This window comes from Williamsia sp. Y853, assembly GCF_056786495.1.
Genome location: NZ_JBXCJC010000001.1, coordinates 510,706 through 739,069 on the forward strand (window position 1 = coordinate 510,706; position 228,364 = coordinate 739,069).

Consider the following 228,364-nt stretch of genomic DNA (forward strand, 5'->3'; position numbering starts at 1 on the left):
GTGACCGAGTTCGCCGAGAACGCAGAGGCATTCGGGATCCTTTACATCTCAATGAACTTCGCGGCTTTCCGCGCGGTCTTCGAAGAAGGCGGCACCATCGGTGCCGGCCCAATCATGCGGGCGATGTACGGCGCGCTGACCTTTGCCTCAAAGTATGTGCAGATGGAGTCGCTCTACAAGTCGAACGCCAAGTACCAGCCCGAATGGGTGCCCCGTTTCCTCTGTTTCGAGGACGCCCGCACCGTGCCGCGCGTCGGCCTGGCGGCGGTGGTCAACGAAGGTTTTGTGAAGCTGCCCAAGTTCGACAGGGGCGGCGACTTCACGGGTGGCTCGTCGTCGGTCCCCCCGGGCGTGGACATCGACCGGATCGCCGAACTGATCGAAAGTGAAGGCGAGAGAGAGCATCGCGGTCCGCGACGTCCGGAACAGGTCCGGGTGCGTCTGGCCAAGCTCGAGGCGCTCACGGCCGCCGGAATCGATCCGTACCCGCCTGCCTATCCGCCGACACACACCATCGCCCAGGCCGTGGCCGCACCCCAGGGCACCACCGGCCGCATCGCGGGACGGGTGATCCGGATGCGCGACTTCGGCAAGGTGGTGTTCTGCGATGTGCGCGACTGGAGTGGCGACATGCAGGTACTGGTGGATTCGGCTGCACTCAAACCCGACACGCTTGACCTGGCCGCAACCGTGGATCTCGGCGACCTCATCGAGGTCAGCGGCACCGTCGGACGTAGCCGCAAGGGCGAGTTGTCGCTGCTGGCCAAGGACTGGCGGATGCTCGGCAAGTGCCTGCATCCGTTGCCGGACAAGTGGAGTGGACTCACCGACCCCGAAGCCCGTGTGCGCCAACGGTATGTGGACCTGACCGTCAATCCACGCGCCCGTGAACTGATGCGGGTCCACAGCGCGATCGTGAAGTCGATGCGCGATTTCCTTTCCGGCCGGGATTACCTGGAGGTCGAGACACCGATCCTGCAGCAGATCCACGGTGGCGCCAACGCGGCACCGTTCCGCACCCACATCAACGCCTACGATCTCGATCTCTACCTGCGCATCGCACCCGAGCTCTACCTCAAGCGGCTGTGTGTCGGCGGCATGGAGCGGGTGTTCGAGATGGGCCGCAACTTCCGCAACGAAGGTGTGGACTTCAAGCACAACCCGGAGTTCACCAGCCTCGAAGCCTATGAGGCACACAGTGATTACGACCGGATGCTGCATCTGACCCGGAAGATGATCCAGAACGCCGCGGTCGCCGCACACGGCGAGCAGGTGGTCTACATCGAGGGCAAGGACGGGGAGATCGAGAAGGTCGACATCTCCGGTGAATGGCCGGTGAAGACCCTGCACGGCGCGGTGTCCGAGGCGATCGGCGAAGAGGTCACCCCGTACTCCGAGGTCGAGTACCTCAAAGAGTTGTGCGACAAGCACGAGATCGCCTACCGCAACGACTGGGATGCCGGCCAGGTGGCGCTGGAGATGTACGAGCACCTCGTCGAGGACCAGACCATGTTCCCGACGTTCTACAAGGACTTCCCGACGTCGGTGTCGCCGCTGACCCGTCAGCACCGGACCATTCCGGGTGTCACCGAACGCTGGGACCTGGTGGCCTGGGGTGTCGAATTGGGCACGGCCTACACCGAACTCACCGATCCGGTGGAGCAGCGCAAACGTCTCACCGAGCAGTCGTTGCTAGCGGCAGGCGGTGATCCCGAGGCGATGGAACTCGACGAGGACTTCTTGCAGGCCCTCGAACACGGGATGATGCCGACCGGCGGCCTGGGTATCGGCGTGGACCGGATCGTCATGCTCCTCACCGGGCAGTCGATCCGCGAGACGCTCGCATTCCCACTCGCGAAACCCAAGTAGAGCGGTTCGAACAAGTAGTGAATTGGTTTCACACACATATTGTCGAGACCGGCCGCTCTGCGGCATTGGCGGCCTTGATCGGCTTCATCGTCGCGTATGCGATCACCCGGCGGTTGACGCTGTCGATCAAGGCCCGCAAGAACGACCCGGCCAGCGAGCGCGACTCGGGTCCGGTGAACGACATCTATATCGGTGGTGTCCACATCCACCACCAGGTGTGGGGCATCCTGCTGGTGCTTGTCGCCGCTCTGCTCGAGTTCAGATTCCGGCCGGATGCCCCGTGGCTTGAAGTGCTCGCCACCCTGTTCGGGATCGGGGCGGCGCTGGCCCTCGACGAATTCGCGCTGTGGTTACACCTTGAGGACGTCTATTGGTCCGAGGAGGGCCGCAAGTCCATCGACGCGGTGATGATCGCGGCCGTGGTGGGCCTGGCCATGCTGATCGCCACCTCCCCCATCGGTGAGAACGAACCGCACTCCAATGCCTTGGGCGGCACGCTGGTCGCGTTGGGAGTGCTGGTCCACCTGCTCTATACGGTCATCTGTTTGTTGAAGGGCAAGCTCGCCACCGGCCTGATCGGTTTGCCGGTACCGCTCTTGGGATTCTTCGGCTCGCTGCGCTTGGCCCATCCCGATTCCTATTGGGCCAGACGCTTCTATTCGCCGACGAAGATCGATAGGGCCCGCCTTCGTTACGGGAAATATGTCGATCGCCGTGAACAGATGCGCGATCTTGTAGGCGGCCGCAAGTAGCCTGACCTCGGTATACGCGGCGCCCCGACTACACTGCGGAGGTGCAGCCACCCGGGAGTTTTCTGACCATTGCCGGCCGCAGGACCCATGTGGTGGTCGATGGCCAGGGCCCACCGCTGTTGTATCTGGCGGCATTGGGCGGCAACTGGTTCGACTTCGATCAGGCGACCCAACTGCTCGAGGATCGGTGGACGATCATCCGCTATGACCGTCCGGGTTACGGTTTCTCCGAGCCGTTGCCCGAAGGCGACGTCCCGTCGCTGGCCGCCGAGGGCGAACGCATCGATCAGATCCTCGACGCCCTCGGAATCACTGAGCCGGTTCTCGTGGTCGGGCATTCGCTCGCGTCGCTGTATGCGGAGGCGTATGCGCGCAGCAGACCCGAGCGCGTTGCGGGTGTGATCATGCTCGACGGTTCGTATGTGGTGGTGCCGCTGCAGTTCGTGCCGCCGAGTTGGAGCAATCGGTTCGCGCATGTGGCGGCAAGTTTGATCAACAAGCTGCCGTTACCCCGCTCCGCAGGCGTTGTCGGCCATGCGATCGCCACATATCCCGGAGCGCCGGACGGGTTCGATGATGAACAGAAGACCTGGATCGCAGAGGTTTTCGGCGGGAAGAACTATCCCCGAGCACTGCTGGTGGAGCAGACGGCGTTCGGGGTGCTCAATTCCGAACTGATCGGGTTGCGCCGGACCGCCGAGCTGCTCGCTCCGACACTTGTCGTGTCAGCGGTTTCGGGGCGGCGTACCCCGGTCAGGATCTACTGGGAATGGAAGCAACGCCGGTATGCGGCGCAGCTGGGTGCCGAGTACCGGGCGGTGAACCCGGCGCGACACTATTTCGTGGTCCAGCAGCCGGCGGTCACCGCACGGCTGATCGACGAATTCGCGGGATCGAGTGATCAGAGGTTGAACTGACGAAGATCCGCCGAGGTCGCCAGACGCTCGCCGTCTTCGGGGAACATCCGGGCCAGCCGACGATGGGCGATCAGTCCATTCGACCCGAAGAGGTGTGGAGTCATCCCAAGAATTTGAGTCCGGCGCCGGGTGCGGGAGTTCGCCAGTTTCACGACTGATCACATCCTGTTTTACTACTGCGGAAAATATTCACGGTACTGCAGACGGCTCGCGTGACACTCTTCGGCCCGTCTACGGCATCTGTGTCATGTGTCGTGTTGGCCGATTGCGGCGTTACTCTCCGCAGGTCAGCACCTCAATGCGGTACACAATGTTGCGTAGATCACGTTACGCCGGTGAACTTCCGATTCTACGGAGAACACGCGGGTGAGTCACATCTGCCCCAACAGCCACACGTGTGAACCAGCTGACCTATGCGAGACCCGCGAGGAAGTTCTGCGCCCACTGCAGTGCGCCCACTCCGGGCTGCACCTCGAAGTCGGCATAGCTGCCGTGGGAACCCGACTGCAGGAACTTGTCGAAGGCGACGATCTGCGCTCGGGCCTTTTCGTTGCTCAGTTCATCGACGAGTGCGCCCGGACCGCCCTGGGTGATCAATTCACCGACGATCGCTGCGGCTTCGAGTTGGTACTGGGCAACCTGATCCGGGTTCGGGTCACTGGTTTCCGCGAGGTAGCCGGCGATCCGGGAGACGTAGTAGTCGCGGGGCACATTGCAGTACTGATCGTTCGGCTCGCAGATGGTGAAGGTGCGGTTCTTGACCCAGCCGAATCCACCCTGCCGCGGCCCACCGTTGCCCTCACCGCTGAGCTTCGGACCGATCAGCGCATCCTGCTTCGACCTCCGGGGATCGGAGATGAGTACGGCACCGGCGAACTTGGCCGGTGAGATGACACCTCGTCCGGTCCCGATGTCGGCGGCCACGTCGCCCGCCGCGTCCGCGCCCTGGCTGTAGCCGATCAGCGCGACCTTGGTGCCGGGGCACCGCTTGGTCATCACGACCGCCAGACCCTCGGCGTTGGCCACGGCCTGCGCCTTGGACTCGCCGTAGATGCTGCCGCCGTCTTCCCAGGGGAAGGCGGTGGCGTTGTAGCCGACCAGCTGGGTTTTCGTTTCCGAGCCCAGACCCGTGGTCGGATACGCGAGCATCCCCCGGATCTGAGCGTCGGCCGACTTCTCCCAGGTACCGGGAATCGCCAACACGTAGAGCTCCGGGCAGTCCTCCGGATCAGCCGAGGCAATCGGAATGGACAGCGCCGTCAGCGTTCCCGCTGTCAGTATCCCCGCCGCGAACGCACTGACCCATCGACGCAACCGCATGCCGTTTCCTCCGCTGATCCGAAAACACGAAGCATGGTAACGATCCGATATCGCTCCTCGCCCGTGCACATCCTCTCAGGCCCGGGAGGATTTCGCATCACCTATCGCTGAGGTGCCTGCGTCGGTTCGATCGGCGTCGGCAGCAACGAGGAACCGGTCAGGTACGTGTCGGCGGCAGCTGCTGCCGACCGTCCCTCAGCGATCGCCCAGACGATCAGCGACTGCCCGCGTCCGGCGTCTCCGGCCACGAACACGCCGGGTACGGTCGACTCGAAGTTGTTGTCACGCTTGACGTTTCCGCGTTCGTTGTAGGCAACGCCGAGTTTGTCGAGGAAGTCGCCGCGCTCGGGTCCAACAAAGCCCATGGCCAGCAGGACCAGATCGGCCTCGAGCTCGAACTCGCTGCCCTCGACCTTCTCGAAGCGTCCGGCGTTCATCACGACCTCATGCGCCTTCAACCCGGTGACCCGTCCGTCTTCACCGAGGAACTCCTCGGTGTTCACGGAGAAGACACGCTCGCCGCCTTCTTCGTGCGCCGACGAGACGCGGAACATGAGTGGGTAGGTCGGCCACGGAGTCGACTCCGCACGCTCTTCCGGGGGACGCGGCATGATCTCGAACTGATGCACGATCTCGGCACCCTGACGGAGCGAGGTCCCGAGGCAGTCGGCACCGGTGTCGCCACCGCCGATGATGATGACCTTTTTACCCTTGGCCGTGATCGGCGGCTGGCCATCGGAGTCGAGGACGTCGTCGCCGTGCTGCACCTTGTTGGCCCAGGGCAGGAACTCCATCGCCTGGTGGATGCCGGTGAGCTCGCGCCCGGGGATCGGCAGATCGCGGCCCACGGTGGAGCCGTTGCAGAGGATCACCGAGTCGAAGTCGGATCGCAGCTGGTCGACGGTGAGGTCGACGCCCACGTTGACTCCGGGACGGAATGTGGTGCCCTCGGCCTCCATCTGCTCGAGGCGACGGTCGATGAAGCGCTTCTCCATCTTGAACTCGGGGATGCCGTACCGCAGCAGGCCACCGATCCGGTCGGCCCGCTCGAAGACGGTGACATCGTGGCCGGCGCGGGTGAGCTGCTGTGCCGCGGCCAGGCCCGCCGGGCCCGAACCGACAACCGCAACCGACTTGCCGGTTTTCACCGACGGCAGCACCGGGGTGACCCAGCTCTCGTCGAACGCATTCTCGATGAGCTCGAGCTCGACCTGCTTGATGGTGACGGCCGGCTGGTTGATGCCCAGCACACACGACGCCTCACACGGTGCCGGACACAGGCGTCCGGTGAACTCCGGGAAGTTGTTGGTGGCGTGCAACCGGTCGATGCCGTCGGCCCAGCGATCCTTGTACACCAGGTCATTCCACTCGGGAATGAGGTTGGCCAACGGGCAACCGTTATGGCAGAACGGGATACCGCAGTCCATGCAACGGCTGGCCTGGGTCTTGAGGGTGTTCTTGTCGAAGTCCTCGTAGACCTCTTTCCAGTCCATCAGGCGCAGCGGTACCGGCCGGCGCTGCGGCAGTTCCCGTTTCGGGTGCTTGATGAAACCTCGCTGATCAGCCACGTGCGGCCTCCATAACTGCCTCGTCCACGCTGCGTCCGTCCTTCTCTGCTGCCGCGATGGCCAGCAACACTCGCTTGTAATCACGCGGCATCACCTTGACGAAGTTCTGGGCCTTGTTTGCCCAATCGTCCAGGATCGCCTGTGCGACCGGCGAACCGGTCTCGTTGCGATGTTTGTTCACGATGTTCTCGAGGAACTCGAGGTCGTCTGTTTCGAGCGATTCGGGCTGAACGAGTTCGGTGTTCAGATTCGCCGCCAATTCGCCTGCGGGGTCGTAGACGTAGGCGATACCACCGGACATACCGGCCGCGAAGTTACGCCCGGTCGATCCGAGGACCACCACCCGTCCACCGGTCATGTACTCACAGCCGTGGTCGCCAACACCCTCGACCACCGCGGTGACACCGGAGTTACGTACGCAGAATCGTTCGCCGACCACTCCGCGAAGCAGGATCTCGCCGCCGGTGGCGCCGAATCCGATCACGTTACCCGCGATGATGTTCTCTTCTGCCACAAAGCCTTCGGGGGCATTGTCTGCAGGTGCGACCACGATGCGGCCACCCGACAGGCCCTTGCCGACGAAGTCGTTGGCGTCACCCTTGAGGCGCAGCGTCACACCCTTGGGCACAAACGCGCCGAAGCTGTTGCCCGCCGAACCCGTGAAGTCGATGATCACGGTGCCGTCAGGCAGTCCGTTGGCCCCGTAGTTCTTGGTGATCTCGTGACCGAGCATCGTCCCGACAGTGCGGTTGACGTTGGCGATCTTCGACGTGAAGGCCACCCGCTCACCCTTGTCGATCGCGGGACGGGCCTGGGCGATCAATTGCTGATCGAGGGCCTTGTCCAGCGCGTGGTCCTGGCTGCCGGAGCAGTACAGGTCCTGGTTCATGAACGGTGAATCCGGCTGCACCAGGATCGCCGACAGGTCGAGCTTGCCCGCCTTCGCCGACTTCCAGTGGTCCAGAGCCTTGGCGGTGTCGAGCATCTGCACCTGGCCGACAGCATCCTGCAGGGTGCGGAAGCCCAAGCGTGCCAGCAGTTCCCGGACCTCTTCGGCGATGTACATGAAGAAGTTCTCGACGAACTCGGGCTTGCCGGTGAACCGCTCGCGCAGCAATGGGTTCTGCGTAGCAACACCCACGGGGCAGGTGTCCAGATGGCAGACGCGCATCATCACGCAGCCGGCGACCACCAATGGTGCGGTGGCGAAACCGAACTCCTCGCCACCGAGCAGCGCGGCGACAACCACGTCGCGACCGGTCTTGAGCTGGCCGTCGACCTGCACCACGATGCGGTCACGAAGTCCGTTGAGCAGCAGCGTCTGCTGGGTTTCGGCGAGGCCGAGTTCCCAGGGTCCGCCGGCATGCTTCTCGGATGTCAGTGGCGTGGCACCGGTACCGCCGTCGTGGCCGGAGATCAGCACCACGTCGGCGTGTGCCTTCGACACACCTGCGGCGACCGTTCCGACGCCCACTTCGGACACAAGTTTCACGTGAATCCGAGCTTCCGGATTCGCGTTCTTCAGGTCGTGGATCAGCTGAGCGAGATCCTCGATCGAGTAGATGTCGTGATGCGGCGGCGGCGAGATCAGGCCGACACCGGGAGTCGAACCCCGGACCTCGGCGACCCACGGGTACACCTTGTGCGGCGGAAGCTGTCCACCCTCACCGGGTTTCGCACCCTGGGCCATCTTGATCTGGATGTCGGTGCAGTTGGTCAGGTAGTGCGAGTTGACGCCGAAACGTCCCGACGCGACCTGCTTGATGGCACTGCGACGCCAGTCGCCGTTCTCGTCCGGCTCGAAACGACGAACGTTCTCGCCGCCCTCGCCGGAGTTGGAGCGGCCACCGAGACGGTTCATCGCGATCGCGAGGGTCTCGTGCGCCTCGGCGGAGATGGAGCCGAAGCTCATCGCACCGGTCGAGAAGCGCTTGACGATCTCGCTGGCCGGCTCGACCCGATCGATCGGGATCGGATCACGGTCACCGAAATTGAAGTTGAAAAGACCACGCAGCGAAGCGATCTGCTTGGACTGGTCGTCGACGAGCTTCGTGTACTCCTTGAACACCGAGTACTGGCCGGTGCGGGTGGAGTGCTGCAGCTTGAAGACGGTGTCCGGGTTGAACAGGTGGTATTCGCCTTCGCGACGCCACTGGTACTCGCCGCCGACCTCGAGCTCGCGATGCGCGCGCTCTTCGGGACGGTCGGTGAAGGCCACGGCATGGCGGACGGCAACCTCGGCGGCGATCTCATCGAGACCGATGCCACCGAGATGGGACCGCAGGCCGGTGAAGTACTCGTCGACGGTTTCCTGGTCGATGCCGATGACCTGGAACAGCTGGGCTCCGGTGTACGACGCCAACGTGGAGATGCCCATCTTCGACATCACCTTGAGGACGCCCTTGCCTGCGGCCTTGATGTAGTTCTTCTGGGCGGTCTGGTAATCCATACCGCCGAGAACGCCGCGCAGAGCGAGATCTTCGATGGTCTCCAGCGCCATGTACGGGTTGATCGCGGCGGCACCGAAACCGACGAGTGCAGCCATGTGGTGCACCTCGCGGGCGTCACCGGCCTCCACCAGCAGGCCCACCTGGGTGCGAGTCTTCTCCCGGACCAGGTGATGGTGCACGGCCGAGGTCAGCAGCAGCGACGGAATCGGGGCGAGGGTCTCGTCGGACTCGCGATCCGAGAGGACCACCAGGCGGGCACCGTCGGCGATCGCCGCGGAGACCTGCGTGCGGACATCGTCGATGGCCTTACGCAGTCCGGCGCCACCTTCGGCAACCGGATACAGGCCACGGATCTGCACACTGCGGTAGTCGGCGTACCGCTCGTCCTCGCCCAGACGCACCAGCTTGGCCAGGTTGTCGTTGTCGAGGATCGGCTGCGGAAGCACGATCTGCTTGCACGACTCTGGGCCCGGGTTCAGCAGATCGGCCTCACGCCCGATCGTGCCACCGATGCTGGTGACGACCTCTTCGCGGATCGCGTCCAACGGCGGGTTGGTGACCTGCGCGAACATCTGCTGGAAGTAGTCGAACAGCATCCGCGAACGCTTCGAGAGCACGGCGATGGGCGTGTCGGTGCCCATCGATCCGATCGCCTCGGCGCCCGTGCGGGCCATCGGTTCGACGAGCAGGCTGATGTCCTCGGTGGTGTATCCGAACACCTGCTGACGCAGCTTGACCCGGTCGTGGGCCATGTGGGTGTGCGGCTCACCGGGCAGGTCATCGAGGTGCTTCATGCCCTCGTCGAGCCACTGTTGGTACGGGTGCGCGGCGGCGAGCTCGTCCTTGATCTCGGCATCGTCGACGATGCGGCCGGCGGCGGTGTCCACCAGGAACATCCGGCCGGGCTTCAGGCGCAGCTTCTGCACCACGTCTCCGTGGTCGATGTCGAGGACGCCGACCTCCGAGGCCATGACGACCAGGCCGTCTTTGGTGACCCAGATGCGGCTCGGGCGCAGGCCGTTGCGGTCGAGGACCGCACCGATCAGGGTGCCGTCGGTGAAACAGACCGATGCCGGTCCGTCCCATGCCTCCATGAGGGTCGAGTGGTACTCGTAGAACGCCCGGTGCTCCGGCTTCATCGACTCGTGACGCTCCCAGGCTTCCGGGATCATCATCAGCATCGCGTGCGGCAGGCTGCGCCCACCGAGATGCAGGAGTTCGAGAACCTCGTCGAATCGCGCGGTGTCGGAGGCACCCTCGGTGACCACGGGGAAGATCTTCTCCGCGGTGCCTTCACCGAAGACGCTGGTGTCGATGAGCGCCTCGCGGGCCCGCATCCAGTTCTCGTTGCCGGTTGCGGTGTTGATCTCACCGTTGTGGGCAACGCGCCGGAAGGGGTGGGCAAGCGGCCAGCTCGGGAACGTGTTGGTGGAGAAGCGCGAATGGACCAGGCCCAGTGCGCTTTCGACACGCTCGTCTTGCAGGTCGATGTAGAAACCACGCAGCTGCGGGGTGGTCAGCATGCCCTTGTAGACGAAGGTACGACCGGAAAGGCTTGGGAAGTAGACGGTCTCGCGACCGGGTCCGTCCTGTCCGGCACCCTTGGCGCCGAGTTCGGTCTCGACCCGCTTGCGCACCACGTATGCACGACGCTCGAGGTTGTCGCCGCTCTCTCCCGCGATGAAGATCTGGCGGAAGGTCGGCATGGCGTCACGCGCGAGCGCGCCCAGCGAAGCCTCTTCGATGGGGACATCGCGCCAGCCCAGGACGGTCAGGCCCTCGGACGTCACGATCTTCTCGACACCGTCACACGCGGTCTTGGCGTCGGCCGAACCCTGCGGCAGGAACGCCATGCCAGTGGCATACGAGCCCTCGGCAGGCAGTTCGAAGTCGACAACCGCACGGAAGAAGCGGTCGGGAACCTGGATCATGATCCCGGCACCGTCACCGGTGTTCGGCTCAGCGCCGGCAGCGCCACGATGTTCGAGGTTCACCAGGGCCGAGATCGCCTTGTCGACGATGTCGCGGCTACGCCGACCATGCATGTCGACAACAAAAGCGACACCGCAGGAGTCGTGCTCGTTCTGCGGGTCGTAGAGCCCAATCGGGCCGGGAGCGTGCTTCATACTATTCGCCCTTAAACATCGCGCTCAGTCGGAGCGCACCGCTTCAGCAGTGGTTACACACGTGGGACGTTAACCAGCTAAGGTAAACCTAAACACTCGCTCCACCTGCACTTACGTGCCCGTAGGCCAGTCCCACATGCTCTAGCCAGCGCCGTTGCTGACCACAGATGATCGCTGATCATTGCACGGAGGATCACCCCGGCAACAAACATCGAATTATTTTCTCACGGCACCCACGCCGGATTGAAATCGCGCCCGGCAAAAAGCCACCCCTGCCGCCCTCCTCCGGGCGATTCCCGCAGCTGCCGAACGTTCGTTTGTCGGCTACATCACAAACAGGACCGAGCGCACCTGATCAGAGCCAACCGTGCTGCTGAGCCATCCGCGCGGCCTGGAGCCTGGATCCGGTCCCGGTCTTGCCGATCGCACTGGACAGGTAATTGCGCACGGTTCCCGCCGACAGGTGCACCTGGGCAGCGATCTCGATGACGGGCGCACCTGTCATCGCCAGCCGCAACACGTCCCGCTCCCGTTCTGTCAGTGGGTTGCCTCCGGTGGCCAGGCTCTCGGTCGCGAGGGTGGGGTCGATGACCCGGAGTCCGGCATGGACCCGACGTACCGCATCGGCCAGGTCCGCGGATGGGGTGTCTTTGACAACAAACCCCGAGGCGCCTGCTTCAACGGCTCGGCGCAGGTATCCGGGCCTGCCGAATGTCGTCACGATCAGGGTGCGGACGGACGGCAGTTCACGCCGAAGGGTGCTCGCCACCTCGATTCCGTCCATCCCGGGCATCTCGATATCGAGCAGGCAGACGTCGCAGGCGTGGGTTCGGGCCGCTTCGAGCACTTCGTCGCCTCGACCCACCTGAGCGACAACGGTCAGATCCGACTCCAGGTTCAGCAGCGCGGCCAGCGCGCCGCGCACCAACGCCTGGTCGTCGGCGACCAGCAGCCTGATCTCACTCAAACTGTCTCTCCTTGTTCGACCGAGACCCGGACAGCTGTACCGTCGCTGGTTTCCAGAACCAATAGCCCGCCGACCGCCTCGACGCGCTCCCGCAGACCACGCAGACCGTTCCCGATACCGCCGCCGGCCTGTCCGACGCCGTCGTCGATCACGCAGATCATGCTGGGCGACAGTGTTACTCGGCATGAAGACGCGCTTGAATGCCGGACGACATTTGTGATGGCCTCACGCAGCGCCCAGGCAAACAGGGTGCGATTCTCGACGCGGACGACGGACGTGTCCGAAGGGAGCTCAGGGATAATCTGTGCGGCCGTCAAAGCTGTATGCGCCGAGAGTAATTCGGAATCGAGATCCGGAGAACGCAAGCCGCCCACGGTTGTCCGGACCGCCGCAAGCGCCTCACGAGAGATCCGGTGCAGGTCGGCTATCTCGGCTTTGGCGGCAGCACGGTCGACATCGACCAGCCGGCCTGCGAGTTCGGCCTTGATAGTCAACACGGTCAGCGAATGACCGAGTATGTCGTGTACATCGCGTGCCACCCGTTCCCTCTCACCGATGATGGCGAGTTGTTCGTCGAGTCGACGGGCAGTCGCAGCGGCTTCTCCCCGCAACTCCTCCCTGGTTCGGAGCATCCGTACCGTCAGCAACACCGGCCCGATCACCAACAACATCAACACAATTCCGGTGTCGATCTGCCAATCGTCGACTAGCTCGGGCAAAAGCACGGCGGCACCCATCAGCAGCACACATACCGCGACTGCCACCGGCAACGGAAAGGCGAAGGAGGCCAACGCCATCAGATAGGGCGCCAACGCAAAGACCTCCTCATGGAGGATGGTCGTCATCATGCCTGCGATGGCGGCGAGTAACAGGAACCCGGTAATTGCCCCGCGGCGCCAACTGCCGGTGGCCCGGTCCAGATCGTTGATCAGGTATACGCAAGACAACAGATAGCCCAGCGCAAAGACGCCCAATGCGACGAGGCCAAAAACCCGGACGGAGAAACTCAGAGACGTCGACGTCACCGTCTCCGCGATGGGATAGGCCAGAAACAACAACCACACCGCCGCGAAGGGCCAACGGCCGTCGCGCCAGGCACGGAACCAGTCATCGTCAGTCTCGACATCGGATAGTCCTACCGAGACGACATCGATGTGGTTTGAACGTCTCGGTGCGGGCGGTCAATGAGACCGCCCGCACCGAGACACCAGATCTTGCGCCCAGCGACAGTGTTCAGATATCGCTGTCAGCCTGGTAGACGGTCAGAGCTGGCCGGCCGGCCAGCAGCGGCCCGAGATCGGTGATCGCACCCTCGCCCGCCCGGAACTCCCGGTATTTCGCATCGTGCTCGGCGGATGCCCAGCGTTCAACAGCCAGAAAGTGAGCCGGGTCGGCCTGATCGATCAGCACCTCGACACCTTCGCATCCTTCGAATGCCCTGGTTTCCGCGAGAACCCGCTTCATCACGGTCCTGGCGTCGTCGAGGGATTCAGCCTTGAACTTGAGATCGAGAAGTGCGATCAATGACATGTTGATGTCTCCGCTTTCTGATGGATGTAGTTGTTGCCCACCTGAACTTACCTATTGACGCGTCGTGCTTTTGCGGTAGTAGTGAATTGCGGCGTATCCGAAGATGGCGCCCCACACCACGATGTTGGCGAATACCACGAGCAATGAGATGTGGTCGCCGTCCGCCGTCTCACCTCCGGTGAGCGGATAGTTCGCCAGTGTTCCGATACCGAACATCGGGGTGAACATCGAGAACGTCAGCATTGCACCCTTGAGAGGGACGAACAGGTTGCCCGCGAAGGCCAACAGGGTGAGCACGCCACCGAGCACCTGGGTTGCGGCATCGCTCCGCAAGGCAAAGCCGACGGCCAGACCGAAGGCTGCAAACAACGCCGACCCGAGCCACCCGAGCAGTATCGAGAGGATCCACAGCCCGACCGGCGCTTTGGCACCGGTGAAGACACCGACCACCGAGAGCAACACCAGTGGCATCGCTGCCACCGTGAGGGCAACAACCACCTTCGACAGCACGTAGGACGCCGGGGTCAGCGGAGTCATCAACAGTGTTCGCGTCCAACCGGCCTGCTGTTCGATCGCAACAGATGCAGCTGTGGTTGTGGTGGCCAGGATCGCGCCGTACACCGCCATATGGATCAGCACGTATGCGGCGGTGTTCGCGCTGCCGATCTTGTCACCGCTGTCGCTGGCGTTTGCCCCGAAGATCACATACATCAGGGTCGGAATCGCGATGGTGAAGATCAGCGCACGCCGATTCCGCAGTACCCGCTGCAGATCGAGGCTTATGTAGGTGAGGGAGAAGCCACGCAAGAGCCCGCCTGCGGGGGGAGTAAGGGTGGTCATCGTTTGATCCTCTCGGGGTTCTGCGAGTCTTCACTGGTGAGTGCGACGAAGGCGTCCTCGAGGTTGTGCGAGGTGATCTCGACATCGCGCGCCCCGGTCTCGGTGAGCAGATATCGGGCAAGCTCGTCAGAGTCCTGCGTACGCAGGAAGACTCGGCCCCCACGATCAGTGACGTCTGCCAATTCGGGAAATTTCGTCACTGTGCGGGCCAAATCGTCGCCGCCGAGAACTGCCGAAACGCTGCGGCCGCTGGCCTGTGCCCGAATACTCGCAGCCGAACCGTCGGCAACAATTCGGCCGTGGGCCATCATCACGATACGGTCGGCGAAGTCGTCGGCTTCTTCCAGATAATGAGTCGCAAACACCACGGTCCGGCCGTTTTTGGCGTCGGCTCGCATGGTCGCCCAGAAATTGCGGCGTGATTCGACATCCATTCCGGCGGTCGGCTCATCGAGAACGATCAGATCCGGATCAGGCAACAGCGCCAACGCGAACTTCAACCGCTGCTGCTCACCGCCAGAACATTTCGAGACCTGACGCTCGGCGATGGCGGTGAGTCCCGCCCGTTCCATGACGTGGCCGAATGAGCTGATACCGAAGGACGCGGCAACCACCCGGACCGTTTCGGAGACCGTGAAATCGGGTAGTAGGCCGCCGGTTTGCATCACGGCGGCAATTCGTCCGCTGCCGGCGGCGACGGACGGTTTGAGACCGAAGATGCTGACATCTCCCGACTGAGGTTGGGAGAGTCCGAGGATCATGTCGATGGTGCTCGTCTTACCCGCCCCGTTCGGGCCGAGAAACGCCACCACCTCTCCGGCATTGATCTGCAGATCAACACCATCGACGGCCCGCACCGGCCCGCCGGATGAGGCGAAGGACTTTGTCAGTCCACGCAATTCAATCGCTGTTGTGCTCATGAATTGATCATGCGCTGATTACCGCAGTCATCACACTGTCGATGTCACGAATCCGACATGACAAATGTCATTGTGCGAGAGGCACTCCCGGATCCACATCAATTCATTGTTATTAGCGATTACAAAACAGCGGCCTTTTGGGAGCTCCTCCGGGCAGCTGCGATTTACTATTCCCATGAAGCTATTCAAAACGGTGGCCACTGCTATCGGATTCATCGGTGTGATCGCCGCGGCCTGTGCATGTACCAGCACAGCACCGACTCCGGTGGCCGCGCCATCGTCGACCGCGGAAACGCTCGACGAGATCACCGTTCATCGACTCACATACGACGCCTCCCCCAGCGCCGACCCCGACCAGAACTGGGGCGATCTCTACTTGCCCGCGGGCGAGCAGACCACCGATTCGACGCCGCTCGTCGTCCTGATCCACGGGGGCTCCTGGAAGTCGGCGCTCGATGCCCAGACCATGCGCCCGTACGCGCTGGACCTGGCCAAACGCGGTATGGCCGTCTACAACATCGAGTATCGCCGCGTCGGTTCCGGAGGTGGCTGGCCAACCACCTTCACCGATGTCGCCAACGCCCTCGACTTCGTACCGGAGATCGACAAGCAGTTCCCCCAAATCACCGTCGATGACGAGCTGGTGGTCGGCCACAGCGCAGGCGCCCAGTTGGCCATGTGGGCCGGAACGCGAAATCAGCTGAATGCCAACGAGGTCGGCCACAGTCCCAAATTTCGTCCGACGCGGGTTGTCTCCTTGGCCGGGCCGCTGGACATGGTCTACGCCGCCAATCACGGCAATGACCGCATCGTGACCGTGCTCGGCGGGACACCGCAAGAGGTTCCCGATCGGTACGCCTCCGTCGATCCCATCCAGAACATCGACGTCACCATGCCGGTGATCGCGGTCCACGGCACAGCCGACACCCTGGTGCCACCGAACCTGTCGGAGCGGTACATCAACGAGGTCGACCGTCGCGGCGGCATCGGCGAACTCGTCCTGTTGAAGGGCGAAGACCACGTATCCATCGTCAGTTCCGACTCACCGGAATACGGCAACATCCTCGACATCATCACCGATTCCTCACAGATGACCATCGCCGAACTCAACGAGTCATACGCGGACTAGATCGAGATGGCGCATTGGTGCTGCCGCCCGGCCGCCGGGCGGCAGCACCAATGCTCGTTCACACTGTGGAGTTGTCAAGAGTTCGTGCGCGGTCCCGACGCGTGGTCGGATGCGACTGATGGAGATGGCTCGTCCGCCGCTGCCAATGTCTCGTTGCGGCAGCGGATCCGGGGTGGTCGCCGGTTAGGCGGCGAGAGTCAGGGTTCGCCGGTTGTAGGCCGGTAGCGGTCTTCGTTGCGGGTCGATATCGGCGGGCGGGATCATCCACGGGTGTCCGTCGGATCCCATGATCACGTCCCACCCGGTGTTGTGAACAGCCATATGGCAGGTGCGGCACAGCAAGCACCCGTTGTCGAGGGTGGTGGGGCCGCCGTCGACAAAGTGCACGATGTGGTGGCAGTCCGACCAGCCGGCCTTGGCACCGCATTTCACGCAGCAGGTGTCGCGGATGATGATCGCTTTACGGACCAGTCCGGTGAACAAACGTTTCGGTGGTCTCAGGTTGATCGGGACCTGCTGCCCGTCGAGGGTGATCGAGGTGATTGATGAATCGCACGCCAACGCAGCGGCGGTTGCTTCGGTGATCGGACCCATCCACGGCAGCGAGGCAGCCTCGGGATGATCGGCGGGCACGGTGACCATCACCTCGGTTCGCGGCGCCGACACCAGCGTTTGTCCACCACCACCGCAATCCAACAACTGATGTAGCGCATCGGCTCGGCGTTGGGTGGGGCTTCGACTGTCATCCGAGCCGTCGGGTTCAGGACGGGCTTTGGACCAGAAGTCCAACGCGGAAAACAACTTCTCCCCGATCACCGCATCCACATCGAACGTACCGACACATCGACCCTCACGGACTGCATAGTCCAGACTGTTCAGCGACCGGTCCTCAGCCGGCGGCGGACCACCGGTGTCCCTGGCCACCTCGTTGCCCAGCGCGCGGGCCTCTGCACCGATCTCAGCTGGTGCGGCTCCGGAAATGGTGTGGTTCAGCAGTTTCCGCTCAAATCCGACCTGCTGTTCGGGTGTCACCGGATCCTCGGACCGGCCGACGATATGGGCGACGCCCTTGACCACCGCGTCCACGTGTTCGGAGGACAGGAACCCGTCCCGCGAATACCCGGCGGTACGATCCAGACCCATCAAGCCTGCGCTGATGCGTAACCAGCGGTACGCAGATACTGGTGCAGCACCGTTGGCCTGCAGCAACTTTGCTGTTGTCGAGCCGGCCTTACGGGCGATGCCCGACTCGTCGATCACCGCAGCACACACCGCGAGCTGATGCTCCGTCGCGTTACGCAGGGTGATCAGATCCTTCGCCATACCCAGCGTGGCAGTTGCATCATCGGTTAAGACCAGGTCAACCAATTCGTCGACCATCTCGAGAAGTCGCATAGCACAGCACCTTCCAAGGAGAGAGCAAACCGGGGGCGTCGACCGGAGTGTCTCTGCGGGGAAGGCGTCAGATACGGCGTACTTGTGGTCGACTGACTCCACCGTACCCAATCGAACACACATTCGCAAGGAGTATTTTCCCGGGCTGTACTGAGCATTCCGAACGAGATCCTTTGAGTGCCACACTATTACGGGGCGAGTTTGGCGGCTCAAGCCCCTACGCCACGTTCGAAGGCCCGATCCAGCCCGGAAACTGCACTCCCACAGGAATAACTGGCGCCACAAATCCTGGAGGCTGCTCTTGATACGGCGAATCAGGATCCGGATGCGTCAGTCCCGGAAATCTCTCCGCCCACCAATCTCGGCACTCCTGCGGAACAAAGAGACCGTCGTCCCGCGGCGCCTCTTCGGTACCGCCAAAGATCGGCTTGCCCAATCGAATCATCCATGACCCGAACACATTCCATGACGGCGACCGCTGCAGTTCGGTTCCGTGATCCGGATCGACATCTTCCACACCGGCCGCGCCCGTTGACCCGCCAACGTTCTCCAACACGATTCGATCCACACCGGTCGGCGGATTTACATCGTCCACCCCCGGAATCGAGTGCAGCATGTAACTACAGACCGACGCCGATATCACTGTGTCCGTTTCTGAGTAGTCGGCGATATGCAAGAAGACCGTCTCGTCTATCGGAGCGAGATACTCTGATCGGTCCTCCCAACGAGCGAGTGTGAAGGGTTCCTGCCCAGGAGCCAGAGCGCCCGTGAAACCAGGGAAGTAGTCATCGATCTCTTCGATCGCAGGCCAGTAGAAGCCCGCTTCACTCGCCGCACGCAGCAGTTCTGGCCCGCGCCCGAACACATCGACGCCGGATTCCGCCGACCACACATGTGGCGTGAAGTTGCTGAATGATTCAGGCTCGGCCGACAATCGCTCTACATCCAGTTCTCCACATGCAGCCGCGCCCAGGACTGCGCACGCGGCGAGGGACGCTAACCGCCAAACCCGACTAACCACCATCGGACTCCCCTGGCTCTCGGTTACTGATCACTGGCGAAGCTCACCAGCCAGCCACGATTTCTACCCAACTTCATCCCCCTGAGTTGCCTCCTGCCGAGGAACAATCCCGGGGCCCTCACCAACTACGCCACGTTCGAAGGACCGATCCAGCCCGGAAACTGCACTCCCACCGGCATCACCGGCGCTACAAACCCCGGTGGTTGTGTCTGATAAGGGGATCCGGGTTCCAACGGTGCCAATCCTGGAAACCTCTCCGCCCACCAATCTCGGCACTCCTGCGGAATGAAGAACCCATCTTTGGTCGGAGCCTCCTGAGTCCCACCAAAGAAGACCTGCCCCAGCCTGATCTTCCACGACCCGAAGACATTCCACGATGGTGTCTGCTGTTCCTCTGAACCGTGCGCCGCGTCATGGTCGACCACGCCCGGCGTCCCCTTTGACTCGCCTACGTTCTCCAAAACGATCCGATATGCGCGGCTCGGGGGGTCGACCTCGTTAGATCCCGGCGTCGAGTGAAGCGTGTAGTGGCATACCGTCGCTGCCACCCGCGATTCACTCTCAGAATAGTCCGCAATATGAAGGAACATTGTCTCGTCGAGCGCGTCCAGATACTCCGCTCGAGTCTCCCAACGAGTGCGAGCAAAGTTGCCTTGTTCCGGAACCAAAGCCGAAATGAATCCCGGGTAGTAATCATCAATTTCTTCAATAGCGGGCCAATAGAACCCGGCTTCACTCGCCGCCCGTATCAACTCCGATCCACGACCAAACAAATCGATACCGGATTCCGCCGACCAGATATGTGGCGTGAAGTTTGTAAACCTCTCAGACTTCAACGACGCTGGTGAGGAATCGGCCCCATCACCACACGCCGTCACGGCCAAAACACTGCACGCCGTGAGGATTGCAACCCGCCAAACCCGACTAACCGCCATCGGAGTCCTTGTCGTCACTCTTTGTGTGGTCGCGTATTGCGTCGCTGTATCCGTTCCGGATGTTCTGGACAACGGTCTCACTTTTGTACACTTCCTGGAGCATGCTGTCGTATCCCGCCGCCGCGGAAGTCACAGGCAGTCCACTGTCAACCACCTCGTCCCAGCTCATCAACTTGCCTTGGCCATCGAAGAACTCTCGGTATTTGAGTCTAAATTCGGGAGGCAAGTCGGGAGTCACATTCAGTATGTTGTACGCCTGACGAGAGAAGTTTGGTCCGCTTACGGCCGATTCTCTAGGATCGCCTGGCTCCGCGCCAATAACTGCCTCCTGCAAAATGTCACCCGACGCATCCTTCGCCAGATTTATAAACTCCCCGCCGGGAACCTTGTCCACCCCGAAGGACAGTACTTCCATCAATCCTGTGAATGCACCTTCTTTCCGTGCATATATTTCTTCCTCGTGGGCGGCCTCGTCGTTATACTGATCCTGCATCGCGAGAAGCATGCCTTTATCCGTGAGACCGAGTAGGGCCCCAACCTTCAACAGATTCCCTTCCGCAAGGGGTGACGATGGGTCGGATGCATATCGCCCTTCGGCCGCCAGTTGCTCCCCGATTACGGCTTGCGTAAACGTGGTCCCTGCCACTGCATCCGTGTTCATCAAAGCGAACACATTTGCCGAGCCGAAGAAGTTCAGATTCCCATCAGGGTCTGACCATCCCCCCGGGTCAAAGCCGTCGACAATGTCGCTGCCACCACCCGCCATAATTCCCACGTAGGGGCTCATACTGCTGGCAACTGTTTGCATTAGTTCAGGGTTGAGTTGTCCGGCCGATTGTTGGTCGGCACCTGGAACGTTCCGCAGATACTCCCACGCTTGGTCCGTACTCGACGCACGCGCAACGGCCTCCATGATGTTGCCCGTACGGGTCGCTGTCGCAACATCGTTCGCGTTGGCATGGTCTTCTATCGTCGCGTCGCCTTCGTTGAACTGAAAGAGCGTCGACGCTGCCTTGCCATCGTCAGTCCAGTTGTGCGCAAGCACATCCTTCACAAAATCACCACCATGGCCCGAATCATCCACTGCCGCTGCGACAGCAATCTTGTCGCCGCCCACCGCGCTGAAGATTTCTTCGGTGATCGCCATGTCCTGAGTGCCACGTCCATCCACGGTGAAGTACTCGAACTTGCTGTTCGGACTCTGCTCGTGCGCAACCTGTGCATCCAGGTACTGTCGCCCGACGTCGAGCAGTGCGCTGTCGAGCGCAGTGCCGCTCTGATACCTACCGTCGCCCTTCGCAACGATTCCGGCGATCGCTTTGTTGTCGGCGACGCCATTCAGGGCCACGCTCGGCAGCACGCTGCTCCCGGCTGCCTCAAAACCGATGACCGTCAGATCATCCCGAGTCAGCGATTCCTTCATCCCAGTCGGCAACCAGTCGAGTCCACCGTTGGTCGGAACCTCGACATCGCCGCGCACTGAGGCTGTCACCTTCTCGTTCGACAGAATCTGCAACGAATTCGCCACTGCTGCTTGGTTACCCGGCGACAACTTCGAAAGCAGGTTTTGAATCTCCTGCGGTGACTTGCCGTCCAGCGCCGTACTCAGCTGATTCAGGTACTCCATCTGCGATGCCGGGATGGCAGCGGTTTCGCCGCGAGCGAGTGCGTCGAGTTGCGCGTCAGTCAGGTGCGCGCTTTCTTGGATGCGCCGCAGTTGCTCCGGAGTCAACGCGGAGGGGTCGTTGGCCAGGGCCTGACCGTCAGCCCTACCCTGTCCCCCGCCCGATGTCGCGGCCGAGGTGAACGTCGCCGTGAGTCCTTCTCGCGCGGCATCCAGCTGGCCCTTGACCGACTCGTCCGCGTTGATGGTGGCAGTCACGGCGTCGTTCAACTCACGTACACGTTCGGCGAGCAGGGCGACCCGGTCATCGTCAGGATCGGACTCACTGTCGGTGATCGCCAGAGATTCCGAGACTGTGAAACGGTCGGTCTCTGCGGCCAGAATGGCGGCCCTGGCGCGCTGCAAGGGTGCATCGATCTCGTAGAAGCCCTGCCTTGCCGTCGTCGCCACCGCGTCGAGCGCATCCGAGACCGTCCCGACGGCAGTCTTATCTGCGGTTGCGCGAGCCTGAACGGCTTCAGCGGTCGTACCCTCCCAATAGATTTCGCCCGCTCTTGTGACGCTGGCCTGATACCGCTCGAACAGGGCTTCTGCACTGACACCCAGCGCCGTCCAGGCATCAGCAATGCTGGTCAGCGTCGCCGGGTTGAACGCCGCCAGTTGTGATCTGGTCACCATCAGACAGGTTCCTCCGGGTTCCAGTCACCGGTTGCTGCGGTGAATGTCGACGCGAGATTGGCTGCCGACTGTTCGTCTACGGCTCGGAACTGGCAGGCGACATTGATCATCACGTCCCCGGTCTCGCCAAGGCGCTCGTCCAGGGCAGGCACGAGTGCACCATCGATCAAATCACCCGAAATCGAAGATGCTTCGGCGACCGATGCCAGGATTCCTCCTTGAACGGACGAATACGGACCGGCAGCCGGTCCGACCCGCAAGGCGGCCGCTTCCGCCGCAAGTCCATGTAAGACCCCGCCAAGCCGTACCAACTCGTCGACATCAGCCTGAAAATTGCTCATCTCAGTCTCCCCCACTGCAGGCCAGACCCCCCGGCCACGCGATTCGGATCGAGTATAAGTGTCGACCACACGCGTTTGACCAGCCCAGCTGATCGGTTGGGGAGGACATGGACAAGTTCATCCCGAGAGCGGCCACCAAGGGAACATTTCCCTCCGCGCCGGCTCCCGGGGAAGAAGTTGGCGGACTAAACCAGCCGAAGCAGCATTTCGGTCACTTTTTCGGGTTCGGAGATCATCAAATCGTGGCCGGTGTCGATATCCCACACCCGCCCGTCCGATGCGGCCTGCAACGCTGCCACGTCGCGGAACGGCAGGGTCGCGGTACACACGATGTGTGACTGCGGTATCTCGCGAATGTCGGATTCGTTGTCCAACAACAACTTCTGTTCGAAGCAGGCCCACGGATGCGGGGTGAGTTTCGGCTTCATCCAGGCGATCTGATCGGGGTCTGTCACGCCGTAGTACCCCATCGGATCGGTGCCCGGGAACAGCACGAGTTCGACGCCGTCCACCACTCGCCCGACCGACCGGGATGCCTCCATCAGCAGTCCTGCGACGTCGGCAAGCGATTGACCGTTCTCAGGATTGGCGGCATCGAGATACACCAGATGACCGATCCGCGCGGTGGCACGATCCGCGACCCCGGTGATGATCATCCCGCCGTAGCTGTGGCCCACCAGGATCACGTCGTGCAGATCCTCGAACTCCAAAACGTTGACCACGTCGGTGATCTGGACGTCGAGGTTCACATCCTTGGATACGAGGTGCGATCTCTCGCCCAGACCGGTCAGTGTCGGCGTGTAGACGTCGTGGCCCGCAGACCGAAGCAGTCGCGCGACTGCTTGGTAGCACCAACCGCCATGTCCTCCGCCGTGTACCAGCACAAAGGTAGCCATAGAGATCTCCGACTCTGCTCAGTTGAGGCCCGGCGCGGGCACCCGGACACGTAAGTGGTCAAACGACAACCTATGCACCCAAGAGCAGGCCCGCGGCGTTTTCTCCTCACCCGCGCGTATCGAGATCGTCAGGATGGGCTCGGATTTCGCGCTCAGCTACCGCAGACTTGCGCTGATGCCCGACTAAAGCAGTAGCCTGCAGAATGTCGGCAATTGGTTCGCGCACACCGGTGCAGTCGATCGTCGACAGGTCAGGGGAGGCGGCAACCCAGCCACCTTCGAGTACAGGAGTGCAGTGATGGACAAGAACGTGCTGGTTGTCATCGGGGTCGGCGGAATGGGTCTCGCGGTCGCCCGCAGACAGGGCCCGGGCAAGCACATTCTGCTCGCAGACTTCAACACCGAAACCCTCGCTGCCGCAGCCAAAACCCTCAGCGGCGAAGGCCATACGGTGACGACGCAGCAGGTCGATGTCGGGCTTCCGGAATCGATTGCCACCCTGGCCGACACCGCGGCCTCACTCGGTGCCGTCACCGAGGTCGCCCACACCGCCGGACTGTCTCCGACACAGGCAGATTCGGAATCCATCCTGAAGGTGGACCTCCTCGGAGTCGCCCTGTCGCTCGACGCATTCGGGCAGATCATCGCGCCCGGTGGCGCCGGCGTGGTGATCTCGAGCATGTCGGGATACCTGGGTGCCGGAGGGCTCGACGGCGAGCAGGAGAAGGCCCTTGCCCGCACCCCGACCACTGAGCTGCTGCAACTGCCGTTCCTGCGCACCGACCTCGAGCCCGGCGTCAACTATGCGATTGCCAAGCGCGCCAACGCACTTCGCGTGCAGGCCGCAAGCGGACAGTGGGGCGCACGCGGGGCACGCATCAACTCCGTCAGCCCCGGCGTCATCTCGACCCCGATGGGACAACAGGAACTCGCCGGTGAAAGCGGTGCGGGTATGCGCATGATGGTCGAACGCTCCGCCACGAAGCGGCTCGGTACCCCCGACGACATCGCCGCTGCTGTCGCGTTCCTGCTCGGCCCCGACGCGACCTTCATCAGCGGCATCGACCTCCTCGTCGACGGTGGGGCTATTGCGGCCGTGAAGTCCATGTAGCTGTCGACCCCATCTCGGGTTGACTTCAAGTCCACTTGAAGTCGGAAACTGTGGACAGCAACTCTGCCGACGACGAGATGGGGAACAAGATGACGTTCACAGACGACGAGATCGAATACCTTGCGACGCAGGATCTGGGACGTTTGGCGACGCTCCAGCCAGGAGGAAACCCACAGGTGAATCCTGTTGGTTTCACGTGCAACATCGACCTCGGCACAATCGACATCACCGGGTTCAACATGGCGGCAAGTCAGAAATACAAGAATCTCGCCGCCAACCCCACGGTCGCATTCGTGGTCGATGACATCGCCTCCCGGGACCCCTGGCGGGTGCGTTGCCTCGAGATCCGCGGCACTGCCGAGCAGGTCGAACCACGCAGCGCTGCGGGCCCGATCATCCGCATCCACCCGACGCGGATCATCTCCTTCGGGCTCGCCGAAGAGGATTTCGATGTCGATCCGCACCGCATCCGGCCCAAGAAGCGCAACATCGCGGCCTGACGATCTCGTCGATCAGGCGTCCGCCGATCTCGCCCACTCGGTGACGAAGTCCCGAAATCGAGAAGCCGCCGGACTCATTGCGCTGTCGCGTTTCCAGATCAGCCCCACCTCGCGCGACGTCTCTTCACCCACGAAGGGGATGAGAACCACACCCGGGGGCAGCTGCGGATTGCCCTCGACCGGAAGAATGGACACCCCCAATCCGGCGGCCACCAGGCCTGCAACCGTCCCGAGCTCAGTGGTCTCAAAGGTGATGTTGGGCCGGAAATCGGCGTCGACACAGAGCTCTTCGAGGATCCGCCGCATTCCGTACCCCTGCGCCACAGTGATGAACGACTCCTCGCTCGCCTCGACGACGGTTATCTCGTCGCGCACCGCCAGCGGGTGGTCCGCCGGCACCGCAAGTGCCAACCGCTGGCGCATGATCAGCGACCACCCGACTTCGGTGGTGAGCGGACGCGGCGACACGACGGCCATGTCCGCGGGCCCGGTGAGCACACGCTCGATCACCGGATCGGCGGCGCCCTGCGTAAGCGTGAACGCCACCCTGGACGGCCGTTCGCGGCGGAAGTCGCCAATCAGGCTGGGTACCAGCCAGACTCCGAACGAGTGCAGAAATGCCAGGTCGATCGACCCTTCGACCGGGTCGGCCAACTGGGCGATCTCATACTTCGCGGTATCCATCTCTGCCACCGCACGACGAAGGTGGCGAAGGTAGATCTCGCCGAACGCATTGAGTTGCAGCCGTTTGGCGTGCCGATCGAACAGTGCCACCCCGACCTCGCGCTCGAGGCGACCGAGCATTCGAGACAAAGTCGGCTGGGCCAAATGGAGCCGCCGGGCCGCGGCCGAGACGTTCTGTAGTTCGGCAAGCGTGATGAACCAGTCCGCAGCCATCCTTCCTCCTTATGCACTTTGCGCATTAGCCATCATCATATGATTCATTTCCTATTGGATCGAACACATGGAACCGTAGACACAGTGAGCGCATCCGACACATCCGTCCCACAGTCCGAAGTGCAGCCTGCGGGATATCGTCTCGGTGAGCCGGGCTATCGGCGAGCCTCCTTGGCCCTCTTTTCAGCCGGAACGGCGACCTTCATGACCCTCTACTACGTGCAGGGTCTGCTCCCGATTTTCTCGGAGCACTACGGTGTTTCGCCGGCCACGTCTGCTCTGGCGATCTCGGTCAGTACAGGTCTGCTAGCCATCGCCATCATCCCGGCCAGTGTGTTGTCCGAACGTTTCGGCCGGGTGCGGGTGATGTCGATTTCCGCGGTGAGCGCCGCCCTACTGGGACTTGTGCTGCCCTGGAGTCCGACGTTCGAGATCTTGCTTACCGGCCGGGCAGTCCAGGGTTTGTTGTGCGCAGGGGTTCCCGCAGTCGCGATGGCCTACCTTGCCGAAGAGATCGATGGGCGTGCCCTTGGCACAGCGATGGGAACCTACGTCGCGGGCAACACGATCGGCGGTTTGACCGGGCGGATGATCCCCACCCTGGCGATCGACATCACCGCCTGGCAGTGGGCGCTACAGTTGGCATCTCTCGTGGCACTGGGATTCGCGGTGGCGTTCATCAAACTGGTCCCGGAGTCGAATAACTTCGTCCCCCAACGGGTTTCGCTACGCAAGACGCTTCGCAACCTGGCCGTCCACCTGCGTGACACACCCCTACTGTGTCTGTTCGGTCTGGCGTTTGTCCTGATGGGCGGGTTTGTGACCGTCTACAACTTTCTCGGATATCGGCTGATCGCCAGTCCGTTCAACCTGCCGGTGATCTTGGCCGGACTGGTCTTCACCCTGTATTTGTCCGGAACGATCTCGTCCGCCGTCGCCGGGCGGATGGCCGATTCCTGGGGCAGGCGCCGAGTGCTGGTCATCGCCATCGGCGTCATGATCACCGGCCTGGCATTGAGCCTGCCGGACTGGCTGCCGACGATCCTGATCGGTATATCCCTTTTCACGGCAGGCTTTTTCGCCGCACATTCGGTGGCGAGCGCCTGGGTCGGTGCGCGCGCCACGCAACACCGTGGCGAGGCGTCATCCCTGTACGTGCTCAGCTACTACATCGGGGCTTCCCTGGTTGGGGCGCTGGGCGGTCTTGCCTATACGGCCGGGGGTTGGGCAGCGGTGGCCGGCTACGTCGCGGCATTCCTGATGGTCGGCGTCATCCTCACAGCGGCACTGGTCCGATCAGGGTCTGCCGTGCCAGAGCCGCGATCAAGTCGGTCTGGGTGACGATGCCGACGAGTGCCCTGCCATCGAGGACCGGCACTGCCTCGCAACCACTCTCGGACAGCCACGGCAGCATTGCAGCGACCGGTGTCGTCGGTGACGCGACGGCCGGTTCGACCGCCATGAGGTCGCGCGCCCTGATCACCTCCCCACGGCGATCTGCCCACCGAAGCGTCGGCTTCCCGAATCCTCCGCGCGCTTCCGGATCCTGGAGCCGAACTATCAAGTGAATCTGAAAGACAACCCCGAGGAATCCGCCGCCGTGATCCACCACCGGCAATGACGTGAACCCGTGCAGCCGAAACAGTTCCGCGAGATCATCGAGCGTTGCATCCGGCGGCACGGTCACCAGGTCGCGAGACATGACGTCGTCGGCCTTCAACGGCCCGGTTCGATGACTCGCGGCCTGTAGTTCTGCCGCGCCGATCAACCGGGCAAGGTCGGCGACACCGAGGTTCAGCGTCTGCCGGTAGTGCTGAAGGATTCCGGACAGCTCGTCTTCGCTGAGACCAAGTCTTTCCGCGGGTGGCGGAGCTGCATCGAACTGTCGGAACGGATAGTGCCTTCCGGTCGCGCGTCCATACGCCGCCGCAAGGACCACGAGTAGGACGGTACCGGCGGCGACTGGCGCGAGAGCGAACCGAAATCCCAGGGCATCAACGGCATCCGGGGACAACGCGGCCGTCATCGCGACCGCGCCTGCAGGCGGGTGCACCGCGCGCACCAGGATCATTGCGGCCACCGCCAGCCCGACGGCAAGCGCGATCCGCAACGTCACATCGGGTACCAGCAGGGTCACGGCGACACCGACAACCGCGGAGATCGTATTACCGACAACTGCGGGCCACGGTTGCGCCAGCGGACTACTCGGCGCCGCGAACACCAGAACGGCTGTCGCACCGAACGGCGCGATCATGTACAGCCCGAGCTCTTGATCCACACCCGGCACCAGTAGCAGCAACCCGACCACACCCAGGCCGATCAAGATGCCGAGTCCCGCCCGAAACATCTCGCGCGGTTGACCAGCGGCAGCGGAAGGGCCCAAACCACGCATCACCGAGTGGAACGTGACCGGCCGGAGCGCGGTCACTGCTTATCCTGTATCACTGCTCAACGTTCCTTCCGGGGTGCTGCGGGCAGAATATGCGACCGCCAACGCGCCACTGGAAGGGCCCTTGGTTGTAGCTCCTAGGCTTGCAACGTCGGACGAAGAACGATGTCGCCGATCTCCACCTCTCTCGGTTGCTCGATGGCAAAAGCGATGGCTCGGGCGACTGCCGCCGGGTCGAGACCGAAGTCACTCATACTCCGTCTGATCTGTGCCCGCACTTCGTCGTTGCTGATCGAATCGGCGAGTTCGGTGCTGACCATGCCCGGTGAGATCGATGTTGTCCTCAGTACGCCGTCGGTCGATTCCTGCCGAAGCGCCTCGAGTAGAGTCCGGACCGCATTCTTAGTGCCTGCGTATACCGCCTGATTCGGGACGATCTTCAGACCGGACGTCGACACCGTTGTCACGAGATGGCCTTCTCCCTGGTCCCGAAAGACCGGCAATGCAGCCGCGATTCCGTGCAGCACACCTCGAACGTTCACGTCGATCATTGCTGACCAACCCTCGACATCGAGGTCGGCGACCGGCCCGATCTTGCTGATCCCCGCGTTGCTCACCAGGACATCAAGGCGGCCGTATTCCTCAACCGCCCGAGCGACAAGACGTTTGAGATCGTCCGGCACGGTCACATCCGTTGCGCAGGCAATCGCGCGACCGCCTCGATCATTGATGTCGTCCACAATCCTCGCCAGCCGATCGACACGACGGGCGCCGAGCACAACTGCTGCTCCACGCTCGGCAAGCAGGCGCGCAGTGGACTCCCCTATGCCACTGCTCGCGCCGGTTATTGCAACAACTTTGCCGCGCAGATCTGACATAAAAGAACTCCCTCACTCGTAGCGGACACGTGTCCGCTTAGGTGAGTTCACGGTAGCGGACATGTGTCCGCTTAGCCAGTCGAGTACGGTTGGGACCCGATGACCTCCTCCCGCCGAAGAGCCGACGCAACCGAGAACCGCATGCGCATCATCGATGCCGCGCGGGAGTTCATCGCAACCTCAGATGAGTTACAACTCAACGCAATCGCCAAGCAGGCCGGGGTCGGCCAGGGCACGCTCTATCGACACTTCCCGACCAGAGAAGATCTGCTCACCGAGGTTTACCGCGTCGAGGTCGAACAGCTGGTTGCCGCTGCACCGGCACTCCTGACCGAGAACGAGCCGACCGTGGCCTTGGCACTGTGGTTCGACCGGGTCGCCGACTACGCCCAGATCAAACGGTGGATTTTCGCAGCCGTGGAAGTGGCTGTTTGGCAAGACCTTTCAGCGCACAGCCTCGGACCGATCGGGAAAGCACTGACACAGCTCCTCGACGCCGGTAAGGCCGATGGAAGCATCCGGCCCGACGTGGACGCCCGCGACGTCATACTGCTGATCGGCTACCTCACCCGCCTGGAGGCATCCGAATGGCCGACTCGCGCACGCCATCTACTCACCGTTGTGCTCGACGGCCTGCGCCCGCCTCGTTGAGACATCGTCGAACCGACGCGGTAGGCAGGCGTCGAGCCAGTCCGGCAACTTGATATCCGCTTCGAGCCGATGCCACTTCATAGAAGGAGCTATTCGGCTCCCAACCGTACAGTGATGCAGAACACTTGGGACCTGTTGTGTGGCAGGAAGAACGACAGAATTGACTGTTTGTTTCAATCTCGTTTGCGTAGGTAAGGATCTGGTTAACAGGGGCAATCTCGGCTCCGGCCCGCCCTAGAATCAGCGAGTCCGTCGACCAATCGTCCAAAGGTGTCAAGTGAAGTCTGTCCAACACAAGGTACTGGTACCTGTTCTCGCTGTGGCCCTTTCCAGTACAATTGCGCTCTCCGCATCAATTGCTGCTCCGGCCCTGGCCGACACGTCCAGCACCCCGGGCTGGCTTGGCTCTCTCGGATCCACCGGATCTACCGGATCTACCGGATCTACCGGATCCTCGGCAAACGACTCGTATGTGGCTGTCGCACAGCGGATCAACGCTGCCTTGATCAAGCAAGGCATTCCCGGCGCCCAAGTCATCTATTCGGACCGCGGCTCCGAGCGTGCTTTCAACTACGGGGTGTCGAGCGTTGCCACTGGCAGCCCGGTGACTTCGAATACGGTATTCGAAGCGGCGTCGCTGACGAAGGTGGTGGCCTCGTACGTCGTGCTCCAGCTGGTGGACGAGGGCGTACTCGATCTCGACCGACCGCTGTCGGACTATTTCGACTATCCGCGGATCGCGGCAGACCCGGTCGCCAAACGGATCACCGGGAGAATGGTGATGACACACACCTCCGGTCTGCCGAACTGGGCGACCGGGCCGTCGAGTGCAGAGTTCGAAACCACGCCGGTGAGCACCATTTTCGAGCCCGGAACCCAGTGGTCGTACTCCGGAGAGGGCTTCTACTACCTACAGAAGACCGTAGAGTCGCTGACCGGGACACCCTTCGAACAACTGGTCCGGAAGCGGGTCTTCGACCGGTTCGGGATGAAAGGCAGCGACCTCGTCACCAACCCAGCCTTCGACACGGTCACGTCCGTCGGCCACACCGCGGACGGCACCCCGAAACCCGTCCGAAACTTCCCCCGGGCGAACGTCGCGTACACCCTGCGGACCACGGCGACCGACTACAACAAGTTCATCCGCGGCGCGCTCCTCGAGGGCGAAGGGCTCACACCCGGCACCCGCGACATGATGTTCACCGCGGCGGGCAGCGCCGACCACGGCGGCAGCAACAAGGAAGCGATCGACCACGTCAAGTGGGGGCTCGGTATCGGGCTGCAAACCAACGAACTCGGGGACGCGATCTGGCACTGGGGTGACAACGGCGCATACAAGGCCTTTTTCATCGCGTACCCCGCGACCGGACGCAGCGTGATGATCATGACCAACAGTGAAAACGGCTTGAACGCAGTCGATGACGTCGTCCACGAGTTCTTTGGCCCGAACACGATGTACGCAACGAGATGGATCAAAGAAGCCGAATAGATGGCTAACCTCGTCGTTCAGGTGACGTCGGCGCCCGTGCGCGGTGGGCAGGCGTCGAGCCAGGTGTTCTCGGCTTCGTCGAAGACCCTGGAGCGGGCCAGGAAACGAACGCCTTCGGGTGCCTCGAGGCTGAATCCGGCACCACGTCCGGGCACGACGTCGAGGATGAGCTGGGTGTGTTTCCACAGTTCGTACTGGTCACCCTGGATCCAGACCCGCACCGCAGGCAGCGGTTCCGGGAGTTCGATCTCGCCGAGCAGCACGTCTCTGCTGCCGACACGAAACTCCCCTACCGGGTAACACATGGGCGCGCTGCCGTCACAACATCCACCGGACTGGTGGATCATGAGGCCGCCGTGGAGCTCCGACAACTTGGTCAACAGCTCCACGGCGGATTCAGTCGCGACGACTCGATCAGTAGGAGTCATCACAGATCACTTTCTGACGAAATAGCTTGTCGCGCTTGGTGATGCCTGGTGGATCAGAAGAATCCCTTGGCATCCTGGGCGTAACCCACCAGCAGGTTCTTGGTCTGCTGATAGTGCTCGAGCATCATCAGATGATTCTCGCGGCCGATGCCGGACTGCTTGTAGCCGCCGAAGGCCGCGTGTGCCGGGTAGTCGTGGTAGGTGTTGGTCCACACCCGACCGGCCTGGATCTCGCGTCCTGCGCGGTAGGCGGTGGCACCATCACGCGTCCACACGCCGGCGCCGAGTCCGTACAGCGTGTCGTTGGCGATCGACATCGCGTCGGCGTAGTCGGAGAACTTGGTCACCGACAACACCGGACCGAAGATCTCCTCCTGGAAGATCCGCATCCGGTTGGTTCCGGCGAAGATGGTCGGCTGGATATAGTAGCCATCCGCGAGATCGCCTTCGAGGGTGACGGTTTCGCCGCCGGTCAAGACCTTGGCGCCCTCCTCCTTGCCGATCGCGAGGTATGAGGCGATCTTCTCGAACTGATCGTTCGACGCCTGCGCACCCATCATGGTGTCGGTGTCGAGCGGATTGCCCTGCTTGATCTTCTTCGTCCGCTCCACCGCGAGGTCGATGAAGTCGTCGTAGATCGATTCCTGGATCAGCGCCCGACTCGGGCACGTGCACACCTCGCCCTGGTTGAGGGCGAACATGGTGAAACCCTCCAGTGCGCGGTTCCGGAAACCGTCGTCCTCCGCCATCACATCGGCGAAGAAGATGTTGGGGCTCTTGCCACCGAGCTCCAGGGTCACCGGGATGATGTTCTCCGAGGCGTACTGCATGATCAGGCGTCCGGTGGTGGTCTCGCCGGTGAACGCGATCTTGCGGATGCGGTTGCTCGAGGCCAGCGGCTTGCCCGCCTCCACACCGAATCCGTTGACGATGTTCAGCACACCGGCGGGCAGCAGGTCCTTGATCAGTTCGACGAGGAACAGGATCGAGGCAGGCGTCTGCTCGGCAGGCTTGAGGACCACCGCGTTGCCTGCGGCCAGCGCGGGAGCCAGCTTCCAGACGGCCATGAGGATCGGGAAGTTCCACGGGATGATCTGGCCGACAACGCCCAGCGGCTCGTGGAAGTGATAGGCAACGGTGTCTTCGTCGATCTGGGAGAGCGAACCCTGCTGAGCGCGCAACGCGCCTGCGAAGTAGCGGAAGTGATCGATGGCCAGCGGAATGTCGGCGGCAAGTGTTTCGCGAACGGCCTTGCCGTTGTCCCACGACTCGGCGACAGCGATTTTCTCGAGGTTCTCCTCCATCCGGTCCGCGATGCGGAGCAGGGCCAGCGATCGCTCGGCGACCGAGGTCTTGCCCCACGCGGGAGCAGCCTTGTGGGCCGCATCGAGAGCAAGGTCGATGTCCTCGGACGTCGACCGGGCAACCTCACAGAACGTCTTGCCGTTGACCGGTGACGGGTTCTCGAAGTACTGCCCCTTGACCGGCGGCGTCCACTGGCCACCGATCCAATTCTCGTACCGTGATTCGTAGTTCATCACGGCGCCGGGTGTTCCGGGGTTGGCATAAACGGTCATGCTGAGCTCCTCTTCGCCTGGTTGCCTACGGGTGAGCGACGCGCAGCGTTCGGCCACCCGTGTGACCTACAACACACACTACGAGTGCTTCCGTTGCATCCGGGTTGCAACCACGATCTTCGGTGCTCAGAGCCTCTTTTTCCGCCACACCGGCTAGTCTGATTCACGTGATCCGCCACTCAGCACGCACCGAATGCTGGGGGTTTGCGATCGGGTCGACGCTCTTCGCATTGGGCTCGGCGCCCGGATTTGCCGACTGGGCCGGATCGACGGTGTCCAACAGCTCCTTTTTTGTCGGCTCGTGGTTCTTCACGTTCGCCGCGTTCGTCCAGTTTCAACTCTGCGGACGCTTGCGAGGTGCTGCGCGACCCATTGCGGGGTCGCAGCGGGCCGGACGAGACGTCCACATCTCCGAATGGTTGTCCGCCGCGGTGCAGCTGGTCGGCACCGTTGCCTTCAACATCAGTACCGGCGCGGCCTTGGTTGTGCACACGATCGTCGACCAGGACCAGTTCGTCTGGCGGCCGGACGTCTACGGCTCGATCGCCTTCCTCATCAGCTCGGGACTGGCCGTCTACGCCATACGCCTCTATCGGCGACGCGACGAACCCGACGCACCCGGCTGGTCGGCGACGATCCTGAACACCGTCGGCTCGATCGCGTTCGGCTTCTCTGCGGTCGGCGCATACGTGGACGCCTCGGGCGAGCCGATCGCGCCACTGCTCGACCAGGGCGGCACCTTCATCGGCGCGCTGTGCTTCCTCGCCGCATCCCTCATCTCACTGCCGCGAGGCACATCCTCGACGTCGCGGTGACGCACCGCCGTGCCCACCGCATCATCGCGCACACGTTAGCGTGATCGACGATGAGTGATCTCGATCCGCGCCACAGCCTGCCGCCCCTGTCCGCCGTCCTCGAATCGATGGCGGCTTCCCTCGGTGCCGCCGACCTCGACAACCACCTGAAGATGGTGCCCGCGCAATCCGCGACACTGCTGCTGATCGACGGGCTCGGTGCGGAACTGGTTGCCGCGCACCCACGCGATGCGCCCCATCTCAATGCGGCGGCGATGGACAACTCCACCACCGTGGCGGCCGGATTTCCCGCCACCACCGCGGTCAGCCTCACGAGCCTGTCCACCGGACGCGCGGCGGGCACGCACGGCATCTTCGGGTACACCTTCCGCGCGGGCGGCGGCGGACTCAAACCCGAAGCGCCGATCCTCAACTCGCTGCGCTGGTGCGTCCACGGCCACTACGACCACGGACTAACCAAAACGGTTGTCCCCGAGGAATTTCAACCCACCACAACGATTTTCGAGAAATGCCGGGCACAGGGTTTCACCACGCGGCAGATCGTGCCCGCACTGCATGTCGATTCCGGGTTGTCGCGGGCGGCGCTGCGCGGAGCCGACAAGATGATCGTGGCCGAGCATCTGGACGACCTGCGCGCTGCGATCCTCGCCGAGATGTCGACGTCCGCAACGACACTCGGCTACGCCTACTACGGCGGACTCGATCTGGCCGGACACCTCGACGGCCCGGGCTCACCATCGTGGCGTGAGCAGCTGCGCCAGATCGACACCATGGTCGGTCAACTCGCGGAGCAGTTGCCTGCGGGTCGCACTCTCGTCATCACCGGCGATCACGGCATGGTCAACACAGCGCAGGGGCGTTTCGACATCGACCTGCATCCCGAACTCACCGCGGGCACCACCGCCATCGCCGGAGAAGCCCGGGTACGCCACGTGTACACCGAGGACGGGGCCGCAGGTGACGTCCAGATCGCCTGGCAGAGCATGCTCGCCGACCGGGCGACCGTGCTGAGCCGCGACGACGCGATCGATGCCGGCTGGTTCGGTCCCTCGGTCCGCGGCAATGTTCGCGTCAGGATCGGAGACGTGGTCGCCGCGGCCCGCGGCAATACCGCCATGATCCGCTCGGTCGTCGAACCGTTCGAGTCGATGCTTGTCGGCAACCACGGTTCGTGGGACAGTGCCGAACAACTCGTCCCCGCGATCGTGATCCGCGGCCTCGGCCGATAGACGGAAAGGTGCAGCCCATGGCGACGAAACCGGTGGCCGCACTGCTGGCGGCCGGGCACGTGGTCCCATCGGCAGCGGTGACGCTGCTGACCGCGGCGCTCGGTGTTGCCGTCGGCCTGGATGTGGGCTCGCTTGTCGTGTTGACGGTCGCCCTGTTCAGCGGCCAGCTTCTCATCGGCTGGAGCAACGATCTCATCGACCTCGACCGGGACCGGCAGGTCGGACGGACAGAGAAACCACTGGTGTCCGGAGATCTGAGCCTGGCGACCGCGAGATCGGCCGTCGCGGTGGCAGCTGTCGTTTGCGTGGTGGCCTCGATGGCATGCGGGTTGGCGGCAGGCACGGTGCACCTGGTGTTCGGCGTCGGCTCTGCCCTGGCCTACAACTTCGGGCTCAAGTCGACGGTCATGTCATGGCTCCCCTACTTCGTCGCCTTCGGTTCATTGCCGGTGATCGTCACGTTGACCGCGGACCCGAATGACCTGCCCCCGCTGTGGATGGTCGCGGTCAGTGGACTGCTCGGGGTCGGCGGCCACCTGCTCAACGTCGCACCCGACCTCGGCGACGACGACGCCACCGGCGTTCGGGGACTGCCCCACGTCCTGGGTGCCCGACGCATCCCGTACGTCGCGGCGGTCCTGCTCGTCGGAGCCACTGCCATCGCAGTGGTCGCGAACTCGCAGCTGGCGTGGATGTGGGCGGGACTCGGGGTGGTGGTCATCATCGCGCTCGCGACGATGCGGGGGCCCGGCCGCGCTCCGCTCTACGGTGCCATCGCCATTGCCGCGGTCGATGTCATCATGCTGGTGCTGGCCTGAGGTTTCGCCTCGAACCGCTTGGCAGTCGGGCAGACTCGGGGGATGGAGACCATCGAATACGCGCCGGGCCGCTTGGCAGATGTGTTCGGCGCACCGGATTCGCAAACGGTGTTGCTCTGGCACGGAATGCAAACCGACGCACGGGCTGCGGTGCGGCCGCTCGCCGAACTGGTGGCGGATCGCGGTTTCCATGTCATCGCAGCCGACTGGAACTCACACGCCACGGACAACGGCCGGGCGGATCTGCTCGCCTCGGCGCACTTCGCGGCGGACCGGAACGACGGCCCCGGTGACTCCGACGGCATCGTCCTCGTCGGTTGGTCTCTCGGTGGTCTGGCGGCCGCGAGTCTGACCATCCACGCCGGCGATTTCGATCTCCGGATCCTTCGAACGATCTGCCTGGCCGGTGCCTTCATGGCCACGGACCCGATCACCGGCGAGCACCTGCCGAAAGAACCCCCGCAGTCCGCACAGCGGGTGCCGTTCACCCTGCTACAGGGCGTGCGCGACGACGCCGTACCGCCGGCAGCAAGCCGAAAGTTCGCGGCGACACTCGAAAGGTGGCGGTGGCCGGTCGAATTGGTCGAACTCGATGCCGATCACGGATCCATCGCCGGTGCCGCCTACGACGCCGCAGCCGATCGCTACGTCGCAACCGACGACCCCGGGTCGCTGGCCCTCGCGGCCGAGATCGCTGCGCGCATCGCCCGGTGATGTGAGTACCGCCGAGCATTAGAGGTCGAGCGAGTTGTTCGCCCTGTCCACATCTCCGCCCCGCCTCGGAACCACACCTGGCCGCTTGATGCGAACAGCAGTTCAGACGAAAGTCTGGACACGTGTCCGACGATGCAGGTAGCGTGTCGCCCCATGGGACGCGTGGACGGAAAAGTTGCAATCATCAGTGGCGGCGCTCGCGGGATGGGTGCCTCGCATGCACGCCTCCTCGTCGCCGAAGGCGCAAAGGTCGTGATCGGCGACATCCTGGACGACGAGGGCAAGGCGTTGGCCGACGAGCTCGGCGACGCAGCGCGCTATGTCCACCTCGATGTGTCGCAGTTTGATCAGTGGGAAGCCGCGGTCGGCACTGCTGTCGGCGAGTTCGGCAAGCTGAACGTACTGGTCAACAACGCCGGTATCGCCAACGGCAGTTCCATCCAGGGCTTCAGGCACGACAAGTGGCAGAAGATCATCGACGTCAATCTGACGGGCACGTTCTTCGGGATCCAGGCGTCGACGGATCCGATGATCGCCGCCGGTGGCGGGTCGATGATCAATGTCTCGTCGATCGAGGGCCTCCGCGGAGCACCATGGGCCCACGGTTACGTCGCCACGAAATGGGCCGTCCGTGGGCTCGCGAAATCGGTTGCGCTGGAACTGGCTCCACACAACATCCGGGTCAATTCGTTGCATCCCGGGTTGATTCGGACGCCCATGACGGAGAAGTTCCCAGATGACCTGGTGACCATCCCGCTCGGCCGACCGGGCACGTCAAACGAGATCTCGACGTTCGTCTTGTTCCTTGCGAGCGACGAATCGTCTTATGCGACCGGCACCGAATTCGTCGTGGACGGCGGACTGGTGACGGACGTCCCACACAAAACCCTGTAAGGGATCAGCGGCACGTCTGTGTCGACCATCGTTCGCACCAGGTTACGAGGAAACTTCGATGTCCGTTCGCGTCGCCCACATCGGCACCGGCAATGTTGGTCGCCTGGCTTTGACCCAGCTCATCGAGAGCCCGGACTACGAACTCACCGCGGTGGGTGTCTCCACGGAGTCCAAGGTGGGTAAAGACGCCGGCGAATTGGCCGGTCTCGAGATCACCACCGGCATCACCGCGGTGGGCGACATCGACGCGGTGCTGGCAACGAAGCCCGACTGCGTTGTGTACTGCGCGATGGGCGACACCCGTACCGGCGATGCACTCAGGGACTGCCAGAAGATCCTCGAAGCCGGCGTCGATGTTGTCGGTTCGGCGCCGGTGATCTTGCAGTACCCGTGGCAGCTGCTGCCCGACAAGAACATCGACCGGGTCCAGGCATCGGCGCAACGAGGCAACTCCAGCATTTTCATCACGGGCGTCGATCCCGGCTTCGCCAACGACTTGATCCCACTCGCGCTGGCCGGCACCTGCCAAAGGATCGAGCAGGTCCGCGTCATGGAGATCGCCGACTACGCCACCTACGACGGCGCGATCGTGATGTTCGATGTGATGGGATTCGGAAAACCTCTCGACGAGCTCCCGATCCTCTTTCAGCCCGGCATCCTCGGTTTCACCTGGGGCACAACGATTCGCCAGCTCGCGGCCGGTCTGGGCATCGAGGTCGACGAGATCACCGAGAACTTCGAGCTGGAACCCGCGCCCGAGGCGTTCGACGTTGCCGTCGGACGGATCGAGAAGGGGACGGTCGCCGCCATGCGTTTCGAGATCCACGGCAAGGTCGACGGGCACTCCGCCATCGTCGTCGAACACGTCACCAGACTGCGTGACGACCTTCGTCCCGACTGGGCACGACCCGCGCAGGAGGGCGGTTCCTACCGGGTGGAGATCACCGGCGAGCCCAACTACACCGTGGACATCTGCCCGACCAGCATCAAAGGCGACCACAACCACGCCGCGATTGTTGCTGCTGCCGGCCGCATCGTGAACGCCATCCCCGCCGTAATCGCCGCAGATCCCGGCATCCGCACCACACTGGATCTGCCGCTCGTCACCGGACGCGGACTCTACGTCGGTCAGTCCACCGACATCACCAGATGACGCGATACCGGCGCTTAACCGCCGCAGGTTCTCAGCGGAGCATCAACTTGCCGCCGTCGACGGAGTAGATCTGTCCCGTCATGAAACCCGAACCCGGACCGGCCAGGAAGGCAACCACCGGCACCAGGTCACGATCGATATCGCCGAGCCTGCCGCCCAGCGGAACGGTTTTCGCCATACTCGCGTCGTGCGCCGTCAACTGTTCCGGCGTCATCGATGCGCGGGTCCGGTCATACATGGGCGTCCAGATGGCGGGCGCGATGGCGTTGACCGTGATCCCGTGGGTCGCCCATTCCAGCGCCACCGTTCGCGTCCAGGCGACCACGGCCCCTTTGGATGCCGCATAGGCCGCCTTGCCCGGATACCCGGTGATCCCGGCTGCCGATGCGAAGTTGATGATCCGACCACCACCGGCCTCGATCAACGCCGGTAACACTGCCTGATTCATCAAGAACGTGCCGGTCGCGTTGACCGCCATCGCCAGGTTCCACTGCTCGATGGGCAACTCACCCGCCGGGGCGCCCGGGGCGATACCGGCAGCATGAACCAGCACGTCGAGCCCACCGAGATGTTCAACGGCCGCCGATACCGCAGTGGTCACGTCGGACGGATCACTGACGTCGCAGGCGATGAACCGGACCCCGGCTTCGGACGCAACGGCGCTGCCGTCGTCCGCCGCACTGTCTAGCGACACCACCGACGCACCGAGCGACGGCAGGGCGCGAACGAGTCCCGCACCCATTCCGCTGGCGCCGCCCGTCACGATGATCCGGCGCCCGGCCAGACTTTCCGCCGCGTTTGTCACATGCTCTCCCAACGATCGGTCCTCAGATCTGCCGAGAATAGCATTCTGGATATTGGGAGTTTCATTCTAATTGTGCGTTGATCTGCACAAAGAGCGCCAGGCCCGTCCGAATCATCCGGACGGACCTGGCATATGAGAGGCAAAGTGCGGGCGAGTCGGCCCGACTACTTCGCCTTTGGTGGTGCGTTGAGCAGCTGGATGAACGGCCCGACATTTGCAGCGACGGCCCCGAGCCCGCCGACGGCGGTACCGGCCAGTGAGGCGGCCGAGCCGAGCAGGATCGCGCCGCCGATGCAGCCGGCCAATGGTCCCGCACCGAACAGCAGCACAACAGGCGCCGAAACGACACCTGCAGCAACCGCACCCAGTAGGCAACCGCCCACCAGTCCGGTTGCGGCACCGAGGAATCCGCCGATGGCAGCGGTGAGGGTGATGTTGTCCTTCACACTCGCAACAGCTGCAGGCAGATCCACATTGTGACGGACCGGAGCGAACGTCGCGGCGAACGGATTGGTGTCCACCGACAACCTCGCGGACGCGGGTGTCACCTGCGCATTGACCGGGTGCTGGAAATCATCGATGGCCAGCGTCAGCGGAACCGATTCCACCACGTTGCCCTGATTGTCATGCAGCACGAGCAGATTGCCTTCTTTGGCCAGCGAGCCGTTGTCGGTGGTGACGATCACCGACGATCCTTCACGGGTCGCCTTCCAGTTCGCGCCCTCGGTCGGGGCCGGAGCCGGGTCGGCGTATGCGCCGCCGAACGCAACACTCATCGAGGCGACCACCAGCACCGATACGGCCACCAGCCTGTTCCTGAACTTCATCTACGATTCCCCTCAGTCGGCTCCGGCGCACGCCAGGGCTTGAAACGGACGTGTTGGACTGCGCGCCAACATCTCTGGCGGCAGAACTGGATGCGAGTTGAAGTAAACGCCGATTCCCCCGGCCGCTGCCCAACTCCGCGGGAACAATCGCCGGACGTTGGGTGAACATCGTCTCGGAACCCGACGAAAGGTACAGGAGAATTCAAATATGTTGTTCGGCAATCATTTTCAGTGCACCAAATGCCGGACATTCGGGATCGGCACACCTGCGGCAGCGCCGGTGAGCAGGTGTGTCGATCAGATGCCGAAACGACGGTCGAGCAGGCGAAGCCGGCCTCGGACCAACGCCTCGTCCCGGTGACCGGGGGCCAACATCTGACCCCAGCTGCGCCAGGCCGTCAGATCTTCGCGACCATGCGCCGAAGCGGTCCAGGCCCGCAACAGCCCCGGGTCCCCTGATGTCAATACGACCGAGCGAACATCCTCTTTGAGTTCTTCGAAGACGTCGGCGATCCCGGGCGCCTTTGATACCGCCAGAAGTCCACCACGGCCGAAAGTCGCGATGGCCCGGGTGATTTCACCGGTCCGCAGCATCCGACGCACCTGTCCGAGATCCGAATCGATGGGTGCGGTGAGCCGATATGGCCGGGACTCGACAACATCGGGACCAAGGTCGCGTCGTAACCGGGAGATCTCCGCGCGGACCGTCACCGGGTCGACGCCGTCGTCGGAGAGCATGGTCGCGATCTGTTCGGTGCCCAGTCCGCCGGGATATTCACCGAGCAGTACCAGGATTTCGGCATGCCGACGGGACAGTCGCATCGCCGGCCGGCCAGGAGGCCTCCAGAAATACCGATCGCCGTCGAGCACCGTCAAGCTCGGACCGCCGGACCGCTCCGATCGGGGCTCTTCGCCGGTGAGCGACCGGATCCGCAACTCCCCCTCGACCGCGGCGACCACCGACTTCACCATCGACAACGCGAACGGGGTGGCCACCCGCTCGCCACCGGTCACGTCGATGACACCGATCACCGCGCCCGTCACCGGATCGTGCACGGGCGCTGCCACGCAGTTCCAGTCCTGCACCCGCACCGCAAAATGTTCGGCCCCGAAAATCTGCACCCCGTGGTCGACCTCAAGAGCCAGACCTGGGGCGTTGGTGCCGGCGACCTGCTCCGCCCACAACGCCCCTTCGACAAAGTTGATGTCGCCGGCCTGGTCTCTCGCTTTGTGGTCGCCCTCTACCCACAACAACCGACCCACGTCATCGGTGAGTGCCACCACCACGCCGGAATCGGAAACCTCATCGAGCATGAGCGAACGAACCAGCGGGTACGCGGCGGCCATCGGATGGCCGTTGCGGTACTCGAGGAAGTCGTTCCACGACATGCTGTCGTCATCCGTCATCCCGGAGGGGTTGACGCCACCTTTGGCCGATCGCATCCACGAATCCCGAACAACCGACCGCACCGAGGTGCGGCCGGTTGCCGGGGACATCGTGCCGGTCTGCACAAAGAGTTCATGGGCTCGGCGTACTTGCTCCAGCCGCGCAGCGGGATCCTCACCTGGTTCCAGCGCCGACCAGAAGTCGCGGGGAGGTGTCTGCAACTCACTCACCGCGTCGCCTCCGCTTCTCCTCGAGCCCCGACATCTTCAAGTGTGCACCACGTCACGTCGTAACAGGTGCGACCTCCCGTTTTGGTACCACCGGATCGTTGGTCCGGATGCGCCGAGGCCACCAGGCCCGGTTCCCGAGCAGCACCAGTACCGACGGCAACAGCACCAGCCGCACGATGGTCGCGTCGATGAGGATGGCCACCGCCAGGCCCACGCCCATCTGCTTCATCTCGACCATGCTCTGCGCGGCGAACAAGGCGAACACCGACACCATGACCAGTGCTGCACTGGTCACCACTCCGGCCGTCTGGGTGACGCCTGCGCGCACCGCGACAGTCGGGGGCAGCCCGTTGTTGATGCCCTCGCGGATCCGGCTGAGTACGAACACGTGGTAATCCATCGACAATCCGACGAGTACCGCCAGCAGGAACATCGGAATCCACTCGACAACGGTCCCGTTCGAGGTGAAGTCGAGTAGCCCCTCGGCCCAACTGTGCTGGAACACCAGCGCGAGCACACCGAACGCCGCGCCAACGGACATCAGGTTCAAGGCGGTGGAGACCAATGCGATCACCGGGCTCCGGAACGTCACCACCAGCATCAACATCGTCAGGGTCAGGATCACCGCGACCACGATCGGCAGCCCGTCCGACAGTGCCTTCGTCGAGTCGTATTGTTCGGCGATCTGACCACCCACCGCGAACTCGGCTCCGTCGATGCGGTCCAGTTGTTCGGGCACAACGGTGTTGCGCAAGTCGAGCATGGCGTCATCGGACTTGGTGTCACCCTGTTCGAAGGTGCTGGCAAGCCGCAGTTCGGTGGTGGTCCCCGACGCCGAACTCAGCGGCTCCTGCGAGACGGTCCAGGCCCCACTCTCGGTCGCAGCCTCACCCACATCGGTCAATGCTGCAGTCACAGCGGCCGGATCACCGCCGGAGACAACAACGTTGGCCGACGAACCTTCAGACGGGAACTCGGCATCCAGTTGCTGTGCGACCGCAACCGCGGGGATGTCCTGCGGCAATGTGTCCAGACCGCCGCTGCGCAGGGTCATGGTCAATGCGGGGATCGCCAGTGCCAGCATCACCGCCAGCCCGGCGACCAATGCGATCACCGGCCGCGTCACAACCGGCCCGATGATGCGCGAGCTGATCCCGCCCTCACCGATGCGGTTGTTGAGGCGCCACAGCAATGGCACCCGCGGACGATCGACCCACCGTCCGAACTTGACAAGCAGAGCGGGCAAGACCGTCAGGGAACCGATCACGGCGACCGCAACCACGATGATGGCGGCAGTGGCAAGCGAATTGAACGTTGCGTTGCCGAGAACGTACAAACCCGCCAGTGAAGCGATCACCGCAACACCGGAGACGACAATCGAGTGCCCCGAGGTGGCCGCAGCGATTCCCACAGCGTCGAGCGTGCCGCGCCCTTTACGCCGTTCCTCGCGTTCTCGTTTGAGGTAGAACAACGAATAGTCCACGCCCACAGCCATACCGATCAGCAGCACCATCGACGACGCGGTGGATTCAGAGGGCACGAGGTAGGAAATCGGCGCGTAGATGCCGATGGTCGCGACCACCGAAGTGATGGCCAGCAACACCGGGATGCCGGCCGCGATCAGGGCACCGAAGGCAAAGAGCATGATGCCCAACGTGATCGGGATGCTGATCATCTCGGCCGAGACCAGGTCTTCGCCGACCTGCTCATTGATCGCCTCGTCGAGCGTGACGTCACCGGTCTGCCCGAACTGCAGGTTCGGGTGATCCGCCCGGACCGAAGTAACCGCGGCATCGATGTCGGCGATCGTCGGGTCCTCATCGCCCGGGGGCGCCCGCAGCGAGATCGAGGTCAAAAGTGTCGACCCATCCGGTGATTCCACCGGGACTGCCACCTCCTGCACCTCGGTGGAGCCGGCGAGTTGGTCGCGCAGCTCGGCAGCGGCGACCACCGCATCATCCTGATTACCGGTAATCAGGACGAACTCGGTGTCGGGTGCGGCGAGGCCGGCGTCGTGGATCATCTGGTCCGCGGTCCCGGACTGGCCGACCCGGTAGTCGGCGTCGTCAGTGGTCTGGGTGGGGATCAGTGCACTGAACAACGCTGCAAGCACCACCAATGCCAACCAGAGTCCGATTGCGCGCCAAGGATTGTGCGCACTCCATCGAGCCACCGCCTGTGGTCCTCGGGTCATCTGTCTCATGTGAGCTCCTGATGCTTGAGATGCCCTGGCACCTCAGATGGATTGCCCGGTGGTCACCGGGCCACCTACAACTCTGTTCGTCCGAGCCGACCAGGTCAGGAGCGGTAAACCCCCCGATCGCGGCGAAATAGTCCACCACCGGGGTGGGCCCAGCACTACTGTTTTGTCAGAGGGATCGCGGCACCATGAAGTTCTTGCACCTCAGTTGGAGATGCAGTCCGGCGAGAAGTCGTGACGCGGTCCGGCGTGGTCAGAGAGGAAGCAGTGAACTCCGAGGAAGAACCGACGCTGGTCGTCCGGTGGTTGCGGGCAGCGATGTACGCCCTGTGCACCACTCTGTTGGCGCCGATCGCGTTGGTGCTGTTCATCGTGGCGGTCGTTGCGATACCTCTGATTCTGATCTCCGTGGGAGCACTGGCGCTGTGGGGATTGGTCCCGATCATCGGCGCCCTCTGCGACCTGCACCGACGGATGGGGGCCGCGGTGCTCAACCGTCCGTGGCGCGCCGGCGACTACAAGCCCGCGGGCAACCGCCGCGGGATCTTTCATCTGCTCGCGGTGTGGAGTTCGGATTCGTTGCGCTGGCGGGACCTCGGATGGCTCGCGCTGGCGTCCACCATCGGTTTTGTGATCTCGCTTGTCGGCGTGATCTTCACCGCCACGCTGGTTTTGATCCCGTTTGTCGAGCCGCTGATGAAAGCGCGTGCCGCCATGGACCTGGGTGTCCTGAACCGCAGCCGCGCCGAGGTGTTGGAGGCCCGGGTACATGAGGTGACCGAATCTCGCGCTGCGACAGTCGATTCGGCCGCAGCTGAACTGCGACGCGTCGAACGGGATCTGCACGATGGGGCGCAGGCCCGCCTGGCGGCCCTTGGCATGACCATCGGTTTGGCCGAAAGTCAGATCGACAAAGACCCGGTGGCCGCCAAACAACTGATGGCCGAGGCCAGGGCATCGGCGACCGCGGCGCTCGGCGATCTACGTTCGGTGGTGCGCGGCATACATCCACCGATACTCGCCGACCGTGGAGTGGGGCCGGCCGTCGAGGCGTTGGCACTCGACCTGCCGATTCCGATGACCTTGAATCTCGGTGTCAAAGAACGTCTTCCGGCCGCGATGGAGAATGCCGTGTACTTTGCGGTGGCCGAGGCCCTGGCCAACGTCGGTAAACACGCCCGCGCCAGGAACGCCTGGATCTCCATGGGTATCTTCGAGGGCGTGCTCAGGGTCGAGGTTGGTGACGATGGGATCGGCGGTGCGGTGGCCACCGGATCGGGTTTACACGGTGTCACCCAGCGGCTGAAGGCCATGGACGGATCGCTGTACGTCCACAGTCCCGTCGGTGGCCCGACGATCATCTCCATGGAGGTGCCATGCGCGTCGTGATCGCCGAAGATCACGCCCTGTTGCGCGACGGCCTCTCGCGCATACTGGCCGCCCATCAGATGGATGTGGTCGCTGCGGTCGACAACGCCACCGAACTCGATGCGGCACTATCCGACGACTCCGTCGATCTGGCCGTACTCGATGTCCGGATGCCACCGACCTTCACCGACGAGGGTTTGCAGGCGGCCATCAAGATTCGCCATCAGCGCCCCGGCTTCCCCGTTCTGGTTCTCTCGCAGTATGTGGAGCAGCTCTATGCCCGCGAGTTGCTCGAGAGCGGCGAAGGCGCAGTCGGTTATCTGCTGAAAGACCGCGTGGCCAACGTGGCCGGATTCATCGACGCCGTCCGCCAGGTCTCCGGTGGTGGCACGGTTCTCGACCCCGAGGTGGTGTCGCAACTGTTGACCGGACAGCGATCCAACGGTCCGATAGACCGCCTCTCGGCGCGCGAACGAGAAGTCTTGTCATTGATGGCCGAAGGCCGGTCGAACGCGGCGATCGCCGAGGCGATGTTCGTGACGGAGAAAGCCGTGAGCAAACACTCCAACAGCATCTTCACCAAGCTCGATCTGCCGGTGTCGGCCGACGACAACCGCCGGGTGCTCGCGGTTCTGGCCTACCTCGGCGTGTGAGTCCCGCTCAGCCTCTCGCGACGTTGTACAGCAGCGTGCTGCCTGCCAGGAGCACTCCGGAGATGATTGCGGGCCACAACCAGTCGTTGTTCAGACTGGATCGGACGGCCACGATGATCCATCCCATGATCAGCAGTGCGGTGCTCAGGGTCGTGACCAGGCGGACCATCACAATTCCCGTGACCGCCACCGACCACAGGACCTCTCGCAGGCCGAACCTCATTGCCACGCTCCCGAAAATTCATTCGCCCGAACTGAATTGGACAACTTTGGCACAATGGGTGTGGTGAAGACCATCCTGAACGTCATTTGGCTTGTGCTCTGTGGATTCTGGATGGCGCTGGGGTACATCGCCGCCGGCATCATCTGCTGCATTCTGATCATCACCATCCCCTTCGGTATCGCCTCGTTCCGGATCGCGGCATACGCGCTCTGGCCGTTCGGGCGAACTGTGATCCGTAAACCCACGGCCGGTGTGGGATCGGCGATCGGCAATGTCATCTGGCTGATCTTCGCCGGAATCTGGCTGGCCCTGGGACACATCGTCACCGGTATCGCCATGTGCCTGACCATCATTGGCATCCCGCTGGGTATTGCCAGTTTCAAGATGATCCCGGTGTCACTGCTCCCGCTCGGCGCAGAGATCGTCGACACCGACCGCGGCGCACTCGTCCCGCCGCAGACGGCCCGCTGAGCGGCGCCGAGCGCCTCAGGCCGGCGTCAATGCGACCACCGGGATGACCCGGGTGGTCTTCTTCTCGTAGTCGGCGAAACCGGGCATGACCGATGCCTGCTGCGCGTAGATCCGATCCCGCTCAGCACCGGTGACCTCCGAAGCCGTCACTGCGATGGTGTCGCCACCGACCTCGATGGTGGTGTGGGGATTGGCCTTGACGTTGCGGAACCACTGTGGGTCTTTGTCGCTGCCCGCGGCGCTGGCAAAGACGTACTTGAGGCCCTCACCCGCCTGGAACACCAACGGCGTGACGAAATCTTTGCCGCTCTTGGCACCCTTGTGGTGCAGCAGCAACATCGGCGCACCCTCGAAGTTGCCACCGACCTTGCCGTCGTTGGCGCGGAACTCGGCGATGATGTCGTCGTTGAAACCCATGCGCCGAGTGTATGGCTGATCAGCCCACATCGTCGAGATCAAGGCCGATGGGGTTCGCCGACGGGAATTCCCCGCTGGCCACCACTACCTTGGTCAGTTCCATCAGCGACGTCGTCAGATCATCGACGGCACTGTCGGTCAGCTGCGCGTACGCGGGCGCAGCGAGCCGATCGGTCGTGTTCTCGATTTCGGCCTTGAGTGCGCGGCCCGCCGGTGTGATGGCGCCGGAGAGTTCAAGGAGCCCACGATCTGCCAGCCGTGCCGTCAGCGTCTCCCATTCCTCGTCGGTGTACTGGCGGCCCGCGTCGAGAACCGAGCGTGGGATCGCCGTCGCGATGGCATGCAGGACACCGGCTTCCCGTCCACTGATCCCGGCCGTGGTCAGGGCAGCGACATGGCCGTCGCCCCGGTGTTCGCGCAACAGGGTCGCCGCATGCCACAGGGCACCGACCCGGTCTGTCGGCCAGGGCAGCGCCGCGTTCGCGGCAAACAGTCCCCTCCCACCGAGATCTGCGTTGTCCGCGACCGGATACAGCAACGCGACCACTCGGTCGATGGCGTCGGCGGCGTCGTCGCCGAGCAAGCGGGACAGGGTCTCCACCGCGGCATCCTCCCGGACCCGCAGCGCGGTTTCCGGTGGTGCGAAATCCCAGGCGTCCGGGATGGCCCTGGCCACGTGCGACGGCGCGAAGTTATAGAACAGCGCCGTGACGATCTCGGGTCCCACCGGCCCCAGCGGCGCGGCCCGCGCGGCGAAGTAGCCCATCCAGAACCCCCGGTAACCGGCGGCCGAGAGCGCCTCACGGGTTTCGTCGGAGAAATAGGTGACGGCGTGCAGAGGTTCGAGCAATCGCCACAATCGCCGAGCGGTGGGCAGGTCAACGGCCATGAATCGAGCATGCCACCGCAGTTGCGGAGCGCCTACCCTTTAACGATGACCGACAAAAAGAAGGACTCGAAGCGCACCAAGGACGACGAACCCAAAGGTGGCCGACCCGGCCCTGTCGATGAGGGCGGCACCGGCGGGATGGCCACGCGGGAGGTCGCACCTGAGCTCGTTCACAAGGACGACGACAAAAACAAAGACGACTGAGTCGCCGGTCCGCATCACAGCTCGCGCCGGCGATACCGCCACGGGAAGACAAACCAGAAATTGACGAAGACCAGCATCACCACCCCACCGGCGATCCAGCCTGCCTGTCGTCCGATCACCAGCTCGAACACCATCATCATGACCCCGGTCAGCGCCAAGCCGAGGAAGATCAGCCCACTGAGAGCAAAGCGTTGTGCGGCGAACACCAACTCCCGCAGTCGATGTCGACGAAAGAGGATGCGGTGCATCGCCGCAGGCGCAAGCAGCAGAACAGTTGCGCTGACGGAAGCGGAGACCGTGACCAGGAAGACGCCCTGGAAGACAGCGTCTTGTGTATAGAAAAGGTCCTGAAACGGCACAGTCAAAAGAAACCCGGTGAGTATCTGCACACCGGTCTGAACGACGCGGAGCTCCTGCAGCAAGCTTGACCAGTTGCGGTCGAGACGCTGCATGGGCGTTTCGTGGCGTACTTTGCGATCCCACTCGTCGTCGTCGTCGAGATTCCCAGTCATCGGCTCATCGTGGGCGCACCCGCCCAGCAGGGCAACCCTCGGGCCGGAAGTTGCGTCCCGACAAACAACCGGTTCTCGCTGGTCGATAGGCTTGGCGAATATTTGCGTGGCAAAGGAGTGAGCGATGACGGCCGATACACCCAGCCCGATCACGGAACCGCGTTGGTTCGCCGCTGCACTGGCCGACAAGCCTGAGCACCGTGATGTGGAGATCGACGGCGCCCGTGTGCACCTTCGCTGCTGGGGCGACGAAGGCAGACCCGGGGTGGTGCTGGTCCATGGCGGCTCCGCGCATTCGGGCTGGTGGGACCACATTGCCCCACTCCTCGCGCCGGCACATCGCGTGGTCGCGCTCGACCTGTCGGGGCACGGCGACAGCGAGATCCGCGCGCAGTACCCGATGGACGGCTGGACGAACGAGGTCCTCGAAGCGGCCAAGGCAGGCGGCATCTCCGGCAAGCCGTATGTGGTCGGGCACAGCATGGGTGGCTGGGTTGCCGCGGTGCTCGGTGCCACGCGCACCGACGCGACTGCCGGCCTGGTCATCATCGACTCGCCCCTGTTCGACGAGCCTCCGGAGGAGATCATCATCCGGCAGCTCGCCCGCGTCCCGAAGGCCCATCCGAACAAGGACGAGATCTGCGTCCGGTTCCGGACCGAACCGCGGCAGGACGTCCTGTTGCCCTATGTGGCCAGGCACGTTGCCGAGGAATCGGTGAAGGAGACCGACGCCGGGTGGATGTGGAAGTTCGATCCGGAGATGTTCCGCAAACGGCACGAAGCCGGACGCATGGTGAATCTTCGGGAACTGCTCAGCAAGATCGTGACCCCCTCCCTGTACATCCGGTGCGAGCTGGGGATGGTCAGTCCCGAGATGGCCCAAGAGATCGCCGGGCTGTTCGCCAATCCGGCCACCGTGGTCGACCTCCCGGACGCGGGCCATCACCCGATGATGGATCAACCCCTGCCACTGGTCAGCATTCTACGAACCATCTTGGCGCAGTGGGAATCCGAACGGTGAGACTGCTCGCCGGCCTCGCCCCTCGATGACCGCGAAAGACGCACCTCCGCCGCGATACGGCATCCTGCTGTTCACCCTGGCACTGGTCACCACCATCACGTCCATCGTCAGTAGTCTCGGCGCACCGCTGGTGCCGAAGATCTCGACGGATTACCACGTGGAGATCACCCAGGCCCAATGGACGCTCACCGCGACAATGCTGATGGCAGCCATCGCAACGCCGGTCCTGGGCCGGCTCGGCGGTGGTTCCTGGCGGCGTCCGACGATTCTGGTCGGCCTCGCCGTCGTGACCGCCGGATCCGTACTGTCTGCTCTGCCACTGGGTTTCGAGGCCCTGGTGATCGGCCGGACGATGCAGGGAGTCGGTCTGGCGCTGGTGCCCCTCGCGATGGCGGTCGCCCGCGAGTCATTTGCCCCGCGACAGCTGGCGTCGGCGATCGCGTTACTTTCGGTGACGGGCATTGCCGGGGCCGGCCTGGGCTATCCGATCACCGCAACCGTGGCTCATCTCTGGGGATTACATGCGGCGTACTGGCTGGGCGCAACCCTCAGCCTCATCACGCTGCTGCTGGCCCTCCGGTACATTCCCGGGTCGCGTACATCCACGCGGATGCCGGTGGATTGGACTGGCGCGGTGCTGTTGTCGACCGGCACCGCCACGTTCCTGCTGGCGGTCAGCCACGGCGAGAGCTGGGGATGGCTCTCGCCTGGCACGCTCGGTTTGGCCCTCGGCGGTATCGCCGCGTTCACGCTGTGGATTGTGTGGACGCTGCGCTGCGACCAGCCTCTCGTTGATCTCCGACTCGCGGTCCGACCCGGAGTCGCAGCACCGAATCTTGTTGCCGCAGGCGGTGGTATCGCGATGTACACGCTGATCACGCTTGTCATCGTGCTCGTGCAGAACCCCGACTGGGGGCTGGATCAGTCGCTCGCCGTTGCCGGTTTGATGCTGACACCGTATTCGCTGATGAGTGTCGTCGGCAGCCGTATGTCGTTGGCGGCCGTGAAAAGATTCGGCCCAGACCTGGTGCTGCCGTTGGGCTGCGCGATCTTCATGTGCTCGACGATGGGTGTGGCGCTGTTCCACGACCATGTCGCCTGGGCAGTGCTCTGGATGGCGATCGGCGGGTTGGCCAGCGGATTCAGTTTCTCGTCGCTTGCGGTGCTGATCATTCCGCATATCCCGAGCGAAGAGACCGGCAGCGCAATAGCTTTCAACATGGTGCTGCGGTACCTGGGTTTCTCCGTCGGCAGCGCGGTGAGTGTCGCCCTGATGGCCGTCTACGGCGGTGGCGATCGAGGATTTGCACTGACCCTCATCACTGTCTCCGTGGTTTTTGCTGCGGTGGGCATCGGCGCCTGGCTCCTGAGCAAGCGCGTCCCGCAGCCGGGATAGGCCTTTTCGAGAATGGGGTAGTCCACTACTCGCGCTGCCCGCAGTGAGCGCTACTTAGGCTGTCTGCGCCTGCAAAGGGATCGACTCCCCCACCCTCGGCAAAGGACGGCGATCATGGCGACACTGCGCAACAAGGTAGTTCTCATCACCGGGGCGGCGAGCGGGATCGGAGCAGCAACAGCCCGCGCGCTGGCCGCTCGCGGCGCAAAGGTGATCCTCGTCGACGTCGACGAGAGTTCCCTGCGCCAACTCGCCGACGAACTCGGCCCCAAGACAGCCGTCTCCGCGGTCGCGGACGTAACCGATCTGGCGTCAGTGCAAGCGGCGGTAGAGGTCGGTGTAAGTGCTTTCGGCGGGATCGATGCGGTCGTGGCCTGCGCGGGTATCGCAAGCTACGGATCGGTCCTGCACGTCGATCCGGTGACGTTTCGCCGCGTGATCGACATCAACATCACCGGGGTGTTCCATACCGTGCGGGCGACCCTGCCCTCTCTCCTCGAACGAGGGGGCTACGTGCTGGTGGTGTCGTCGATGGCTGCATATCTCGCAGCGCCCGGGATGGCGTCATACAACGCCAGCAAAGCGGGCGTCGAGCATTTCGCAAACTCACTACGGCTTGAGGTCGCCCATCAGGGTGTTGCGGTCGGCAGTGCGCACATGTCGTGGATCGACACTCCAATGGTGCGAGACGTTCGAAGCGACCTATCGGTGGTTGCCGAATACATCGACTCGCTTCCCGGTCCGCTGAGCAGGACCGCGTCGGTGGACGAGTGTGCAACCGCATTCGTTCGAGGCCTGGTGCGGCGCAAGCGCCACGTCTACGTACCCAGATGGGTCGGCGTCGCAGGCTGGCTGAAACCACTGCTCAATTCAGCATTGGGAGAACGTCGGTCGCTGGCCGACGCGCCGAATCTGCTCACCCAGGTGGATGACCAGACCGCCATACTCGGCCGATCGACCAGTGCACGCAACCTGGCAACGGGCGTCGTGCCACCGGCCTCGGCCGAGGCCGCATCGGAGCCGGCCGACAATTCTTGACGAAATTGTTTCCTGACAATGTTTTGGACATCGCGAACTGGGTAACCACCGGTCTGTTCGGTTGAGTTTGCAGCTGTACCTGCCGAGTCGCCGAACAGGTGACCGACAAGTTTCGTGCATCGCAGGATGCTCGAACCGGACCCCGGGGGGTTGTCCACGTGAGCATGCCATCGAGCAAAGAGTTGTCCACGGCAAAGCGGGGCAGCCGTGGCTGAACGCGGAGCCAAGCCTCAGGTCCCGGCCTTGCGTCGAAAGGCGCTCCGGGCGATCAGCCACCTGTTCAGTCCGTTGCAGCCCGACGATTACCTCGAGATGATCAACCCATTGTGGACCACTCGGGAGTTGCGCGGTCGCATCGAAGAGGTCCGGCAGGAGGGCTCTGACGCCGCCACGGTGTGGATCAGGCCTGGATACGAGTGGCCGGGTCATCTCCCGGGTCAGTACGTGCGCCTCGGCGTGGTGATCGATGGCGTGTTCCATTGGCGGGCCTACTCATTGACGTCCGATCCCGAGCCGAGGGACGGCCTGATCGCAGTCACTCCCAAGCTCGTCGAGAACGGTGTGGTCTCCCCGTATCTCGTGCGAAAGATCCGCCCGGGTGAAATCGTCCGGCTCGGCGAGATCGAAGGTGTGTTCACACTCCCCGACCCGTGTCCCGACAAGCTGCTCTTCATCAGTGCCGGTAGCGGCATCACGCCGATCATGAGCATGTTGCGCAGCCTGGACCACAACGACGCCATGAGGGACGTGGTGGTCATCCACTCGGCCCGCACCGAATCGCAGGTGATGTTCCACCGCGACCTGCGTGAGATGGATCAGCGCCAGGACGGGTTGCACTTGACCATCCGATTCACCGGCGAGGATGGCCGCATCAAACCCGAAGATCTCGACGAGTTGTGCCCGGATTGGCGGGAACGTGAGGCCATGTGCTCGGGACCGGGCGAAATGCTCGATACCCTCGTCGAACACTGGGAAAGCAACGACGCCGCAGAGCGCATCCATTTCGAGCGGTTCCAGCCCATCATCGGCGGTGCCGCCGGTGCCGGAGAGGGTGGCGCGGTGCGGTTCGTCCGCAGCAAGACCGATGCCAAATGCGAACCGGGACAGACAATTCTGGCTGCGGGGGAAGATGCCGGCCTCGAACTCAAGTACGGCTGCAGAATCGGCATCTGCCATACGTGTGTGGGCACGGTGAAGTCGGGAAGTCTACGAGACCTGCGTACCGGTGAAGTCAGCGAGCCGGCCGGTGCCTCGGTGCGGATCTGCGTGAACAGCGCCGAAGGCGACATCGAAATCGACCTGTAGATCGAAGGAGAGTCATGACGATCGACGAAGCCAAGGGTAGAACTCGCCCCGGAGCAACCGGAGCCAGGACCGACAACGAGCAGAGCCCGCTCGCGCATCTGTCCGACGAAACCATAGAGATGCTGGGCAAAGAGTTCGACGCAATCCACGACGAGGTCTACGGAGACCTCGGGGAACGCGACCGGCAGTACATCAAGAACGTGATCGCCACCCAGCGGAATCTGGCCGTCGCCGGCCGGGTGCTCTTGCTGGGATCGAGGTCGAAGGTGTCCTGGGTCGCCGGCACCGCATGCCTGGGAATGGCAAAGATTCTCGAGAACATGGAGATCGGCCACAACGTCATGCACGGACAGTGGGACTGGATGAACGACCCTGACATCCACTCCTCGGTCTGGGATTGGGACACCGCGTCCACGGCCGAAGCATGGAAACACTCGCACAACTACATCCATCACACCTTCACCAACATCCGGGGGAAGGACAAGGATCTGGGCTACGAAATCATGCGGATCGATCCCCGCCAGCCCTGGAACCCGGTGTACCTCGCGCAACCGTTCTACAACGTGCTGCTGACCGCATTCTTCGAGTGGGGTGTCGCGCTGCACGACCTCGACCTCGACGCCATTCGCAAGGGCGAGAAGTCGATGTCGGAACTCTGGCACGACCTCAAGGGCATCGGCGTCAAGATGCGGCGACAGGTGATCAAGGACTACATCGGCTGGCCGACGATCAGTGCAGGCGCCTTCGCCCTGACACAACTCGGGTCGGGCGGGCGCATCGATCAACCCAGGAAGTCGCGGTTGGCGAACCGGCTGCGTCGCGCGCCCGGGTCCGGTAAACGCGCCAAAGTTGCCGCCGAGCTGATGGATCGCACGCTTCCCGGGGTCGAGCAAACGTTCTTGGCGACCCTCGCGGCGAACTTCACCGCCAACATCATCCGCAACGTATGGGCGCACGCGATCATCTTCTGCGGCCACTTTCCCGACCAGACCTACACATTCAGCAAGGAAGAAACGGTAAACGAGACCCGCGGGGGTTGGTACGCCCGGCAGTTGCTCGGTTCGGCGAACATCGAGGGCAGTCCGCTGTTCCACGTCATCAGCGGCAACCTCGGTTTCCAGGTCGAGCACCACCTCTACCCGGACATGCCGAGCACCCGATACTCGGAAGTGGCGCCGAAGGTCAAGGACATCTGCGAGCGCTACGAATTGCCTTACAACTCAGGTCCGTTCGGTAGCCAGTGGGGACAGGTGCATCGGACGATCTTCCGCCTCGCTTTTCCCGGAGGACAGGCGCGACCCAAGCCCGGCCCCTATCATCGGGCACCACACAGTGCCGTCGACACCGAGAGGCCCAGCGAGGCTGCACAATTTCGGAATCGAGTACCCGAGGGACACCCCGACGCCGGCCCCGAACACGAGTCCGGTGGCGTCGAGGTGGCACCGCCTCCCAGGGACTGACATCCGGCTCGGCGGCGGGTCGTCACCGCTCGAGTTGACCGGCGACCCGCTGTTCGAGCTGTTGCGTGGTGGCGGCAGGCAACACGATCAACCCGTCGAGTTCCTTGCGCGCCCTGTCATACGCACTGCGCCGTTCATGCTGCGGTGCCTCATTGTCCTGCGCAAGATGTAGCAGATTCTGTCCGCGGCGCAGTCGCTCTTGCTCGGGCTCGGTAAAACCCGACCGGCGGCGGCGCTTCGCCTCGGTTTCGGCCACGTCGAAGGCGGTGGCGTACTCGTGCACCGCATCGCGGTATTCACGCCTGCGCTCGCTGTCCTTGAGGAGGTCGTCGCCGCTGTCGGGCCGCAACAGATCAGCCTTACGTTTCGCCCGATGGAAGTCGATGGTGAGCGGGTCCCGCAGGTCGATCATCATCGGGAAGTCGAGCAGGGTCGCGGCATCAAGTTCGTAGGCAAACCAGCGCGCATCGGTCTGATTGTGCTCATCGAGGGTCTTCGCGATGTCTCGCCGCACGGCTTCGGCGTCCAACCGCCGTTCACCGGATGCCTCGATCTCCGCAATCTTCGCCTGCTGTTTGAGGCGATACCGCTCCTGCCGGCGTTCTGCGCGACGCTCGTTGGCCGCACCGATCGTCTTCAGGCCACCACCGATCGCTCCGCCGAACACAAACACCAGCCACCAGTAACTGCCCACGAACTCAAAGAACGCATCCACCCCTCAAGCATGCCGGAAGTTCCACCCGCGGGGACTTCAACTCTCACGGTCGCGTCCAAAGGGTCGGTATCCACACCACCGGACCCTCGCTCTGAGCGCATACCCGCCCTACCCGGCATACGCCAGAAGCCCGACTAACTATGAATCGAGTCACATATACCTCCAGTGGGCGGCCCTGAGCTGCGGCAATCCGTCGACTGCCACTGCACCCGGGTATCCATCGGGACGCTTCTGCAATATCGTCTCATTGAAATTGCGAGCCGAAATGAGACATAAATGAGATATGATCGTGACGTTCATTTGCGCCGCCCGTTCCTGCGCCTGGGAGTGGTGACCATTGCCGCCCTCGTGACCCTCTGTGGCGTCGGAGGCGTTGCCCAGGCCGACCCAGCCCCGAGCCTGGACCGCTACCTCGATCTACCGCTGACAAATCGGGACGCATCCCGCGGCCCGGGCGGTGTGAACTCCGCGTTGCCCACCGATCCCGCACAACTGCGGACCCTCCTCGACCAAGCCCGCGCCGGAGCTGTGGCACCAAACCGCTACGCGGCATTGCTCTACCAGTACTGGCTGGTCGAGACCACAACTGCCGCCGGTATCGATCTGCCCACGTGGAATCCCCGACTCGGTGTCGAGGCCAATCGACAGAATCTGATCAAGTCGTACACCTTCTATGAACAACTCCAGTTGAATCACCGCGAGCTCCAGTGGGCCGGGATGGCCGGCCAGGTAGGCGCAGACTTCGGTGGCGGGCTCGTCGATTTCGAACTCGCAACCAATATCTTCGACTGGACCCGGCTGCAAGGTCTGGCCAATACCATTGTCGGGCAGGCAAACCAGATCGCCACCGGTCTCGTCGAGCAACTGCCGCCCGGACTGCGGGCACTCGCACGCGTCGGATCCACGGTGAGCCCCGACGATCTGCATTTCGTCCTCGGGAACATTCTGGTGATGCAGAAGAACATCTTCAGCGACCTCATGCCCATGCACCGCGCGTACGTGGTCGGCGGCCTTGCCCCACTCGAAGAGATGCGGGCGGCAGGCCTGTTCGGCGATGACATCCTCGACGCCTGGCGCGATATCGCGTCACACGACCCCAACCGAATCGCCCAAGGCAATGCTGTTCTGCTGCAACGTGAGCAAGGACAGGTCATCAAACGGCAGTGGGATCAGACCCGTGCCTACAAAGACGATGTCGGAGAAGCGATCACCTACGTGAGCACCGTAGGCGGCTCCCCATCTGTGGCAGGTGTCATCGCCCCGAGGTCATTTCGGCCCATCGAGATCAGCACCCGTCTCGCCGACGGTCGCACCGCAATCCTGACCAGCCCACTGCCCACCTGGAATTGGGCGGAATACGAAGGGCGGTGGGACTACATCACCACCGAGCTGCTGCCGAAGTACAAGATTCTGGTGAACGACGATTGGCCGGCTCTGGAACGGATCTTGCGCACGCCCTATGAAACCCAGCTCGAAACACACCGTCCGATCATGAGCATCCCGGCGCTGCTGGAGTCAGCGGCAGCCGGTACGAAGGTGAGCGTGTCGTGAAAAGCCTTTCAGCAACCCTGTCGATCCTCCTGGCTGCACTGGTGGCAGTGTCTGTGAATATCCCAGCGGTCCAAGCAGAACCGGTGCGTACTCCAGACCTGGGTGAGGTCTTCAACGGCTATGTCATCGGAACGTTCGCCGATGGCCGTGTTGCGAGCCCCGACGAGATCTTCCAGGGCCTGGCCCCAGGCGATCCGTTCTACGACGAGCCGCGACTTCGAGGCGACGAAAAACCGGGAACCATCCTCAAGGCCAAACCGGTTGCGGTGCAGTTCACCGGGTTTCGTCCCGGCAACATCGACGCATATAAGTTGATGTACGTCACCACCGGCCTCGACGGCAGTGCCGAGATCAGTACCGGCATCCTGATGATTCCCCGCGACGGCAAGAAGAATTCAGAACGTGGCGTTGTCGCGTATCAGGAAGCCAACGACAGCGTCGGCGCCTACTGCCATCCCAGCACCCAGTGGACGGGCGGCGCTCCGATGGACGGCTCCTCGTGGTCTGCACTGGGACCGCTGGGTCAGATCTTCGGCAAAGGTCTGGCGGTGATGATCTCCGACGTCGGTAACGATGGTGATCCGTTGCCACACGGCGTCTTTGCCGGAAAGTTCGGCGGCAATGCGAACCTCGACGGGGTGCGGGCCGCGTTGGCCCTGCCCGAGGCAGGCCTGAGCGCTGACGCCCCGATCTCGATCTTCGGGATCGCGGGCGGCGGCGTCGGCGCAGCATTTGCGGCCGAGAATCAAGCCACCTACGCACCCGAACTCAACGTGAAGTCGACCGTGCTCGAAGGCATGGTTGTCAACCAGCGCAACTTCATTCGCACCGCCGACGGGTCTGTGGGTTCGGGTTTCGCGTTTGCCACGCTACTCGGTCTCGAACCGCGCTATCCGGAGATGAAAATCGACGAGAAGCTCACTCCTGCCGGTAGGGCGATGGCAGATGTGTTCCGGACCCAGTGTCAGACACCCGCCTACTTCGGGACACCGTTCCTGCCGCTGCGCACGCTGTTCACCAGCGGCCGGAACCCGGCGGATATCCCAGAGTTCCAGCACGTCTACAACGACAACCTGCTGGGAACCAAGACCCCGAAGTCAAAGGTGCTGATCACGTCCTGCGTGGCCGATGATTCACCGATGTCTTTGGTCCCAGCCCAGGATGCGCGGGACCTGACCGCGACCTATCGGGCCGGAGGAACCGACGTCAGCTATCAGCCAACCGACTGCAGCATGTTCAACGCACTGACCAACCTGTACGGATGGGGCACCGACCTGTTCGGCATGCAAACCGTGGACTGGATGGCCAACACCCTGAAGGAATGACCGGCTCGAAGGAGACTTCCCCGGGGGGTCTCGTTCGATGTTTGCGACCACGCCCCATCGGCTACCCGTGTCACCTACCCGAGCGTCATGAACTGAACGAAGTACGCGCATCGGTGCAGGTGAACACCGCCTCCGAAGGGGAACGAATGAGTACATCCGCAGACTCCACGGTGGAAACGACGGCCAGATCGCTGACGCTTCCCGGTGTGGTGCTTGGCATCGGACTCGGCGGGTTCGTCGACGGAATCCTGCTACATCAGATCTTGCAATGGCACCACATGCTCACCAGCACCAACAGTGACCACATCGGTGTGCGTTATTACCCCTCCGACACCGTTCACGGACTGAAGATCAACACACTGTGGGATGGGTTCTTCCACACGTTCACCTGGCTCGCCGTCCTGATCGGCCTGGCACTGCTCTTCTCCCGGGTGACGAGCTCCAGGCGCCGGTTGTGGACCTCACGCGCCCTGTGGGGATGGGTGCTGGTGGGCTGGGGTTCCTTCAACCTCGTCGAGGGGATCATCGACCATCACATCCTCGCGATTCACCACGTCCGCGGAGGTGAACACCAAACCCTCTGGGACATAGGGTTCCTGATCCTGGGTGCGGCACTCATCGCGGTCGGCTGGTTTCTGCAGCGTTCGGCACGTCCCACCGATGCGGAGGCCCCTACAGCGGAACTCCCGACATGAGCGCCCTGGCTCACGCATCGTCGGCACAGCCCGGTATCGACTGGGACGTGGTCCTCCCCTATACCGCCATGGCCGTTGTCGCCGGCGTGTATCTGATGGCCGCGTTCCTGCGTGCGCGGGAACCTCGCGGCTGGAATCACTGGCGCACAACGAGCTTCATGATCGGCATCGCGATCCTGATCATCGCATTGCGCCCATCGGTGTCTGACAGCTTCGGTGACCACATGCTCGGACATCTGTTGATCGGCATGTTCGCGCCACTCGCACTCGTCCTGGCCGCACCGATGACTCTGGTCTTGAGGTCGGTCCCGCCGCGGTGGGGTCGCTCACTGGTGCATCTGTTGCGGTCGAAACCCGCAAGCCTGATCACCAATCCGGTTGTCCTGCTCACTGCGAATCTCGGCGGGTTGGCGTTGCTGTACTTCACGCCGCTGTTCGTACTCGCCGAGGCCAATCCGTTGGTGCACGGAGCAATTCACGTGCACTTCTTCATCGCCGGATACCTGTTCGCCTGGATGATCGCCGGCCCAGACCCCGGACCCGACCGCCCATCGGTACGCACGCGGCTGGTGGTTCTCGGCGCGGCCATTGCCGGGCACGCCATCATTGCCCAACTCCTGTACGCCGGGATACTCGTGAAAGTTGCTGCACCACCGGAAGAACTCCGAGACGGCGGGACGCTCATGTACTACTGGGGTGACATCGCAGAGATCCTCCTCGCACTGGCCCTGCTGATCACGTGGAGACCCGACCACCGGATGCCGAGAACGGCGGTCAGATCCCACACACTGCAAGGCCAGACCTGAGGCGATCAACTGTCGAATTCGCCGAATACCACCGGGTGCCGACAGGTTGGTTTCCGTTTAGTGAACAGAATCGCAGTACAAGCGTTCACATCGTCGTCCCCGAAAGGGATTAATCCGAAGAAACCTACGACCATGGGTGAACTCCGCTTTTGAGAAACAATTTGGTCTCATTATTTTGGGGCGACCATCACCGAACAGCCTTCAATTAAAGATGCGGTATGTTTCCATTCAACCTTTACTGAGTCATTACATGGGGGAACCGATGGGCCACACAACCCGTACCGCTCATTCAACATTGCGGCGCACCGCGTGCTTGGGCACGGTGGGAGCGGTCGCCGCTGCCGCGACACTCATGTTCAGCGGAGTCTCCGGCGCAGCACCGAGCTTGGGCAGTTCAGGCAGTGGCAGCGTCGGTTCCGGATCGACCGTACCGGGACCGTTCCAGGAGGATCCCGGCCCGCCGCCGGTCCTACGCGACGACATCCTCGTCCCGGCAATCGATAAGACCGGAGAATCCGGAAAGCACGTTCGGTACAAAGTCGAATCACCAGCACTGCGCCGTGCGGTGACACTCGATGTCCTGCTGCCCGCAGACAATTCGGTGAAGCGTCCGACGCTGTACATGCTCGACGGAGTGAGCGCCGGGGACAACGCCAGTGGCTGGATGTACCAGGCAGGTGCCAAGAGCTTCTTCGCAGACAAAAACGTCAATGTCGTGATGCTCAATGGCGGGCGCTCGAGTGTGTACACCGACTGGGAGAAGATCGACCCGGTCCTCGGCCTGAACAGATGGGAAACCTTCACGACGAAAGAGTTGCCGCCACTGATCGACACCGCTTTGAACACCAATGGCGTCAACGCAATCGCCGGAAATTCCATGGGCGCGCAAGGAGCGATGATGCTCGCCCATAGGAATCCGAATCTCTACGACGGCGTAGCGACATTCAGCGGGTGCTATTCGACCAGTGATGCTGTGGGCCGTCTCTCCATCCAGCTCAGTGCTTCACTTCTGGGCGGCGACCCGGGCAACATCTGGGGCGAGTTCGGCAACGAACAATGGAAGGCGCACGATTCCGTCATCAATGCAGGAGCATTGCGCGGTAAACACATCTACATGTCAGTCGGGAACGGCTTGCCAGGCCCGCACGAAGATCCGAATTCAGACAACTACGCGAGAACCGTGATTGTCGGCGGTGCACTTGAGGTCGGCTCGAACCAATGCACCCGAACGATGGAAAATCGCCTGAACGAGCTGGATATTCCGGCGACGGTGACGTACGAGCCGGTCGGGGTGCATGATTGGCCGTATTGGAAGGACCAACTGCCGAAGGCATGGCCGACGCTCGAGAAGGCACTGGGCCTCTAGACGCCTGCGACATGACCACAGAAGCACACGTACCAGTCATAAGCACACGTTCAAACGTGTGCCTATGACTGGAGCGTGTGCTTCTGGGTCTGCAGTCGTCGAAACCGCGTAGGGGTCAGAACTTGGCAAGCAACGAACCGAAGCCGTCGACCTGATCCTTGATCCCATTCACTCGCAACGCATGCCAAAGTGTGGCGAGGTTGATGGCGATCACCGGCTTGCCGAGTTCACGCTCGAGGTCGGCCGCCACCTGCATCGCCTCCAGGTTCGTTCCACACTGGATCAATGCGTCGACGTCAGGGCCGTCGACGGCCAGGAAGCCCGCCCGGATGGCTTCCGGGGTCTCGTCTGCGATCGATGTGGCCGATGCCGACTTCAGGCCGTGCACGCCTGCCACGTCGAAGCCCAGTTCGGTGAAGTACTTACGAACCTGCTCATCACCGACAGGCTGGTAAGGCGTCATCACGCCGATTCGACGCGCCCCGAACGCTTTCAGTGCCTCACCGGCTGCGGTTGCTCCGGTGGACACCCCCAGGCCGGTCAGGCGGCGAACGTTGGCCTCGAACTCAGCGTTGCCGGCCACTCCACCCCAGAAGGTTTCCGCCGACATCCCCATCACGATGTAGTCGGGGTCGGCGGTCATCACCGTCTCCAACGCTGCGGGTAGCGCCTCGTTCAGGTTCTCCCGAAACAACCCGAACGCGTCGGCGGAGTCCAAGGCCACGGCCTTGATCATGATCCGCCCGGTGTGCCAGGACGAGTCCTGCAACCGGATCCGGTGGAACTCGCGCTCCACCGACGTATTCGTCGAGGGAACGATCAGCCCGAACTTCTTGCCCTTGGTGATCACTGATGTACCGGTTCCTGCCATTGTGGGTCCCTCTCGATTGAAGTGGTGCTCTGCGCCAGCTTTGCCTTCGCCCACCGGCCGACCTCGGCGTCAACTGCCAACTCAGCATCCACGCCCAGCGATTCGGTGAGGGCCTGCCAGTCCTGATGTGACTGGCCCGAGGCACCTGTACGACGAATTGATCGGTACGTCTGGGCGACCGCCCCGGCCGCGGCCAACAACGGGCCAACCGGGTAGATCATCAGGGCGACACCGCATTCGGCCAGGACACGCTCCGGCGGGAGCGCGGAATGATCACCGGCCTCGGACAGGTTCACCATCAGCGGCACGCCGGGCACTGCGTCGCGGATGCGACGCAGTTGCGTCTCCGTATATGCGCCCTCGACAAAGATCAGGTCTGCGCCGGCCGCCGCATACGCATGAATCCTCACAAGCGCGGCCTCCTCACCGTCGACCGCGAGCGCGTCGGTGCGTGCGATCACAAGCGCGCTGCGCCTGCTCCGCACCGCCATTGCGACCTTCGCCGTCATCTCTTCGACCGGAATCAGTTCCTTGCCGTCGGAATGTCCACATCGTTTGGGCGCCAACTGATCTTCGAACTGGATGGCTGCAGCACCGGCCCGCTCGAATCGCTCGACGGCCTCGCCGACCTGCAGGACACCGCCATAACCGGTATCTCCGTCGACGATCAACGCCAGGTCGGTGACCGCAGTCATGCGCCGGACCTGTTCCGTCATCTCGGCCAGCCCGAGGTAACCCAGGTCAGGACGGCCAAGCGCGGTCGCCGACACGGCAGCCCCGGATACATAAGCGACACCGAAACCTGCGTCGACGGCGGCGCGCGCCGTCACCCCGTCATAGACCCCAGGAGCAATCACGGGGCCGTAGCAGAGCCTCTCCGACAGGACGCGCCCAGCGGGCCGGGCGGTCTTCGGAACCGCATGCAACTCACGTGCCAAGCGGCCCAGCGTGATCCGCAGCGAGGTGAACATCGCCGAGGCACGCAGGTGCGCCCGCTTGTCGAGCAGCTCGATGTCCATCTCCGAGAGCTCGTCGGCGCGGGCAGCCCGGACCTCGTCGTCGTCGGAGCGCATCGAGTCGTAGTTCTTCTGCGCCTGGGCCTGCACATGGTTGAGTGCGGCATCACGACGCAGTTCGCTGTACAACGTTGCCGCATGGGTGTCGTCGGTGTCGTCCAGTGCTGCGTCGACACAGAGCGCAGCTGCCCACGCATCGTGGATGCCGCTGTTCATACCCATGCCACCGAGCGGGTTGTTGACGTGGGCGGCGTCTCCGACCAGCAGCGTGCGGCCAACCGAGAACGTCGCGGCCGCACGCATGTTCACCTTGTAGATGGATGCGTGCGGGATGTCGTACGCCGTCGGCTGAGCCGCGATACCCTGCAGCCGCGCTTCCAGCGCTGCGGGCTCCAGGGCCTGCTCATCGGACTCGGAGTCCCGGATCGGGAACAGTGCGCGCCAGTGGTTGGGGGTACGCAGCAGCACACCCCAGTCCTCCGGATCGGAGATGTACGAGACGTACGCGAGATCCGCGAAGTCGTCGCGGAACTCGTGGGTCGTCGAGATGACCAGGAAACGCTCGTCGTAGGTCCGTCCTTCGAACGAGACCCCCAGCGACTTGCGGATCGCCGATTGCGCGCCGTCGGCGGCGATCAACCATCGGGTCAGGATCGGACGATCGCGGTCGGTGTCGGGCAAGAAGATCCGGGTGTGGTCGTGTCCCTGCTCAACCCGCACCACCGGACTGGAGAACCGCAACGTCACATTGGGCATCGTGACCAGGACCTTGTGGATGATGCGGGTCAGGTTGTCCTGCTCGCTCTGAATCCGATACGGGTACTTGGTCTCTCCCTTGAGCAGACCCATGTCCATCTCCGAGAGGACCGTGCCGTCGCGTTCGCGGTACTGGAAGACCGGGGCCTCGAGTCCCACCGCAAGCAGGTCGTCGACAACACCGAGCTCTTCGAGCAGTTCGAGAGTCGACGGATGGAAGGTCGAAGCCCGTGATTCGCCGGACAAGCTGTCGCCTGCCTCGAGGACCAGGACCTCGTGACCCAACTGGGCCAGCTTCAGGGCCGCGACCATACCCACCGGCCCCATGCCGGCCACCACAACCGTCTCCATGGTGCGTTCTGTGTTCACAGACATGTTCTGTCTCAGCTCTTCTCGGCAAGCAGTGGTCCGTACAAATGCGGTTGACGGCTACCGACGGGGTCCAGGTGGTACCCCATCATCTTGTTGTGTGATTCCCGCAGATCGAGCCGAACGATCAGCTGTTCTTCAAAGCCGTGCCTGGTCCACTGCGCGGAGGGATAACGCATGAGCGCGATCGGCTGGCCGGGTATGAACGGATCGGCGCGCACGATCTGGCTGCCGACGATTGCCGGGCTGTCGAGCCGGTTCACCGATACGAGATGCACGCGGTTCTCTTCCGTCCGCTCGGTGGCGGCCATCTCGGGCGCCTCCTTTCGGTCCCAGTTCGCCGGATGCACAACAACTTCGGCGCCACGCAAGGTGAGCAGCCGCATCACCTCGGGAACCCATACCTCCGAGCCGATCATCATCCCGATCGCCCCGATCTCGGTGTGGGCCACCTCGATGGCGTCACCGGGACGCGCCCACTGCAGATCTGCGTGGTCGAGATGGGTCTTGCGGTATCGGAAGACCACGGTGCCGCTGTCGTCGATCAGATACGCGGTGCTGTGGTGACCACCGTCAACAGACTCTTCGACGAGGTTGACCACCACCCACAGCGAATGCTCGTTGGCCGCAGCGGAAATGGTTTCGAGCACCCGCGCGGATATCACTGCGGCCGCGGCCGGATCTGCGGCCACCTCGCCGGGTTTGAAGCAGAAGAGCTCCGGCAGCACCCCGAGGGTTGCACCCTGCACTGCGGCGTGGGCGATCTGCCCGACCGCGCGGGTTATCGTCCATTCCTGGTTGTGAAAGTACGAAACCTGCAGCGTTGCAACGTCAAGAAACTGTGATGGTCGCTGCGGATCCACCGGACCGAGCATCGATGCCACGGGCAGCGAGTCGTGCTCGCTGATCAGGTCGCCGTACAGGTCCGGGCGGCGCCAGCCGAATACGTCGGCGAAACCCGGTACGTCCTTGTTGTCGGCCAGGGCAGGAGTGATGTCGGCCCAGATCAGGCCTTCATCTTCCTCACCGGCGCAGGCAAGAGTTTCGCCTGTCGGACTGACGATCTGCGACCCACCCATCCATGGCCAGGCGTCGGCCGGGCCTCCGACAGTGTTCGCCGCGATATGCCAGACGTGATTCTCCATGGCACGCAGGGGCACATGGACCCGCAGTTCGTCGGGCCCGCGAGAGTTGAGAGAGTTGCAGAAGACCTGCGCACCTATGGTTCCCAGTACTCGGGGAACATCCGGAACGATGCCGTCGGCACACATCAGCAGTCCGAGACGGCCGACCTCGGTGTCAAAGACCTCGAGTTCTTTGCTTCCCGGTGTGAAGAGCGTGTACTCGTAGTCCCAGAACACGGTTTTGTGGTGGACGTACAGCAGGTCCCCGGAAGGACCGATCAGCAACGACGCGATGTAGACGTCCGGCGCCGTGGCGCCACGCACGTCCACGCCGACGACCGCATGGATGCCGGCATCACGACAGGCCTGTTTGAGACCGGCGACGAACTCACCTTCGAGTGTCTCGGAGAGTTCGTGGCACTCTTCGCGGCTGCCGTAGTTCCGCAGTCGATTACTGTTCTCTGGCAACACGATCAGCTGCGCACCGACCGCCGCCGCGGCGCGAATGTAGGCGGCGCACAGTTCGGTGTTCGCAGCGACATCGGTTCCGGAGAAGAATTGTGCGGCAGCTACCCGGACCGTGTCCGCGCCGAGAGACTCAAACGAGTCCAAAGTTGTGATTTCCATAATATGGCTATCGCCTTTCCATTATATGGGTAACAGTACCGCTGCTTGCGGCACCATCACCATGCGGGATGCTTCACCGCGCGACGTTCACGACCGTGCGCTGACTGTGCTCGTGTACGCCGAATCCGCCGTAGTCGATACCGATTCCGGATTGGCCGGCAAATGGCATCGGGATCGCGGCGTCGAAAGCGCCATGCTGGTTCACCCAGGCCGAGCCGACATCGAGCCGCGTGGCCACAGCCTCGGCCGCCTCGACATCGCTGCCCCACACCGAACCACCCAATCCGTACTCGCTCGCATTCGCCTGGGCGACAGCATCATCGATCGAATCGAACGCGATGATCGGGAGCACCGGACCGAATTGTTCTTCGACCACGAGCCGGTGATCGGACGGCAGACCCGTGACCACCGTCGGGGCGATGAACAGACCCCGCTCAGGAATCGGGCCACGATGTCCGTGGACCCGACCGCCTGCCGCGCGGGCGGCGGAGTTCAAGCCGAGCACACGTTCATACTGGGGACGATTCTGCATCGGCCCCATCTCGGTCGTGATATCAAACGGATCACCGAGTTGCACTGGCCGTAAACGATTGTCGAAGAGATCGACCATGTCGTCGACCCGACTGCTGTGGACGTAGATCCGCTTCACACCCGCGCAGAACGCACCGCAGTTGAGCAGACCCACCTGTGACGCGGTTTCGACAAATCGGCCGAGATCGGCATCCGCCATCACGATCGCGGCATCGTTGCCGCCGAGCTCGAGGGTGATCCGTTTGAGCTGATCTGCTGCAGCCCTTGCAATCACCTTGCCTGTCGCAGTCGATCCGGTGAACGAGATCTTTGCCACGCCGGGATGGGCGACCATGGCCGCCCCGACCTCGGGTCCACCGTTGAGCACGTTGAGGACGCCCGCCGGAAAGATCTCCCTCGCCAGAATCCCGAACCGCAGACCCGATAGCGGCGTGAACGGTGAACTCTTGAGCACCATCGTATTTCCGGCCATCAAAGCATTCGCGACTTTCACCACCGCGAGCAATACCGGCGAATTCCACGGTGCAATGGCCCCGACGACACCCAGGGGGCGTCCGGTCATCCGGATCGATTTGTCGGGATGGACTATGTCCGTGTCCATCTGACCGGTATCGGCGATCGTTCGGACAAAGCGCGCGGCACTGAGCACCTCGCTGACACACCGCCGCAGCGGGCGGCCCGTCTCGGCAACCAGCAGCATCGACAGCGTGAAGACGTCCTCATCGAGTGCTCCGGCGAACAAGTACAGCGCAGCTCGCCGCTGTGCCCACGAGATCGCCTGCCAGCCCGGAGCTGCCGCCGTCGCCGCGGCAACCGCGGCATCTACGATACCGGCGTCGCCGAACGGGGCCAGCGCGATGACCTCTTCGGTGGCCGGAAAGGGTACCGGCCGTTGCGAAGTCGCGGGCACGCTGATTCCCGCGACGGTCTGAGCGAGATCGAGTCCTTCGATCCACGCCGCGACGTCGTCGGGCACCTGCCCGTACAGCGCGTCGAGGTCGGGAGCGCTGGGTACCTTCTGGTTCATGTCAGTTCCGGATTCTGTGGTTTGGCATGGGCGCCAGGGTTCAGCGCATCGCGGATCGCGTCGCCAACCATGTTGAAAGACAGGACGATCAAGAGCAATGCCACACCGGGGAAGGCAATCGACCACCAGGCCAGGCGCAGCGCGGTCTGGCCGTCACCCAACATAGATCCCAGAGAGAACCCTGGCGCCTGCACGCCCAGACCGAGCAGACTCAATCCGCTCTCGGCCAGAACCGTCACCCCAACGCTGACCGACCACAACACGATGACCGGTCCGATCACGCTCGGAACGATGTGCCGCAGCATGATTCGGGATGTCGACGCGCCAAGCGTGCGCGCTGCGACCACGAAGTCGAGGCGGCGCACCTGCGACACCGAGCGCACGATCGTGCGCGCGTAGATCGTCCAGGACCACACCGACAGCACGACCACGAGGGTGACGATGCCGGGACCGAGGACCGCGGTCAGCGCGATGCCGACCGCGATGAACGGAATCGCGAACTGGATGTCGGCCAGTCGCAGGAGCGCCGGTCCGATGAATCGTTCGAAGTATCCCGCGAGTACGCCGAGGAACAAACCGAGCAACGCGCTGATGGTCGCCGTGACCACGCCGATGGTCAGGCTCAATCGCAACCCATAGAGTACGCGGCTGAACACATCTCGCCCGAGCGAGTCGGTGCCGAGAAAGTAACCGCCCTCTCCCCCCATCCACATCGGGGGAGTGTTGGAATCGGCAAGAATCTGCGTGGTCGGATCGTGCGGCGCGATCAACGGTGCGAACACCGAGAGAATCACCAGCAGACCCAGTAGGCAGAAGCCGATCTTTCCGGCAGGATTCGACCAGGCCTTGCCGAGGATTTCGCGGACCCGGCCCTGCGACCGGCGCGGTGTGGTGGTCGTAGCGCTCATGAGGACGCCTTCGCTCGGAGTCGGGGATCGAGAAGATGCACAACGGCATCCATTGCAATGTTCATCAGAGTGATCAGGACCGCGATGACAAAGACGCACGCCTGCACCGTCGGAAAGTCTCGCGCCGAGACACTACGGACGAGTAGTTGTCCGAGCCCGGCATAGTTGAGCATCGGTTCCAGGATCAACAGGGATCCGATCAACAGCGAGAAGAGGATTCCGAGGAAGGCGACGATCGGCGGAATTGCGAGGGGGAAGGCATGTTTGACCAGAACCGTCCGCGGTGCGAGACCTTTGGACTTCGCCATGATCACCGGCCCCTGGGCCAGCGCGTCGATCAGTTGTCCACGCACGAGCCGCGAGAGCGTCGAGAAGCCCTGAATGGTCAGGACGATGATCGGCAGGACCAATCCGATCGTGCCCCCGGCCCCGGTGGCAGGCAACCAACCGAGGTTGATCGCAAAGACCAGAACGAGCAGCAACGCGGTGATGAAATAGGGGATGCCGTCCAGGACAAAGGCGACCGCCATCAGCAGCCGGCCCCGGGTTTGAGCCTGGTGCAGGGCCGCATATCCACCTACCACTGCGGCCAGCAACACCGACAACAGCAGCGCCGGAATGACGAGCGACAGACTGGGTCCCAACCGAGCCCAGGCTTGCGAGCCGGAATCGAGCTTGGAGACGAACGATGTTCCGAAGTCCATCGTGAAGGCACCACGCAGCGAGTCGAGATACTGCACCAGGACCGGGGCGTCGAGACCGAGCCGGACTCGCGTCGCCTCGACCGTGGCCTCGCTGGCCTCGGGCGGTGACATCAGTTCGGCAGCATCGCCCGACAACCGGACGAGGATGAAGATGAAGGTGGTCACTCCCGCGATCACCGTCGCCAACAGCAGCAGCTTGCGGATCAGGTAGTTCAAGACCTTCATGGCTGGACCGGCCCCAGGGAAGCCCCACTCGCCGCAGCCATCAGCCGCTCGGTGAGCAGGTTGCGCTGTTCGGCAAGAAGGCCGGCGAGATCCGGGTCGCTCACCGGTTGGTCGATCGCAGACAGGTCGATGCCTGCTCCGGCCAAGGTGTGCTCGATGACCGTCAACCGGTCGCGCAGCACCCATGTCTCGGACGCGAGTTCGAGCATCATGCGCATCAGGGCGTCGGTGTCACCGTTCGCGGTGAGGTACGGGGCATCCTCGCGGGCAAATCCGGGCATGGTGTGGGTCCTAACTACTGGTCGCGGTGAGCGCGGACGAAGCCGGACTGCCGGCCGCCGGTGTCTTGCGCATCGACGTGGGGAGTGGTGCCGCGGGAACGGCAGCGTGGGCGCCCTTCTCGGAAAGGGTGAGTTCCCCCGGGAAGTGGCATGCGACCTGCCGATCGGTACGCACGTCATCGGCAGGCGCCAGAGCGGGCCGTTCGACGGCGCAGACGTCACGTGCGATCGGGCACCGCGGATGGAAGGGGCATCCCGACGGCGGATTGCTGGGTGATGGCAGGTCGCCCTGGGGCACGATTCGCTTGTCGGGGGCGAGTTGCATCGAGGCCAGCGATGCCGCGTACGGATGCAGTGGATTGTCGAAAACCTCTGCTGCGGTGCCGACTTCGACGATACGTCCGAGATACATGACCGCGATCCGGTGGCTGAGATGCCGCACAAGGGCCAGGTCGTGGCTGATGAACAGGTAACCGAGGTCACGTTCGGCCTGGATGTCCTGCAACAGATTCACCACCTGGGCCTGCACCGAGACGTCCAGTGACGCGGTGGGCTCGTCGGCGACGATCAGTGCCGGATTCAGCATCAGGGCGCGAGCGATTCCTACCCGCTGCCGTTGTCCTCCGGAGAGTTCGTGTGGGTAGCGCGAACCCATCTCGCCACCGAGTCCCACCAGATCCAGCGTCTCGACCACGCGGCGTCGACGCTCGTCACGGTCTCCGACCCGATGGATGATCAGTGGTTCGGCCAGCGCGTCCTCGATCCGCAGAAACGGGTTCAGCGAGGTCGACGGATTCTGGAAGACCATCGCGCTACGTTGCCGCAACGCCCGGGTCAGTGCCCGTCCCTTGAGTCGGGTGACGTCGGTGCCCTCGAACACGACCTTTCCAGCTGTCGGCGTGTAGAGCCGCAAGGCCGCCCGCCCGACAGTGGTTTTGCCACTGCCGGATTCGCCGACCAGCCCGACGGTCTCACCGCGCCGCACCTGGAGCGACACCCCGTCGACCGCACGGACCGTGGTACCGCCCGGACCCGGGAAGTGCTGCACCAGATCCTGGATGTCCAGCACCGTGCCGTCACCGGAGTCTGTGTTCGATTCGCTCACGATGTCAGGCTCTTTTCGGAGATGGCCGCCGCGGTTGCGTTCTGATCCCCGGACGGGAATTCGTGCTGCACCCGCAGGCAGGCGGTGGAGTGCTCAGGAGATGACGGCAGCGGCAGCAGACGGGGACGAGTACTTTCGCACTCGACGGTCGCGAAGTCGCAACGCTGCGCGAACGCGCACCCGGACGGCAGGTTGTCCAGAGCAGGCGGCCGGCCCTCAATGGTGCGCAACCGTCGGCCCCGGTTGTGTTCGGGTGCCGTCTGCAGCAGCGCCCACGTGTACGGATGCTGCGGTTTGGTCATCAATTCCTCGACCGGTCCCTGCTCGACGACCGCCCCGGCGTACATCACGACCAGCCGGTCCGCGATGCCGGCGATGACGTCGAGGTCATGGCTGGCGATCACGATCGTCAGCCCGGTCTCACGATTGAGGGTCCGGAGCAGCTCGAGGATCTGGGCCTGGGTGGTGACGTCGAGCGCGGTGGTCGGCTCGTCGCAGAAGAGCAGAGTCGGTTTGGCGACCAAGGCCATCGCGATCACCACGCGCTGCAGTTGACCGCCCGACATCTGGTGCGGGTACGTCTTCATCCGCGCCTGGGGATCGGCGATTCCGACCCGCGTCAGGGTCTCCACCGCGAGTTCCTTGGCCGCCGACTTCGACAGTCCGGGTTCACCCGAACGCGCAGATTCGATGAGCTGAGAACCGATCGTGTGCATGGGATGCAAAGAGCTCCAAGGATCCTGGAGCACGACCCGCGCGTGGCGGGCCCGGAACTCCCGCAACTCTCGCTTCGACATCGCGACCACGTCAACGCCCGTCGCCTCGATGTGACCGCCGATCCTGGCACCCCAGGGCAGCAGCCGCAACGCCGACAGCATTGCCGTCGACTTTCCCGACCCGGACTCCCCTGCCAGCGCGACCACCGCTCCGGCAGGAACTTCCAGATCGACTCCGTGCAGGATTTGCAGGTCTGCACTGCCGCTGCGGGGCAGGTGCACGGTGAGCTCGCGCATCGACAGCGCGATGTCGGCGACTGTCTCGTGCTTCGAAATATCCACGGTGGGCGCGGGATTCACGACAGTTGCTCCTGTGGGGGCTTGGTGGCGGTGATGACCCAGGGATAGGCGTCGGCGCCCAGTGCTTGTTGCTGGACATCGACGAATCCGGCGGCACGGGCAGCCGCTTCGAGGTCGAGGGTGGCGGCGGTGCGCCACCACGGCTCATTTCCGTGTTCGGCATCCCAGTCGTCGAGCCACGCCTGGTACGGAGATCGACGATCGTAGGGTGCCACGTCCGAGAAGTGAACGTGCCCACCCGGTTCGAGTAGTCGGAACGCCTCGGTGAACGTATTCCGTGTTGCGTGAGGCGGCAATTCGTGGTGAAGGATGAAGGCCGTCACCAGATCTGCACAACCATCCGGAAGTCCCGTCGCCTCGGCGTTGGCGTGCACGGCCGTGATCGCCGCGCCTGCGTCCTCTGCCCGCCGAAGTGCATAGCGGGCCTGGGTTCGCGACAGATCAACTGCCGTGATCGCGGCCTGCGGATACTCCTGTGCCAACTGCAGCGTGTATTGCCCAGTGCCACAACCGATATCGACGATTCGCTTGTAGTCGTCACGGGGTGCAGCGGCCGCCACCTGCCGACGTTGGGCGAAGAGATCACCCGGATAGATCTTCTTGAGCAGGAAATGATAAATCATCTCGTGATGCACAAAGCCCATGTCCGGGTGACCATCCCAGCCACCCGCCGTGGCGTGGAACTCATAGTCCCAATACCTCGGCGGGTCCTCACCGGTGTCGATCACGACGCCGGCCGGAGCCGCGAGAGGCGCGAGGACCTCGCGGCGACGTTCGAATGCCGCGACCGCCCGAGGAGTCGCCACCTGGCGACTCCACCGGAGGACGGCCCCGACTATCCGATGTTCGGCGTTGTCCGCCAAAACACCGTCCACCCGTTCCCGCAGATCCTCGATACCCACGAATGGGACCTCGAGTGCTCCTGAGTCCTGCACGGTCGCCCGGATCCTGTTGCGCAACGGCGCAAGTCCGACCCGCAATGCCTGCAGGAACTCCAGCTCGGCGCGACCGCGCTGATCGATCAACTCACCGGCGGGAAGGGTGGTGGTGTTCATGAATTAGCCTTCGTTCTCGGGTCAGCTGCAGCTTGTCTGGTCAGCTGCGGCCTGTCGGGTCAGCTGTTCGACGAGGTCGACACGGTGTCGAACTGCAACATGATGCCGGTACCGAAATCGACCCCGGTGGTTCCGGCGACAACGGCTCCGACCGACGGACGTCCGTAGGTGTACAGCACGTAGTTCTTGTCGAACAGGTACTGGCTCGCAGCGATCAGTTTCTGTTCGCGCACATCGCGATCCATCTCGGTCTTGGTGGCCTGGTACAGCTCGGTCCACTTCGGGTCGTTCACCAACGGACGCTCGCCCTGTGAGATGAACGAGAACGGGCGATCTGCATCGAAGACGCCGGTGTACGAGGTGCCACGGAAGAAGATGTTGGCGTCGGTGCCCGAACGGAACTGCTGCAACCACACCGCGGTCTCGTTCGCCTCGATCGTCGGCTTGAACCCGACCTCGGCCAACTGGCCACCGATCGCCTCGAGCAGGGGCCGGTAGAGAGACATCCCGGAGATGGTGATCGGGGTTCCCTCGGCGCCGGCCTGGGTCAGCAGTTTGCGGGCCTCGTCGGGGTTGTAATCCGGACGGGAGATGGTGTCGGTATGGCCGAAGACGCCCTCGATCGGCAACTGGCCGTCTTCGAGTGTGCCTGCCCCATAGGTCAGCGCGTCGACGAGAGCGGGTGCGTCGATGGCGAGGTTGGCTGCGCGACGGACGTTTTCGTTGTCGAAGGGCGCCTTGTTGGTGTTGAACTGGAACATGTTCTGGCTGCCGCTGAACGATGCGGTGACCTCGTACCGGTCATCGCCCTTCAGTGTCTGCAGCGATGCGCCCGGCAGTTCGTGCGCCACCGTCAGCTGTCCGGACTCAAAGGCCGAGGCCAGCGCGCTGGAGTCGGAGAAGTACCGCAGTTCGACCGTATCGGTTGCCGGTGCCTCACCCCAGAAATCGTCGAAAGCCTCGAAGGTGACCGAGTTCTCGATGTCGAAGTCAGTGATCTCGTAAGGTCCGCTGCCGATTGGGTGGGCGGCAAACCCGTCCGCACCACCGGCGGCCTCCCAGGCTGCCTCCGGCACGATGAACACCTGCGCGACGATGTTGAGCAGCAAAGGCTCCGGTGTCTTGGTGACGATCCGCACGGTGGAATCATCCAGTGCGGTGACGCTTTCGATGTTTGCGAGGTTGGACGCCGTCACGAACTTCTCGGCGATGATCTCGTTGAAGGAGAACGCCACATCGCGCGCCGTCAAGGTCGTGCCGTCGTGGAACTTCACGCCATCGCGGATTGTGAAGTCGGTGGTGAGGGCGTCGACGTTGGTCCACTCGGTCGCGATACGAGGCTGCGCCTCTTCGTCATCGGCGAGCCAGCGCACCAACGAATCGAAGGCGTTGTACTGGTACGTCTGGTACGACGAGTTCAGACCGGTCAGTGGGTTGATCGAAGTCGAGGTACCGATCACGATGCTGTCGCTACTCGTAGCGGACGACTCGTCGGGGGCGCAGGCGCTGACCAGTCCGGTCGCGACGATCATGCCGATTCCGACGGTGCCGAGCCGGCGCAGGCGATGGCGGGTGCTCGCGCCCCGCGAGATCCCGGAAAACGAAGATTGCAGGGACATGTGGCTACTCCTGGTGAGTGTGGTGAGTGATGAAGAAAATGGCAGTCCGCACCTACTTCGGGCGGACACGGGAATGCAGTCAGTGATTGCGCAGGGCGGCAGCGGTGCGCTCATCGGATGGCAGCACCGCACCGAGTACCCGTCGGACCAGAGATCGGCGCTGTGCCAACAGATCCGAGGCCAACTGCTCGTCGGGCTGATACGCATCGACCTCGCCGGCAGACAGTACGCCGTGTTCGGACAGTAGGCGCTCGAGGATCACGTTGCGGTCGCGCAGGGCCCAGACCTCAGAAGTCAGCTCCAACAGCATCCGGGCAAGATCGTCGGTCTTGGTGTCACCGAGGTAGTCGGGACGGCCCGCCTGCTCGCCTGCCGGGATGTCAACGGTGCTCATTGGTCGGTTCCGTTCGTCGTCAGGGGCTTTCGCGCTCGGGTGATCCAGGGGTAGATCCCGCCACCGACCCCATAGGCTTCGATGTCGACGAATCCGGCGGCCGCGAGGGCGGCCGGGAGATCCATCGCCATCACCTCACGCCAGTACGGTTCACCCCGGTTTTCGGTCTCCCAGTCGAGCACCACCGCCCGGAACGCCGAATGGTGTTCGTACGGCGCGATTTCGCTGATGACGAGGTCACCACCGGGTTCGAGGACGCGGAAGGCCTCGGCGACGATCTGGCGGTTCACCGATTCGGGGACCTCGTGCATGAGCGTGTAGCTGGTGACGAGATCAGCGCAGCCATCCGGCAATCCACTGTTCTCGGCGGCGGCCTGCACCCAGTCGATGCGGGCGTCGACAACCGCTGCCTGAGCGTAGGCGAACCGCAACGCGGTCTCGGACAACTCAACCGCAGTGATCGCAGCGGATGGGTAAGCACTCCGCAACTTGAATGTGTATCGCCCACCGCTGGCGCCGAATTCGACGATGTGACGATAGCTCTCGCGCGGGGCCTCGGCCGCGACCATGGTGCGCTGATCGTTCAGATTCTCACCGGTTCGCACTGCCCCGACCCCGCCGGGACTGAGTACGTAGACAAAGGCGAGCTCCGAGATGGCCGGGCCCATCAGATCGTGTCCGTCCCAGCCTCCAGGCGTGAGGTGGAAGCCATGTTCCCAGTACGTGGGCGGCACCAGATCTGAATCGAGGGTCAGGGATCCACTCGGGTTCGTCACCTCGAGGAACTGCTCGGCTTCTGGCCGGATCGTTTCGATGGCCGGAAGTGCGCGGACGTAGATCTCCTCGGCGACCCACCGGGTGATCAACCTGTCGAAGGCCCATGCAGAGGAATCCTCAAGCGCCGCATAGACAGATTCACGCTGATCGTCGAGATCCGACGGTGGATTCGGAACGGCCCGCTCGTACTCCTCCGCTGCCCGCTTCTGCAGGGTCCCGCCGGCAAACTCCTGGACAGCGCCGAGGAACTGGAGGCTGGCTCGTGCCTGTTGGCCCAACTCGACGTTCATAAGTTCCTATCGCAATGCGGAAACGCGTCCGCCACATAGTGGATACTGAGGAGATTATGTGGCTGGATTAACAACGTCAATACCCAGAAAGTCGATCAGCACCCACCATGCGGAAATGACTAACCGTATGTTTCGTACGTGTGAACAAGCCGTGGCGGAGCGGACTCGGATCCAGCCCAAATGGTGCCGACGACGACCCTGACCTGGTCTTTCAGTAGCGTTCCGGACTGCGAAACGCCCATAATCGGGCGCGAACGATCCGCACCATGCCTTCTGTAACCTTTACGTAAATCAAGTCTGCGGCGCTGGAATTCGTCGCCTATTCCCACGATATGGAAAGTTCCGACGGGCGGCGTCAGGCCAAATCGTCCAAATACCGGTAGATCTCGTCGAGCGATCGAACCTCACCGCACTTGGTGGCGATGTCCCGCAGATTGGATCGGTGGGCATCGGGGTTCGGGTCGCCGACCGCCTCCCGGACGACCACGGGGATGAATCCATGCTGCATGGCGTCGATGGTGCTTGCCCGAACGCAACCGCTCGTCGACAGTCCCGTGATCAGCAGGGTGTCGATTCCACGGGTATGCAAGGCCGCGGCGAGGTCCGTCCCGAAGAACGCGCTGGGATAGTGCTTGGTGACCACGACCTCGCCGTCGCGCGGCTCGAGGCCGGAGATGTAGTCGCCGAGCGGATTACCCTCCACAAAGCACCGCAGCGACGGGACCTTCTGGTAGAAGCGACCGCCCAGGACCCCCGCCTCGTCGGCGTAGTGGACGCGGGTGAACACGATCGGAATGCCGGCGCTTGCCGCCCGCTCACGCAACGCGATCATTGCATCCACTGCGGTGTCGACACCGGCGAACAGGGGTGACGTCGGTTCGGTGTACGCCCGAGCCGGGTCGATGATGATCAGCGCCGGCCGGTGTCCCAGCGGCAGGCTTCCCCCGAAACCCGCACTGGAACTGTTCGTTTCACCGTCCGCGCCGGTGTTGCCCCCGTCGCGATGCTTTGAGGAAGTTTCCATCAGGAGGTGGCCATGGCCGCTTCGTCGTACTGGACAAAGGCCTTGGACTCCAGTACCGGGGCAATGAAGTCCTTGATCACCGAAACATGCGCGGGATGGACCCGGTAGGCCTGCCACGCCGCGGCGTCGACGAAACTCATCCGAAAGGTCAAGTGCGCGTTACCCTGCGCAAGCCCCGCATCCCGCGCGACCTGGGCGACGGCAACTTCGGGAATCGAGTTCGGGAGGTCGAGCAGTCCGCTGATGATGTCATCGATCTGCGCGGCGGTGACATCACTACGTAGTGTCAGGGTGCCCTGGTGCACGAACATGCCGGTCCCACTTTCTTCTGCGCCAAACCTCGGCGGACTGATTGCCAGAATACGACTGTAGCCCCACCATATTGTAGAAATGTTAAATTGCTGCCTTCACCTCACTTGACGCCTTCGGCATCTGCATAATGTGGGAACTGAGAACCGATGTGGGGGGTTCGTACGAGCCCCCGATCCTTGAGGAGAATGACGCCAGATGGTCAACGGTTCGACAGAGCACCGCGTCTCAGGTGCCGGGAGCAGTCGAAAACTGCTCAACACGTTGTTGTGTTTCACCGCGCAACGCCCGACCTGGACAGTCGCCGAACTATCCAGCGAACTCGAACTATCGGCGACATCTACTTATCGATACGTCGCATTGTTGCGTGAAGTCGGACTACTCGAAGGCGCACCCGACAGCGCATATCGCGTCACAGACATGGTCATCGGCCTCGCTGCGGCCTGCGAAGCCGCCCGTCCACCGTTGATGGACATCGCTTTCCCATACATCACCCGTATCCGCGACGAGATCGACGAGACCGTGCTGATCGCGCGCCGCAGCGGAGACGCCGTCTACTGCGTCGATCGCGTCGAATCCCGTCGCCCCGTTCGACTTCAGTTCGATCGGGGACAGGCGATGTCGCTGCATCGTGGATCGATGGCCCGAGTCTTGTTGGCCTCCATGACCCCTCGGGAACGCGACGAACACCTCGCCAAGGTTTTGCCGACCCTCGATCCGGCGTCGGCCAGCCTCTTGGGCCACGAGTCACTCGACGCGGTCCGCGCGGAGGGTTGGACCGAAAGCTACGAAGAGGTCGACGACGGGATCTGGGGTACCGCGGCAGCCATCACCTCACACGGCAAAGTCGTCGCGTCGATCGGGACGGCGGCACCCATCTTCCGTACCGATGCCCAACGCCGGACGAGGATCATCACGTTGATCCGGGAAGCCGGACAAGAGATATCCGCGGTGCTCACCGGTACCTGATCCGAGAGTGCCACCGGCGTGCGGAACCTCGATGAACGTAGTCGGGGGCGAGCGTCGAATACTGGCGAATCGCTGCGCCGAACCGCGAGTTGATCAAGGCAATCCTCGTGAGTGTCCGCCGTCAGACGACGGCCGAGCGGACCGCGACGGCGAGGTCGCGCAGCGTCGTCGTGGCGGAGCCGCGCGCGTCGGGGCCGGTCAGTGTGCCGATCACCGGATCGAGGACGTCAACGGGCAGGAACTGTCCGACGTTGCCGCGGAACTTCTCGACCACCTCGTCGACGGTCAGCGCCGACCCGGGATTGCCACGTGCGTTGCGGACCTTGGCGGTGAAGTTCCCCGACACGGTCCGGACGGTGACCTGCGACGGGCGGTTGGTCGGCAGCTCGGCGCTGAATGCGGGAACCTCGCGTAGGTGCACACGATTGACCAACATGCCGATGTCGGGCCGGTCGAACTGCTCGGGTAGGAATCCGTCGGCATCCAAGCGTCCGTCGAGCACCACCGAGGCGACGCAGCGCGGAATTGAGAAGCGGGCGTGAAGATCCGACTCGGCACCATCGCTGTCGAGGGACGCCGCGAACGCGAACGTGTCGATGTCGATCGCGACGATGTCCGAGGGCGCCGGACCGCCCGCGGCGGCCAGCGCTATCTGCAGGGCGTCGAGAGTCGGGTGGACCCAACGGGCGCACGCGTACGGCTTCAGGTAGCTGTCGCGCATCCGCCACCGCTCCCCCAGCTGCCCGGTGATCTCGTCGACGTCGGCGTCTGTGGTGACGACCCCGTCGTAGAGCGCCTGGAGCAGACCCTCGTCGACAGTCCCCGACGCAGCGGACGCGGCAGCGAGCGCACCGTAATACGAGCCGAGGCCGGTCCACAGGTTGCGCACGGTCCCGCCGTGCACAGGGACGGCGAGCGTGGCGGCCAGCGGCAGCGAACCGCCCAGTTCGATCGCTCGCGTCGACTGCTCTGCGTCAGCGCCCGCGAGCGCACTCATGGCGACGGCGGCGGCAATCGGACCGTGGATGCCGTGAGGGTGCAGACCCGGACGCAACGACGTTCCGACGCCGAACCGCAGTCCCACCTCACACCCGAGGACGAAGGCTGCGATTGCCGGATCGTCGTCGACGTCTCTGTCGTCAACGCCCCTGCCGGCGAGCGCGTGTAGCAACGCGGGCAGCACGTGAGGCGCGGGATGGGCAGTCGGCACAGGTGGAAGCCGGGCGCCCGCCGGGTGAAACGAGCCGCCGGAGTCGGCGTCGAGCCAGGTGGCCGCCGAGCCGAGCGTCGTCGTCCAGGCGAACGGCACGCCGCCGGCCTCCTCGTCGGCGATCTGCAGGGTCTGGCCCAGCCGCTGAACTGCTGGGTATCGAAGGCCGCCGATCAACGCGCCGAGCGAGTCGAGCAGGAGCAGACGCCCGAACGTCCAGGTCTCCTCGGGGATATCGCAGCGATCGGTGTCGGCGACAAAACGGCCCAGTGCAGCCAGATCGAGCACCAAGTCGGTCATCTCTTCATCTCCTCCCACTGTGGGCCAGGCCGGCGCGCACCGCCGCGACGGTGGCCGCCAGACGGTCTTCGACGCCGGCGGTGCCGCCGGCGAGCACGACACCGTCGACGCCGAGATCGGCAAGTGGACGCAGGCGGGCTGCGATCTCGTCGGCCGAGCCGGTGAGCAGGAAAAGGTCGCGGATCAGCTCCTGCGCCTCCCTGTCCGAGCCCTGCGCCGCGGACGCCTCGACAGTCCCGTGCCGGCGGTAGTCGTGCGCCGCGGCGACCGCCGTTACCCGGTCGACCATGTCGTCGGCGACGCCGTACCACTGCGGCGAACTGACCAGACGGGTCGCGCACGACCCGAGTATCGGCGCAGCGGCCTCGCGCGCCTGCGCGTCGTCCGCGGTCACGACGCCGCGCAGGAACAGCCAGCACGAGGTGTCCGGGCGGGCGGCACGTGCAGTCGCAATCGCACGTGCCACGACGGGCGCCGAAGCACCCACGTCGAGCAGCACACCGCCCACGACCTGAGCGTTCACCTCGATGGTGCGCGGTCCCGACCCAGCACCCAGTATCGGCCCGGTCTGCGGCGCGAGGTAGTCGAGACGGGCTACGAACTCCTTGGCCAGACCCCGGTACGCCCGCAGGGACGGCACCGGGAGCCCTTCGTTGACCAGAGAACTCTCGCCGCGGCCCACGACGGTCAGCACGCGGCCCGGAAACTGGTCGGCGAGCGTTGCGCACGACTGCGCGACGACGCTCGGATGGTGCAGCCCCAAGCCCATGACACACGGCCCCGACAGGGCCGCATCGGTGGAGTTGAGCAGGCTCGCCGCGCTCAGGAACGGGTCCGGGAACAGTCGCGGACTGTCGGCGAACCCGACGCCGTCCGCGCCGGCGCGCACCGCGCGCTGCGCCGCCACCAGCGGGTCCTGCACGCCGCGCGGACGCGCGAGATTGAGCAGGACCTGTGGCCCGCTCATGACAGATGTCCCAGCAGATCGTCGACGGTGCGGGGTACGTCATTGCCTGCCGCCACCGGTCGCCCGGCCGCCGCCGACAGCGTGTGCACCACGCTGCCCGGCATGGGAGTGATCGCGTCGGCGGGCAGCGTCGCGGCCAGCCACCCCGAGGCAGCCGCGTGCCCCGCAGCCCAGCCGACATGACGGGCGCCCGGGGTGAACACCTGCAGACTCGCCGCGAGATCGAGTACCGACGCCAGGTCGGTTCCCTCTGCAGGCCCCACGAGGGACGCGGCCGCCGCCGCGGCGAGCGTCGCGGACGTCAGATACGCGAGCGGTGCGGTTCCCAGCAGGTCGTCGGTCTCGTCGAGCACGCAGAGACCGGCGGCCACCGCCCGCCCGACACACTCGAGTCCGGTACCGGCCGGTGCCGCGGCCAGCGCGGCGAGCAGCGGGGCCCACCGTCGGTCGGGCGCCACAGCCGCCAGACGGGCGCCGTCCCACATCAGCGCCGGATACGTCGGCGCCACGCGCCCGGTCCCGAGCAGCGGGAACCCGGTCGAGGCGGCGATGAGGTCGGCCCAGGACGACTCTGCCGCGGTCGGCTCGCCCAACGCATCGGCCCGCAGCGACCGGGCCAACGCCTCGGCCGTGTCGCCGGAGACGGTGGCCGCCGAGTAGACGGTCATCGCGAGATTCGCGAGGCGATCAGTCACTTCGGGCGCCGGGACGTCGAGCACGACCTTCGACGCATCGAAGGTTGTCACTGGTCGCGCTCCACCACGGTGCTCTCGCCGATCAGATAGAACCTGAAGTCGGTGCGCCCGGCCGGACCACGCTCGGCAGCCAGAGGGTTCTCGTCGAACCACGCCCGGTACGCCTGGTAGGCGTCGTGGTCGGCGAAGTGCATTTCGGCGATCCGGTAGAAACTCTGGCTCGGCGGGATCTGCGCGGTGCCGCCCGACGCCGACGTCACCGGATACAGGATCTTGTTGAAGACGATGCGGTCCACGTGCGGGTTGGCCAGCAAATCGGGTGCGTGGACGTCGAACAGCCAGCGCTCGTAGTCCTCTTCACTGACGCCCTCGACGATGTCGTAACCGAGAAGTGCCTTGATCATCGGTGTGGTCCCTTCACTGCATCTGCGGTCATGGAATGGGGAGAGCGAAGGCCTCTGCGCCCTCGCCGAACCCCTCGACGCGAATCCCGCTCGGGGTCACCCGAACCCCACGCATGGTCTCGTCGATCTCGGCGCGCTCGCGCCGGGGCGCCTTCACGTGGCCCGCGGCGCGCAACCGTTCGGTGTGGTGGTGGTAGATGTCCCACGTCTCGTCGGCATCGAGCAGTTGGGCGGTGCCGCGGACGAACACGACGCGCGGAATGGTCAAGCCGAGGTCGAACGTCCATGGTGAGTCGTTCTCCGAATCGGGCGACGGCGAGCCGACCCAGCTGACGAGCACCCGCGGGTCGCGTTCGATCTGCGCGTTGCGCCGGTGCACGCGGCGCTGGACCATCTCGACGGTCCAGTCGTCGGCGAGGAACGCACTGGTGGTGCGTCCGACGGGTTCTTCGGCCCGACCAAATGTCACCACCTGCGCGAAACCCGCCGCACGCTGCACGAACTCCCGCGCGTCGCGTTCGACGTCGGTGAGATCAGCCATTGGCGACCACGGTCGCCGCGAGGTACGCCAGGCCAAACGCGGGCATCAGACCGTTGCCAGCCAGATAACCGCCGGCACCGTGCCCGGACACCCCGGCCGCCGCGCCGCCGGAGGCGAACAGACCCGGGATCGGATTGTCGTCGGAGTCGACCACACGCGCCTTCTCGTCGACGACGAGGCCGCCCTGCGTGTGAAACAGCGCCGGCACCACGCGGACAGCGGCGTACGGCGCCCCAAGGGGCGCCTCGTACTCACGGCCGAAGCGGTCTTCGATCTCGCCGCGCGCGGCGCGCGCCGATTCTTCGAGCTCGGCGACGACGGCCTCCACCGGCAGACCGGTGACCTCGGCCAGACCCGCGGCGTCGTCGGCCCAGACTTCCGCGCCCGACTCGACGGTCTGCCGGAAGTCGGTGAACGGCTCGCACAGGTCGTGGACTCGGCGGTCGAAGACGACCCAGCCCGTCGCGCCCGGGCGCTGCGCCAGGTACGGACCGAACTCGGAGTAACCACTCGTCTCCTTTGCGAAGCGACGACCGGTGGTGTCAAGCATGATCGCGCCGTGCATGATCGTCGCCCAGCCCAGCAGCGTCGCAGACTTGGCGGCGAGCGCACCGTGGCCCTGGTACGCGTCGAGGTACGCCGACGCCGCACCGAGTTCGGTGCCGATGCGCAGCGCGTCGCCGAGCGAGGTCTCGCTGCCGTGGTAGATGGCCGAGGCGATCTCCGGCATGTGCTCTTCGACCATCGCGTGGTCGGCGCCGAAGCCGTTGGTGGCCAGGAGCACGGCGGGCGTCTCGATGCGTTCGGTGGTGCCGGACGGGTTGGCGACGACGACCGCGCACACCTTTCCGTCGTCGTCGAGCTCGACGTCGGTCAGTCGCGCGGGCACCAGGATGTCGATGTTCGCGTGGTTGCGGGCGGACCGCGCCAGGTGGTCGATCAGCGCGTTGCCGTGCCGTTCGGGGATGGTGTGGCAGCGGTCGACCGAGTGGCCCGGGTAGTGCATGTCGGTCATCAACGAGATCTCCAGACCGACCTCGTCGGCCAGCCATTCGACCATCTCGCCGCTCACCCCGGCCAGGGTGCGCGCCAGACGCTGGTCGCCGGAGCCCTTCGTCTTGCGGTCGACGTCCGCGGCGAAGAGGTCCGCTGAGTCCTCGATGTCCAACTCCCTCTGGAACCGGCTGTCCACGCCCGGGATCATCGCGGTGCACATCGAGGTGTTGTTGCCGCGGGTGAAGTGCTCGCTGGCCTCGACCACCAGGACGTCCAGCCCGAGCTGAGCGGCGCGCAGCGCGGCGATCAGTCCGCCGCCGGCGCCGGCGACGACGAGGTCGGGTCCTTCGGCGGTCACGCTCTGCCTCCTGCCGCGACGAGTTCCAGGGCCCGGATCACCGGGTCGACCACCGGGACGGCGGACGGGTGGTCGGGGTCGACGTCGACAGCCGAGCAGCCGTTGAGCAGCGACCGCACGCCACGCGGAGCGAGCGAGGCGGCCGCCGCGTCGAGTTGTGCCTGCCACTCGGGGCCCTCGCCGACCGCGTCGAACGGCAGATCGAGGATCTCCACGTCGGTCAGCCACTTCGTCCAGCCGTAGACGTCGGCGACGCGCCGCATCTCGGCGGCGATCGCGTCGTTGCGGACGACGCCGCCGGTCGGGGTGCCGAGTGCCGCCGCGTAGGCGAGGTTCATGCGCAGGATGCCGATCACCGGACGGTCGAGCTCGTCCTGCAGGCGCGCGACGGCCGGGTCGAGGACGCAATCGGGCATCACGGCGTCGAACCTGGCGGGCGCACCGGCGAGCGCCGCGTGCACGTACTCGTCCGAACGCGCGATGTCGTCGGCCGAGTCGAGGCTGGTCGGCGCGCCCTCTGGCAGGTCGTGCAGCGTCACGGTGAGGCCCTCCGGCGCGATGGTGTCGTACCGCTGCTGACGGCGCGCGAGTTCGTCGGCGCCGACGTGGAGCGGAGTGGTCGCGAAGATCTTCATGTAGGACTCCTCCGGTCAGGGGTTGATCAGGGTGTGCAGCACCGCGCGGACGCCACGCGCGTCGGGCAGCGACGACGCCGCTTCCAGGACACGGGCCAGGGTGTCGCCGTCGCCGAGCAGATCGCGCAGCAGGGCGACGGTGCGCTCGTGGTCGAACGGCTCCCGGGCCGCGTCACCGATCGGATTGGCCGCCTCTTCCCGCAGCACGCGGCCGTCGGCGAGGGTGATCTCGACGGCGGCGCCGCGAGCATCCGGCAGCCGGTCGTCGAACGTCTGATCGGCGACCACCTCGACGAGGTCGGCCATGGCCAGGAACTCCGGGGTCGACGATGAGTCGAAACCGTCGGGTGCCACGCGGCCGTGCAGGAGCGCGGTCGCCACCACATACGGGATGGAGAACATCGCGGCGAGCCGGTTGTTCCAGCGGGTGCGGTGCAGCTTCGCCGCCGCGGAGTAGGTCGAGACCCGGACGCCGGTGATCTCGTCGACCCCCGCGTCGCCGAGCCGCTCACGCAGCACCAGGGTCGCGTCGGCGGCCGGATGGGTGAACGCACAGGACGCGTGCCGTTTGAAGTAGCCCAGGCCGATGTCCCAGCGTTCCCCCAGCTCCTCGAGCAGAACGGCCGGGTCGAACGTGCCGAGCAGGCGGCCGAGACCGTGGGCGGCGATTCCGGTCGGGTTCGCCATCCCGGCCTTGGCCAGACGGGCCGCGGCGAGGCCGGACATGTTGCAAGCGCCCATCCACTCGTTGCGGACCGGGTTGCCGTCGAGTGCCGCTGAGAACGGTCCGGCGATCGGCATGCCGCTGGCCGCGTCGACGGCCGCTGTGATGCCCGCGGCGTCGAGCCCGAGGAGCTTGGCGCAGCCGGCGGCCGGCCCGGTCAAGCCCCAGTTGCCGTGCGGGTGCAGTCCCGGAACCGCGGTTGACGCGCGGCCGTACCGCGCGCCCACCTCGTACGCCACCAGGAGCGCGGCCGCGGTCGACGGACCGTCGGCGTCGAGCTGCGCGGCGAGCGCGAGGACCGCGGGGAAGCCATGCGCGGCAGGGTGTCCGCCGGCGAACTTGTTGCCCTCGTCCATTTCCAGGCTCACCAACGCGGTCGCATTGAGCCACGCGGCGATCTCCGGCGACGTCGACACACCCACGCCGATCAGCGGGGCGTCGCCGGCGCCCGGCGTCCACGCGTCGACCAGCCCGGCGCGCTCCGGCAGCCGCGCCCCGAGCATGGTGACGCCGAGGGTATCCAACAGCACCAGCCGCAGCCGGTCGCGCACCGGTGCGGGCACCGACCCCCAGGTCAGGTCTGCGGCCCACGTCCCCAGGCTCGTCGCCGCGGCGAGCGCCGCCTGCTGGTCGGCGTCGAGTGTCGTCGTCTGCTCGGTCATAGTCCCAGGTAGGCCTTCCGCACTCGCTCGTCGCCCGCCAATTCCTTACCGGGCCCCTCGAGGACGACGCTGCCGCTCTCCAGGACATACGCCCGGTCGGAGATGGCGAGCGCCTGCGCCGCGTTCTGCTCGACGAGCAGCACGCCGATGCCGGTCTCCCGGATCGCCGCGGCGGCGTTGAGAACGTCCCAGGTGAGCTTGGGCGACAGACCGGTCGACGGCTCGTCGAGCATCAGCAGCTTCGGCTGCGACATCAGGGCGCGGCCGATCGCCACCATCTGCTGCTGACCGCCGGACATGGTCTGCGCGGTCTGCTTGCGCCGTTCCTTGAGGATCGGGAACAGCTCGAAGACCTTTCCCATCTCCTCATCGACCGCACTCTTGTCGCGAGTCCACGCGCCCAGCACCAGGTTCTGCTCCACCGTCATCGGACCGAACAGATCGCGGTCTTCGGACACCTGGATCACCCGGTGCCGCACGACCTGATGCGGCTTGAGCCCGGAGATCTTCGCACCGTCGTACCGGATCTCGCCGGTGCGGGTCTCGATGAGTCCGCTGATGGCGCGGAGCATTGTGGTCTTGCCTGCGCCGTTGGCGCCGACCACCGAGACGAGCTCGCCTGCGTCGACGTGGATGCTCAGATCGTGCAGGATCTGCAGCTTGCCGTATCCGGCAGTGATGTTGTCGATCTCAAGCATCAGCGATCTCCGTTCCCAAGTAGGCCTCTTGGACAGTCGGATCGGCAACGACCGCCTCGGGATTGCCTGAGGCGATCACCCGGCCGCGGTCGAAGACGACGACCGAGTCGGACAGCCGCATGACAGCGGCCATGATGTGCTCGATGAAGACCATGCTCAGGCCCTCGCGTTCCCGAAGTTCGGCGAGGAGTTCGACGACCGGCGTCCGCTCGGACGGGACCAGGCCGGCGAGAACCTCGTCGAGTAGCAGCAGTTTGGGCGAGCGGGCCAGCACGCGCGCCAGCTCCAGTCGCTTGAGCGCGGCGGTGTGCAGTGAGTCGGACACCATGTCGGCCCATTCGGCCATGCCGGTCGCCTCGATGACCTTGTCGGCGCGCTTCTGCGCGACACTGTGCGAGCCGCCTTTGGTCAGCGCCGCGGTGATCACGTTCTCCCGTGCCGTCATCGTCCCGAACGGGCGCATCAGCTGGAAGGTGCGGCCGACGCCGGCGTGGGCGATGCGGTGCGGCGAGAGCCCCGTCGCGTCCTTGCCGAAGATCCGGACGGAGCCGGTGTCGGGGGTGATGGTGCCGGTGATGCAGTTGAAGAAAGTTGTCTTGCCTGCACCGTTCGGGCCGATCACGCCGACGATCGAGCCCTCGGGGACATCGAGCTCGACATCGGCCAGCGCGTGCACGCCCTTGAACGACTTGCTCATGCCCCGTACTTCGAGAACGTTGGTCATCGTTGTCTCCACCAGTTCTTGATCGTCCCGACTATTCCCTTGGGCAGCACCAGCACGATCAGGATGAGCAGGATCGAGTAGACGACCACATCCAGACCGCTGCGGCCGGCGAGGAAGTCCAGGAACCCCGGCGGCGTGCGGCCCAACTCGGCGGTCAGCTCGTTGAGCGGACCGATGATCAGGGCCCCGACGATCGGGCCGGCGATGGTCGCGATGCCGCCGATGACGGCCGGGGTGATGGCCTGCACCGATTGCTCGCTGCCGAACGCGATGTCCGGGTCGACGAAGATGTAGTACTGGGTGTAGAACACTCCGGCGACCGCGGTGATCGCGGCCGAGAGCGCCATCGTCGTCAGCTTGACGCGCATCACGTCGACGCCCAGCGAGTCGGCGGCCTCCTCGTTGTCGCGGATGGCGACGGTGTAGATACCCGGCCGCGAGCGCAGGTACCACATCGTGATCAGCACGCAGATGACCAGCAGGGCCAGGCCGATGTAGAAGTACTGCGGCGCATTCGCGTCGAACTGCAGCATCCACCACGAGTCGTCCGTGAGTAGCGGGACGTGCAGTCCCGCGGTGCCGTTGAGAAAGTCGGTGTTGGTGGCCAGCAGGCGGAGCATCTCGGCGAACGCGAACGTCGCCAAGGCGAAGTACGCAGCGCGCAGCTTGTAGCGGAACGCAACATAGCCGATGATCATCGCGACCAGCGCCGCGAATGCGGCACCGATGAACAGCGAGATCCACGGCGAGATGCCGAAGTGGACGATCAGATAGGCGTCGGTGTACGCGCCGATTCCGAAGAACGCTGCGTGGCCGAAGCTGAACATGCCGCCGTAGCCGCTCATCAGGTTCCAGCCGGTCGCCATCATCGCGATGATGAGGATGTTGATGGCCACGGCCTGACGGGCATCAGGTAGGACCAGCGGGGTGAACGCCGAGACGACCACGACGATCGCCAGGAACACCAGCGGGCGGGTCCAGTTACGCGAGCCGTTCGCGCCGACCGGCGACTTCGGCAGCATGCGGGTGAGCGCGGTTGTCATTTGCTCGAACCTCCGAACAGGCCCTGCGGACGGATCAACAGGATCAGCAGGAACAAGATGAAGACGCCGAGCAGGGGGCTCTGACCGACGATCGCGACACCGCCGAGCTGCTCGACGAGGCCCACGATCAGACCGCCGATGAGGGCGCCCATCACGTTGCCGAGGCCGCCCATGACGACCACGACGAAGGCCAGGATGTTGAACTGCTCGCCCGCGGTCGGGGAGATCGTCGTGAACGGTGCGATGAGCATGCCCGCCGCACCGGCGCACGCCGCGCCCAGACCGAAAGTGACCGCGTAGACCGAACGGACGTTGATCCCGACGAGGCCGGCGCCCTGCGGGCTGGCGGCGACTGCGCGGATCGCGCGACCGTACGAGGTGCGGTTGAGCAGCAGGTACACCAGACCGGCGAGAACCAACGCACCGACGAACGCGATGATGTGTGAGCGGGTGACCACCGCACCGAAGATGTTCACGCCCGGATCGGACGACAGGCTCACCGACAGCGGATCGCCGCGGAAGATCATCAGCAGCACGTTGGCAATGAGCAACGACAGACCGATGGTGATCAGCAGCTGGCTCTCCAGCGACCCCATGGTGCGGTGCAATAGGAGGCTCTGCACTCCCATGCCCAAGATGAACAGTGCCGCGATGGCGATCGGCAGCGCGATGTACGGATTCATCCCGGTCGACTCGACGAACTGGTAGGTGACAAACAGTCCGACCGTCAAGAACGCGCCGTGGGCGAAATTGACGATGTCGAGGACACCGAAGATCATCGTCAGACCCATGGCCAGCAGGCTGTAGACGCCGCCGGTGATGATGCCTGTGATTACCGCCTGCCAGGTGACGGCCATACTGCCGGAGCGGATGAGCGCCCCGCAGAAGAGGACGACGAGGACCACCAGCATCACGGCCGACGGAATCGACGACCTGACGCCGGCGATCGCCCGGGCCCCGATGCTCGAGGTGCCCTCGTCCGAGCTCACCTCCGCACTCGTATGCGGCGCGCTCATCGACCCGGTCCTGCCGGGAACACGATCGGCTTGACCGCATACTGCGGCGGGTACGTGACGAATGGAGCTCCGTCGAGGACCTGCGTGAGAACGGGGAGGGTCGACAGGTTCTCACCGGTCTCGTCGAATCGCACCGGGCCGTCCGACAAGACCACCGGGGTCACGTCGGTCTGGCCGAGAGCATCGCGCACCGCCTTCGGGTCGTCGGAGCCGGCCTTCTCCAGCGCTGCGGCGATCACCATCACCGAGTCGTAGGCCAGAGCCGCTCCGGTACGAGGCGTGTCGTGGAACTGCTCTTCATACGCTTGCACGAAGTCCTGACCTTCCTTGCTCTTGTCGTTGATGTGGTAGTTCACATCGAAGTAGCCATCGCCTGCGGCTCCGGCGTCCTTCGGGAACTGCGGCTGGTCGAACGCGCCGTTTGCCGCGCCGATCACCGCGTCGAGCTGCGGCTTCACGGTGGCGACCGCCTTGGCTGCCAGCACGCCGTCGCGGTAGTAACCGGAGACGACGAGGATGTTGGCGCCGCTGGCCTTGACCCGTGCGATCTGGGTGGTGAGATCAGAGACGCTCGCCGCGGCGTAGGAGATCTCCGGGCCCATCGGCAGACCGATCTCAGCAGCACGCTTCTTGAACGCCGCCGACACGCCGTTGCCGAAGGCAGTGTTCTCATGCAGGTAGGCGACCTTTGTGACCTCGGTGCCGGCCTGATCGGTCACCTCCTTGACGTAGTCGGCGGTGCTCGCGCCGAACCGCGAGTTCGGCGGCTGCATGCGGAAGGTGTACTCGTACCCGTTCTCGAGGATCGAGTTGTCGCCGCAGATGTCCATCAGATAAGGCACCTCGTTGCGCTCGGCGACGACAGCGACGTTGGCGCATACCCCGCTTTGGTAGCTGCCGATCATCGCGACGACGCCATTGCTGACGAGGCGCTGCGCTTCGCTCTGCCCCGTCTTGGCCGAACCCTTGGTGTCGCCGGGGGCGATCACGAGCCTCTTGCCACCCAGCGACTTGATGCCGCCCGCAGCATTGACGGTCTCGACCGCGAGCTTCGCGCCGTTCTCCAGCTGAGCTCCGTCGCCGGCGTTGACCCCGGTGAGCGGGTGCAGGGTCCCGATCGCGATCTCGTCGTCGCCGGCCACCCCGCTGGCGCAGCCTGCTATCAGTACCGCACCGAGTGCGGCGGCGAGTGCCGCCACCAGCCTTCTTCTTCTCATTTCGTCCGCTCCTGACGTGGCGTCCATTCCTACTCGGACTCCGAATCCAACACACCTCGACAAGTGTTCCGCTAGACGGAACGTAACACGCGATGAATCTCAACCTAGCATGTGACGCCACTCACCTCAAATGTGCCGTGCGTTACTCTTAAACCGTGGAAAAGGGTGCGGTAAGGCCATATTTTCACGAAACTCGGCCGATCGGGTGCGACGCATGAGATCGGCGGAGCTCGCAATCGAGCGTTCCGATAGAAGAAACAGTCCGGTGGAATCGGATTGCCACTACGCGGCGCTGAGCTTCGCAATCGCAGCACGTGTGAGGCCCGGGCACATCGAACCGCTGGTCGCCAACCGTGCGGTCGCGATCACACTCGACGTGCCGGCCGCGGCTGTGCCTGGCCTCGCCTACTCCGACGTTGCGGCCAAGCCTGCCAAGCTACTGTCAGTCGGCGGCGCCGACTGGGCCAACGAGGCGATCACCGCCGTGTCGGCGCTCGCCGACGGCAAAAGGGAGGCCTTTGATGGCAGACACAACCCCGATGGGCACCGCCACGTCTGGCGGTACCGAGGCGGCCGACCGCGTGGCCGATGTCCTGCTGCTGTTCGCCCGGTCTGACGCCCCGCTCGGTGTCTCGGCGATCGCGCGAAGCCTGTCGTTGAGCAAGGCGGTGGTGCATCGCATCCTGCGTTCCCTCGTCGCCCGCTCGCTGCTACAGACGGTGCCCGACACCTCCGAGTACATGCTCGGTCCGGCGGCCGCGGCACTGTCGGCGCGTGCGTTCAGCCAAATCGACGTGCGCTCGCTGGCTGCGCCGATCCTGCGCCGACTCCGCGACCAGACACAGGAAACGATCACCCTGTCGGTGCTCACCGGCAAGGAGCGCGTCTACCTCGATCAAGTTGAGTCGCCGCAGGAGGTCAAGATGGTCGTGGAGATCGGCGTCCGGCTGCCACTACACTTCGGCGCGTCCAGCCGTGCGATCCTGGCGTTCTTGCCGGGGTCGTTCATCGACGACGCCGTGCACGACCTCCGGTCGATCAATCCGGACTTCGATGAGGACGGCTACCGGCGGGAACTCGACCAGATCCGCGAGCGCGGATACGCGATCTCGCTCGACGAACGCGGGACCGGCGCGGCCTCGATCGCCGCACCGATCTTCGACGCCGCGGGCAACGTGATGGGCTCGATCAGTTCGTCGGGCCCGGCCTTCCGGTACGACTTCGACTCGCACCAGGCGCACGGCGCCCTCGTCGTCGACGCAGCCAGGGCGATCACCGAGCGCATCCGCTCCTGACGCTTCTTCCTGCCCTCCGTGAAAGGACCCGCTGTGTTCCCCCGGTCGTTCCTCTACGTCCCCGCCAACAAGCCGCCGCTGTTCGGTAAGGCCGTCGCAGGCCTCGCCGACGCCGTCGTCCTCGACCTGGAAGACGCCGTTCCCCTCGCCGACAAGGGCGCCGCCCGCGCCGCGGTACGCGACTTCCTCATCAAGCGTGGATCGAGCAGCGAGGGCGCGCAGACGTGGGTGCGCGTCGACCCGACGTTCGCCGACGCCGACTGCGACGCCGTCGTCTGGCCGGCACTGTCGGGCATCCTGCTGGCCAAGTGCTCGGTGGCCATCCTCGACGCCGTCGGCGAACTCCTGGAGCGGCTGGAGGCCGAACGCGGCGTCGGCAGGCTCCCGGTTGTCGGTCTCGTCGAAGACGCCGCCGCGATCCTCGATCTTCCGGTGCTGGCGCGGCATCCGCGGCTCACCACGTTCGCGGTCGGCGAGGTGGATCTGCTCGGCGATCTCCGCATGGCGCGCAGCGACGCGACCGTCTCCGCCGTGACAGGCCTACGGGCGCAGGTCGTGCTGAACGCGGCCGCTGCCGGGCTGCCGGCGCCGGTGGCACCGACCTCCACCGACTTCAGGGACCTCGACGCATTCGCCCGAAGCACCCGTGAGCTCGTCGAACTCGGTTTCCGGTCGCGCACTGCGATCCACCCGGGCCAGATCCCGGTGATCCACGAGGTGCTGGCACCGAGCGATGCCGCGGTCGCCGCCGCACGCGACATCCTCGACCGCTTTGCCGCCGCCGATGGCGGAGTGACCGTAGACGCCCACGGTCGACTCATCGACGGTGCTGTGATCCGCGCCGCGCAGGAGACCCTGCAGCGCGCGTGACGCGCTCGACACCCCCACCTCGTCGGCGCCCCCACTTCGGTCCCGGATCGCCGCAGACCACGCAGAGGGGCGCGACCGGATTCCGGTCGCGCCCCATCTCGTGGTGTTCAGCCGTGGATCAGGCCTCGACGCCCGAACGACGGACGAACTGGCCGACGGGCTCGCCGACGATCTTCTCGTCGCGGAACACGCCGTTGCCGCGGAGGAAGGTGTCGGTGACCTTGGCGGTCAGGTTGAAGCCCTCGAACGGGGTGTATTCCTGGACCGACAGCGAGTCCGCGGCGCGCACCGTGTAGTCGACGGTGTCGTCGAGCAGGCAGAAATCCGCGTCGTAGCCGACGACGATGTCGCCCTTGTTCGCCATGCCGTAGCGGTCGGCCGGGTTCTTGCAGACGAGCTCGGCGATGCGCGGGTAGCTCAGGCCACGCTTGCGGCCCTCGCTGACCATGCCCGGGAGCAGGTACTCGGCGCCGCCGAACCCCGACTTCTGCAGGAATACGTCCTCGCGGGGCTCACCGAACTTGGCCTCGTCCTTGCAGCACGCGTGGTCGGAGGTGACCCACGAGAAGTTACCCGCCATGACGTGCTCCCACAGAGCCTCGACGTCGTCTCGCGAACGCAGCGGCGGGTTCACCTTGCCTCCCGGGGCAGCGGTGTTGAAGTCCGCGAGCAGGTGGCCGACGGTCACCTCGCGACGGAAATTGATGTGCGGGAACGCCTGCTGCATCGTCATGGCCGCCTCGATCGCCTTACGCGAGGTGAGGTGGAGCAGGTTGATGTTCGGCAGCTCGGTCTCGTGCGCCAGGTAGGACGCGATGGTGATGGCCAGACCCTCCGAGTGCGGCGGACGCGAAGCGCTGTAGGCCTCCAGACCGGTGAGCTTGCCCTCGTCCTCCACCAGCTTGGTGTAGGCGCGCATGATCTCGGCCGTCTCGCAGTGCAGCGACAGCGAGATGTTGTCCTTATCCTTCGCGAAACGCGGGTCGCGGCGGGCCTTCTCGATGCCACGCATGACGAACTCGAAGTGCGCAACGTCGTAGGTTTGGTCCTCCGGCAGCATCAAGAACGACGCCTGGTTGGTCGAGCGGCCGTGCAGGCCGTGCGCGCCGTAGAACATGAAGATCTTGAACGACGGGACGCCGAACTTGCCGATCAGGTCGGGGATCTCGTCGATGTGCTCCTTCATGATCGGAGCGATGTGGAACGCGTAGTCGGTGTACGCGCGACCCTTGGTGGCCTCCAGGACCTCCGGGAAGATCTCCTTGTACGGGCCGGTCTTGTTCAAGTAGTACGCACCGGTGCGCATGTAGGTGATGCCGCTGGTGACACCGCCCTGTGCAGACGCCTTCGACTCGGTGGCAGCGTCCTCGGACAGCGTGTTGTAGATGCCCCAGTGCTGGTGAACGTCGACGACGCCCGGAAACAGGTGCTTGCCGGTGCCGTCGACGACCTCGGCGGCGCGGTCGGCGTCGATGTCCGCCTCGATCGCAGCGAAGGTGCCGCCGGAGACGGCGACGTCGAGCAGCTCTGGTGCCTCACTGCCGGGACGCACCACCTGGGCGCCCTTGATGACCAGATCGAATTCAGCCATTGTTCTCGCTCCTTCAACTTCGGCTATCAGTCTTGGTGGGGCTCGTCAGTGCGAGCCGGGGGTCGGTGCGTCGATACCGGTGAGCGGAGCCAGCAGGCCTCGCAGGTCGGCGCATTCGTCCAGTCGGCGACAGGTGTCGGCCAACTGGTCCGCCTCGTCGGTCGACAGCACCCGCAGGGCGTTGTCCCGGAACTTCGCGGTCAATTCTTCGAAGGACAGCGGCCGTGCCGGCCCGCCCCGTGTCGTGAGCACTTCGGCCACGACCTCCCGGCCGTCGGTCAGCCGCGCGGTCAGGACCGCGGGGAACTGCTCCGGGAAGATCTCTGTGCAGCGGGCGTCGGCGACGACGTCCACCTTGGCCATGATCTCGCGGCGACGCGGATCGACGGCAAGCTCGTCGGTGTAGTCATCCAGGCCCGCCCCCAGTCCGCCACCGCCGAGGAGGCCGATGGCCACCGCGTACGGTCCGCTGAACTGCGCCATGTAGCCGGTCTCCGGCGTGCGCTTGACCTCGATCGGCTCGCCGATGGTGCGCTTGTTCTGCTCGGGGACGCCCAGGATCAGTTCGGCGACGTCGTCGACGCCGATGCCCTGCCCACGCAGTGCGGCGGCGGCGTCGACGGCGGCGTGCGTGAAGTGGTTGGCCGGGTACGGCTTGAAGAAGATGCCCGGGACGGCCCACTCGGTGCCGAGTCCGTCGGTGATCTCCGAGGCGTCGAACGTGCCGTGCAGCCACGCCTGGAAGAAGCCGAAGCGGCCCTCCAGGACGGTCGGCGGGCCTGTCAGTCCGAGGCCGACGAGTTCGGCGGCGCTGATCGCGGCGTGCGCGGCCCACCCGCAGTGGATGCGCTTGACGGTGCCGCCGGTGCGGTTGGCCTCGATGATTCCCGAGGCCATCGACGCGGTGACGCCGAGCGTGTCGACGATGCGCTTCTCGTCGGCGCCGTCGAGTAGGGCGGCGGCGACCGAGGCGCCCATCGCACCGCAGATCGACGTGGCGTGCTGGCCGTGCTCGAAGAACGTCGAGTTGCCTGCCTCACGGTCGTAGCCGGCCATGCCGATGCGCACGCACACCTCGAGTCCGACGGCGATCGCGCGGATCACCGCGCGGCCGTCGGCACCGGCCTGCTCGGCGGCGGCCAGCGCCGCGGGGATCACCGAGGCGCTCGGGTGCAGAACCGACGGGAGGTGGGTGTCGTCGTAGTCGAGGGAGTGCGCGAGCACACCGTTGACGAACGCGGCCTGCGCGGCCGGCAGCGGCTCGGTGACACCGATGCCCGACGTACCGTAGCCGTCCCGGGCCACGCCCTGGCGGCGCGCCCACTCACGGGCGGCGCGGCTGGTCTCCAGCGTGCTGGCGGCGGTCGCGATGCCGAGCGTGTCGAGCACGCGCATCTTGACGCTCTCCACCACGTCGGCGGGCAGTGTCTCGTACGACGTGCCGACCGCGAACTTCGCGAGCTGCTGCGCGAGAGTCAGTTCTGTCATCGGCTGCGCACCGCCAGCGGACGCACCGGCGAGCCGGTGGCGCCGAAGATCGGCATCGGGACGAGGACGAAGGTGAACTCGCCCCAGCCCGCGTCGGCGATCTTCTCCAGGTCGAGGGCCTCGATGATGTAGATCCCGCTCTCCACCAGCAGAACGCGGTGTGCGGGCAGCAGGGCGTGGCCCTCGCCCGGCGCGAGGCGCTCGAAAGCGATGGTGTCGGCGCCGGCCGCGTGGACCTTGCGATCGGCGAGCCAGCGGGCGCCGGCCTCACTCACGCCGGGGACGCCGGTCGGGCCGCCGACATACGGTGCGCCGTCGGGGAACTTGCTGCCCCATCCGCTGCGGATCAGGACGACGTCACCCTCGCCGACGGTGACCTTCGCGGCGGCCTCTGCGGCATCCAGGTCGGCGACGGTGATCTCGGCGCCGCCGTCGAGGCACTCGACGCCCTTGAGTCCGGCGACGTCGAGCAGGACGCCACGGCGGATCATCGGCTCGATGGTGTGCACGCCGAGCTCGACGTACTTGCCGCCGACACCGGCTTGCTTGGCGTCGACGTCGCCGTACATCTTGCCGTCGTGCGAGACGTGAGCGAGCGCGTCGATGTGGGTGCCGACGTGGGTGCCCATGGTGATCATGTCGTTGGCGGCGCTGCCGCCGTCGGCGCGCGTCATGTCACCGTGGCGGCGCGGCAGTGTGTGCCAGAACTGCGGGTGATTCGGCGACTGCGGCATGCCGACGCGCAGCTCGCGTCCCAGGTCTATGACGTCCGTGCCCTGCTGGACGGCGTTGAGCAATGCGTCGGTCATCGGATGACCCCACTCTCCTTCAGTTCGGTGATCTGGTCGGCGCTCACGCCGACCTCCGTCAGTACTTCATCGGTGTCTTCGCCCAGGTCACGGCCGGTGAACCGGATCTCGCCGGGAGACTTGCTCATCCGCCACATGACGTTGTGCTGCAGCATCGGGCCGAGGTCGGCGTCGTCGACCTCGACGAGCATCTGGGTCTCGCGGATGTGCGGGTCCTCGACGATGTCCTTCGCGTCGTACACCGGCCCGATCGCGGCGCCGGCCTGGGTGAACGCGGCAATGACCTCGTCGCGGGTGCGCTGCGCGATCCAGCCGCCGACGTAGTCGTCGAGCATGTCGACGTGCTGGGCGCGGCCACCGCCGGTGGCGAACCACGGCTCGTCGATCACCTCGGGGTGTCCGACGATCTCCATGACGCGCTCGGCGATCCGCTGGGCGCTGGTTGAGACGGCAACCCAGCCGTCGTCGCTGGTGGCGTAGATGTTGCGCGGCGCGTTGTTGGTGGAGCGGTTGCCGTGGCGCTGCCCGATCTCGCCGAGTTGCTGGTAGACGGTCGGGCCGGGGCCGACGGCGGCCATGATCGGCTCGAGCAGACTCATATCGACGACCTGGCCCTCTCCGGTCTTGTCGCGGTGGCGCAGCGCCATGGTGACCGCGCTCGACGCGGCGATGCCGCAGATGCTGTCGGCCAGCCCGAACGCCGGGAGCGTCGGCGGGCCGTCGGCCTGGCCGGTGGCCGCCGCGAAACCGCTCATCGCCTCGACGAGGGTGCCGAATCCGGCGCGCGAGGCGTACGGGCCGGTCTGGCCGAAGCCGGTGAGGCGGACCATCACCAGGCCGGGGTTCTCCTCGAGCAGCACGTCGGGACCGAGCCCCCACCGCTCGAAGGTGCCGGGACGGAAGTTCTCGACGATGACGTCAGCGGTGCGGGCGAGCTTGCGGAAGACCTCGCCGCCACGCGGGTCCTTGAGGTCGAGGGCCACGGTGCGCTTGTTGCGGCTGATCTCCTTCCACCAGATCGGCACGCCGTCTTTGCTGCGGCCGTGGCCGCGCATGTTGTCGCCGTCGCGCGGGTGCTCGATCTTGATGACGTCGGCACCGAAGTCGCCGAGGATCTGGCAGGCGAGCGGGCCGGCCAGGATCGTCGAAACGTCGAGAACTCGCACACCGTCTAGCGGTGCAGAAGAAGCCACATCAACTCCGTTCCTTTGAGAGAAACGCTCTGGCATTACGGATGCGAAAACCGTACCACAGCGTTTTGTGACCGGAAGCACCGTCAACGACTAACTGGCCGCTCAACGTTCCGCCGATTCGGATACTGCCAGGACAATCGGCCTATCCTGATCGTTCCTCTGGAAGGAACAGTCTCCCTATCTTCGCCGTCGACGACAGTGATTGTCTCGATGTTCGCCCGGCCATCACGCCTTGAGCGCGGCGACTTCAAAGCAGACAACTGGCCCTGGCTCGCAACACCGCTCAACCGCAAACGGCTACCTCAGCAGCGGATCCGACATTGTTGAAGCACGTGGTGTGACCACTTAGGAGCCTTGGTTCATCGTTGACGTTCTGTCCGCCACTACGCCGCCGGAGACGAAGAACGACTCCATGGCGGCATTGATCAGACGGGCATTGTCCCGGTTACGCTGTGAGACTGGGCATTTGCGCCATTTAGAACGCTTGGGCCGAGAAGCCGAGCACCCGGCAGGTCACTGCACTCAACCAAAGCGGGGCAGTCCCAGCAGAGTTTGCTGAGAAAGCAAAAGGTCAGGCTGCATTTCTGCAACCTGACCTCTGTACTGCATGTGAGCTGAACTGCTCTCTGTGGGCGAAGGGGGACTTGAACCCCCACGTCCCGAAGGACACTGGCACCTGAAGCCAGCGCGTCTGCCATTCCGCCACTCGCCCGTGGCTGCCCCTTCCGGATCTCTCCGAAAAGAACTATGAGACGTTAACACGATCGGCCACCCGGACAGAAATCCGCTGTTCAGTCCGTCGGTTTGCCGGTCCGGGGCCACACTCCACGCAGTTGTATGGGTACCCTTAGCGAACCATGAAACAGGTATCGGCCCCATCTCGGGTTTGGATCCACAGGTGGTGCTCGACCGGTACACCCGGCTCGCCCAGGTCGGCCCAGCTGCCCGGATCGGCCTCTGGGCGACCTCGGACAACCGGTGGAAGTGCTCGGCCGATGTCGCGGACCGGGTTGTCGTCCTCCCACCCACCGATGACCCCCAGGCCCTGCTCACGTCCTTCCGCGAGCCCGGCATCAAGCGAACCCGAGTCGGGGTCGCCGGCCAGTACCTGCTGATCGACTACAACCACGGTGTCGGCGACATCGCACTGTTGTCCCGGTTCATCGAGGTCATACTCGCCGGCGTCGACCCCCTGAATCCTGACCTGTGGCGACGCACTGCCCTGCCACCGCTCATCACCGCGGCCGTGCGCACCTATGCCGATCCCCGCCGTCTACTCCGGATGGCGGTTTGGTACCGCCGCAACCGCGACCTGACGCCCATCTCGGCGACACGTGAGCCCGCCGATGCCGCCGTCCGACCGGCGGCGGTGACGGCCATCCCGGCAACCGCGATCGCGCGCATACCGGCCGCGAGTCTGGACGGGCTACGAGCGTGGCGTGATGAGCACCAGCCCGGGGTTTCCGTGGTGACGTTGATCGTGCTGGCCCTGCGTGCGGCCTTCGAGAAAGCCGGTATCGAACCAACCGATCGGGTGACGCTTCCCTTCGACGCACGCCTGTATCTACCGAAGAACAAGCACACCCTCGCCAACTTCGCGGCCGGACTCGACTTCGACTACGGCCCCGGTGTCACGCCGCAATCGCTGCAGACTGCGATCACAGAAGCGTTCACCATCGGCCGCCCGGTCGCCAACCTCGTGGTGTCGAGTCTCAAGGTCAGGGTAAGTCGTTGCCGGGCCGGGCGCAGCCGTCCCGTATCCGATTCAGCGAATACCTCCGAATATCGTGTGTCCCTGCTCTATTCGAGCCTGAACACCGTTCCACGCACCGCGACGATCCCCTGGGACGACACTGCCCCGGCTCAGTTCCTGGTCGCCAGCGATCCCGCAGGCAACGCATCGATCACCGTGACGTCGGCGATGGCCGACGGCGACATGACCTTCACGGCAACGTTCTATGACACTGTCCACGAACAGCAATCGGTAGCAGCCGCACTGAACCTTGCCGTCGGCGACACCGTTGCACTGCTCCGAAATCATCCGTAAGCGACGTTTCCACTGCAGAACCCATAAGTGATCTGTGTAACAAAGCGGCCTTCGGCGTCGACAATCCTTTTGATACCGGCAATCCGACGGATCGAAGCGGTGAAGGGAAGAGACACATGGGATCTGCAGCAGACACGATGGCATGGCTCGCCGAGGGTTATCTGGCTGGCGACCCCGTGCGATATCCACTCTTCGTTGCCGCGATGTTCGTGACAATGCCATTTCAGTTGATCGCAGTGTTACTCGGACAGCCCTTCTAGGCTTTCCGATGGCGCGTGTCGGCTAGGGCGAGTACGCCCACACCGAAACCCAGTCCACGAGCAGGTTTCCCGATGCCGGGCCGGTCCCCTTCGTCTCGGTCTGCAACTGCCAGCGCATCGGCTTGTCCGATACGTTCCGCGGACTGTCGAGTACCACCGCGCCATCGAGCAGGAATCGGATACGTCCGGGGCTCCACTCGATCGTGTAGGTGTGCCAGTCGGTGAACCGTGCCGACAGATTGGTCGCGGTCTCCTGGCAGGCCGGGCAGGCCGCCGCCCCGGCATAGTGGTGATAGCCATTCGGAGTCCCGCCCAATTCCCCTTCCGGAAAATCGAACTCTCCGTCCCGAAATTCAGTGCGCCACTCTTCACGCTGAGCACTGCGTCTGACCGGTAAGGCCGGGCGTTGTAGGAGTCGCGATAACACTTTGGATAGGCCCGCCACCGCTGTCCCTGCGCACCGGTGTAGGCGATCTTGTTCGCGTCGCATTCGCTGCCCCAGCTGCCCACCGCAGCATTCTTCGTGAAGTCGTCCCAGAAGATGTTGCGCCACCCCTGCAGGTTTGCCTTCGGAACCGACTGGCCCGATGGAGACGGGCCCGGAGTTGTGGGCGGCGGCGTGGTCGTGGTCGGCGGCGTGGAAGGCGTCGCCTCCACCAGATTCCATTGCTGTGCCTGGGTTCCGGAACAGGCCGCCAGGAGAACCGGATTGTTGTCGACGTTTTGGTTGTTCGCGTTCTCCAAGCAGAACGCACCTACCCGGATGGTCAATCCGTTGCGCTGGTCACAGGAGTTCCTCTCGGTGCGCACCACCCCCGCCACGGTCAGTGTGGTCATCCCGATCTACAACAGTCGCGATTACCTCGCTACCGGTGACCTGATCTGGTTTCTCGACAGTGATGACCGTGCCGACCCCGACTTCATCGAGTTGCCCGCAACGGCCATTGTGAAATACGGCGCCGACTTCGCTTGCACCCGTACGCGCCGAGTCGACGAGAACAACAACGACCTCGGGGTGGACGAACCGCTCTACGGCACCCCCGCAGATGTCCGGGCAGGACTTCGCCCACCTCCTGATCAGGGGTGGCGCAAAGGCGTACGCCTGCAACAAGATTTTTCGGCGGGAGATACTCGGCAGCCGGCCATGGGAAGAAGGCCAGAGCTACGAGGACTTCGCGCCGCTGGTGCGCCTCGGGCTGCGCGCCGATCGTGTGGCCCTCATCGATGAGCCCCTCTATTGGTACCTGTACCGACCGGGTTCGATCTCAACCCACTTCAGCAGTCACACATTTGACCTGTTCAAAGTCGGAGACGACGTACTGGCCGAAGTGGCGGCCCACGATCTCGACACCTCCTGGCAAGCCGACCTCCGGGGCTTCCGGTACCGCGAGATCCTCACCTCGGTCGCACATGTCGCAATGCGAGCCGACCAGTCCTCCACGTCGCGACCGGCCCTGTACACCACCGCAATCGCCCGGGAGCGGACATCGATCCGATTGCCCGATGTGCCGGCACTGCTGCGAACCCGGGTACCGGATCTGCGCCGTCGAGGGCGTGTTCATAAGGCCCTGCCCCGGTTTTCCGGATGCGGGCCGGTCGAGCTGAGCGGTCATCGTTGACGGCCGGCAGTGCGGTAGCGGAAATGACTGCGTACGAACAACACCGGGGGTTTCGCCTCATCGACGATTCGAATTCGGGGATCGGTGAAGTCACTGAGCAATGCAGCGACATCGGATCGACCCGGCCGGTTGTTGACGACCAAGATCTCGGTCTGTTCATGATCCTGATCGAGAAGTGCCTGAACGGTGCGCTGCAGCGACTCCCGTCCAACCGTGGGGATCACCACCGTCACAAGTTCATCGGGCGTCAGCGCAGTGCCCGGATTACTCTGGTGCCCTTCGGGTTCCGACCCGGTCCCACCGATCTTTGCCACCAGTGAGGACGTCAGCGTCGCGGCTGCGGTGACAACCAGACCGACGACCATCATCAGAGCCCGCGTCACACCGTGTAGATCTCCACCGAGCACGGCCCGGACCTGATTCCAGAGCCCCGACGACAACGTCCGCAGCACATAGGACCGTTCGGAGGCCAGTCCGCGTTCGGATCCCACCATCGTGGAGAGCACCGCCTTCGAACGCCCCTCGTGCATGCAGCGGAAACGAAGTAGCGCAACGTGCTTCACTGGGCGGTGACCAGGTGGTCGACGGCCAGGCCCTCGTGTCGGATGATCCGGGCGTCCGGATTCTGCCGTTGGAGTTCGATACCCATCAGCGTCTCTTCGCATCCGGCCGGAACCGAACCGACACGCCCGAGCCGGTTGCTGAATCCACCTGCCGCAGCCAGTTCTGCTCTGCGCACCGCCATCGCCGCGCCGATCGGGTTGCGTATCGATCCGCCATCGGCTGGCAGGCCCCGGTAGTCGCAGCCGACAACCCATCCGAATTCGTCGGGGAACCAGCCGGGCCGGCCCGACTGCCAGTCCGCGACCACCCGGCCACCGATGCACACGACGTCCGGTTCGGCGAAAGCGCGACGGGTGGCGGCCAGTGAACCCGCGCGCAGGTAGGCGTCGTCGTCGAGGAAGACGATCACGTCACCGTCGGCGAGTGCACTGCCGGTATTCCGGGCACCGGACAACCCCTGGGTGCCGGCGTTCCCCACCACTCGGATCACCGAGTCGTATCGCTTGACCAGCTCTGCATGCAGCGCACGGTTGTGATCGACGACCACGATGACCTCGTCGCCCGGGATCAACTGCTCGGTGGCGACCTCGAGCGCCTCCACCAGGCTACGTTTACTTTCCCGCCCAAGTCTGCGGTGACCACGTCACCGTCGATGGCTCGGTGACTGTATGAATCTCGCGCCGCGCGACATCCCCTGTCGATGACTGCAATATTGGAGGGACGGATAGTGGGACGGATATGGGGCATCTGTGGCAGACGGTGCAGATGTTCTCCCTGGAGTGCCCATGAAACAGATGAGTCGCTATCATCAAAAAGCACGATTGGCACGCCGACACGCTGACAATGCGGAGGGAGGTCGTCGGTGATGGGGATTCTGCAAAGAATCGAACGCAAGCTCGAAGGTGCGGTGGATGACGGCTTCGCCCGAGTCTTCGGCGGCAAAGTAGCACCTCAAGAGGTCGAGAACGCGCTTCAGCGCGAGGCCGAAGACCGTCTCGAAGACCTCGGCGACGGCAGCAAACTCGCGCCCAACGCGTACACCCTGGTGGTCAGTTCGACCGACCATCAGGAGATGGCGGCGGAATACGAACTGAATCGCAAAACGTTCTCCAAGCACCTCGAGAATTTCATCCGAGACAACGGGTGGCAGACGTACGGCGAAGTGGTTGTCGAGTTTGCCCAGTCACCCACCCTGCACACGGGTCAGTTCCGGGCTCGAGGTGCAGTTAACCCCGATGCTCGCCCGATGCCCGTACCCTCACCGGGTGACCAACAGGTAGGCCCGCCCGGGCCGCCCCCGCCCCGTCCACAGGCAGGGCCGCAACCCGCAGGACCAAACCGAATCCCACCAGTAGGAGCCGTTCCCATGACCAAGAACTCCGGATATGACCAGCGCGGAGGTTACGAACAGGGCTCCTATCCGCCTCCCGGTCAGCAGCCGTACCAGCCCGAAGACCAGAACGCCGATGCCGCTCCTGCGGCATACAGCCAGCAGGACGGGTACGACCAGCAGGGCTATGACCGGCGCGGCTACGACCAGGGCTACCAGCAGGGCGGCTATGAACAGCAGCCCGCCTACGGCCAGCAGGGCGGCTACGCACAGCCCGGATACGACCAGGGCTACCAGCAGGGCGGCTACAACCAGGGCTATCCCGCCGAGCAGCCGGGCGCAGGCGCACCGGACCAGCAGGGATACGACCAGCGCGGCTACGACCAGGGTTACGCCCAGCAGCCCGGATACGACCAGGGCTACCAGCAGGGCGGCTACGAGCAGCAGCCCGCCTACGGCCAGCAGGGCGGCTACGCACAGCCCGGATACGACCAGGGCTACCAGCAGGGCGGCTACGACCAGGGTTACGGCGACCAGCAGGGTTACACCGGCGACCAGCAGGGTTACGCCGCACCGGATCCGCAGGGTGGCTATGCCGGGCAGGGCTACGCGCCGCCGGCCGGCTACGCGCCCAGCTCCATCACTTTGCTTCTCGAAGACGGCAGCAACCGCACCTTTCAATTGCGTAACGGTTCCAACGTGATCGGTCGCGGACAGGATGCGCAGTTCCGGCTACCGGACACCGGAGTCTCGCGTCGCCACGTGGAAATTCGCTGGGACGGATCGAGCGCATTGCTCAACGACCTGAACTCCACGAACGGCACCACGGTCAACGATGTCCAGGTCAGCAGCTGGGAATTGGCTGACGGCGACCGTATCCGCGTGGGACATTCGGACATCACCGTTCGCTTCCAGTAGACCGCTCACCCGACGGGCGCGGGGGCTCCGGCCACCGACCCCGGCATGACCCGACTCACTTTCTTCGAGCTGGTGACACATCCGAGTAGCTACATAGAGGCCACTGGGCCATAAGATGCACTGGACTTTGATGGCTGGCCCAGGAGGTGAGAAAACGTGCAAGGCATAGTGCTGCAGTTGACGCGTGTCGGTTTCCTGCTGCTCTTGTGGCTGATGATCTGGGCAGTGCTCCGAGTTATCCGCAGCGATGTCTATGCCGCGACGGGCCAACGACCGCCAACCCGGTTCGAACGCCGGACCCAGGGCTCACCGGCCCGGGTCAAAGGCGCTGCCCGATATCTCGTGGTCACCCATGGTGCGCTGGCCAATACCCGCATCACTCTTGGCACCCAGCCTGTCCTTCTCGGGCGGGCCGACGACTCCACCCTCGTCCTCACCGACGAATACGCCTCCGAGCGTCACGCACGCCTGATCCGCCGGGGTGACGACTGGTACGTCGAGGACCTCGGATCCACCAACGGCACCTACCTCGATCGGTCGAAAGTCACCACCGCTGTGCGGGTGCCCATCGCAACTCCGGTACGCGTGGGCAAAACCGTGATTGAGTTGCGCCCGTGACACTGGTGTTGCGCTATATCGCGCGGAGCGACCGTGGCCTGGTCCGCGCCAACAACGAAGACTCGGTCTACGCCGGTGCCCGTCTACTCGCCCTTGCGGACGGCATGGGCGGCCACGCGGCCGGTGAAGTCGCCAGCCAACTGGTCATCCAGGCGCTGCGGCCCCTCGATGACGACGAACCCGGTGGAGACCTCCTCGCCAAACTCGACGCGGCCACCCGGCGCGGCAATCAGGCGATCGCCGATCAGGTCGCCGAGGCTCCCGAGCTCGACGGCATGGGGACCACACTGACCGCGATCCTGTTCGCCGGTTCCAGGCTGGGGCTCTGCCATATCGGCGATTCCCGCGGATATCTGCTGCGCGACGGTCAACTCACCCAGATCACTCGCGACGACACGTTCGTGCAGACCCTCGTCGAAGAAGGCCGGATCACGGCCGAGGAAGCCCACACGCATCCGCAGCGCTCACTGATCATGCGGGCGCTCACCGGTACCGAGGTCGAACCGACGCTGACCGTGCGTGAAGCACGGGCAGGCGATCGCTATCTGCTCTGCAGCGACGGCCTGTCGGACGTGGTCAGTGAAGAGACGATCCGCGACACCATGCTGTCGGTCGAGAACCACCGCGACTGCGCCGACCGGCTCATCGAACTCGCATTGCGTGGCGGTGGTCCGGACAACGTCACCGTGGTCATCGCCGACGTCGTCGATGTCGATTACGGCGAGAGCCGGCCGATCGTCGGTGGTGCTGCCGGTGGCGACGACCAGGAGTACGTCCCCGATCCGAGCACCTCGGCCGGCCGGGCGGCGGCGCTGCGGCCGCCCGCGCAGACCCCGCGTCGCCCGACGATCGGCACACCCGAACCCGAACCCAGGCAGGCACACCCGCGCCGCAAATGGATCCTCGCAGGCGTTGCCGTGGGGATCATCGCCCTGCTGATCGGTGGACTGTTCGTCGGACGCGCGATCGTCCGGTCGAACTACTATGTGGGCCAATCCGATGGCCAGGTCGTGGTCTATCGCGGGCTACCGGGTTCGGTCCTCGGGATGAGCCTGCACGAGCTGAGCAAGATCACCTGCACCAAGGGCATGGACACCGACAACCCCACCGTCACGCTGGTCGACTACGGCAACCGGCCTGCCGACTGCGTGCCGCTGGAGGTCTCCGACCTGACCGGGACCGCGCCTGCCTCCCTCGACGGCCGCGACCCGGTATCGCTCGGAGACGCCGAATCCCAGGTCCGCGACCTGATGGACAACCTGCTGTCGCTGTGCCCGGAAGAGACGTCGGCGCCAACCGAAGCGGTCACGCCGCAACCACAGACACCGGCACCGGCGCCCGGTGATTCGACGACGACGTCAACCGTTGCTCCGCAATCCGGCACGGCCAGCACGATGCCGCCGCTGCCGACGACACCGGTCACACCGCCGGGGAACTGTCGGGGCCGCTGATGTCACAGGCCGCAGTCACCCAGACCCCAGCACCGGGCCCCGCCCGGCCATACACCGGACGCAACCTCGAGCTTGCCCTGCTCGGCCTGTCCACCGTCATCGTCTTCGCCGCGCTGATCCTGGTTCAGTTCGCTCAATCCCAAAGCGTCACTTGGGATATCGCGAAGTACATCGGCGCCTATATGTTGCTCTTCGGGTTTGCCCACATAGTGGTCCGCCGGTTTGCGCCCTATGCCGATCCGGTGATCCTGCCGTTGGTCGCGACCCTGAACGGGCTGGGCCTGGTGCTCATCCACCGTCTCGACCTCGGCACCGGACAGAACGGCGAGACCGCCAGCCCCATCGACCGCACCCATGACGCCGATCAACAGGTGCTGTGGGCGGTCCTGGGCATCGTCGCGTTCGTTGCGGTCCTGATCCTGATCCGCGACCACCGCACGTTGTCGCGGTACAGCTACATCCTCGGTCTCGGCGGCCTGATCTTCCTGGCCATCCCGGCGATCCTGCCGTCGTCGATGTCGGAGATCAACGGCTCGAAGATCTGGATCCGCACGCCGCTGTTCAACATTCAGCCCGGTGAGTTCTCGAAGATCCTGATCATCATCTTCACCGCGTCCCTGCTGGTCTCGAAACGCGACCTGTTCACCACCGCGGGCAAACACTTCCTCGGCATGGACCTGCCCCGGGCCCGCGACCTCGGTCCCCTGCTGGCAGCCTGGGTCATCTCCATCGGCGTCCTGGCGTTCGAGTCGGATCTGGGAACGTCGCTGCTGATCTTCTCCACGATGCTGGTGATGCTCTATGTGGCGACCGAACGGGTCAGCTGGCTCATCATCGGCCTCAGTCTGTTCGCACTCGGGGCGATCCTCGCCTACCAGCTGTTCTCACATCTCCAGGTCCGGGTCAGCATCTGGCAGGACCCGTTCAGCGACTTCTACGGGCAGGGCTATCAGGTCGGGCAGGGGCTGTTCGGACTGGCAACCGGTGGTGTGTTCGGGACCGGTCTGGGATCGGGCCGCCCGAACATCGTGCCGTTCGCCAACACCGACTTCATCATCGCGACGATCGGTGAAGAGCTCGGGCTGGTCGGACTGGCCGCGATCCTGATGCTCTATCTGGTCCTGGTCACCCGCGGACTGCGAACCGGGATCATGGTGCGCGACAGCTTCGGCAAACTGCTCGCCACCGGATTGTCGTTCACCATCGTCATGCAGGTCTTCGTGGTTGTCGGTGGTGTCACCAAGCTCATCCCGCTGACCGGTCTGACCACGCCGTTCATGTCGTACGGTGGTTCCTCGCTGCTGGCCAACTACATCCTGGTGGCGCTGCTGCTCCGCGTGTCCAATGCCGCGCGTGAACCCGACCCGACCAAGAAGAAACCGACTCCGATCGCAGATGCACCCACGCAAATGGTGAAACGCCCATGAACATTCCCATCCGTCGCGTGGTGACGGCAGTCATGGTGATCATCCTCGCGCTGCTGATCAACGCCACCTATGTCCAGGTCTTCAAGGCCGACGACCTCCGGGCCGATCCCCGCAACCAGCGGGTCCTGCTCGACGAGTACTCACGCCAGCGGGGCCAGATCACCGCAGGCAACGACGTCATCGCCCAGTCCGTCCCCACCGACGATCGACTGCAGTACCTGCGCACCTACCCGAACCCGTGGGCAGACGCGTACGCCCCCGTCACCGGCTACTACTCGTTCCAGTACGGGAGTTCCGGCCTCGAACAAGCCGAGGACTCGTTCCTCAACGGCAACGACGACCGCCTGTTCGGGCAGCGGTTTGCCGACATGTTCTCCGGCCGCGACCCGCGCGGCGGCAACGTGATCACCACCATCAACCCGCGGGCGCAACAGGTCGCCTACGAACAGATGACAGCCGGCTGCAACGGGGGTTGCCGCGGGGCGGTGGTTGCGCTCGATCCCAGCACCGGCGCGATCCTGGCGATGGTCTCCACCCCCAGCTACAACCCGAACCTGCTGGCCAGCCACGACGCGACCGTTCGCGAAGACGCATGGGCCGCTTGGAATCCGGCCGATGCCACCGGCTATCAGCCGATGCTGAACCGCGCGCTCAACGAGACCTACCCACCCGGTTCGACGTTCAAGGTGATCACGGCCGCGGCGGCACTGGAAGAGGGACTCGATGAGAACACCCGGCTGACCGCCGACAACAGCATCGTGCTGCCGCAGACGCAGACCTCGCTCACCAACTACGGCAACCAGACCTGCCCCGCCTCCAATGGAGGCAGCGTCACGATGCATCAGGCGCTCGAGTATTCGTGCAACACGGCATTTGTCGACCTGTCCACCTCGAAGCTGCAGAACCCCATCGAGACGATCAAGAATCAGGCCAATGCCTTCGGCGTCGACGCCAAGCTGCCCAACACGCCGCTCCCGGTCGCCGAGTCCACCGTCGGCCCGATCCCAGACCTCGCCGCGCTCGGCCAGAGCTCCATCGGCCAGCGCGACGTCCGCTTCACCCCGATCCAGAACGCGATGATCGCGGCAACGATCGCCAACGGTGGAGTTCGCATGCAGCCCTATCTCGTGGATAAACTCCAGGCTCCCGACCTCAAGACACTGCACACCACCCGACCGAACGCACTCAACGAACCGATCTCCGCGCAGACAGCGGCCACGCTGACCGCGATGATGGTCGATTCCGAGCGCAACACCACGGGTGCCGGCGGACCGGTGCCGATCGCATCGAAGACCGGCACAGCTGAACACTCCGATACCCAGGGCGCCGACGAGACCCCGTTCGCCTGGTACATCGCGTTCGGGCCGTCGAGCAATGCCCAGGTCGCGGTTGCGGTGATCGTCGAGAACGGCGATGGAGGACTACAGGCAACGGGCGGCTCCTCGGCCGCTCCAATCGGGCGCGCGGTCATCAACGCGCTCGTAGGTGAGAGGTGACCGCGTGAGTTTGCAAGGTGGGACGACCATCGCCGGCCGTTATCGGCTGATGCGGTTGATCGCGACCGGCGGCATGGGCCAGGTGTGGGAAACCATGGACACCCGGCTGGGCCGACGTGTCGCCGTGAAGGTGCTCAAGGCCGAGTTCTCCGACGATCCCGAGTTCCTCGAACGCTTCCGCACGGAGGCCCGCACCACCGCCCAGCTGAATCATCCGGGCATCGCCAACGTCTTCGATTACGGCGAAGCGCAGGACCCGGGTGCCGGGTCTGTCGCCTACCTGGTGATGGAACTGGTCAACGGTGAGCCGCTCAACGCGGTGTTGTCCCGGGTCGGACGGCTGTCGTTGCACAATGCGTTGGACATGCTCGAACAGACCGGCCGGGCTCTCAAGGCCGCGCACGATGCCGGTCTGGTCCACCGCGACGTCAAACCCGGCAACATCCTGATCACCCCGACCGGTCAGGTGAAGATCACCGACTTCGGCATCGCCAAGGCAGTCGACGCCGCCCCGGTCACCCAGACCGGCATGGTCATGGGTACCGCGCAGTACATCTCGCCCGAGCAGGCGCTGGGTGAAGACGCGACCGCGGCGTCAGACGTGTACTCGCTCGGAGTCGTCGGCTACGAGGCGATCTCCGGTCGCCGCCCGTTCCTCGGGGACGGCGCCATCACCGTGGCGATGAAACACATCCGCGAAGAAGCGCCGCCGCTGCCTGCGGATCTGCCGACCAATGTTCGTGAACTCATCGAGATCACGATGGCCAAGGACCCCCTTCAGCGCTACGCCGACGGTGGCGAGTTCGCCAACGCCGTCGCAGCTGTGCGCGCCGGTCGTCGTCCGCCGCAACCCGGTTCGGCCGCGGCCGCGTCCCGTCCCGCCACCGCGGCGATGGTTCCGCCTGCCAGCACCAGCGCCGTTCGGGCCACCCCACCTCCGAATGGACCGGCAACGCCTCCGCCGGGGTCGCAGGACGGCTGGTCGGGCGGACAAAAGGCGCTGGCCGCTGTCGCGGTGCTGCTGCTCCTCGGAGCGCTCATCGCCGTCGGCTTCCTGTTGATGTCCTCCAACAACGACCCCGACACCCCGTCGCCGAGTTCGTCGAGGCCCCGGACAACGACGACCACCACGACGGTGCCGCCGACCACCGAGAAAACAACCACAACCACCACCCGCTCCACCACGACGACGACCACAACCGAGGACACCACGACCACCACAACGCCGGAGCCGACCACCACGACCACCACAACGGAGCGCAGCCCGATCTTCACGCTGCCGAGCATCTCGATCCCCGGGTTGCCTGCCCGCGAGGAGAGCGCTTCCGACGCGGCTGATGCCACGACCACGACCACGGGTCCTGATTCCGGGAATGGTGGTTGATGGCTGTCCCCAGGCAGGTTTCAGAACGCTACGAACTGGGTGAGACGCTCGGTTTCGGTGGCATGTCCGAGGTCCATCTGGCCCGCGACCTGCTGCTGCATCGCGACGTCGCGATCAAGGTCCTGCGCGCCGACCTCGCCCGCGACCCCACGTTCTACCTCCGCTTCCGGCGCGAGGCCCAGAATGCGGCGGCACTGAATCACCCGACCATCGTGTCGGTGTTCGACACCGGCGAGGCCGAAACACCCGAGGGGCCATTGCCTTTCATCGTGATGGAGTTCGTCGACGGCGAAACCCTGCGCGACGTGCTGCGGGCCGAAGGTCATGTCAGCCCCCGTCAAGCGATGACCTGGATCGCCGATGTTGCTGCGGCCCTGCACTTTTCGCACCAGAACGGCATCGTCCATCGGGACGTGAAGCCGGCGAACATCATGATCGACAAGTCCGGTGCGGTCAAGGTGATGGACTTCGGCATCGCCCGTGCCATGGCGGACACCGGCAACTCGATGACCCAGACGGCTGCGGTCATCGGCACCGCCCAGTATCTGTCGCCCGAACAAGCCCGTGGAGAGAGCGTCGACGCCCGCAGCGACGTGTACTCGCTGGGTTGTGTGCTCTTCGAACTGCTCACCGGAGAGCCCCCGTTCACCGGTGACTCCCCCGTGGCCGTGGCCTATCAACACGTCCGGGAGGATCCGCCCATCCCGTCGTCGGTGCGTCCGGGTATCCCACCCGAGCTCGACTCGATCGTGCTCAAGGCGATGAGCAAAAACCCGGCGAACCGCTACCAGTCGGCCGCCGAGATGCGTTCGGATCTGATCAAGGTGCTCGCCGGCGGCAAGCCGAGTGCACCGATGGTGATGAGCGACGAGGACCGTACCGCCCTGATCGACACCGGGCCCCGTGCCCGGGTTGCCCGGGTCGGTGGCACGGGCTCACCTGGCCGCGGCGATGACGATCCGCCGCCGAAGCGTCGCAAGGCCTTGAAATATGCGGCCCTGAGCGCACTTGCGGTCCTGGCGGTCGTGGCCGTCACGTTGCTGTTGATCCGGCCGTGGGCTTCGGACGAGACGCCACAGATCTCCATCCCACGAGTCACGGACATGTCCGCGGCCGACGCGCGAGCCGAACTGGAGACGATGGGTTTCCGCGTCAACCAGCGCGATGAACCGAGCGCCACCGTCCCCGAGGGCAATCCGACACGCACCACACCCGGTGAGGGCGTATCGGCCGACAAGGGCTCGACGGTGACGCTGTACGTCTCGGCCGGTCCGCAGCGCCAGCAGGTGCCCGACGTGAGGGGACGCACGCTGGATCTGGCGACCGCCGAACTGAACAATCTCGGATTCGGCAACGTCAGATCGGTCGAGGTCAGTTCCACCGCCGAGCTCAAGGGCAAGGTGGTTGGCACCGACCCGCCGGCACGCAGCACCGAGACCGTCACGACTCTGATCACGATGCAGGTCGGAACCGGGCCCCGCCTGGTCACCGTGCCCGACCTGACCGGCCAGCGACTGCAACAGGCACGGACCAATCTGACGCAGCTACAGCTGGAGATCTCACCGATCGAGGCGGATTCCGAACTGCCGCAGGGCACGGTCATCAGCACCTCACCGAACGCAGGCGAAGAGGTGGACGAAGGCAGCGTCATCCAGGTGACGGTCAGTCGCGGCAACATGTACGTGGTGCCCGATCTGCGTGGGCGCACTGCCGCCCAGGCAGAGACACAACTGGCGACGGCCGGATGGGAACGCGGCACCATCACGACGGTCCCGCGCAACGTCCCGCTCGGTAGTTCCGACGACGGCAAGATTCTCGATCAGACACCGTCACCGGGGACCTTGGCACGCAAGGATGGAGCGATCACGATCACCGTCGGCCGGGCTGCACTGCTGCCGTAGTTCCTGGCAGTTCGGCCCCTCGCCGCGCCGGAAGGTGTGACGAGGTGGTACACCCTTCATGAGTGAGATTTGACGCACACGTACCGAACGAAGGGTCCCCGCACCGATGACTAGCCTGTTCCGCGCACCGAAATCCGACCATACCGCCGTGCAGTTGCTGCTTCGCGCCGCCATCGGCGGGACCATGATCGCCCACGGCATCAAGCACGGCCGCAGCCTCGAAGGCACTGCCGGATGGTTCGGATCGATCGGTTTCCGTCAGCCGAAGCTGCAGGCGCAGGCCTCTGCCGTGGTGGAGGTCGGGGCCGGGGCCGCGATCGTCGCCGGAGCCGGGACCCCCCTCGCCGCGGCCGCGGTCGTCGGCACGATGGCGGTCGCCGCCCGCTCGGTGCATCAGCCCAACGGCTTCTTCATCACCTCGGAGGGCTGGGAGTACGTCGCCAACCTCGCAGCCGCCGCGGTGGCCCTGGCCGCCATCGGACCCGGCCGCTTCAGCGTCGACCGCGCCCTGGGTCTTGACAGCAGGCTCAGTACCAACCAGGGTGCCGCCCTGGCAGCGGGTGTCGGACTGGCGGCAGCCGGCGTCCAGCTCGCTGCCTTCCACCGACCGGTCTCCAAGTAGCCAAGCACCAAAAAATACAGGCCGGCGCCCCTCATCGGGTCGTCGGCCTGTGTTGTGTGAGGTGCGCTCAGCGGGTCACGGGCGCGGTCCACATACCCGCCATGGCATCGATCAGATCGGTTCCGAAGTCGTCCCAGCTCGCAGCGTCAGCCGTGTCATCGGTCGCCAGCTGGAGTTCGCGTTCGGCACACATGTGCGTCATCAGCAGTCGTCCCATCGTGGCGCGTGCGACGCGGACGTCCGATGGCAAGTGCGCAAGCGTCGCCCCGAGGCCCTGCACCATCGGGGTCAACGACGGGGACACCCGTTCGGTCTGCTGATAAGCCAGCAGCCGCAGGGACGGATCGGTCTGCACCTGCGCATTGAAACGCGCGTACCAGCTCGGGGTGCCGAGTTCGGCCATATGCTGCGTCGACGGCCGTACGAGACACGAGATCCACGCGCGGATGTCAGTGGAACCCTCGGTTTCCTCGAGCAGCTTCGCGCGGCACTCCTCGATCTGCAAAGAGTGTTTGTTGACAATCGCCAGGACCAGATCCGTCTTGGTGCCGAAGTGGTATCCGACTGCCGCGTTGTTGCCTTGTCCCGCGGCCTCACTCACCTGGCGATTCGAAATCGCGAAGACGCCCTCTTCGGCAAAGAGTCGTTCGGCAGCGGTGAGGATGAGCTCGCGTGTCGCCACCGCACGCGTCGATTTTGATCCAGCCGTCGCAGTCATCGGTCCACTTCCACCTTGTACTTCAGGCCGGGCCACGAGAGGAATATGGCCCGTTCCTGACGCCATTCAACCTTCATTCGCCCACCTGGTCAATCAGTTGATTTAGCAGCGGGCCGTCAGGTTCCCGAGATTCGAAGCGATGACGTGGATCACCCCCGACCCCTCCCAGTTGACTGAACCACAACCGGGATCTAGTTTTAGGTAAGTCAATTGACTGATTGATGCTCTCGAAAGCGCGCCTGATGGAGTCTGCCGATGTCGACCGCCGAAAACTCAGGCCCTGACCAGCCCATCGATGCCAAACCGGCCGCCATCGTCGCGGTCCTGGCGTTCTCCGGTGTGGTCGCCGCCCTGACCCACACCATGATCATTCCGATCATCCCTCAGTTGCCGGGACTACTGGACGCGTCTGCGTCCAACACCGCCTGGGCGATCACCGCCACCCTGCTCGCGGCCAGTGTCTCCGTCCCGATGATGGGCCGTCTCGGCGACATGTTCGGCAAACGCCGCATATTGCTGGTCTGCTTCTCGCTACTCATCGCCGGTTCGGCGGTCTGCGCACTGGCCTCCGATATCGTCACCCTCATCGTCGGCCGGTCGCTGCAGGGCATGGCGGCCGGTGTCATCCCTCTGGGCATCAGCGTCATGCGCGACATGCTGCCTGCCAAGAAGCTGCCCGGCGCCGTCGCGACCATGAGTTCCTCACTCGGGGTCGGCGGCGCGCTGGGTCTACCCGTTTCCGCCCTGATCGCCGAGTTCTCCAACTGGCACGTTCTGTTCTGGGCGTCGGCCGCAATGGGCATCATCGCCACCGTGCTGGTGATTGTTGTTGTGCCCGAATCGAATATCCGGAGCGGAGGTAGCTTCGACTTCGGTGGGGCACTGTCACTGTCGATCGCGTTGGTCTCGATGCTGCTCGCGATCTCCAAGGGTGCCGACTGGGGCTGGACCTCTTCGACGACAACCGGTCTGGCGATCCTGGCCGCAGCATTCTTCGTCATCTGGGGCTGGTGGGAACTACGGGTGCCGCAACCGCTGATCGACCTGCGGGTCAGTGTCCGACCCCAGGTGCTCTTCACCAACATGGCCTCCATCGTTCTCGGGTTCGCCATGTTCTCGATGAGTCTGGTGTTCCCCCAGGTCTTGCAGTTGCCAACCGCCACCGGGTACGGCCTCGGGCAGTCGATGCTGGTCGCCGGACTCGTGATGGCGCCCTCCGGATTGATGATGATGTTGGTCTCGCCGCTGTCCGCGCACATCACGACAACCCGAGGTCCCAAGACCACGTTGATGTTCGGCGCGATCGCCGTGGCCATCGCATACGGAACCGGCGTGATGTTCATGCACTCGATCTGGCAGATGGTGCTCATCTCGATCATCATCGGCTTCGGCATCGGGTTGGCCTACGGCGCCATGCCCGCCCTGATCATGGGTGCGGTACCGGAGACCGAAACCGGTGCCGCGAACAGTTTCAACACATTGATGCGCTCTGTCGGAACATCTTTCGCCAGTGCCATCGCCGGGGTGATCCTGGCTCAGATGACGATGTCGGTGGGCTCGACGACCGTTCCCACCGAAAGCGCGTTCCGCATCGTCATGGCCTGCGGCGCCGTGGCCTCGCTGCTTTCCTTCGGGATCGCCTGGTTCATCCCCAAGTTCAGCATTTCCGCTGCCCAGCTCGAGGTGAACACGGCAGGCGAGAACAGCGAACCGCTCTCCTCGACTCGTTGAAGGCTGCTCGGCCTTCGACCGAGGACCTGGGCGTCAGGCAGGAGTCCGCCCCGATTTCTCGGCACCCATCCCCGAGAACCCCACCGAGTAGCCACCGTCGGCCGGCATCAGCACACCGGTGATATACGAGGATGCATCGCTGGCGAAAAATAATGCTGCCGAGGCTATTTCGTCGGGCATACCCCAACGATCCATCGGGATGCCCGGCACCCGGGTAGCTCCCGGAGGCGGCTCCGGATACTCCTTGGACATGGCGACCAAACCCGTCCACACCGTCCCCGGGCACACCGCATTGACCCGAATGTTGTTGTCCACGTAGTCGAGGGCCCCGGTTTTGGTCAGCTGATTGACCCCGGCCTTGGCCGCACCGTAGACACCGTGATGTTTGAAGCCGACCATGGCCGTCATCGAGGAGATGTTCACAATGGATCCGCCGCCGGACTCGAGCATCGACAGAACCCCGTATTTCATGCACAGAAAGACCCCGCGCAGATTCACATCGTGAACGCGGTCCCAATCCTCGGTACTCTGCAGATGCAGGGGCATCATGGTGCCGCCGAAGCCGGCATTGTTGACCAGGATGTCGACCCGCCCGAACGATTCTTCCGCGGTCGCGATCATGCGCTGGACATCCTCCTCCTTGCTGATATCCGCTTTGACGCCTACCGCACCCTCGCCGATCTCCTCGGCAACGTCCAGAGCGCGCCCGGTTATGCTCGCGCACACCACATTCGCCCCCTCTGCGGCGAACCTGTGCGCGATCGACTTCCCGATACCGGAGCCGGCCCCGGTGACGACGGCGACCTTGTCTTTCAGTTGCATGTTCAGTTCCTCTGTATGTCGTGACCTCTGGGGATGCCGTGGCTGCTCAGGTGATCGGCTCGGTTCCGGCGAGGGTGGTGCGATGCATCCGACGCGCCTCCGTCCGGTCGAAGGGACAGGCTCGGTGCAGCAGACCGAGGTTGTCCCAGAGGACCATGTCGCCCACCTGCCACTCGTGCCGCAACACCCGATCCGGCGAGGTGGCGCGCTTCTCCAGATCGGCCAACAGCGCGCGGCCCTCATCGAAATCCATCCCCACGACGTGAGAGGCGCTGTGCCCGAAGACCAGTGACCGTCGCCCGGACCGGTGTTCCCACACCAGTGGATGTTCACGTTCAGGCCACGTCGCCCAGTCCTCGAGCTGTTCCGGTGTCGGGTCCGGGTAGCTGCGCCGCTGTATCGCCTCGAACGTATGCAATACCCGCAGGCCCGCATATCGTTCCTTCTCGTCTTCGGTCAGGACGTCGTAGGCCGCATATGTGCTGCTGAACTCCGTCTCGCCGCCGTCGCTCGCGAGCACGTGCGCCGTCAGGGCCACAGCTTTCGCCGGCGTCTCGTCCATTGAACCGTCGAAATGCCAATGGTCGTTACTCGAGAAGTAACGCACATTCGGATTCGACGGCTCGAAACTGATCTCCATCACGTCCGGATTCGGGTAAGCCGGAAATTGCACCACATCACCGAGTTTCCGGCAGAATTCAACCTGCACCTCGTCGTCGATGGGCAGACCTCGTAGCAGCAGAACGCCATGTTCTTCCAGCGCGGACATGCACGCCGCGGGCAATTCGGCATCGTTGCGCAAGCGGTCGACATCGACGTCGACCAGCTCGGCCCCTACGACATCGGTCAGTTTGCGGGTGGTGAGTGTGGCCATCTCGCTCTCCTTTTCATCATTGCGGCAGCAAATCCGCCGGTCATGATTGGATGTGTATGCAATGTAGGTCTTCCTCATAACTATTTCAATCCTTGCTAGGATTGCGACTGAGCGTGTATGCAATAAGGGCACCGATTGCCTTTCGGCAACTCAGGGCCCTACCACTCGAGGGAGATCGCTCATGGCCGATGCGTTGGGTTGGCGACTGAAATTGGGAGTCGTCACGCCCTCGGTGAATACCGTCGTTCAGCCCGAATACGACGACATGCGGCCTCCAGGTGTCACCAACCACATCGGGCGCATTCACATCCCTGACCGGATCACCAGCAACGACAACGATTTCGAACTGTTGGTACGCGACATCGATCGCGGTCTCGACGACGCCGTCGAGCGGGTCCTGACCTGCGAGCCGGACTGCATCGTCCTCGGCGTCTCGATCGAGGCGGTGTACGGCGACCCCAAAGCGGGCGACGGTATCCAGCAACGACTTCGAGCAAAGTTTGGCGAAGAACTGCGGCTCGTCCATGCCGGCGACGCGATACCGGCCGCGCTGCGTGCGCTCGGCGTGAGTGAAGGGCCGATCGCACTGCTCACCCCGTACCAACCTGTCTCCGAGGGACATCTGCGGACCTTCGTCGAGAACTGCGGCTACCAGCTGCACGACGCCATCCACCTGCGCGCCCCCAGCGCAGTGCAGATCGCGCACACCACAAGGGAAACCGTGCAGGAGGGATTCGACCGCCTCGCGAAGACCCGGCCTCGTGCCATCGTCCAGTTCGGGGCCAACATGTGTGCCGGAGCAATCGCGGCCGACGCCGAACAGCGCCTCGGCCTCCCGGTGATCGCGGTCAATACCGCCACCTACTGGCATGCCCTGCGCACCAACGGAATCCCCGACCAGATCGAGGGCTTCGGACAGCTGCTGGCGCAACACTGACCGCACGTTCATCACCCGATGGCCAGGTATTGGAGCCACACATGCCCCACGAATACCCCACATTGTTCTCACCGATCGCCCTCGGGCCGCGCACCGCCCGCAACCGGGTCTGGATGACGGCACATGCCACGGAGTTCTCCACCGACGGCACGTTCGCCGACGCCAGCGCGGACTACTACGCCGAACGTGCTCGCCGGGGCGTCGCCGTGATCACCATGGAGGCCATGGCAGTTCATCCGACCAGCCAGCCGCGCCGCGGTGTAATACTCGCGTACAAAGCGGCGGTGGTCGACAGTTACCGCACCGTGGCGCAGGCCGTCCATCCACACGGGACTTTGCTGCTGGCACAACTGTGGCATCGGGGAAGGCAGACCGACGGGATCATCAGCCGTCTGCCGACCTGGGCACCGAGCGCTGTGCCCGACACCGTCTACCGCGAGATCCCCCACGAGATGACGCTGCCCGAGATCGACGAACTGGTGGCGCACTACGTGCGGGCCGCCGAGTACGCGATCGAGGGCGGGGTCGACGGTATCGAGATCCACGGTTTGGCCCACGGCTACCTGCTCGGTCAATTCCTCTCTCCGGCAACCAATCATCGCACCGACGACTACGGTGGTTCGTTCGAGAATCGGATGCGCATCGTGCGTCGGATCGTCGACGAGGTCCGGCAGGCCGTCCCCACCGGCCGCATCCTGGGAATCCGGCTCAACAGTAGTGACGGAGATTCCGCCGCCGCTCTGACCAACGCCGACTGGGTCCAGATCGCCGTCGAAGTCGAGCACTGGGGCGCCGTCGACTACATCTCCACCAGTCAGGGCACCTATCTGGACCGGATGCAGATCTATGGAACGTCGGCTGCCCGGCCCGCCGGATACGAGGTCGCCGACACCGCCGCGATCACCCGGGCGGTCTCGGTGCCCGTGGTCGCGGTCGGCCGCATCACCACCCCGGAGATGGCCGAGGACATACTCTCAACGGGCAGAGCCCAATTCGTCGGTATGGCGCGTCAGCTCATCGCCGATCCGAGCTGGCCGGAGAAGGCCCAGCGGGGGCGATCCGACACCATTCGGCCCTGCATCGGATCGAACTGGTGTGTCGCCTCGTTCGCACGAGGCCCACTCGCCTGCATACACAATCCGAAGGTCGGCCGCGAACGCATATTCGCCCTCGACGACGTCAGATCTCGTCGGCCACGCACCGTCGCGGTCGTCGGCGGCGGACCAGCGGGACTGCGTGCGGCCCTGACGGCATCCGAACTCGGCCATGAGGTGACGCTCTTCGAGCAGGAATCGACACTCGGTGGACAAGTCGGACTGATCGCAATGGCCGACTCGTACGGTGAGTGGGCGGGCGTTACCGACTGGCTGACAACACAACTCGCGGACAGCAACGTCAAGATCGCGCTCGGGCACCGGGCGAGTGCAGACGATCTCATCGGCCACTACGACGCGGCGGTGATCGCCACCGGATCCACACCGATCCGGCACGGCTGGACATCGCGGCATCCCGACCGCTGGGTGGCCGCCTCGGCGCTACCCGGCTCCGATCAGTGGAACGTCTATACGCCTGCGGAGATCCTCACCGGCCGCACCGAAATACCTCACCGGGTCCTGATCGTCGACGACACCGGTGACCGGCAAGCGTTTGTCACCGCCGAGTATCTTCTCAGTCGACGCCATCCGGTACACATCGTCTCGCAATACCCCCAGCTCGGGCACGCCTTCGCGGATGCTCACGACCTTCCGTTCGCATTCGGTCAACTACGAAGGGCGGGAATGACATTCACTCCCGGAACCGAGGTGACCGCGATCGACGGTGACACTGTCATGCTGAAAGATGTGTACACACAGGAGACTTCGGTCCTCACCGACATCGACGCCATCGTGCTGGTTCTCGGCAACACCGCCGACGATGCGCTGGCCCGTGAGCTCAACGGCAGTGGTGTCGATGTCCAGGTGGTCGGCGATGCCCAGGCGCCGCGGCGAATCTTCAACGCCATCTGGGAAGGCGAGCAGGCCGCCCGAAACCTCTGAGCCCTTGCCGGGGCCGCTGCCGAAACAGTGAGCCTGTCAGCAACGAACATCCGCCGGCGCTGCGCCCGCCCGGCCCCTCGGGACATGATGCGCACGAACTCGCTCGGGCACGCGATACACCCAATACGTCGTGGACCGTGGGCACGGGCCGTAACGTGGGAGTACATCGAGAGAGCGGCGAGCGGGAGCCTGGCCCCGTCATTGCTCCGGCTGTGCCCGTGTTGCTGAGGGGGTTTGCGACCATGGACGGGAAAACCCTGCAGAACACAGCCCAAAGGTGTGCTGAGAGCCTCCCGGCAACTACGCTGGACCCCTTCGAACCCGGCTGGAAGGCCGCCAAGGTTCACGAAAAATGGTTCATGCTGATGACCGTGGTTCCGCAGGATTCCCACATGCGGGACCTGGCCGGCCGGCCGGTCGTGATCGTCAAGTCCGACCCGGCGCCGCAGCCCTTCGTGGGGCATATGCGGACATCACTGCCGGTTACCACATGAACAAGCAGCACTGGATCACGCTGGCTCCCGGCGACTCCATCGACACGAATCTGGTCGAGGAACTGGTGACCGAATCCTACAGACTCGTGGTTGACACGCTGCCCAAATCTCGCCGGCCCATCGACCTGAAGACGGTCGGTGACTGACTGCGGGCGTCCCTTCGTCGGCAAGCTGGACGTCTACCAGGTTGCGGGACAGGTCATCCTGATCGTCACCGACGATCCGGACGAACGGATCATCGCCGTCAAGTCAGAGCAGGTGCGAGCTCTGCAACGTGGGTACGAGTCGATCGTTCCCGGCCGCTACCTCAACGAATCACATTGGATCTCTATCGGAATCCACGCCGCGGGATGCGGCATTTGAAGGAAGAAGTCATGCGAGCAGTTGTGCTCAGAGAACCCGGCAACATCGACAAGCTCCTCCCCTCCACACCGTCCACAACCGAGGCACTGTCTGCTTCACCGGAGCACTGTCGGACCACTGGACGATCCAGGCCTTCAACCCGCTCGCTCAGATCCCGACCGGCGTGCGTCTCACCGCCTATGCCGGCGAGGCCTCGGACCTTCCCGCCGACGTACTCCACCAGCAACTAGAGGCCATCACCGAGGGCCGAATCAAGGTCGCGATCGCGCACGTTTGCCACGGTCTCGAACAGGTCGGCGTAGCGCAGGCAGGCTTGGAGACAGGAAGAATGCCAGGCAAGCCGGTCGTCGTCCTCGACTGACCGGAGTAGCGAGAGCTCCTACCTGACCAGTTCGATGGCCGCCTCCGTCGCTGCGTCATCCGGACTCCCCTCGCGAAGTGCCCGGGCCGAATCTCCCGGACCTCCGGTTCTTCGACGGCACAACGCTCTTGCGCCGACGGGCACCGCGTTCGGAAGCGACAGCCGCCGGGCGGGTTCATCAGATCTCACACGCTGGAACACGCGTAATTTCCGAACCTTGCGGTATTCCTTGACCTGGTCAGCCGCTCACCATCAGCGGAAGGTCAAGGTTTCGAAACCGGCCTCGAATCCCCACGTGCAGAGATCGCTGCGCAGTCGAGTCGGGTACATCGTTTTCGGATGTAGGGCACCTACCCATTTGCTCTTGTAGACGGCCGCCACGAATACGTACTGATCTAACTGGATCGAGGATCCCGCAAAGATCGTTCCATCAATGAACACGGGCGCGGCAAGCAAGTGGTGCGCATTGACTGCGGTGATCCCATTTGTCTGGCGCAGGTGCAGTATCCGAAAGCTGCGGTAGCCCTCAAATCGAATGTGGCGGTGGCTATCGAGTCGGCTGCGGGTGTGATGGTGGGAGTGTGCCATCGAGGTTGTCCTGGATGGCTGTGACCGCGGCTGCCAATGGCGGTGAGGCGGGGTCGAGTGCTTGTTGTTCGGTGATGGTGACGAGTCTTAGAACCTGCGATGGATTCGACCTGTCCGCTGAAGGCGTGGGTCGAGGCCGCTACGAGATTGCGTACGTCGCTGACATCTGTGATGGCGTCGAAGGGTGAAGTCAGAGTTGTTGTCGCGGGCTCGCTATATTTGCCCAACCGGCTGCACCGCCTCGGTTGAGATGTCGTGGTTCCTTCGCCAGAATCGTTCTACTGCAATGAATCTTATTGGTCTGGCACAGGTGAGCAGTATATGAAACCTGCGGTATACCGGTCACAGAATCAGCACCAATGACAACACCCAGCGGCCCTATCTCCAACGCCGAGAACTCCTCGACGATCTGGGCATATCCAGCAAATCGGTTCAAGCTCACCAGTTTTGGACGAACGTTGATGCTCAACAAAAACACCGAGGACGTCATCGGTGGCTGGATCCCTGGCTCCGTCGGCGCTGCCGCCGGCATCGGTTCTCAACAACTCGGAGGCCACAATCCGACCGGTGAACTTGTCTACATCGGCCACGTAAGAACGGGTTTCACCGCGAAAGCGCGTCGAGAGTTACTTGCGCAGCTCTAAGCGATCGAGCACAAGGTCGATTGCGTCGGCGATCGATTGGCGGGCGATGCCCGGAAATTCATGCACCGTCGGCAGACGTTTGGTGGCTATTCGACCTTGAGCGGGCAACCCTGCCCCAGACTCCTAATCGTCGGCGGGTGTTGTCGCGCACAATGACTGGACACCGCGGTCCCTCACGGTCGCGGATGTTCCCAGGCTTTCGAGTAGACGCAGTCCGTCTGCGGTGGGGCTCTCGGGGGTGGCAGTGAGCACGATCAGTTCCATACCGGGCTGGTCGGGTAGCGCGAAGTTCTCTTGATGAAGTTCCAGTAGTCCCACGAGCGGGTGCTGGTATGCCTTGCGTCCGTGTGTGCGGGCGCGTACGTCTGCGCGGGACCAGAGACTGCGGAATCGTTCACTACCGATCGCGAGTTCACCGATGAGCGAAGCCAATCGTGGGTCATCTGGGTATGTTCCGGCGGCCAGGCGCAGATGCCCGACGACGTCGAGGGTGCACGTGTCCCAGTCAGCATAGAGGCCACGTTCGGCTTCGGCGAGGAAGATGTGGCGGGCGGTGTTCAGACCCGGTATCGGTGTCCCGTAGAGGAGGCGGGCGAGCTTGTTTGCGGCGAGCACGTCGAGGCGGTGATTCATGATCAGCGCGGGTGCACTGGCGGCCAGATCGAGAACGCTGAGCAGTTCCGGTCGGAGCTGTCCGTTCGGTGTCTTGGCGGGCCGTCGACGTTGCCGGGCGAGGCGGTGCAGGTGTCCACGTTCGGTGTCGTCGAGTTCGAGGACGCGGGCGAGTGCGTCAAGGACCTGCTCGGAGGGCTGGGTCGCGCGACCCTGCTCCAAGCGTACGTAGTAGTCGACGCTGACTCCGGATAGGTGTGCGACCTCTTCGCGGCGCAGACCTTCGACCCGACGGCGACTGTCGGAGGGAATGCCGACGGCAGCCGGGTCGACCCGGGAACGCCGGGTCCGCAGGAAGCCCGCAAGATCGTCCATGCCCCTCAGTATGGACTCGGTTTGGCCGAGGTAGTGCGGATGAAGGTGGTCCTGCCGATACCAGGAAGTCCCATCCGTTGGTAACAGCGCCCCTGAATGTCCGGCGCCGCGGCACCCAGAATCGAAAGCACCCGACACGAAGGAGTTTCCATGAAGACACTGATCATTTACGCCCACCCGGAGCCCACGTCGCTCAACAGCTCACTCAAGGACCTTGCGGTCTCGACGTTGGAGAGCGCTGGACACGAGGTGCGGGTCAGCGACCTGTACGCGATGAACTGGAAAGCTGTCGTCGACGCCGAGGACTTCGGCCCCCACGCCTCTAGCCCGCTGCAGGTCGCCCGGAACTCGGGTGGGGCTTTCGACGCCGGGACGCTCACACCGGATGTTCTTGCGGAGCAAGAGAAGTTGCTGTGGGCCGATACGATCATCTTCCAGTTCCCGCTGTGGTGGTACACGATGCCCGCGATTCTCAAAGGCTGGGTAGATCGGGTATTCAGCTTCCACTTCGCATACGGCGTCGGCGAACACAGTGACACCAAATACGGCGAACGATTCGGTGAAGGCACTCTCGCAGGCAAGAGAGCATTACTGTCGGTGACAACCGGCGGACCGGAGTCGCATTACACCCCGCGCGGAATCAACGGTCCGATCGAGGACCTGCTGTTCCCGTTCCAGCACGGCATCCTCTATTACCCGGGGATCGAGGTGCTGCCACCGTTCGTGCTGTACGGCACGGACAGGATGAGCGACGAGGACTACCCGGACGTCGCGAAAGCATTCGAGCAGCGCTTGCTCACCTTGCATTCGACGGAGCCAATAGGGTTCCGGCGGCAGAACTTCGGTGACTACGAGATCCCCTCATTGCAACTGAAGGAGGGACTCGAGCCGGCTGGACGCACCGGGTTCGGGTTGCACGTACGCGGCTGAAAGCTGCTCCCCGCTACCGAAGGTGCTCGGCGCGGGGTGTGGGTGATGACAGAGGCAAGGACAGTAAAGACTCGCGGTCCCGCGCGTGACGCGCCCTGTTCTAACCGAGCGTTTTAGCCGAGGGGCCGTCGAAGTGCGGGTAATGACAGGCAGCAAAGTGCCCGGGGCGGATCTCCCGGATCTCCGGTTCTTCGACGGCACAACGCTCTTGCGCCGACGGGCACCGCGTTCGGAAGCGACAGCCGCTGGGTGGGTTCATCGGCGAGGGCAGGTCACCTTGCAGCTGCGCCGTGGACACCGGCACGGTCGGGTCGGGTTCGGGCACCGAGTCGATCAGCGCACGGGTGTACGGGTGTACCGGAACAGAGAACAGCTCGTCGGTGGCCGCGACCTCGCACACCTTCCCGAGGTACATCACGACCACGCGGTCGCTGAGATTCTTGATCACCGCCAGATCGTGCGCGATGAACACCAGCGTGAGCTGGTATCGCTCTCTCATCTCCTTCAAGAGGTTGATGATTTGGGCCTGCACCAGGACATCGAGAGCCGACACCGGTTCATCGCAGATGACGAGCTCAGGATCCAAGACCATGGCCCGTGCGATCGAGATGCGTTGGCATTGGCCACCGGAGAACTCGTGCGGGCGACGGTCAGAAGCGGTATCCGGATCCAGGCCGACCCGTTCGATCATCGCCCTGGTCCGCGCGAGAATCTCCGACTTGCTGAGATTGCCCTGGATGCGCAGACCCTCGGCGACGATGTCCTCGACGCGTCGCAATGGATTGAGCGAGGAGATCGGATCCTGAAAGATCATCTGCAGCTTGCTGCGCTGTGCTGGTGACGGTTCGGCGCGGCAGCATCGGTGGAGCCGAGGTCCACCGCCCCGACGATATTTCTGCCGCCTACCATCTCGAGAAGCGTGGGCAGAAGCCCGCACCCGGCACGGCGAGTACCCCTCTGAACACGCAGCGGAAGGCGCTGTTCACGCCCACCGCCGCCTCGTCGAGGAGATCGCGGCCGGACGGGCCGACGAGGCCGAACGACTGGCCCGAGCCCACCTGGCAGCGACCCAGGCATTTGTACTCGAACGCTTCGGCGATCAGATCGTCAACGCGTCGGCAGCGATGTCGCGCCAGGCAATCCACTCCAGCCGACGCTCGCGGATGTGACGTCACGCCAACCGAACTGACGCGGGCGGTCCTCAGCCCAGCGCTGCGGCGACCTGTGCCTCGAGGGTGTTGACCTGACCATCGGGCACGGCCATGCCACAGACCGTCAGCCAGTTGGCGAGCATCCGATGGCCACCTTCGGTGAGCACGCTCTCCGGGTGGAACTGCACGCCATGGATCGGTAGTTCGCGGTGGCGCATCGCCATCACGATCCCGGTATCGGTCTGGGCGGTGACGACCAATTCGTCGGGGATGGTCTCCGGCAATACCGTCAGTGAGTGATATCTGGTGGCGGTGAACGGGTTGGGCAGACCGGCCAGGACACCCTCGTTGTTGTGGGTCACCAGCGAGGTCTTGCCGTGCAGGAGCTCCGGTGCCCGATCGACGGTTGCACCGAACGCGGCGCCGATGGCCTGGTGGCCAAGACAGACCCCGAGCAACGGGGTACCGGCAGCGGCGGCGGCACCCACCAGTGACATGGTCGCTCCGGCTCGCTGCGGTGTTCCCGGTCCAGGCGAGAGCAACACACCATCGAATTGCGCCACCGCGGCCGCCGGATCGGCCAGCCGCTCGTCGTCGTTGCGCCAGACCTGGGCATGGACTCCGAGTTGTCCGAGATATTGGACAAGGTTGTAGACGAAGCTGTCGTAGTTGTCGACGACCAGGATCTGCACAGGGGGACCAGGGTTCACGTCGACAGGCTACCTGGGTCGATGCCGCGAGCTCACCCCACTTTCCGGGGAGCCGCAGAACTCCGGCACCCGGCGACGGGTGCGTTAGGTTATAGGGAAACGTTTGTACCCGCGAACCGAGGAAGTCATGCCCAAGTCAAAGGTCCGCAAGAAGACCGATTACACGATCAACCCTGCCAGCCGCACACCGGTGAAAGTGAAGGCCGGCCCCTCCGGCGCCGTCTTCGTTTCGGTGATGCTCGGCCTGATGCTGCTGGGCCTGGCCTGGCTCATGGTGTTCTACCTGGTCGCCACGCCCGAGTCCCTCGGCGCTCCCGGCAAGATCCTCAACTGGATGTACGAGCTCGGCTCCTGGAACTTCCTCATCGGATTCGGGTTCATGGTTGCCGGTCTCGTGATGACGATGAAGTGGCGTTGAACTGCACCTTCAATGATTCACAGGCTGTGGAACACCATGTGTGTAATTCATCCCCAGTGTGGATAACCCCTGTGGAGTGAAGTGGCGGTGAACAGCACTTTCATTCATCCACAGCTGTGGAACAACATGTGTGTAATTCATCCTCAATGTGGATAAGGCCTGTGGATAACTCTGTAAACGCACGTTTGGAATGGGCGACACCAGCACCGATGGGTGCACTGATGGTGGTCGGTGGGCTCGCCCTGGGTGGCGCCGGACTTTTCTCCGGCACCGACCCTGCGGGCATGGCACTGATGCTCATCGCCGCGCTGCTGCTCCTGCTGCTCGGCGGGCAGAGTTTGTGGATCCGTCCGAAGCTGGCCGTAGAAGGCCGCGAACTACACGTCCGCACGCTTTTCCGGGGGACGTGTAGTTATTCGTTCGACGACGTGCGCCGGGCACAGGTGCTCACGTACCCGCGGTTCGGCCGCCGGGTACCGCATCTGGAACTTGATCTGGACGATGAGCAGGCCCACGAGGGGGAACGTCTGGTCATCTACGGGCGCTGGGATCTGGGCACCAACCCACTCGATGTGGCCGATGCGCTGCGCGCGGCCGGACTACCGGTGGAAGAGCGCAAATAGCGGGTTCGGTGAACCCGTCAGAACGTCAGCGTCTGGGCCTTCACGATTCCGACGACCAACGCCACCACGATCAGTAGGCCCATCGCCAGGAATCCCACCGCCGTTGCATTGCGGGGATTGCGTGATCGGGTGGGCAGCAGCTCCGGTCCGTAGACGATTCCTGCGGCCGCCGCGGCGCCGAATGCCAGGCCGCCGAAGTGGGCCCAGATCGAGATGTTCGGGATCGTGAACGAGAGCACCACGTTCAGGGCGATGATGCCCAACAGACCGGTGGCCGGGATCTTGGCCTTCAGCACCACGACCAGCGTGGCACCCATCAAACCGAAGATCGCTCCCGAGGCACCGGCATTGATGGCCAGCGAGTCACCGAACAGCATCACCGCGGCGCTGCCACCGAGCAACGAGGTCAGGTAGATCCCGACGAAACGTGCGGTACCAAGGGTCAACTCGACGTCGCGACCCAGGATGTACAGAGAAAACATGTTGATCCCGACGTGGATCAGCGAGAAATGCAAGAAGCCGGCGGTGAGCAACCGCCAGTATTCGCCCGAAGCCATGAACGGCCCCCAGAGCGCGCCATCGGCGAACAGCTGCGACGACGCCGCGACGTCGGTGATGCTCTTCGCCTGGGCGGCGACGATCAAGAACAGGGCGATGTTGATCGCCATCAAGGTGTAGGTGGCCCAGGCGACCTTGGCACCGATGGTGCGGGCCCGGGGAACCTGACGACCGGAAGCCCGGACGCAGTCGACACAGTGTTGGCCGACTGCGGCCGGGGTCAGACAATCGGAGCAGGCCGGACGCCCGCACCGGCTACACGCCAGTCCCGTCGGCCGATCGGGATGCCGAACACACACCTGGGTAGGTGGAGACGGCGATTGAGAAGCCGGCGGCTGGTATGTCACAACAGGTCAGGAAATCGTGACCCGCTCGATGACAACGTCCTCAAGCGGACGGTCCCGACGGTCGGTGGCGACACTGCCGATCGCGTCGACGACCTTCTTCGACTCGTCGTCCTCGACGACACCGAAGATGGTGTGCTTGCGGTTCAGGTGCGGGGTGGGTCCGAGGGTGATGAAGAACTGCGAACCGTTCGTGCCCGGTCCGGCGTTCGCCATCGCCAGCAGGTACGGCTGGCTGAAGGTGAGCTCCGGGTGGAACTCGTCTTCGAACTGGTAGCCGGGGCCACCCGTGCCGGTTCCGGTGGGGTCACCACCCTGGAGCATGAAGCCGGAGATGATCCGATGGAAGACGGCGCCGTCGTAGAACGGTCCACTGTCGCCACCCGAGGCGTTTGCCGTCGAGTAGTCCTTGGAGCCGTCTGCCAGGCCGGTGAAGTTCGCAACGGTCTTGGGTGCGTGGTTACCGAACAGGGCGATCTTGATGTCACCTTTATTGGTGTGCAGGGTCGCGGTTGCGGTTTTCAATGCTGTGGTCACGCCCACCATGGTGCCACTTCGGCTGTGATGCCCCGGACACAACCGCCCAGATCGCATCACCGGTGGCACTAGTGTGGAGTCGATCCAGCTGGTTCTACCCGAGGAGTTTTTTCATGAGCACACTCGAATCTGATCTGAAAGCAGTGCGAGACAAGGCGGTCGCGTTGTCCTCGAGTCAGCGCCTGCGTCTCGGTACCAACCAGAGCCTGGCAGGTCTGACGAATGTGACCCGGGGATCGCTCGGATTGGGTGGCATCGGTATCCGCAAGACGTTCAACTCTGCTGCCCTCGCCACCCGCACCACCGGCGCAGCTGCCTGGTCCGGTGCCAAAAAACTTGGAGCCCAGGCATATTCGAAGGAAGCCGAACTCGCTGCGGACGCCCGCCGACTGACCGACGAATACCGTCACCGCGCCGCTGACACCTTCCCCGTGCAGATCACCAATCCGACCGTGGTGTCCGGCCTGCAACGCACCGGCCTGGCCGACGCACTGCCGGAGCAGGTGGCAACGATCAAGCCTTCGCGACGACGGCTGAAGATTGCGCTCATCACCGCCGGTGCCCTGGCAGCGGGTGCGGCCGTGTTCGCGATTTCCCGTCGCCGCCGTCCGGCACCGCCCTCGGTGGCCGCCGCTCCCCCGCGCCTGACCGATGTCCCGGTGGTCGACGACGTCGAACCGGTCTCCGCACCGTCATCGCCGTCATCTTCGTCGCCGTCATCGAACGGCCAGACGGAAAGCTGACACCGGGCAGACGGGTACCGTGTGATTCGTGAGTGTTGAGAACGGGGACCCAACCCGGCGGCGCAATGCGCCGGTGCCCGCATGGGAGCAGCGAGGACCTACGGGTGCGCCACCTCCCGGCTATCGGCAGCCCCCGCGTCAAGGCGCGGGTCCTGCCCCGCAGGGTGGACGCCCGGGTCCGCCGCCGGTCAATCAGCCGCCGCCGAACCGCGTCCCACCGCCCATGCCGGGATCCGGCCCGCCACCGGGTGCGCCCTACCGGCCGGCCCCCGGCAGGCCGGGACCGGGGCAATCCGGCCCCCAGCAGCCCCCACCGTGGCAATCAACGTCATCCCCGGCCCCGCTGAGCGGTCCCGCCGCAGGCATCGGTTCGCCCGCGGCCGGGCCCGGCAACGCATATTCACAGACCCACGACCCGGCGGATCGTCGCAGTGAGAACTACGACGACTACTCCGCCGCCTATCTCGCCGACCCCGTCGAGGATCACGAAACCGGAGCACAGATGACACCCGCACCCACATCGCGGGCAAACAGGACCAACCGCACCTCGATCGCGGCGTTGGTCTTGTCGGTGATCGGCGTGACGTTCATCGCCGGGATCATCTGCGGCCACATCGCGCGTGCACAGATCCGCCGCAGCGGAGAACAGGGCAGCTCGTTCGCCATCGCCGCGCTCTGGGTCGGCTATCTCTACCTGGCGGCCTCCGTGCTGGTGCTGGGCGGCTACCTCTACATCGTCGGCACCGGCAGCTGACGCACCTCTTCACAATCGGTTCCACTTTCCGCGATCCGCTCCACCTGCAGTGCGCTGCAAGTGGAGCGGATCGTTGTATGTGGAGCGCATCTTCGGGTCAGAGCTGAGGCATGACCTTGTCGGCGATGTAGTCGATGTGAGCCAGATCTGCCATGTCGAGCACCTGCAGATAGATCCTCGATGCGCCGGCCTGCGCGTAGGTCCCGATCTTGTCGACGATCTCCGCCGGGGATCCGGCGAGGCCGTTGGCCTTGAGTTCGTCGACGTCCCGGCCGATCTTTGCCGCCCGTCGAGTCACCTCCGCGTCGTCGGCGCCCGCACACACGACCAGTGCGGCGGAATACACCAGGTCGTCGGGTGAGCGGCCCCGGTCGGTGCAGGCCTGCCGGACGCGACCGAACGTCTCCTGTGCCGTCTGCGCCGAGACAAACGGGACGTTGAACTCACTGGCGTACTGCGCGGCCAACGCCGGCGTCCGCTTCTTGCCCTGGCCACCGAGCAGGATCGGCGGTGTCGGACTCTGAACGGGCTTCGGCAGTCCCGGTGAATCGGTCACTGAGTACTGCTCACCGGTATACGAGAACGTCTGCCCCACCGGTGTCGTCCATAGGCCGGTGATGATCGCCAGCGACTCCTCCAGGCGGTCGAACCGCTTACCGAGCGACGGGAAAGGGATGGCGTACGCATTGTGCTCGGCCTCGAACCAGCCGGCGCCGTAACCGAAGTCCACACGGCCACCCGACATCTCGTCGACCTGCGCGACCGTGATCGCCAGCGGGCCCGGATACCGGAAGGTCGCCGAGGTGACCAACGTGCCGAGGCGAATCGTGGAGGTCTCCCGCGCGATGCCGGCGAGTGTGGTCCAGGCATCCGTCGGTCCGGGCAGCCCCTCGGCGTTCATCGCGAGGTAGTGGTCGGAGCGGAAGAACGCCCCGTACCCCGCTGCCTCTGCGGTCTGGGCCACCGCCAGTTGATCGCTGTAGGTGGCACCCTGCTGTGGTTCGACGAAGACACGTAATTCCATGCCCCTCACTCTTGTCGGAGCGGCCCGCGGACACCAACTCGGACCTGAGGCAGTGCGCGACTTCTCGCGGCCTCAGAACGGCGCTCAGGACGTGTGCGACACCGAATCGGTCATGTTTCCCGTGAAACAATTGCATCTATGTAATTCGCATTCCGGTTGGATTTGCGAAATACCTACCGACACAAAAATGACCACCTCCCCGGATTGGGGAAGGTGGTCATTTTTCTGTGGAGCCTAGGAGATTCGAACTCCTGACATCTGCCTTGCAAAGGCAGCGCTCTACCAACTGAGCTAAGGCCCCGGCGCCAGTTCTCACTGACTTTCGGGCAACCCGTGCCAAATCTCCATCTTGCGACGAGACTCGGCGAGCAGGCTCGCGACTACGAGTGCCAGTGCCGCGGCGGTGATCAAAACGAACTTCATCACGTCCCTTTCGGGTTTTCGTCCGCGGTGTGGACTCATGGTCACAGTGGGCCTAGGAGGACTTGAACCTCCGACCTCTTCGTTATCAGCGAAGCGCTCTAACCGCCTGAGCTATAGGCCCTTGAACCGAAATCAGAGATTACCCGACGTCGGCCCCACACAACAAAACGGCTGGTCAAAGACCCTGTTTAGTCGCGATCCGCGAGAGTGACCTCAAGCCCGCCGACAAGATCGGATGACAGGTTGTAGATGAACGAACCAACCGTCGCCAACGCTGTGAACAACACCACGTTCACGGCTCCGACCAACGCTGCGATTCCGAACACTCCGCCGGCACTGATCTCGAACGACGACTCCGTCTCGGTGTCGCTCGACACCAGGGTTCCGAAGGAGTTGTTGATCTGATCCCAGACGCCCATACCGTCGAGGATGAGATACAACACACCGATCGCGATCATCCAGACGAAGAACGACGCCACCGACAGCACTGCCGACACCTTGAAGGCAGACCACGGGTCGATCCGACGCAGCTGTACCGACGCACGCAGGGCAGCGCCCACAGGACTGTGCGCCGGGACCGCTGAGATCGGCTGTATCGGCGCAGGAGCGGCCTCGGGATGGTGAATGGCATCGAGGTCCGGGAGATCCTCCTGAGCGAGATCCCGGCGATCGATGTTCCGAGTCGGGCCATCGAGCAGTTTCGGCGCCGCGGTACCGGTGATCACCGGACGTTTGACGGTCTGCGGACCACCGGGTTGCCCGGGTGCGCCTGAACCCGAGGACGGACGCCCCGGAGGCGGTCCGGCCGGACCCCGACCCTGCGTCGGGACACCGGGAGGCTGCTGCCCGGCAGCGCCCGGAGGCGGCTGGTTGCCTGCCGGAGGCAGCGGCTTGCCGGGACCACCCGCCGGACCCTGCGGAGGTTGCTGACCCGGACCGGGAGCACCGACCCCGCCCCGCTGCCACGGCGGAACCCCACCCGGACCGGTAGCTGTCGGACGACCCTGTACCGGTCCCGATGGTGGCGGTGTCACCGGATGTGCCTTCGTCTCATCGCCGCCGGTCTGCGCCTTGGCAGGGCCCGTTTCGGGGTCCCGCGGCGGCTGATCCTGCACCGAGACGGCAGGCCTCACCCCGTTGGTCCCGGGAACAGGCGCTTGCGCGCTCGCTCCGTTCGACGAAGCCGGCTTTTGCACTGGCCCAGGGGTCCCGGCCGAGTCGCCTTCGGTGTTGGGTTCCGTGGGCTCATTGGGTGTGCTCATGCGTTCCTTTGCCTTCGGCGTCGTCTCGCGGAGCACCTCGCCTGCTCCGACCGTTCAGTGCTGCTGGTCTCCTGGCTACTTCTTGCCAGCAGGCCCGCTCTGCTCCTCCACCAGTTCATCCGGCTCGTCAGCGTTACGGGCAATAGCCAAGAGCGTAGTTCCTTCGTCGAGGTTCATCAGGCGGACGCCCTTGGTTTGGCGTCCCGCCTTGCGAACCTGGCGGGCCGCGGTGCGGATCACACCGCCACCCGACGTGATGGCGTAGAGCTCGCTGTCGTCATCGACGATCAGTGCGCCGACCAAGGCACCACGCCGCTTGTCGTACTGGATCGTCAACACACCCTTGCCGCCACGACCCTGCACCGGATAGTCGTCCATCGCGGTGCGCTTCGCGTAGCCACCGGACGTAGCCACCAGCAGATAGGTGCCCTCTCGGACCACGTTCAACGACAACAACTGGTCATCGTCGTTGAAACGCATCCCCTGGACACCCGAGGTCTGCCTGCCCATCGGCCGCAACGCGTCATCGGTTGCGGAGAACCGGATGGATTGGCCCTTGGTCGACACCAGCAGTAGGTCGTCCTCGGCACTGCACAACTGCGCACCGACGAGTTCGTCTTCGCCACGCAGGTTGATCGCGAAGATGCCGCCGGAGCGGTTCGAATCGAAATCGACCAGACGTGACTTCTTGACCAGTCCACCGAGAGTGGCCAGTACCAGGTACGGGGCATCCTCATAACTCTTGATCTGGATGACCTGGGCGATGCGCTCTTCGGGCTGGAAGGCCAGAAGGTTGGCGACATGCTGTCCGCGGGCGGTGCGGTTGGCCTCGGGCAGTTCGTATGCCTTGGCGCGGTAGACCCGACCCTTGGTGGTGAAGAACAGGATCCAGTCGTGCGTGGAGCACACGAAGAAGTGCCGGACGATGTCGTCCTGCTTCAGCCCTGCGCCCTGCACGCCCTTGCCGCCGCGCTTCTGGCTGCGGTACAGGTCGGTTTTGGTGCGCTTGGCGTAGCCGGTCTCGGTGATCGTGACCACGACGTCTTCACGGGCGATCAGATCCTCGTCCGAGACATCACCGTCTGCGGCAATGATTTTCGTCCGGCGTTCGTCGGCGAACTTTTCGACGATCTCGGCCAATTCGTCACGCACGATGGCGCGCTGACGCTCTGGCCTGGCCAGGATGTCCTGGTAGTCGGCGATTTCGACTTCGATCTCCGCCAACTCATCGACGATCTTCTGTCGCTCCAGGGCGGCGAGGCGCCGCAACTGCATCGCCAGGATCGCGTCGGCCTGGATCTCGTCGACATCGAGCAGGTCGATCAATCCGGTACGGGCCAGATCAACCGTCTGCGAACGACGGATGAGTGCGATCACTTCATCAAGTGCGTCAAGGGCTTTGACCAGACCACGCAGGATATGGGCGCGCTCTTCGGCCTTGCGCAGCCGATACCTGGTCCGCCGTACGATGACCTCGATCTGGTGGGCCACGTACAGCCGGATCATCCTGTCCAACCGCAGGGTTCGCGGTACACCGTCGACGATCGACAGCATGTTCACGCCGAAGCTGGTCTGCAGCTGACTGTGCTTGTAGAGGTTGTTCAGAACAACCTTGGCCACCGCGTCGCGACGCAGCGTGACCACGATGCGCATACCCACACGATCAGAAGACTCGTCATCAATCTTGCTGATGCCCTTGAGTTTTCCTTCGTTCACCTGCTCGGCGATCGACAGGATCATGTTGTCCGGGTTGACCTGGTACGGCAGCTCGGTGATGACAAGGGTGGTCGCGCCCTTGTTCTCTTCGATCTCCACGACACCGCGCATCTTCACACTGCCGCGACCGGTGGTGTACGCATCCCGGATGCCCTGACCACCAACGATGAGTCCGTAGGTGGGAAAGTCCGGTCCCTTGATGGCTTCCATGCACGCGGCGAGGGTGGTTTCCTCGTCGGCTTCGTAGTTGTCCAGGGCCCAGAAGATGGCATTGGCGACTTCACCGAGGTTGTGCGGCGGGATGTTGGTCGCCATACCGACCGCGATACCACTCGAGCCGTTGATCAGCAGGTTCGGGATACGCGACGGCAATACCGTCGGTTCCTGTGTCTTGCCGTCGTAGTTCGGGATGAAATCGACTGTCTCCTCGGTGATGTCACGCAACATCTCCATGGCAAGCGGGGTCAGCCGGGCTTCGGTGTAACGCATGGCGGCCGCGCCATCGTTGCCACGCGAACCGAAGTTGCCCTGGCCGTCGACCAGCGGGTACCGCATCGACCACGGCTGGGCCAGGCGGACCAGGGCGTCGTAGATCGCGGTATCACCATGGGGGTGGTAGTTACCCATCGTCTCGGCGACCGGCTTGGCCGACTTGACGTAGCTGCGGTCCGGGCGGAAACCGGCGTCGTTCATCGCGTAGAGCAACCGGCGATGCACGGGCTTGAGACCGTCGCGGACCTCGGGCAGGGCGCGGCCCACGATCACGCTCATCGCGTAATCGATGTAGCTGCGCTGCATCTCCTGCTGGATGTCTACCGGTTCGATGCGGTCGCCTTCGCCCCTGTCGGGCGGCAAGGTGGTGTCGGTCATCGTTTCGCTTTCGTTGTATCAGGCTGATGGGTGAGTGACGACGCCGGTCAGACGTCCAGGAAGCGAACGTCTTTCGCGTTGCGCGCGATGAAGCTGCGGCGCGCGACCACGTCCTCACCCATCAACACACTGAACAGCTCATCGGCGGCAGCGGCATCATCAAGCGTCACTTGACGGAGAACTCGGACCGCGGGATCCATGGTCGTTTCCCACAGTTCCTTGGCATTCATCTCGCCCAGACCTTTGTAGCGCTGGATGCCGTCTTCCTTGTTGATCTTCTTGCCGGCCTCGGCGCCCGCCTTCAACAGACCGTCACGTTCCCGGTCGGAATAGGCGAACTCCGGTGCGGCGCCCTTCTGCCACTTGAGCTTGTACAGCGGCGGTTGGGCCAGATAGACGTGGCCGTGCTCGACCAGCGGGCGCATGAAACGGAACAGCAGGGTCATCAGCAGCGTCGAGATGTGTTGTCCGTCAACGTCGGCGTCGGCCATCAGCACGATTTTGTGGTACCGCAGTTTGGCAATGTCGAACTCGTCGTGGATACCGGTGCCGAACGCGGTGATGATCGACTGGACCTCGGTGTTCTTGAGAACCCGGTCGATCCGCGCCTTCTCGACGTTGATGATCTTTCCGCGCAGCGGCAGAATCGCCTGGTACATCGAGTCGCGACCGGATTTGGCGCTACCACCGGCCGAGTCGCCCTCCACGATGTAGACCTCACACTTGCTGGGATCCTTGCTGCGGCAATCGGCGAGCTTGCCCGGCAGACCGCCGATATCGGTGGCGCTCTTGCGGCGCACCAACTCTCGCGCTTTTCGGGCGGCCAAACGGGCCTGCGCAGAATCGAGCGCCTTCTTGATGATGATCTTGGCCTCGGCGGGATTCGCCTCGAACCAATGCGAGAGGTGTTCGTTGCTCACCTTCTGCACAAAGCTCTTGACCTCGGTGTTACCGAGCTTGGTCTTGGTCTGACCCTCGAACTGGGGTTCGGCGACCTTCACCGAGATGACCGCAGCCAAACCCTCACGGATGTCATCACCGGTGAGCTTGCCGTCTTTCTCTTTCACCAGCTTCTTGTCGAGCGCGTAGCGGTTGACGGTGGTGGTCAGCGCCGCGCGGAAACCCTCTTCGTGCGTACCACCCTCATGGGTGTTGATGGTGTTCGCGAAGGTGTGCACCGATTCGGCGTAACCGTTGTTCCACTGCATGGCCACCTCGAGCTCATGGCCGGTGCCCTTGGCGGTGAAGCCGACGATCGATTGGTGGATCGCCTGCTTGGTCCGGTTCAGATGGGCCACAAAATCTTCCAGGCCACCCGGGTAGTGATAGGTGCGAGTGCGGCGCTTCTTGCTGTGAACTTCGGGCTTACCCTCGGCATCGACCGGAACATCTTCGGCGAGCTCGGTGTTCTCCGCCTCTTCGGCGAGTTCGTCTTCGGACTTGGGTGCCTCGGCGATCTCGACGTCGTCGGCATCACCGACCGCAACCGTGGCCGCACGCTCATCTGTCAGAGTGATGGTCAGGCCCTTGTTGAGGAAGGCCATCTCCTGCAGTCGCCGTGCGATGGTGTCGAAGTTGTAGTCGGTGGTCTCGAAAATCGAGTCATCGGCCCAATACCGCACCAGGGTTCCGGTTTTCTTGGACGGCGAACCCTTGACCAGTGGCTCGGGAACTGCCTTCTTGTAGGTCTGGGACCAGTTGAAGCCGTCACGCGCGATCTCGAGTTCGACCTTGGTCGACAGCGCGTTGACCACCGAGATACCGACACCGTGTAGACCGCCGGAGACAGCGTAGGAGTCGGAGTCGAACTTGCCACCGGCATGGAGCTGGGTCATGACGACCTCGACGGTCGGGACGCCGGTCTTGTGCATCTCGACCGGAATTCCACGGCCGTCGTCAACAACCTGAACGGCGCCATCGGCCCGCAGGGTGACATCGACACGCGTGGCGTATCCGGCCATCGCCTCATCGACAGAGTTGTCGACAACTTCCCAGATCAGATGGTGGAGTCCGCGCTCTCCAGTGGATCCGATATACATACCGGGCCGTTTCCGGACCGCCTCGAGACCCTCGAGGATGCTGATCGAGTCCGCACCGTATTCGCTGTTCCCCTTCTTCTTTGCCGGGGCTTTCTTTGCCGGTTCCGGGGTCTTCGCCGGTTCCGAGGCTGCCGGTTGCTGGGGTTCGGTGCTGTCGGCCACGAGTGCGTCCGCTCCTTACATCGCCAATGATTCACCACGCAGCACGCACCCGGCAGTCACAGATCTCTGCTTGTTCCGGGGGTTCTCCACGCGGCGGTCTGCCCCGGTTCGGGGCAACTCACTACATACTACTGGGTGAGGCGACAAGAGATAGCCCTGCCGCACCCCTCACGTCTCTCCTGGCGGATTTTCTCGACAGAGTCCAAGTCTGACCGACAACTCTGGGGTCCGACGTTCGTTGCGACGGTTTTCTCGCCCATTTGCCGACATCGACCCCGGTGATGGTTCTATCCGTAGGTGTCCCGCGGTCCGCGGCCGCGAACATGGCGCTCACCTTTGCGCCAGGACGGAGCCTGTGGACCGGTGATCCGCAGACTGGTCACCACATTGTCGCCCACCACCGCCGCGATCTTCGCGATGATCTGTGACTGGACCAACCGCAATTGGGTGGCCCAGGCCGTCGATTCAGCGGTGACGTGTAAAACTCGTTCCTGCAATGCTTTTGGCTGCGCATGCGACGCGATCTCTTCGCCGACGATGCGGTCCCAGGACCCGAAAACGGTACCTTCGCTGATCTTGTCGCTCCAGCCGCGACGCCCGGCCAGACCGCCCACGAGTCGGCCGAACGGCTGTGGGTCGTACTGATCCGGACCGGCACCGGTCCAGCCGCGTCGGGTGGGTCGACGTGATCCGGGCTTGCGTGCGGCCGGTGACGCCCGGCCCTGTCCGACCGATTTTCCGGCGGCCTTGGCTGCTGCGCGAGCGTCCTCCAGCGCCTTACGGGCCATGTCGTAGCCAGTCGGCGCCGGGTTTTTATTGCCGGATTCACCGCCCTGCGGCGTGTCGGCACCACCGGAAGGTCGATCCGAATCGCTCTCGCTCATCCCTGTACCACCAACTCTGACGTTCGGACACCTTCGGATTCGACGATGTTGACCGCAACGGTGCGGCCACCGATCTGCGCCGGGATGTCGTCGGCAACCGCAGCGGTGACCAACACCTGCTCGGCACCTTCGGCCACCTCGACCAGCTTCTCACGGCGTTTGGCATCGAGTTCGGCGAACACATCGTCGAGCATGAGGACCGGTTCGACGCCGTCGGCACGGGCCAGTTCCACCGAACCCAGTCGCAGCGACAACGCCATCGACCACGATTCTCCATGGCTGGCGAAGCCCTTCGCCGGTTCGTTGCCCAACATCAGATCGATGTCGTCCCGATGGGGTCCGACCAGACAGACACCTCGTTCGATCTCTTTTTTACGCAGCATCGACAGATCGCTCAGCATCACAGCCTCGATGTACTCGAGGTCGGCCTTCTCCCCCTCCGCCGGGATCACATTCTCCGACACCGATGAACGGTAATGCAGCGATGCCGGCCGAGACTGCGGCGCGATCGTCGAATATGCCTGCCGCACATGCGGTCCCAGTTCAGCAACGAGATCGATTCTGGCCGCGGTGACTTGCGCCCCGTACTCGGCGAGCTGAGCATCCCAGACATCGAGCGTGCTGATCACCGAGTCGGCGTCACCGCCACCCCGACGCAGCGCCGCCGAGGCGGTCTTGAGAAGGGCGGCCCGTTGCCGCAGCACCCGATCGTAATCGGCTTTGGCCGCCGCCCATCGTGGGCCACGAGCAGCGGTGAGTTCGTCGGCGAATCGTCGACGCTCCCCCGGGTCGCCGCGCACCAGCGACAGGTCTTCCGGAGCGAACATCACGGTGCGCAGGATCCCCAGGATGTCCCGCGGACGGCGGCGCGGTGCACCGTTGATCGCGGCCTTGTTGGCCTTGGACGCGACGATCAGCAGATCGACTGTCAGTTCCCGGCCGTCGTTTTCCACGGTCGCGGACAACCTGGCCTGCTCCGCACCAGACCTGATCAACGGCTGATCGGTGCTGACGCGATGCGAGCGCAAGCCCGACAAGTAGTACAGGGCCTCGAGTAGATTGGTCTTGCCGAAGCCGTTTCTTCCGACGAAAAGCGTTGTGCCGGGTGTTAATTCGACTGACACATGCTCCCAGGAACGGAAATCATGCAGCGTCAGATTACGGACATACACCTCGCCCCATCAACTCCCGGTCATGTTGTCGACTTCTGGACCACCGAGTGCCCACCGAATTGTTGACGCAGCGCCGACACCGCCTTGAGTGCAGGCGAACCACCTTCTTGACGAGAGCCGAAGCGGGCGAACAAGGCCGCAGAGATCACGTTGGCCGGGACCGAATGCTTGATCGCTTCCTCGACCGTCCATCGTCCTTCACCGGAATCTGTTGTGTAGTCATGTATTTCGGCCAGTCCAGGATCTTCTTGGAGAGCCTTCACCAGAAGTTCGAGAAGCCACGAGCGGACAACGGTGCCGTTGGTCCAGGCACGGAGGGTTCCGGCGACATCTTCGATGAGTGGCTCGGCTTCGAGGATTTCGTAGCCCTCGCCGTAGGCGTGCATCAGTCCGTATTCGATGCCGTTGTGCACCATCTTGGCGTAATGCCCGGCACCGACCTTGCCTGCGTGGACAAATCCATCGGCACGTTCTCCCGGTGGGCGAAGCGCATCGAAGATGGGCATGGCCCGCTCCACATCTTCGTTCGCGCCACCACACATCAATCCGTAGCCGTTCTCCAAACCCCAGACACCACCGGATACACCACAGTCGATGTACTTGATTCCGTTCGCGGCCAACAGTTCTGCATTGACTGCATCATCGGTGTATTTGGAGTTTCCGCCGTCGATGACCAGATCTCCGGGAGACAAGACATCGGCGAGGTCACGCACGGTCGAGCGGGTTGCTTCACCCGCGGGCACCATCACCCACACGATCCGGGGAGCGGGGAGCGCACCGGCGAGTTCGGTGAGCGAGGCAACGTCCGAGACCTCAGGTCTCGGGTCGTAACCCACCACTTCGATGCCCGCGTCCCGGACCCGGGTGCGCATGAAGCCACCCATCTTTCCCAGTCCCACCAAACCCATCTGCATGGTCGTCCCCATCTTCGTACCGATCACGGTGCTCGCGGACAATCTCGGTCGGGCCGACGCTCATCGTCTGACTCGACTCTGGCGGCGCCTCCCTCATTTAGGATCCGGTCCGGTCAGCTGCGCAGGTTTTTCGCCCGAGCACCGTGTCAGCGGGCGACTCAACCGGGCAGACGAACCGGCATCAACAGGTAGGTGTATTCGCTGCTCGGTGCAGCGTAGGCACCGTTGCCGTCAGGGGACGGCTCGCTGTCGGAGCCCGGACGCAGCACGGCCGGCCGCGACGGGGTGGTGAACCCGAAGTCGACCGTCGACGAGTGCAGCGAACTCAGTCCGTCCAGCAGATATCCCGGATTGAAGGCGATGGTGAGCGGCTCGCCGTAAAACTTCACGTCGACCTGCTCCTCGGCGCGGCCGGCGTCATCGCCACCGGCGGTGAGCAGCACCGAATCCTCACCGAACTCCAAACGCACCTGGGCGCCACGCTCGGCGACAAGGGCCACACGCTTGATGGCCTCGGTCAACGGCGCGATCTCGATGGATGCGACGGAGGTGTGGGTCGCGGGCAGTAGCTGACGGAACTTCGGGAACTCGGCATCGAGGAGACGAGTTGTGGTCCGTCGTCCGGAACCGACGATGCCCAGAAGGCCGTCGGCACCGATGCTGCCACCGGAACCGAAGGCCAACCCGACAGCAGAGCTGCCGTCGGCACCTGCGGTTTTTGCGGCTTCGGACAAGGTCTTGGCCGGGACGAGGACCGCGGAGGTCGTGTCGGCGACCTCAGGGGTCCAGGTGAGCTCACGGACAGCGAGCCGGAACCGGTCGGTCGCCGCCAGGACAACCTTGGTGCCGTCGATCTCGAGTCGGATTCCGGTGAGCATCGGCAACGTGTCGTCGCGGCCGGCTGCGATGGCAACCTGGGTGATGGCCTCGGAAAAGACATCCGCCGGGATCGATCCGGTCTTGTCGGGCACGTCCGGGAGCTGGGGGTAGTCCTCGACAGGCATCGTGGGCAGCGAGAACTTGGCACTACCGCAGACGATCGCAACGCGGGTCCCGTCGAGCTGCACATCGACAGGCTTGGCCGGGAGGGCACGGGTGATGTCGGCCAACAACTTGCCCGAGACCAGGACCTGGCCCTCATCAGCGACTTCTGCGGACACGTTGACCTGCGCAGATACCTCAAAATCAAATCCCGATACGGACAAACCCGCATCGGTCACGGTCAGCAGGACTCCACCGAGCACCGGTACCGGTGGTCGGCTGGGCAGACTGCGCGCAACCCACGCGACCGAATCTGCAAACTCGTCACGAGTCACCCGAAACTTCATAGTCTCCAGCTTGCCCTTCTTGATTGAACTTTCCGATGCGCATCAGGTTGCCTGCGGACGCAGAACATCCGACGAGCGCAGGCGTCAGGGTCTCCACTCTAAGGCGGATCCCAAGTATTCGGTGCCGATGGGGGTGCTCAGGGACATCGATGGATGGTTTGTCGGCAGCGGGTGTGGAGCAGTTTGTGCACAGCACTGCTTTTAAAGAGATTTGTTGATGGATAAATTCGTATTCATAGTAGGCACTGTGAATTTGTGGATAGGTACCAAATTTGCCAGGTGAGGGCGGCTGAGGGGTTGGTAGCGAATTCTTGGTGGTTGGGGGACCAACATGACCGGCATGTGCACAGACCTTGGAGTTTGGGGAAACGTGCACCGCTTATCCACAGAAATTCGGAGTTATCCACGGAGTTGTACACAGGCTGGCGACAACGAGTAGAGCGCCGATTTGTGAGATCCCACGGATGACAAGTCTCGACCAGAGGTTGAGGGTGTGGTCGTTCGGACGGGTTCGTGCGACCGTTGACGACCGCTCGCACGGACGCTTTGATGCGGGCGTTCACGGTGCCCCGGAGAGCGGGTTCTCCGGCGCACAAACAGAACAGCGGGCGGCCTGATGGCCGCCCGCTGTGGGGTCTTCTCTGTCGTGCTGTCGTGCTGTCGTCTAACGGCGTGAGCGCTGTTTGATCCGTGCGGTCAGTTCCTGCACCTGGTCGTAGACGCGTCTGCGTTCGGCCATTTCCTTACGGATCTTCTTGTCGGCGTACATGACGGTTGTGTGGTCACGGTCGAAGGTCTCACCGATCTTCGGTAGCGAGAGGTCCGTGAGCTCACGACAGAGGTACATGGCGATCTGACGGGCCTGCGCGATGGACCGGGTCTTACCGGGTCCGCGGAGTTCCTCGAGGCTGATGTCGAAGTACTCGGCGTTGACGGCAAGGATCGTGGCGGCGGTGATCTCCAGGCTTGCCGAGTCCGGTAGCAGGGCTTGGAGCACCACATCGGCCAGCGCGGTGTCGAGTTCGGAGTGATTCAGCGAGGCGAACGCCGTCACGCGGATGAGCGCACCTTCGAGTTCGCGGATGTTCCGCTCGATCTTCGAGGCGATCAGCTCGAGCACATCGTCGGGTACCCGGATCTGATCCATCTGCGCCTTCTTGCGCAAGATGGCGATGCGGGTCTCGAGCTCCGGCGGCTGAACGTCGGTGATCAGACCCCATTCAAAGCGGGTACGGAGTCGATCCTCAAGTGTTGCAAGCTGTTTGGGGGGTCGATCAGACGACACGACGATCTGCTTGTTCGCGTTGTGCAGTGTGTTGAAGGTGTGGAAGAACTCTTCCTGGATACCTTCTTTGCCTTCGAGGAACTGGATGTCGTCGACGAGGAGTACATCCATGTCGCGGTATCGGCGCTTGAAGGCCACCCGGCGGTCATCACGAAGCGAGTTGATGAAGTCGTTGGTGAACTCTTCGGTGGAGACGTACTTCACCCGCATACCGGGGAACAGTCGCTGCGCGTAGTGACCGGCGGCATGGAGCAGGTGGGTTTTACCCAGTCCGGATTCACCCCAGATGAACAGCGGGTTGTATGCACGCGCCGGTGCTTCGGCGATGGCCACAGCCGCGGCGTGGGCAAAACGGTTCGAGGCACCGATGACGAAGGTATCGAAGGTGTACTTCGAGTTCAGGCTCGAGTCACCGCTCGAATCAGACTTCGATGACGCCGCGGAAAAGTAGCCGGACCACTCGGCGGCCCCGGTGCGACCGAGATCACGGTCGCGGGAGGCGAAGGTTTCGGGGGGTAGCGGCGGAACGGACTGCAGGTATCGGTTGTCGCCCTCTTCGGGGCGTGCGCCCGCGGGTTCCGGCGAAACCTGGCCGGGTCCGGCCGAACCCGTCGCGACAGAACCGGAAGCGGCTGCCGGCTGCCCGGCTGGAGCCTTTTTGTTCTCGGCGCGCTCGGATTTCGCGCGATCGGCTTCATACGGATCGAAGAGGGTGTCGGCGGCGGCGATCGGATCGATCCGCACACCGAGGTCGACGGAATAGCCCAGATGCCGACTCAGCGCGGTCACGATCGGTTCGCGTAGTCCGCGTTCGATCTGTTCCTGCACACGTTGGGTCGGAACGGTCAGAAGTGCAAAGCCCTCGGCAAGCGTCAACGGCCGGACCAGCGAGAGCCAGGCCTTCTGTTGTTTCGAGAGTGGAAGTCGGTTTCCGGTGCTGTCATCGTTGAGCTCGGTTACGACTTTGTTCCAGATCACTGTGAAAGAATCGTGATCGGAATCGGCTGGCATGGTCATCCCTCCTGGTGGGTTCGTCACCAATTGTCCACACCGTTATCCACAGGTGTGGAACAACAGCGAGACAACAGCGAACCCCAGATGGGTGATCGCGATTCCGCCCCGGGTGGATAGCTTCGGTGAAGTTAACAGACATTGGTCAGGGGTCACAACCGAAAACCACATCTTGCAGGTAAAGGCAAGAATCCGTTGCCCCGAGGCGTGTCGATCGTCGATTTCGCAGGTCGGGGGTGGTTCGGCACTTTCGGGGCGGTTTGACCCGCCCGCCCGTCATCAGTAGTCTCGAACGGTCGCCGAACGTCGATTCCGGCTGCGGTGAGCACACCGGTACAAAGGTTGCTCGCCCGTCCGATGCTTCGAGGTAGCGAACAGACCACCGATTAACAAGCTGGGCTCAAATTGTGTAAGCGAGCCCATCACCATGAGGAGATTTGGCCGTGGCCAAGGGCAAGCGGACTTTCCAACCAAACAACCGTCGTCGTTCACGCGTGCATGGCTTCCGGCTGCGTATGCGTACTCGCGCTGGACGCGCGATCGTCAATGCACGTCGTGGCAAGGGACGCACGAGCTTGACGGCCTGAGTCGGCACGGAACCGCAGCCCGCGTAGCAGGCCGCAGCAACTCGTGTTGGCTCCGCCCAACCGGATCACCCGGCGATCGGACTTCACCCGCACTCTGAAAAATGGGGTGCGGGTTGGTCGGCGTGATGTGGTTGCGCATGTTTACAGGCCGTCGCACCCGGATTTTGTCACCACTGGCGGACCACGAATCGGATTGATCGTGGGTAAGTCGGTGGGCAATTCCGTGACCCGTCATGCGGTGTCACGCCGGCTGCGTGCGGCCTGCCGGTCGTTGCTCGCCCAGTGTGAGCCGACCACAATGGTGGTTATCCGGGCGTTACCCGGTAGTGCCACCTGTTCGGAGCCAGAGTTGGAACAGCAACTTGTCGGTGCATTGAGTAAGGCTCAACGCCGTATCGAATCGATTGCGTGATGAGCGCGGCAGCGGGTTTTCGTCACCTGGTGGCGATGTGGCCGCGCCGGGCTGTCATCTTCTTGATCGAGCTCTATCGCACGTGGGTCTCCCCGATGCGGCTACCGACCTGCCGTTTTGAACCGAGCTGCAGTACTTACGCCGTCGAGGCATTGACCGAGTTCGGATTCTTCCGAGGCGGTCTGCTGTCCATCGTGCGGCTTGCGAAATGTGGACCCTGGCACAAACCGGGCTATGACCCGATCCCGGAGCGCCGTTGCAGGCACCAAGCTGAACCCGATGATTATGCGACATCGGGCAGCGAGCGGGATCTGGACCGATCTTCTTCGGCTGCAGAGTCGAATTGTGTTGTAACAGTGAGGAACTGACGACGTGCTCGATTTCATTTACTGGCCGGTTTCGGCGATCATGTGGGTATGGCACTGGCTGTTCAGCCAGGTGATGCCAGATACCCCAGGCTGGGACGGTATCGCTTGGGCGTTATCGGTCATCTTCCTGGTCTTCACTTTGCGCGCCATCCTCTACAAGCCTTTTGTGAAGCAGATCCGCACCACGCGGAAAATGCAAGAGATCCAGCCGCAGATGCAGGCGATCCGCAAGAAGTACGGCAAAGACCGGGTCAAGATGACCGAGGAGATGCAGAAGCTCCAGAAGGAGCACGGGTTCAATCCCCTACTCGGCTGCCTCCCGATGCTGGCGCAGATCCCGGTGTTCATCGGTCTGTTCCACGTGTTGCGTTCGTTCAACCGGATGGGTACCGGTTTCGGCCAGCTCGGCATGACGGCCGAAGAGACCCGGAATACCGCCAACTACATCTTCAGTCCTGAACTCGTTCAGAACTTCCTCGACGCCCGTCTGTTCGGCGTGCCACTGTCGGCCGCAATCAGCCAGCCCGAGACCGAATGGGTGGCGTTCAGCGCCAACGGCGTCATCGACTTCACGCGCGCGAACATCATCATCTTGGTGATCCCGCTGGTGATCATCTCGTCCATCGCGACGCACATGAACTCGCGGGCCTCCGTGGCGCGCCAGAGCGAAGCGGCGCTTGAGAACCCGCAGACGCGGATCATGAACAAGCTCGCGCTCTACGTCTTCCCCCTGGGCATCCTGGTGTCCGGTGCCTTCTTCCCCGTCGCGATCCTCCTGTACTGGGTCTCGAACAACCTCTGGACCTACGGACAGCAGCACATCGTCTTCGGTCGGATCGAAGAAGAAGAAGAAGAAGAGAAGGCCGCAAAGCTGGAGAAGCGGTCGCAGAACGCACCCAAGCCCGGCGCCAAGCCGGCTGTGTCCGCCAAGCCGAAGCCGGGAGCAAAGCCCGTCGCCAAGGGTAAGGCGGCAGACACCGCCAAGGCTGATGCTGTCGATCTGTCCAAGGGTGACTCAGAGGCCGACGGTGATGACACCGCCGCCGACGACACAACCCCAGCCAAGGATTCTCCGGGTACCAAGAAGACGCCCGACAAAACCAAGGCCGCCGGCTCCCCCGCTTCGAACAATGCGAAGAAGCCCGCCGGTGGACGCCCGAGCAGCAACCAACCACGACGTAAGAAAAGGCGCTGACACAATGCGAGGTCAGCTCCCCGGAAGAGTACAAAGCGAGGTATTGCGATGAGTGCAGAGACCAAAGACGTCGCTGTCGAAGACGTGAACGAAGAGACTGCTGCCGATGACACTGCCACCGAGGATTCGGCGTCGGATGAGCCGGAGATGTCCGACGAGGAGCGTTTGGTAGAAGAAGGCGAAATCGCCGGCGACTACCTGGAGCAGCTGCTCGACGTCCTCGATTTCGATGGAGACATCGACCTTGATGTCGACGGAGACCGGGCGATCGTCAGCATTGACGGCGGATCCGATCTCGTGAAGCTGGTGGGCAAGAACGGTGAGATCCTCGATGCGCTCCAGGAACTGACACGGCTCGCCGTGCAGCGCACCACCGGTGACCGCAGTCGGCTCATGCTGGACGTGGCGCGGTGGCGTGCGGATCGTCGGGAGCGGTTGGCCAAGCTGGGTACCGAGGTCGCCGAGCGTGTCCTCGAGGCCGGCGAGCGCGAGACCCTCGACCCGATGTCCCCCTTCGAGCGCAAGATCGTCCACGACGCGGTTGCCGCAGTCGAGGGTGTGTACTCCGAGAGCGAAGGCACCGAACCCAACCGCCGTGTTGTAGTGCTCAAGTCCTGATCTCCAAATGTTTGATGCGATGGGCCCCGGCGGTTTCGCCGGGGCCCATTGCGTTATCGATGCTTGGTGCAGCACTTGGTGCAGCACTAGTTACACCGATGTAGTTTGCTCGTCCGCGTTCGGTGCCCGCACCAGACGCGGTGATGTTTCACGTGAAACGGAGGATGACGTTGTCAGCAGAGTTTGATGGTCCCGAGGGTGAGAAGACGTTGGCTGCCGCGCAGGCGGTGTTCGGTGAACGCTTGCCGCTCGCAGAACGATATTGGTCGAGTTTGGCCGGGGCCGGTGTCGAGCGCGGGCTGATCGGACCACGGGAAGTGGACCGGTTGTGGATCCGTCACGTGTTGAATTGCGCCGTGATCGGAGACCTCCTGTCCGACGGCGAGAATGTGGTCGATATCGGTAGTGGCGCCGGCCTGCCGGGCGTGGCCGTGGCTATCGCCAAGCCGTCGGTGCGGATGACGTTGGTCGAGCCACTCTTACGCCGGGCGACCTTCCTGGAGGAAGTCGTCGAGGAGCTCGGACTTGATGTGCAAGTGGTCCGTGGCCGGGCGGAAGAGAAGACGGTCAAGAAGATCGTCGGGGGTGCCGATGTGGTGACCTCCCGAGCGGTTGCCCCGCTGGACCGCTTGGCCAAGTGGTGCGTTCCCCTACTGCGGCCCGGTGGCCGACTGATGGCGATCAAGGGATCGTCGGCTACGGAAGAGATTTCCGAGCATCAGGGAACCTTGGGGCGGATCGGACTGTCCAACCTTCATGTCGAGACGTGTGGTTCTGGGATACTCGAAACGCCGACAACAGTTGTTGTTGCCACTCGAATTGGTGGACGTCGGTGACAGAGCGCAGAATGTTCGGTAGGCGTAGCCGAAGGAGCGAAAGCGTGTCCAATGAACCGTATGTTTCACGTGAAACAGTTTCACGTGAAACCAGCGCGTATGAGGTCAAACCCCAACCCCACTACGACACACCCATTGCTGCTGCGGCAGAACGCGCCAGCCGGGTATTGACACCGGGAGGCTATGGTTCCCTCCCCCGACCCTCACAGACGCGGATCATCACGATCGCGAATCAGAAGGGTGGCGTCGGTAAGACCACCACGACGGTCAACCTCGCGGCGGCACTGGCCGTGCATCAACTCAAGGTCCTGGTGATCGATCTCGATCCTCAGGGCAACGCGAGTACCGCGCTGGGAGTTGATCATCGCTCGGGTGTCCCCTCCGTCTATGAGCTTCTCATCGGCGAGGTGCCTTTCGCCGATACCATCGTTCAGAGCACAAGTTACGAGAGTCTCTTCTGCGTACCTGCCACGCTGGATCTGGCGGGCGCCGAGATCGAGCTCGTGTCGATGGTGGCGCGCGAGAATCGCCTCCGCAATGCGCTCGACCGGGAGACGCTCGAACAGTACGACTTCGACTTCGTCCTCATTGATTGCCCGCCGTCCCTCGGCCTGCTGACCATCAATGCGATGGTCGCCGCTCAGGAGGTGTTGATCCCGATCCAGTGCGAGTACTACGCCCTCGAGGGTGTGAGCCAATTGCTTTCGAACATCAACCTGGTGCGGGCCCATCTGAACCCCGCGTTGCATGTGTCGACCGTTGTCCTGACGATGTATGACGGCCGGACAAAACTGGCGGATCAGGTCGCTGAGAGCGTCCGTGAGCACTTCGGTGACCGTGTCCTCAACACGGTCATTCCGCGCAGCGTGAAGGTCTCTGAGGCCCCCGGATACGGCAACACAATCATCGAGTACGACCCGGGTTCACGTGGAGCGATGAGTTACCTCGACGCCGGTCGTGAGCTTGCATTCCGATCAGAACAAGAACTGGAGGGGCGGCTGTGACCGACGACAAGAAGACTTCGAAGGCGCCGGGCGGGACGAAGCCGGTGAAAGCTCCCCCGCGCGGCAAAGGCGGACTGGGGCGCGGACTCGCGGCCCTGATCCCCACCGGTCCGACTGAGGGTCCGAGGATGGGTTCGGCTGCCACCGATGTGATGTTCGGCAGCGGCCGAGCCGTTGCTGCGGATCCCGGTGACCCGGCAACGCTCGTCAGTAATGCTGGCGGCGCCGGAGGTGGAAATGCAGCTGTTGGTACCGGCGCGACCACCGAAGGAAGCGGGACTGCTTCCGGCACCGGAGATCCCTCCGCTGCAGAGTCCACTGACTCCGCAAGTGCACCGGTACCCACTCCCCCATCCATCACCGATCCGAACGGGATCGATGACGTGGGAGCCATTTATCAAGAGATCGAACCCGGTCGGATTCAGCCCAATCCGCAGCAGCCGCGTACCGCATTTGATGAAGAGGCCCTGGCTGAACTCATCCACTCGATCCGCGAGTTCGGGCTCATGCAGCCGATCGTGGTGCGTCGACTGGCCGAACCCGAAGGCGACGTCGAGTACCAACTCGTCATGGGCGAGCGCCGGTGGCGAGCCAGCCAGGAAGCCGGGCTGGAGAAGATCCCGGCGATCATCCGGGAGACCGCAGACGGCGACATGCTGCGCGACGCGCTGCTGGAGAACATCCACCGCGTGCAGCTGAACCCTCTGGAAGAAGCAGCGGCGTACCAACAGCTGCTCGAAGAGTTCGGTGTCACCCACGATGAACTGGCGAGCCGACTGGGGCGCTCGCGGCCGGTGATCACGAACATGATCCGACTGCTCCGTCTTCCGATTCCGGTTCAGCGCCGGGTTGCCGCGGGCGTACTCTCGGCGGGCCATGCGCGGGCGCTGCTCTCGCTCGAGGCAGGCGCGGACGCACAAGAAGTCCTGGCGGCCCGGATCATCGCGGAGGGCATGTCGGTGCGTGCGACCGAAGAAGCGGTGACATTGGCCAATCGTGAGGACGGCAAGACTCCCCTCCCGCAGAAGCGGAAGCCGATTCAGATGCCCGGCCTACAAGACGTGGCCGAGCGACTTTCGGACAAGCTCGACACCCGGGTGACGGTCGCAATGGGCAAGCGCAAAGGCAAGATCACGGTCGAATTCGGCTCGGTTGGTGATCTCGAGCGACTGGTCGACATCATCGCGCAAGGGTGAAGAATTCAGCGCGAAATCTCGGGTACCGGTGGGTGCGGGTGAAACGTCACAGTGACAACAATGCCGACAATTAGCTCTGATATTGCTGAAAGATGTTTTGTAACAACAGAATTGACGTTCACCCTCGCTCGGCGCGAACCGGATTCCGCCATCGCTTATGCTGAGACGTGTTCTTTGCAGTATTTGGTCCAATGACGTGTTTTCAGGAGGCGGCGGGTCCGTGTCGGTAACGATAACGCCGCTCACCATGGACGGGTTCGAGTCACTTCCCGTGCACGGTCGGCGCTGTGTGTTCTGGGAGATGCAACCGAAGCTGATCCCCGACACGGTGGGCGGAGAACCATTCGCGAGCGAGTTCGACAAAGAAGCGTGGGTCTCGATGATCCTGCTCGAGTGGGGCACGTGCGGACAGGTTGCGATCAATCGCAAGACCGGCAAGGTGGTCGGAGCCGCGTTCTACGGTTCTCCACTCAGTGTCCCCCGCTCGGCCCTCTTCCCCACTTCCCCGGTTTCTGCCGACGCTGTGATCCTGTCCTCGATGTGGGTGGACCCCGGTCATGACAATGCCGCCGAGGATCTGGTGCGGGCTGTCATCGTCGACCTCACCCGTCGTGGAGTGCGCGCGATCGAGGCGTTCGGGATCGTGCGATCCGAGCGAGCCGACCTGAAGGTCGAACAGGGCGACGGAGAGATCGTCGGCGACGAGACCATTTGCCCGCGTTGCATGATCGACGCGGAGTTCCTCAAAGAATCAGGCTTCGACGTGGTGTCAGCACATCACCGATTCCCACGGCTGCGGCTGGAGCTCGACAGTGACCTCGGTTGGAAAGCCGGCGTCGAGAGCGCACTCGAGAAGTTGGTTGTGATGGCCGCTATCGACGTGGCCGGTCGAGAACGTACCGCGGTGACCGTTGGACGCCGAAACATGCTCCGGCGCTGACTCAGCCCTGACTCGCTCGGGTATGGCCGGGGTCGAAAGGTTGTGCCCAGCGCAGAATCTGGACTAGCGGGGAATCTGTTCCGACGCGAGCAATCCGGCGAACGTGTACGTGCCGGTGGGCTGGTCGTCGCGTTCCAACAGGTACAGGCGCTTGACCGCGACAAGAATTGCCTCGGCGATCGTGTCGCGTACTGCTGGATTGCTCAGTTCGGTGGCGTCGTGAAGATTGCTGATGTAGCCGATGTCCAACTGGACCGCGGGCATCCGGCTGCGGCGCAAAATATCCCAGGTACGTTCATGCGAGCGGCAGTCGCGCAGTTCGGTTCTGGCAACGATCTCGCGCTGGATGAAGCCCGAGAGGGAACGGCCGATCGTGGAGGTCGATCCATGCGAGGTTCCGAAGTGGAAGCACGCGACACCACTGGCCAGACTGTTCGGGTAGTGCGCACAGCGCAAGGCGATAAGTAGGTCGCCGCCAATCGAATTCGCGATCTCGGCGCGCTCTTTGTCCGACGGGTTCTGATCCTCGGCACGCGAGAGGAAGGTCTCCATGCCGGCTGCGATCATCCGGCCTTCGAGACGGCGCGCGAGATCCCAGAGGATCTCGGCTTCGATGGCCGATTCGGCGGGATCGGCACCGGGATGGTCACCACCGGAACCGGGATCGATGACAATGCGTTTGCCGGACAGCTGCGGTCCGAGACGACGGACGTGCTCCTCTTCGCGAATCGCGTGGGGAGAACCACCGGTGACGCGGGTTCCGAGCAGTTCCAGAGATCGCAGTGTCGCCGGTCCGCAGATGCCGTCGGCGCTCAGGCCGAACTCGCTCTGGTAGTTGCACAGCGCGGTGTAGGTGTCGCCACCGAAGTGGCCGTCGACCAGACCGGTGTAGTAACCGAGATTCTGCAGCCGGGATTGCAGTGTTGCCACATCGTCGCCATGCATGGGGGCAGACAACTGGTAAAACAGCACCCGGGCGCCGAGGCGGTAAGAAGCCTCATGAAGCGCGCCGAAGGTGGCCGGGCCGACGACTCCGTCGACGAGCAGTCCACGTTGCTGCTGAAATGCGCGAACGGCCTGATCGGTCTCGACATCGAAGACGGCTTCTGGCGGCGCCCAACCGTTTGTGTCGACAACCCGACCCAACAGGGGAACGGTGTCGGCCAGCAAACCCTGATTAGTCAGGATTGCCCGTATTTCGGCGACAGCGGATCCGTGATCCCCCAACCGGAACAACGGCATCGGAGTGGCCTTCCTTCTAGCAATAACACGGACTGACGACAATACGGACCTGATGAGCCGGGACACGAACTCGCTAGTCAGTGTCTCAGCAATCGGATGACAGAGCCAATACGGCCAGGCACCAGTCCGGAACCTTTAAGGTCACGCTTCTGATGTCTGGCCGTTGCCGCCCTGGGGCGATCTTACTTGCCGATTACCCCGTCGAGCTCGCGCAGCAGAGCTGCCTTGCCCTTGGCTCCGACGATGGTCTTGGTGGGCTTACCGTCTTCGAACAGAATCATGGTCGGGATCGACATGATCTGAAAGTCCCTGGCCACGTTGGGGTTCTGGTCCACGTCGAGCTTGGCGACGGTGATCTTCCCGGCATTCTCGCCGGCGATCTCCTCGAGGACCGGGGCGACCATCTTGCACGGTCCGCACCAGGTGGCCCAGAAGTCTACGAGGACCGGCTTGTCGGCTCCGAGTACCTGCTCCTTGAATGTGGCATCGGTGACGACCACGGTATTTGCTCCCATTGTGTTCTCCTTTTCACAGCTGCTTGCAGGCCGTTCAATTGAACGGATCCTGCGGTTGGTGGGTGGTTCAGGCCCCGGCGGCGGCCGATACTGCTCCGACGGCTTCCGGTACTTCGGGTTCGGTCGAATCTGCCTGATCGGCGAGCCAGCGCTCGGCGTCGATGGCCGCGGCGCAACCGGAACCGGCGGCGGTGATGGCCTGCTGATAGGTGTGATCAACCAGATCGCCGGACGCAAAGACTCCGGGCAGCGATGTGTAGGTCGTGCGACCGTCGACCAGGACATAACCGTCGGCATCGAGGTCGACCTGGCCCTTGACCAGTTCACTGCGGGGGTCGTGTCCGATGGCGACGAACATGCCGGTCACGTCGAGTTTCGAGGTCTCACCGGTGACGGTGTCGACCAGCTCGAGTCCGGCCACCGACGTCTCGCCGAGAACGCGCCCGATCGTTGTGTTGGTCACAAAGCGGATCTTGTCGTTCGCGCGGGCCCGGTCGAGCATGATCTTCGACGCTCGGAACTCTTCGCGACGGTGGATCACGGTGACGGAGCGTGCGAACTTGGTGAGGAAGGTGGCCTCCTCCATCGCAGAATCGCCACCGCCGATCACGGCGATGTCTTGGTCGCGGAAGAAGAAGCCGTCACAGGTCGCACAGGCCGAAACGCCACGTCCGAGCAGTTCTTGCTCGCCGGGGACGTCGAGGTAGCGGGCCGCTGCGCCCATGGCGAGGATGACTGCTTTGGCGCGATAGGTCTCGCCGCCGGCGTCGATCTCCTTGATGTCGCCGGTCAGGCGGACCGCGTCGACGTCCTCCATGCGCAGGTCAGCGCCGAAACGGATCGCCTGCTCACGCATTTCTTCCATCAACTCGGGGCCCTGGATGCCCTTCTGGAAGCCCGGGAAGTTCTCTACCTCAGTGGTGGTCATCAACGCGCCGCCGAACTGTGTGCCCTCGAATACAACGGGCGAGAGATCCGCGCGAGCTGCATAAACGGCTGCCGTGTAGCCGGCCGGACCTGATCCGATGATGATCACGTCGTAGACGGTGTCGGTACCTGCTGAGGTCATCGATGCTCCACTTTCTTTCACTGGGTGACAGCTTTATAAACATCAGCCTAAGGGCTTCTGTTCCCGGACACGGTCGTGACGCAGTGCCTGAGAGGACTCACAGGGTTTTGCGGCACCATGGAGCGCATGTATCGGTCGTCGCCACTTCGTGCATCCCGAGGACAGCTGTCGCTGTCGTCGGTGTTGTGGGTCGTATCGCTGACGGCCGCGATCGTCGCCGTCTATCTGGTCGCAGTACACACCGCGGTCGGTCAGCGGGCCGATCAACGGGCCTTCCTGTCCCTACGCGGGACCGGCGCCACCGCTGATCTCCCCCACATTGTCGGTCTGGGTTCGGTCACCGACCTGAGGCTGTGGGTGGTCTCGGCCGCGGCGATCATCGGATTGGGTCTGATGGCCCGTCGTCGGCTGAGTATTGTTGTGCTGCTTGTTCTTCCGGTTGTCGGGATCGTGCTCACACAGTTTCTGCGCGATGATCTGCTGACCCGCCCCGAGTTCGACGGGCTCGGATGGGTGACCAACACCTTCCCCAGTGGGCACGCCGCTGCCGCTGCGGGTTGTGTGGCCGCGATCGTCCGGGCCGCGCCACGTTCGATCGCGCCCGTCGCGGCGATCGCCGGCGTCGGGTGGCTGACCTTGGTATCCCAGGACCTGATGGTCTGGGGTTGGCACCGTCCCAGCGACCTCATCGGCTCGGTACTACTGGCGGCCGCACTCATGCACCTGGTGCCCGGATCGATCGCGCGAGGGCGGGGTCAAGGCGGCAATCGTCTGCTGGTCGGGGCGATCACGGCCCTGGTGGCTGCGGTCGGGCCGCTGGTGTGGGCTGTGGCCACCGGACATCTGGCTGTTGCCCCGGTCGGTCTGGTCGCTGCAGTGGCGATCGCCTCACTTGTCGCCGATGGTGGTGCGGCTGATGGTCGCCGGGTTACCCGTGGTGCAGTCGGTCCCGACAACCAGCGCGTCGAACGTCCCCATCGTGCCGGTGGACAGCAGGATCACCACGGCACGACTGCCGGCGTTGTCGATTGATCCGGACCCCAATATTTGGGTCGACGGTGGGATCTGATTGGCGAGTAGACACCGATCCTGCGCTACCCGGTCCACGAATCCCCCATTCTCGCTGCTGCCGAGGACACTGAGAAGTGTGGCTGTCGCCGGCGTGGTGGGGGTCAGGGTGGCGGTGGCGTCGGGTGCCGTGGCCACCGGTGCCCGGTCGGAGTCGAGGGAATCGGCGGTGAAGGCAAAGGTGGCCGCGACTGCGATCCCGACCACCGCGGCAGCTGCCGCGAGCGACGACGCGACGGCGCCGCGATGGCGCGAGAGCCAGGTGATCTGTGCACCGCCGCGGTCGGCCTCTGCGAGTGTCCTGAGCGTCTGATCGATCCGCTCCTGAGCGAACGGCGGGACCGGGATCGGTGAGGCGGGTAGTTCGGCCAATTGGGCGGTGGTGGCCTCGAGTGCCGCCCAGATGGCACCGGCGTCCGGATCGGCGAGTACCCGGGGTTTCAGCAGTTTCGCGAAGTCTTCGGGGTATACCCCTGCGTGCAGGTCAGCGATCACATCTATGGGGTAGGGCGGGTCGAGCAACTCACTGTGTGGGTGTACTCGGTTGCCGATACCGAACATCGTGCGGACCCCTGCTTCCCTCGTCATCTCGATGGCCAGTCATATCGATACTCAGCTAGGACGTCGTCGCGGCACGGTCGGTTCCCTCTGAATCAGAAGTTCGGTGGACCAGTTGTCATCGGACGATTCCCGCGGCCCTGGCCGGCTCGCGGTAGTCGGCGGCAAGTGAGTCGATGGTGGCATGGGCATTGAGTCCGCTGGGGTTGGGGACCACCCACACCGGGACACCCGCGATCGTGTGTTCCTGAAGGCCTGACGATGCCTTCCGCTCCCCGAATGCGCTGCGGTATGCCGTGATCCCGGCGACTGCAATCACCTTCGGGGACACTGTCCGGACAGTGTCCACCAACTGTTCGCCACCGGTCTGGAGTTCCTCGGGAGTCAGCTCATCCGCGCGGGCCGTTGCTCGACGCACCAGGTTGGTGATACCGATACCACTGTCCAACAACAGTTCCCGGTCTTCTTCGCGATATCCGTTCGATGCGTCGATCACCCGATCGACGATTCCGGCGCGGGCCAACGCGGGATAGAAGCGGTTGCCCGGACGTGCGAAATGCGCGCCGGTCGCAGCTGTCCACAATCCCGGATTGATCCCGACGAACAGCAGTCGGCACCCCGGACCGACGAGGTCGGGAATGACCGCATCTCGATACGACTCGAGTTCGGCGCGCGTGAAACCCATGTCCTCAGTAGACCGCAGCCCGGGCAGTCGCGGCGTCGGTGGGTCGACGGAGCAGGAGGATGGCGGCCAGTGCGGTGAGTACGAGAACGACCGCACCGACCACCGAGGCAACCACCAGACCGTTCACAAACGCGGTACGTGCTGCGGCCGCCAACTCGTCACCGGTTGCCGCAGATGATGTCCGGACTGCGGCGAGGGCACCGCCCAGACTCTCTCGCGCGGAGTTGTCCACGGGGTACGAGTAGTCGAATGTGTTGCGGTACACCATATTCACGACGCTGCCAAGGATCGCAATGCCCAGCGCACCTCCGAGTTCGGTGGTGGTCTCGAGCAGCCCGGCCACGGCACCAGCACGCTCCGCGGGCGCGACCCCGACCACGTAGTCGTAAACCATGGCACTGGTGGCGACCAGACCACCGGCCAGGAATGTCGCTCCGATCAGGCCGGCTATCAACGAGTCGGTTGTTGTGAACGTCGCCAGTATTGCGAAGCCACCACCGGCCACGAGTAGCCCGCCGATCATCACCGGCGGCCGACCGACCCGGGTGGCCAGGACCGCGGTCAATGGTGCGACAAAGGCGATTGCGACCGAGGGCAGCAGACTCCACAGCGCCGCGACCAGCGGTGACTGACCGAGGACCGACTGCAGATACTGCGTCACGATGATGGCGTTGCCGAGGATGCCGAACATGGCGATCATGTTGATCCAGATGGTCGTCGCGAAGCGCCGATCGGAAAATTGGGTCAGGTCGACCAGTGGCTCGGCCAGGTGCTGTTGACGGCGCACGAACATCAGGCCGCCGGCAACTCCCACAACCAGATAGGCGACGCGCACGGGACCCCAACCGTCGGATGCGAGCGTTTTGATGCCCTCGATGATCGGGAGGATGGTGACCAGTGCCAGGAGTGAGCTCATGATGTCGACCCGCCGCGTCCGGTCACCGGTGTCACCCGGGAGAAGGACCGGGGCCACCACGAGCAGCAGCACCATCACCGGAATGTTGATCAGGAACACTGATCCCCACCAGAAGTGTTCCAGCAGTACACCACTGATGATCGGGCCGACCGCAACCCCCCCGGTCATCACGGCGGTCCAGGTGGCGACGGCTTTCGCTCGCTGGGTGTCGTCGATGAAGATGTGCCGGACCAGGGCCAGCGTCGACGGCATCAGTGTGGCGCCGGAGACGGCAAGGAGCGCCCGGGCCCCGATGAGCATCTCGGCGCTGGTCGCATAGGCCGCGAGCAGCGAGGCAATGCTGAAGCCGATTGCCCCGATGAGCAGCAGGCGGCGATGTCCGACCCGGTCGGCAACCGCGCCCATGGTCAGGAGCAGGCCGGCCAGGACGAATCCGTAGATGTCGAAGATCCAGAGTTGTTGAGCCGGCGACGGATCGAGATCTGCGGAGATGAACGGTACAGCGAAGAACAGGACCGATACATCCATCGAGACGATGAGCATCGGGAGGCACAAGGCTGTGAGAGCGAGCCATGGTGAGCGGGTGGTGGGCATCCGGTATCCAAACTGTGTATGAAAGATACTGTTTAGGTGGTACACGGATAGTAGGCAGCTAACTGTGTAGATGGCAAGCAGTTAGTAGGATCACCTCATGACCACCGACGATCGACCGATGCCGCGTCATATGCAGCTCCTCTGGGGACAAGAGGTCCTCGGTCGTCGGGGTCCCAAGCCGTCGCTGTCCATCGGAGACATCGGAGCCGCGGCGGTGGCGCTGGCCGATGAGCGGGGCTGGGACTCGGTCTCGATGAAGGCGGTCGCCGAGACCCTCGGGCTCACCACGATGTCGCTGTACCGCTATGTCGATTCCCGGGAGGAACTGCAGCAGGTGATGCTCGACGTCGCCTACGGCCGCGCCGATCCCGCCTTGACCGCCACCGGAGACTGGCGTACCCGACTCGAGAGGTGGGCGCGCGAGATCGCAACGGTGCTGATATCCCGACCCTGGATCGTGACGGCGCCCATGCACACCGCGCCGATCACCCCAAATCTGTTGAGCTGGACCGAATGTGGACTCCAGGCCTTCGAAGAGACATCGATGTCGGGCCAACAGAAATTGTCGTCCCTTCTGCTCGTCGACGGATTTGTGCGCAATCATGTCCGCCAGTCCATCCAGTTGGGTGCGGTCACGGAGCACGGCGTCACCGCCGACGACGGTTCCTACGAGGAATCGATCGTGAAACTTGCTGCCCCCGAAGACTATCCGCACCTGGTGGCGGCGGTGACAGACGAGGCGAACACGCCCGGCGACTTCTATACCGAAGAACTCACCTTCGGTCTCGAGGTCATCTTTGCCGGCATCGAGGCCCGCATGGACAGTCTATGAGTTGGACTCTTCGGCGGTCTGCCGCAGATGCCCCAGTGTCACAGCAAGTTTGGCGCGTCCCCGCGCACAACGACTCTTGATCGTCCCGGTGGGCACACCCAGGAGCGCCGACGCCTCGGCCACCGAATATCCCTCGATGTCGACGGCCACGATGGCTGCTCGTTGATCCGCGGGCAGGGCGTCGAGAGCCCGGCCGATCGAGACCGACAGGTCGACGTCACCGTGCTGGTCGTGGGGATCTGCGAGCTCGGAGATGTCGAACTCCGGTAGCGGCACCGTCAGGCGCGACTTGTTGTGGCGAATCCGGTCGAGGCATGCGTTGACCACGATGCGGTGCATCCACGAGCTGACCTTGGCATCGGCGCGGAACCCGTGGGCCATCCGGTGCGCTTTGAGCAGCGCGTCTTGCAGAGCATCCGCCGCATCCTCGTCCGAATGCGAGGTCCGGCGCGCAACCGCCCACAAATGACCCTGCAACCGCGTGATCAGTATCCCGAACGCATCGGAGTCCCCCTCCACGTGAGCCGCAAGCAATTCCTCATCAGTCCGTGCATCATCCCCACAGACCTCCCCCCACTCGGCCATGGGTGGAGACTAATGGAGGCAAACGTTCCACGCGATGGCAGACGCAAAATCCGTATCCCCCCGCCGGCAGGCGAAATCTGTCCGTGAGGTTTGCGTTCTACTCCGTTGGAGACACTGAAAGCGGAACGTGTCCAAGAATGTTTGTGATTGTGTGACGAAGGATGAGCAAGTGGTGAGTGAACAGGCTTCCTCTGAACCCGCTTTCGAGCAGCTGGTGGACCAGTTGGATTATCCGATGTTTGTTGTGACGACCCGCGCGTCGGATCGGTTGGCGGGCTGTCTGGTGGGCTTTGCGAGCCAGGCCAGCATCAGTCCGTCTCGGTTTTTCGTTGGTGTGTCCAAGAGCAATCACACCTTTGGGGTGGTCCAGGACGCGGAGTACCTCGCCGTGCACGTCCTTGCCCGTAAGGACATCGACCTCGCGCGTCTGTTCGGTTCGGAGACCGGTGACGAAGTGGATAAGTTCAAACGATGCGATTGGCATGAAGGACCGCATGGCTTGCCCATCCTCGATGACGCCGCTGCGTGGTTCGTGGGCCGAATCATCCGGAGAATCGACGCCGGGGACCACGAAGGACTGCTGGTGGAACCGTTCGACGGTGCGACAACTCCCGCGGCTGCCCAGGAACTGGTGAGTTTCTCCGATGTCCGAGACCTCGAGCCGGGACACGACGCATGAGCGATTCAACGGTGCGGTTGTTGCCCTCCGGTGAGGTGGACACGATGGCGCTGGCCGTCGACTGGTACGGGGATCCGCCGGTGGGCGTCCGGGCGAACATGGTGACGAGCCTCGACGGGGAAGCGGCGTTCGACGGGCGGGTGCGTCAGATCTCGGGTGCCACCGACCAAGCGCTGCTGAAGGCCATGAGAATCTTCGCCGACGTGGTATTGGTCGGTGCCGGCACCGTGCGTGCAGAGAACTACGGGCCGGTGGTCCTGAAAGACGCCTACCAGCGGGCACGTGAACAGCGCGGGGCGATGACCGCACCGCCGATCGCGGTGGTCACCAATACCGGCGTCCTGCCCGAAACCTCACGATTGATAGGTGCCACTCCCCCACCGATCATCGTCACGACCACCCGTGCGCGCACCAGGGCGCAGGATTGCGGCGCCGACGTCATCGCTGTCGGCGACGAGACCGTCGATCTTTCGGAGGCAGTCGCGGCGCTGAAAGACCGTGGGCTGAAACACATTCTGTGCGAGGGCGGTCCGACATTGCTGGACGCACTGGTCGTCGCAGACCTGGTCGACGAATTGTGTTTGACGGTGGCACCGAAGTTCGCCGGGCTCCAAGAAAGCACCGCTCGGGCGCGCCCGGCGAGTCGACTCGTCGAGCCGCGGGGCCTCACCCTCGCGCACGCCCTTGCACATGACGATTTTTTGTTCCTCAGATACGTTCGCTGACCTGGTGGGCCGTCCACGCAATCGGGCATGGAGATCGGCATTCGGGCTGCGGCCGGAGACGATCTACACTGTTGAGATTCCGGGGAACACTCGGCCGTATGCCGTCCCCGGAAGGAATGACATCACTTCATCCCCAGCCCCCCATGAGATCTACCTCGTCCCTCCCGAGCCAGAGATCCCGGAGTCAGTCGTCCGGGAGTCGGCTGCGTCGGTGGCCCGCCTGCGGGAGCAGCCGAATGTCGTGGGCTTCGAAGGCCGGTACGCGCTCGCCATCTCGTCGACCACTCCGCAAGAGGCGATGGTCGAGGATCTGCTGTTCATCCGTGGTGTCCTCGACGCAGCCGAGATCGCATACCTCCTGGTTCGCGGCAATGACGAACGACCGGTGATCGCGATCGCGTGGCCGGAGCGTGCCGCCTTCAAGGCAGCAATGGTCGCAGCCTGCGAGCGAGAACCGTTCTACTCGAAAACCGTTGATGCAGAACGGGGTAAGGCAGTACTGGTGGGCGACGGGAAGCTGTCGCTATCCCCGAAGGCAAGAATCTTCCGGCTCTATCGACCGCGCGTCGAACCGAAGAGTGGGCTGCACTACGGCGCTGCGACGGCCGTGCAGATAGAGCTGTGGTCCTTCGACGACACCGAGATCACCCTGCCGATCGAGAACTCGCTGACCCGGCGGACCATCCCGACGGACGAAGCCGTCCGCGGGACCGTCGAGCGCTACGGTCTGACCTGGCCCACCATCGAGAACATGTTCGCCGGGCATGCCTCCGACGTCAATTTCGACATCGACATCGTCTTCTCCTGGGTCGACGGGTCATCGGCCGAGTTCCAGGCTCAGCGGGCCAAGCGTATGCAGAATTACATTGTCGGAGAAGGGGATGCGTCGGCAGCGCGATACCGGCAGATCGACGAACTGAAGTACGCGTTGCGGTCGATCCACATGTACGCGCCCTGGATTCGCCGCATCTTCGTCGCCACCGACTCCCCGCGTCCGGCGTGGCTTGCCGACGATCCTCGGGTGACCTTCGTTCCGAGCGAGGAGTTCTTCGTCGACACGTCGGTTCTGCCGACGCACAACTCCCAGGCCGTCGAGAGCCAGCTCCACCACATCCCGGGGTTGTCCGAGCATTTCCTGTACTCCAACGACGACATGTTCTTCGGACGTCCGGTCGGACCGCAGGCGTTCTTCTCCTCGGGCGGGGTGAGCATGTTCATCGAGGCGACCACGCGGATCGGACTCGGATACAGCGACGCCGACCGCAGTGGTTTCGAGAACGCCGCCAGGGTCAACCGCCGACTGCTGCAGAACCGATTCGGACTGATGACGACGCGGCACCTCGAACATGCGGCAACTCCGTTGCGCAAGAGCGTGTTACAGGAGATGGAAAAAGAATTCCCCGAGGAGTTCGCCGCCACCGCCGCCAGCGCTTTCCGCACCAGTAGCAACATCTCGGTGACCAATTCGCTGTACCACTACTACGCGCTCATGACCGGTCGCGCGGTGGTACAGAAAGACGCCAAGGTCAAGTACATCGACACGACCGCCGTTGCGGGACTCAAGGCCATGGAGAAGATGCTGCCACGGCGGGCCGTCGACTTCTTCTGTCTCAACGACGGCAGCACCCCCGAGGTCGATCTGGAACTTCGCACCCAGACGGTGATCGGCTTCCTCGACCGCTACTTCCCCATCGCCGCACCGTGGGAGACGGCGGTAGAGGCGGCGTCGGACTAGTGCCCCGAGTCAAAAGTTCTTTTGCAGTCTCCGTCGTTCGATCGGCGCCTGGCAGCGTTGTCGTCGGTCGGTATAGCTCCGCTATGCCTTCCTCCGCCTTGCCAGCCACCCATCGCTCCACCGGATACAAGCAAGAAACTTTCGACTCGCGACACTAGTTCCGGCTGACCGGGCTCCGCCGGCTGCTCTCGGCGATGCGGATATTGGCCGCGGCCAGGCGGCGCGCGGTCTCATCAGGTGAAACATATTCGCCCACAGTCGCATACGTGCCGATGGGTACGGCCGAATGGACCACGGTGGAGTCATAGACGTGGATGAGGTTGTAACCCTGCCCCCCGTCGCGGCCGCGCATCGCCCCGGCCGGCACGTTGAGATCCTGGTTGTAGCAGGTGGCGGCGGCCACGGAGACCGGTATCCCGGCGAAGGTCGCGGTGGTCGAATAGTGCAGGTGCCCGGCGATGATGGATCGGACGTCGCTGCCCTGCAACACATCTGCGAGTCGGTGCTGATCGCGTAGTTCTACGAGTACAGCGAGGTCGAGCACACACGGCACGGGTGGGTGGTGCATCGCAAGAATGGTGCCGTGTTCGGCAGGTGTCGCCAACAGGTCTGTGAGCCAATGGAGTTGAGCGTCGGTCACCTCGCCGTGATGCAGGCCGGGGACGGTCGAGTCCAGGGTGATGATCCGTAGGCCGCCGATATCGTGCACGCTGTCGATGGTGCCGGTGTCCGGTGCCGCGTCGAGCAGCTTCACCCGGAAGGTGGCGCGATCGTCGTGATTGCCCATCGCCCAGATGAGCTCGGCGCCGAGCCGGTCGGCGACGGGTTCGACCATGCCGCGCAGTGTCTCATAGGCGCGTGGATCGCCTTTGTCGGTCAGGTCACCGGTGAAGACCAGCGCGTCGATCTCGACACCGGACCCGGTGAGTTCCACCAAGATCTGGCGTAACCGCGACTTGCTGTCCACACCGCCGTACAGATCGCCGTCACCGTCGATCAGATGGGTGTCGCTGATGTGCACTATGCAGTGATTCGGCCTGGGATATTCGGCCGTTCGAGCCACCATCAACGCACTCGCTTCCGATCGGCCCTGCGCTGCTGCGGTTGTGTCGGGCGGACGCCCGGGCTGACAACCGTCACCAACACACACTAGCGAAACACATTGAGAAACCCCGAACGCGGACATCGGCAGGCCGGCAGATGAACATCTGCGGTGTATTCCGGAGAGGCGTCTGTGGCCGGTGCCTGCCGGCACGGTCGGTTTCCGCGCGGGTGGTTCGCAGCGAGATCCTGGGGCTGAGCTCAGTGCGCCCGCATCGGTTCTGGCAGGCTGGTGAACGCCGGAAGGGGGTGGACGATGGGAGCGACTGGACGTCGTCGACAGGCCGCGAGGATGATCCTGATCGACGAGGCAGGCCGAACCCTCCTGTTCCGCGGTATCGACCCTGGTAACGCCGCCGCCGACCCCTGGTGGTTCACGCCGGGTGGCGGACGTGAGGGTGACGAGTCCGACGAGCAGACCGCCCGGCGGGAGGTTCTGGAGGAAACGGGTCTCTTGGTCGGGGAGATTTCTGGCCCGATCTTCCACCGCGAGTTCGACATCGTCTTCGTCGGCGAGGCCATCCATCAGGTGGAGGTGTACTTCGCCGCGCATGTCCGGTCGTTCGAGCCGCAGTCGGCCGGCTGGACGGATCTCGAGCGTCGTTCGATCCTCGCCCACCGCTGGTGGTTCCCGGCCGACATCGAAGCGAGTGCCGAAACGATCTACCCGACCAACCTCGCCGAACTTGTTCGCGAGCACACGCCCGGGCATCGCCGATGAGTACTGGTCCCCCGTCGATGAGCCGGTCGGAGCGGTGAAACCGGTGCGCCTACAGCGCATTCCCTCTTTCCAGATCCGTGTCGCCGTACAGACGCGTCAGCATCAGAGCGGTTTTCTTGTCGGTGGGCAGGAAGGCTTCGAGTTCGATCTCGTCGAGCGTGACGTCCGTGGTGTTGGCGAATGTCATCCGAGTTGTGACGAGTGAGGCGACGCCTTCGTCCGTGTCGAGCAGCAGCGGCGCAATCGCGCCGCTGAGCCGGTCTGAGCCGGACCCCCGGGGTAGGTACGACCGCAGTTCGGCGGCGAGCTGCCAGAGTTCGGGATCGTCGTGAGCGTGCGCGCGTTGCTCGAATGCCTCCACGACATGAGGTGCCCAGTCGGCAAAATTGCGGATGCGGCGGGCCAGACCATCTGGGTGCAGCGCGAGACGGAAGAGGTTGGCGGGCTCCTCCAGCAGGTGTGATGCGGCTCCATCAGTGAGCAGTTGCAGTGCGTCGTTGCTTGCGACGGCGGTGCCGGGATGGCGGAGTAGGACCGCAGGGTAGGGCAGGTACCCGTCGAGCACGGTGCGAAGTACGCCGAGAATCGGCTCGAGAGCAGGACTGTCGAGTGGCGTGAGGGAATACTCGGGCGCGAAGCCTGCCTTCGCCAGAAGCGCATTGCGTTCACGCAGCCCGAGTTGCAGGGCGTGTGCGAGTCGGGTGGTGATGTCGCGTCCGGGAACTGAGCGGCCGCTTTCGAGGAAGCTGAGGTGCCGCTGTGTTGTGTCGGCCTTGACCGCCAGGTCGAGCTGGCTCAGCCGCCGAGCATTGCGCCACCGTCGAAGCGATGATCCGAAGTCCAGAGCCGTCGTCGTACTGGTCACGCGGTCAAGTGGATCACGCGACGTGATTCCTTGTAGGGAATTGAGTTCATGCCCTGATGAACCGATGGTTGCCTCATGACCATTCCCGAGATCACCAGCCCGCGATCGTCCCGTGTTGTGGAGCGATTCAACAGTGCCTTCACCGACCACGACCCGAGTGCGATCGAGACGCTTGTCCACGATGACTGCGTCATCCACACGACTGGCCCGGCTCCTGAGGGAGACGTCGTCACAGGTGGCGCCGCCTGTCGCGCCTTGTGGGGCAAGCTGATTGCGGACACCGGCATGCAGTTCGAGCCGGAGGCAGTCATCGAAGCGGGCGAGTCGGTGGTCCAGCAGTGGCGCTGTGTAGATCAGTCGGGGACCCTCATCCAACGGGGCGTGAACATCTTCGCCGTCCGGGACGGCAAGATCGTAGCCGCGCACGGGTACCTCAAGGCGGATCGGTGAAGGCGTGGCTCGCCGAATTCGGCGGCGGCCTCGACAGCCTCAGACCGGTGGTACTACCGGTTCCCGAACCCGGACCGCACGAGGTCCTCGTCCGCGTCCACGCTGTCAGTCTCAACAAACGGGAACTCTCGGTGTTGGACGGAAACTATCCGCTTCCCGTGAAACCCACCCTCATTCCCGTGTCAGACGGCGCCGGCGAGATCATCGCGGTCGGCGATGAGGTCAGTGCGGCCAAGATCGGCGACCGGGTCCTGGGCGCGGTATTTCCACAGTGGGCCGACGGGCCGTTCTCACCGGCGGTGAGCGCGCAGTTGGGTGGCTTCCTCGACGGGATGCTCGCCGAATATGTCGTCCTGGACCAATGCGCAGTCGTACCGATTCCAACCGGCATGAGCTACACCACCGCCGCAACACTGCCGTGCGCAGCCGTCACGGCCTGGCATGCGCTACTCACCCCGCAACCTTGGGCACCCGGCACCACGGTGCTGACAACGACGAGCGGCGCGGTGTCGACCTTCGTCGTTCAACTCGCCGCCGCTCGGGGTTGGAAGGTCATCGTGACGTCTTCGGACCCGCTCCGCGCACCGGACTTACATCGATTGGGGGCTTCGCACGTCATATCTTCCGCAACATCAGGACTCGCGGACCGCGTCCGTCCCTTGACCAATGGGAATGGTGCCGACGTGGTTGTTCATACGTACGGCCCGGTCGACGAATCCATCTCGGCCACCAGGGTGGGTGGTCGGCTCAGCCTGGTCAGCACCGAAGCCGCCGGATCGATCGATCCGTTGCTGCCCTTCGGGAGAAACGTCGCGCTGCAGCCGATCGCCCTGGGGTCGGTCAGTCATACTCGGCAACTCGTTGATGCGATCAGCCAACATTGCATCGAGCCGCCGATTGCTGCGCAATTCGAACTTGCGGAGGCGGCCCATGCGTACCGGTATTACGCAGCAGAGCGGGCGTTCGGCAAGGTCGTCATCGTCGTCCACGAGTGAATCGGTATGCGCCGGCGCTCACGCAGGCCAGATGCCGGAACTCCCCCGCCGGAACGAGGTCATCAAATGGGTGTCGACGATCCCGACGGCCTCCATCAGCGCATACATGGTGGTCGGCCCGACGAATCGAAAACCCTTTGCCCGCAATGCCTTGGACATCGCAACCGACTCCGGCGATGTGGTCAGCACCTCGGCCATGGTCTGCGGGCGTGGGGTCGTCGCCGGCTTGTATGACCACAGGAAGTCGACCAAACCGCCTTCGGCGCGCAGGTTCTGGGCAGCCCGTGCGTTGCCGATGGTGGCCTCGATCTTGCCACGGTGCCGGATGATGCGGGCATCGGTCAGCAGCCGGGCGACGTCGACCTCCCCGTAGCCGGCTACGGTGTCGACATCGAAGTCGGCGAAGACTTCCCGGAACGCCGGACGTTTGCGCAGAATGGTCGCCCACGACAGTCCGGCCTGAAACCCCTCCAGCGCAAGACGTTCGAAGTGGGCGTTCTCGCCGGACACCGGCATGCCCCACTCGTTGTCGTAGTAGTCGCGCATCAAACCGGACTGCGCGGCCCAGGCAGGACGGATCAGCCCGTCCTCACAGCGCACCGCACCCACCGGCAGGTCGTCGGTCACAGCGGCGTACTAGCCCGTCATCGACACTTGGCTGATGGCACCCTGGTAGCGCCCACTGTCGTTGCGTGGCAGGGACGTCAGCCATACCAGGATGTACTTGGCCGGCTTGGCGTCGCTGATCGGGATCCGGGTCTCCTGGCCTTCGAGCGTGGCCGCCCCGACCAGTGTGGTGGCCTCGAACGCCGTCTGAAGGGAGTTCGAGGTGCGGATCTCCAGCTGCATGCCCGGTGTCGGTGACCGCACGATGACCTCGGAGAGCGTCGCGTCCCGGTCGAGGGTGAACATCAGGCCCAGACCGGGTTTGAGGTTGCCGAACTTGGCTCCACCGCGATACTCATCGGTCTTCCACGCCGGCGCCTGCCCGCTGATCACGTTGTTCAGGTTGGTCCGGCCGTCGGGTACCTGATCGGAGTAGTCGAGCATCGTGACGGCGGTCAGGCCCACCGGTGCCGCGGGAGCAGGAGCCTGGGCCTGGGGGGCCGCCTCTCCGGACGGACCTGCCGAGGTGGAGAAGATCGAGTCGATGTCCGGGGTGTCGTCGTCGCCGCCGAAAGCGCTGGTGGCCCAGACGACCACCGCGATCACGAGGAAGAGGATGAACAGTCCCGCGCCGGCCAGGATCGCCATGGTGCGCACCGAACGCGGCTTCTTGGTGTCGTCGTCCCCGCCTCCGCCGAGCATTTTCGGCGTCGCGCGCGGCGAGGAACTCACCGGTTTGCCGTCGGCCCCGACCTGGGCGATCAGGTCGGTCTGCTGGTCGAGAACCGTTGCCTGGTCGAGAACATGCTGGACGGTGGCCGCGGTGCGGATCCCGCTGTTGCCCTCGAGAGCCCGGGCGGCGACCGCGGAGATCTCGAACGGGATGTCGGGGCGTTCGGCCCGGGGTTCACGTGGCAGACCGTCGTTGCCGGGTGCGGCAGGCGGCAGACCACCGATCGGTTCGGCTGATCGCCTGCTGGTGGCGAGTTCGATCCCGGTCTCCGCGTCGAGTGGCCAGCGGGCCAACAGGAGTGCATAGAGAACAGCTCCGAGACCACGCACATCCGAAGACTTGTCAGAGTCGGCGAGCGTACCGGGGAACGCCAGAAAAGCGTTGCCCTCCTGGCTGATCCGGACGCGTTCGGGGTGATCGATGGACAGGGCGCCACCGTTGCGGTGTGCTGCTTCGGCGGCGGCAGCGAGTGCGCGGACCGCACGAGCAGCGCCGACCGGAGACGGATTCGACTTCGCGACGTCGGCCAGCGACGAGCTGGGGATCCACTCGGCGACAACGATTCCGCCCGATGACCCGCGGACCACATCCAGGACGCGCGCGATGCCGGGCGAGTTGATCCGGCCGAGCCGTAGGGTGCGCGACAGCACTGCCTGCGGGCCCTCGTCGCGGGGATCGATCCGCACACCGGCTTCCGGTAGCGGAGCGGCCTGTTCGGCATCGACGAAGGTGAGTGCCACATCGCGGTCGAGGTTGATGTCGCGGGCCTGCCAGAACTGCAGACCGCGCGATCCACCGTGATGTTGCAGGAGCCGGTACCGGCCGCCGGCGACGGCAGCTCCCGGAACGAGCCTGGGGCCCCGGCGAACCCGCGGCCGGGCGGGAGCCGGTGGACGGGCCCCTGTCGGCGCTTCGGGTGTGGCCTTGGCGGCTGCTGCCACATCGGCGAGGTTCATCTGCGCGGTCTCGTCGAGACCTGGCGCACCGACGGACGGGCGTGGCGGCGTGGGCACCTCGACCGACTTGCTGTCGGCATCCTGTTTACCCAAAGCGCCCGCTCCTTTCCTTCGATACCGCAGGTCTTGTGGTTGACGGAAGTTGGTTCCGGCAGCGCCGCCGCTTGTGACCGTGTAGGCCTGCCAGCTCGATGTACCCCGATCGAAGCGTCGGATAACTTCGACCTGGCCAGAATACGGAACAGATTCCTCGCCCGAGATCCGAGGGAACTGGATCGTCATCGTGGCTGCGCCCTCGGTCTCGGGCTCGGGTGCCGGTGCGATGGCCGGGATGAAGCGGCCGAGCAGGCGTCGAACCACGACCACGACGGTCAGCACGTCGGGCACGCGCAGCAATGTCAGCACGATGTAGATCAGTGAGATGGTGACGATCCCGACCAGACCGAGGTAGGCGATCGACCCCAGTTTGCCGTGATCGGTGGACAGTCGGTCGAGCCCGGAGATCTCGGCCAGCGCCCACACCAGCGCACTGCATCCGACGGAGACCACCAGGGTCCATGACACGGTTCGGCCGACGTTGGTCATCCGGGCGCCGCCGAGGCGGTTGCGCAACAGAAAGTGTCCGACAACGGCGCCGACCAGATAGCCCAGACCGTTGGACAGGGCGAGCCAGCGGATGATGTCGTCCGGGTCGTCGAACATCACCGGGCCGAGATACGACGCGGCGACCTTGACCGCGGTGATCCCGACAACCATGTAGGTCGGGGTCCAGGCATCCTCGCGGGCATAGAACACACGCAGCTGCACGAGTGTCATCGCGTACGGGATCATCGTGAACGCGCCCCACGACAGCACACTGCCCAACTGGGACGCGGTGTCTGCGTTGAACTTCCCGAAGTTGAAGACGGCCACACCGATGGCGGGGCCGAAGAACGTCATGAACGCGATGACCGGAACCAGCGAGACCATCGTCAGACGGGTCGCGAGTGACAGGTCGTCGATCACCGCGTGGGTGTCGTCGGCGGCGGCGTTGCGGGACAGTCGCGGCATGATCGCGGTCAGGATGGTCACGCCCAGGACGCCGTAGGGCAACTGCAGCAACTGCCACTGGGTGGCGTAGACGCTGACACCGTCCGCGCTCGCTGCCGAGGCGATGCGATAGGTGACGATCAGACCGACCTGCAACACCGCGACGTACAGGACGATCGCCACGGCCATGTTGCCGAACTTGCGGAGTCGGTCGTCCAGACCCCACTGCAGGCGCAGTTTCACACCGCTGCGGCGGATCGCCGGAACGAGGATGAGCGTCTGCGCGACCACACCGAGAGTGGTGCCGATACCGAGGATGAGCAGCTTGGTATCGCCCATCCGGACCGGATCCAGGGAGATCTCACCGGGACTGGCGGCATAGGCGATCAGCGTGATGATCTGCACGATGTTGTTGAGCACCGGTGCCCAGGCGCCCGGCTTGAACAGGCCCTTCATGTTCAGTATCGCGATGAACAAGGCGGACAGGCCGTAGAACAGGATGGCGGGCAACAGCAGGTATGCCAGTCCGGTGGCCAGATCCCGGTTGACCTTGCCGTCACCGAGATTCAGGGCTGTCAGCAGCGGCGCCGCAATGACCGCGATCAGGGTGGCGGCCCCGAGTAAGACGACCGTCAGGGTGAAGACCCGGTTGATGAACCCGGCTCCCCCGTCTGCGTCTTCGCGTTCGGCGCGGACGAGAACCGGGATGACGATCGCGGTCAGGACCGCGCCAAGGACAACCTCGGCGATCATGTTCGGCAGCACGTAGGCGGCCTGGAACGACGACGCGACCGCCGCACCGAGCATGGCCAGCACCAGGACGGTGCGGACGAAACCGGTGATACGTGAGACGAGGGTGGCCAGCGCGATCGAACCGCTGGTCCGCATGACACTGTCGTCCGACGGCTGACGCGGCGTGTTGGCGGTCGGCTCGTCGGACTTGGGGTCGACGGTGATCGGCGCGGGAGCGGCCCGGTTCACCCGTCCGCGGGTCGAGGGCGGCTCACCGGCCGTCGGCCGCACGTCCTGCGGGGGACGTGGCTGGGGTGCCGGACCTCCCTGGGGCGCGGGCCGAAATCCCGGTGGCGGCCCCGACGGTGGCCGCGGACCTGTTCCCGGACCCGGCATGGGACGCGGTGGCGGACGGCGCCGCGGCGGTGGTGGTGGTGGCTGATCGGTCATCGGTCGTCCCCGTCAGGCTGACCGGGGTTGTGCCCTGGCCGCTGCCCGGGCTCCGGCGAAGCCCAGGTACCGATACCCCCGCTGTGGAGGGCGCGACTGTCGGCCATCAGACGCTCATGCTCGTCTGGTTCGGGTCTGTCGAGGTCAGCGGGATCTGGTTCGCCGCGGAATCGGTGCCAGAGCCGTCGGCCTGCGAGGAGTACGAGTAGTACACCGGCACAGATCGTGATGATGAAAAGCGGTTGTCCATATGCGTTGGAATGTACTGACAATTCGATCGGACTACCCAATGGGACACCGCTGGATGTGACCAAACCGATCTGCACGGTCATCGATTTTGAGCGGTCGGCCCGGGTCGGGATCTGGAGTTGCCGCGTTCCCTGCGCCGGTATCTCGATGACGCCGAGGTCGCCGACCGTCATACCGGCCGGGGCGGAGATCGACAGACGGGCACGCATCGCCACCGGGAGGTCGTTGCGGATGACCAGCAGCAGCGGGCTCCGTTCGGAGGCCAGGGTGAAACGGCCACCGGGATCGAGAATGCCGATCCCGCCACGGATTCCCGCGATCGTGATCGCCACCGCGGAGGTCCGCATCTCACCGGTCTCCGTTGCGGCCTGCTGATCCTGCGGTGAGACCGATGCCATCGCGCGGAGCAGGTCTTCACGAAGCGGAGCCATGTACGCCTGCGGCGTGATCGGGACATCGGAACGCGCGACCATCGATTCCTGCAGATCCCAGGTCTGGGTGGTGTCCGATCCGACGGCGGTGATGGTCTGCTCCGGCGGTCCGGTGATGTCGGCGCCTGCCGGTGCGGTCAGTCGGGCCCCGGCCGGTGCGGTTGCGGTGGCGGTCAGGTCGGCGCCCAGGGTCTCGAGCGGACGCGGGACGCCCAGGTTGGACGTGAGCAGCTGGGTCATCGTGGACAACACGGCCTTGGTGTCGTCTGCGGTGGCCGACCACGTCGGCGGCGGCATGAGGACCTGACCCCGTCCGATCGTCCTGGCGATCGGGTCGTCGCTCCGGGCCTGTGCGGAATCGCCGGTGATCGCGGACAACGTCGTCGGCGCGAGTGCCGAGAACATCATTGCTCCGAGCGCGGTCTGTCGCCGGGCCGCCTCGCTGCCCCGCAACCAACCGTCGCGCTGATCGGTGGGGGTGACCTGCGCGGAGCGCGGAGCATCACCCATCGCGGCCAGCGCACTGGACATCGCGGGATCAAAGGTCTGAACGGCAAGGTCGTCGCCGAGCGGGTACTCACCGTTGGTGGAGGTGGGTGTGGTGGTCCGGACCGCGGACGCGGACAGGAGCGTCCCGACCGAGTCGTTTTCTCTCACCACGCCTGCGGCCTTGTCGTCGAGGACGCCGGAGGTGGGAAGGGTGAGTCCGCGCACGCTTTTCACTTTGAGGATGGTGTCGACGATGTCGGCCGGTGTGGCGAGTGCGGCCTTGGAGAGCCCCGAGTCGTCCACCTGCGCGAGCGCGTTCGTGTCCACATGCGCAAACGAGGTCGCCACGACACACATCGTCGGTGCCAGTGCCTGCAACCGGGCCAGCCACGCCTTGGCAACCGCCGATCCGGTGCCCTCGAACGCAGGTCCGGTCGGATCGCCGGGGTCAGTGCTGACCAGGTAGGGGCCGGTCATGGCCTGGACACTGACGAGCAGATCGGGATCGATGGCCAGGCACAGGCTTTGGGTGAGCGGTGTGTTGGCCTCTTGTGCGTGGGTCTCCTCCATCGCGGTCAGGAGCGTGTCGAGTCGGCCACCGGGTTCGAGCGATTGCCGCAATCCGTTGTCCATCAAGCGGACCGTTTCGTCGCCGCCTCCGGTAACACCCGGTGCCAGCGACGCGGGTGCGGCGATCGGCCACAGCAGTGTCAGGCCCATCGGCTGCGAGGTGTCCGGGGCGATGGATCCGTCCGGTGCCACCGGGATGGCCCCGGGCAACGTGGAGTCCGATCCGGCCGAGCCCTGCGTCTGCGCGCGGGTGTCGTCATCGGGTAGCCCCATGACCGGCAACAGCGTCCGGGCATCGTCGAGTCTGGCCGCATCGCCGTATTCGGGCGTGCCGTTGACGTTGATCAGGATGGGATAGACGCCGGGTGTGTCGATGGCGAGGCTGGGCCGGTCTGAATCGTCCGCCGACAAGGGGAGCCGCAGGGTGAACGGCACCGATTCACCGGGCTTGAGTTCTTTGGTCACGTCGACGAAATTGCCGACGATATCGAAACTGTTCGGATCCGCCGACAACGACTCACCCAGACCCGCGCTGCTGGTGATCACGTCGCCGCGCTCCATGCGCATCGCGATGTTGCCGACGGGACGGTCCCCGATGTTGTTCAGCGTTCCGCGCGCGGTGACGGTCCCCGTGCTGGTGGTCGACACCGTCGACGGATCGATGGACTCGAGGGAGATCTGCAGGAACTGATCCGAATCGGTCTGCACATCGCGGGGAGCTGCGAGCGCTGCGGGGGCCAGCGGCACCGCAACCATCAGCGTGGCGCCCAAAACAATCAGGAGTCGCCGGACAACGAGGAACCACCGCAGGTGGCCGATCCCCCGAGCCCGCATCGAACCGCCCTTCACGTGGCTTCTGATGGGCCGGAGTCGCCGGTTGGGCCGTGCGCGGCCGCTCCCCCGCTCTTACCTGCCGAACCCTCGCCGCCGCGACCGGAACCGCGTCTACCGCGCCGACGGCGTCGACGCGGTTTCTGGACTGGGGCAGGTGGTTCGTTGCGTTTCTGGTTGCGCGCGGCGGCGGCCTTCTCGTAGGCGTTGGGTTCGCTGCGTGTGCCAAGGGCCTCGGCTTCGGCCATCCGATCGGGATCGGCGGTCAGATCGGCGATGACGTCCTCGGCCACGCGGGCCAAGCGGCGTTCATCGGAGTACGTGAGGCGACGGGGCAGATCGGCCAGCGGCACCCAGGCGACCTCGGCGACCTCGTAGTCGGCGTCGGACAGCTCTCCGCCGGTGAACCGCATCAGATAGTGGTGCACCGTCTTGTGGATACGTTTGCCCTCGCTGACAAACCAATAATCGATCTTGCCAAGGGGCGCGACGACGTTGCCCTTGATGCCGGTCTCCTCGGCGACCTCACGGATGGCTGTCTGCTCCGCGGTCTCGCCGGTTTCGATATGACCCTTCGGCAGCGACCACATCATGCGGCCACGACGATCCACGCGACCGATCAGTGCGGCACACCGCTCGTTGTCGGGACCGTCGAGGCCGGAGACCATCAAACCGCCGGCAGAGGTCTCCCGGACGGTTCGCAACCGCTGCTTTGCAAGGTTCGCCGGGACCTTCGCGGGAAGTTTCGACCTGCCGACGTCCGATGGCTTGACCTGCGCGGTCCGCCCGTCGGCGGCCTTGGTGCCTGCGACACCGGTCGATTCGCTGCGGGCGGCATCGACCGTGTTGTCGACGGGACGGGACGGTTTGCGTCGCCGGCCGCGACGCGATCGTCGCGATGTTCCGCCTGCGGGCGACTTGTCGGTTGCCGGGTCGTTCGTCGCCGGCGAATCGGACACCGCTGCGGGTGGCCTGGGATCGGTGGTCTGACCAGCGCCGCCCCCGCGGCGATTGCCGCGCCGTCGCCGAGGACGCCGGGTGACGTCCCTACTCGGCTCTGTGGGTTCGGCTGACACTCAATAGATGCTAGTCGTCGGTAACCGGCTGTTTCCGCCAGCGTGGCCGATCAGGCACCGAAGTCACACCCTGTGGTGGCCCGTGAACTCCCCTGCCGGTCCCGCTCGACTAGTCTGGCGTTTCGTGACAACTCCCCCGTCTGCCGCCGATTCCTCTGCCGCCGATTCCGCAGGCGCAGACGAACGACGCACGCGGCTGCTGGCCGCTGCCGCGGTGTCGCTTCAGGAGCTCTCCGACGTCCTCGATCCCCTCGGTGCCAAGTTCGCCGCGGCCGGATTCCAGCTCTACCTGGTCGGTGGTTCCGTGCGGGACGCGGTCCTCGGCCGACTCACCAACGACCTGGACTTCACAACCGACGCCCGCCCGCAGGACGTGCAGGAACTACTGCGTGGCTGGTCCGACGCGATCTGGGACACCGGCATCGACTTCGGGACGATCAGCGCGGTCAAGTCCGGGCATCAGATCGAGATCACGACGTTCCGCGCCGACAGCTACGACCGGGTCGGGCGGAACCCGGAGGTCCGGTTCGGGGACACCCTCGAAGACGATCTGGTGCGGCGTGACTTCTCCATGAATGCGATGGCGGTGAAGATCGGCGCCGACGGCAGCCAGGAGTTCGTCGATCCGCTCGGTGGTCTGGAGGCGTTGCTCGCCGGGGTGATCGACACCCCTGCTGCCCCCGAGGATTCCTTCAACGACGATCCCCTGCGCATGTTGCGGGGTGTGCGGTTCGTCTCGCAGCTGGGCTTCTCCCTCAGTCCGCGGGTGTTCGAGGCCATCAAGGCCATGGCCGACCAGATCGATCGGATCACGGTCGAACGGGTTGCGGTCGAATTGGACAAGCTCATCCTCGGACAGCACGCGGTCGACGGCATCGACATGCTCTGCGAAACGGGTCTGGCGGAGCGGGTGATCCCCGAGATCCCGGCGATGAAGCTCGCGATCGACGAGCATCATCAGCACAAGGACGTCTATACCCACTCGTTGACGGTGCTGGCGCAGGCGATGGACCTCGAGGACGGCGACCCGGATCTGGTGTTGCGGTGGGCGGCCATCCTGCACGACATCGGAAAACCCGATACCCGCCGGCACGAACCCAACGGCGGCGTCAGCTTCCACCATCACGAGGTGGTCGGCGCGAAGATGGTCCGTAGGCGGCTGCGGGCACTGAAGTATCCGAAGGCCGTGATCGAGGACGTCGCGAATCTGGTCTTCCTGCATCTGCGATTCCACGGCTACGGCGACAGTCAGTGGACCGATTCCGCGGTCCGCCGATACGTCACCGACGCCGGTGTCCTACTCCCCCGCCTCAACAAACTGGTCCGCGCCGACTGCACCACCCGCAACAAACGCCGGGCGCGTCGGCTGCAGCAGAACTACGACAATCTCGAAGAGCGGATCGCCCGCATCGCGCAGGACGAGGACCTTGCCCGGGTCCGGCCCGACCTCGACGGCAACGCCATCATGGAGTTGTTGGGGTTGCCGCCCGGACCACAGGTCGGTCAGGCCTGGCGCTACCTCAAAGAACTCCGGCTCGATCGCGGCCCGATGTCGCATGAGGAGGCCGAGCAGGCCTTGCGCGAGTGGTGGGCGCAACAACAGAGTTAGCACCCCGGGCCCGGCCGATCAGGTGATCGAGACCAGGTCCTCGATGTCGTCGGAGGGCAGCTTGCCGTCGACGACTGCGGTCACCGTGGTGTTGTTCAAAGTGATTGCGCCACCATGGTTGTCGAGGAACGCGGTGTCGGCGGCGTCGCGTCCGGTCGAGATGCGGACCAGGGTCTGACGCGGTGCCAGGCAGGTCGCGTCGACGACCCGCCACTGGTCATCGACAAGTGCTTCGGCAACGGCGTGGAAGTCCATCGGGTCACATCCGGGCGCATAGACGGCGACGAGTCGGGCTGGCACATTCAGCGCGCGCAGCGCCGCGACGACCAGGTGCGAGTAGTCCCGGCACACACCGGCTCCGGCGAGCAGGGTGTCGGTGGCGCCGTCGGTGGGACCGCTGGCGCCGGGTGTGTAGTCGAGGTGGTTGCCCACCCAGGCTGCAACGGTTTCGAGGAGCTTGGCCGGTTCGGCGTTCGTATCGAATTGCTTTGCGGCCCAACCGAAGAACTTGTCCGCCTCGGAGTACCGACTGGGTCGCAGATAGAGCGCCCGATCGTATTCGGTGGCCGTCGCGGGTGCGGTCTCCCCCACAATGGTGGCCTTGTATGCGACCTTCAGGTTGCCGGTGCCGGCATGCAGCAGCTGGATTCTGTTGCCGTGGGGTCCGCTGATCTCCCTGGCGTCCAAGGGCTTTCCGTCGAGGGTGAATGAGAGAGTCTCGGTCACCTCGGCACCGGGATGCGGCGCGACGGCGATCTGGAACTCGAGATCCGTCTCGCCGGTGATGTCGACGTCGAGGTGGGCTGATACATCGCGCTTCTGCACGCAGAACTCCTGTATTGATCAATTCGGAACATGGATCGGACAGGAGAACTCTCAAACACCCCCCGGCGCTGCCGACGACAGAAACGATACCGCACCCGGACGGACTTCGATGGTCGCCGGTAGCTCGCCGATCCGGTCCCCGTCGGCGTATATCGGCGTCCTCCTGGAACTGGTGAGCTCGATGCGTCTGCCTCGCAGCTGCTCCACTTCTTTGCGATGAATGTGCTTGCCGCTGTATATGGTTGGGAACAAACCCATCAGCTTCAGGCGTGGCCCGTGGTGCACCAGGATGACGTCGAGTTCCCCGTCGTCGATGACGGCCGACGGAGTGATCTGCATCCCACCGCCGTAGCTTGCGGTGTTCCCCACCGACGCCAGCACCAGATCGCGCTCGATTTGCCGGCCGTCCACGGTGATCTGATACGGAAACGGCTTCATCCGGGCCAGCTCGATCAGAGCTGCAATCGGGTATCGCAGTTGACCTTTCGGCCATGACAGGGTGTTGGCGCGCTCGGTGACCAGGGCGTCGAGGCCGGTGGCGGCGACGGTGCCGAACGCGTGCACGCTGCCATCGGACAGCGAGATGGTGGCGGTGTCGCAGACCCGGCGGGCACCGCCGCGGATGATGGCGGCCGCTGCGGCCGGATCGTCGCGCGGGATGCCCAGTGTCCGCGCCGTGTCGTTACCGGTGCCTGCAGGCATCAGCCCGATGGGTACCGCGTCTGCGCCCGCCTCGTAGGCGGCCTGCAACGCCAGGCGGATGGTGCCGTCGCCTCCGACCACCACCAGGGCGTCGTGCTCGGGCGAGCGGACTCCTCGAGCGAATTCCAGGGCTTCGTCGGCGCTTGAACCAGTCAACGCGGTGACCTCGAGGCCGGTCGACACCAGTGCTTCGACGGCGGCGGCGACTGCGGCGCCTGCGAGGCCGTGACGTGCGGACGGATTGATGAGCGCGGCAACCCGGTGGGTGATCATGGAATGAGTTTGCCCGGATTCAGGATGCCGGTGGGATCGAGCGTGGATTTGACCGCCCGCAATATCTGGGCGCCGACGTCACCGATCTCCGTCGGCAACCAGCGGCGGTGGTCGGTACCGACGGCGTGATGATGGGTGATCGTGCCTCCTGAATCCACAATCGCTTGACCGACAAAGTCTTTCACACCGGACCATTCGGTGATCGGATCGTCGCCGAAACGGTAGACCACCGTGAAATACAGTGAGGCGCCGGTGGGATAGGTGTGGGAGATGTGGCAGAGCACCAGCGCCGGGGAGCCGGATCGTCCGATGGCCTCGGTCAGGGCGCCGGTGACCGCGGTCTTGAGTGCGGTCACGTTCGACCAGGTGGTGGCGGTTTCCAGTGTCTCGCAGCCGACCCCGATGTCCAGGAGCGCATCCCGTAGGTAGGGGGCGTTGAAGCGGCCGTGTTCCCAGGCCTGTGCCCGGGCGGCGCCCAGCGACGTCCCACCCGCGGCGGCCAACAGTTGTCCGGTCAGCTCCTGACGAGACCGGGCGACCGCCTCGGTTCCCTCGAATGTGGTGATGGCCAGGCATCCACCGGAAACGGTGTCGGTGTCGGCACCGATCTTGTCCGGGCTGGCGAGGTTGACACCGGTTTCGGCCTCATCGGACAGTCGCATCACGGTCGGCCCGCCTCCTTGCTGCGCCACCGCTCGCAAAGCCGCTGCACCGGAGTCGAAGTCGGTGAAGTGCCAGGCGTCGTGCAGGGTCACGGGCGCAATGCGGCGCACTCGGAGGGTCACGGCGGTGATCACGCCGAGGGAGCCTTCCGAACCGAGGAAGAGTTGGCGAAGATCGGGTCCGGCTGCGGTCTTCGGCGCCCCACCCAGGTCGATGATCCCGGTGGGTGCGACCACCCGCAAGCCGGTGACCATGTCGTCGAACCGGCCGTATCCGGCGGAGGCCTGACCTGATGATCGGGTGGCCGCGAACCCGCCGATGGTGGCGAACTGGAAGCTCTGCGGGAAATGTCCGAGGGTGAATCCGTGTGGAGCCAAAAGCTTTTCGGCCTGCGGGCCGGTGATGCCTGCACCCAGCACGGCTTCACCGGAGATGGTGTCGATCGACAGAAGCTGATCAAAACGCCGCAGATCCAGGCTGATCACCGCTCGCAAGGCGCCGGCGACCGGGTCGACCCCACCGACCACACTGGTGCCGCCACCGAAGGGAACGATCGCGATCCGGGATCTGGCGCACCAGTCCAGGAGATCTGAGATCTCCTGTTCGGTGGCGGGCTCGACCACACCGTCCGGTGCGTCTTGTCTGCGGGTCTTGCGGCGCAGGAGATCAAGGGTCGATTTACCACCCGACCGGGTCAGTCGATCACCGTCGGACGTCGACACCGCACTGACGATTCCGCGGAGGGCATCCAGGTCGGCGTCCGTGAGCCGGACAGGCGAGAGTTCGACCTCGGTGGCGGCCGGGGCCGGGATCCGATCGCCGGAGACGCCGAGAACTTGGGACAGGAGGGTCCTGATCGGTTCGGAGAGCTCGGTGGCGGCCTCGGGTGATCCCCAGCCGTCCCAACGCATCGGGGGCAGTGGCAGGGAATGCTGTGGAAAATCGACCGTCATGAGTTACAGTTTTACACAACATGTCAATCCGTAACGATAAATCGTCCATGGTTGGAACGTCCCCGCCCGGAAACCGCAATGACGGCACCTCCGACCCGGTGGCCGCTGCGATGGGCGCCAACATCACCGATCGGGTCCTCGATGCGACCCGCGCGGCGCTGATTCGCGCGGCGGGTCGCAAGATCACGTTGGCGGAAGTGGCCCGTGAGGCCGGCGTGAGCAGGCCGACCGTCTACCGGCGCTGGCCGGACGTGCGGACGCTGACCGCCGACCTCGTCACCCGGGAGCTGATCGGCACGATCGCCGACATCCCCGCACGCGGCACGACCCTTGACGACAAGGTTGATCGCCTGGTTGCCGTCGCCGATGCGATCCGCGTCAACAACCTCCTCGAAATGCTGTGGCGCGAGCCGTCAGCCGCTCTTGCCCCCTATGTTTTCGTGAGGCTCGGCCGCAGCCAGAACGCTGCCCTGACGATTCTGCAACGCGCCATCACCGACGGTCAGCATCGCGGCGACGTCCGGGACGGGGCTCCGGATGAGATGGCCGCCATGGTGTTGTTGATCTGTCAGTCGGCGATTCAGTCGCATGCGATCGTGCAACCGATCCTGGCCGATCGATGGACCGTGGAACTGCGGTACGCGTTGCACTCGTACCTACGGGCGGCGCCGTGATCGCCGAACAATTCCCGGCCGGAGCACTGAGCCCGGCGTCACGTCGCGCCGGACTGGATGAATTACGGTCGCGCACTGAGCCGTTGGATGTCCTGGTGATCGGTGGGGGCGTCACCGGAACCGGCGTCGCGTTGGATGCGGCCAGCCGTGGTCTGTCGGTGGCACTGGTGGAGGCCCAGGACCTCGCCTTCGGCACCAGTCGGTGGAGCAGCAAGCTGATCCACGGAGGCCTGAGATATCTCGCAAGCCTCGATGTGTCGATCGCGCAGGAGTCGGCCGTCGAGCGGCACCGGATCATGACGGTGATCGCCCCACACCTGGTGCATTCACTGCCGCAGGTCATCCCGGTTTTCGCCGGTGGTTCGGTGAAGGGGAACCTGGCCGCGCGGTTGGGAATGCTGGCCGGGGATGTGTTGCGCCACAATGCCAAAACGCCGACGGAAGTCCTGGCGCGGTCCCGGAGGGTGTCGGCGTCCGAAGCTGCGGAATTGTGTCCGGCAATCCGTACCGACGGGCTGCGGGGCGCGGTGGTGGCCCACGACGGGCAGCTCATCGACGATGCCAGGTTCGTGGTGACCTTGGCGAGAACCGCTGCCGCACACGGCGCGATCATCAGCACCTACACCCGGGCAACGGATGTGACCGGTACGGGAGCGACCCTGACCGATGTCCGCACCGGTGCCACGTTCGGGATCCGGGCGCGCGCCGTCATCAACGCGACCGGTGTCTGGGCCGGTGAGGTCGACGAGACCGTCAAGCTGCGGCCGAGCCGGGGGACCCACCTCGTGGTCGATTCCGCATCGCTGGGCAACCCGACGGGTGCACTCACAGTTCCCTTGGGCGACAGCATCAGTCGGTACGTGTTCGCATTGCCGCAGCAGCTCGGTCGTACCTATATCGGTCTCACCGACGAGGATGCGCCCGGACCGATCCCGGACGTGCCGACGCCGGCCGATGCCGAGATCACCTTGCTGCTCGACAACATCAACAAGGCGCTGGAACGTCCGCTGTCCACCGACGATGTCCGCGGAGTCTTCTCCGGCCTGCGTCCGTTGGTCGAGGAGATCGGTCCAGGGGTGCCGCTGAGCACGGCTGACCTCTCGCGCAAACACCTTGTGGCAGTGGGAGACAACGGTCTGATCACGGTCGTGGGGGGCAAGCTCACCACATACCGTGCGATGGCCGAGGAGGCGGTCGACGAGGCCGTGAGTCGTTCGGGCCTGCGAGCCGGGCCGTGCCACACCAGTGAACTGCCGCTCATCGGGGCGACGGGGACACCGGACGACTCGGGTTTGCCGAGTTCGTTGATCGCCCGTTTCGGTGCGGAGGCCGCACACGTGCTGGACGTTGCACAGGTGCCGGATGCGGCCGCCCCGATCGCGCCCGGGATCGACGTCACCCGGGCCGAGATCGAGTTCGCCATCACCCACGAAGGTGCTTGCACGGTCGACGACATCCTGGCCCGCCGAACGCGAATTTCCTTGGTACAGAAGGATGCGGACCTTGCCAGGGCCGCCGTCGCCGAGATCGCCGGGATCGTCAACTCGGTGGGGCCCTGACGCCGAACTAGTAGCCCATCCCGCGAAGTTCGCCGGCAAGCAGATCCAGGTGGGACCGCTGGACGTCCAGATGCGGGCTGATCCGCAGGACCGACTGTTCCGAATCCAGTGGCGCACGCCAGGAATCCGCGCAGGTTACGAGAATTCCGATCGATCGCAGTTTGTCGCAAGCGGCCATTACGTCCGACGGACCCCATCCCGGTGGTGGGGCCAGGGTGACGATCGCCGACGGTTCGTCGATCGGTTCGAGGACTTCCCAGCTGCCGATACCGTGTAGGCGCTCACGGGTGAAGCGGCCGATGGCCGCCAGTTCCCGGTTGACCCGTTCGGGCCCGAAGCTCTGCAATTCCTGGATCGCCACACCGAGTCCGAGACGTCCGGCCACGAAGGCTTCCGAACTCTCGATTTCCACCGGGCGCACCGAATCCGCACGCACGGCAAGGAATCCGACACCGCGCGGGCCTGCCAGCCACTTACGGCTGGTGCCGTAGACGACATCGGCGCCGGATGCGCAGTCGCGCTGGCCAAGCGCCTGCGCGACGTCGACCACCACCGGCACACCGGCGACCTTGGCGAGCTCGACGACCTTGCTGACCGGCTGGACCACGCCGCTCTGAGAGCCGATATGGCAGATGTGGATGAAGTCGGGCTGGTCGAACTGCAGCATGTTCTCGAGTGCGTCGGTGTCGACATGCCCGTATACGTCGCCGGAGGGGATGGTGTGGACGGCGTAGCCGCGGCGTTCGAACTCGTCGAGGTTGGGGCCGAACTCGTTCTTGGCCACCCAGACCGTGGCGGATATCGGGAGGTTCCAGTAGGTGAGCAGAGCCCGCAGCGCGGCCTTTGCCGACTCCCGGAATGCCAGCTCGTGGGCCTGATGTCCGACGAGCGCGGCGATATCGCGACGGCAGCGGTCCAGGGCCTCGCTCATCTGTTCCTGTGCGACGTAGGCGCCGCGCTCGGATTCACGCCACAGGTGCGCGGTGATCGTCTCGATGACTTTGGTGGAGGAGCGTGATGCCGCCGCCGAATCGAGATGGATGTTCATCGGCTCGGTGCGACCGCGATGCCACAGATCGCCGAGCTCGCTCACATACATCCGTAGATCCTCCTCGACGCCGGGACATGGTGTGCATCACACGCTACCGTCTTCGGGCGCCCCGGAACCGGCGCACGGGTCCAGTCCGTCCAAGTACCCATGGACCCGGTCATCGAGTACGTCTTCGGAATTGGCGACGGATCGATCACCACATGGACGTCGCAGGCCGACGTGGTGCTCGGCGGAGGTGCGGCAGATGCGGTTCGGCTCGATTTCGACGGTGACGGCAGAGTCGACGACGTGATCTGGGATCGCGATGGCGATGGCCGGGCCGATCTCAGTGGTCTCGACCTCGATGACGATGGTGCGGTCGACAAATGGTTCTCCGATAACGGTTCTGGCGTGTGGGGACATCCGGAGCCGGATCCGCGGGTCAGCGCACCGACCCCGAACCTTCAACTACCGATACCCCCGCCCCCGATACCCCAGCCAACCGACATCCATCTCACGTGGACATCGCTTGATGGCGCGCCGCAGTCCGCGGCGGCAAACGCAGATTCTGAGGGTTCGCGCGCGCAGGTCGATTTTGTCGGCGACGGGGACGCCGCTGATCTGCTCTACGACCGCGACTCGGACGGTCGCGGTGAGATCGTGGTGGTGCGCTCGGGCGGGCGCGTCTACTTCGACACCGACGGCGATCAAGGTTTCGATCAGTTGTTCGTCGACCACGATCTCGACGGGACCGCGGATGCGGTGATGTTGCCGGGCCAACCGGGATTCGGTATCTGAGGGGTCAGACCACACGCGGCGGTCGCCGAGATGAATCGGCAGCCACTCTCAAGAGCCGCGGCGGTGCAGCCCGCGTACGGCACAAATGTCAGGCGGCCCTGTTGTGGTGCCGAAGGCGACGGTCTTCGATCGCGCGTGCATGCCGATAGGTCCGCCCGGTTTGCCAGGCGGAATACGACGCGGTCAGTCCGAGCAGTAGTGCCCCGATCACGCAGAACGCCAGGGCCAGGAATCCGAGAGTCACACTCACCGGACTGTTCTCGGCGATGTCGATGTCGCCGATCCAGATCGTTGCGGTGACGATGATCTTCCAGATCGCCCAGAGCACACCACACAGTCCACCGAACCCGACGGTATAGCGCAGCGGACCGAGTTCGGAACGGACAACGGTCCATCCGAGATAACCGGCCGGAAATCCGATCCAGCTGGCGAATACCACCTGGTACATCGCCACCTGGTACATGTGCCCGTAGTCGGAGAGAAAGTTCGCCGACGGTGCGAGTGCGCTGTGGGCGAGCGCCAGGTTGATCACGGCTATCGAGGCGGCGGCAGCCACCACCAGAAGCACTATCCGCTGGTTGAGGTCGGGATCGTGGTGGAGGTCGGATCCCGGGTTGCTGTTGCCGCGGCGGACCGCCATCAGGGATGCGACCAGGGCGCAACCGGCGATCACCGCTGAGGTGGCACCCCAGATCCGTTCGGAGGTGTTCATCACGTGGCGGACACCGTCGTCTGGAACCAGGGCGGTGTAGGTCTCCCCGGTCAGGCAGTAGAAAGCGACGCACACGCCGAAGGCGGTCGTCGCTGTCTGGCGGTACAGGGCCCCACGGATGGCGAGCGTCGCTCCCAGGGCGACCCCTATCCAGGCGAGAGCGCCCAGAGCTTGGCTCATGCGACTATGCCAACAGCTCCGAACGCTGCAGTCAAAGCGCGATTATTGCGGGGTTCGCTGCCCCGTCCTTCGGCGAGCGTGCCGACGGTCGTGGCAAATGCCTCGGCCTGTGCTTCGCGACGTGCGTTCTGATCACAACCCTCGTGGCCGGCAAGGAGATGCCAGGCCTCGTGGGCTGCGATGTGGATCCGGTGCGCGTCAGAGACATTGGCAGGAGAAACGATGATCGCGGTCCCGCGGCTGGTCCGCAATGCGGCTCCGGTGATCTCGCCGGAGTTGAACGACTCCGACGTGATGCACCGGACGTCGCATTCGAGTTGCTCGCCGAGCCGGGACTCGAAATCGTCCCAGTCCCATCCGCTCATCGGTGTGATGGCCGCGGCAAGGCGAAACATCTTCTGCCGGGTCATCACTGTCCGACGCTCTTCTCGGCTTCGAGGACCCGACTCACCTCTCGCAGTAGGGAGGCGAGTTCAGCCCGCCCGGTCGACGACAGCTGATCGGCGCGGAGGCCGGCTACTTGAAGTCCTGTTTCCTCGATAGCAGCCTGCACCTCTTGGCCGAGTGTGCGGGGGCTGAACGAGAAATGCTCTTTCGAGACTCCAAAAAATGAACAGATGGCGTCGCGAACTGCGCCGTCCACCTTCATTACGCGGCCCTTACGGATCCGCCATACAAATTGCCGATCGATGTTTCGGCCTGTTTCGGCCGTCACCCAGTCAGCAATCTCTGCATTTGCAGTGCGCGACCCACCTGGCCAGCGAGTAGCACAGAGCTTATTGAGTTCAATGGCGAACTCAGACACCTCGTCACGATTGCGCATTCGCCAATAGTGCCAGGTGATTCCCTGTTTTGTCGCCTTGATGTGAGGAAATTGCCGATATTTTCTGTCACGGTATCGGCGATGTTTGTGCCGGCGTATGGATGCTCGAGCGCTCGTCATCGCGCTGAACTGCACAAACACTCGAATTAGGCCCTTGTTTCACGGTTCTTTCGCAAAGGTTACGATCAATTTTCGCAAATCGGAGTTCGGATGGAAAATATGCCGCTGACCACCGCAGATACCCCATTTATGGGGTAGTCGGCGTGGGTGGACCGAGCGGAGCGGTGGCCGGCGCGGGATTCTGAGCGGTCGGGGTGGAAACAATTGGGGCCCCGTTGCGGGACTCTGCGAGCGAAACGTTTTCTAGACGGCGCTCGAAGGTGGCCCGGCATTGATCCGTCCGAGTTGGTAGGCGATGGGATCGTCGGGTGTTGCACCCCAATCCGAGTCCAACCACCAGGTGATGCCGGCGTCGGCCATTGCCGCGGCCCGCTCGCGTTCCCCGGCGGGGTCGGTCAGGTCGGTGGTGCCCTCATAGACGACGTCATAGTGCCCGCTGTAGCCGAGTTCCTCGCGAAGCTCTCGGATGTCGCGGGCCACACTGGCCCACCGCTCGAACGGTTGCGGTTCCGGGCCCTGCGCACCGGCGAAGTTGGGGATCAATCCGTCGCACCGGGCCGCCCGCGACATCGATTTGCGAGAACCCTCCAATCCCACACACCACGTGGTGATTCTGGGCTGTTGGACCGGCGGATCGGGCAATTCGAAATCGGTGGGCCGTACTTGGTAGTGCTTGCCGTCGTAGGTGAAGGGCTGACCACCCCAGAGCCCGAACAAGACGTCGAGACCTTCATCGAGGAGCTCGGCACGCACCTTGCGTCCCTGATCGGCCTCGAATGCCAGCCAGCCCGGATGCAGTGCACCCAATCCGACGCTCAGGATCACGCGACCACCGCTCAGCCGATCCAGGGTGGCGGTGGTCGATGCCAGGTCCCACGGTTTGCGCCGGGGCAGGGGCGTGAGCATGGTCCCGAGCTTGATACGACTGGTTCGCATGGCCGCGGCGGTCAGGGAGATCCAGGGGTCGACGCCCCATAGCGCTTCCCAGCCGAACACCGCGTCCCAGCCCGCTTCCTCGGCGGCCACTGCCATCTCGGCAAAATCTGCACTGTCACCTTTGGGGAAAACGATTCCGTACTGCACCGTGCCTCCTGTGAAGTCACCTGATCGCGCGGTGGGTACGGATCAGGCGGTTGTCGCCAGTGGCGCCGATGGTGGTGAGCAGGCCGGGACGGGTCGATGGTGGATCAGGGTGACCGAAACGATGGCGAGTGCGTAGAGCACGCAACCGGCCACGACCAGGACCGCGGACTTGCCGTCGGTGGGGATGGCAATCGCGGCGGCGGTGACCGCAGCGACGAACGCGACGTTGAACAGGGCGTCCTGGAATGAGAATGCCTGTCCGCGGCGGGCGTCGTCGACGTCCATCTGCATGGCGGCATCGCCGCACAGCTTGCACACCTGGCCGATCAGCCCCAGGACCACCGCGGCGAAGCAGATGACCACACCGTTGAAACTCAGCAACGAGAGCTGGGCGACCGTTCCGATGGCCAGCGCCGACACCACAGCGCGCTGCCGCCCGAATCGGGCGACCGCAAAGGGGGTGATCACCGCGGCGAGCAGCATGCCCACCGCGGTCAGACCCGCGACGAGCCCGAAGCCGGTCAATCCACCGCCCAGCGCCGACTGTTTGGTGAGGACGAGCAGCAGGAGCGTGTTCATGCCGAACACGATGCGATGGGCGCCCACACCGGACAGGGCTGCCGCGGCAGGTGGCGAGCTCCAGACCGCACGGGCGCCATGGCCCAGACCAACCGCGACCGCGCGCATGGCGGTGCCTTCCGGATGCCCGGGCATCGGAGGACCGACGAAGTCGGGATGATCCGGGCCCAGCTGCAGTGGTTTGAATCGATGGGCGACACCTGCGGTGATCAGCGCCATCACGACTGGGCCGAGCAGGGTCAGGGCGCTGCCGGTGTTGTCGGACCCGAAGATCTCGCGCAGGGCGAAGGTGGCACCGGCACCGAGGGCCAGAACTCCGGAACCGGCGGTGGTGAAGAACGAATTCATGCCGACCAGCAGGTCGCGAGAGACGACGTGGGGCAGCGACGCGGACAGCCCCGATGCGACGAACCGGCTTGCACCGGTCACCGCCAGCGCGGCGATCAGCACACCGGTGTCGCCGGCTCCGGTGGCAATCACCACCGACACGATCGCGACCAGGATCGCGCGCAGCACATTGGCCCAGACGAGAACCAACCGTCGATCCCAGTGGTCCAGGAGCGCGCCGGCAAACGGACCGATCAGGGAATAGGGCAGAAGCAGGACCGCCATCCCGGCCGCGATCGCCATCGGATCGGCGTGGCGTTCGGGGTTGAAGAGGATCGCGCCGCCAAGCGCGGCCTGGAAGAGGCCATCGGTGAACTGACTGCCGAACCGAACGGACAGAAGCCGGGACAGGCCGGGCGATTCCCGAAACGACCGCGTGAAATCACGCAACGCCAACCGCTCATGGCTGGTGCGGACATGCGGCTCTGGGTCCGCGACGGGCTGTTCGGCGTTCATCGTGTCCAGCCTACAAACGAATTCACGATCGGGTATTCCGGCGAAAAAAGATCGGGTGGTTCCGACTGTTCGCCGTAGCCTGTTGGGGCCATCGGCGTGGCATCATGTGCGGGTGTCATCTGGTACCGAGGCGATATCCGCCGGCAGTTTGTTGATGGCGTCCACCGATCTCGCCGAGCCGACTTTCCGGCGCACGGTCGTCTACGTCATCGAGCACAACGACGCCGGCAGTCTGGGTGTTGTCCTGAACCGGATGAGTCAGACGGCAGTGCACAACCTGTTGCCGGCATGGACCGATACCGCGGCCCGGCCGAAGGCTGTCTATGTGGGTGGTCCGGTCAAACAGGACTCGGCGCTGTGCCTCGGGGTGGTCAGACCCGGTGTCGAGATCGACGATGTAACTGCCCTGCGACAGGTCGACGGCCGCGTGGTCCTGGTCGATCTCGATGCCGACGCAGACGAACTCGGTCACTTCCTGATCGGTGTCCGGATCTTCGCCGGCTATGCCGGGTGGGGTATCGGACAGCTCGGTGATGAATTGCGCAGCGGCAGCTGGATCGTGGCCCCGTCGCTGCCCACCGATGTGATCGCCCCCGCCGAGGTCGATCTCTGGTCGCAGGTCCTGCGGCGTCAGCCGTGGCCGCTTCCCATGCTGTCGACACACCCGATCGAGCTCGAACGTAACTGATCTCTGATTGTCGATTGGATTTCGATAACCTGTTATTGTTCATCCCTGATGTGAGCGGCGTCTCAGCAGACGCTTGCTCGGGGGTCGGGGAATGCGGAGGGGTCCGATGGTTTTGTGGGGTCGATGTGCTGGTGTGATCGCCGGTCTCGTTTCAGTCACTCTGATTGCAGGATTCGCGAATCCTGTTGCAGCGCTGGCTGATCCGACGGGTGGAACGGATGGTGAGCGGTGGACCGCGCAACACGATGGTCCGTTGCAATATCCCGGCATCAACGTCCAATGGGACGTCCCGATCACCATGAGCGATGGCACCGTCCTCAAGGCCAACATCTACCGGCCGGCCGACGCCGCGACGAGGCCGGTTGCCACGAAGACGCCGGTGATCGTGAACATGACGCCGTACACGAAGCTGGTGAGCGCTGTTGCCGATGCGGCGTTGTCGAATCCGGTGCTGGCGCCGCTGGCCCTGCAACTGGCCGACCTGCTGAACTTCTCGGGAACCCCGATCGACGGCCTGTCCGATTTGGTGCAGACCCTCAAAGGCGGCTTTGCCCAGACCTTCAGCGTCGACCCCGCACTGGTTCGCTCCGGCTATACGCAGGTGGTCGTGGATGTGCGCGGGACCGGTTTCTCGCAGGGTGTCTGGGACGTCTTTCAGGCCCGCGAACAGCAGGACACCGTCGAGGTCATCAACTGGGCCGCCGACCAGAGCTGGTCCGATGGCAAGGTCGGCATGAGTGGGGCGTCCTACTCGGGTATCAATCAGATCCAGGCGGCGAACAAGAATCCGGAGCCGCTCAAGGCGATCTTCCCGGTCGAACCCGGTGGCGACCTGATCCGCGACATCGTTGCCCCCGGCGGTGCGCTGGGTGTGGGCTTCCTGCCTGCTTGGCTGGCGCTCGTGAACGGACTCAAGTTCGTGCCCGATGTGGCGTCGATGTTCAACGGCACATTCGACTGGAAGTGGTTGGGGTCCAGGCTTTCTGACCCAGCTGTTTTCGCCCCACAACTACTGGATGCGCTCACCGCACCCACCATCGACGCGGTGCCACCACGTACGCAGAGCCTGCTCGACGACACCTCCTCCGAACGCACCAACTGGCAGGCCTTCGCCGAGAAGATCACCACGCCGACGATGATCTACGGCGGCTGGTACGACCTGTTCACCAACAGTGAGTGGCGGATGTTCGACGAGATCCCGCTCGACAACGGCCGCAAACAGCTGATCATGGGCCCGACCTATCACGTCACCGGCGGTTCTCGTTTCGGTGATCCCGGCTATCCGCCACGGCTCGACGTCCTGCAACGTGCGTGGTTCGACAAGTGGCTCAAGGGCATCGACAACGGTATCGACAACTACGGACCGGCCACCCTGTACCAGCAGGGCAACGGCTGGACCACCGCCGAGGACTTCCCGCGCCAGGGCATGAACCACCAGCGGCTCTACCTCTCCGACCGTACGAGCGGTACGGCGCCGCACGCCGTGCGTGACGGCTCGCTGTCCGCCGCACCATCCGACAGCCGTGGCAGGCTCACGGTCGCACCGGCTTTGGCCACGTTGTGTTCGCGTGATGCCGCGCAGCAGACGGCAGGCATCCTCGCGGTGTTCTCGTTCTGCGCGGAGGATTCAAGGACCGCCGAATCCAGCGCGTTGACGTTCACCACGACCCCGTTTGCCGAGTCGACCAGCCTCAGCGGTCCGATCAATCTGCATCTGAACACCGTCATGGATGCGACTGACGGATACTGGACGGCAACCCTGAATGATGTTGCCCCCGACGGCACCTCGACGGTACTCACGTCGGGCCAGCTGGTGGCCTCGCTGCGGGCGCTCGACGAAGATGCAACCGGGTACGGTCCGGACGGTGACGTGGTGGATCCGGTGCAGACCCTGACCCTGGCAACGCGTCAGCCGGTGGTACCGGGCCAGGCCGTGCAACTCGACGTGGGCCTGCTGGCCACCGATGCGCTGATCAAACCCGGACATCGGTTGCGGATCGATGTGTTCGCGGCGAACTTCCCGAGAGGTGTTCCGTTGCGGCCGTTGCTGAACGATTCGCAGCTCAAGCCCGAACACATCCAGCTCGATCCGAATGCGCCGAGCTACGTCAACGTTCCGGTGTCGCGGCCGGTGCGCTGACCAACCCGAGTTCGCGCGGACTTCGGGCTAGACCTCGGACTGGCGGCTGTAGCGCGCGGCGAGCCAGGCGCAGATCATCAGCTGAACCTGGTGGAAGATCATCAGCGGCAGGACGATCAGGCCGATGGTGCGACCCTCGAACAGGACAGCGGCCATCGGCAGACCGGTGGTCAGTGATTTCTTGGTGCCGCAGAACTGGATTGCGATGGAATCGGCCCGGTCGAATCCGAGGCGCCGCGATCCGGCACCGGTCAGCCACAGCATCACGGCCACCAAGACCACGGCGAGCACGACGAGGATCACCACCTGCCACCAGCTGACCTGGCTCCAGATGCCGTCCCGCACACCGTCACCGAACGCGGCGTACACGACGAGCACGATGATGCCGCGGTCGAAGAACTTCGTGAGGCTCTTGTGCGCCGCGATCCGTCGGCCCACCAGCGGCCTGAGCAACTGTCCGGCGATGAACGGCACCAATAGTTGCAGGACGATCGTCACCACCGACGAGGCCGAGAACGAGATGTCGCCGGACGAGTTCATCAGGAGCACCACGAGCATCGGGGTGAGGAACACACCCAGCAGGTTCGACGCCGAGGCGCTGACGATGGCGCCCGCGATGTTGCCGCGGGCGATCGAGGTGAAGTTGATCGAGGACTGGACCGTGGACGGGACCAGACAGAGGTAGAGCACGCCGGTGGCCAGATCGTCGCCGACAAGATGCGGGAGCAGCGGCCAGAGCGCCAGGCCGAGCAGTGGGAACACCACGAAGGTGAATCCCAGGATTGTCAGGTGCAGGCGCCAGTGGGTCAGACCCGTGAGGGCATCACGCGGATGTAGTCGGGTGCCGTAGAGGAAGAAGAGCAGCCCGACGCCGATCTTGACAACCCAGTCGAGGATGTCGTCGGCGACGCCGCGGGCGGGGAAGATCGTCGCGACGACCACCGCGCCGATGATGGCCACCATGAAGCCATCGATGTTGAAGCGGTGAAGGAAGGCCAGCGGTGAGCGCGCCACGCCTTTAGTCGGAGGGCGCTGCGCCACCGGCGGCGCTGTCGGTGGTGCACATGCTCTGCAGAGAACAGCTGGTGCAACCACCGCTGACACCGCAGTCAGAGGCGGGATCGGGCAGTGCTGCGGCCGCTCGGACGCCCAGTGAGCCGATGACCCCGGCCAGGCCGATACCGACCGCGATGGCCGCGATGGCGATGATCACGCCTGCGGTGCCACCGAGGAGGATCGCCAGGACGGCACCCATCACCAGGACCACACCTGCGCAGATCAGACCGGGTCCGGCGACGCGGTTGGCCAGCTGGAACTTCTCGTCGCTGCCCATGGTCTCGGCGGAACGCACGCCGAGCCAACGGTTGCGGGGCAGGCGCCTCACGGTGCCCAGGACCCCGGATACTCCGAAGACCAGCGCCAGCGCCAGAGCGATGACGGCGAGGATGTTTGCTGCGACGGTCACGCCCATACAATACGAGGCCACGGAAAATCAATGGTCACCCAGGCCTGCCTGCAGCTCAGATCAGTCAGGCTTTACGCTGGTCAAGTGACTGGCCCGACGACTTCAGCCCCCGACGAATCCCCGCAGCACCGCTACACGGCAGAGCTGGCCGGGCAGATCGAGGCGCGATGGCAGCAGAACTGGACCGAGCGGCGCACTTTCGAGGCGCCCAACCCGGTGGGTGACCTGGCAGGTGATCTGTCGGTGTTCGACGGTCCCGACGCCAAGCTCTTCGTCCAGGACATGTTCCCGTACCCCTCGGGCGCCGGACTCCACGTGGGGCATCCTCTCGGCTTCATCGCCACCGATGTCTATGCGCGGTTCCACCGGATGAACGGGCGCAACGTTCTGCACACGATGGGCTTCGATTCGTTCGGACTCCCGGCCGAGCAGTACGCGGTGCAGACCGGAACGCATCCCCGCACGACCACCGAGGCCAACATCGAGCGGTACCTCGAACAGATCCGCCGGTTGGGCCTGGGCCACGACGAGCGTCGCCGGGTGGCCACCACCGACGTCGACTTCTACCACTGGACCCAGTGGATCTTCCTGCAGATCTACAACGCCTGGTTCGACGGCGATGCGGGCAAGGCCCGCCGCATCCCCGAGTTGATCGCCGAATTCGATTCCGGAGCAAGGACTCTCGCCGACGGCCGGGATTGGTCGGACCTGGACGAGGCTGCCAAGGCCGAGGTGATCGACGACTACCGGCTCGTCTACCAGAGTGATTCGCTGGTCAACTGGTGCCCCGGACTGGGTACCGTACTGGCCAACGAAGAGGTCACCGCCGACGGCCGCAGCGACCGCGGCAACTTCCCGGTGTTCCGTAAACACCTGCGGCAGTGGATGATGCGCATCACCGCGTACAGCGACCGCCTGCTCGACGATCTGGAACTGCTGGACTGGCCCGAGAAGGTCAAGTCCATGCAACGCAACTGGATCGGCCGCTCCCGCGGCGCGCAGGTCGCATTCAGCGTCCCATCTGGTCGAGCTCCGGCTTCGCCTTCGTCTCCTGTGCGGGACTGTAAAATTGAGGTGTTCACCACCCGCCCCGACACCCTTTTCGGTGCGACGTACATGGTGCTCGCCCCGGAACACGAGCTCGTCGATCAGCTGATCGCGGCGCAGTGGCCCGCCGATGTCAATGCACTGTGGACCAATGGTGCGGCGACCCCGGCGGAAGCTGTTGCGGCCTACCGCAAGACGATCGCGGCGAAGTCGGATCTCGAACGGCAGGAGAACAAGGAGAAGACCGGCGTCTTCACCGGCTCCTACGCCGTCAATCCGCTCAACGGCGCGCAGGTCCCGGTGTTCATCGCCGATTACGTGCTGCTCGGTTACGGAACCGGTGCCATCATGGCGGTCCCGGCCCACGACGGCCGCGACTACGAGTTCGCCACCGCATTCGAGCTGCCGATCATCGAGGTCATTGGTTCGGAGCAGGGTGTGGCCGACGAAGCCTTCACCGGCGACGGACCGCTGGTCAACTCGGGCTTCCTCGACGGTATGCGGGTCGACGAGGCCAAGTCGGCCACCATCGAGCGTCTCGAAGCCGACGGCACCGGCAGCGGCACCGTCCAGTACAAGCTGCGCGACTGGCTCTTTGCGCGTCAGCGCTACTGGGGCGAACCCTTCCCCATCGTCTACGACGAGTCCGGTGCGCCGCACGCGATCCCGGATTCGATGCTGCCGGTGGCACTTCCGGATGTGATCGACTACGCGCCGATCTCGTTCGATCCCGACGACCCGAACAGCGAACCCTCCCCGCCGCTGGCCAAGGCCATCGACTGGGTGAACGTCGACCTCGACCTCGGCGACGGTCTCAAGCACTACACCCGCGACACCAACGTGATGCCGCAGTGGGCCGGTAGCTCCTGGTACCAGCTGCGCTACATCGACCCGACCAACCCGGATGAGTTGTGCGCCAAGGAGAACGAGGCGTACTGGATGGGACCGCGGCCGGACCTGCACGGCGAGAACGATCCCGGCGGGCTCGACCTCTACGTCGGTGGCGTCGAGCACGCGGTGCTACACCTGCTGTACTCGCGTTTCTGGCACAAGGTGCTGTTCGACCTCGGGCACGTCAGCTCGGCCGAGCCGTACCGGCGTCTCTACAACCAGGGCATGATCCAGGCGTACGCGTATACCGATTCCCGCGGCGTCTACGTCCCGGCCGAAGAGGTCGTCGAAGAAGACGGCAAGTTCTTCTACGAGGGCAAAGAGGTCAACCGGGAATACGGCAAGATGGGCAAGTCCCTGAAGAACTCCGTTGCGCCGGACGACATCTGCCGCGATTACGGTGCCGACACCCTGCGTGTCTACGAGATGTCGATGGGACCGCTGGACACCTCGCGGGCCTGGGCGACCAAGGACGTCGTCGGTGCGCAGCGATTCCTGCAGCGCGCCTGGCGTCTGGTGGTCGACGAGATGACCGGCAAGACCCGGGTCGTCGACGTGGACCTGGCCGATGACACCAATCGCCTGCTGCACAAGACGATCGACGGTGTGCGCGAGGACTATTCGAACCTGCGCGACAACACCGCAGTGGCGAAGTTGATCGAGCTGACCAACCATCTGACCAAGCAGTATCCCGACGGTGCACCGCGCGACGCGGTCACCCCGCTGGTACTCATGCTGGCGCCGGTGGCACCTCACGCAGCCGAAGAACTGTGGGAGCGCCTGGGCAACAACGGCTCTCTGGCACACGGGCCGTTCCCGGAGGCGCAGGAGCAGTGGCTGGTCGACGACACCATCGAGGTCCCGATCCAGGTCAAGGGCAAAGTGCGCAGCCGGATGACCGTTGCGGCCGACGCAGACGAGGCGACGTTGCGTGCGACGGCGCTTGCGGACGAGAAGATCATCCCGTTGCTCGACGGTGAACCCCGCAAGGTCATCGTGGTGCCCGGCCGAATGGTCAACATCATCCCCTGACCCCGGAATTGGTGGGTTTTGGCGAGTAAACGCGCAGGTCGCGTTCCCCAGAACCCACCAAGATGGGGAGGTCAGGATCGTTTCAGCCGCAGTCGGCTGTAGATGTACACGGTCAAGACCACGGCCATCGCGCCGAGGATTGCGTAGCTGGTACCCAGGGTGGTCATGTTGTGTTGCCAGAGCGGTTCGTCCTCGGTGGCCGATCCAGGTGTCGTCCACTGCACCTCGACGGTGGAAGCCGCTGCGGCATAACCCCATCGGGAGGGGATCAGCCAGGCGATCTGTTCCAATCCGACCCGATCGTGCAGGGCGAAGAGGCCCCCGCAGAACACGAGCTGGATCATCACCACGACCACCAGCGGTGGCATGGTCTGTTCAGGAGTACGAACGGACGCCGAGATGGCGAGGCCGATGAGGGCGCCGATGCAGGTCAGCAAGGCGAGGTCGATGCCGAGTTCGACTGTGGCAGGCAGGTATACGCCCTTGCCGGGAGTGCCTCGGCCGGCGTAACAGATCAACAGCATGATCACCGATTGCGCAATCGCGAACACCGCGAAGACGAGCACCTTCGCGGCCAGGTAGGCGCCTGGGCGTAGCCCCACGGCACGTTCGCGCTCGAAGATCGAACGTTCACCGACCAGATCCCGGACCGTGAGCGCCGACCCCATGAAGGTCGCACCGATCACCAGAATCACCAGGATCTGCAGGGTTTCAGTGGTTCCGGGTGCGTTGAGTCCGAATCCCGCCGACCCGGGGATGACCAGGGTCAGCGCTCCCAGGACCACCGGGAGCAGCAGCAGGAATACCAGGTATCCGCGGTCTGCCAGGATCAGCCGGAACTGTCTGCGCGCGATCGTGCTGACCTGCCGCAGTGCGCTCGCCTGACGTGAACGCGGTCGCGATGATCCGGGTTGTGGTGGCGTCGGCGGTGGTTGCCGTCGGACCGTGGCCCGGTAGCGATTCGACGCCTCTTCCGGGTGGGCGGCGACATAGGTGAAGATCTCAGGCCAATCATCGGTGCCCATGGCGGTTTTCACGGATCCGGGCGGACCACAGAACGCGGTCCTTCCGCCGGGTGCGAGCAACAGCACCTGATCGCAGATCGACAGGTGGGCCACGGAATGGGTGACGACGATGACCACACGACCGGCATCGGCGAGCCGCCGCAGGGTCTGCATCACCTGCCGGTCGAGCGCGGGGTCCAGTCCGGACGTCGGCTCGTCGAGGATCAGCAACGCCGGTCCGGTCAGCAGTTCCATCGCCACCGATGCCCGTTTGCGTTGTCCACCAGAGAGTTTGTCGATACGGGTACCGGTGTGTTCGGTCAATTGCAGTTCGGCAAGCACTCCGTCGATCACCAGATCCCGGTCGGCACGGGACATGTCCGGAGGCAGTCGTAGCTGCGCGGCGTATCGCAGGGCCTGGCGCAGGGTCAGTCGGCTGTGCAGGACGTCGTCCTGCGGGACCATACCGATCCGGGTTCGGAGTGCGTCGTACTCTTCGTGAACACCGTGCCCTTCGAACGTCACGGTTCCCGCAGATGGATGGTTTGAACCCGAAACAATCTTGGACACAGTCGATTTACCGGCACCCGACGGACCGATGATCGCGGTCAGTGTCCCGGGTGCGGCGGTGAAGTCGATGTCGTCGAGCAGTTGTTTGCCATCGATGGTCAGGCTCACCGAACTCACGTGCACGCCACCGGATACCACCGACTGGGCCTGGCCACGGACCAACTGGCCTTCGGAGACCACGAAGTCGCTGTTGCCGATGGTGACGACGTCGCCGTCGGTGAGGGGCTGTCGGGTGATCCGGCGACCGTTGACAAATGTTCCGTTGACGCTGCGCAGGTCTTCGATCACCAATCCGGATGGGCTGCTGATCATCTGGGCGTGATGGCGAGATGCCAGCACATCGCTGACCACGACGTCGTTGTCCGGCGTTCGACCGATGCGGATGGTCGATCCGCTGGCGATGTCGACCGCCTGGCGTTGCGGCGGCGGCTGATTCCCGGCGGTTTGATACACCGCGGACATGTTCTGTCGCAGCGCCTGCATGTGTGGCCGGTCGTCGGCCCCGGCCGGCTTCTGCAGGGAGCGAACCGGTGCCGGAACGGGTTCTGTGATTCTGATCCGCAACACCGGTCCAGCGTCGGGCCCACCGAGACGGACGTCCTGTGTGCCCCGTAGGTTCACCGACTGCACCCGTTGACCACCGGCATAGATCCCGTTGGTGCTCCCGGCATCGCTGATCGACCATCCGCCGTTCCAGGACAGCACCGCGTGCCGCCGGGAGATCAGCGGATGGTCGATCGTGATGTCGTTCTCCGGCACCCGGCCGATCTGGATCCGGGTGGTGCCCCCCGCAGGCGGAGCCTGGATCCCGTCGACCCATATCTGCAGTTCGGCGGGGATACGTGTGGTCATGGCTCGGTGCTACCTGACGTCGGATGTTCGGTGGTTGCTGCCGGTGTCACCGGCGACTATTCGGGGCTTGCGACGGTGACGGGTTCCTGCCACTTCGAGGTGACTATGTTGACCTCGCCTCCCGAGACCTCGGCCGTGATCTGTACGAGGTTGTACGGGGCTTCAGCGGTGACCCACAGCGTGACGGGAAGCTCGGCGCCGGTCTTGTCGACCTCGGGAAGGATCGGCTTGAGTTCCGTACTCGCGATGGTGCCCTCGATCTTGATCGCCTCGACACCGTTGATCTCTTCAGTGCCGACGACCGTCGGATTCTGGACCTTGGAGATCACATTGGCCAATCCCTTGTCCTTGTCGAGGATGATGGCCGGATCGTAGATCCGCTGGGCCGGGCCGAGGTTGGTGTAGCTGTTTGCGCCTTCGCCACGGGTGTAGAGGTTGCCGCCGGCGACGATGAAATCGGACGCCGTCAGGTTGTTGTTGATCCGGAACTCGCCGGCACCCTGGGCGCCGACAACCGGCTGATTGGTGACGTCACCGTCGATCTGTTGAATGGGAAGACTCTCGATCGACTCGTCCACCACCAGCGCGATGTGGACGGAGTTCATCATCCGGGTCGTCTGGGAGCTCTGCTCGATCACGGCGGCCGGATCAGTGGCGACCACCGACGGCTGAGTTGATCGGGATGTTTCCAGGACCGGCGGAACCGACTGGGACACAGTCTGTTCCGAATCGTTGGAACCTCCACCGCCACAGGCGGTCAGCAGAACTCCGGAGAGCGACAGCGCGACCGCGGCCGCGAACAGGTTTGTTTTCGAGCGTGTGATTCGCGGGGTGCGAGAAGGTTGATTTGACATGCTCAGGGACGGTATAGCCCCGCGCCACATGTCAAAAGTCGTTCAATTGACCGTAATCAGTTTCCTCGCCCGGGAACATCGGCCGCCTCCGCGTACTCCTATAGCCAAACCAAGACCGCTGCCGTCACCTGATTCCGGCAGCCGACACGGAGGAATCGGATGACTGAATTGCAGACCGACGAGGCGAGCGACGTCGACGTCGATCAGGGGCCGGCGGAGGACCACGATCTCGGCCGGGCGCCCGGACCCGACGGCGGACCTCGCTTGGCCAATGTGTGGATCTACAAGGGCCGGGCCTACGACCTGACGGAGTGGATCTCGAAGCATCCCGGTGGCGAGTTCTTCATCGGTCGGACGAAGAACCGCGACATCACCTCGATCATCGGCTCGTACCACAAGAATCCTGAGCGGGTCGAAAAGATGCTGGAGAAGTACGCACTCGACCGCGACGCCGAGGTCGAGGACATCCATCCGAAGGCCAACGCGCCGGACTTCCTGTTCAAGGAGGGTTTCGACAGTTGGCGTGACACCCCGCACTTCCGGTTCGATGACAAGAACGACCTGCTGCACCGCATCAAGCGCCGGTTGCGCGAACCGGAACTCGCCGCCCGGATCAAGCGGATGGACACGATTTTCAACATCGTGGTCATCGCATTGGTGTTGGCGTACTTTGCCGTGCAAGCCCTGCGCCTGTATGACACCAGCTGGATGCCGTTACCGGTCTTCGTGATCGCGATGGTGGTGTTGCGCAGTGGAATTGCCGGCTACGGACACTACGCGATCCATCGGGCGCAAAAGGGTGCAAACAAGGCGTTGGTCAGTGCCTTCGACATCAACTACGTCGCCCTCTCGTTCGTGACCGCGGATGGCCATGCGTTGCTGCATCATCCACACACCCAGAGTGAGGTGGACATCAAGAAGAACGTCTTCACCTTCATGATGGATCTGCCCCGGGGCTTTCGGGTGCCGATCCACACGCTCCACAAGTTCGGGCACGCCACCACCGGCATGGTCATCCGGCTGCTGGAGATCTGCAAGCTGACCAGACAGGTCGGTGTCTCCGACATGTACGGGTCGCTGCGGGGTGGCCTGCCGCACTTCATCGGCGCCTTCGGCCTGCGAGCCCTGTTGATCTCCGAACTCGCGATTTTCATTGCGATGGGCGACTTCTGGGCCTGGCTGGCACAGTTCGTCGCGGTCCTCTGGTTCAGCACCTTCCTGGTGGTGGCCAGTCACGATTTCGATGTCGACACCCACGACCTACCCGAGGTCGAGACCGACGACTGGGCCATAGATCAGCTGGAGAAGGCCTACGACCTGAAGGTCATCGGCAACCGCTATGCCGACTGCTTCTTGTCCGCCGGCCTCAGCTCTCACCGCGTCCATCACGTTCTTCCGTTCCAGCGCAGCGGCTTTGCCAACATCGCAACCGAAGACGTGGTGCGCGAAGAAGCTGCCGAGTTCGGTGTCGAATGGTTGCCTGCCAAAAGCTTTGTCACCGACCGTCTGCCCAAACAGTGCCGCGTCTACCTGGGTTCGCGGTCACGCCCGGCCCAGGAACAGGGATGGGGGTTCTTCCGGGAGCACTTCTCACCGGCCGCACTCAAGACCTGTGCCGACTACACCATCAAAGGCTTCACCGGAATCGGGACGGTCTGACCCCCTGCTGACCCTGTCCCAGCGCACACCCCCCGCACCACCTTCCCGTTACCCGAAAGGACCACTCCCCCATGTCTGTCATCTCTGATCAGCCCATCACCGGATCGCACCCCACGTTTGTCGGCCGGCGTCCACACATCCGCCCGAGTCTGCCGCCGGCCCCACCGACCACGGTCGCCGTGATCGAGGGCATCGCCACCGGCGCACCGCAGCAGGTCTTCTCCCAGACTGATGCCGCCGATGAGGTGGCCGCACTGTTCACCGATCCGACCCAGCAGGCCCGCATCCGCCGGGTCTACGAGAAGACCCGAATCAACGAGCGCCACTTGGCCATCGACCCCACCGATCCCGAGTTCCGCGACTTCAGCGAGAGGCGTGGCACCATTCGCGAACGCATGAACCTCTACCTCGAGCATGCCGCTCCCCTGGCCGTCGACGTCGCCCGCCGGGCCCTGAGCAGCGCAGGCGGTGAGGTCGAGGTGGGACTGCTGGTGTTCGTCACGAGCACCGGTTTCATCGCGCCAGGTGTGGATGTCGCGGTGATCAAGGAACTCGGACTGTCCCGCAGTACCAATCGGGTGGTCGTGAACTTCATGGGCTGCGCGGCCGCGATGAACGGTATCCGTATCGCCGGTGACTTCGCCCGCGCCAACCCCGACAAGAAGGCGCTGGTGATCAGTCTGGAGGTGTCCTCGGTCAACGCCGTGTTCGCCGACGACATCAACGAGGTCATCACCCACAGCCTCTTCGGCGACGGGTGTGGTGCGGTGGTGGTCGGTGCCAGTGAGGCCCATGCGCCGATCCCGGCAGGCCGGATCGTGATCCGCGAGACCTTCAGTGAACTCCTCGACGACGCCGAAGACGGAATCGTGTTGGGAGTCAATGACAACGGGATCACCTGCGAACTCGCGGAGGAACTCCCCCAGTACATCTACCGTGGTGTCGACCCGGTCATCACCCGGGTCCTGGGGTCGCACGGCCTCGGCAAGTCCGACGTCGAGCTGTGGGCGATCCACCCCGGTGGCCCGAAGATCATCAACGAATCGGCGCACTCGCTCGGTATCGATCCGGAGCGCGCCGACGTCAGCTGGGACATCCTGGCCCGCTACGGGAACATGCTGAGCGTCTCATTGATCTTCGTGCTCGAGCAGATGGCGCAGCGTGGCGCCGACAACAACGAGGAGTCCACCACCGGTGTTGCCTTCTCTTTTGCCCCCGGAGTCACCCTGGAGGGACTCCTCTTCGACATCGTCCGTCGCTGACGCGACCGCCGAGTCACCAACTGAAGGTCAACCATCATGCAGCTCATCAGATTTCTGATCTCCGTGTCCCGGAAGGGCATCGCGTTTGCGGTGATCGCCGGCTTGATCGGCGGTGCGGCCAACGCATATCTGGTCACCCAGATCAACACCGTGGTCTCACCGCCACCCCACCCGGACAACATGGTGATCCGATTTGCGATCACTGCGATTGTCGTCCTGGTCACCGGACTGCTCTCGCAGATCGTGCTGATCCATTTGGCGCAGAACGCGATCTACCGATTGCGGGCCAAGCTCAGCGCAGGAGTGGTGTCGGCACCGCTCGAACATCTCGAACGTCTGGGTATGCATCGATTGATCGCAACGCTGACCGAGGACGTGCGGGCGTTGTCGATGGCGGTCTCGGCGATTCCGAGCATCTGCATCGACGCCGCCACCATCGTCGGATGCCTGGTGTTCCTGGCGATGCTCTCCGGCCCGATCTTTGCGATCACCGTGGGATCGACGCTGCTGGCGATCATGTGTGTGGAGACGGTGTTGCGACGGGTGCGGGCCATCTATCAGCACGCTCGGGAACGTGAGGACGACCTGCTGCGCTCCTTCCAGTCGGTCACCTTCGGCATCAAGGAACTCAAGCTGCATCGTGGACGTCGCCAGGACTTCATGGACCGGCATCTGCTCGGCACCGCCGAGGACCTGCGTGCCAAGAATGTCTCCGCCGGAGCCAAGTTCTCGATTGCCCAGGGTTTCGGTCAGCTCTGCCAGCTGGCGACCATGGCATTCATTCTGTTCGGTTTGGCTCTGCTGCTGGACATTCCGCACGAGCACATGATCGGCTACGTGCTGATCACCACGTTCCTGGCGATGCCGATGCAGAACATGATGCACCTGATCCCCGACATCCTCCGCGGTGATGTGGCGCTGGCGAAGATCGGGGACATGGACCTGTCGATGGTGTCGGTCAACGACGAGTCGAACCTGCCGTATACCGATCGCCCGGTTGTCGCCTGCGCCCGGATCGAGCTGCGCGGACTGGGCTACGCCTATCACGGCGAGCAGCTGACCGGTCCGCCCCCGCCTCCGCAGGCCGGTCCACCCCAGAAGCCGGGTAAGCCGGGTCAGCGGCCGTCCGGTCCGCCTCCGGGTGGCCCCGACGACGGTGCGGGTTTCCACCTCGGACCCATCGACCTGACGCTCGACCCCGGGCAGGTCACCTTCATCGTGGGCGGCAACGGAAGCGGCAAATCGACTCTGGCCAAACTGATCACGGGTCTGTATGCACCCCACCGCGGACAGCTGGTGCTCAACGGCGAACCCATCGACCACAACAATGTGGAGTGGTACCGGCAGAACGCGTCAGCTGTCTTCACCGACTTCCACCTGTTCGAGGACTACCTCGGATTCGACCGCCCCGGGATCGACGACGAGGTACGTGGTTACCTGCACCAGCTGCAGATCGCCCACAAGGTGACCGTGTCCGGCGGCAAGCTGTCAACGATCAATCTGTCACAGGGACAACGCAAACGGCTCAGCCTGGTGACGGCGCTGCTCGAGGATCGTCCCATCTATGTCTTCGACGAATGGGCGGCCGATCAGGAACCACAGTTCCGGGAGTTCTTCTACCGGCGCATCCTGCGCGACCTCAAGGAGGCAGGCAAGACGGTCGTGGTGATCACCCACGACGATCGCTACTTCGATCTTGCCGATCAACTGGTCAAACTCGACTTCGGACGTCTCGCGCAGGTCGGTGGATTCGCCGGCAATATGTCGAATCAACTTGTGGCCCCGTAGAACTGCTGACAGACTCGACTCCGACCGGACCTGGTTTGTCCGATCGGAGTCGAGTTCGGCTCCAGGGCAGGACGACGGGTTGGAGACGAACAGATGGCGCGTGCCCCACGGCGGTCAGCGATGTTGCGTGGTCTGGCGGTCGTCGCCGGTTTGTTGGTGGTGTACGTGTCGGTTCTGCTCCTGTATGCCCTGGGCGGTTCCGGCAATCAGCCCGACACCCGTGAGCCTGCTGCCGATAGCGTGCTCGTGTATCTCGATATAGACACCGTGAACGGCGCGGAGTATTCGTTCGGCGGGCATGTGTCGGTGTATCCCGGTGGCAATCTGGTGGACGAGGACGGCAACCTCAAGGACACTCTGCTGATCGACGTGTCACCGATGGTTGCGAACCAGCGGATCGAATTCGCCAGTGGGACACGGCCGGGGATGCTGGCGGTCTCGCTCTATGCCTACGGCGACATCCGCACCTGGCCCTTCGACGAGTACACCTCGGAGTCCGTTGTGGTGCGCGGCGTCAGCGAGATCGGCGACAAGCGCGAACCACTCGAGACCGAGGTCGCGATCACCGATTCGCTCAGCGGCTGGGACATCGATGCCGGTGATGACGACCCCGGTGCGGGACAGTCATTCACCATCGAGGGGTCGAGGTCTGCCGGATCCCTCGTCTTCGATCTGGCGCTGTGCGCGATGCTCGTCGTGCTGCCCGGCTGCACCTTGTTCGTCGCCATCCAGACGGTGCGCCGCCGCAAGGCGTTTCAGCCGCCGATGGTCACCTGGTTCGCGGTCATGTTGTTCGCCGTCCTCCCACTACGCAACATTTTCCCCGGGTCGCCGCCCTTCGGATCGTGGGTCGACTACACCGTGGTGCTGTGGGTGGTGGCCGGGTTGATCTCGGCCATGGCGTTGTACGTGCTCGCCTGGTGGCGCCAGGCTCCCTGACAGCGTGGGTACGGCGAGGGCACATGGGCCGGCTGCGGTTGGCACCGGCCCACGCGAGCATCACCCCGGTCCGCTCAGGCGGGATCCTCGTGTGTCATGGCCTTGTAGCCGCGGGCACCGGCACGGTCCACGGCCGCGCGCACCAGCCCGAAGACCAGCCCCTGCAGGGCGGCAGCGACAAGCACTTCGGTGTTACTCCTGCTCAGATCCTTAGGGTCAGGGACCTTGGCGTCATGTCCCAGACGTTTCCACACCTGTCCGAAGGCAGCGGAGGCAGCCAACCCACCGACCACGCCGGTAGCGATTGACAGTGGCTTGTACATGGCTTTGGATTTGACGCTCATTTGCTTCCCTTGTTCGAACGCGGATCAGACGACCAGAGAGTACCGATCTGCGGCAAGGTTGAAACCTTTCGGCGATCTAACGTTTCATGAGGTCGGCGATGGCGCAAAGCACCTCGGCAGGAGACTGTTCGGCCATGAAGTGGCCGAAGTCCTGGAGGCGGTGATCGAGATCGTCGGCCCAGCTCTTCCAGATCTGCTCGCCGTCGAATCCCAGCTGCAGGCCCCAATCCTGCTGGATGACGGAGACGGGCATGGTCAGCGTCAGACCTGCGGCACGGTCCTGCTGGTCGTGTGCGAGATCGATGCCTGCGGATGCGCGGTAGTCGGCGACGATCGAATCGATGGCGCCGGCGCTCGCCTGCAGGTACCGCGCCCGGATGTCGGCGGGAATCGTCTGTCCATCGGCGCCCCAGGCATCGAGGAAATGGCCGAAGAAGGTGTCGGCACTCCCCCGGATCATCGCCTCGGGTAACCCGGCCGGCTGGGCCATGAGATAGAGGTGGAAGCCGACCGCGGCGGACACCCCGTGCATGACGTCCCACATGTCCAGAGTGGGTAGGACATCGAGGCTACCCAGATGGGTGATCCGGTCGGGGTGATCGAGTCCGGCGCGGATCGCCACGAGTGCGCCGCGGTCGTGGCCGACGAGCGCGAACTTGTCGAAGCCGAAATGTGCGGCCAGTGCGACGACGTCGTCCGCCATGGTCCGCTTGCTGTAGACGTCCGGACTCGTCTCTGCCGGTTTGTCGCTGTCGCCGTACCCACGCAGGTCCGGAACGATCACGGTGTGGTTGTCGGCCAGCTCCGGGGCAACGTGACGCCAGCACAGATGGGTCTGCGGGAACCCGTGCAGTAGAACTACGGGCGAGCCCTGACCTGCGACAGCGGCGTTCAAGGCGACCTCGGGTGCGACCTGGACGCGGTGATATTCGAATCCGGCGATGGATGGTGTGGTCATGGTGATCGGGTCTCCTACAGTTGAGGCGTGATGTCGTTCGGATCGAGTCTGTGCGGAGCCGATGAGTAACCGATGAGTCCTCGCAGTGATCCACCCGCGACCGCCGCGGCGATGGTGTGCGTCCTGGGGTTTGTCGGTGGACGCACGCCGACCGGTGAACGGATCGAGCTCGGAGGTCGGCGTCAGGCGCAGCTCTTGGCCCGGCTGGTGGCCGCGCGGGGCACGGGGGTGTCGGTCGACGATCTGGCCGCTGCGTTGTGGCCGGCGGAGATCCCGCGGGACCCCGTCGCAGCGATCCGCACTTTCGTTGCCGACATCCGCCGCCGACTCGAACCGCAGCGGCCAAGGGGCGTGCCTTCGGCATTCGTGGTGACTGCGGGCCGCTTCTATCGTCTCGACCACTCGGCGCGGGTCGACGCATGGGAGTTCGCCGAGCTCGCCGCTTCGGTCGATTCGATGCCCTGGGCGCAGCGGCTGGTCAGACTTCCCGACGCTCTGAACGACCTGTGGGGTGGGACGCCGTTTGCCGATCACCGCGACCTACCTGGGGTCGGGGCAGAATCCGCGCGGCTCGAAGAACTCCACGCCCGGACGGTAGAAGCACTCGCGCAGGCGCAGATCCATTCAGGTCGAGGTGATCTCGCCATCGCCGAGCTGCAGTCGCATGTCGACCGACACCCGAGTCGGCAACATGCGTGGATCCTTCTGGCGACCGCCCTGCACGACGCCGGCCGCACCGAAGACGGACTATCGGTTCTGACCCGCGCACGCACACGTTTGGCGGATGAGTTCGGTTTGGACCCGGCGGCGGAACTCGATCGGGTGCACCGAGATCTCCTCCGGGGTGACGGTCTCCCCGACCAGGTCGGGCAACCATGGAAGTCCTCGGTGACAGCGCTCATGCCCAAGGGTGGGCGATCCCGGGTGCTCAGCTCGGCGGTCCTGCTGCGCGACCTTGCGGTCAGTGGTGCGGACGGATTGTTGACTGCACAATCGGAACGCTCTACGGGTGCAACGGAACTCGCAGCCAGCGACGATCCTCGCCTGACCGCAGATTTCCTCACCCGCCTCGAGATCCCGGGTATCTGGACCATATCCGACGATCCGGCACGATCCGCCTGGATCGTTGCTGCCTCCCGGCGGTGTCTCGAACTCCTCGACGGCGCACTGTCTCCCGCGCAACGCGCCCGACTACTGGCCCTCATCGGTATCGAATCACGCGGTACCCGTGGGCCTGCCGGTGCTGAGGCCGCGGATCGTGCGGTCGCGATGGCGCGCGACCTCGGCGATCCCACCGTGCTGTGCGTCGCACTCAACGCCGCGTTTCTACAGTCGTTCCACACGCTCGATGCAACCGGGCAACGCCACGCGATCGGCGGAGAACTCATCGCGCTCGGAACCGACCACGATCTTCCGACCTACCAGATTCTCGGACACTTGATCTGTCTCCAAACAAGCACCAGTACAGGTGATTTCGACCAAGCAGACCACCACGCGGCCACTGTTGACGGGCTCGGCGAATACCATGAGCGCAGCCTCGCGGGATTCTTCACCACCTGGTACCGCGCGATCCGCGCGGACCTCACCAATGGCCCGGAGCCAGAGGTCCGTCAACGCTACGCCACGGCGCTGTCGCTGCTGCCCTCCTGCGGAATGCCGGGCATCACCCGTGGGCTCGGCCCGTTGATCGCGCTGGTCCATGCCCTACAAGGCGGCTCGGGTCTCCACACGTTCGACGACGTCGACTTCGGCCCCAATACGCCGTGGACGACCCCCATCACGGCTTGTGCCGCAGGCGATCACCGACGCGCGTTGACATCGCTTCAGCAGGCACCGGCACCACCGCCCGATCACCTCGCGACCACACGGTGGGCGCTCCTGTCGATCGCAGCACATCACTTGGGCGACAACACAACCGCGTCAACTGCGGACGGTCAGATCCGCCAACTGTCATATCCCATCGGATCCGAAACCGGAATGTTCACCCTCGGTGATCCACAGCGTCTCCCGGGCATCGCCCGTTCGACCTGAGCGGCCGCCGACGGATCGCGAGCTGTGTCAGGAGGGTGCAAGGCGCGCCTGCTCGACCCCCCGGTCGATCCAGGTCTGCAGTTGGCGTTTCGTGGTGACGCCGCCGGCATCGACTCGGAGCCAGCCAAGGGTCTCCCGGTTACGCATCACCATCGGCGTGACGTACTTGCCGTTCAGCAGGATCGCGCGTTCATCTGCGGCGACCCGGACCAGGATTCCACCTTCTCCGCTCGCCGCGATGGCCATATGTCCGTTTACGAGAAAGGCCAGACCGCCGAACATGCGCTTCTCGGACACACCGGGCTGCGGTCCGACCAGTTCCCGGATCCGGCCTGCGAGGTGTTCGTCGTACGCCATCACCCCAGTGTGCGACGACAAGGGCCCGCTCGGCGGTGTTTTCGGCCCGCTCGGCGGCACTGCGCTAGATGGTCATCGCCTCGCGGACACCGGCTTCGGCGTCGGCGCCGCCTGCGCCGGATGAGGTGATTCGACCGCCTTCGAGGATGTAATACCGATCGGCGGCTTCGAGCGCGAAGCCGATCTGCTGTTCCACCAACAGAACTCCCATGTCACCGCGTTGAGTGAGGGCGGTGATGGTGTTCTCGATCTCGGCGACCACCGACGGCTGGATGCCCTCGGCGGGTTCGTCCAGGATCAGCATCTTCGGTTCGGTGATCAGGGCCCGCGCGATGGCCAGCTGTTGGCGCTGACCACCCGACAGCAGGCCGGCCCGACGGGTCAGGAGTTCTGTCAGTGCCGGGAACAAGTCCAATGCCTCGGCGACGAGCTCTTTGCCACGTTTGCGGCCGTCGGCGACAACCTGAAGATTCTCGGCTGTGGTCAGATAGCCGAAGCTCTGTTGGCCTTGCGGGACATAGGCCAAACCCCTGGCCACCCGCGCGCTCGGGCGCATCGAGGTGATGTCGGTGCCGTTGAACTTGACGGTTCCTTTGGTGACTTTCAACAGGCCGACGGCTGCGCGCAGCAGGGTGGTCTTGCCCGCCCCGTTGTGTCCCATCACCGCGGCCACACCGTCGGTGGGTACTTCGATACTGGCGCCGTGGACGACCTCGGTGCGGCCGTAACCGGTACGGACATCGATCAATTCGAGCATCAGACGGTTCCTTCGGATCCTGCGGCGGCGGCTTCTTCGATCTCGGAGCCGCCGGCTGCGGTACCGAGATAGACCTCCTGCACTTGTGGGTTGGCCTGAACGTCGGCGACAGAGCCTTCGGCGATGACCTTGCCGCGGGCGAGCACGGTCACCGAGGTGGCGAACGAGCGCATGAATTCCATGTCGTGTTCGACCACCACCACGGTGCGCTCTCCGCCGATGCGGCGCAACAGCTGTCCGGTCTCTTCGCGTTCTTCGTGACTCATGCCGGCGACCGGCTCATCGAGAAGGAGCACGGAAGCGTTCTGTACCAGCAACATTCCGATCTCCAGCCACTGCTTCTGGCCGTGTGCCAGGATCCCGGCGGGGGAGTCCTTGAGGTGCTGCAAGCCGATCGTCTCGAGTGCTTCTTCGATCTCGGGCAGAATGCCGGATCGGCGACGCAGCAGCGTCAGCGGACCGCGTCCGGCGCCGGCGGCGATGTCGAGGTTCTGCAGGACGGTGAGTTCTTCGAAGACGCTGGCGGTCTGGAAGGTTCGGCCCACACCCAGGCGAGCGATGCGGTGCACCTTCTTGCCGACCAGCTCGACACCGGACTTCTGGATGGATCCGGTCGCTGGGACCAGGCCGGTGATGGCGTCGATGACGGTGGTCTTACCGGCGCCGTTGGGGCCGATGAGGAACCGTAGATCACCCTGCAGCAGAGTCAGATCCACGTTGCTGACGGCTTTGAAACCATCGAAGCTGACCGAGAGGCCGCGGACCTGGAGGTAGTCGCTCGACATACCGGCGTTGCCACCGAGTTCGGGTTCCTTCACCACAACCGAGGTTTCATTTGCGCTCATGAGGAAGCTCCCACTGGTGTCACGTCCGCCTTGTCTGGATCGGGCTCAGATTCGGGTGGGTCGGGTTCAGCCTTCTTGCGACGCCACTTGGCCAGGGCTCCGAGCCCGGCCAATCCGGCGGGGAAGAAGCCGACCACGACGATGAAGAGCAGACCCTGGGCATAGACCCAGCCGGACGGGAAGTTCTCCGACAGGTTGGTCTGAGCCCACGCGACACCGATGGCGCCGAGGACCGGGCCGAGCAGCGTCGTGCGTCCGCCGATGGCGACACCGATCAGGAATGCGATCGACGGCACGATACCGACGTCCGCGGGGGAGATGATGCCGACGATCGGAACGAACAGTGCGCCCGCGATACTCGCGAACAGTGCGGCGACGGTGTACGCCACGAGCTTGATGTTGGCGGGGTCGTAGCCGAGGAAGCGGACCCGCTCTTCCTGGTCGCGGACGGCAACCAGCAGTTCGCCGTAGCGGCTGTACATCAGCTGGCGGGTGAGTGCGACAACGATCAGCAATGTTGCTGCGGCGATGAAGAACAGGAGTCGCTTGTTGGCCGGATCATTCAGTGCCAGACCGAAGAAGCTACGGAAGCGGTTGAGCCCGTTGCTGCCGCCGGTGCTCTGCTGGCCGATGAGCAGGATGGCGAACGCGGCCGCGAGAGCCTGCGACAGGATGGCGAAGTACGCGCCCTTGACACGACGTTTGAAGATTCCCAGGCCGAGGATCAGAGCCACACCGGCCGGGATGAACAAGATGCCCAGGATCGTGACGACGGGTGAGGCGAACGGCTGCCAGTACGCGGGCAGTTCGGTCTTGCCTGCGATCTGCATGAAGTCGGGGACGTCGTCCCCCCGGAGTTCTGCATCCGAGATCTTGAGGTGCATGGCCATGATGTAGGCGCCGAGACCGAAGAACACACCTTGGCCCAGGACCAGCATTCCGCCACGGCCCCAAGCCAATCCGATACCGACGGCCACGATGCCGAAGCAGAGGAACTTGCCAAGCAGATTGAGCCGGAAATCGCTGAGTACGGCGGGGGCGATGGCAAAGAGGATGACTGCGGCGATTGCGAAGCCGGAGTATGCCTGCCAGCGTGAGGATAAGAACTGTTTCATACCAGGCTCCTCGTCTTGACGGTGAACAGTCCCTGCGGCCGGATCTGCAGGAAGACCACGATGAGGACGAAGACGATCACCTTGGCCACCGAGGCGGTGGTGTTGTATTCGATGAATGAATTGAGCAGTCCGAGCGACACGGCCGCGATGACTGCGCCCTTGATCTGGCCGAGGCCACCGATCACAACCACCAGGAAGGCGTCGATCAGGTAGGTGGTTCCGGTGTTGGAGCTGGTGGAACCGATCAGTGTCAGTGCCACACCGGCGATGCCCGCCAGGCCCGAACCGATGAAGAAGGTGGTGATATCTGTTTTGCGACTTGAGATCCCGCTTGTCTCGGCGAGTTCACGGTGTTGCACCACAGCCCGGATCCGCCGGCCCATGGGTGTGTACTTCATGGTTGCCGCCAGCGCCACCACGCAGACGACTGCGAGGATCATGATGAAGATCCGGCTCTTCGGCACCACCGCGCCGAAGATGTCGACACCACCGCTGAGCCATTCGGGGCCGACCACGTTGACCGCGGGTGCGCCGAAGATGTCGCGGGCGGCCTGTTGCAGGACCAGGCCCACACCGAACGTGACCAGCAGGGTGTCGAGTGGCCGGTGATACATGCGCTGGATGAGTGTGACTTCGAGGAGTACACCCATCAGACCACCGACGAGGAAGCCGACAAAGAGCGAAACGATCAGGGAGACATTGGTATTGGACACCACGTGTTCCTGCACCACGTAGGCGGTGTACGAACCGGTCATGATGAACGCACCATGAGCCATGTTGATGACACCCATCTGACCAAAGGTCAGTGAGAGTCCCAATGCTGCGAGTAGCAGGATCGACCCCAGACTGAGTCCGGTAAACGTCTGTCCTATCAGCACATCCACGAGGGGTGTTCCTTCCCGATCACTATTTGCCGGCTTCCGTCGTCGCTGTCGAGCTGAACTACTTGGCGCTCAGGCCCTCGGCCCAGGGGTACCCCTCGAGGTACGGATCGGGCTCGATGGGTGCCGGTGACTCCCAGATCGTGTAGATCAGACCGTCGGAACGGATCTCGCCGATACGTGCGGTCTTGGTGATGTGGTTGTTGTCACCGTCGATGGTGACCGGGCCCTCGGGTGCGTCGAAAGTGACGCCGCCTGCGGCTTCCTGAATCGCTGCCACCTCAAACGAATTCGCCTTCTCGACGGTGTTCTTCCACAGGTAGACCGAGACGTACGCGGCTTCCATCGGATCAGAGGTGGGCTTGTTGGCGCCGTACTTCGCCTTGTATGCGGCGACGAACGCGTTGTTCACCGGGGTGTCGATGGTCTGGTAGTAGTTCCAGGCCGTCAACTGACCGTCGATGTTCTGTACACCGATTCCGCCGACCTCTTCCTCGGCGATCGAGACAGAGACGACCGGCATGTCCGCAGCGGTGAGGCCGACGTTGTTGTACTCACGGAAGAACGCCACGTTGGAGTCACCGTTGAGGGTGTTGAAGACGGCGTCGGCGTCAGCGGAACGAACCTTGTTGACGATGGTCGAGAAGTCGGTGGAGCCAAGAGGCGTGTAATCCTCGCCCTTGATCTCGATGCCGTTGGCTTCTGCGTAGGCCTTGATGATGCGGTTGGCCGTCTGCGGGAAGACGTAGTCGCTGCCGACGAGGTAGAGGGACTTGACGCCCTTTTCCTTCAGGTAGTCCAGCGCCGGGACGATCTGCTGGTTGGTGGTGGCACCGGTGTAGAAGATGTTTGGCGAGGACTCGAGGCCCTCATACTGCACCGGGTAGTAGAGCAGCGCGTTGTTGTCTTCGAAGACCGGGAGCATCGCCTTGCGGCTCGATGAGGTCCAGCCACCGAAAACTGTTGCAACACAGTCACTACTGATCAGTTTCTCGGCCTTCTCGGCGAAGATTGTCGGCTCGGAGGCGCCGTCTTCACCGACGAGCTGGATCTGTTTGCCAAGGACACCGCCGGAGGCGTTGATCTCTTCGACCGCCAGTGCGATCGAATCACGAACGGTGACTTCGGAAATCGCCATGGTGCCGGACAGCGAGTTGAGAGAGCCGACCTTGATTGTGCTACCAGAGGTGTCGACACACGAAGTGGCCGAGCTGGTGGTCTCATCACTGGCCGAGCTGCCACAGGCACTGAGTGCCAGGGCAACCGCTGCGAGTGCGGCAGGGGCGACGAGGGCGGACCGGCGGAACCGGGACCTCTGGGGAACAGCATCGGATTGCGGCATAGCGGCCTTTCACTTGTGTTGCGTTGCACGAGAATTTGCACCAAAAGGGGAGGTCGGCAAGCAGCGCTCCGACCCAGAACCGCGCGTATACGGTTCCGTGTACCTGCATAAAAATAGGGAGGTTTTGTTTCATCGAGGTGTCTTGACGTGACAAACCGATTTCCGATTTACGAAATTTGCGCGTTATCGGTGCTGGGAGCCGTTGGTGTGATTTGAGTCACTACGCATTTGGCGTGTGGAATGCGCTGTGCTGTAGATGCTTTGCGAAAGCAGCTAGGCAGCAATTGTTTTCGGGAAATCTCTGTAGCTAAGCTAAGTAATTCGAGATGCGTCGGACACAAAGAAGCCCACCCGCAACAGGTTGCGGGTGGGCTTCAGATCGGGGTGATCAGGCGGCGGCGGTCGCGCCTTCGGAGATCGGCTCGAGTGCCTGGGCAACTATCTGTGCCACATCGGTCATCGGGAGCACCGTCAGGGCTTCGAGAACTTCGGTCGGCACGTCGTCGAGATCGGGCTCGTTGCGTTGTGGGATGAAGACGGTGCTCATTCCCGAGCGGGCCGCAGCGAGAAGCTTTTGCTTCACCCCGCCGATCGGCAGGACCCGGCCGTTGAGTGTGACCTCACCGGTCATCGCGACGTCTGCACGAACATTGCGGCCCGTTGCCATCGACACCAGCGCCGTCACCATCGTGACACCCGCGGACGGTCCGTCCTTGGGAGTGGCGCCTGCCGGCACGTGTACATGGATGCTCCGTTCCAGTGCCTTCGGATCGATACCGAATTCGGCTGCGTGCGAACGGACGTAGCTCAGCGCGATCTGCGCGGACTCCTTCATCACGTCGCCCAGTTGTCCGGTGAGGACCAGACCTTCACCGTCGGTGGATCCGGCCTCTATGTAGAGGACGTCACCGCCGAGGCCCGTGACCGCGAGTCCGGTCGCCACACCGGGCACCGCGGTGCGCTCCTCGGCGTCCGGGGTGAACCGGGGTCGTCCGAGGTACCCGACCAAATCGGGCTCGTCCACCAGCACCTTGTCGGTGTTGCCTGCGGCGGTGAGTTCCGTCGTCACCTTGCGCAGCAGCTTGGCGAGGAGGCGCTCGAACTGCCGGACTCCCGGTTCCCGGGTGTAGTCGGCCGCGATCTTGCGGAGCGCGGCGTCGGTGACCTCCACCTCGTCGTCGGTGATGGCGGCGCGGTCCTGCTGCCGGGGAAGCAGGTAGTCACGCGCGATGACCACCTTGTCGTCCTCGGTGTAGCCGTCGATGGTCACGAGCTCCATCCGGTCGAGCAGAGCCGACGGGATCTGTTCGATGACGTTGGCTGTGGCCAGGAACACCACATCGGACAGGTCGAGGTCCAGGTCGAGGTAGTGGTCACGGAACGTGTGGTTCTGCGCCGGATCGAGCACCTCGAGCAGGGCCGCGCTGGGGTCGCCGCGGTAGTCGGCGCCGACCTTGTCGATTTCATCCAGCAGTACAACGGGATTCATCGATCCCGCCTCACCGATGGCCCGGACGATACGGCCCGGCAGCGCGCCGACGTAGGTGCGCCGGTGGCCGCGGATCTCGGCCTCATCGCGGACGCCACCGAGGGCGACACGAACGAACTTGCGGCCCAGTGCCCGTGCAACACTCTCGCCAAGCGACGTCTTGCCGACCCCGGGAGGTCCGGCCAACACCATCACGGCTCCGGAGCCGCGGCCGCCGACGACCTGCAGGCCACGTTCGGCCCGGCGGGCCCGCACCGCGAGGTACTCGACGATGCGGTCTTTCACGTCGTCCAGACCGTGGTGATCGGCGTCGAGGACCGCCCGAGCGCCTTTGATGTCGGTGGAATCAGTGGTGGTGACGTTCCAGGGTAAATCGAGGACGGTATCCAACCACGTTCGGATCCAACCTGATTCGGGACTCTGGTCGCTGGCTCGTTCGAGTTTGCCGACTTCGCGCATCGCGGCTTCGCGGACGTTGTCGGGCAATTCTGCGGATTCGACGCGGGTCCGGTAATCGTCGCTGCCGTCCGGCTCGTCCTCGCCGAGTTCCTTGCGGATGGCGGCCAGTTGCTGACGCAGCAGGAATTCCTTCTGCGTCTTCTCCATGCCGTCGCGGACGTCGCCGGCGATCTTGTCGTTGACCTCTACCTCGGCCAGGTGGTCGCGGGTCCAGGTGATCAGGGTACGCAGGCGGGTCCCCACGTCGGGGGTCTCCAGCAGTTCACGCTTCTGGACGTCGGTCAGATACGACGCGTAGCCCGCGGTGTCGGCCAGTGCCGACGGATCGGTCAGTTTGTTGACGGAGTCGATGACCTGCCAGGCCTCGCGGCGCTGCAGCATCGCGAGCACCAGTTGTTTGTATTCGGTGGCCAGTTCACGGACGTCGTCGGTGACGTCGGGCTCGTCAACGGGCTCCACCTCGACCCAGAGCGCAGCGCCGGGGCCGGTGGTGCCCGAGCCGATGTGCGCGCGGGATTCGCCCCTCAGCACGGCGCCCGATTGGCCGTCGGCCATCCGGCCGAGCTGCACGATCGAGGCCACGACACCGTAGGCGGGATAGCGGTCGTCCAGGCGTGGAGCGACCAGCAGTTTGCCTGCGTACTGGTCGAGCTCCGGCTTCGTCTTCGTCTCCGGATCACTGGCTTTCGCAGCGTCGACCGCAGCCCGAGCGGCGTCGTCCAGCTCGACCGGCACCACCATTCCGGGCAGGAGAACGGGCTCGGTCAGGAACAACACCGGCAAGCGATTGAGTTCGGTCATGCTTCCTCCAAAGTTAAGTTCATACGGCTCAACTTCGAATTCAGGAGCGTTGTTCCCGCAGGTGCCGGTGTTCATCGACAGCGGAATCCGACGTCGCCGAGAACTTCCGGGGGAACAGCCTCCTCATCCACCGTGAAGTGCTGTCTCCCGGCGAGACCTCGACCCCGGGCCGGGCTCAGTGCCGTTCGATCGCCATGAAATCAATCGCACCGATTCGCGAATTGGGGTACAGCGCCGCGATTGTGGTTGCGACGTTGCCGCTGTGGCCGTCGAGATAGTAGACGGTCCCGTTCTTGTAGAGAGCATTGAAGAAGTGCCCGATGTCGAGTGCCTTGCCATCGGCGCCCAGCCAATGGACAAAGACAACTCCCTGAGCCCCTTCACCGCGGGCTGCGAGGTTCGCGGCGACCTTGGGCTCGGTACTGGGGTCGAACGATCCGTCGTACTGTTCACCGATGCTCTCCTTGTAGCGGATGCCGTCGGAGCGAGGTGTGGAGCCCAGATGCAGATTGCCGCCTGCGCGGGCCTGGGCACCGGGGTTCGTCCCGTTCAGCCGGGCTTCGATGGCCTCGATGACGTGTCCGCAGTTGTTCGTCGACTTCGTGGGATTGACCCCGTCGATCTGGGCCGCGAGGGCCAGCCGAATGGCATCGGTGGCGGCCTTGCGGGCCTGGTTGGCGTTGTACTCGGCGACCCGGGCCTCGAGTCGCTCGGTTTTGTGGTCGCCCGCCTGCCGTGCGGCCGCGGCGTTCTCCGCCGCCTCCGCCGCGCGTCGGGCGTGATCCGCGCTCTCCTTGGTCAGGCGGTTGATCATTCGTCCCGCGGAGGCGACAACCTCTGACGCGGGGGTGGATTTGGCGCCTGCCCGGTCGATCACCGCACTCACCTCACTTGCGGCAGCCTTGATCTGGTCGAGGGACTGGCGGGCGGTCGTCGCCTGGGCCCGTGCGCTTCTCGCGGAGTATTCGACCGGTGCCGGGGTGTCGGATAGATCGAACCGACCGTGCACGTCGCGTTCGGGTGCCTTGGTGGGCTGCGGGGGTTCGATGACGTCGCCCAGGTCGGTGTCGGCGTCGGCGTCGTGGGGTGCGGGGCGGGTGGTTGTTCGTTTGTCGCCGGGGGTGGTTGTGGTGTCGGCCGGTTTCGGGGGTTCGATGACGTCGCCCAGGTCGGTGACGGCATCGGCGTCGTGGGGTGCGGGTCGGGTCACGGTCTTGTTGTCGCCGGGAGAGGTCGGGCCGTCGTTGTCTCGGCTGCCGCCTGCCCCACTGCCGCGTCCTCCTGCTGATGCCGGAACGGGCGCCGGCTGGGTTCCGTCCGGGGTGTCGGACAGGTCGAACCGCTCGTGCACGCTCGGCTTGGGTGCAGCCGGTTTGGATGCCGGAGCCGGTATCGGCACGCCTTCCGGTGCCGCGGTGGTTGCTGGAACAGTTTTGGGTTGGCTGATGGCCTCCGGTGCCGCGGCAGGTTGCCTGGCACCGTATTGCTGGTCGGCGGTCAGACCCACTGCCACGATGAGATTGGCGGTCGCATCGAGGAATTGTTGCTGTCGCTGCTCGTCGGTGAGGGTGGTGTCGTTCTGGATCTTCACCAATGTCGCCGTCATCCCGGACAGTTGGGCGGCGGTCGCGACGAGCCCCACCTGGTTGAGGAAGTCGCGCACCGCGGGCACGGTCGCCGATCCGATTCCCGCCACACCGGCGATACCTCCGGCTATCTGGGCGATCACGGCCGGATCGCTGAAGATCTCTCCCCAGGACTTCCCTTGGCCGCGCATCACGCCGATGCCGTCAACTGTCATCCGGATACCGCCGCCGATCTGGGTCAGCATCAGGAATTGTGCTGCCACACTTCCACCTTGCGCTGCCTTGGCGATCCCGCCACCGAAAGCCAGTCCGCCGGCGACCTTTCCGCCAAAGCGGCCGAGTTCGTCATCGCTGACGAGTGTGTGGTCGATACCGGTGGCCGAGGTGAAGCCGCCCTTGATCGTGTTGTAGCGCTGGGTGTTCCACTCGACGAGCCCAGGATGGACGCCGACCAGGCCTGCGCCCATGTCGACCAGACCGAGCAAGGAGTCGGCCGCGCCCTCGAAGATCCCGATGACGGCCAGTCCGACCCGCTTGCCGACGTACGACCACACCGACTGTCCCATGAAGATCCGGTGCGCCTTGATCTCGATGTCCGTGTACTTCCCCGCCTCACGCGCCCACATCCCGGCGAGGAGCAGGTTGCCACGGGAGTAGTGGTTGGCTGCCCGCCCGAGCAGCTCCATCGACTCGGCGTACATCTCCTTGACTTCTTCGAACGGGTATTCCTTCAGTATCGTCTTGGCGTCCTCCGGGATCGCCTTCATCTGATAGCGCAACCGACGACCGAGTGCAGCGCGTTCGGTTTCGAATGCGGTGGCGTCCACCATCTTCTTCTTCCGCGCGATGCGGTCATAGACCGGGAACATCGGGGCCGCGCCGGCCTCCCCGGACTGGGCATTGGCGGGATCGGATGCCTGGGGGCCGCCGGTTCCGGTGATCGCGTTCGTCACCGCCGCATTGCCGGCATCGCGTTGCAAACTCAGAAGTGCGGGACCCGGTTGCGTTGGGGCAGAGGAGGATCGGGATCGAGGCGGCGTCGACTCGAATCGTGTGTCCGTTGTGCGGTCTGAGTGCATGATCCGCTCGACGATAACCGCGCCGAGGCCGCCCGGTAAGGGGTGTGGTCAAACCTGGCGCGAACGGGCACCGCTTCGTTCCCGAACGGGCTCTTGGCTACGGATTCTTGAATCCGCGCTCTGTCAACGACTCCAAAACAGACGCCGATCCACGAAAGGGATCGGTGTCCCGCGGCCAATGGGTGATCACGTCGGTGAATCCGAGTTCTGCTGCCTGGCCGACCATCTCGTCGAAGACCCCGATGCTCTCCAGTGAGAATTGGGGTGAGGCATCCAGGTTCAGATAACGATCGAACCCCTCAGGATCCCGACCATTGGCGATCAGTGCCTCGTCGAGTAACCCGCAACTCGCGGCGATCCCGGTGAACCACTCGTCGAGCGTCTCGACCTTCGCGCCGGTCGTCATCCAGGCATCGCCGTACTTTGCGGCAAAGCGGATTGATCGGGGGCCGTTGCCTGCCAGCACGAACGGGATTCTGTCGAGTACCGATCCGCCGACGAGCCGCATGTTCCGGGCCTGGTAGTACTCGCCGTCCGCGGTGACGTGGTCTTCGTGGAAAAGCCGTTCGAGTAGCAGCGTGAACTCCTGGAACCGGTCCACCTTCTGTTTGGCGGACAGCGGAGCTCGGCCTTCGAGACCGTCGTCGGGGGTGCCACCGGCGCCCAGTCCCAGCAGGATCCGGTCCCCGGCGATGTCGAGGAGGGTTTCGATCTCGCGGGAGAACGAGACGGGATGCCGGAAATTGGGTGTGGCCACGAATGTCCCGAGCTTGATCGGTGTCACCGCGGCGGCCGCGGTCATCGTGGGAATGCAGGAAAACCACCGGGAGTCGGGCAGACCACCCCACACCAGGTGGTCGAAGAACCACCCGTGGTCGAAACCCATGCCTTCGACACGTTCCCACTTCGGCCGTGCTTGATGCCATGGCTGGTCCGGAAGTATTGAGATCCCATACCGCATCTGCTGAGCCTAAACCGGAAACGGCGCGCAGTTCTGAGCGGCGTGTGCGAGATGACGCCGACACCCGAACATGCAATCGGTCACAGCACACGTTAGTGTTCCGGCCGTGATCCTGAACAAGACAGTCCGAGCCGCAGTCGTGACGGCTGCGTTGGTTCTCGGAGCCGCGACGTTGAGCGCTCCCGCCGGCACCGCGGCACCTGCCGCGTCGGCGTGTGTGCCCCCGTCGACACCTGAGTTCGACAGCACACTCGCCGACCTGACGGACCCCGCCGGTATCGACACCTTCGCGCAGGCGCGAGATCGCATCGCCGCCTTACGCGGTGAGCTGACCCACTCCGACGACTACCGGGGCACATTCCCGTTGGCGTTCGACGAGATCCTGAATCTCGTCGGTCCGAGTATCGATTCGGGGGTGTACGACGATCCGGAGTGGGCTGGCGACCTTGCAGTGGAGGTGGTCCGGCTGTACCTGACCGACCTGCACAAGTTCGTCACCGGTGGGACACCGTCGCCACACTGGGCCGCTGCGCTGGCGCTGACCGAGGATTGCGACCGTAGTCCCGGACGGGTTGTCACGGGCGCCATCTTTGCGCACCTGATCATCGACTTCCCCAAAGCGCTGGTCAACATCGGCACCACCGCGGACAACACCAAGGATTTCTACACGTTCGGTGGTGCCCTGGTGGACGCGACACCAGCGATCGTCACGGACTTCGAGGAGACCTACGGCACCGATCTCGAGGGGCTGTTCACGGGCTGGTTCGCCGGCGACATCTTCGGCGATGAACTGGCCACCACGCTGATGTTCCAGTCGGTGCGGACCATCGCGTTGGCCAACAGCTTCGGTTTGCAGAATCCTGCGACTCACGATGCGACGCTCGCCGAGATGAACCTGCTGCTGGGCACGGCCAACCTTGCTCTGGACGGACTAGAGGTGACCGGCCTCATCTGACGTCGCCGAACCCCTCCGCCTACTGGGGGGTGTGGCGTTGGCCGGGTGCCGGAGCATCATCGATGCGCCTGGCCGGATCTCCGCCGGGGGCCACGTTGCCGCCGGGGGCCACGTTGCCCTCGCGGACCGGATTGCCCTCTCGGACCGCAGTATCGGGGCGGACCGGATTGCCGTCGCGAACCGGAGTATCGACACCGACGGTATTGTCGCCGTCGCCGTGGCGCTCATGCCGGCCCGCGTGCGGCACATCGGGATCGATTTTGTCGGCATGTTCGAACTCGGCCTGCAGTTCCTCACGTGAGGACGCGGCGACACCATGATGGGTCTGGGCTTCGTGCGACAGGCGCTTGGCCTCGGCGGCCTTTGCTTCGGCGTCAGCTTGCGCGCGGCGCGCCTTCGCTGCAGATTCTTCGGCGATGGCCTCGTTCCGCTGGACCTCGTTCACTCGATGGGACGCGGCTTCCCGGATCTGTCCGGCTTCGACCCGTCGGTGGGCGCGGCGTTTGCGCACCAGGACGACGGCAAGTGCAAGTAGGACGAGTACAACTACAACGGCTATGACGATCCAGACAACGGTGTTCACGATCAGCTCCAGACATGTCGATGGTGCTCACGGACTACCCTGTGCGCCTTGGCGGCAAACACAACCGCCGTGGCGTGATCGGTGTTATTGCTGGTCAACGGGTGCGTCGGGAGTTGCGAATACAGTGCTCCCATGAGCGAAACCGACGGCTTCCCCGACGATTGCCCGACGTTGGCCCGCGATGGCCGGGTGATCGGTTTCTGTCCGTCGCCGAGCGGATCGCACCTATTGGTGTGGTGGCGGGCGGACAGTGTGGTCATCGGTGGATTCGAAACCTACGAGGCCGGTGTCATCGCCGCATTGCGTGCCTTCGCCGGCGACGGTCTCGACCCCGATCCCGATGAGGTCAAGGTCGAGGCCGCGCACCTGGAGAAGGAGTTCACCGCCACCGACTGGATGGGACTGGGTTTTTAGCCGATGTGCACTCGTGGGCGACGGGCGGTGCTCGGTTCGGCCCGTCGTAGGACCTCTCGGGTGACCGGTGCGACCTCGCCCTGGCCGATGAACAGAAACCGCAGCAGGTTCACCATCGGGTTTCCTTCGGACCAGTCGAAATAGACGTTCGGATTGACTCTGGTCCGGTCGCGGATGTCCAAAAGGATCGCGGCGATCGAATTGGGGACGGCCGGACTGTTCACCCACAGCACCCGATGCGGACCGCGTTGCCGTCCGTGCACCAGCAGGTCGGTGGCGAAGTCGGAGGAGTCGGTGACATTGACCTCGAGGAACAGGATGGGGATGGCCTGACCCAGGTGGCTGTCGGTCCTCTGCTGGGTGGCTTTGGTGTCGTACACCTCGATGTCGAAGCGGTCGGGGTCGTGGGCGACGATCTCTACGGTCCCGGCAGCTGCTGCCTCGCTGATGAACTCGGTTGCCATCTCGTCGTATTCGATCGACGTGGCACGGAGCTCGAATGCCCGGTTCACGCGGGACAACAGCGACACGAACAAGATCGCGGCGATGAAGAACGCGGCCACCTTCACCCCGTCCGGTCGTTCGAAGACGTTGGCGATGGTGGTGTAGGCGAAAATCACTGCCACCAAGGCAAACATCCACGTCAGCATGCGTTGGCCGCGCCTGCGGGCCGACAGCGAGACCGCAACGGTGGCAGAGGTGATCAGGACCAGCACCCCGGTTGCGTAGGCCGAACCCTGAGCATCGACACTCGCTTTGAAATAGATCGTCACAAACGCGGCGATCAACCCGAACACCAGAACCAGTGGGCGAACAGCACGTGCCCATTCCGGCGCCATCCCGTACCGGGGGAGGTAACGGGGAACCAGGTTGAGGAGTCCGGCCAGTGCGGATGCACCGGCAAACCAGAGAATGGCGATGGTGCTCAGATCGTAGATCGTTCCGAACACGCTGCCCATGTTCTCGTGGGCCAGGTAGGCGAGTGCGCGGCCGTTGGCCTCACCACCGGCCTTGAACTCATCCTGCGGAATGAGGATCGTGGTCACCAGCGACGAGGTGATCAAGAATCCGCTCATGACCAGCGCCGCGGTGGTCAAGAGCCGACGGGCGCCGCGGATTCGGCCGCGTGGATCCTGCGCGGTGTCCGTGGCAGCGCCGCGGATCTGTGGCATCACCGCAACCCCGGTTTCGAATCCGGACAGGCCGAGCGCCAGTTTCGGGAACACGACCAGTGCGATCGCCAGCATCATCCACGGGTTGCTGTGTTCGAGGGTCAACGCCGATCGCCACGCCGTGATCAGGTGCGGGTCCTTGGCGATCTGCCAGAAGCTGTCTGCGATGACCACGAAGTTCAGGATCAGGAACACGGTCACCAGACCGACCGCGATGCCGATGGCATCGGTGAAACCCCTGAGGAACACCGCGGTCAGCAATGCCAGCAAGACCAGGGTGACCAGCACCTGTTCGCCTGAGAGAAACGATGGCGCAAGGGGATTGGCGATCGCATGCGCCGATGCGTCGGCGGCCGACAAGGTGATGGTGATGAGGAAGTCGGTGGCCGCGAACCCGAGCAACACCAGGACAAAGATCTTGCCGCCCCACTTGGGCAGTAGATGTTCGAGCATCGCGATCGAGCCTTCGCCGCGGGGACTCTCGCGAGCGACTCGCCGGTACACCGGCAGGGCACCGAAGAGCGTCAGCAAGACCAGGACGAGCGTCGCGAGGGGGGCGAGCAGGCCCGCGGCCAGCGCAGCGATGGCCGGTTGATAGCCGAGGGTCGAGAAATAGTCGACACCGGTCAGGCACATGACCTTCCACCAGCTGTGCTTGTGTTCGGCCTGTGTTGGTTTGCGAAGGGGTCCGAGGTGCCCGGCGGGTTCATCGGTGATGTCGCTCAGTAGCCAAGCACTCAATCGGCGGCGCATCGAGTCAATCTATGCCTGTGCGACCGCCACGGTTGGATACGTGGTTTACGTTCGCGGGTCGTTCATGCCGACGATGGCCCGCAACGCAGCAGTATGGCCGTTGAAGGCATGCCGTCCGACGTCGGTGAGTCTGACCCGCACCGTTCGTCTGCGACCGGTGGATGCCCGTTCGGTGATCAGGTAGCCGGCACCTTCGAGCGTCGACAATTGCTTGGACAGCGCTGAATCGGAAAGGTTGAGTCGTTCTTTCAGGAATGCGAACTCGGCCCAGTCGGCGGCCGCCAAGGTCGCAACCAACGACAGCCGTGTACTCGGGTGGATGAGTTCGTCGAAACCATCGGTTGCGCTCACACGCGCGCCCATCTGCGCACCGTCTTCAGGATCTCCGGTCCGCCGACCCCGGTGATCACGGCGACGATCAATGCTGACCACAGTGCGGGCATCCCGACGTCCTGGGCGTCGAGAATCAGTGCGAACGAGATGGTCAGCGCCACCAGGATCAGCAGGATCCCGACGACCATGATCGCGTTCTTCGCACCGGTCACCTCTCGGCTGACCTGGAGGCGCGAGGTGCGTCGACGGCCGCTCAACAGTTGCGATGCGAGAACGGAATGCCCCACTCCGAACAGGATTGTTGCCGCCAGCGCTATCCACCACGGAGTGAATGTGGAAAGAACTCCCAACAACAGCCAGCCTGCAGCCATGCCCCACCAGTACCGGTTGGGCAAACCCACTTCGTCGCTCACCTGGCGACGGGCGCGTTCGGCGGACTCGAGGGCGCTGCGGGCTTCTTCCGGATCAATATCAGCCATGATGAGAAACTCACTTTCCTATTGGGAAAGTAGTATCTACTTTCCTGGCAGGAAAGTCAAAACCCCCCGCGACCGGAGTCGGGCGGGGGGTTTTGAGAAATGCGGATCTAGCTGGTGGTCTGCGCCCGGTGTGGCAATTTCCAGCCCGGTCGGACGTAGTGGCACGTGTACCCGTTCGGGATGCGTTCGAGGTAGTCCTGATGCTCGGGCTCGGCCTCCCAGAAGTCGCCGGCAGGGGTCACCTCGGTGACAACCTTGCCCGGCCACAGTCCCGACGCGTCGACATCGGCGATCGTGTCCAGTGCCACCTGCTTCTGCTCGTCGTCGGTGTAGAAGATCGCCGAACGGTAGCTGGCACCGACGTCGTTGCCCTGCCGGTTCTTGGTCGACGGGTCATGGATCTGGAAGAAGAACTCCAGCAGGTCGCGGTAGGTGATCTGGTTCGGATCGAACTCGATCTCTAGCGCCTCGGCATGCGTGCCGTGGTTTCGGTACGTGGCATTGGGGACATCGCCGCCGGTGTATCCGACCCGGGTCGAGAGAACGCCGGGGAGTTTGCGGACCAGGTCCTGCACGCCCCAGAAGCACCCGCCTGCCAATATCGCCTTCTCGCTCATCTACTTCGCCTCCTCGGTGGTGAACAGTTTGAGATACTCGCCGTAACCTTCCTTCTCCAGGTCCGCGACCTGGATGAAGCGAAGTGCTGCCGAGTTGATGCAGTAACGCAGGCCGCCCTCGGCGATGGGGCCGTCGTTGAAGACGTGGCCGAGGTGGCTGTCGGCGTGGGCCGAACGCACCTCGGTGCGGACCATCCCATGTGTGGTGTCACTCGTTTCGACAACGTTCGCCGGTTCGATCGGAGTGGTGAAACTGGGCCAGCCACAGCCGCTGTCGAACTTCTGGGTCGAGGTGAACAGCGGTTCGCCGGACACGATGTCGACGTAGAGACCGGCTTCGTGGTTGTCCCAGAATTCGTTCCGGAAGGCCGGTTCGGTCGCGGATTCCTGCGTGACGGCAAACTGCGCCGGCTTCAGGTTGGCGACGGTCTCTGGATCTTTGCGGTACTCATGCGACACGGGGACTCTCCTTTGATATTGGTCACCGCCGACTACCGGTGTCGGGCATTCGGCGGGAGTCGTGGAGTTCTGTCACTACAACGACGGGTGACGTCCTGGTGTTCCAGGCGCCACGGGGACGGCTCAGCGTGTTTGCAATCCGAGGACAACCGCGAACACCGAGAATCCGATGAGCAGCGCGATCAGCATCCAGATGGGAAAAGGGCCGGGCAGTTCGCCACCGTCCCGCAGCGCGGCACTGGTCTGTTTCCAGCGCATGCCGCCTGCGATCGCGGTGAACGCGCCGAACGCCACCATGCCGATGCCGAGGATGTCACGAGACATCTGGGTGGAGTAGTCGGGCAGCACGTGCATCACAGCCAACCCGGCCGCGACGAGCCCGAGCGCGGTCCGGAACCATGACAACACCGTCCGCTCGGCGGCGAGGGTGAACCGGGCGTCGACCGCACCGATAGGAAGCTGTTGATCCGCCGGTGGCTCATCGGGATTCGGCACGGCTCCATCATCGCTCATGACCCATCGTGCGCACTGCCCCTTGGGCCGGATGTCGGGGTCGAATCGATGGGGACCATGCTTGAAAGCTGGGGCCGAACGCGTGAAAGGGATGTCTGTGCGCTCGTGGGTGATCTGGGCGACAGGTGTATTCGCGTACGTGGTGGCGATTCTCGCCCGAACCACACTCGGTGTATCCGGGCTCGATGCCGCTGACCGATTCTCCGCTTCGCCCGGTGTGCTCTCGACGTTCGTGGTCCTGCAACTCACCGTTTACGCGCTCTCGCAGGTTCCTGCGGGACTGCTACTCGACCGGTTCGGGTCGCGGTCGATGCTCGTGATCGGCGGGTTGATCCTGGTCACCGGACAGATGACGATGGCGCTGACCGACGACCTGGCGGTCGCGATCGCGGCACGGATCCTGGTCGGGATCGGCGACGCATTCACGTTCATCTCGGTGCTGCGGTTGGTTCCCCGATGGTTTGCGCCGCGGCGGGTGCCCCTGGTCACGCAGTTGACCGGGATCTGTGGACAGTTCGGTCAGGTGCTGTCGGCGGTGCCGTTCCTCAAGGTGCTCGATGTCCACGGTTGGACCCCGGCGTACATGTCGGCCGCCGCCCTCGGATTGCTGTCGGTGGTGTTGACAGTGGCGGTGGTGCGCAACGCTCCGCCCGGAACCGAAACGGCCGTGCCACGGACCTCGCTGCGGGTGACGTTGGCGGGCGTCAAGACGGTGTGGTCGCGGTCCGGGACCAAATTGGGTTTCTTCACCCACATGGGCACCCAGTTCTCGATCACAGTGTTCTCGCTGATGTGGGGCATCCCGTATCTGACTGCCGCACAGGGACTTTCCAAGGAGACGGCAGGTGGAATCCTGACGGTGTCGGTCGGTGTGATCGTCATCGCCGGGATCCTGATCGGTATGTTCACCGGACGCTACCCGAAGCGACGGTCGGATCTGGTGCTCGTGATCATGGGCAGCAACGCGGTGATCTGGGCGATTGTGTTGCTGCTTCCCACTGCGGCGCCGATGTGGTTGCTGATGCTGCTGGTTGTGGTCATCTCGGTCGGGGGCCCCGGATCGGTGATCGGATTCGACTTTGCCCGGACCTCGAACCCGGGTGCGGTCCTGGGGACCGCGCAGGGTCTGGTCAACATGGGTGGGTTCCTGGTGTCCATGGTGGTGATGCAGATGATGGGCAGCATCATCGGCGCGATGGGCGGCTACTCCTTCGACTCGTTCCGGGTCGCGTGGACCGTGCAGTTCGTCGTCTGGATCTGCGCCATCACCGGTGTCCTGGTCTATCGCGGCCGGGCGCGCCGGGAAGCGGGCGTGCGGCTCACCGAAGTGCCGGTGCCCGCGACGGTGTCATCCCCGGGCGAGGGCAGCGGCGGTGGCGACGGCAAAGCGGTCCATGGCCGCGGCGCGGTCGACGCCATCGATCTGCCGCCAACCGAGTGACGGTTCGATGGCCTCGAACTCCAGTAGTTTCGGACCCGACTCGGCGGTACCCAACAGATCGACCCGCGCGTAGAGCAGCTCCGACGGCGCGATTCCGACGGTCTGCGCCGCGGCTTCCATGACGGCATCACCCAAGGCCCAGAACGTTTCTG

Annotated in this window: 217 protein-coding genes and 3 tRNA genes (2 of these 220 running past the window's edge); 92 read left to right on the forward strand and 128 right to left on the reverse strand. The window is 64.1% G+C overall.

Annotation, left to right across the window (positions count from 1 at the left end):
* The 3 genes in view from lysX to AC1TPF_RS02540 are tightly spaced (at most 41 nt apart) and all read left to right on the forward strand, a layout consistent with a single transcriptional unit that may run on beyond the window.
* Positions 1–1,869 carry the 3' portion of a bifunctional lysylphosphatidylglycerol synthetase/lysine--tRNA ligase LysX gene (gene lysX, locus AC1TPF_RS02530; RefSeq protein ID WP_482142500.1) on the forward strand. Its footprint begins 1,482 nt before the window's first position, so the window shows 1,869 of its 3,351 coding nt (coding positions 1,483–3,351); its start codon lies off the left edge, out of view; it ends in the stop codon at positions 1,867–1,869.
* A 17-nt stretch (positions 1,870–1,886) separates the two neighbouring features.
* Entirely contained in the window at positions 1,887–2,621 is a 735-nt protein-coding gene (locus AC1TPF_RS02535) for a hypothetical protein (protein WP_482142501.1), read from the forward strand.
* A gap of 41 nt (positions 2,622–2,662) precedes the next feature.
* Entirely contained in the window at positions 2,663–3,538 is an 876-nt protein-coding gene (locus AC1TPF_RS02540; RefSeq protein WP_482142503.1) for an alpha/beta fold hydrolase, read from the forward strand.
* A 411-nt stretch (positions 3,539–3,949) separates the two neighbouring features.
* Here AC1TPF_RS02540 and AC1TPF_RS02545 read toward each other — a convergent pair whose 3' ends face one another.
* The 8 genes from AC1TPF_RS02545 to AC1TPF_RS02580 all read right to left on the reverse strand — a co-directional run bounded on the left by AC1TPF_RS02545 (position 3,950) and on the right by AC1TPF_RS02580 (position 15,259).
* Positions 3,950–4,858 (reverse strand): cutinase family protein, encoded by a 909-nt coding sequence (locus AC1TPF_RS02545; RefSeq protein ID WP_482142505.1) that lies wholly within the window; start codon positions 4,856–4,858, stop codon positions 3,950–3,952.
* A gap of 101 nt (positions 4,859–4,959) precedes the next feature.
* Positions 4,960–6,426: a glutamate synthase subunit beta gene (locus AC1TPF_RS02550; RefSeq protein ID WP_482136661.1), complete on the reverse strand. Its 1,467-nt coding sequence runs from the start codon at positions 6,424–6,426 to the stop codon at positions 4,960–4,962.
* Complete coding sequence (gene gltB, locus AC1TPF_RS02555) at positions 6,419–11,002, reverse strand: glutamate synthase large subunit (protein ID WP_482136660.1); 4,584 nt, start codon at positions 11,000–11,002, stop codon at positions 6,419–6,421. Before gltB ends, AC1TPF_RS02550 begins: the two co-directional genes overlap by 8 nt.
* Before the next feature lie 355 nt (positions 11,003–11,357).
* Positions 11,358–11,969, reverse strand: a complete 612-nt coding sequence (locus AC1TPF_RS02560; RefSeq protein ID WP_482136659.1) for a response regulator transcription factor — start codon at positions 11,967–11,969, stop codon at positions 11,358–11,360.
* Complete coding sequence (locus AC1TPF_RS02565) at positions 11,966–12,994, reverse strand: sensor histidine kinase (protein WP_482142506.1); 1,029 nt, start codon at positions 12,992–12,994, stop codon at positions 11,966–11,968. Before AC1TPF_RS02565 ends, AC1TPF_RS02560 begins: the two co-directional genes overlap by 4 nt.
* A 208-nt stretch (positions 12,995–13,202) precedes the next feature.
* Positions 13,203–13,499, reverse strand: coding sequence for a putative quinol monooxygenase (locus AC1TPF_RS02570; protein WP_482136657.1), 297 nt, complete (start codon positions 13,497–13,499; stop codon positions 13,203–13,205).
* Positions 13,500–13,550: 51 nt separating this feature from the next.
* Entirely contained in the window at positions 13,551–14,339 is a 789-nt protein-coding gene (locus AC1TPF_RS02575; protein ID WP_482136656.1) for an ABC transporter permease, read from the reverse strand.
* Positions 14,336–15,259 (reverse strand): ABC transporter ATP-binding protein, encoded by a 924-nt coding sequence (locus AC1TPF_RS02580; RefSeq protein WP_482136655.1) that lies wholly within the window; start codon positions 15,257–15,259, stop codon positions 14,336–14,338. Before AC1TPF_RS02580 ends, AC1TPF_RS02575 begins: the two co-directional genes overlap by 4 nt.
* Positions 15,260–15,434: 175 nt before the next feature.
* Here AC1TPF_RS02580 and AC1TPF_RS02585 point away from each other — a divergent pair, with 175 nt between their 5' ends.
* A complete protein-coding gene (locus AC1TPF_RS02585; RefSeq protein ID WP_482142507.1) occupies positions 15,435–16,388 on the forward strand; it encodes an alpha/beta hydrolase family protein in 954 nt (317 codons plus the stop codon).
* 183 nt (positions 16,389–16,571) lie between these two features.
* Here AC1TPF_RS02585 and AC1TPF_RS02590 read toward each other — a convergent pair whose 3' ends face one another.
* From AC1TPF_RS02590 to AC1TPF_RS02615, 6 genes are all read right to left on the reverse strand, one after another.
* Positions 16,572–17,783, reverse strand: a complete 1,212-nt coding sequence (locus AC1TPF_RS02590) for an HNH endonuclease (protein WP_482142509.1) — start codon at positions 17,781–17,783, stop codon at positions 16,572–16,574.
* Between the two features lie 217 nt (positions 17,784–18,000).
* Positions 18,001–18,717, reverse strand: coding sequence for a hypothetical protein (locus AC1TPF_RS02595; RefSeq protein ID WP_482142511.1), 717 nt, complete (start codon positions 18,715–18,717; stop codon positions 18,001–18,003).
* A 212-nt stretch (positions 18,718–18,929) separates the two neighbouring features.
* Positions 18,930–19,640, reverse strand: a complete 711-nt coding sequence (locus AC1TPF_RS02600; RefSeq protein ID WP_482136651.1) for a hypothetical protein — start codon at positions 19,638–19,640, stop codon at positions 18,930–18,932.
* A gap of 88 nt (positions 19,641–19,728) precedes the next feature.
* Positions 19,729–22,041, reverse strand: a complete 2,313-nt coding sequence (locus AC1TPF_RS02605) for a TPR repeat domain-containing protein (RefSeq protein ID WP_482142513.1) — start codon at positions 22,039–22,041, stop codon at positions 19,729–19,731.
* Entirely contained in the window at positions 22,041–22,382 is a 342-nt protein-coding gene (locus AC1TPF_RS02610; protein WP_482142514.1) for a hypothetical protein, read from the reverse strand. The genes AC1TPF_RS02605 and AC1TPF_RS02610 overlap by 1 nt, the downstream gene beginning before the upstream one ends.
* 185 nt (positions 22,383–22,567) lie before the next feature.
* On the reverse strand, positions 22,568–23,278 hold the full coding sequence (locus tag AC1TPF_RS02615) for an alpha/beta hydrolase (protein WP_482142516.1): 711 nt from the start codon (positions 23,276–23,278) through the stop codon (positions 22,568–22,570).
* Positions 23,279–23,576: 298 nt separating this feature from the next.
* On the opposite strand from AC1TPF_RS02615, the gene AC1TPF_RS02620 reads away from it, so the two are divergent.
* Positions 23,577–24,389 (forward strand): SDR family oxidoreductase, encoded by an 813-nt coding sequence (locus AC1TPF_RS02620; RefSeq protein WP_482136647.1) that lies wholly within the window; start codon positions 23,577–23,579, stop codon positions 24,387–24,389.
* Between the two features lie 89 nt (positions 24,390–24,478).
* Positions 24,479–24,889 (forward strand): PPOX class F420-dependent oxidoreductase, encoded by a 411-nt coding sequence (locus tag AC1TPF_RS02625; RefSeq protein ID WP_482143999.1) that lies wholly within the window; start codon positions 24,479–24,481, stop codon positions 24,887–24,889.
* Positions 24,890–24,901: 12 nt separating this feature from the next.
* Here the strand turns inward: AC1TPF_RS02625 and AC1TPF_RS02630 are convergent, their stop codons facing one another.
* Positions 24,902–25,786 carry a LysR family transcriptional regulator gene (locus AC1TPF_RS02630; protein ID WP_482142518.1) on the reverse strand — a complete coding sequence of 295 codons (885 nt, stop codon included), beginning with the start codon at positions 25,784–25,786 and terminating at the stop codon, positions 24,902–24,904.
* A 39-nt stretch (positions 25,787–25,825) separates the two neighbouring features.
* Here AC1TPF_RS02630 and AC1TPF_RS02635 point away from each other — a divergent pair, with 39 nt between their 5' ends.
* Positions 25,826–27,127: an MFS transporter gene (locus tag AC1TPF_RS02635; RefSeq protein WP_482142520.1), complete on the forward strand. Its 1,302-nt coding sequence runs from the start codon at positions 25,826–25,828 to the stop codon at positions 27,125–27,127.
* On the opposite strand, the gene AC1TPF_RS02640 is transcribed toward AC1TPF_RS02635, so the two are convergent.
* Entirely contained in the window at positions 27,063–28,178 is a 1,116-nt protein-coding gene (locus tag AC1TPF_RS02640; protein WP_482144001.1) for an HPP family protein, read from the reverse strand. The genes AC1TPF_RS02635 and AC1TPF_RS02640 overlap by 65 nt on opposite strands.
* A 134-nt stretch (positions 28,179–28,312) precedes the next feature.
* Complete coding sequence (locus AC1TPF_RS02645) at positions 28,313–29,053, reverse strand: SDR family oxidoreductase (protein WP_482136644.1); 741 nt, start codon at positions 29,051–29,053, stop codon at positions 28,313–28,315.
* A gap of 99 nt (positions 29,054–29,152) precedes the next feature.
* Between AC1TPF_RS02645 and AC1TPF_RS02650 the strand changes: the two genes are divergently transcribed.
* Positions 29,153–29,704 (forward strand): TetR/AcrR family transcriptional regulator, encoded by a 552-nt coding sequence (locus tag AC1TPF_RS02650; protein ID WP_482142522.1) that lies wholly within the window; start codon positions 29,153–29,155, stop codon positions 29,702–29,704.
* A gap of 472 nt (positions 29,705–30,176) precedes the next feature.
* Positions 30,177–31,193: a serine hydrolase domain-containing protein gene (locus tag AC1TPF_RS02655; RefSeq protein WP_482142523.1), complete on the forward strand. Its 1,017-nt coding sequence runs from the start codon at positions 30,177–30,179 to the stop codon at positions 31,191–31,193.
* A gap of 17 nt (positions 31,194–31,210) precedes the next feature.
* Here the strand turns inward: AC1TPF_RS02655 and AC1TPF_RS02660 are convergent, their stop codons facing one another.
* Positions 31,211–31,621, reverse strand: coding sequence for a DUF779 domain-containing protein (locus tag AC1TPF_RS02660; RefSeq protein ID WP_482136641.1), 411 nt, complete (start codon positions 31,619–31,621; stop codon positions 31,211–31,213).
* A 53-nt stretch (positions 31,622–31,674) separates the two neighbouring features.
* Positions 31,675–33,198: an acetaldehyde dehydrogenase ExaC gene (exaC, locus tag AC1TPF_RS02665; protein WP_482136640.1), complete on the reverse strand. Its 1,524-nt coding sequence runs from the start codon at positions 33,196–33,198 to the stop codon at positions 31,675–31,677.
* 167 nt (positions 33,199–33,365) lie between these two features.
* Here exaC and AC1TPF_RS02670 point away from each other — a divergent pair, with 167 nt between their 5' ends.
* The 6 genes from AC1TPF_RS02670 (at position 33,366) to AC1TPF_RS02695 (ending at position 38,821) form a co-directional block, all read left to right on the forward strand.
* Positions 33,366–34,013, forward strand: coding sequence for a hypothetical protein (locus tag AC1TPF_RS02670; RefSeq protein WP_482142524.1), 648 nt, complete (start codon positions 33,366–33,368; stop codon positions 34,011–34,013).
* A 50-nt stretch (positions 34,014–34,063) separates the two neighbouring features.
* Complete coding sequence (locus AC1TPF_RS02675; RefSeq protein WP_482142526.1) at positions 34,064–35,242, forward strand: alkaline phosphatase family protein; 1,179 nt, start codon at positions 34,064–34,066, stop codon at positions 35,240–35,242.
* 17 nt (positions 35,243–35,259) lie between these two features.
* Positions 35,260–36,060, forward strand: coding sequence for a UbiA family prenyltransferase (locus AC1TPF_RS02680; protein ID WP_482136637.1), 801 nt, complete (start codon positions 35,260–35,262; stop codon positions 36,058–36,060).
* A gap of 42 nt (positions 36,061–36,102) precedes the next feature.
* Complete coding sequence (locus AC1TPF_RS02685; RefSeq protein ID WP_482142528.1) at positions 36,103–36,774, forward strand: alpha/beta hydrolase family protein; 672 nt, start codon at positions 36,103–36,105, stop codon at positions 36,772–36,774.
* A gap of 153 nt (positions 36,775–36,927) precedes the next feature.
* Positions 36,928–37,668: a glucose 1-dehydrogenase gene (locus AC1TPF_RS02690; protein ID WP_482136635.1), complete on the forward strand. Its 741-nt coding sequence runs from the start codon at positions 36,928–36,930 to the stop codon at positions 37,666–37,668.
* A 58-nt stretch (positions 37,669–37,726) separates the two neighbouring features.
* Positions 37,727–38,821: an NAD(P)H-dependent amine dehydrogenase family protein gene (locus tag AC1TPF_RS02695; protein ID WP_482136634.1), complete on the forward strand. Its 1,095-nt coding sequence runs from the start codon at positions 37,727–37,729 to the stop codon at positions 38,819–38,821.
* A 31-nt stretch (positions 38,822–38,852) separates the two neighbouring features.
* Here the strand turns inward: AC1TPF_RS02695 and AC1TPF_RS02700 are convergent, their stop codons facing one another.
* From AC1TPF_RS02700 to AC1TPF_RS02715, 4 genes are all read right to left on the reverse strand, one after another.
* On the reverse strand, positions 38,853–39,626 hold the full coding sequence (locus tag AC1TPF_RS02700; RefSeq protein WP_482136633.1) for an SDR family NAD(P)-dependent oxidoreductase: 774 nt from the start codon (positions 39,624–39,626) through the stop codon (positions 38,853–38,855).
* Positions 39,627–39,790: 164 nt separating this feature from the next.
* Positions 39,791–40,453 carry a DUF8020 domain-containing protein gene (locus AC1TPF_RS02705; protein ID WP_482136632.1) on the reverse strand — a complete coding sequence of 221 codons (663 nt, stop codon included), beginning with the start codon at positions 40,451–40,453 and terminating at the stop codon, positions 39,791–39,793.
* A gap of 297 nt (positions 40,454–40,750) precedes the next feature.
* A complete protein-coding gene (locus AC1TPF_RS02710; protein ID WP_482142530.1) occupies positions 40,751–42,070 on the reverse strand; it encodes a transcriptional regulator in 1,320 nt (439 codons plus the stop codon).
* A 52-nt stretch (positions 42,071–42,122) separates the two neighbouring features.
* On the reverse strand, positions 42,123–44,273 hold the full coding sequence (locus AC1TPF_RS02715; RefSeq protein WP_482142532.1) for an MMPL family transporter: 2,151 nt from the start codon (positions 44,271–44,273) through the stop codon (positions 42,123–42,125).
* Between the two features lie 264 nt (positions 44,274–44,537).
* Here AC1TPF_RS02715 and AC1TPF_RS02720 point away from each other — a divergent pair, with 264 nt between their 5' ends.
* Positions 44,538–45,659 carry a sensor histidine kinase gene (locus tag AC1TPF_RS02720; RefSeq protein WP_482136629.1) on the forward strand — a complete coding sequence of 374 codons (1,122 nt, stop codon included), beginning with the start codon at positions 44,538–44,540 and terminating at the stop codon, positions 45,657–45,659.
* Positions 45,647–46,291: a response regulator gene (locus AC1TPF_RS02725; protein WP_482136628.1), complete on the forward strand. Its 645-nt coding sequence runs from the start codon at positions 45,647–45,649 to the stop codon at positions 46,289–46,291. Before AC1TPF_RS02720 ends, AC1TPF_RS02725 begins: the two co-directional genes overlap by 13 nt.
* Positions 46,292–46,298: 7 nt before the next feature.
* Here the strand turns inward: AC1TPF_RS02725 and AC1TPF_RS02730 are convergent, their stop codons facing one another.
* A complete protein-coding gene (locus AC1TPF_RS02730) occupies positions 46,299–46,514 on the reverse strand; it encodes a hypothetical protein (RefSeq protein WP_482142534.1) in 216 nt (71 codons plus the stop codon).
* Positions 46,515–46,577: 63 nt separating this feature from the next.
* Between AC1TPF_RS02730 and AC1TPF_RS02735 the strand changes: the two genes are divergently transcribed.
* Entirely contained in the window at positions 46,578–46,985 is a 408-nt protein-coding gene (locus AC1TPF_RS02735; protein ID WP_482136626.1) for a YccF domain-containing protein, read from the forward strand.
* A gap of 15 nt (positions 46,986–47,000) precedes the next feature.
* Here AC1TPF_RS02735 and AC1TPF_RS02740 read toward each other — a convergent pair whose 3' ends face one another.
* Together AC1TPF_RS02740 and AC1TPF_RS02745 are read right to left on the reverse strand one after the other, a co-directional pair.
* Complete coding sequence (locus AC1TPF_RS02740; RefSeq protein ID WP_482142536.1) at positions 47,001–47,402, reverse strand: nitroreductase family deazaflavin-dependent oxidoreductase; 402 nt, start codon at positions 47,400–47,402, stop codon at positions 47,001–47,003.
* A 19-nt stretch (positions 47,403–47,421) separates the two neighbouring features.
* Entirely contained in the window at positions 47,422–48,291 is an 870-nt protein-coding gene (locus AC1TPF_RS02745; protein ID WP_482142538.1) for an SCO6745 family protein, read from the reverse strand.
* 45 nt (positions 48,292–48,336) lie between these two features.
* Here AC1TPF_RS02745 and AC1TPF_RS02750 point away from each other — a divergent pair, with 45 nt between their 5' ends.
* Positions 48,337–48,495, forward strand: a complete 159-nt coding sequence (locus AC1TPF_RS02750) for a hypothetical protein (protein WP_482136623.1) — start codon at positions 48,337–48,339, stop codon at positions 48,493–48,495.
* 14 nt (positions 48,496–48,509) lie between these two features.
* Here the strand turns inward: AC1TPF_RS02750 and AC1TPF_RS02755 are convergent, their stop codons facing one another.
* Positions 48,510–49,007, reverse strand: coding sequence for a DUF6328 family protein (locus tag AC1TPF_RS02755; RefSeq protein WP_482144003.1), 498 nt, complete (start codon positions 49,005–49,007; stop codon positions 48,510–48,512).
* Positions 49,008–49,131: 124 nt separating this feature from the next.
* Here AC1TPF_RS02755 and AC1TPF_RS02760 point away from each other — a divergent pair, with 124 nt between their 5' ends.
* The 5 genes from AC1TPF_RS02760 (at position 49,132) to AC1TPF_RS02780 (ending at position 55,227) form a co-directional block, all read left to right on the forward strand.
* A complete protein-coding gene (locus AC1TPF_RS02760; protein ID WP_482136622.1) occupies positions 49,132–50,028 on the forward strand; it encodes an alpha/beta fold hydrolase in 897 nt (298 codons plus the stop codon).
* 25 nt (positions 50,029–50,053) lie between these two features.
* Positions 50,054–51,424, forward strand: coding sequence for an MFS transporter (locus AC1TPF_RS02765; RefSeq protein WP_482136621.1), 1,371 nt, complete (start codon positions 50,054–50,056; stop codon positions 51,422–51,424).
* Between the two features lie 114 nt (positions 51,425–51,538).
* Positions 51,539–52,462, forward strand: a complete 924-nt coding sequence (locus AC1TPF_RS02770; protein ID WP_482142539.1) for an SDR family oxidoreductase — start codon at positions 51,539–51,541, stop codon at positions 52,460–52,462.
* A gap of 207 nt (positions 52,463–52,669) precedes the next feature.
* Positions 52,670–53,767, forward strand: a complete 1,098-nt coding sequence (locus AC1TPF_RS02775) for a ferredoxin reductase (RefSeq protein WP_482136619.1) — start codon at positions 52,670–52,672, stop codon at positions 53,765–53,767.
* 119 nt (positions 53,768–53,886) lie between these two features.
* Positions 53,887–55,227 carry a fatty acid desaturase family protein gene (locus AC1TPF_RS02780; protein ID WP_482137303.1) on the forward strand — a complete coding sequence of 447 codons (1,341 nt, stop codon included), beginning with the start codon at positions 53,887–53,889 and terminating at the stop codon, positions 55,225–55,227.
* 22 nt (positions 55,228–55,249) lie between these two features.
* On the opposite strand, the gene AC1TPF_RS02785 is transcribed toward AC1TPF_RS02780, so the two are convergent.
* On the reverse strand, positions 55,250–55,942 hold the full coding sequence (locus tag AC1TPF_RS02785) for a hypothetical protein (RefSeq protein WP_482142540.1): 693 nt from the start codon (positions 55,940–55,942) through the stop codon (positions 55,250–55,252).
* A 276-nt stretch (positions 55,943–56,218) separates the two neighbouring features.
* Between AC1TPF_RS02785 and AC1TPF_RS02790 the strand changes: the two genes are divergently transcribed.
* From AC1TPF_RS02790 to AC1TPF_RS02810, 5 genes are all read left to right on the forward strand, one after another.
* A complete protein-coding gene (locus tag AC1TPF_RS02790; RefSeq protein WP_482142542.1) occupies positions 56,219–57,493 on the forward strand; it encodes a hypothetical protein in 1,275 nt (424 codons plus the stop codon).
* A 17-nt stretch (positions 57,494–57,510) separates the two neighbouring features.
* The gene (locus AC1TPF_RS02795) at positions 57,511–58,818 is read left to right on the forward strand and encodes a lipase family protein (RefSeq protein WP_482144005.1); all 1,308 of its coding nucleotides are present in this window, start codon (positions 57,511–57,513) and stop codon (positions 58,816–58,818) included.
* Positions 58,819–58,964: 146 nt separating this feature from the next.
* Entirely contained in the window at positions 58,965–59,513 is a 549-nt protein-coding gene (locus tag AC1TPF_RS02800) for a DUF2243 domain-containing protein (protein ID WP_482142543.1), read from the forward strand.
* Complete coding sequence (locus tag AC1TPF_RS02805) at positions 59,510–60,319, forward strand: cytochrome c oxidase assembly protein (RefSeq protein WP_482142545.1); 810 nt, start codon at positions 59,510–59,512, stop codon at positions 60,317–60,319. The genes AC1TPF_RS02800 and AC1TPF_RS02805 overlap by 4 nt, the downstream gene beginning before the upstream one ends.
* Before the next feature lie 262 nt (positions 60,320–60,581).
* Positions 60,582–61,685, forward strand: coding sequence for an alpha/beta hydrolase (locus tag AC1TPF_RS02810; protein ID WP_482144007.1), 1,104 nt, complete (start codon positions 60,582–60,584; stop codon positions 61,683–61,685).
* 115 nt (positions 61,686–61,800) lie between these two features.
* Here AC1TPF_RS02810 and AC1TPF_RS02815 read toward each other — a convergent pair whose 3' ends face one another.
* From AC1TPF_RS02815 to AC1TPF_RS02885, 15 genes are all read right to left on the reverse strand, one after another.
* Complete coding sequence (locus AC1TPF_RS02815; protein ID WP_482142546.1) at positions 61,801–62,556, reverse strand: maleate cis-trans isomerase family protein; 756 nt, start codon at positions 62,554–62,556, stop codon at positions 61,801–61,803.
* A complete protein-coding gene (locus tag AC1TPF_RS02820) occupies positions 62,532–64,703 on the reverse strand; it encodes an FAD-dependent monooxygenase (protein WP_482142548.1) in 2,172 nt (723 codons plus the stop codon). Before AC1TPF_RS02820 ends, AC1TPF_RS02815 begins: the two co-directional genes overlap by 25 nt.
* Before the next feature lie 8 nt (positions 64,704–64,711).
* The gene (locus AC1TPF_RS02825; protein WP_482142550.1) at positions 64,712–66,448 is read right to left on the reverse strand and encodes a nitrilase-related carbon-nitrogen hydrolase; all 1,737 of its coding nucleotides are present in this window, start codon (positions 66,446–66,448) and stop codon (positions 64,712–64,714) included.
* 73 nt (positions 66,449–66,521) lie between these two features.
* Positions 66,522–68,006, reverse strand: coding sequence for an aldehyde dehydrogenase family protein (locus tag AC1TPF_RS02830; RefSeq protein WP_482136611.1), 1,485 nt, complete (start codon positions 68,004–68,006; stop codon positions 66,522–66,524).
* Positions 68,003–68,914, reverse strand: coding sequence for an ABC transporter permease (locus tag AC1TPF_RS02835; protein WP_482136610.1), 912 nt, complete (start codon positions 68,912–68,914; stop codon positions 68,003–68,005). Before AC1TPF_RS02835 ends, AC1TPF_RS02830 begins: the two co-directional genes overlap by 4 nt.
* Positions 68,911–69,843 carry an ABC transporter permease gene (locus AC1TPF_RS02840; RefSeq protein WP_482136609.1) on the reverse strand — a complete coding sequence of 311 codons (933 nt, stop codon included), beginning with the start codon at positions 69,841–69,843 and terminating at the stop codon, positions 68,911–68,913. Before AC1TPF_RS02840 ends, AC1TPF_RS02835 begins: the two co-directional genes overlap by 4 nt.
* Positions 69,840–70,124, reverse strand: coding sequence for a hypothetical protein (locus tag AC1TPF_RS02845; RefSeq protein WP_482142552.1), 285 nt, complete (start codon positions 70,122–70,124; stop codon positions 69,840–69,842). The genes AC1TPF_RS02840 and AC1TPF_RS02845 overlap by 4 nt, the downstream gene beginning before the upstream one ends.
* Before the next feature lie 10 nt (positions 70,125–70,134).
* Complete coding sequence (locus AC1TPF_RS02850) at positions 70,135–71,229, reverse strand: ABC transporter ATP-binding protein (protein WP_482136607.1); 1,095 nt, start codon at positions 71,227–71,229, stop codon at positions 70,135–70,137.
* Positions 71,226–72,305 carry an ABC transporter ATP-binding protein gene (locus tag AC1TPF_RS02855; protein WP_482136606.1) on the reverse strand — a complete coding sequence of 360 codons (1,080 nt, stop codon included), beginning with the start codon at positions 72,303–72,305 and terminating at the stop codon, positions 71,226–71,228. Before AC1TPF_RS02855 ends, AC1TPF_RS02850 begins: the two co-directional genes overlap by 4 nt.
* A complete protein-coding gene (locus tag AC1TPF_RS02860; RefSeq protein WP_482142554.1) occupies positions 72,302–73,360 on the reverse strand; it encodes a class I SAM-dependent methyltransferase in 1,059 nt (352 codons plus the stop codon). Before AC1TPF_RS02860 ends, AC1TPF_RS02855 begins: the two co-directional genes overlap by 4 nt.
* Positions 73,361–73,419: 59 nt before the next feature.
* Entirely contained in the window at positions 73,420–74,979 is a 1,560-nt protein-coding gene (locus AC1TPF_RS02865; protein ID WP_482136604.1) for an ABC transporter substrate-binding protein, read from the reverse strand.
* A 79-nt stretch (positions 74,980–75,058) separates the two neighbouring features.
* Positions 75,059–75,373: a hypothetical protein gene (locus tag AC1TPF_RS02870; RefSeq protein ID WP_482136603.1), complete on the reverse strand. Its 315-nt coding sequence runs from the start codon at positions 75,371–75,373 to the stop codon at positions 75,059–75,061.
* On the reverse strand, positions 75,370–76,440 hold the full coding sequence (locus AC1TPF_RS02875; RefSeq protein ID WP_482142555.1) for a class I SAM-dependent methyltransferase: 1,071 nt from the start codon (positions 76,438–76,440) through the stop codon (positions 75,370–75,372). The genes AC1TPF_RS02870 and AC1TPF_RS02875 overlap by 4 nt, the downstream gene beginning before the upstream one ends.
* A 355-nt stretch (positions 76,441–76,795) precedes the next feature.
* Positions 76,796–77,464, reverse strand: coding sequence for an isochorismatase family protein (locus AC1TPF_RS02880; protein ID WP_482142557.1), 669 nt, complete (start codon positions 77,462–77,464; stop codon positions 76,796–76,798).
* Entirely contained in the window at positions 77,464–77,775 is a 312-nt protein-coding gene (locus AC1TPF_RS02885; protein WP_482136600.1) for a Dabb family protein, read from the reverse strand. The genes AC1TPF_RS02880 and AC1TPF_RS02885 overlap by 1 nt, the downstream gene beginning before the upstream one ends.
* Positions 77,776–77,971: 196 nt before the next feature.
* Between AC1TPF_RS02885 and AC1TPF_RS02890 the strand changes: the two genes are divergently transcribed.
* Complete coding sequence (locus tag AC1TPF_RS02890) at positions 77,972–78,742, forward strand: IclR family transcriptional regulator (protein ID WP_482136599.1); 771 nt, start codon at positions 77,972–77,974, stop codon at positions 78,740–78,742.
* Positions 78,743–78,863: 121 nt separating this feature from the next.
* On the opposite strand, the gene AC1TPF_RS02895 is transcribed toward AC1TPF_RS02890, so the two are convergent.
* From AC1TPF_RS02895 to AC1TPF_RS02955, 13 genes are read right to left on the reverse strand one after another with little or no spacing between them, the layout of a single operon-like run.
* The gene (locus AC1TPF_RS02895) at positions 78,864–80,252 is read right to left on the reverse strand and encodes an MmgE/PrpD family protein (protein ID WP_482142559.1); all 1,389 of its coding nucleotides are present in this window, start codon (positions 80,250–80,252) and stop codon (positions 78,864–78,866) included.
* Between the two features lie 4 nt (positions 80,253–80,256).
* A complete protein-coding gene (locus AC1TPF_RS02900) occupies positions 80,257–81,219 on the reverse strand; it encodes an LLM class flavin-dependent oxidoreductase (protein ID WP_482142560.1) in 963 nt (320 codons plus the stop codon).
* Entirely contained in the window at positions 81,216–81,965 is a 750-nt protein-coding gene (locus tag AC1TPF_RS02905) for a hypothetical protein (RefSeq protein WP_482142561.1), read from the reverse strand. The genes AC1TPF_RS02900 and AC1TPF_RS02905 overlap by 4 nt, the downstream gene beginning before the upstream one ends.
* Complete coding sequence (locus AC1TPF_RS02910; protein WP_482136595.1) at positions 81,962–82,318, reverse strand: EthD domain-containing protein; 357 nt, start codon at positions 82,316–82,318, stop codon at positions 81,962–81,964. Before AC1TPF_RS02910 ends, AC1TPF_RS02905 begins: the two co-directional genes overlap by 4 nt.
* A gap of 28 nt (positions 82,319–82,346) precedes the next feature.
* On the reverse strand, positions 82,347–82,859 hold the full coding sequence (locus tag AC1TPF_RS02915; protein WP_482142563.1) for a hypothetical protein: 513 nt from the start codon (positions 82,857–82,859) through the stop codon (positions 82,347–82,349).
* Positions 82,852–84,213 (reverse strand): FAD-dependent oxidoreductase, encoded by a 1,362-nt coding sequence (locus AC1TPF_RS02920; RefSeq protein ID WP_482142565.1) that lies wholly within the window; start codon positions 84,211–84,213, stop codon positions 82,852–82,854. The genes AC1TPF_RS02915 and AC1TPF_RS02920 overlap by 8 nt, the downstream gene beginning before the upstream one ends.
* Complete coding sequence (locus tag AC1TPF_RS02925) at positions 84,210–84,848, reverse strand: aspartate/glutamate racemase family protein (protein ID WP_482142566.1); 639 nt, start codon at positions 84,846–84,848, stop codon at positions 84,210–84,212. Before AC1TPF_RS02925 ends, AC1TPF_RS02920 begins: the two co-directional genes overlap by 4 nt.
* A gap of 15 nt (positions 84,849–84,863) precedes the next feature.
* Complete coding sequence (locus AC1TPF_RS02930; RefSeq protein ID WP_482142567.1) at positions 84,864–86,234, reverse strand: MmgE/PrpD family protein; 1,371 nt, start codon at positions 86,232–86,234, stop codon at positions 84,864–84,866.
* Entirely contained in the window at positions 86,231–86,932 is a 702-nt protein-coding gene (locus tag AC1TPF_RS02935) for an ABC transporter ATP-binding protein (RefSeq protein WP_482136590.1), read from the reverse strand. Before AC1TPF_RS02935 ends, AC1TPF_RS02930 begins: the two co-directional genes overlap by 4 nt.
* Complete coding sequence (locus AC1TPF_RS02940) at positions 86,925–87,656, reverse strand: ABC transporter ATP-binding protein (RefSeq protein ID WP_482136589.1); 732 nt, start codon at positions 87,654–87,656, stop codon at positions 86,925–86,927. Before AC1TPF_RS02940 ends, AC1TPF_RS02935 begins: the two co-directional genes overlap by 8 nt.
* Positions 87,653–88,699 (reverse strand): branched-chain amino acid ABC transporter permease, encoded by a 1,047-nt coding sequence (locus AC1TPF_RS02945; protein ID WP_482142569.1) that lies wholly within the window; start codon positions 88,697–88,699, stop codon positions 87,653–87,655. Before AC1TPF_RS02945 ends, AC1TPF_RS02940 begins: the two co-directional genes overlap by 4 nt.
* Complete coding sequence (locus tag AC1TPF_RS02950; RefSeq protein WP_482136587.1) at positions 88,696–89,715, reverse strand: branched-chain amino acid ABC transporter permease; 1,020 nt, start codon at positions 89,713–89,715, stop codon at positions 88,696–88,698. The genes AC1TPF_RS02945 and AC1TPF_RS02950 overlap by 4 nt, the downstream gene beginning before the upstream one ends.
* The gene (locus tag AC1TPF_RS02955) at positions 89,712–90,932 is read right to left on the reverse strand and encodes an ABC transporter substrate-binding protein (RefSeq protein ID WP_482136586.1); all 1,221 of its coding nucleotides are present in this window, start codon (positions 90,930–90,932) and stop codon (positions 89,712–89,714) included. Before AC1TPF_RS02955 ends, AC1TPF_RS02950 begins: the two co-directional genes overlap by 4 nt.
* Positions 90,933–91,146: 214 nt before the next feature.
* On the opposite strand from AC1TPF_RS02955, the gene AC1TPF_RS02960 reads away from it, so the two are divergent.
* The 3 genes from AC1TPF_RS02960 to AC1TPF_RS02970 are packed head-to-tail and all read left to right on the forward strand — an operon-like array spanning position 91,147 to position 93,097.
* The gene (locus tag AC1TPF_RS02960; protein ID WP_482142570.1) at positions 91,147–91,548 is read left to right on the forward strand and encodes a hypothetical protein; all 402 of its coding nucleotides are present in this window, start codon (positions 91,147–91,149) and stop codon (positions 91,546–91,548) included.
* Positions 91,454–92,227 carry an IclR family transcriptional regulator gene (locus AC1TPF_RS02965; protein ID WP_482136584.1) on the forward strand — a complete coding sequence of 258 codons (774 nt, stop codon included), beginning with the start codon at positions 91,454–91,456 and terminating at the stop codon, positions 92,225–92,227. Before AC1TPF_RS02960 ends, AC1TPF_RS02965 begins: the two co-directional genes overlap by 95 nt.
* A 33-nt stretch (positions 92,228–92,260) precedes the next feature.
* The gene (locus tag AC1TPF_RS02970; RefSeq protein ID WP_482142571.1) at positions 92,261–93,097 is read left to right on the forward strand and encodes an HpcH/HpaI aldolase/citrate lyase family protein; all 837 of its coding nucleotides are present in this window, start codon (positions 92,261–92,263) and stop codon (positions 93,095–93,097) included.
* Between the two features lie 118 nt (positions 93,098–93,215).
* On the opposite strand, the gene AC1TPF_RS02975 is transcribed toward AC1TPF_RS02970, so the two are convergent.
* The 5 genes from AC1TPF_RS02975 to AC1TPF_RS02995 form a co-directional block, all read right to left on the reverse strand.
* Positions 93,216–94,688 (reverse strand): dihydroorotase, encoded by a 1,473-nt coding sequence (locus AC1TPF_RS02975; RefSeq protein ID WP_482142573.1) that lies wholly within the window; start codon positions 94,686–94,688, stop codon positions 93,216–93,218.
* Positions 94,689–94,733: 45 nt separating this feature from the next.
* Positions 94,734–96,176, reverse strand: a complete 1,443-nt coding sequence (locus AC1TPF_RS02980; RefSeq protein WP_482142575.1) for an MmgE/PrpD family protein — start codon at positions 96,174–96,176, stop codon at positions 94,734–94,736.
* Positions 96,173–96,985, reverse strand: coding sequence for a cyclase family protein (locus AC1TPF_RS02985; RefSeq protein WP_482142577.1), 813 nt, complete (start codon positions 96,983–96,985; stop codon positions 96,173–96,175). The genes AC1TPF_RS02980 and AC1TPF_RS02985 overlap by 4 nt, the downstream gene beginning before the upstream one ends.
* Positions 96,982–98,178: a CaiB/BaiF CoA transferase family protein gene (locus AC1TPF_RS02990; protein WP_482142579.1), complete on the reverse strand. Its 1,197-nt coding sequence runs from the start codon at positions 98,176–98,178 to the stop codon at positions 96,982–96,984. The genes AC1TPF_RS02985 and AC1TPF_RS02990 overlap by 4 nt, the downstream gene beginning before the upstream one ends.
* A 629-nt stretch (positions 98,179–98,807) precedes the next feature.
* Positions 98,808–98,890: transfer RNA gene (locus AC1TPF_RS02995), tRNA-Leu, on the reverse strand.
* Between the two features lie 174 nt (positions 98,891–99,064).
* On the opposite strand from AC1TPF_RS02995, the gene AC1TPF_RS03000 reads away from it, so the two are divergent.
* Both AC1TPF_RS03000 and AC1TPF_RS03005 read left to right on the forward strand, forming a co-directional pair.
* On the forward strand, positions 99,065–100,225 hold the full coding sequence (locus AC1TPF_RS03000) for a hypothetical protein (RefSeq protein WP_482142581.1): 1,161 nt from the start codon (positions 99,065–99,067) through the stop codon (positions 100,223–100,225).
* Between the two features lie 116 nt (positions 100,226–100,341).
* Positions 100,342–100,485 carry a hypothetical protein gene (locus AC1TPF_RS03005; protein WP_482136577.1) on the forward strand — a complete coding sequence of 48 codons (144 nt, stop codon included), beginning with the start codon at positions 100,342–100,344 and terminating at the stop codon, positions 100,483–100,485.
* 22 nt (positions 100,486–100,507) lie between these two features.
* On the opposite strand, the gene AC1TPF_RS03010 is transcribed toward AC1TPF_RS03005, so the two are convergent.
* A complete protein-coding gene (locus tag AC1TPF_RS03010) occupies positions 100,508–100,801 on the reverse strand; it encodes a glycoside hydrolase family 16 protein (RefSeq protein WP_482142583.1) in 294 nt (97 codons plus the stop codon).
* Between the two features lie 159 nt (positions 100,802–100,960).
* Between AC1TPF_RS03010 and AC1TPF_RS03015 the strand changes: the two genes are divergently transcribed.
* Both AC1TPF_RS03015 and AC1TPF_RS03020 read left to right on the forward strand, forming a co-directional pair.
* Positions 100,961–101,713, forward strand: coding sequence for a glycosyltransferase (locus AC1TPF_RS03015; RefSeq protein WP_482142584.1), 753 nt, complete (start codon positions 100,961–100,963; stop codon positions 101,711–101,713).
* Positions 101,670–102,104 (forward strand): hypothetical protein, encoded by a 435-nt coding sequence (locus tag AC1TPF_RS03020; protein WP_482142586.1) that lies wholly within the window; start codon positions 101,670–101,672, stop codon positions 102,102–102,104. Before AC1TPF_RS03015 ends, AC1TPF_RS03020 begins: the two co-directional genes overlap by 44 nt.
* Here AC1TPF_RS03020 and AC1TPF_RS03025 read toward each other — a convergent pair.
* Together AC1TPF_RS03025 and AC1TPF_RS03030 are read right to left on the reverse strand one after the other, a co-directional pair.
* Positions 102,095–102,634 (reverse strand): glycosyltransferase family 2 protein, encoded by a 540-nt coding sequence (locus AC1TPF_RS03025; RefSeq protein WP_482142587.1) that lies wholly within the window; start codon positions 102,632–102,634, stop codon positions 102,095–102,097. The two genes, AC1TPF_RS03020 and AC1TPF_RS03025, sit on opposite strands and share 10 nt — an antisense overlap.
* Positions 102,635–102,663: 29 nt before the next feature.
* Positions 102,664–103,269: a glycosyltransferase family 2 protein gene (locus AC1TPF_RS03030; RefSeq protein ID WP_482142589.1), complete on the reverse strand. Its 606-nt coding sequence runs from the start codon at positions 103,267–103,269 to the stop codon at positions 102,664–102,666.
* A 264-nt stretch (positions 103,270–103,533) separates the two neighbouring features.
* Between AC1TPF_RS03030 and AC1TPF_RS03035 the strand changes: the two genes are divergently transcribed.
* The 8 genes from AC1TPF_RS03035 (at position 103,534) to AC1TPF_RS03070 (ending at position 113,815) form a co-directional block, all read left to right on the forward strand.
* On the forward strand, positions 103,534–104,916 hold the full coding sequence (locus tag AC1TPF_RS03035; RefSeq protein WP_482142590.1) for a DUF3662 and FHA domain-containing protein: 1,383 nt from the start codon (positions 103,534–103,536) through the stop codon (positions 104,914–104,916).
* Between the two features lie 156 nt (positions 104,917–105,072).
* Positions 105,073–105,534 carry an FHA domain-containing protein FhaB/FipA gene (locus tag AC1TPF_RS03040; RefSeq protein ID WP_482136570.1) on the forward strand — a complete coding sequence of 154 codons (462 nt, stop codon included), beginning with the start codon at positions 105,073–105,075 and terminating at the stop codon, positions 105,532–105,534.
* Positions 105,531–106,985, forward strand: a complete 1,455-nt coding sequence (locus tag AC1TPF_RS03045) for a PP2C family protein-serine/threonine phosphatase (RefSeq protein WP_482136569.1) — start codon at positions 105,531–105,533, stop codon at positions 106,983–106,985. The genes AC1TPF_RS03040 and AC1TPF_RS03045 overlap by 4 nt, the downstream gene beginning before the upstream one ends.
* Positions 106,985–108,412, forward strand: coding sequence for an FtsW/RodA/SpoVE family cell cycle protein (locus tag AC1TPF_RS03050; protein WP_482142592.1), 1,428 nt, complete (start codon positions 106,985–106,987; stop codon positions 108,410–108,412). Before AC1TPF_RS03045 ends, AC1TPF_RS03050 begins: the two co-directional genes overlap by 1 nt.
* Positions 108,409–109,908: a peptidoglycan D,D-transpeptidase FtsI family protein gene (locus AC1TPF_RS03055; protein ID WP_482136567.1), complete on the forward strand. Its 1,500-nt coding sequence runs from the start codon at positions 108,409–108,411 to the stop codon at positions 109,906–109,908. The genes AC1TPF_RS03050 and AC1TPF_RS03055 overlap by 4 nt, the downstream gene beginning before the upstream one ends.
* 4 nt (positions 109,909–109,912) lie before the next feature.
* Complete coding sequence (locus tag AC1TPF_RS03060; RefSeq protein WP_482136566.1) at positions 109,913–111,292, forward strand: protein kinase domain-containing protein; 1,380 nt, start codon at positions 109,913–109,915, stop codon at positions 111,290–111,292.
* Positions 111,292–113,193, forward strand: coding sequence for a Stk1 family PASTA domain-containing Ser/Thr kinase (gene pknB / locus AC1TPF_RS03065; protein WP_482142594.1), 1,902 nt, complete (start codon positions 111,292–111,294; stop codon positions 113,191–113,193). The genes AC1TPF_RS03060 and pknB overlap by 1 nt, the downstream gene beginning before the upstream one ends.
* Positions 113,194–113,299: 106 nt before the next feature.
* Positions 113,300–113,815, forward strand: a complete 516-nt coding sequence (locus tag AC1TPF_RS03070) for a DoxX family protein (protein ID WP_482142596.1) — start codon at positions 113,300–113,302, stop codon at positions 113,813–113,815.
* A gap of 67 nt (positions 113,816–113,882) precedes the next feature.
* Here the strand turns inward: AC1TPF_RS03070 and AC1TPF_RS03075 are convergent, their stop codons facing one another.
* The gene (locus AC1TPF_RS03075; protein ID WP_482136563.1) at positions 113,883–114,533 is read right to left on the reverse strand and encodes a TetR/AcrR family transcriptional regulator; all 651 of its coding nucleotides are present in this window, start codon (positions 114,531–114,533) and stop codon (positions 113,883–113,885) included.
* Between the two features lie 255 nt (positions 114,534–114,788).
* On the opposite strand from AC1TPF_RS03075, the gene AC1TPF_RS03080 reads away from it, so the two are divergent.
* Entirely contained in the window at positions 114,789–116,264 is a 1,476-nt protein-coding gene (locus AC1TPF_RS03080) for an MFS transporter (protein WP_482142598.1), read from the forward strand.
* 33 nt (positions 116,265–116,297) lie between these two features.
* Here the strand turns inward: AC1TPF_RS03080 and AC1TPF_RS03085 are convergent, their stop codons facing one another.
* Complete coding sequence (locus tag AC1TPF_RS03085) at positions 116,298–117,086, reverse strand: SDR family NAD(P)-dependent oxidoreductase (protein ID WP_482142600.1); 789 nt, start codon at positions 117,084–117,086, stop codon at positions 116,298–116,300.
* Between the two features lie 46 nt (positions 117,087–117,132).
* A complete protein-coding gene (locus AC1TPF_RS03090) occupies positions 117,133–117,960 on the reverse strand; it encodes a TauD/TfdA dioxygenase family protein (RefSeq protein WP_482136560.1) in 828 nt (275 codons plus the stop codon).
* 181 nt (positions 117,961–118,141) lie between these two features.
* Between AC1TPF_RS03090 and AC1TPF_RS03095 the strand changes: the two genes are divergently transcribed.
* The 6 genes from AC1TPF_RS03095 (at position 118,142) to AC1TPF_RS03120 (ending at position 122,151) form a co-directional block, all read left to right on the forward strand.
* Positions 118,142–118,897 (forward strand): maleate cis-trans isomerase family protein, encoded by a 756-nt coding sequence (locus AC1TPF_RS03095; protein WP_482142601.1) that lies wholly within the window; start codon positions 118,142–118,144, stop codon positions 118,895–118,897.
* A gap of 41 nt (positions 118,898–118,938) precedes the next feature.
* Positions 118,939–120,933 (forward strand): FAD-dependent oxidoreductase, encoded by a 1,995-nt coding sequence (locus AC1TPF_RS03100; protein WP_482142603.1) that lies wholly within the window; start codon positions 118,939–118,941, stop codon positions 120,931–120,933.
* A 242-nt stretch (positions 120,934–121,175) separates the two neighbouring features.
* Positions 121,176–121,427, forward strand: coding sequence for an MmcQ/YjbR family DNA-binding protein (locus AC1TPF_RS03105; protein WP_482142605.1), 252 nt, complete (start codon positions 121,176–121,178; stop codon positions 121,425–121,427).
* Positions 121,424–121,573: an MmcQ/YjbR family DNA-binding protein gene (locus tag AC1TPF_RS03110; protein WP_482142607.1), complete on the forward strand. Its 150-nt coding sequence runs from the start codon at positions 121,424–121,426 to the stop codon at positions 121,571–121,573. The genes AC1TPF_RS03105 and AC1TPF_RS03110 overlap by 4 nt, the downstream gene beginning before the upstream one ends.
* Positions 121,566–121,790, forward strand: coding sequence for an MmcQ/YjbR family DNA-binding protein (locus tag AC1TPF_RS03115; protein ID WP_482142609.1), 225 nt, complete (start codon positions 121,566–121,568; stop codon positions 121,788–121,790). Before AC1TPF_RS03110 ends, AC1TPF_RS03115 begins: the two co-directional genes overlap by 8 nt.
* Positions 121,702–122,151 carry a zinc-binding dehydrogenase gene (locus AC1TPF_RS03120; protein WP_482142611.1) on the forward strand — a complete coding sequence of 150 codons (450 nt, stop codon included), beginning with the start codon at positions 121,702–121,704 and terminating at the stop codon, positions 122,149–122,151. The genes AC1TPF_RS03115 and AC1TPF_RS03120 overlap by 89 nt, the downstream gene beginning before the upstream one ends.
* 252 nt (positions 122,152–122,403) lie before the next feature.
* Here AC1TPF_RS03120 and AC1TPF_RS03125 read toward each other — a convergent pair whose 3' ends face one another.
* A complete protein-coding gene (locus AC1TPF_RS03125; RefSeq protein WP_482142613.1) occupies positions 122,404–122,739 on the reverse strand; it encodes a hypothetical protein in 336 nt (111 codons plus the stop codon).
* A gap of 359 nt (positions 122,740–123,098) precedes the next feature.
* On the opposite strand from AC1TPF_RS03125, the gene AC1TPF_RS03130 reads away from it, so the two are divergent.
* Complete coding sequence (locus tag AC1TPF_RS03130) at positions 123,099–123,383, forward strand: hypothetical protein (RefSeq protein WP_482142615.1); 285 nt, start codon at positions 123,099–123,101, stop codon at positions 123,381–123,383.
* Positions 123,384–123,506: 123 nt separating this feature from the next.
* Here AC1TPF_RS03130 and AC1TPF_RS03135 read toward each other — a convergent pair whose 3' ends face one another.
* Complete coding sequence (locus AC1TPF_RS03135) at positions 123,507–124,370, reverse strand: helix-turn-helix transcriptional regulator (protein WP_482136553.1); 864 nt, start codon at positions 124,368–124,370, stop codon at positions 123,507–123,509.
* A 150-nt stretch (positions 124,371–124,520) separates the two neighbouring features.
* Here AC1TPF_RS03135 and AC1TPF_RS03140 point away from each other — a divergent pair, with 150 nt between their 5' ends.
* Complete coding sequence (locus AC1TPF_RS03140) at positions 124,521–125,300, forward strand: NAD(P)H-dependent oxidoreductase (protein ID WP_482136552.1); 780 nt, start codon at positions 124,521–124,523, stop codon at positions 125,298–125,300.
* Positions 125,301–125,400: 100 nt separating this feature from the next.
* Here the strand turns inward: AC1TPF_RS03140 and AC1TPF_RS03145 are convergent, their stop codons facing one another.
* Positions 125,401–126,114, reverse strand: coding sequence for an oligopeptide/dipeptide ABC transporter ATP-binding protein (locus tag AC1TPF_RS03145; RefSeq protein ID WP_482142616.1), 714 nt, complete (start codon positions 126,112–126,114; stop codon positions 125,401–125,403).
* A 7-nt stretch (positions 126,115–126,121) separates the two neighbouring features.
* On the opposite strand from AC1TPF_RS03145, the gene AC1TPF_RS03150 reads away from it, so the two are divergent.
* On the forward strand, positions 126,122–126,469 hold the full coding sequence (locus AC1TPF_RS03150; RefSeq protein ID WP_482136551.1) for a hypothetical protein: 348 nt from the start codon (positions 126,122–126,124) through the stop codon (positions 126,467–126,469).
* 32 nt (positions 126,470–126,501) lie between these two features.
* Here AC1TPF_RS03150 and AC1TPF_RS03155 read toward each other — a convergent pair whose 3' ends face one another.
* Positions 126,502–127,143 (reverse strand): aminodeoxychorismate/anthranilate synthase component II, encoded by a 642-nt coding sequence (locus tag AC1TPF_RS03155; RefSeq protein ID WP_482144009.1) that lies wholly within the window; start codon positions 127,141–127,143, stop codon positions 126,502–126,504.
* Between the two features lie 145 nt (positions 127,144–127,288).
* Between AC1TPF_RS03155 and crgA the strand changes: the two genes are divergently transcribed.
* Positions 127,289–127,579 (forward strand): cell division protein CrgA, encoded by a 291-nt coding sequence (gene crgA, locus AC1TPF_RS03160; protein ID WP_482136550.1) that lies wholly within the window; start codon positions 127,289–127,291, stop codon positions 127,577–127,579.
* Between the two features lie 161 nt (positions 127,580–127,740).
* Positions 127,741–128,202, forward strand: coding sequence for a PH domain-containing protein (locus AC1TPF_RS03165; protein ID WP_482136549.1), 462 nt, complete (start codon positions 127,741–127,743; stop codon positions 128,200–128,202).
* A gap of 17 nt (positions 128,203–128,219) precedes the next feature.
* On the opposite strand, the gene AC1TPF_RS03170 is transcribed toward AC1TPF_RS03165, so the two are convergent.
* Positions 128,220–129,059 carry a rhomboid family intramembrane serine protease gene (locus AC1TPF_RS03170; protein WP_482136548.1) on the reverse strand — a complete coding sequence of 280 codons (840 nt, stop codon included), beginning with the start codon at positions 129,057–129,059 and terminating at the stop codon, positions 128,220–128,222.
* Positions 129,060–129,113: 54 nt separating this feature from the next.
* Positions 129,114–129,650 (reverse strand): peptidylprolyl isomerase, encoded by a 537-nt coding sequence (locus AC1TPF_RS03175; protein ID WP_482136547.1) that lies wholly within the window; start codon positions 129,648–129,650, stop codon positions 129,114–129,116.
* A 104-nt stretch (positions 129,651–129,754) separates the two neighbouring features.
* On the opposite strand from AC1TPF_RS03175, the gene AC1TPF_RS03180 reads away from it, so the two are divergent.
* Both AC1TPF_RS03180 and AC1TPF_RS03185 read left to right on the forward strand, forming a co-directional pair.
* Positions 129,755–130,384, forward strand: coding sequence for a hypothetical protein (locus AC1TPF_RS03180; protein ID WP_482136546.1), 630 nt, complete (start codon positions 129,755–129,757; stop codon positions 130,382–130,384).
* 28 nt (positions 130,385–130,412) lie between these two features.
* Positions 130,413–131,138, forward strand: coding sequence for a DUF4190 domain-containing protein (locus AC1TPF_RS03185; protein ID WP_482136545.1), 726 nt, complete (start codon positions 130,413–130,415; stop codon positions 131,136–131,138).
* A gap of 97 nt (positions 131,139–131,235) precedes the next feature.
* On the opposite strand, the gene AC1TPF_RS03190 is transcribed toward AC1TPF_RS03185, so the two are convergent.
* The 11 genes from AC1TPF_RS03190 to dnaA all read right to left on the reverse strand — a co-directional run bounded on the left by AC1TPF_RS03190 (position 131,236) and on the right by dnaA (position 145,228).
* A complete protein-coding gene (locus AC1TPF_RS03190) occupies positions 131,236–132,162 on the reverse strand; it encodes an LLM class F420-dependent oxidoreductase (RefSeq protein WP_482142617.1) in 927 nt (308 codons plus the stop codon).
* A 228-nt stretch (positions 132,163–132,390) separates the two neighbouring features.
* Positions 132,391–132,463: transfer RNA gene (locus AC1TPF_RS03195), tRNA-Ala, on the reverse strand.
* Positions 132,464–132,632: 169 nt separating this feature from the next.
* A tRNA-Ile gene (locus tag AC1TPF_RS03200) sits at positions 132,633–132,706 on the reverse strand.
* Between the two features lie 67 nt (positions 132,707–132,773).
* Positions 132,774–133,847, reverse strand: coding sequence for a DUF3566 domain-containing protein (locus AC1TPF_RS03205; protein ID WP_482136543.1), 1,074 nt, complete (start codon positions 133,845–133,847; stop codon positions 132,774–132,776).
* A 75-nt stretch (positions 133,848–133,922) separates the two neighbouring features.
* The gene (gene gyrA, locus AC1TPF_RS03210) at positions 133,923–136,433 is read right to left on the reverse strand and encodes a DNA gyrase subunit A (protein ID WP_482136542.1); all 2,511 of its coding nucleotides are present in this window, start codon (positions 136,431–136,433) and stop codon (positions 133,923–133,925) included.
* Between the two features lie 47 nt (positions 136,434–136,480).
* Positions 136,481–138,517: a DNA topoisomerase (ATP-hydrolyzing) subunit B gene (gene gyrB / locus AC1TPF_RS03215; protein WP_482137298.1), complete on the reverse strand. Its 2,037-nt coding sequence runs from the start codon at positions 138,515–138,517 to the stop codon at positions 136,481–136,483.
* A gap of 404 nt (positions 138,518–138,921) precedes the next feature.
* Positions 138,922–139,518 carry a DUF721 family protein gene (locus AC1TPF_RS03220; RefSeq protein WP_482136541.1) on the reverse strand — a complete coding sequence of 199 codons (597 nt, stop codon included), beginning with the start codon at positions 139,516–139,518 and terminating at the stop codon, positions 138,922–138,924.
* On the reverse strand, positions 139,515–140,690 hold the full coding sequence (gene recF, locus AC1TPF_RS03225) for a DNA replication/repair protein RecF (protein WP_482136540.1): 1,176 nt from the start codon (positions 140,688–140,690) through the stop codon (positions 139,515–139,517). The genes AC1TPF_RS03220 and recF overlap by 4 nt, the downstream gene beginning before the upstream one ends.
* Positions 140,691–140,710: 20 nt before the next feature.
* The gene (gnd, locus tag AC1TPF_RS03230) at positions 140,711–141,604 is read right to left on the reverse strand and encodes a phosphogluconate dehydrogenase (NAD(+)-dependent, decarboxylating) (RefSeq protein ID WP_482136539.1); all 894 of its coding nucleotides are present in this window, start codon (positions 141,602–141,604) and stop codon (positions 140,711–140,713) included.
* A 158-nt stretch (positions 141,605–141,762) separates the two neighbouring features.
* Positions 141,763–142,932, reverse strand: a complete 1,170-nt coding sequence (gene dnaN / locus AC1TPF_RS03235; RefSeq protein ID WP_482136538.1) for a DNA polymerase III subunit beta — start codon at positions 142,930–142,932, stop codon at positions 141,763–141,765.
* A 664-nt stretch (positions 142,933–143,596) separates the two neighbouring features.
* Positions 143,597–145,228: a chromosomal replication initiator protein DnaA gene (dnaA, locus tag AC1TPF_RS03240; protein ID WP_482136537.1), complete on the reverse strand. Its 1,632-nt coding sequence runs from the start codon at positions 145,226–145,228 to the stop codon at positions 143,597–143,599.
* Between the two features lie 443 nt (positions 145,229–145,671).
* Between dnaA and rpmH the strand changes: the two genes are divergently transcribed.
* The 9 genes from rpmH (at position 145,672) to AC1TPF_RS03285 (ending at position 152,384) form a co-directional block, all read left to right on the forward strand.
* Positions 145,672–145,815, forward strand: a complete 144-nt coding sequence (gene rpmH, locus AC1TPF_RS03245) for a 50S ribosomal protein L34 (protein ID WP_482136536.1) — start codon at positions 145,672–145,674, stop codon at positions 145,813–145,815.
* A gap of 43 nt (positions 145,816–145,858) precedes the next feature.
* Positions 145,859–146,227: a ribonuclease P protein component gene (rnpA, locus tag AC1TPF_RS03250; protein ID WP_482136535.1), complete on the forward strand. Its 369-nt coding sequence runs from the start codon at positions 145,859–145,861 to the stop codon at positions 146,225–146,227.
* Complete coding sequence (gene yidD, locus AC1TPF_RS03255) at positions 146,227–146,595, forward strand: membrane protein insertion efficiency factor YidD (protein ID WP_482136534.1); 369 nt, start codon at positions 146,227–146,229, stop codon at positions 146,593–146,595. Before rnpA ends, yidD begins: the two co-directional genes overlap by 1 nt.
* Positions 146,596–146,599: 4 nt before the next feature.
* Positions 146,600–147,790: a membrane protein insertase YidC gene (yidC, locus tag AC1TPF_RS03260; RefSeq protein ID WP_482136533.1), complete on the forward strand. Its 1,191-nt coding sequence runs from the start codon at positions 146,600–146,602 to the stop codon at positions 147,788–147,790.
* Positions 147,791–147,838: 48 nt separating this feature from the next.
* Positions 147,839–148,408: a Jag family protein gene (locus AC1TPF_RS03265; protein ID WP_482136532.1), complete on the forward strand. Its 570-nt coding sequence runs from the start codon at positions 147,839–147,841 to the stop codon at positions 148,406–148,408.
* A 143-nt stretch (positions 148,409–148,551) separates the two neighbouring features.
* On the forward strand, positions 148,552–149,244 hold the full coding sequence (rsmG, locus tag AC1TPF_RS03270; protein WP_482137297.1) for a 16S rRNA (guanine(527)-N(7))-methyltransferase RsmG: 693 nt from the start codon (positions 148,552–148,554) through the stop codon (positions 149,242–149,244).
* An 11-nt stretch (positions 149,245–149,255) separates the two neighbouring features.
* Positions 149,256–150,248: a ParA family protein gene (locus AC1TPF_RS03275; RefSeq protein WP_482137296.1), complete on the forward strand. Its 993-nt coding sequence runs from the start codon at positions 149,256–149,258 to the stop codon at positions 150,246–150,248.
* 44 nt (positions 150,249–150,292) lie between these two features.
* On the forward strand, positions 150,293–151,444 hold the full coding sequence (locus AC1TPF_RS03280) for a ParB/RepB/Spo0J family partition protein (RefSeq protein WP_482137295.1): 1,152 nt from the start codon (positions 150,293–150,295) through the stop codon (positions 151,442–151,444).
* 220 nt (positions 151,445–151,664) lie between these two features.
* The gene (locus tag AC1TPF_RS03285) at positions 151,665–152,384 is read left to right on the forward strand and encodes a hypothetical protein (RefSeq protein ID WP_482136531.1); all 720 of its coding nucleotides are present in this window, start codon (positions 151,665–151,667) and stop codon (positions 152,382–152,384) included.
* Positions 152,385–152,447: 63 nt separating this feature from the next.
* Here the strand turns inward: AC1TPF_RS03285 and AC1TPF_RS03290 are convergent, their stop codons facing one another.
* From AC1TPF_RS03290 to trxB, 3 genes are all read right to left on the reverse strand, one after another.
* Positions 152,448–153,626 carry an N-acetylmuramoyl-L-alanine amidase gene (locus AC1TPF_RS03290; protein ID WP_482136530.1) on the reverse strand — a complete coding sequence of 393 codons (1,179 nt, stop codon included), beginning with the start codon at positions 153,624–153,626 and terminating at the stop codon, positions 152,448–152,450.
* A 182-nt stretch (positions 153,627–153,808) separates the two neighbouring features.
* Complete coding sequence (gene trxA, locus AC1TPF_RS03295) at positions 153,809–154,141, reverse strand: thioredoxin (RefSeq protein WP_482136529.1); 333 nt, start codon at positions 154,139–154,141, stop codon at positions 153,809–153,811.
* Between the two features lie 67 nt (positions 154,142–154,208).
* A complete protein-coding gene (trxB, locus tag AC1TPF_RS03300; protein WP_482136528.1) occupies positions 154,209–155,210 on the reverse strand; it encodes a thioredoxin-disulfide reductase in 1,002 nt (333 codons plus the stop codon).
* Positions 155,211–155,336: 126 nt separating this feature from the next.
* On the opposite strand from trxB, the gene AC1TPF_RS03305 reads away from it, so the two are divergent.
* Positions 155,337–156,242 (forward strand): phosphatase PAP2 family protein, encoded by a 906-nt coding sequence (locus AC1TPF_RS03305; protein WP_482136527.1) that lies wholly within the window; start codon positions 155,337–155,339, stop codon positions 156,240–156,242.
* Positions 156,243–156,954: 712 nt separating this feature from the next.
* On the opposite strand, the gene AC1TPF_RS03310 is transcribed toward AC1TPF_RS03305, so the two are convergent.
* Both AC1TPF_RS03310 and AC1TPF_RS03315 read right to left on the reverse strand, forming a co-directional pair.
* Positions 156,955–157,521, reverse strand: coding sequence for a mismatch-specific DNA-glycosylase (locus tag AC1TPF_RS03310; protein ID WP_482136526.1), 567 nt, complete (start codon positions 157,519–157,521; stop codon positions 156,955–156,957).
* Positions 157,522–157,525: 4 nt separating this feature from the next.
* Entirely contained in the window at positions 157,526–159,031 is a 1,506-nt protein-coding gene (locus AC1TPF_RS03315) for an MFS transporter (RefSeq protein ID WP_482142619.1), read from the reverse strand.
* A gap of 97 nt (positions 159,032–159,128) precedes the next feature.
* Between AC1TPF_RS03315 and AC1TPF_RS03320 the strand changes: the two genes are divergently transcribed.
* On the forward strand, positions 159,129–159,863 hold the full coding sequence (locus tag AC1TPF_RS03320) for a TetR/AcrR family transcriptional regulator (RefSeq protein ID WP_482142620.1): 735 nt from the start codon (positions 159,129–159,131) through the stop codon (positions 159,861–159,863).
* Here the strand turns inward: AC1TPF_RS03320 and sigM are convergent.
* Complete coding sequence (gene sigM / locus AC1TPF_RS03325; RefSeq protein ID WP_482142621.1) at positions 159,858–160,448, reverse strand: RNA polymerase sigma factor SigM; 591 nt, start codon at positions 160,446–160,448, stop codon at positions 159,858–159,860. The two genes, AC1TPF_RS03320 and sigM, sit on opposite strands and share 6 nt — an antisense overlap.
* A gap of 235 nt (positions 160,449–160,683) precedes the next feature.
* On the opposite strand from sigM, the gene AC1TPF_RS03330 reads away from it, so the two are divergent.
* The 3 genes from AC1TPF_RS03330 to AC1TPF_RS03340 all read left to right on the forward strand — a co-directional run bounded on the left by AC1TPF_RS03330 (position 160,684) and on the right by AC1TPF_RS03340 (position 163,587).
* Positions 160,684–161,127: a flavin reductase family protein gene (locus tag AC1TPF_RS03330; protein ID WP_482144011.1), complete on the forward strand. Its 444-nt coding sequence runs from the start codon at positions 160,684–160,686 to the stop codon at positions 161,125–161,127.
* Positions 161,124–161,852 carry a pyrimidine reductase family protein gene (locus tag AC1TPF_RS03335; protein WP_482136521.1) on the forward strand — a complete coding sequence of 243 codons (729 nt, stop codon included), beginning with the start codon at positions 161,124–161,126 and terminating at the stop codon, positions 161,850–161,852. The genes AC1TPF_RS03330 and AC1TPF_RS03335 overlap by 4 nt, the downstream gene beginning before the upstream one ends.
* 241 nt (positions 161,853–162,093) lie before the next feature.
* Entirely contained in the window at positions 162,094–163,587 is a 1,494-nt protein-coding gene (locus AC1TPF_RS03340) for a stealth family protein (RefSeq protein ID WP_482144013.1), read from the forward strand.
* A gap of 154 nt (positions 163,588–163,741) precedes the next feature.
* On the opposite strand, the gene AC1TPF_RS03345 is transcribed toward AC1TPF_RS03340, so the two are convergent.
* Complete coding sequence (locus tag AC1TPF_RS03345) at positions 163,742–164,653, reverse strand: phosphodiesterase (RefSeq protein WP_482142623.1); 912 nt, start codon at positions 164,651–164,653, stop codon at positions 163,742–163,744.
* 291 nt (positions 164,654–164,944) lie between these two features.
* Here AC1TPF_RS03345 and AC1TPF_RS03350 point away from each other — a divergent pair, with 291 nt between their 5' ends.
* On the forward strand, positions 164,945–165,409 hold the full coding sequence (locus AC1TPF_RS03350; RefSeq protein WP_482142625.1) for an NUDIX hydrolase: 465 nt from the start codon (positions 164,945–164,947) through the stop codon (positions 165,407–165,409).
* 49 nt (positions 165,410–165,458) lie between these two features.
* Here the strand turns inward: AC1TPF_RS03350 and AC1TPF_RS03355 are convergent, their stop codons facing one another.
* Positions 165,459–166,274, reverse strand: coding sequence for a helix-turn-helix domain-containing protein (locus AC1TPF_RS03355; protein ID WP_482136518.1), 816 nt, complete (start codon positions 166,272–166,274; stop codon positions 165,459–165,461).
* Between the two features lie 75 nt (positions 166,275–166,349).
* Between AC1TPF_RS03355 and AC1TPF_RS03360 the strand changes: the two genes are divergently transcribed.
* Both AC1TPF_RS03360 and AC1TPF_RS03365 read left to right on the forward strand, forming a co-directional pair.
* Positions 166,350–166,724, forward strand: a complete 375-nt coding sequence (locus AC1TPF_RS03360; protein WP_482142626.1) for a nuclear transport factor 2 family protein — start codon at positions 166,350–166,352, stop codon at positions 166,722–166,724.
* On the forward strand, positions 166,721–167,719 hold the full coding sequence (locus tag AC1TPF_RS03365; RefSeq protein ID WP_482142627.1) for a zinc-dependent alcohol dehydrogenase family protein: 999 nt from the start codon (positions 166,721–166,723) through the stop codon (positions 167,717–167,719). Before AC1TPF_RS03360 ends, AC1TPF_RS03365 begins: the two co-directional genes overlap by 4 nt.
* Before the next feature lie 18 nt (positions 167,720–167,737).
* On the opposite strand, the gene AC1TPF_RS03370 is transcribed toward AC1TPF_RS03365, so the two are convergent.
* A complete protein-coding gene (locus tag AC1TPF_RS03370) occupies positions 167,738–168,346 on the reverse strand; it encodes a DNA-3-methyladenine glycosylase I (protein WP_482142628.1) in 609 nt (202 codons plus the stop codon).
* 9 nt (positions 168,347–168,355) lie between these two features.
* The gene (gene murJ / locus AC1TPF_RS03375) at positions 168,356–172,024 is read right to left on the reverse strand and encodes a murein biosynthesis integral membrane protein MurJ (RefSeq protein WP_482142629.1); all 3,669 of its coding nucleotides are present in this window, start codon (positions 172,022–172,024) and stop codon (positions 168,356–168,358) included.
* On the opposite strand from murJ, the gene AC1TPF_RS03380 reads away from it, so the two are divergent.
* Positions 171,996–172,217, forward strand: a complete 222-nt coding sequence (locus AC1TPF_RS03380) for a hypothetical protein (RefSeq protein ID WP_482136513.1) — start codon at positions 171,996–171,998, stop codon at positions 172,215–172,217. The genes murJ and AC1TPF_RS03380 overlap by 29 nt on opposite strands.
* A 4-nt stretch (positions 172,218–172,221) precedes the next feature.
* Here the strand turns inward: AC1TPF_RS03380 and AC1TPF_RS03385 are convergent, their stop codons facing one another.
* Together AC1TPF_RS03385 and AC1TPF_RS03390 are read right to left on the reverse strand one after the other, a co-directional pair.
* Positions 172,222–174,798 carry a DUF6049 family protein gene (locus tag AC1TPF_RS03385; RefSeq protein WP_482136512.1) on the reverse strand — a complete coding sequence of 859 codons (2,577 nt, stop codon included), beginning with the start codon at positions 174,796–174,798 and terminating at the stop codon, positions 172,222–172,224.
* 11 nt (positions 174,799–174,809) lie between these two features.
* Positions 174,810–175,871, reverse strand: coding sequence for an NUDIX hydrolase (locus AC1TPF_RS03390; protein ID WP_482136511.1), 1,062 nt, complete (start codon positions 175,869–175,871; stop codon positions 174,810–174,812).
* 124 nt (positions 175,872–175,995) lie between these two features.
* Between AC1TPF_RS03390 and AC1TPF_RS03395 the strand changes: the two genes are divergently transcribed.
* Positions 175,996–177,480: a CCA tRNA nucleotidyltransferase gene (locus AC1TPF_RS03395; RefSeq protein ID WP_482136510.1), complete on the forward strand. Its 1,485-nt coding sequence runs from the start codon at positions 175,996–175,998 to the stop codon at positions 177,478–177,480.
* An 18-nt stretch (positions 177,481–177,498) separates the two neighbouring features.
* On the opposite strand, the gene AC1TPF_RS03400 is transcribed toward AC1TPF_RS03395, so the two are convergent.
* From AC1TPF_RS03400 to AC1TPF_RS03410, 3 genes are read right to left on the reverse strand one after another with little or no spacing between them, the layout of a single operon-like run.
* A complete protein-coding gene (locus tag AC1TPF_RS03400; protein ID WP_482136509.1) occupies positions 177,499–178,305 on the reverse strand; it encodes a transglutaminase-like domain-containing protein in 807 nt (268 codons plus the stop codon).
* A 51-nt stretch (positions 178,306–178,356) separates the two neighbouring features.
* Positions 178,357–179,280: a YegS/Rv2252/BmrU family lipid kinase gene (locus AC1TPF_RS03405; RefSeq protein WP_482136508.1), complete on the reverse strand. Its 924-nt coding sequence runs from the start codon at positions 179,278–179,280 to the stop codon at positions 178,357–178,359.
* Positions 179,277–180,854 (reverse strand): FAD-binding oxidoreductase, encoded by a 1,578-nt coding sequence (locus tag AC1TPF_RS03410; RefSeq protein WP_482137293.1) that lies wholly within the window; start codon positions 180,852–180,854, stop codon positions 179,277–179,279. The genes AC1TPF_RS03405 and AC1TPF_RS03410 overlap by 4 nt, the downstream gene beginning before the upstream one ends.
* Before the next feature lie 89 nt (positions 180,855–180,943).
* Between AC1TPF_RS03410 and AC1TPF_RS03415 the strand changes: the two genes are divergently transcribed.
* Entirely contained in the window at positions 180,944–181,570 is a 627-nt protein-coding gene (locus AC1TPF_RS03415) for a TetR/AcrR family transcriptional regulator (RefSeq protein ID WP_482136507.1), read from the forward strand.
* Positions 181,516–183,129, forward strand: coding sequence for a glycerol-3-phosphate dehydrogenase/oxidase (locus tag AC1TPF_RS03420; protein ID WP_482136506.1), 1,614 nt, complete (start codon positions 181,516–181,518; stop codon positions 183,127–183,129). The genes AC1TPF_RS03415 and AC1TPF_RS03420 overlap by 55 nt, the downstream gene beginning before the upstream one ends.
* 7 nt (positions 183,130–183,136) lie before the next feature.
* Here AC1TPF_RS03420 and AC1TPF_RS03425 read toward each other — a convergent pair whose 3' ends face one another.
* Positions 183,137–184,228: an aminotransferase class V-fold PLP-dependent enzyme gene (locus tag AC1TPF_RS03425; protein ID WP_482136505.1), complete on the reverse strand. Its 1,092-nt coding sequence runs from the start codon at positions 184,226–184,228 to the stop codon at positions 183,137–183,139.
* Positions 184,229–184,327: 99 nt separating this feature from the next.
* Here AC1TPF_RS03425 and AC1TPF_RS03430 point away from each other — a divergent pair, with 99 nt between their 5' ends.
* Positions 184,328–184,957 carry a hypothetical protein gene (locus AC1TPF_RS03430; protein WP_482136504.1) on the forward strand — a complete coding sequence of 210 codons (630 nt, stop codon included), beginning with the start codon at positions 184,328–184,330 and terminating at the stop codon, positions 184,955–184,957.
* Positions 184,958–185,045: 88 nt separating this feature from the next.
* On the opposite strand, the gene AC1TPF_RS03435 is transcribed toward AC1TPF_RS03430, so the two are convergent.
* The 5 genes from AC1TPF_RS03435 to AC1TPF_RS03455 form a co-directional block, all read right to left on the reverse strand.
* Positions 185,046–185,849 carry a hypothetical protein gene (locus tag AC1TPF_RS03435; protein ID WP_482136503.1) on the reverse strand — a complete coding sequence of 268 codons (804 nt, stop codon included), beginning with the start codon at positions 185,847–185,849 and terminating at the stop codon, positions 185,046–185,048.
* The gene (locus AC1TPF_RS03440; protein ID WP_482136502.1) at positions 185,846–186,259 is read right to left on the reverse strand and encodes a M78 family metallopeptidase domain-containing protein; all 414 of its coding nucleotides are present in this window, start codon (positions 186,257–186,259) and stop codon (positions 185,846–185,848) included. The genes AC1TPF_RS03435 and AC1TPF_RS03440 overlap by 4 nt, the downstream gene beginning before the upstream one ends.
* Positions 186,259–186,672 carry a hypothetical protein gene (locus tag AC1TPF_RS03445; RefSeq protein ID WP_482136501.1) on the reverse strand — a complete coding sequence of 138 codons (414 nt, stop codon included), beginning with the start codon at positions 186,670–186,672 and terminating at the stop codon, positions 186,259–186,261. Before AC1TPF_RS03445 ends, AC1TPF_RS03440 begins: the two co-directional genes overlap by 1 nt.
* A gap of 363 nt (positions 186,673–187,035) precedes the next feature.
* A complete protein-coding gene (locus AC1TPF_RS03450) occupies positions 187,036–187,875 on the reverse strand; it encodes an LLM class flavin-dependent oxidoreductase (RefSeq protein WP_482142631.1) in 840 nt (279 codons plus the stop codon).
* Positions 187,876–187,917: 42 nt separating this feature from the next.
* Positions 187,918–189,297, reverse strand: coding sequence for an MFS transporter (locus AC1TPF_RS03455; RefSeq protein WP_482136499.1), 1,380 nt, complete (start codon positions 189,295–189,297; stop codon positions 187,918–187,920).
* A 106-nt stretch (positions 189,298–189,403) separates the two neighbouring features.
* Here AC1TPF_RS03455 and AC1TPF_RS03460 point away from each other — a divergent pair, with 106 nt between their 5' ends.
* Both AC1TPF_RS03460 and AC1TPF_RS03465 read left to right on the forward strand, forming a co-directional pair.
* Positions 189,404–189,985, forward strand: coding sequence for a YqgE/AlgH family protein (locus tag AC1TPF_RS03460; protein ID WP_482144015.1), 582 nt, complete (start codon positions 189,404–189,406; stop codon positions 189,983–189,985).
* 106 nt (positions 189,986–190,091) lie between these two features.
* Positions 190,092–192,125 carry a CocE/NonD family hydrolase gene (locus AC1TPF_RS03465; RefSeq protein WP_482142633.1) on the forward strand — a complete coding sequence of 678 codons (2,034 nt, stop codon included), beginning with the start codon at positions 190,092–190,094 and terminating at the stop codon, positions 192,123–192,125.
* A gap of 27 nt (positions 192,126–192,152) precedes the next feature.
* Here the strand turns inward: AC1TPF_RS03465 and AC1TPF_RS03470 are convergent, their stop codons facing one another.
* Positions 192,153–193,088, reverse strand: coding sequence for a bile acid:sodium symporter family protein (locus AC1TPF_RS03470; RefSeq protein ID WP_482137291.1), 936 nt, complete (start codon positions 193,086–193,088; stop codon positions 192,153–192,155).
* A gap of 55 nt (positions 193,089–193,143) precedes the next feature.
* Complete coding sequence (locus tag AC1TPF_RS03475; RefSeq protein WP_482142634.1) at positions 193,144–193,590, reverse strand: SdpI family protein; 447 nt, start codon at positions 193,588–193,590, stop codon at positions 193,144–193,146.
* 84 nt (positions 193,591–193,674) lie between these two features.
* On the opposite strand from AC1TPF_RS03475, the gene leuS reads away from it, so the two are divergent.
* Positions 193,675–196,560: a leucine--tRNA ligase gene (gene leuS / locus AC1TPF_RS03480; protein WP_482142635.1), complete on the forward strand. Its 2,886-nt coding sequence runs from the start codon at positions 193,675–193,677 to the stop codon at positions 196,558–196,560.
* Between the two features lie 71 nt (positions 196,561–196,631).
* Here the strand turns inward: leuS and AC1TPF_RS03485 are convergent, their stop codons facing one another.
* Positions 196,632–198,986, reverse strand: coding sequence for an FHA domain-containing protein (locus tag AC1TPF_RS03485; RefSeq protein WP_482142636.1), 2,355 nt, complete (start codon positions 198,984–198,986; stop codon positions 196,632–196,634).
* A gap of 56 nt (positions 198,987–199,042) precedes the next feature.
* Positions 199,043–199,840 carry an LppX_LprAFG lipoprotein gene (locus AC1TPF_RS03490; protein ID WP_482136494.1) on the reverse strand — a complete coding sequence of 266 codons (798 nt, stop codon included), beginning with the start codon at positions 199,838–199,840 and terminating at the stop codon, positions 199,043–199,045.
* 159 nt (positions 199,841–199,999) lie between these two features.
* Here AC1TPF_RS03490 and AC1TPF_RS03495 point away from each other — a divergent pair, with 159 nt between their 5' ends.
* From AC1TPF_RS03495 to AC1TPF_RS03510, 4 genes are all read left to right on the forward strand, one after another.
* Positions 200,000–201,499, forward strand: a complete 1,500-nt coding sequence (locus tag AC1TPF_RS03495) for a cytochrome b5 domain-containing protein (RefSeq protein WP_482142638.1) — start codon at positions 200,000–200,002, stop codon at positions 201,497–201,499.
* 71 nt (positions 201,500–201,570) lie between these two features.
* Entirely contained in the window at positions 201,571–202,761 is a 1,191-nt protein-coding gene (locus AC1TPF_RS03500) for a type III polyketide synthase (RefSeq protein WP_482136492.1), read from the forward strand.
* Between the two features lie 36 nt (positions 202,762–202,797).
* Positions 202,798–204,549 carry an ATP-binding cassette domain-containing protein gene (locus tag AC1TPF_RS03505; RefSeq protein ID WP_482142639.1) on the forward strand — a complete coding sequence of 584 codons (1,752 nt, stop codon included), beginning with the start codon at positions 202,798–202,800 and terminating at the stop codon, positions 204,547–204,549.
* Positions 204,550–204,642: 93 nt separating this feature from the next.
* Positions 204,643–205,488 (forward strand): DUF4436 family protein, encoded by an 846-nt coding sequence (locus AC1TPF_RS03510; RefSeq protein ID WP_482136490.1) that lies wholly within the window; start codon positions 204,643–204,645, stop codon positions 205,486–205,488.
* A gap of 74 nt (positions 205,489–205,562) precedes the next feature.
* On the opposite strand, the gene AC1TPF_RS03515 is transcribed toward AC1TPF_RS03510, so the two are convergent.
* Both AC1TPF_RS03515 and AC1TPF_RS03520 read right to left on the reverse strand, forming a co-directional pair.
* Positions 205,563–205,832 (reverse strand): DUF4235 domain-containing protein, encoded by a 270-nt coding sequence (locus AC1TPF_RS03515; protein ID WP_482136489.1) that lies wholly within the window; start codon positions 205,830–205,832, stop codon positions 205,563–205,565.
* A 76-nt stretch (positions 205,833–205,908) separates the two neighbouring features.
* Positions 205,909–206,790, reverse strand: a complete 882-nt coding sequence (locus AC1TPF_RS03520) for an alpha/beta fold hydrolase (protein ID WP_482142641.1) — start codon at positions 206,788–206,790, stop codon at positions 205,909–205,911.
* Positions 206,791–206,862: 72 nt separating this feature from the next.
* Here AC1TPF_RS03520 and AC1TPF_RS03525 point away from each other — a divergent pair, with 72 nt between their 5' ends.
* Positions 206,863–208,821, forward strand: coding sequence for an AfsR/SARP family transcriptional regulator (locus AC1TPF_RS03525; RefSeq protein WP_482142643.1), 1,959 nt, complete (start codon positions 206,863–206,865; stop codon positions 208,819–208,821).
* 27 nt (positions 208,822–208,848) lie between these two features.
* On the opposite strand, the gene AC1TPF_RS03530 is transcribed toward AC1TPF_RS03525, so the two are convergent.
* The 9 genes from AC1TPF_RS03530 to AC1TPF_RS03570 form a co-directional block, all read right to left on the reverse strand.
* Positions 208,849–209,178, reverse strand: coding sequence for a TfoX/Sxy family protein (locus tag AC1TPF_RS03530; protein ID WP_482136486.1), 330 nt, complete (start codon positions 209,176–209,178; stop codon positions 208,849–208,851).
* Between the two features lie 64 nt (positions 209,179–209,242).
* Complete coding sequence (gene urtE / locus AC1TPF_RS03535) at positions 209,243–209,935, reverse strand: urea ABC transporter ATP-binding subunit UrtE (RefSeq protein ID WP_482142644.1); 693 nt, start codon at positions 209,933–209,935, stop codon at positions 209,243–209,245.
* Positions 209,935–210,780 carry an urea ABC transporter ATP-binding protein UrtD gene (gene urtD / locus AC1TPF_RS03540; RefSeq protein WP_482136484.1) on the reverse strand — a complete coding sequence of 282 codons (846 nt, stop codon included), beginning with the start codon at positions 210,778–210,780 and terminating at the stop codon, positions 209,935–209,937. Before urtD ends, urtE begins: the two co-directional genes overlap by 1 nt.
* Complete coding sequence (urtC, locus tag AC1TPF_RS03545) at positions 210,777–211,895, reverse strand: urea ABC transporter permease subunit UrtC (protein ID WP_482136483.1); 1,119 nt, start codon at positions 211,893–211,895, stop codon at positions 210,777–210,779. Before urtC ends, urtD begins: the two co-directional genes overlap by 4 nt.
* Positions 211,892–212,779 carry an urea ABC transporter permease subunit UrtB gene (gene urtB / locus AC1TPF_RS03550; protein ID WP_482136482.1) on the reverse strand — a complete coding sequence of 296 codons (888 nt, stop codon included), beginning with the start codon at positions 212,777–212,779 and terminating at the stop codon, positions 211,892–211,894. The genes urtC and urtB overlap by 4 nt, the downstream gene beginning before the upstream one ends.
* A gap of 58 nt (positions 212,780–212,837) precedes the next feature.
* A complete protein-coding gene (urtA, locus tag AC1TPF_RS03555) occupies positions 212,838–214,118 on the reverse strand; it encodes an urea ABC transporter substrate-binding protein (RefSeq protein ID WP_482136481.1) in 1,281 nt (426 codons plus the stop codon).
* Positions 214,119–214,506: 388 nt separating this feature from the next.
* Positions 214,507–216,867, reverse strand: a complete 2,361-nt coding sequence (lon, locus tag AC1TPF_RS03560; protein ID WP_482142645.1) for an endopeptidase La — start codon at positions 216,865–216,867, stop codon at positions 214,507–214,509.
* A 175-nt stretch (positions 216,868–217,042) separates the two neighbouring features.
* Positions 217,043–219,406: a toxin glutamine deamidase domain-containing protein gene (locus AC1TPF_RS03565; RefSeq protein WP_482142647.1), complete on the reverse strand. Its 2,364-nt coding sequence runs from the start codon at positions 219,404–219,406 to the stop codon at positions 217,043–217,045.
* A gap of 223 nt (positions 219,407–219,629) precedes the next feature.
* Positions 219,630–220,493, reverse strand: coding sequence for an LLM class flavin-dependent oxidoreductase (locus tag AC1TPF_RS03570; RefSeq protein WP_482142648.1), 864 nt, complete (start codon positions 220,491–220,493; stop codon positions 219,630–219,632).
* 106 nt (positions 220,494–220,599) lie between these two features.
* On the opposite strand from AC1TPF_RS03570, the gene AC1TPF_RS03575 reads away from it, so the two are divergent.
* The gene (locus AC1TPF_RS03575) at positions 220,600–221,448 is read left to right on the forward strand and encodes a DUF5995 family protein (RefSeq protein WP_482136477.1); all 849 of its coding nucleotides are present in this window, start codon (positions 220,600–220,602) and stop codon (positions 221,446–221,448) included.
* 19 nt (positions 221,449–221,467) lie between these two features.
* Here the strand turns inward: AC1TPF_RS03575 and AC1TPF_RS03580 are convergent, their stop codons facing one another.
* Complete coding sequence (locus AC1TPF_RS03580) at positions 221,468–222,031, reverse strand: hypothetical protein (protein ID WP_482142649.1); 564 nt, start codon at positions 222,029–222,031, stop codon at positions 221,468–221,470.
* Positions 222,032–222,163: 132 nt separating this feature from the next.
* Here AC1TPF_RS03580 and AC1TPF_RS03585 point away from each other — a divergent pair, with 132 nt between their 5' ends.
* Positions 222,164–222,445, forward strand: coding sequence for a hypothetical protein (locus AC1TPF_RS03585; RefSeq protein WP_482136475.1), 282 nt, complete (start codon positions 222,164–222,166; stop codon positions 222,443–222,445).
* On the opposite strand, the gene AC1TPF_RS03590 is transcribed toward AC1TPF_RS03585, so the two are convergent.
* From AC1TPF_RS03590 to AC1TPF_RS03615, 6 genes are all read right to left on the reverse strand, one after another.
* Entirely contained in the window at positions 222,442–224,370 is a 1,929-nt protein-coding gene (locus AC1TPF_RS03590; RefSeq protein WP_482142651.1) for an APC family permease, read from the reverse strand. The genes AC1TPF_RS03585 and AC1TPF_RS03590 overlap by 4 nt on opposite strands.
* Positions 224,371–224,415: 45 nt before the next feature.
* Positions 224,416–224,733: a transcriptional regulator gene (locus AC1TPF_RS03595; RefSeq protein ID WP_482142653.1), complete on the reverse strand. Its 318-nt coding sequence runs from the start codon at positions 224,731–224,733 to the stop codon at positions 224,416–224,418.
* Complete coding sequence (locus tag AC1TPF_RS03600) at positions 224,718–225,182, reverse strand: hypothetical protein (protein ID WP_482142654.1); 465 nt, start codon at positions 225,180–225,182, stop codon at positions 224,718–224,720. Before AC1TPF_RS03600 ends, AC1TPF_RS03595 begins: the two co-directional genes overlap by 16 nt.
* Positions 225,183–225,289: 107 nt before the next feature.
* Positions 225,290–225,799, reverse strand: coding sequence for a peptide-methionine (S)-S-oxide reductase MsrA (msrA, locus tag AC1TPF_RS03605; protein WP_482136471.1), 510 nt, complete (start codon positions 225,797–225,799; stop codon positions 225,290–225,292).
* Positions 225,800–226,258 carry a peptide-methionine (R)-S-oxide reductase MsrB gene (gene msrB, locus AC1TPF_RS03610; RefSeq protein ID WP_482136470.1) on the reverse strand — a complete coding sequence of 153 codons (459 nt, stop codon included), beginning with the start codon at positions 226,256–226,258 and terminating at the stop codon, positions 225,800–225,802. It abuts the gene before it with no gap.
* Between the two features lie 123 nt (positions 226,259–226,381).
* On the reverse strand, positions 226,382–226,771 hold the full coding sequence (locus AC1TPF_RS03615) for a YidH family protein (RefSeq protein WP_482136469.1): 390 nt from the start codon (positions 226,769–226,771) through the stop codon (positions 226,382–226,384).
* Between the two features lie 97 nt (positions 226,772–226,868).
* Between AC1TPF_RS03615 and AC1TPF_RS03620 the strand changes: the two genes are divergently transcribed.
* Complete coding sequence (locus tag AC1TPF_RS03620; RefSeq protein ID WP_482144016.1) at positions 226,869–228,212, forward strand: MFS transporter; 1,344 nt, start codon at positions 226,869–226,871, stop codon at positions 228,210–228,212.
* Here the strand turns inward: AC1TPF_RS03620 and AC1TPF_RS03625 are convergent.
* Positions 228,120–228,364: the 3' end of an ATP-grasp domain-containing protein gene (locus tag AC1TPF_RS03625; protein WP_482142656.1), read on the reverse strand. Its footprint extends 670 nt past the window's final position; only the last 245 of its 915 coding nucleotides appear in the window; its start codon lies off the right edge, out of view; the stop codon is at positions 228,120–228,122. The two genes, AC1TPF_RS03620 and AC1TPF_RS03625, sit on opposite strands and share 93 nt — an antisense overlap.

Excerpts from the sequence above, each read along its gene's own strand:
- AC1TPF_RS02545 (WP_482142505.1), bottom strand. The coding sequence starts at position 4,858 with ATGCGGTTGCGTCGATGGGTCAGTGCGTTCGCGGCGGGGATACTGACA.
- gltB (WP_482136660.1), bottom strand. The coding sequence starts at position 11,002 with ATGAAGCACGCTCCCGGCCCGATTGGGCTCTACGACCCGCAGAACGAG.
- AC1TPF_RS02570 (WP_482136657.1), bottom strand. The coding sequence starts at position 13,499 with ATGTCATTGATCGCACTTCTCGATCTCAAGTTCAAGGCTGAATCCCTC.
- AC1TPF_RS02575 (WP_482136656.1), bottom strand. The coding sequence starts at position 14,339 with ATGACCACCCTTACTCCCCCCGCAGGCGGGCTCTTGCGTGGCTTCTCC.
- AC1TPF_RS02580 (WP_482136655.1), bottom strand. The coding sequence starts at position 15,259 with ATGAGCACAACAGCGATTGAATTGCGTGGACTGACAAAGTCCTTCGCC.
- AC1TPF_RS02585 (WP_482142507.1), top strand. The coding sequence starts at position 15,435 with ATGAAGCTATTCAAAACGGTGGCCACTGCTATCGGATTCATCGGTGTG.
- AC1TPF_RS02590 (WP_482142509.1), bottom strand. The coding sequence starts at position 17,783 with ATGCGACTTCTCGAGATGGTCGACGAATTGGTTGACCTGGTCTTAACC.
- AC1TPF_RS02605 (WP_482142513.1), bottom strand. The coding sequence starts at position 22,041 with ATGGTGACCAGATCACAACTGGCGGCGTTCAACCCGGCGACGCTGACC.
- AC1TPF_RS02610 (WP_482142514.1), bottom strand. The coding sequence starts at position 22,382 with ATGAGCAATTTTCAGGCTGATGTCGACGAGTTGGTACGGCTTGGCGGG.
- AC1TPF_RS02615 (WP_482142516.1), bottom strand. The coding sequence starts at position 23,278 with ATGGCTACCTTTGTGCTGGTACACGGCGGAGGACATGGCGGTTGGTGC.
- AC1TPF_RS02620 (WP_482136647.1), top strand. The coding sequence starts at position 23,577 with ATGGACAAGAACGTGCTGGTTGTCATCGGGGTCGGCGGAATGGGTCTC.
- AC1TPF_RS02625 (WP_482143999.1), top strand. The coding sequence starts at position 24,479 with ATGACGTTCACAGACGACGAGATCGAATACCTTGCGACGCAGGATCTG.
- AC1TPF_RS02630 (WP_482142518.1), bottom strand. The coding sequence starts at position 25,786 with ATGGCTGCGGACTGGTTCATCACGCTTGCCGAACTACAGAACGTCTCG.
- AC1TPF_RS02635 (WP_482142520.1), top strand. The coding sequence starts at position 25,826 with ATGATTCATTTCCTATTGGATCGAACACATGGAACCGTAGACACAGTG.
- AC1TPF_RS02640 (WP_482144001.1), bottom strand. The coding sequence starts at position 28,178 with ATGCGTGGTTTGGGCCCTTCCGCTGCCGCTGGTCAACCGCGCGAGATG.
- AC1TPF_RS02645 (WP_482136644.1), bottom strand. The coding sequence starts at position 29,053 with ATGTCAGATCTGCGCGGCAAAGTTGTTGCAATAACCGGCGCGAGCAGT.
- AC1TPF_RS02650 (WP_482142522.1), top strand. The coding sequence starts at position 29,153 with ATGACCTCCTCCCGCCGAAGAGCCGACGCAACCGAGAACCGCATGCGC.
- AC1TPF_RS02660 (WP_482136641.1), bottom strand. The coding sequence starts at position 31,621 with ATGACTCCTACTGATCGAGTCGTCGCGACTGAATCCGCCGTGGAGCTG.
- exaC (WP_482136640.1), bottom strand. The coding sequence starts at position 33,198 with ATGACCGTTTATGCCAACCCCGGAACACCCGGCGCCGTGATGAACTAC.
- AC1TPF_RS02675 (WP_482142526.1), top strand. The coding sequence starts at position 34,064 with ATGAGTGATCTCGATCCGCGCCACAGCCTGCCGCCCCTGTCCGCCGTC.
- AC1TPF_RS02680 (WP_482136637.1), top strand. The coding sequence starts at position 35,260 with ATGGCGACGAAACCGGTGGCCGCACTGCTGGCGGCCGGGCACGTGGTC.
- AC1TPF_RS02685 (WP_482142528.1), top strand. The coding sequence starts at position 36,103 with ATGGAGACCATCGAATACGCGCCGGGCCGCTTGGCAGATGTGTTCGGC.
- AC1TPF_RS02690 (WP_482136635.1), top strand. The coding sequence starts at position 36,928 with ATGGGACGCGTGGACGGAAAAGTTGCAATCATCAGTGGCGGCGCTCGC.
- AC1TPF_RS02695 (WP_482136634.1), top strand. The coding sequence starts at position 37,727 with ATGTCCGTTCGCGTCGCCCACATCGGCACCGGCAATGTTGGTCGCCTG.
- AC1TPF_RS02705 (WP_482136632.1), bottom strand. The coding sequence starts at position 40,453 with ATGAAGTTCAGGAACAGGCTGGTGGCCGTATCGGTGCTGGTGGTCGCC.
- AC1TPF_RS02715 (WP_482142532.1), bottom strand. The coding sequence starts at position 44,273 with ATGAGACAGATGACCCGAGGACCACAGGCGGTGGCTCGATGGAGTGCG.
- AC1TPF_RS02725 (WP_482136628.1), top strand. The coding sequence starts at position 45,647 with ATGCGCGTCGTGATCGCCGAAGATCACGCCCTGTTGCGCGACGGCCTC.
- AC1TPF_RS02730 (WP_482142534.1), bottom strand. The coding sequence starts at position 46,514 with ATGAGGTTCGGCCTGCGAGAGGTCCTGTGGTCGGTGGCGGTCACGGGA.
- AC1TPF_RS02740 (WP_482142536.1), bottom strand. The coding sequence starts at position 47,402 with ATGGGTTTCAACGACGACATCATCGCCGAGTTCCGCGCCAACGACGGC.
- AC1TPF_RS02745 (WP_482142538.1), bottom strand. The coding sequence starts at position 48,291 with ATGGCCGTTGACCTGCCCACCGCTCGGCGATTGTGGCGATTGCTCGAA.
- AC1TPF_RS02750 (WP_482136623.1), top strand. The coding sequence starts at position 48,337 with ATGACCGACAAAAAGAAGGACTCGAAGCGCACCAAGGACGACGAACCC.
- AC1TPF_RS02755 (WP_482144003.1), bottom strand. The coding sequence starts at position 49,007 with ATGACTGGGAATCTCGACGACGACGACGAGTGGGATCGCAAAGTACGC.
- AC1TPF_RS02760 (WP_482136622.1), top strand. The coding sequence starts at position 49,132 with ATGACGGCCGATACACCCAGCCCGATCACGGAACCGCGTTGGTTCGCC.
- AC1TPF_RS02765 (WP_482136621.1), top strand. The coding sequence starts at position 50,054 with ATGACCGCGAAAGACGCACCTCCGCCGCGATACGGCATCCTGCTGTTC.
- AC1TPF_RS02770 (WP_482142539.1), top strand. The coding sequence starts at position 51,539 with ATGGCGACACTGCGCAACAAGGTAGTTCTCATCACCGGGGCGGCGAGC.
- AC1TPF_RS02780 (WP_482137303.1), top strand. The coding sequence starts at position 53,887 with ATGCTGGGCAAAGAGTTCGACGCAATCCACGACGAGGTCTACGGAGAC.
- AC1TPF_RS02790 (WP_482142542.1), top strand. The coding sequence starts at position 56,219 with ATGAGATATGATCGTGACGTTCATTTGCGCCGCCCGTTCCTGCGCCTG.
- AC1TPF_RS02800 (WP_482142543.1), top strand. The coding sequence starts at position 58,965 with ATGAGTACATCCGCAGACTCCACGGTGGAAACGACGGCCAGATCGCTG.
- AC1TPF_RS02805 (WP_482142545.1), top strand. The coding sequence starts at position 59,510 with ATGAGCGCCCTGGCTCACGCATCGTCGGCACAGCCCGGTATCGACTGG.
- AC1TPF_RS02810 (WP_482144007.1), top strand. The coding sequence starts at position 60,582 with ATGGGCCACACAACCCGTACCGCTCATTCAACATTGCGGCGCACCGCG.
- AC1TPF_RS02815 (WP_482142546.1), bottom strand. The coding sequence starts at position 62,556 with ATGGCAGGAACCGGTACATCAGTGATCACCAAGGGCAAGAAGTTCGGG.
- AC1TPF_RS02820 (WP_482142548.1), bottom strand. The coding sequence starts at position 64,703 with ATGTCTGTGAACACAGAACGCACCATGGAGACGGTTGTGGTGGCCGGC.
- AC1TPF_RS02825 (WP_482142550.1), bottom strand. The coding sequence starts at position 66,448 with ATGGAAATCACAACTTTGGACTCGTTTGAGTCTCTCGGCGCGGACACG.
- AC1TPF_RS02830 (WP_482136611.1), bottom strand. The coding sequence starts at position 68,006 with ATGAACCAGAAGGTACCCAGCGCTCCCGACCTCGACGCGCTGTACGGG.
- AC1TPF_RS02835 (WP_482136610.1), bottom strand. The coding sequence starts at position 68,914 with ATGAGCGCTACGACCACCACACCGCGCCGGTCGCAGGGCCGGGTCCGC.
- AC1TPF_RS02840 (WP_482136609.1), bottom strand. The coding sequence starts at position 69,843 with ATGAAGGTCTTGAACTACCTGATCCGCAAGCTGCTGCTGTTGGCGACG.
- AC1TPF_RS02845 (WP_482142552.1), bottom strand. The coding sequence starts at position 70,124 with ATGCCCGGATTTGCCCGCGAGGATGCCCCGTACCTCACCGCGAACGGT.
- AC1TPF_RS02860 (WP_482142554.1), bottom strand. The coding sequence starts at position 73,360 with ATGAACACCACCACCCTTCCCGCCGGTGAGTTGATCGATCAGCGCGGT.
- AC1TPF_RS02865 (WP_482136604.1), bottom strand. The coding sequence starts at position 74,979 with ATGTCCCTGCAATCTTCGTTTTCCGGGATCTCGCGGGGCGCGAGCACC.
- AC1TPF_RS02870 (WP_482136603.1), bottom strand. The coding sequence starts at position 75,373 with ATGAGCACCGTTGACATCCCGGCAGGCGAGCAGGCGGGCCGTCCCGAC.
- AC1TPF_RS02875 (WP_482142555.1), bottom strand. The coding sequence starts at position 76,440 with ATGAACGTCGAGTTGGGCCAACAGGCACGAGCCAGCCTCCAGTTCCTC.
- AC1TPF_RS02880 (WP_482142557.1), bottom strand. The coding sequence starts at position 77,464 with ATGGAAACTTCCTCAAAGCATCGCGACGGGGGCAACACCGGCGCGGAC.
- AC1TPF_RS02885 (WP_482136600.1), bottom strand. The coding sequence starts at position 77,775 with ATGTTCGTGCACCAGGGCACCCTGACACTACGTAGTGATGTCACCGCC.
- AC1TPF_RS02890 (WP_482136599.1), top strand. The coding sequence starts at position 77,972 with ATGGTCAACGGTTCGACAGAGCACCGCGTCTCAGGTGCCGGGAGCAGT.
- AC1TPF_RS02895 (WP_482142559.1), bottom strand. The coding sequence starts at position 80,252 with ATGACCGACTTGGTGCTCGATCTGGCTGCACTGGGCCGTTTTGTCGCC.
- AC1TPF_RS02900 (WP_482142560.1), bottom strand. The coding sequence starts at position 81,219 with ATGAGCGGGCCACAGGTCCTGCTCAATCTCGCGCGTCCGCGCGGCGTG.
- AC1TPF_RS02910 (WP_482136595.1), bottom strand. The coding sequence starts at position 82,318 with ATGATCAAGGCACTTCTCGGTTACGACATCGTCGAGGGCGTCAGTGAA.
- AC1TPF_RS02915 (WP_482142563.1), bottom strand. The coding sequence starts at position 82,859 with ATGGCTGATCTCACCGACGTCGAACGCGACGCGCGGGAGTTCGTGCAG.
- AC1TPF_RS02925 (WP_482142566.1), bottom strand. The coding sequence starts at position 84,848 with ATGAAGATCTTCGCGACCACTCCGCTCCACGTCGGCGCCGACGAACTC.
- AC1TPF_RS02930 (WP_482142567.1), bottom strand. The coding sequence starts at position 86,234 with ATGACCGAGCAGACGACGACACTCGACGCCGACCAGCAGGCGGCGCTC.
- AC1TPF_RS02935 (WP_482136590.1), bottom strand. The coding sequence starts at position 86,932 with ATGCTTGAGATCGACAACATCACTGCCGGATACGGCAAGCTGCAGATC.
- AC1TPF_RS02940 (WP_482136589.1), bottom strand. The coding sequence starts at position 87,656 with ATGACCAACGTTCTCGAAGTACGGGGCATGAGCAAGTCGTTCAAGGGC.
- AC1TPF_RS02945 (WP_482142569.1), bottom strand. The coding sequence starts at position 88,699 with ATGACAACCGCGCTCACCCGCATGCTGCCGAAGTCGCCGGTCGGCGCG.
- AC1TPF_RS02950 (WP_482136587.1), bottom strand. The coding sequence starts at position 89,715 with ATGAGCGCGCCGCATACGAGTGCGGAGGTGAGCTCGGACGAGGGCACC.
- AC1TPF_RS02955 (WP_482136586.1), bottom strand. The coding sequence starts at position 90,932 with ATGAGAAGAAGAAGGCTGGTGGCGGCACTCGCCGCCGCACTCGGTGCG.
- AC1TPF_RS02960 (WP_482142570.1), top strand. The coding sequence starts at position 91,147 with ATGAGATCGGCGGAGCTCGCAATCGAGCGTTCCGATAGAAGAAACAGT.
- AC1TPF_RS02965 (WP_482136584.1), top strand. The coding sequence starts at position 91,454 with ATGGCAGACACAACCCCGATGGGCACCGCCACGTCTGGCGGTACCGAG.
- AC1TPF_RS02975 (WP_482142573.1), bottom strand. The coding sequence starts at position 94,688 with ATGGCTGAATTCGATCTGGTCATCAAGGGCGCCCAGGTGGTGCGTCCC.
- AC1TPF_RS02980 (WP_482142575.1), bottom strand. The coding sequence starts at position 96,176 with ATGACAGAACTGACTCTCGCGCAGCAGCTCGCGAAGTTCGCGGTCGGC.
- AC1TPF_RS02985 (WP_482142577.1), bottom strand. The coding sequence starts at position 96,985 with ATGACCGACGCATTGCTCAACGCCGTCCAGCAGGGCACGGACGTCATA.
- AC1TPF_RS03005 (WP_482136577.1), top strand. The coding sequence starts at position 100,342 with ATGGGATCTGCAGCAGACACGATGGCATGGCTCGCCGAGGGTTATCTG.
- AC1TPF_RS03025 (WP_482142587.1), bottom strand. The coding sequence starts at position 102,634 with ATGCACGAGGGGCGTTCGAAGGCGGTGCTCTCCACGATGGTGGGATCC.
- AC1TPF_RS03035 (WP_482142590.1), top strand. The coding sequence starts at position 103,534 with ATGGGGATTCTGCAAAGAATCGAACGCAAGCTCGAAGGTGCGGTGGAT.
- AC1TPF_RS03050 (WP_482142592.1), top strand. The coding sequence starts at position 106,985 with ATGTCACAGGCCGCAGTCACCCAGACCCCAGCACCGGGCCCCGCCCGG.
- AC1TPF_RS03055 (WP_482136567.1), top strand. The coding sequence starts at position 108,409 with ATGAACATTCCCATCCGTCGCGTGGTGACGGCAGTCATGGTGATCATC.
- pknB (WP_482142594.1), top strand. The coding sequence starts at position 111,292 with ATGGCTGTCCCCAGGCAGGTTTCAGAACGCTACGAACTGGGTGAGACG.
- AC1TPF_RS03070 (WP_482142596.1), top strand. The coding sequence starts at position 113,300 with ATGACTAGCCTGTTCCGCGCACCGAAATCCGACCATACCGCCGTGCAG.
- AC1TPF_RS03075 (WP_482136563.1), bottom strand. The coding sequence starts at position 114,533 with ATGACTGCGACGGCTGGATCAAAATCGACGCGTGCGGTGGCGACACGC.
- AC1TPF_RS03080 (WP_482142598.1), top strand. The coding sequence starts at position 114,789 with ATGTCGACCGCCGAAAACTCAGGCCCTGACCAGCCCATCGATGCCAAA.
- AC1TPF_RS03085 (WP_482142600.1), bottom strand. The coding sequence starts at position 117,086 with ATGCAACTGAAAGACAAGGTCGCCGTCGTCACCGGGGCCGGCTCCGGT.
- AC1TPF_RS03090 (WP_482136560.1), bottom strand. The coding sequence starts at position 117,960 with ATGGCCACACTCACCACCCGCAAACTGACCGATGTCGTAGGGGCCGAG.
- AC1TPF_RS03095 (WP_482142601.1), top strand. The coding sequence starts at position 118,142 with ATGGCCGATGCGTTGGGTTGGCGACTGAAATTGGGAGTCGTCACGCCC.
- AC1TPF_RS03100 (WP_482142603.1), top strand. The coding sequence starts at position 118,939 with ATGCCCCACGAATACCCCACATTGTTCTCACCGATCGCCCTCGGGCCG.
- AC1TPF_RS03105 (WP_482142605.1), top strand. The coding sequence starts at position 121,176 with ATGGACGGGAAAACCCTGCAGAACACAGCCCAAAGGTGTGCTGAGAGC.
- AC1TPF_RS03110 (WP_482142607.1), top strand. The coding sequence starts at position 121,424 with ATGAACAAGCAGCACTGGATCACGCTGGCTCCCGGCGACTCCATCGAC.
- AC1TPF_RS03125 (WP_482142613.1), bottom strand. The coding sequence starts at position 122,739 with ATGGCACACTCCCACCATCACACCCGCAGCCGACTCGATAGCCACCGC.
- AC1TPF_RS03130 (WP_482142615.1), top strand. The coding sequence starts at position 123,099 with ATGACAACACCCAGCGGCCCTATCTCCAACGCCGAGAACTCCTCGACG.
- AC1TPF_RS03135 (WP_482136553.1), bottom strand. The coding sequence starts at position 124,370 with ATGGACGATCTTGCGGGCTTCCTGCGGACCCGGCGTTCCCGGGTCGAC.
- AC1TPF_RS03140 (WP_482136552.1), top strand. The coding sequence starts at position 124,521 with ATGAAGACACTGATCATTTACGCCCACCCGGAGCCCACGTCGCTCAAC.
- AC1TPF_RS03145 (WP_482142616.1), bottom strand. The coding sequence starts at position 126,114 with ATGATCTTTCAGGATCCGATCTCCTCGCTCAATCCATTGCGACGCGTC.
- crgA (WP_482136550.1), top strand. The coding sequence starts at position 127,289 with ATGCCCAAGTCAAAGGTCCGCAAGAAGACCGATTACACGATCAACCCT.
- AC1TPF_RS03175 (WP_482136547.1), bottom strand. The coding sequence starts at position 129,650 with ATGGTGGGCGTGACCACAGCATTGAAAACCGCAACCGCGACCCTGCAC.
- AC1TPF_RS03180 (WP_482136546.1), top strand. The coding sequence starts at position 129,755 with ATGAGCACACTCGAATCTGATCTGAAAGCAGTGCGAGACAAGGCGGTC.
- AC1TPF_RS03190 (WP_482142617.1), bottom strand. The coding sequence starts at position 132,162 with ATGGAATTACGTGTCTTCGTCGAACCACAGCAGGGTGCCACCTACAGC.
- AC1TPF_RS03205 (WP_482136543.1), bottom strand. The coding sequence starts at position 133,847 with ATGAGCACACCCAATGAGCCCACGGAACCCAACACCGAAGGCGACTCG.
- gyrA (WP_482136542.1), bottom strand. The coding sequence starts at position 136,433 with ATGACCGACACCACCTTGCCGCCCGACAGGGGCGAAGGCGACCGCATC.
- AC1TPF_RS03220 (WP_482136541.1), bottom strand. The coding sequence starts at position 139,518 with ATGAGCGAGAGCGATTCGGATCGACCTTCCGGTGGTGCCGACACGCCG.
- gnd (WP_482136539.1), bottom strand. The coding sequence starts at position 141,604 with ATGCAGATGGGTTTGGTGGGACTGGGAAAGATGGGTGGCTTCATGCGC.
- dnaN (WP_482136538.1), bottom strand. The coding sequence starts at position 142,932 with ATGAAGTTTCGGGTGACTCGTGACGAGTTTGCAGATTCGGTCGCGTGG.
- dnaA (WP_482136537.1), bottom strand. The coding sequence starts at position 145,228 with ATGCCAGCCGATTCCGATCACGATTCTTTCACAGTGATCTGGAACAAA.
- yidD (WP_482136534.1), top strand. The coding sequence starts at position 146,227 with ATGAGCGCGGCAGCGGGTTTTCGTCACCTGGTGGCGATGTGGCCGCGC.
- AC1TPF_RS03265 (WP_482136532.1), top strand. The coding sequence starts at position 147,839 with ATGAGTGCAGAGACCAAAGACGTCGCTGTCGAAGACGTGAACGAAGAG.
- rsmG (WP_482137297.1), top strand. The coding sequence starts at position 148,552 with ATGTTTCACGTGAAACGGAGGATGACGTTGTCAGCAGAGTTTGATGGT.
- AC1TPF_RS03275 (WP_482137296.1), top strand. The coding sequence starts at position 149,256 with ATGTTCGGTAGGCGTAGCCGAAGGAGCGAAAGCGTGTCCAATGAACCG.
- AC1TPF_RS03290 (WP_482136530.1), bottom strand. The coding sequence starts at position 153,626 with ATGCCGTTGTTCCGGTTGGGGGATCACGGATCCGCTGTCGCCGAAATA.
- trxA (WP_482136529.1), bottom strand. The coding sequence starts at position 154,141 with ATGGGAGCAAATACCGTGGTCGTCACCGATGCCACATTCAAGGAGCAG.
- trxB (WP_482136528.1), bottom strand. The coding sequence starts at position 155,210 with ATGACCTCAGCAGGTACCGACACCGTCTACGACGTGATCATCATCGGA.
- AC1TPF_RS03305 (WP_482136527.1), top strand. The coding sequence starts at position 155,337 with ATGTATCGGTCGTCGCCACTTCGTGCATCCCGAGGACAGCTGTCGCTG.
- AC1TPF_RS03310 (WP_482136526.1), bottom strand. The coding sequence starts at position 157,521 with ATGGGTTTCACGCGCGCCGAACTCGAGTCGTATCGAGATGCGGTCATT.
- AC1TPF_RS03315 (WP_482142619.1), bottom strand. The coding sequence starts at position 159,031 with ATGCCCACCACCCGCTCACCATGGCTCGCTCTCACAGCCTTGTGCCTC.
- AC1TPF_RS03320 (WP_482142620.1), top strand. The coding sequence starts at position 159,129 with ATGACCACCGACGATCGACCGATGCCGCGTCATATGCAGCTCCTCTGG.
- sigM (WP_482142621.1), bottom strand. The coding sequence starts at position 160,448 with ATGGCCGAGTGGGGGGAGGTCTGTGGGGATGATGCACGGACTGATGAG.
- AC1TPF_RS03330 (WP_482144011.1), top strand. The coding sequence starts at position 160,684 with ATGTTTGTTGTGACGACCCGCGCGTCGGATCGGTTGGCGGGCTGTCTG.
- AC1TPF_RS03335 (WP_482136521.1), top strand. The coding sequence starts at position 161,124 with ATGAGCGATTCAACGGTGCGGTTGTTGCCCTCCGGTGAGGTGGACACG.
- AC1TPF_RS03345 (WP_482142623.1), bottom strand. The coding sequence starts at position 164,653 with ATGGTGGCTCGAACGGCCGAATATCCCAGGCCGAATCACTGCATAGTG.
- AC1TPF_RS03350 (WP_482142625.1), top strand. The coding sequence starts at position 164,945 with ATGGGAGCGACTGGACGTCGTCGACAGGCCGCGAGGATGATCCTGATC.
- AC1TPF_RS03360 (WP_482142626.1), top strand. The coding sequence starts at position 166,350 with ATGACCATTCCCGAGATCACCAGCCCGCGATCGTCCCGTGTTGTGGAG.
- AC1TPF_RS03385 (WP_482136512.1), bottom strand. The coding sequence starts at position 174,798 with ATGCGGGCTCGGGGGATCGGCCACCTGCGGTGGTTCCTCGTTGTCCGG.
- AC1TPF_RS03405 (WP_482136508.1), bottom strand. The coding sequence starts at position 179,280 with ATGATCACCCACCGGGTTGCCGCGCTCATCAATCCGTCCGCACGTCAC.
- AC1TPF_RS03410 (WP_482137293.1), bottom strand. The coding sequence starts at position 180,854 with ATGCGTTGGGACGGCTGGGGATCACCCGAGGCCGCCACCGAGCTCTCC.
- AC1TPF_RS03415 (WP_482136507.1), top strand. The coding sequence starts at position 180,944 with ATGGTTGGAACGTCCCCGCCCGGAAACCGCAATGACGGCACCTCCGAC.
- AC1TPF_RS03420 (WP_482136506.1), top strand. The coding sequence starts at position 181,516 with ATGGACCGTGGAACTGCGGTACGCGTTGCACTCGTACCTACGGGCGGC.
- AC1TPF_RS03425 (WP_482136505.1), bottom strand. The coding sequence starts at position 184,228 with ATGTATGTGAGCGAGCTCGGCGATCTGTGGCATCGCGGTCGCACCGAG.
- AC1TPF_RS03430 (WP_482136504.1), top strand. The coding sequence starts at position 184,328 with ATGGACCCGGTCATCGAGTACGTCTTCGGAATTGGCGACGGATCGATC.
- AC1TPF_RS03435 (WP_482136503.1), bottom strand. The coding sequence starts at position 185,849 with ATGAGCCAAGCTCTGGGCGCTCTCGCCTGGATAGGGGTCGCCCTGGGA.
- AC1TPF_RS03440 (WP_482136502.1), bottom strand. The coding sequence starts at position 186,259 with ATGACCCGGCAGAAGATGTTTCGCCTTGCCGCGGCCATCACACCGATG.
- AC1TPF_RS03445 (WP_482136501.1), bottom strand. The coding sequence starts at position 186,672 with ATGCGCAATCGTGACGAGGTGTCTGAGTTCGCCATTGAACTCAATAAG.
- AC1TPF_RS03455 (WP_482136499.1), bottom strand. The coding sequence starts at position 189,297 with ATGAACGCCGAACAGCCCGTCGCGGACCCAGAGCCGCATGTCCGCACC.
- AC1TPF_RS03465 (WP_482142633.1), top strand. The coding sequence starts at position 190,092 with ATGGTTTTGTGGGGTCGATGTGCTGGTGTGATCGCCGGTCTCGTTTCA.
- AC1TPF_RS03470 (WP_482137291.1), bottom strand. The coding sequence starts at position 193,088 with ATGGTGGCCATCATCGGCGCGGTGGTCGTCGCGACGATCTTCCCCGCC.
- AC1TPF_RS03485 (WP_482142636.1), bottom strand. The coding sequence starts at position 198,986 with ATGACCACACGTATCCCCGCCGAACTGCAGATATGGGTCGACGGGATC.
- AC1TPF_RS03490 (WP_482136494.1), bottom strand. The coding sequence starts at position 199,840 with ATGTCAAATCAACCTTCTCGCACCCCGCGAATCACACGCTCGAAAACA.
- AC1TPF_RS03495 (WP_482142638.1), top strand. The coding sequence starts at position 200,000 with ATGACTGAATTGCAGACCGACGAGGCGAGCGACGTCGACGTCGATCAG.
- AC1TPF_RS03500 (WP_482136492.1), top strand. The coding sequence starts at position 201,571 with ATGTCTGTCATCTCTGATCAGCCCATCACCGGATCGCACCCCACGTTT.
- AC1TPF_RS03505 (WP_482142639.1), top strand. The coding sequence starts at position 202,798 with ATGCAGCTCATCAGATTTCTGATCTCCGTGTCCCGGAAGGGCATCGCG.
- AC1TPF_RS03510 (WP_482136490.1), top strand. The coding sequence starts at position 204,643 with ATGGCGCGTGCCCCACGGCGGTCAGCGATGTTGCGTGGTCTGGCGGTC.
- AC1TPF_RS03515 (WP_482136489.1), bottom strand. The coding sequence starts at position 205,832 with ATGAGCGTCAAATCCAAAGCCATGTACAAGCCACTGTCAATCGCTACC.
- AC1TPF_RS03520 (WP_482142641.1), bottom strand. The coding sequence starts at position 206,790 with ATGACCACACCATCCATCGCCGGATTCGAATATCACCGCGTCCAGGTC.
- AC1TPF_RS03525 (WP_482142643.1), top strand. The coding sequence starts at position 206,863 with ATGAGTCCTCGCAGTGATCCACCCGCGACCGCCGCGGCGATGGTGTGC.
- AC1TPF_RS03530 (WP_482136486.1), bottom strand. The coding sequence starts at position 209,178 with ATGGCGTACGACGAACACCTCGCAGGCCGGATCCGGGAACTGGTCGGA.
- urtE (WP_482142644.1), bottom strand. The coding sequence starts at position 209,935 with ATGCTCGAATTGATCGATGTCCGTACCGGTTACGGCCGCACCGAGGTC.
- urtD (WP_482136484.1), bottom strand. The coding sequence starts at position 210,780 with ATGAGCGCAAATGAAACCTCGGTTGTGGTGAAGGAACCCGAACTCGGT.
- urtC (WP_482136483.1), bottom strand. The coding sequence starts at position 211,895 with ATGAAACAGTTCTTATCCTCACGCTGGCAGGCATACTCCGGCTTCGCA.
- urtA (WP_482136481.1), bottom strand. The coding sequence starts at position 214,118 with ATGCCGCAATCCGATGCTGTTCCCCAGAGGTCCCGGTTCCGCCGGTCC.
- lon (WP_482142645.1), bottom strand. The coding sequence starts at position 216,867 with ATGACCGAACTCAATCGCTTGCCGGTGTTGTTCCTGACCGAGCCCGTT.
- AC1TPF_RS03570 (WP_482142648.1), bottom strand. The coding sequence starts at position 220,493 with ATGCGGTATGGGATCTCAATACTTCCGGACCAGCCATGGCATCAAGCA.
- AC1TPF_RS03585 (WP_482136475.1), top strand. The coding sequence starts at position 222,164 with ATGAGCGAAACCGACGGCTTCCCCGACGATTGCCCGACGTTGGCCCGC.
- AC1TPF_RS03590 (WP_482142651.1), bottom strand. The coding sequence starts at position 224,370 with ATGCGCCGCCGATTGAGTGCTTGGCTACTGAGCGACATCACCGATGAA.
- AC1TPF_RS03595 (WP_482142653.1), bottom strand. The coding sequence starts at position 224,733 with ATGGGCGCGCGTGTGAGCGCAACCGATGGTTTCGACGAACTCATCCAC.
- AC1TPF_RS03600 (WP_482142654.1), bottom strand. The coding sequence starts at position 225,182 with ATGGCTGATATTGATCCGGAAGAAGCCCGCAGCGCCCTCGAGTCCGCC.
- msrA (WP_482136471.1), bottom strand. The coding sequence starts at position 225,799 with ATGAGCGAGAAGGCGATATTGGCAGGCGGGTGCTTCTGGGGCGTGCAG.
- AC1TPF_RS03615 (WP_482136469.1), bottom strand. The coding sequence starts at position 226,771 with ATGAGCGATGATGGAGCCGTGCCGAATCCCGATGAGCCACCGGCGGAT.